The sequence below is a fragment of the Nocardia sp. NPDC051570 genome (assembly GCF_044454005.1).
GTDB lineage: Bacteria > Actinomycetota > Actinomycetes > Mycobacteriales > Mycobacteriaceae > Nocardia.
Genome location: NZ_JBITDI010000003.1, coordinates 342,188 through 569,315 on the forward strand (window position 1 = coordinate 342,188; position 227,128 = coordinate 569,315).

212 protein-coding genes, 4 pseudogenes and 1 riboswitch (1 of these 217 only partly in view) are annotated in these 227,128 nt (G+C 67.5%); of the genes and pseudogenes, 128 read left to right on the forward strand and 88 right to left on the reverse strand.

Translation table 11 applies throughout. The annotated features are described in order from the left end of the window. The 4 genes from ACIA76_RS08475 to ACIA76_RS08490 form a co-directional block, all read left to right on the forward strand. Nucleotides 1-233, forward strand: the final stretch of a protein-coding gene (locus tag ACIA76_RS08475; protein WP_397150008.1) for a PPE domain-containing protein. Its footprint begins 760 nt before the window's first position; 233 of the gene's 993 nt are visible here — the last part of the coding sequence; the start codon falls outside the window, past its left edge; the stop codon is at nucleotides 231-233. Beyond that, on the forward strand, nucleotides 230-1,042 hold the full coding sequence (locus ACIA76_RS08480) for an ESX secretion-associated protein EspG (RefSeq protein WP_397150010.1): 813 nt from the start codon (nucleotides 230-232) through the stop codon (nucleotides 1,040-1,042). Before ACIA76_RS08475 ends, ACIA76_RS08480 begins: the two co-directional genes overlap by 4 nt. An 85-nt stretch (nucleotides 1,043-1,127) precedes the next feature. Next, nucleotides 1,128-1,454, forward strand: a complete 327-nt coding sequence (locus tag ACIA76_RS08485) for a WXG100 family type VII secretion target (protein WP_397150012.1) — start codon at nucleotides 1,128-1,130, stop codon at nucleotides 1,452-1,454. Between the two features lie 46 nt (nucleotides 1,455-1,500). Beyond that, complete coding sequence (locus tag ACIA76_RS08490; protein ID WP_397150014.1) at nucleotides 1,501-1,794, forward strand: type VII secretion protein EsxR; 294 nt, start codon at nucleotides 1,501-1,503, stop codon at nucleotides 1,792-1,794. Nucleotides 1,795-1,862: 68 nt separating this feature from the next. Here ACIA76_RS08490 and eccE (ACIA76_RS08495) read toward each other — a convergent pair whose 3' ends face one another. Then, the gene (gene eccE, locus ACIA76_RS08495; RefSeq protein WP_397150016.1) at nucleotides 1,863-3,683 is read right to left on the reverse strand and encodes a type VII secretion protein EccE; all 1,821 of its coding nucleotides are present in this window, start codon (nucleotides 3,681-3,683) and stop codon (nucleotides 1,863-1,865) included. A 139-nt stretch (nucleotides 3,684-3,822) separates the two neighbouring features. On the opposite strand from eccE (ACIA76_RS08495), the gene eccB (ACIA76_RS08500) reads away from it, so the two are divergent. Next, nucleotides 3,823-5,325 (forward strand): type VII secretion protein EccB, encoded by a 1,503-nt coding sequence (eccB, locus tag ACIA76_RS08500; protein WP_397150018.1) that lies wholly within the window; start codon nucleotides 3,823-3,825, stop codon nucleotides 5,323-5,325. A gap of 3 nt (nucleotides 5,326-5,328) precedes the next feature. On the opposite strand, the gene eccA is transcribed toward eccB (ACIA76_RS08500), so the two are convergent. After that, entirely contained in the window at nucleotides 5,329-7,161 is a 1,833-nt protein-coding gene (gene eccA / locus ACIA76_RS08505; RefSeq protein WP_397150020.1) for a type VII secretion AAA-ATPase EccA, read from the reverse strand. 260 nt (nucleotides 7,162-7,421) lie between these two features. Between eccA and eccD (ACIA76_RS08510) the strand changes: the two genes are divergently transcribed. From eccD (ACIA76_RS08510) to eccCa (ACIA76_RS08520), 3 genes are read left to right on the forward strand one after another with little or no spacing between them, the layout of a single operon-like run. Then, nucleotides 7,422-8,852 carry a type VII secretion integral membrane protein EccD gene (gene eccD, locus ACIA76_RS08510; RefSeq protein ID WP_397150690.1) on the forward strand — a complete coding sequence of 477 codons (1,431 nt, stop codon included), beginning with the start codon at nucleotides 7,422-7,424 and terminating at the stop codon, nucleotides 8,850-8,852. Beyond that, nucleotides 8,849-10,252, forward strand: coding sequence for a type VII secretion-associated serine protease mycosin (gene mycP / locus ACIA76_RS08515; protein WP_397150022.1), 1,404 nt, complete (start codon nucleotides 8,849-8,851; stop codon nucleotides 10,250-10,252). Before eccD (ACIA76_RS08510) ends, mycP (ACIA76_RS08515) begins: the two co-directional genes overlap by 4 nt. Nucleotides 10,253-10,267: 15 nt before the next feature. Further along, a complete protein-coding gene (eccCa, locus tag ACIA76_RS08520) occupies nucleotides 10,268-14,305 on the forward strand; it encodes a type VII secretion protein EccCa (protein WP_397150025.1) in 4,038 nt (1,345 codons plus the stop codon). A 4-nt stretch (nucleotides 14,306-14,309) separates the two neighbouring features. Here eccCa (ACIA76_RS08520) and ACIA76_RS08525 read toward each other — a convergent pair whose 3' ends face one another. Together ACIA76_RS08525 and ACIA76_RS08530 are read right to left on the reverse strand one after the other, a co-directional pair. Then, nucleotides 14,310-14,882, reverse strand: a complete 573-nt coding sequence (locus tag ACIA76_RS08525) for a GNAT family N-acetyltransferase (RefSeq protein WP_397150027.1) — start codon at nucleotides 14,880-14,882, stop codon at nucleotides 14,310-14,312. After that, the gene (locus tag ACIA76_RS08530) at nucleotides 14,879-15,721 is read right to left on the reverse strand and encodes a GntR family transcriptional regulator (RefSeq protein ID WP_397150029.1); all 843 of its coding nucleotides are present in this window, start codon (nucleotides 15,719-15,721) and stop codon (nucleotides 14,879-14,881) included. Before ACIA76_RS08530 ends, ACIA76_RS08525 begins: the two co-directional genes overlap by 4 nt. A gap of 140 nt (nucleotides 15,722-15,861) precedes the next feature. On the opposite strand from ACIA76_RS08530, the gene ACIA76_RS08535 reads away from it, so the two are divergent. Next, nucleotides 15,862-16,398, forward strand: coding sequence for a DUF4254 domain-containing protein (locus tag ACIA76_RS08535; protein ID WP_397150031.1), 537 nt, complete (start codon nucleotides 15,862-15,864; stop codon nucleotides 16,396-16,398). Between the two features lie 9 nt (nucleotides 16,399-16,407). On the opposite strand, the gene ACIA76_RS08540 is transcribed toward ACIA76_RS08535, so the two are convergent. Next, entirely contained in the window at nucleotides 16,408-18,648 is a 2,241-nt protein-coding gene (locus ACIA76_RS08540; RefSeq protein WP_397150034.1) for an AAA family ATPase, read from the reverse strand. A gap of 266 nt (nucleotides 18,649-18,914) precedes the next feature. On the opposite strand from ACIA76_RS08540, the gene ACIA76_RS08545 reads away from it, so the two are divergent. The 11 genes from ACIA76_RS08545 to ACIA76_RS08595 all read left to right on the forward strand — a co-directional run bounded on the left by ACIA76_RS08545 (nucleotide 18,915) and on the right by ACIA76_RS08595 (nucleotide 26,911). Next, nucleotides 18,915-20,174: an MFS transporter gene (locus tag ACIA76_RS08545; RefSeq protein ID WP_397150036.1), complete on the forward strand. Its 1,260-nt coding sequence runs from the start codon at nucleotides 18,915-18,917 to the stop codon at nucleotides 20,172-20,174. Nucleotides 20,175-20,370: 196 nt separating this feature from the next. Then, on the forward strand, nucleotides 20,371-20,592 hold the full coding sequence (gene infA, locus ACIA76_RS08550) for a translation initiation factor IF-1 (protein ID WP_040804562.1): 222 nt from the start codon (nucleotides 20,371-20,373) through the stop codon (nucleotides 20,590-20,592). A gap of 83 nt (nucleotides 20,593-20,675) precedes the next feature. After that, entirely contained in the window at nucleotides 20,676-20,789 is a 114-nt protein-coding gene (gene rpmJ / locus ACIA76_RS08555) for a 50S ribosomal protein L36 (RefSeq protein WP_025347279.1), read from the forward strand. Nucleotides 20,790-20,963: 174 nt separating this feature from the next. Next, nucleotides 20,964-21,335, forward strand: a complete 372-nt coding sequence (gene rpsM / locus ACIA76_RS08560) for a 30S ribosomal protein S13 (protein WP_397150038.1) — start codon at nucleotides 20,964-20,966, stop codon at nucleotides 21,333-21,335. Between the two features lie 9 nt (nucleotides 21,336-21,344). Continuing rightward, nucleotides 21,345-21,758 carry a 30S ribosomal protein S11 gene (gene rpsK / locus ACIA76_RS08565; RefSeq protein WP_397150040.1) on the forward strand — a complete coding sequence of 138 codons (414 nt, stop codon included), beginning with the start codon at nucleotides 21,345-21,347 and terminating at the stop codon, nucleotides 21,756-21,758. 22 nt (nucleotides 21,759-21,780) lie between these two features. Further along, nucleotides 21,781-22,386: a 30S ribosomal protein S4 gene (rpsD, locus tag ACIA76_RS08570; protein WP_397150042.1), complete on the forward strand. Its 606-nt coding sequence runs from the start codon at nucleotides 21,781-21,783 to the stop codon at nucleotides 22,384-22,386. A gap of 117 nt (nucleotides 22,387-22,503) precedes the next feature. Beyond that, nucleotides 22,504-23,562, forward strand: a complete 1,059-nt coding sequence (locus tag ACIA76_RS08575) for a DNA-directed RNA polymerase subunit alpha (RefSeq protein ID WP_062509558.1) — start codon at nucleotides 22,504-22,506, stop codon at nucleotides 23,560-23,562. 76 nt (nucleotides 23,563-23,638) lie between these two features. Continuing rightward, nucleotides 23,639-24,157, forward strand: a complete 519-nt coding sequence (gene rplQ / locus ACIA76_RS08580; protein ID WP_397150045.1) for a 50S ribosomal protein L17 — start codon at nucleotides 23,639-23,641, stop codon at nucleotides 24,155-24,157. 78 nt (nucleotides 24,158-24,235) lie between these two features. After that, the gene (truA, locus tag ACIA76_RS08585; protein ID WP_397150047.1) at nucleotides 24,236-25,087 is read left to right on the forward strand and encodes a tRNA pseudouridine(38-40) synthase TruA; all 852 of its coding nucleotides are present in this window, start codon (nucleotides 24,236-24,238) and stop codon (nucleotides 25,085-25,087) included. A 52-nt stretch (nucleotides 25,088-25,139) separates the two neighbouring features. Further along, the gene (locus ACIA76_RS08590; RefSeq protein WP_397150050.1) at nucleotides 25,140-25,988 is read left to right on the forward strand and encodes a hypothetical protein; all 849 of its coding nucleotides are present in this window, start codon (nucleotides 25,140-25,142) and stop codon (nucleotides 25,986-25,988) included. Between the two features lie 89 nt (nucleotides 25,989-26,077). Next, on the forward strand, nucleotides 26,078-26,911 hold the full coding sequence (locus ACIA76_RS08595; protein ID WP_397150052.1) for an LLM class F420-dependent oxidoreductase: 834 nt from the start codon (nucleotides 26,078-26,080) through the stop codon (nucleotides 26,909-26,911). 1 nt (nucleotide 26,912) lies between these two features. Here ACIA76_RS08595 and ACIA76_RS08600 read toward each other — a convergent pair whose 3' ends face one another. Further along, nucleotides 26,913-27,245, reverse strand: a complete 333-nt coding sequence (locus ACIA76_RS08600; RefSeq protein WP_397150054.1) for a metal-sensitive transcriptional regulator — start codon at nucleotides 27,243-27,245, stop codon at nucleotides 26,913-26,915. A gap of 125 nt (nucleotides 27,246-27,370) precedes the next feature. On the opposite strand from ACIA76_RS08600, the gene ACIA76_RS08605 reads away from it, so the two are divergent. Together ACIA76_RS08605 and ACIA76_RS08610 are read left to right on the forward strand one after the other, a co-directional pair. Then, nucleotides 27,371-28,180, forward strand: coding sequence for an S-methyl-5'-thioadenosine phosphorylase (locus ACIA76_RS08605; RefSeq protein ID WP_397150056.1), 810 nt, complete (start codon nucleotides 27,371-27,373; stop codon nucleotides 28,178-28,180). Nucleotides 28,181-28,184: 4 nt separating this feature from the next. Then, entirely contained in the window at nucleotides 28,185-29,294 is a 1,110-nt protein-coding gene (locus tag ACIA76_RS08610) for an NAD-dependent epimerase/dehydratase family protein (RefSeq protein WP_397150058.1), read from the forward strand. Here the strand turns inward: ACIA76_RS08610 and ACIA76_RS08615 are convergent. Then, complete coding sequence (locus ACIA76_RS08615) at nucleotides 29,291-30,277, reverse strand: GAF domain-containing protein (RefSeq protein ID WP_397150060.1); 987 nt, start codon at nucleotides 30,275-30,277, stop codon at nucleotides 29,291-29,293. The two genes, ACIA76_RS08610 and ACIA76_RS08615, sit on opposite strands and share 4 nt — an antisense overlap. 130 nt (nucleotides 30,278-30,407) lie before the next feature. Here ACIA76_RS08615 and ACIA76_RS08620 point away from each other — a divergent pair, with 130 nt between their 5' ends. Continuing rightward, entirely contained in the window at nucleotides 30,408-30,968 is a 561-nt protein-coding gene (locus tag ACIA76_RS08620) for an NADPH-dependent FMN reductase (RefSeq protein ID WP_397150062.1), read from the forward strand. Between the two features lie 122 nt (nucleotides 30,969-31,090). Here the strand turns inward: ACIA76_RS08620 and eccE (ACIA76_RS08625) are convergent, their stop codons facing one another. After that, nucleotides 31,091-32,737 (reverse strand): type VII secretion protein EccE, encoded by a 1,647-nt coding sequence (gene eccE, locus ACIA76_RS08625; protein WP_397150064.1) that lies wholly within the window; start codon nucleotides 32,735-32,737, stop codon nucleotides 31,091-31,093. A 112-nt stretch (nucleotides 32,738-32,849) separates the two neighbouring features. On the opposite strand from eccE (ACIA76_RS08625), the gene eccB (ACIA76_RS08630) reads away from it, so the two are divergent. Then, nucleotides 32,850-34,358 (forward strand): type VII secretion protein EccB, encoded by a 1,509-nt coding sequence (gene eccB / locus ACIA76_RS08630; protein ID WP_397150066.1) that lies wholly within the window; start codon nucleotides 32,850-32,852, stop codon nucleotides 34,356-34,358. On the opposite strand, the gene ACIA76_RS08635 is transcribed toward eccB (ACIA76_RS08630), so the two are convergent. The 3 genes from ACIA76_RS08635 to eccD (ACIA76_RS08645) all read right to left on the reverse strand — a co-directional run bounded on the left by ACIA76_RS08635 (nucleotide 34,359) and on the right by eccD (ACIA76_RS08645) (nucleotide 38,616). Beyond that, a complete protein-coding gene (locus ACIA76_RS08635) occupies nucleotides 34,359-35,633 on the reverse strand; it encodes an MFS transporter (RefSeq protein WP_397150068.1) in 1,275 nt (424 codons plus the stop codon). It lies immediately after the preceding gene. Between the two features lie 81 nt (nucleotides 35,634-35,714). Next, the gene (mycP, locus tag ACIA76_RS08640; RefSeq protein WP_397150071.1) at nucleotides 35,715-37,142 is read right to left on the reverse strand and encodes a type VII secretion-associated serine protease mycosin; all 1,428 of its coding nucleotides are present in this window, start codon (nucleotides 37,140-37,142) and stop codon (nucleotides 35,715-35,717) included. A 7-nt stretch (nucleotides 37,143-37,149) separates the two neighbouring features. Then, on the reverse strand, nucleotides 37,150-38,616 hold the full coding sequence (gene eccD, locus ACIA76_RS08645) for a type VII secretion integral membrane protein EccD (RefSeq protein WP_397150073.1): 1,467 nt from the start codon (nucleotides 38,614-38,616) through the stop codon (nucleotides 37,150-37,152). 159 nt (nucleotides 38,617-38,775) lie between these two features. Between eccD (ACIA76_RS08645) and eccCa (ACIA76_RS08650) the strand changes: the two genes are divergently transcribed. From eccCa (ACIA76_RS08650) to ACIA76_RS08660, 3 genes are all read left to right on the forward strand, one after another. After that, nucleotides 38,776-42,804, forward strand: a complete 4,029-nt coding sequence (gene eccCa, locus ACIA76_RS08650; RefSeq protein ID WP_397150075.1) for a type VII secretion protein EccCa — start codon at nucleotides 38,776-38,778, stop codon at nucleotides 42,802-42,804. Between the two features lie 188 nt (nucleotides 42,805-42,992). Beyond that, nucleotides 42,993-43,307 carry a WXG100 family type VII secretion target gene (locus ACIA76_RS08655; RefSeq protein ID WP_397150077.1) on the forward strand — a complete coding sequence of 105 codons (315 nt, stop codon included), beginning with the start codon at nucleotides 42,993-42,995 and terminating at the stop codon, nucleotides 43,305-43,307. A 49-nt stretch (nucleotides 43,308-43,356) separates the two neighbouring features. Then, complete coding sequence (locus ACIA76_RS08660) at nucleotides 43,357-43,662, forward strand: WXG100 family type VII secretion target (RefSeq protein WP_397150079.1); 306 nt, start codon at nucleotides 43,357-43,359, stop codon at nucleotides 43,660-43,662. Between the two features lie 4 nt (nucleotides 43,663-43,666). Here ACIA76_RS08660 and ACIA76_RS08665 read toward each other — a convergent pair whose 3' ends face one another. From ACIA76_RS08665 to ACIA76_RS08675, 3 genes are all read right to left on the reverse strand, one after another. Beyond that, nucleotides 43,667-43,873 carry a hypothetical protein gene (locus ACIA76_RS08665; RefSeq protein ID WP_397150081.1) on the reverse strand — a complete coding sequence of 69 codons (207 nt, stop codon included), beginning with the start codon at nucleotides 43,871-43,873 and terminating at the stop codon, nucleotides 43,667-43,669. Nucleotides 43,874-43,952: 79 nt separating this feature from the next. Continuing rightward, nucleotides 43,953-45,449, reverse strand: coding sequence for an alpha/beta fold hydrolase (locus tag ACIA76_RS08670; protein ID WP_397150084.1), 1,497 nt, complete (start codon nucleotides 45,447-45,449; stop codon nucleotides 43,953-43,955). Between the two features lie 90 nt (nucleotides 45,450-45,539). Continuing rightward, nucleotides 45,540-46,421 carry a PIG-L deacetylase family protein gene (locus ACIA76_RS08675; RefSeq protein ID WP_397150086.1) on the reverse strand — a complete coding sequence of 294 codons (882 nt, stop codon included), beginning with the start codon at nucleotides 46,419-46,421 and terminating at the stop codon, nucleotides 45,540-45,542. A gap of 123 nt (nucleotides 46,422-46,544) precedes the next feature. Here ACIA76_RS08675 and ACIA76_RS08680 point away from each other — a divergent pair, with 123 nt between their 5' ends. Next, nucleotides 46,545-47,660 (forward strand): metallophosphoesterase, encoded by a 1,116-nt coding sequence (locus tag ACIA76_RS08680; RefSeq protein ID WP_397150088.1) that lies wholly within the window; start codon nucleotides 46,545-46,547, stop codon nucleotides 47,658-47,660. On the opposite strand, the gene ACIA76_RS08685 is transcribed toward ACIA76_RS08680, so the two are convergent. Next, on the reverse strand, nucleotides 47,661-49,073 hold the full coding sequence (locus ACIA76_RS08685) for a type VII secretion-associated protein (protein WP_397150090.1): 1,413 nt from the start codon (nucleotides 49,071-49,073) through the stop codon (nucleotides 47,661-47,663). It abuts the gene before it with no gap. An 84-nt stretch (nucleotides 49,074-49,157) separates the two neighbouring features. Here ACIA76_RS08685 and ACIA76_RS08690 point away from each other — a divergent pair, with 84 nt between their 5' ends. Beyond that, a complete protein-coding gene (locus tag ACIA76_RS08690; RefSeq protein WP_397150092.1) occupies nucleotides 49,158-50,282 on the forward strand; it encodes an FHA domain-containing protein in 1,125 nt (374 codons plus the stop codon). 9 nt (nucleotides 50,283-50,291) lie between these two features. Here the strand turns inward: ACIA76_RS08690 and ACIA76_RS08695 are convergent, their stop codons facing one another. Next, nucleotides 50,292-51,740 carry a metallopeptidase gene (locus tag ACIA76_RS08695; protein ID WP_397150095.1) on the reverse strand — a complete coding sequence of 483 codons (1,449 nt, stop codon included), beginning with the start codon at nucleotides 51,738-51,740 and terminating at the stop codon, nucleotides 50,292-50,294. Between the two features lie 109 nt (nucleotides 51,741-51,849). On the opposite strand from ACIA76_RS08695, the gene ACIA76_RS08700 reads away from it, so the two are divergent. The 8 genes from ACIA76_RS08700 (at nucleotide 51,850) to ACIA76_RS08735 (ending at nucleotide 62,092) form a co-directional block, all read left to right on the forward strand. Continuing rightward, the gene (locus ACIA76_RS08700; protein WP_397150097.1) at nucleotides 51,850-54,342 is read left to right on the forward strand and encodes an ATP-binding cassette domain-containing protein; all 2,493 of its coding nucleotides are present in this window, start codon (nucleotides 51,850-51,852) and stop codon (nucleotides 54,340-54,342) included. Between the two features lie 58 nt (nucleotides 54,343-54,400). Next, nucleotides 54,401-56,482 (forward strand): hypothetical protein, encoded by a 2,082-nt coding sequence (locus tag ACIA76_RS08705; protein ID WP_397150099.1) that lies wholly within the window; start codon nucleotides 54,401-54,403, stop codon nucleotides 56,480-56,482. A 166-nt stretch (nucleotides 56,483-56,648) separates the two neighbouring features. Continuing rightward, nucleotides 56,649-57,092 (forward strand): 50S ribosomal protein L13, encoded by a 444-nt coding sequence (gene rplM, locus ACIA76_RS08710; RefSeq protein ID WP_397150101.1) that lies wholly within the window; start codon nucleotides 56,649-56,651, stop codon nucleotides 57,090-57,092. After that, entirely contained in the window at nucleotides 57,089-57,610 is a 522-nt protein-coding gene (rpsI, locus tag ACIA76_RS08715) for a 30S ribosomal protein S9 (RefSeq protein ID WP_397150103.1), read from the forward strand. The genes rplM and rpsI overlap by 4 nt, the downstream gene beginning before the upstream one ends. A 166-nt stretch (nucleotides 57,611-57,776) precedes the next feature. After that, nucleotides 57,777-59,144 carry a phosphoglucosamine mutase gene (glmM, locus tag ACIA76_RS08720; protein ID WP_397150105.1) on the forward strand — a complete coding sequence of 456 codons (1,368 nt, stop codon included), beginning with the start codon at nucleotides 57,777-57,779 and terminating at the stop codon, nucleotides 59,142-59,144. 227 nt (nucleotides 59,145-59,371) lie between these two features. After that, entirely contained in the window at nucleotides 59,372-59,695 is a 324-nt protein-coding gene (locus tag ACIA76_RS08725) for a hypothetical protein (RefSeq protein ID WP_397150107.1), read from the forward strand. Beyond that, nucleotides 59,692-61,113: a hypothetical protein gene (locus ACIA76_RS08730; RefSeq protein WP_397150109.1), complete on the forward strand. Its 1,422-nt coding sequence runs from the start codon at nucleotides 59,692-59,694 to the stop codon at nucleotides 61,111-61,113. The genes ACIA76_RS08725 and ACIA76_RS08730 overlap by 4 nt, the downstream gene beginning before the upstream one ends. Then, nucleotides 61,100-62,092 carry a hypothetical protein gene (locus tag ACIA76_RS08735; protein ID WP_397150111.1) on the forward strand — a complete coding sequence of 331 codons (993 nt, stop codon included), beginning with the start codon at nucleotides 61,100-61,102 and terminating at the stop codon, nucleotides 62,090-62,092. The genes ACIA76_RS08730 and ACIA76_RS08735 overlap by 14 nt, the downstream gene beginning before the upstream one ends. Nucleotides 62,093-62,095: 3 nt before the next feature. Here the strand turns inward: ACIA76_RS08735 and ACIA76_RS08740 are convergent, their stop codons facing one another. Beyond that, entirely contained in the window at nucleotides 62,096-63,748 is a 1,653-nt protein-coding gene (locus tag ACIA76_RS08740; RefSeq protein WP_397150113.1) for an ABC-F family ATP-binding cassette domain-containing protein, read from the reverse strand. Nucleotides 63,749-63,890: 142 nt separating this feature from the next. Here ACIA76_RS08740 and ACIA76_RS08745 point away from each other — a divergent pair, with 142 nt between their 5' ends. The 6 genes from ACIA76_RS08745 (at nucleotide 63,891) to ACIA76_RS08770 (ending at nucleotide 67,590) form a co-directional block, all read left to right on the forward strand. Further along, nucleotides 63,891-64,082, forward strand: a complete 192-nt coding sequence (locus ACIA76_RS08745) for a PspC domain-containing protein (RefSeq protein ID WP_397150115.1) — start codon at nucleotides 63,891-63,893, stop codon at nucleotides 64,080-64,082. Between the two features lie 74 nt (nucleotides 64,083-64,156). Then, nucleotides 64,157-64,513: a DUF6802 family protein gene (locus ACIA76_RS08750; RefSeq protein WP_397150117.1), complete on the forward strand. Its 357-nt coding sequence runs from the start codon at nucleotides 64,157-64,159 to the stop codon at nucleotides 64,511-64,513. Between the two features lie 87 nt (nucleotides 64,514-64,600). Next, nucleotides 64,601-64,906, forward strand: coding sequence for a hypothetical protein (locus ACIA76_RS08755; RefSeq protein ID WP_397150119.1), 306 nt, complete (start codon nucleotides 64,601-64,603; stop codon nucleotides 64,904-64,906). Next, nucleotides 64,906-66,525 (forward strand): hypothetical protein, encoded by a 1,620-nt coding sequence (locus tag ACIA76_RS08760; RefSeq protein ID WP_397150121.1) that lies wholly within the window; start codon nucleotides 64,906-64,908, stop codon nucleotides 66,523-66,525. The genes ACIA76_RS08755 and ACIA76_RS08760 overlap by 1 nt, the downstream gene beginning before the upstream one ends. 23 nt (nucleotides 66,526-66,548) lie before the next feature. Continuing rightward, entirely contained in the window at nucleotides 66,549-66,812 is a 264-nt protein-coding gene (locus ACIA76_RS08765) for a hypothetical protein (RefSeq protein ID WP_397150123.1), read from the forward strand. Nucleotides 66,813-66,969: 157 nt separating this feature from the next. Beyond that, nucleotides 66,970-67,590 (forward strand): DUF4232 domain-containing protein, encoded by a 621-nt coding sequence (locus ACIA76_RS08770; protein WP_397150126.1) that lies wholly within the window; start codon nucleotides 66,970-66,972, stop codon nucleotides 67,588-67,590. A gap of 362 nt (nucleotides 67,591-67,952) precedes the next feature. On the opposite strand, the gene ACIA76_RS08775 is transcribed toward ACIA76_RS08770, so the two are convergent. Continuing rightward, nucleotides 67,953-68,819 carry an alpha/beta fold hydrolase gene (locus tag ACIA76_RS08775; protein ID WP_397150128.1) on the reverse strand — a complete coding sequence of 289 codons (867 nt, stop codon included), beginning with the start codon at nucleotides 68,817-68,819 and terminating at the stop codon, nucleotides 67,953-67,955. Nucleotides 68,820-69,212: 393 nt separating this feature from the next. Between ACIA76_RS08775 and glmS the strand changes: the two genes are divergently transcribed. Continuing rightward, a complete protein-coding gene (gene glmS, locus ACIA76_RS08780; protein ID WP_397150130.1) occupies nucleotides 69,213-71,078 on the forward strand; it encodes a glutamine--fructose-6-phosphate transaminase (isomerizing) in 1,866 nt (621 codons plus the stop codon). A 35-nt stretch (nucleotides 71,079-71,113) separates the two neighbouring features. Here glmS and ACIA76_RS08785 read toward each other — a convergent pair whose 3' ends face one another. Then, a complete protein-coding gene (locus tag ACIA76_RS08785; RefSeq protein ID WP_397150132.1) occupies nucleotides 71,114-72,301 on the reverse strand; it encodes an MFS transporter in 1,188 nt (395 codons plus the stop codon). A 132-nt stretch (nucleotides 72,302-72,433) separates the two neighbouring features. Between ACIA76_RS08785 and ACIA76_RS08790 the strand changes: the two genes are divergently transcribed. Continuing rightward, on the forward strand, nucleotides 72,434-72,898 hold the full coding sequence (locus ACIA76_RS08790; protein WP_397150135.1) for a MarR family winged helix-turn-helix transcriptional regulator: 465 nt from the start codon (nucleotides 72,434-72,436) through the stop codon (nucleotides 72,896-72,898). Here the strand turns inward: ACIA76_RS08790 and ACIA76_RS08795 are convergent. After that, a complete protein-coding gene (locus tag ACIA76_RS08795) occupies nucleotides 72,885-73,301 on the reverse strand; it encodes a plastocyanin/azurin family copper-binding protein (protein ID WP_397150137.1) in 417 nt (138 codons plus the stop codon). The genes ACIA76_RS08790 and ACIA76_RS08795 overlap by 14 nt on opposite strands. A 145-nt stretch (nucleotides 73,302-73,446) precedes the next feature. Then, nucleotides 73,447-74,637: a citrate/2-methylcitrate synthase gene (locus tag ACIA76_RS08800; protein ID WP_397150139.1), complete on the reverse strand. Its 1,191-nt coding sequence runs from the start codon at nucleotides 74,635-74,637 to the stop codon at nucleotides 73,447-73,449. Nucleotides 74,638-74,724: 87 nt separating this feature from the next. On the opposite strand from ACIA76_RS08800, the gene ACIA76_RS08805 reads away from it, so the two are divergent. Both ACIA76_RS08805 and ACIA76_RS08810 read left to right on the forward strand, forming a co-directional pair. Further along, nucleotides 74,725-75,885 (forward strand): citrate/2-methylcitrate synthase, encoded by a 1,161-nt coding sequence (locus tag ACIA76_RS08805; RefSeq protein ID WP_397150141.1) that lies wholly within the window; start codon nucleotides 74,725-74,727, stop codon nucleotides 75,883-75,885. Nucleotides 75,886-75,927: 42 nt separating this feature from the next. Next, entirely contained in the window at nucleotides 75,928-77,364 is a 1,437-nt protein-coding gene (locus ACIA76_RS08810) for an NAD(P)H-hydrate dehydratase (protein ID WP_397150692.1), read from the forward strand. A gap of 383 nt (nucleotides 77,365-77,747) precedes the next feature. Here ACIA76_RS08810 and ACIA76_RS08815 read toward each other — a convergent pair whose 3' ends face one another. After that, nucleotides 77,748-78,566 (reverse strand): SDR family oxidoreductase, encoded by an 819-nt coding sequence (locus tag ACIA76_RS08815; RefSeq protein WP_397150143.1) that lies wholly within the window; start codon nucleotides 78,564-78,566, stop codon nucleotides 77,748-77,750. A 126-nt stretch (nucleotides 78,567-78,692) separates the two neighbouring features. On the opposite strand from ACIA76_RS08815, the gene alr reads away from it, so the two are divergent. From alr to tsaD, 6 genes are all read left to right on the forward strand, one after another. After that, a complete protein-coding gene (gene alr, locus ACIA76_RS08820; protein ID WP_397150145.1) occupies nucleotides 78,693-79,838 on the forward strand; it encodes an alanine racemase in 1,146 nt (381 codons plus the stop codon). 47 nt (nucleotides 79,839-79,885) lie between these two features. Next, nucleotides 79,886-80,929, forward strand: a complete 1,044-nt coding sequence (locus ACIA76_RS08825) for an alpha/beta fold hydrolase (RefSeq protein ID WP_397150694.1) — start codon at nucleotides 79,886-79,888, stop codon at nucleotides 80,927-80,929. Further along, nucleotides 80,922-81,368, forward strand: a complete 447-nt coding sequence (gene tsaE / locus ACIA76_RS08830; protein ID WP_397150147.1) for a tRNA (adenosine(37)-N6)-threonylcarbamoyltransferase complex ATPase subunit type 1 TsaE — start codon at nucleotides 80,922-80,924, stop codon at nucleotides 81,366-81,368. The genes ACIA76_RS08825 and tsaE overlap by 8 nt, the downstream gene beginning before the upstream one ends. 415 nt (nucleotides 81,369-81,783) lie before the next feature. After that, the gene (gene tsaB / locus ACIA76_RS08835) at nucleotides 81,784-82,446 is read left to right on the forward strand and encodes a tRNA (adenosine(37)-N6)-threonylcarbamoyltransferase complex dimerization subunit type 1 TsaB (RefSeq protein ID WP_397150150.1); all 663 of its coding nucleotides are present in this window, start codon (nucleotides 81,784-81,786) and stop codon (nucleotides 82,444-82,446) included. A 52-nt stretch (nucleotides 82,447-82,498) separates the two neighbouring features. Further along, a complete protein-coding gene (gene rimI / locus ACIA76_RS08840) occupies nucleotides 82,499-83,032 on the forward strand; it encodes a ribosomal protein S18-alanine N-acetyltransferase (RefSeq protein WP_397150152.1) in 534 nt (177 codons plus the stop codon). Next, nucleotides 83,029-84,063, forward strand: coding sequence for a tRNA (adenosine(37)-N6)-threonylcarbamoyltransferase complex transferase subunit TsaD (tsaD, locus tag ACIA76_RS08845; protein ID WP_397150155.1), 1,035 nt, complete (start codon nucleotides 83,029-83,031; stop codon nucleotides 84,061-84,063). The genes rimI and tsaD overlap by 4 nt, the downstream gene beginning before the upstream one ends. An 81-nt stretch (nucleotides 84,064-84,144) precedes the next feature. On the opposite strand, the gene ACIA76_RS08850 is transcribed toward tsaD, so the two are convergent. Further along, the gene (locus ACIA76_RS08850; protein ID WP_397150157.1) at nucleotides 84,145-85,581 is read right to left on the reverse strand and encodes an Hsp70 family protein; all 1,437 of its coding nucleotides are present in this window, start codon (nucleotides 85,579-85,581) and stop codon (nucleotides 84,145-84,147) included. Between the two features lie 643 nt (nucleotides 85,582-86,224). Between ACIA76_RS08850 and groES the strand changes: the two genes are divergently transcribed. Further along, on the forward strand, nucleotides 86,225-86,527 hold the full coding sequence (gene groES / locus ACIA76_RS08855) for a co-chaperone GroES (protein ID WP_397150159.1): 303 nt from the start codon (nucleotides 86,225-86,227) through the stop codon (nucleotides 86,525-86,527). A 121-nt stretch (nucleotides 86,528-86,648) separates the two neighbouring features. Further along, nucleotides 86,649-88,256, forward strand: coding sequence for a chaperonin GroEL (groL, locus tag ACIA76_RS08860; protein ID WP_397150161.1), 1,608 nt, complete (start codon nucleotides 86,649-86,651; stop codon nucleotides 88,254-88,256). 137 nt (nucleotides 88,257-88,393) lie between these two features. On the opposite strand, the gene ACIA76_RS08865 is transcribed toward groL, so the two are convergent. The 3 genes from ACIA76_RS08865 to ACIA76_RS08875 all read right to left on the reverse strand — a co-directional run bounded on the left by ACIA76_RS08865 (nucleotide 88,394) and on the right by ACIA76_RS08875 (nucleotide 89,982). Further along, nucleotides 88,394-88,690 (reverse strand): hypothetical protein, encoded by a 297-nt coding sequence (locus ACIA76_RS08865; RefSeq protein ID WP_397150163.1) that lies wholly within the window; start codon nucleotides 88,688-88,690, stop codon nucleotides 88,394-88,396. Nucleotide 88,691: 1 nt separating this feature from the next. After that, the gene (locus ACIA76_RS08870) at nucleotides 88,692-89,267 is read right to left on the reverse strand and encodes a sigma-70 family RNA polymerase sigma factor (RefSeq protein ID WP_397150696.1); all 576 of its coding nucleotides are present in this window, start codon (nucleotides 89,265-89,267) and stop codon (nucleotides 88,692-88,694) included. Nucleotides 89,268-89,688: 421 nt separating this feature from the next. Then, entirely contained in the window at nucleotides 89,689-89,982 is a 294-nt protein-coding gene (locus ACIA76_RS08875; RefSeq protein WP_397150165.1) for a WhiB family transcriptional regulator, read from the reverse strand. Nucleotides 89,983-90,709: 727 nt separating this feature from the next. Here ACIA76_RS08875 and ACIA76_RS08880 point away from each other — a divergent pair. The 3 genes from ACIA76_RS08880 to ACIA76_RS08890 all read left to right on the forward strand — a co-directional run bounded on the left by ACIA76_RS08880 (nucleotide 90,710) and on the right by ACIA76_RS08890 (nucleotide 93,414). Then, nucleotides 90,710-91,600 carry a hypothetical protein gene (locus tag ACIA76_RS08880; RefSeq protein ID WP_397150167.1) on the forward strand — a complete coding sequence of 297 codons (891 nt, stop codon included), beginning with the start codon at nucleotides 90,710-90,712 and terminating at the stop codon, nucleotides 91,598-91,600. 121 nt (nucleotides 91,601-91,721) lie between these two features. After that, the gene (locus ACIA76_RS08885) at nucleotides 91,722-92,300 is read left to right on the forward strand and encodes a sigma-70 family RNA polymerase sigma factor (protein WP_397150169.1); all 579 of its coding nucleotides are present in this window, start codon (nucleotides 91,722-91,724) and stop codon (nucleotides 92,298-92,300) included. Further along, a complete protein-coding gene (locus ACIA76_RS08890) occupies nucleotides 92,293-93,414 on the forward strand; it encodes an anti-sigma-D factor RsdA (RefSeq protein WP_397150171.1) in 1,122 nt (373 codons plus the stop codon). Before ACIA76_RS08885 ends, ACIA76_RS08890 begins: the two co-directional genes overlap by 8 nt. An 80-nt stretch (nucleotides 93,415-93,494) precedes the next feature. Here the strand turns inward: ACIA76_RS08890 and ACIA76_RS08895 are convergent, their stop codons facing one another. Next, complete coding sequence (locus ACIA76_RS08895; protein ID WP_062512720.1) at nucleotides 93,495-93,908, reverse strand: DUF5319 domain-containing protein; 414 nt, start codon at nucleotides 93,906-93,908, stop codon at nucleotides 93,495-93,497. A gap of 337 nt (nucleotides 93,909-94,245) precedes the next feature. Here ACIA76_RS08895 and guaB point away from each other — a divergent pair, with 337 nt between their 5' ends. Both guaB and ACIA76_RS08905 read left to right on the forward strand, forming a co-directional pair. Next, the gene (guaB, locus tag ACIA76_RS08900; protein WP_397150174.1) at nucleotides 94,246-95,784 is read left to right on the forward strand and encodes an IMP dehydrogenase; all 1,539 of its coding nucleotides are present in this window, start codon (nucleotides 94,246-94,248) and stop codon (nucleotides 95,782-95,784) included. 193 nt (nucleotides 95,785-95,977) lie between these two features. Then, nucleotides 95,978-97,111 (forward strand): GuaB3 family IMP dehydrogenase-related protein, encoded by a 1,134-nt coding sequence (locus ACIA76_RS08905; RefSeq protein WP_397150176.1) that lies wholly within the window; start codon nucleotides 95,978-95,980, stop codon nucleotides 97,109-97,111. Nucleotides 97,112-97,120: 9 nt separating this feature from the next. Here the strand turns inward: ACIA76_RS08905 and ACIA76_RS08910 are convergent, their stop codons facing one another. Next, complete coding sequence (locus ACIA76_RS08910; RefSeq protein WP_397150178.1) at nucleotides 97,121-97,918, reverse strand: alpha/beta fold hydrolase; 798 nt, start codon at nucleotides 97,916-97,918, stop codon at nucleotides 97,121-97,123. Between the two features lie 373 nt (nucleotides 97,919-98,291). Here ACIA76_RS08910 and guaA point away from each other — a divergent pair, with 373 nt between their 5' ends. Both guaA and ACIA76_RS08920 read left to right on the forward strand, forming a co-directional pair. Next, nucleotides 98,292-99,854: a glutamine-hydrolyzing GMP synthase gene (gene guaA / locus ACIA76_RS08915; protein ID WP_397150180.1), complete on the forward strand. Its 1,563-nt coding sequence runs from the start codon at nucleotides 98,292-98,294 to the stop codon at nucleotides 99,852-99,854. Between the two features lie 129 nt (nucleotides 99,855-99,983). Continuing rightward, entirely contained in the window at nucleotides 99,984-100,439 is a 456-nt protein-coding gene (locus ACIA76_RS08920) for a ribonuclease domain-containing protein (RefSeq protein ID WP_397150182.1), read from the forward strand. A gap of 44 nt (nucleotides 100,440-100,483) precedes the next feature. On the opposite strand, the gene ACIA76_RS08925 is transcribed toward ACIA76_RS08920, so the two are convergent. Continuing rightward, a complete protein-coding gene (locus ACIA76_RS08925) occupies nucleotides 100,484-100,693 on the reverse strand; it encodes a hypothetical protein (protein WP_397150184.1) in 210 nt (69 codons plus the stop codon). Beyond that, nucleotides 100,686-102,212 carry a PspC domain-containing protein gene (locus tag ACIA76_RS08930; protein ID WP_397150186.1) on the reverse strand — a complete coding sequence of 509 codons (1,527 nt, stop codon included), beginning with the start codon at nucleotides 102,210-102,212 and terminating at the stop codon, nucleotides 100,686-100,688. The genes ACIA76_RS08925 and ACIA76_RS08930 overlap by 8 nt, the downstream gene beginning before the upstream one ends. 199 nt (nucleotides 102,213-102,411) lie before the next feature. On the opposite strand from ACIA76_RS08930, the gene ACIA76_RS08935 reads away from it, so the two are divergent. The 3 genes from ACIA76_RS08935 (at nucleotide 102,412) to ACIA76_RS08945 (ending at nucleotide 105,359) form a co-directional block, all read left to right on the forward strand. Continuing rightward, nucleotides 102,412-103,197, forward strand: a complete 786-nt coding sequence (locus ACIA76_RS08935) for a hypothetical protein (protein WP_397150188.1) — start codon at nucleotides 102,412-102,414, stop codon at nucleotides 103,195-103,197. 134 nt (nucleotides 103,198-103,331) lie between these two features. Next, nucleotides 103,332-104,672, forward strand: a complete 1,341-nt coding sequence (locus tag ACIA76_RS08940; RefSeq protein WP_397150191.1) for a PspC domain-containing protein — start codon at nucleotides 103,332-103,334, stop codon at nucleotides 104,670-104,672. 51 nt (nucleotides 104,673-104,723) lie between these two features. Continuing rightward, entirely contained in the window at nucleotides 104,724-105,359 is a 636-nt protein-coding gene (locus tag ACIA76_RS08945; protein ID WP_397150698.1) for a response regulator, read from the forward strand. 5 nt (nucleotides 105,360-105,364) lie between these two features. Here the strand turns inward: ACIA76_RS08945 and ACIA76_RS08950 are convergent, their stop codons facing one another. Further along, on the reverse strand, nucleotides 105,365-106,501 hold the full coding sequence (locus ACIA76_RS08950; protein ID WP_397150193.1) for a protein kinase: 1,137 nt from the start codon (nucleotides 106,499-106,501) through the stop codon (nucleotides 105,365-105,367). A gap of 184 nt (nucleotides 106,502-106,685) precedes the next feature. On the opposite strand from ACIA76_RS08950, the gene ACIA76_RS08955 reads away from it, so the two are divergent. From ACIA76_RS08955 to ACIA76_RS08970, 4 genes are all read left to right on the forward strand, one after another. Next, nucleotides 106,686-107,417, forward strand: coding sequence for a hypothetical protein (locus ACIA76_RS08955; protein ID WP_397150195.1), 732 nt, complete (start codon nucleotides 106,686-106,688; stop codon nucleotides 107,415-107,417). A gap of 27 nt (nucleotides 107,418-107,444) precedes the next feature. Then, nucleotides 107,445-109,199, forward strand: a complete 1,755-nt coding sequence (locus ACIA76_RS08960) for a DNA polymerase Y family protein (protein WP_397150198.1) — start codon at nucleotides 107,445-107,447, stop codon at nucleotides 109,197-109,199. Between the two features lie 221 nt (nucleotides 109,200-109,420). Beyond that, nucleotides 109,421-110,188 (forward strand): alpha/beta fold hydrolase, encoded by a 768-nt coding sequence (locus tag ACIA76_RS08965; RefSeq protein WP_397150200.1) that lies wholly within the window; start codon nucleotides 109,421-109,423, stop codon nucleotides 110,186-110,188. Nucleotides 110,189-110,249: 61 nt separating this feature from the next. Further along, nucleotides 110,250-111,164, forward strand: a complete 915-nt coding sequence (locus ACIA76_RS08970) for a sucrase ferredoxin (protein WP_397150202.1) — start codon at nucleotides 110,250-110,252, stop codon at nucleotides 111,162-111,164. Nucleotides 111,165-111,208: 44 nt separating this feature from the next. On the opposite strand, the pseudogene ACIA76_RS08975 reads toward ACIA76_RS08970, so the two are convergent. Beyond that, nucleotides 111,209-112,144: pseudogene (locus ACIA76_RS08975) on the reverse strand (SDR family NAD(P)-dependent oxidoreductase); the annotation flags it as partial. A gap of 200 nt (nucleotides 112,145-112,344) precedes the next feature. On the opposite strand from ACIA76_RS08975, the gene ACIA76_RS08980 reads away from it, so the two are divergent. Then, a complete protein-coding gene (locus tag ACIA76_RS08980) occupies nucleotides 112,345-115,674 on the forward strand; it encodes an error-prone DNA polymerase (protein ID WP_397150204.1) in 3,330 nt (1,109 codons plus the stop codon). Nucleotides 115,675-115,738: 64 nt separating this feature from the next. Here the strand turns inward: ACIA76_RS08980 and ACIA76_RS08985 are convergent, their stop codons facing one another. Then, nucleotides 115,739-116,710 carry a hypothetical protein gene (locus ACIA76_RS08985; protein WP_397150206.1) on the reverse strand — a complete coding sequence of 324 codons (972 nt, stop codon included), beginning with the start codon at nucleotides 116,708-116,710 and terminating at the stop codon, nucleotides 115,739-115,741. A 214-nt stretch (nucleotides 116,711-116,924) separates the two neighbouring features. Here ACIA76_RS08985 and ACIA76_RS08990 point away from each other — a divergent pair, with 214 nt between their 5' ends. From ACIA76_RS08990 to ACIA76_RS09005, 4 genes are read left to right on the forward strand one after another with little or no spacing between them, the layout of a single operon-like run. After that, nucleotides 116,925-117,236, forward strand: coding sequence for a hypothetical protein (locus tag ACIA76_RS08990; RefSeq protein WP_397150208.1), 312 nt, complete (start codon nucleotides 116,925-116,927; stop codon nucleotides 117,234-117,236). Next, on the forward strand, nucleotides 117,233-118,846 hold the full coding sequence (locus tag ACIA76_RS08995; RefSeq protein ID WP_397150210.1) for a glycoside hydrolase family 19 protein: 1,614 nt from the start codon (nucleotides 117,233-117,235) through the stop codon (nucleotides 118,844-118,846). The genes ACIA76_RS08990 and ACIA76_RS08995 overlap by 4 nt, the downstream gene beginning before the upstream one ends. An 11-nt stretch (nucleotides 118,847-118,857) precedes the next feature. Beyond that, entirely contained in the window at nucleotides 118,858-119,997 is a 1,140-nt protein-coding gene (locus ACIA76_RS09000; protein WP_397150212.1) for a hypothetical protein, read from the forward strand. Nucleotides 119,998-120,037: 40 nt separating this feature from the next. After that, nucleotides 120,038-120,268, forward strand: a complete 231-nt coding sequence (locus ACIA76_RS09005) for a DUF167 domain-containing protein (RefSeq protein ID WP_397150214.1) — start codon at nucleotides 120,038-120,040, stop codon at nucleotides 120,266-120,268. A gap of 13 nt (nucleotides 120,269-120,281) precedes the next feature. Here ACIA76_RS09005 and ACIA76_RS09010 read toward each other — a convergent pair whose 3' ends face one another. From ACIA76_RS09010 to ACIA76_RS09020, 3 genes are all read right to left on the reverse strand, one after another. After that, entirely contained in the window at nucleotides 120,282-121,538 is a 1,257-nt protein-coding gene (locus ACIA76_RS09010) for a YhgE/Pip domain-containing protein (RefSeq protein ID WP_397150216.1), read from the reverse strand. A 57-nt stretch (nucleotides 121,539-121,595) separates the two neighbouring features. After that, a complete protein-coding gene (locus ACIA76_RS09015; protein WP_397150218.1) occupies nucleotides 121,596-122,060 on the reverse strand; it encodes a tRNA (cytidine(34)-2'-O)-methyltransferase in 465 nt (154 codons plus the stop codon). A 258-nt stretch (nucleotides 122,061-122,318) separates the two neighbouring features. Further along, complete coding sequence (locus ACIA76_RS09020; protein WP_397150700.1) at nucleotides 122,319-123,353, reverse strand: alpha/beta hydrolase; 1,035 nt, start codon at nucleotides 123,351-123,353, stop codon at nucleotides 122,319-122,321. 644 nt (nucleotides 123,354-123,997) lie between these two features. On the opposite strand from ACIA76_RS09020, the gene ACIA76_RS09025 reads away from it, so the two are divergent. Continuing rightward, the gene (locus ACIA76_RS09025) at nucleotides 123,998-124,315 is read left to right on the forward strand and encodes a DUF3017 domain-containing protein (protein WP_397150220.1); all 318 of its coding nucleotides are present in this window, start codon (nucleotides 123,998-124,000) and stop codon (nucleotides 124,313-124,315) included. Nucleotides 124,316-124,318: 3 nt separating this feature from the next. Here ACIA76_RS09025 and ACIA76_RS09030 read toward each other — a convergent pair whose 3' ends face one another. Next, a complete protein-coding gene (locus ACIA76_RS09030; RefSeq protein WP_397150703.1) occupies nucleotides 124,319-125,470 on the reverse strand; it encodes a homoserine O-acetyltransferase in 1,152 nt (383 codons plus the stop codon). 190 nt (nucleotides 125,471-125,660) lie between these two features. After that, nucleotides 125,661-125,771, reverse strand: a riboswitch (SAM riboswitch). Between the two features lie 42 nt (nucleotides 125,772-125,813). Continuing rightward, nucleotides 125,814-126,500, reverse strand: coding sequence for a TetR/AcrR family transcriptional regulator (locus tag ACIA76_RS09035; protein ID WP_397150222.1), 687 nt, complete (start codon nucleotides 126,498-126,500; stop codon nucleotides 125,814-125,816). Nucleotides 126,501-126,658: 158 nt separating this feature from the next. Here ACIA76_RS09035 and ACIA76_RS09040 point away from each other — a divergent pair, with 158 nt between their 5' ends. The 4 genes and pseudogenes from ACIA76_RS09040 to ACIA76_RS09055 all read left to right on the forward strand — a co-directional run bounded on the left by ACIA76_RS09040 (nucleotide 126,659) and on the right by ACIA76_RS09055 (nucleotide 132,260). Next, nucleotides 126,659-128,158 carry an MFS transporter gene (locus tag ACIA76_RS09040; RefSeq protein WP_397150224.1) on the forward strand — a complete coding sequence of 500 codons (1,500 nt, stop codon included), beginning with the start codon at nucleotides 126,659-126,661 and terminating at the stop codon, nucleotides 128,156-128,158. 417 nt (nucleotides 128,159-128,575) lie between these two features. Then, a complete protein-coding gene (locus ACIA76_RS09045; RefSeq protein WP_397150226.1) occupies nucleotides 128,576-129,793 on the forward strand; it encodes an NADP-dependent isocitrate dehydrogenase in 1,218 nt (405 codons plus the stop codon). A 412-nt stretch (nucleotides 129,794-130,205) separates the two neighbouring features. Then, nucleotides 130,206-131,333 (forward strand): annotated as a pseudogene (locus ACIA76_RS09050) (MFS transporter); the annotation flags it as partial. Between the two features lie 282 nt (nucleotides 131,334-131,615). Further along, entirely contained in the window at nucleotides 131,616-132,260 is a 645-nt protein-coding gene (locus ACIA76_RS09055; protein WP_397150229.1) for a TetR/AcrR family transcriptional regulator, read from the forward strand. Between the two features lie 38 nt (nucleotides 132,261-132,298). Here ACIA76_RS09055 and ACIA76_RS09060 read toward each other — a convergent pair whose 3' ends face one another. After that, nucleotides 132,299-132,697: a hypothetical protein gene (locus ACIA76_RS09060; RefSeq protein WP_397150231.1), complete on the reverse strand. Its 399-nt coding sequence runs from the start codon at nucleotides 132,695-132,697 to the stop codon at nucleotides 132,299-132,301. Nucleotides 132,698-132,949: 252 nt separating this feature from the next. On the opposite strand from ACIA76_RS09060, the gene ACIA76_RS09065 reads away from it, so the two are divergent. From ACIA76_RS09065 to ACIA76_RS09085, 5 genes are read left to right on the forward strand one after another with little or no spacing between them, the layout of a single operon-like run. Continuing rightward, nucleotides 132,950-134,155 (forward strand): lipid-transfer protein, encoded by a 1,206-nt coding sequence (locus ACIA76_RS09065; protein ID WP_397150233.1) that lies wholly within the window; start codon nucleotides 132,950-132,952, stop codon nucleotides 134,153-134,155. Between the two features lie 32 nt (nucleotides 134,156-134,187). Then, on the forward strand, nucleotides 134,188-134,622 hold the full coding sequence (locus tag ACIA76_RS09070) for an SRPBCC family protein (RefSeq protein WP_397150235.1): 435 nt from the start codon (nucleotides 134,188-134,190) through the stop codon (nucleotides 134,620-134,622). Beyond that, a complete protein-coding gene (locus ACIA76_RS09075; RefSeq protein WP_397150237.1) occupies nucleotides 134,619-135,491 on the forward strand; it encodes a MaoC/PaaZ C-terminal domain-containing protein in 873 nt (290 codons plus the stop codon). Before ACIA76_RS09070 ends, ACIA76_RS09075 begins: the two co-directional genes overlap by 4 nt. Before the next feature lie 16 nt (nucleotides 135,492-135,507). Then, complete coding sequence (locus ACIA76_RS09080; RefSeq protein ID WP_397150239.1) at nucleotides 135,508-136,377, forward strand: SDR family oxidoreductase; 870 nt, start codon at nucleotides 135,508-135,510, stop codon at nucleotides 136,375-136,377. A gap of 26 nt (nucleotides 136,378-136,403) precedes the next feature. Continuing rightward, nucleotides 136,404-137,651, forward strand: coding sequence for an acyl-CoA dehydrogenase family protein (locus tag ACIA76_RS09085; RefSeq protein WP_397150241.1), 1,248 nt, complete (start codon nucleotides 136,404-136,406; stop codon nucleotides 137,649-137,651). A gap of 88 nt (nucleotides 137,652-137,739) precedes the next feature. On the opposite strand, the gene ACIA76_RS09090 is transcribed toward ACIA76_RS09085, so the two are convergent. After that, a complete protein-coding gene (locus ACIA76_RS09090; protein ID WP_397150243.1) occupies nucleotides 137,740-138,579 on the reverse strand; it encodes an alpha/beta fold hydrolase in 840 nt (279 codons plus the stop codon). A gap of 248 nt (nucleotides 138,580-138,827) precedes the next feature. On the opposite strand from ACIA76_RS09090, the gene ACIA76_RS09095 reads away from it, so the two are divergent. From ACIA76_RS09095 to ACIA76_RS09110, 4 genes are read left to right on the forward strand one after another with little or no spacing between them, the layout of a single operon-like run. Then, nucleotides 138,828-139,664, forward strand: coding sequence for an exodeoxyribonuclease III (locus ACIA76_RS09095; RefSeq protein ID WP_397150245.1), 837 nt, complete (start codon nucleotides 138,828-138,830; stop codon nucleotides 139,662-139,664). Continuing rightward, the gene (locus tag ACIA76_RS09100; RefSeq protein WP_397150247.1) at nucleotides 139,661-140,149 is read left to right on the forward strand and encodes a ribonuclease domain-containing protein; all 489 of its coding nucleotides are present in this window, start codon (nucleotides 139,661-139,663) and stop codon (nucleotides 140,147-140,149) included. Before ACIA76_RS09095 ends, ACIA76_RS09100 begins: the two co-directional genes overlap by 4 nt. 32 nt (nucleotides 140,150-140,181) lie before the next feature. Beyond that, complete coding sequence (locus tag ACIA76_RS09105; RefSeq protein WP_397150249.1) at nucleotides 140,182-140,661, forward strand: barstar family protein; 480 nt, start codon at nucleotides 140,182-140,184, stop codon at nucleotides 140,659-140,661. 60 nt (nucleotides 140,662-140,721) lie between these two features. Beyond that, nucleotides 140,722-141,090 carry a ribbon-helix-helix protein, CopG family gene (locus tag ACIA76_RS09110; protein ID WP_397150251.1) on the forward strand — a complete coding sequence of 123 codons (369 nt, stop codon included), beginning with the start codon at nucleotides 140,722-140,724 and terminating at the stop codon, nucleotides 141,088-141,090. Here ACIA76_RS09110 and ACIA76_RS09115 read toward each other — a convergent pair. Next, nucleotides 141,087-141,719 (reverse strand): TetR/AcrR family transcriptional regulator, encoded by a 633-nt coding sequence (locus ACIA76_RS09115; protein ID WP_397150705.1) that lies wholly within the window; start codon nucleotides 141,717-141,719, stop codon nucleotides 141,087-141,089. The two genes, ACIA76_RS09110 and ACIA76_RS09115, sit on opposite strands and share 4 nt — an antisense overlap. A 107-nt stretch (nucleotides 141,720-141,826) precedes the next feature. Here ACIA76_RS09115 and ACIA76_RS09120 point away from each other — a divergent pair, with 107 nt between their 5' ends. The 4 genes from ACIA76_RS09120 to ACIA76_RS09135 all read left to right on the forward strand — a co-directional run bounded on the left by ACIA76_RS09120 (nucleotide 141,827) and on the right by ACIA76_RS09135 (nucleotide 145,801). Next, entirely contained in the window at nucleotides 141,827-142,753 is a 927-nt protein-coding gene (locus ACIA76_RS09120) for an oxygenase MpaB family protein (RefSeq protein ID WP_397150253.1), read from the forward strand. A 416-nt stretch (nucleotides 142,754-143,169) separates the two neighbouring features. Continuing rightward, nucleotides 143,170-144,195 (forward strand): tryptophan--tRNA ligase, encoded by a 1,026-nt coding sequence (trpS, locus tag ACIA76_RS09125; protein WP_397150255.1) that lies wholly within the window; start codon nucleotides 143,170-143,172, stop codon nucleotides 144,193-144,195. A gap of 36 nt (nucleotides 144,196-144,231) precedes the next feature. Further along, nucleotides 144,232-145,338 carry an inner membrane protein YhjD gene (yhjD, locus tag ACIA76_RS09130; RefSeq protein WP_397150257.1) on the forward strand — a complete coding sequence of 369 codons (1,107 nt, stop codon included), beginning with the start codon at nucleotides 144,232-144,234 and terminating at the stop codon, nucleotides 145,336-145,338. A gap of 121 nt (nucleotides 145,339-145,459) precedes the next feature. Continuing rightward, the gene (locus ACIA76_RS09135) at nucleotides 145,460-145,801 is read left to right on the forward strand and encodes a hypothetical protein (protein WP_397150259.1); all 342 of its coding nucleotides are present in this window, start codon (nucleotides 145,460-145,462) and stop codon (nucleotides 145,799-145,801) included. A gap of 293 nt (nucleotides 145,802-146,094) precedes the next feature. Here ACIA76_RS09135 and ACIA76_RS09140 read toward each other — a convergent pair whose 3' ends face one another. From ACIA76_RS09140 to ACIA76_RS09155, 4 genes are read right to left on the reverse strand one after another with little or no spacing between them, the layout of a single operon-like run. Beyond that, a complete protein-coding gene (locus ACIA76_RS09140) occupies nucleotides 146,095-146,811 on the reverse strand; it encodes an ESX secretion-associated protein EspG (protein WP_397150261.1) in 717 nt (238 codons plus the stop codon). Further along, nucleotides 146,808-148,259, reverse strand: a complete 1,452-nt coding sequence (locus ACIA76_RS09145; protein ID WP_397150263.1) for a hypothetical protein — start codon at nucleotides 148,257-148,259, stop codon at nucleotides 146,808-146,810. The genes ACIA76_RS09140 and ACIA76_RS09145 overlap by 4 nt, the downstream gene beginning before the upstream one ends. 1 nt (nucleotide 148,260) lies before the next feature. After that, nucleotides 148,261-148,866 carry a DUF3558 domain-containing protein gene (locus ACIA76_RS09150; protein WP_397150265.1) on the reverse strand — a complete coding sequence of 202 codons (606 nt, stop codon included), beginning with the start codon at nucleotides 148,864-148,866 and terminating at the stop codon, nucleotides 148,261-148,263. Between the two features lies 1 nt (nucleotide 148,867). Beyond that, a complete protein-coding gene (locus tag ACIA76_RS09155; protein WP_397150267.1) occupies nucleotides 148,868-149,236 on the reverse strand; it encodes a hypothetical protein in 369 nt (122 codons plus the stop codon). Nucleotides 149,237-149,817: 581 nt separating this feature from the next. Between ACIA76_RS09155 and ACIA76_RS09160 the strand changes: the two genes are divergently transcribed. Then, nucleotides 149,818-150,498 carry a hypothetical protein gene (locus tag ACIA76_RS09160; protein WP_397150269.1) on the forward strand — a complete coding sequence of 227 codons (681 nt, stop codon included), beginning with the start codon at nucleotides 149,818-149,820 and terminating at the stop codon, nucleotides 150,496-150,498. A gap of 457 nt (nucleotides 150,499-150,955) precedes the next feature. Here the strand turns inward: ACIA76_RS09160 and ACIA76_RS09165 are convergent, their stop codons facing one another. Next, nucleotides 150,956-151,228 (reverse strand): hypothetical protein, encoded by a 273-nt coding sequence (locus ACIA76_RS09165; protein ID WP_397150271.1) that lies wholly within the window; start codon nucleotides 151,226-151,228, stop codon nucleotides 150,956-150,958. Between the two features lie 405 nt (nucleotides 151,229-151,633). On the opposite strand from ACIA76_RS09165, the gene ACIA76_RS09170 reads away from it, so the two are divergent. Beyond that, a complete protein-coding gene (locus ACIA76_RS09170) occupies nucleotides 151,634-152,515 on the forward strand; it encodes a helix-turn-helix domain-containing protein (protein ID WP_397150273.1) in 882 nt (293 codons plus the stop codon). Nucleotides 152,516-152,556: 41 nt separating this feature from the next. Continuing rightward, nucleotides 152,557-152,718, forward strand: a pseudogene (locus ACIA76_RS09175) (DUF397 domain-containing protein); the annotation flags it as partial. A 60-nt stretch (nucleotides 152,719-152,778) separates the two neighbouring features. On the opposite strand, the gene ACIA76_RS09180 reads toward ACIA76_RS09175, so the two are convergent. From ACIA76_RS09180 to ACIA76_RS09190, 3 genes are all read right to left on the reverse strand, one after another. After that, nucleotides 152,779-152,961 (reverse strand): hypothetical protein, encoded by a 183-nt coding sequence (locus tag ACIA76_RS09180; protein ID WP_397150275.1) that lies wholly within the window; start codon nucleotides 152,959-152,961, stop codon nucleotides 152,779-152,781. Between the two features lie 266 nt (nucleotides 152,962-153,227). Further along, the gene (locus ACIA76_RS09185; RefSeq protein WP_397150277.1) at nucleotides 153,228-153,713 is read right to left on the reverse strand and encodes a hypothetical protein; all 486 of its coding nucleotides are present in this window, start codon (nucleotides 153,711-153,713) and stop codon (nucleotides 153,228-153,230) included. Between the two features lie 403 nt (nucleotides 153,714-154,116). Continuing rightward, nucleotides 154,117-155,076 (reverse strand): helix-turn-helix transcriptional regulator, encoded by a 960-nt coding sequence (locus tag ACIA76_RS09190; protein WP_397150279.1) that lies wholly within the window; start codon nucleotides 155,074-155,076, stop codon nucleotides 154,117-154,119. Between the two features lie 91 nt (nucleotides 155,077-155,167). On the opposite strand from ACIA76_RS09190, the gene ACIA76_RS09195 reads away from it, so the two are divergent. Together ACIA76_RS09195 and ACIA76_RS09200 are read left to right on the forward strand one after the other, a co-directional pair. Then, entirely contained in the window at nucleotides 155,168-155,716 is a 549-nt protein-coding gene (locus ACIA76_RS09195; protein ID WP_397150281.1) for a DinB family protein, read from the forward strand. Nucleotides 155,717-155,720: 4 nt separating this feature from the next. Continuing rightward, nucleotides 155,721-155,900 (forward strand): annotated as a pseudogene (locus tag ACIA76_RS09200) (tRNA-guanine(34) transglycosylase); the annotation flags it as partial. A 335-nt stretch (nucleotides 155,901-156,235) separates the two neighbouring features. On the opposite strand, the gene ACIA76_RS09205 reads toward ACIA76_RS09200, so the two are convergent. Then, nucleotides 156,236-156,868 (reverse strand): DUF4056 domain-containing protein, encoded by a 633-nt coding sequence (locus ACIA76_RS09205; RefSeq protein ID WP_397150283.1) that lies wholly within the window; start codon nucleotides 156,866-156,868, stop codon nucleotides 156,236-156,238. A 244-nt stretch (nucleotides 156,869-157,112) separates the two neighbouring features. Between ACIA76_RS09205 and ACIA76_RS09210 the strand changes: the two genes are divergently transcribed. The 3 genes from ACIA76_RS09210 (at nucleotide 157,113) to ACIA76_RS09220 (ending at nucleotide 161,623) form a co-directional block, all read left to right on the forward strand. Beyond that, on the forward strand, nucleotides 157,113-158,054 hold the full coding sequence (locus tag ACIA76_RS09210; RefSeq protein ID WP_397150285.1) for a hypothetical protein: 942 nt from the start codon (nucleotides 157,113-157,115) through the stop codon (nucleotides 158,052-158,054). A 256-nt stretch (nucleotides 158,055-158,310) separates the two neighbouring features. Continuing rightward, nucleotides 158,311-160,767, forward strand: a complete 2,457-nt coding sequence (locus tag ACIA76_RS09215) for an MFS transporter (RefSeq protein WP_397150287.1) — start codon at nucleotides 158,311-158,313, stop codon at nucleotides 160,765-160,767. Nucleotides 160,768-161,062: 295 nt separating this feature from the next. Then, a complete protein-coding gene (locus ACIA76_RS09220; RefSeq protein WP_397150289.1) occupies nucleotides 161,063-161,623 on the forward strand; it encodes a nucleoside deaminase in 561 nt (186 codons plus the stop codon). Between the two features lie 33 nt (nucleotides 161,624-161,656). Here the strand turns inward: ACIA76_RS09220 and ACIA76_RS09225 are convergent, their stop codons facing one another. Further along, complete coding sequence (locus ACIA76_RS09225; RefSeq protein ID WP_397150291.1) at nucleotides 161,657-162,604, reverse strand: MerR family transcriptional regulator; 948 nt, start codon at nucleotides 162,602-162,604, stop codon at nucleotides 161,657-161,659. Nucleotides 162,605-162,709: 105 nt separating this feature from the next. Between ACIA76_RS09225 and acpM the strand changes: the two genes are divergently transcribed. Together acpM and ACIA76_RS09235 are read left to right on the forward strand one after the other, a co-directional pair. Continuing rightward, nucleotides 162,710-163,015, forward strand: a complete 306-nt coding sequence (gene acpM / locus ACIA76_RS09230) for a meromycolate extension acyl carrier protein AcpM (protein ID WP_397150293.1) — start codon at nucleotides 162,710-162,712, stop codon at nucleotides 163,013-163,015. Further along, a complete protein-coding gene (locus tag ACIA76_RS09235; RefSeq protein WP_397150295.1) occupies nucleotides 163,012-163,452 on the forward strand; it encodes an SRPBCC domain-containing protein in 441 nt (146 codons plus the stop codon). Before acpM ends, ACIA76_RS09235 begins: the two co-directional genes overlap by 4 nt. 98 nt (nucleotides 163,453-163,550) lie before the next feature. On the opposite strand, the gene ACIA76_RS09240 is transcribed toward ACIA76_RS09235, so the two are convergent. Beyond that, on the reverse strand, nucleotides 163,551-164,147 hold the full coding sequence (locus tag ACIA76_RS09240; RefSeq protein ID WP_397150297.1) for a TetR/AcrR family transcriptional regulator: 597 nt from the start codon (nucleotides 164,145-164,147) through the stop codon (nucleotides 163,551-163,553). Between the two features lie 132 nt (nucleotides 164,148-164,279). On the opposite strand from ACIA76_RS09240, the gene ACIA76_RS09245 reads away from it, so the two are divergent. From ACIA76_RS09245 to ACIA76_RS09255, 3 genes are all read left to right on the forward strand, one after another. Continuing rightward, nucleotides 164,280-164,924 carry a nitroreductase gene (locus tag ACIA76_RS09245; RefSeq protein WP_397150707.1) on the forward strand — a complete coding sequence of 215 codons (645 nt, stop codon included), beginning with the start codon at nucleotides 164,280-164,282 and terminating at the stop codon, nucleotides 164,922-164,924. An 80-nt stretch (nucleotides 164,925-165,004) separates the two neighbouring features. Next, the gene (locus ACIA76_RS09250) at nucleotides 165,005-166,918 is read left to right on the forward strand and encodes a beta-galactosidase (protein WP_397150299.1); all 1,914 of its coding nucleotides are present in this window, start codon (nucleotides 165,005-165,007) and stop codon (nucleotides 166,916-166,918) included. A 219-nt stretch (nucleotides 166,919-167,137) separates the two neighbouring features. Continuing rightward, nucleotides 167,138-167,836, forward strand: coding sequence for a heparin lyase I family protein (locus tag ACIA76_RS09255; RefSeq protein WP_397150301.1), 699 nt, complete (start codon nucleotides 167,138-167,140; stop codon nucleotides 167,834-167,836). A gap of 5 nt (nucleotides 167,837-167,841) precedes the next feature. On the opposite strand, the gene ACIA76_RS09260 is transcribed toward ACIA76_RS09255, so the two are convergent. Beyond that, nucleotides 167,842-169,212, reverse strand: coding sequence for a trehalose-6-phosphate synthase (locus ACIA76_RS09260; protein WP_397150303.1), 1,371 nt, complete (start codon nucleotides 169,210-169,212; stop codon nucleotides 167,842-167,844). Beyond that, on the reverse strand, nucleotides 169,209-169,388 hold the full coding sequence (locus ACIA76_RS09265) for a hypothetical protein (protein WP_397150305.1): 180 nt from the start codon (nucleotides 169,386-169,388) through the stop codon (nucleotides 169,209-169,211). The genes ACIA76_RS09260 and ACIA76_RS09265 overlap by 4 nt, the downstream gene beginning before the upstream one ends. Nucleotides 169,389-169,619: 231 nt before the next feature. Between ACIA76_RS09265 and ACIA76_RS09270 the strand changes: the two genes are divergently transcribed. Then, on the forward strand, nucleotides 169,620-171,053 hold the full coding sequence (locus ACIA76_RS09270; RefSeq protein WP_397150307.1) for an FAD-binding oxidoreductase: 1,434 nt from the start codon (nucleotides 169,620-169,622) through the stop codon (nucleotides 171,051-171,053). A gap of 5 nt (nucleotides 171,054-171,058) precedes the next feature. On the opposite strand, the gene ACIA76_RS09275 is transcribed toward ACIA76_RS09270, so the two are convergent. Next, nucleotides 171,059-171,577: an ArsR/SmtB family transcription factor gene (locus ACIA76_RS09275; RefSeq protein ID WP_397150309.1), complete on the reverse strand. Its 519-nt coding sequence runs from the start codon at nucleotides 171,575-171,577 to the stop codon at nucleotides 171,059-171,061. Nucleotides 171,578-171,668: 91 nt separating this feature from the next. On the opposite strand from ACIA76_RS09275, the gene ACIA76_RS09280 reads away from it, so the two are divergent. Beyond that, nucleotides 171,669-172,919 (forward strand): MFS transporter, encoded by a 1,251-nt coding sequence (locus tag ACIA76_RS09280; RefSeq protein ID WP_397150311.1) that lies wholly within the window; start codon nucleotides 171,669-171,671, stop codon nucleotides 172,917-172,919. Here the strand turns inward: ACIA76_RS09280 and ACIA76_RS09285 are convergent. Then, on the reverse strand, nucleotides 172,891-173,487 hold the full coding sequence (locus ACIA76_RS09285; RefSeq protein WP_397150313.1) for a TetR/AcrR family transcriptional regulator C-terminal domain-containing protein: 597 nt from the start codon (nucleotides 173,485-173,487) through the stop codon (nucleotides 172,891-172,893). The genes ACIA76_RS09280 and ACIA76_RS09285 overlap by 29 nt on opposite strands. Nucleotides 173,488-173,572: 85 nt before the next feature. Between ACIA76_RS09285 and ACIA76_RS09290 the strand changes: the two genes are divergently transcribed. Both ACIA76_RS09290 and ACIA76_RS09295 read left to right on the forward strand, forming a co-directional pair. Further along, entirely contained in the window at nucleotides 173,573-174,493 is a 921-nt protein-coding gene (locus tag ACIA76_RS09290; protein WP_397150315.1) for a PDR/VanB family oxidoreductase, read from the forward strand. A gap of 10 nt (nucleotides 174,494-174,503) precedes the next feature. Continuing rightward, the gene (locus ACIA76_RS09295) at nucleotides 174,504-175,154 is read left to right on the forward strand and encodes an MSMEG_1061 family FMN-dependent PPOX-type flavoprotein (RefSeq protein WP_397150317.1); all 651 of its coding nucleotides are present in this window, start codon (nucleotides 174,504-174,506) and stop codon (nucleotides 175,152-175,154) included. Nucleotides 175,155-175,158: 4 nt separating this feature from the next. On the opposite strand, the gene ACIA76_RS09300 is transcribed toward ACIA76_RS09295, so the two are convergent. Further along, nucleotides 175,159-175,611 carry a MarR family winged helix-turn-helix transcriptional regulator gene (locus ACIA76_RS09300; RefSeq protein WP_397150319.1) on the reverse strand — a complete coding sequence of 151 codons (453 nt, stop codon included), beginning with the start codon at nucleotides 175,609-175,611 and terminating at the stop codon, nucleotides 175,159-175,161. Between the two features lie 96 nt (nucleotides 175,612-175,707). Here ACIA76_RS09300 and ACIA76_RS09305 point away from each other — a divergent pair, with 96 nt between their 5' ends. Beyond that, nucleotides 175,708-176,946 carry an alpha/beta hydrolase gene (locus ACIA76_RS09305; protein ID WP_397150321.1) on the forward strand — a complete coding sequence of 413 codons (1,239 nt, stop codon included), beginning with the start codon at nucleotides 175,708-175,710 and terminating at the stop codon, nucleotides 176,944-176,946. 19 nt (nucleotides 176,947-176,965) lie between these two features. Here the strand turns inward: ACIA76_RS09305 and ACIA76_RS09310 are convergent, their stop codons facing one another. The 7 genes from ACIA76_RS09310 to ACIA76_RS09340 all read right to left on the reverse strand — a co-directional run bounded on the left by ACIA76_RS09310 (nucleotide 176,966) and on the right by ACIA76_RS09340 (nucleotide 182,476). Next, the gene (locus ACIA76_RS09310) at nucleotides 176,966-178,192 is read right to left on the reverse strand and encodes a cytochrome P450 (RefSeq protein ID WP_397150323.1); all 1,227 of its coding nucleotides are present in this window, start codon (nucleotides 178,190-178,192) and stop codon (nucleotides 176,966-176,968) included. Nucleotides 178,193-178,363: 171 nt separating this feature from the next. Continuing rightward, nucleotides 178,364-179,239, reverse strand: coding sequence for an SMI1/KNR4 family protein (locus ACIA76_RS09315; protein ID WP_397150325.1), 876 nt, complete (start codon nucleotides 179,237-179,239; stop codon nucleotides 178,364-178,366). Between the two features lie 113 nt (nucleotides 179,240-179,352). Continuing rightward, nucleotides 179,353-179,823 (reverse strand): hypothetical protein, encoded by a 471-nt coding sequence (locus ACIA76_RS09320; RefSeq protein ID WP_397150327.1) that lies wholly within the window; start codon nucleotides 179,821-179,823, stop codon nucleotides 179,353-179,355. A 51-nt stretch (nucleotides 179,824-179,874) separates the two neighbouring features. Continuing rightward, a complete protein-coding gene (locus ACIA76_RS09325; RefSeq protein ID WP_397150329.1) occupies nucleotides 179,875-180,465 on the reverse strand; it encodes a hypothetical protein in 591 nt (196 codons plus the stop codon). Then, the gene (locus ACIA76_RS09330; RefSeq protein ID WP_397150331.1) at nucleotides 180,465-181,763 is read right to left on the reverse strand and encodes a WXG100 family type VII secretion target; all 1,299 of its coding nucleotides are present in this window, start codon (nucleotides 181,761-181,763) and stop codon (nucleotides 180,465-180,467) included. Before ACIA76_RS09330 ends, ACIA76_RS09325 begins: the two co-directional genes overlap by 1 nt. 12 nt (nucleotides 181,764-181,775) lie before the next feature. Next, on the reverse strand, nucleotides 181,776-182,078 hold the full coding sequence (locus ACIA76_RS09335) for a DUF6317 family protein (RefSeq protein WP_397150333.1): 303 nt from the start codon (nucleotides 182,076-182,078) through the stop codon (nucleotides 181,776-181,778). Beyond that, a complete protein-coding gene (locus ACIA76_RS09340; protein WP_397150335.1) occupies nucleotides 182,075-182,476 on the reverse strand; it encodes an SAV_915 family protein in 402 nt (133 codons plus the stop codon). The genes ACIA76_RS09335 and ACIA76_RS09340 overlap by 4 nt, the downstream gene beginning before the upstream one ends. 175 nt (nucleotides 182,477-182,651) lie before the next feature. Here ACIA76_RS09340 and ACIA76_RS09345 point away from each other — a divergent pair, with 175 nt between their 5' ends. After that, nucleotides 182,652-183,536: a helix-turn-helix domain-containing protein gene (locus ACIA76_RS09345; protein ID WP_397150337.1), complete on the forward strand. Its 885-nt coding sequence runs from the start codon at nucleotides 182,652-182,654 to the stop codon at nucleotides 183,534-183,536. A gap of 52 nt (nucleotides 183,537-183,588) precedes the next feature. On the opposite strand, the gene ACIA76_RS09350 is transcribed toward ACIA76_RS09345, so the two are convergent. Both ACIA76_RS09350 and ACIA76_RS09355 read right to left on the reverse strand, forming a co-directional pair. Continuing rightward, complete coding sequence (locus ACIA76_RS09350; protein WP_397150339.1) at nucleotides 183,589-183,789, reverse strand: hypothetical protein; 201 nt, start codon at nucleotides 183,787-183,789, stop codon at nucleotides 183,589-183,591. Between the two features lie 107 nt (nucleotides 183,790-183,896). Next, complete coding sequence (locus ACIA76_RS09355) at nucleotides 183,897-185,201, reverse strand: D-alanyl-D-alanine carboxypeptidase family protein (RefSeq protein WP_397150341.1); 1,305 nt, start codon at nucleotides 185,199-185,201, stop codon at nucleotides 183,897-183,899. A gap of 151 nt (nucleotides 185,202-185,352) precedes the next feature. Here ACIA76_RS09355 and ACIA76_RS09360 point away from each other — a divergent pair, with 151 nt between their 5' ends. Beyond that, a complete protein-coding gene (locus ACIA76_RS09360; protein WP_397150343.1) occupies nucleotides 185,353-186,897 on the forward strand; it encodes an MFS transporter in 1,545 nt (514 codons plus the stop codon). Continuing rightward, entirely contained in the window at nucleotides 186,887-187,492 is a 606-nt protein-coding gene (locus ACIA76_RS09365) for a TetR family transcriptional regulator (protein WP_397150345.1), read from the forward strand. The genes ACIA76_RS09360 and ACIA76_RS09365 overlap by 11 nt, the downstream gene beginning before the upstream one ends. An 81-nt stretch (nucleotides 187,493-187,573) precedes the next feature. Here the strand turns inward: ACIA76_RS09365 and ACIA76_RS09370 are convergent, their stop codons facing one another. Continuing rightward, entirely contained in the window at nucleotides 187,574-188,467 is an 894-nt protein-coding gene (locus tag ACIA76_RS09370; protein ID WP_397150347.1) for a phenylalanine 4-monooxygenase, read from the reverse strand. A gap of 240 nt (nucleotides 188,468-188,707) precedes the next feature. On the opposite strand from ACIA76_RS09370, the gene phoA reads away from it, so the two are divergent. Beyond that, entirely contained in the window at nucleotides 188,708-190,192 is a 1,485-nt protein-coding gene (gene phoA / locus ACIA76_RS09375; protein ID WP_397150349.1) for an alkaline phosphatase, read from the forward strand. A gap of 66 nt (nucleotides 190,193-190,258) precedes the next feature. On the opposite strand, the gene ACIA76_RS09380 is transcribed toward phoA, so the two are convergent. Then, a complete protein-coding gene (locus ACIA76_RS09380) occupies nucleotides 190,259-191,767 on the reverse strand; it encodes an alpha/beta hydrolase (RefSeq protein ID WP_397150351.1) in 1,509 nt (502 codons plus the stop codon). A 145-nt stretch (nucleotides 191,768-191,912) separates the two neighbouring features. Here ACIA76_RS09380 and ACIA76_RS09385 point away from each other — a divergent pair, with 145 nt between their 5' ends. Further along, the gene (locus ACIA76_RS09385) at nucleotides 191,913-192,107 is read left to right on the forward strand and encodes a hypothetical protein (RefSeq protein WP_397150353.1); all 195 of its coding nucleotides are present in this window, start codon (nucleotides 191,913-191,915) and stop codon (nucleotides 192,105-192,107) included. A 67-nt stretch (nucleotides 192,108-192,174) separates the two neighbouring features. Here ACIA76_RS09385 and ACIA76_RS09390 read toward each other — a convergent pair whose 3' ends face one another. From ACIA76_RS09390 to sdhC, 6 genes are all read right to left on the reverse strand, one after another. Continuing rightward, complete coding sequence (locus tag ACIA76_RS09390) at nucleotides 192,175-192,597, reverse strand: PIN domain-containing protein (RefSeq protein WP_397150355.1); 423 nt, start codon at nucleotides 192,595-192,597, stop codon at nucleotides 192,175-192,177. A gap of 8 nt (nucleotides 192,598-192,605) precedes the next feature. Continuing rightward, the gene (locus ACIA76_RS09395; RefSeq protein ID WP_397150357.1) at nucleotides 192,606-192,818 is read right to left on the reverse strand and encodes a type II toxin-antitoxin system VapB family antitoxin; all 213 of its coding nucleotides are present in this window, start codon (nucleotides 192,816-192,818) and stop codon (nucleotides 192,606-192,608) included. A 237-nt stretch (nucleotides 192,819-193,055) separates the two neighbouring features. Continuing rightward, nucleotides 193,056-193,829, reverse strand: a complete 774-nt coding sequence (locus ACIA76_RS09400) for a succinate dehydrogenase iron-sulfur subunit (protein WP_397150359.1) — start codon at nucleotides 193,827-193,829, stop codon at nucleotides 193,056-193,058. Continuing rightward, on the reverse strand, nucleotides 193,829-195,613 hold the full coding sequence (gene sdhA, locus ACIA76_RS09405; RefSeq protein ID WP_397150361.1) for a succinate dehydrogenase flavoprotein subunit: 1,785 nt from the start codon (nucleotides 195,611-195,613) through the stop codon (nucleotides 193,829-193,831). The genes ACIA76_RS09400 and sdhA overlap by 1 nt, the downstream gene beginning before the upstream one ends. Nucleotides 195,614-195,706: 93 nt before the next feature. After that, a complete protein-coding gene (locus ACIA76_RS09410) occupies nucleotides 195,707-196,147 on the reverse strand; it encodes a succinate dehydrogenase hydrophobic membrane anchor subunit (RefSeq protein WP_251917412.1) in 441 nt (146 codons plus the stop codon). Between the two features lie 2 nt (nucleotides 196,148-196,149). Then, the gene (sdhC, locus tag ACIA76_RS09415; RefSeq protein ID WP_397150364.1) at nucleotides 196,150-196,551 is read right to left on the reverse strand and encodes a succinate dehydrogenase, cytochrome b556 subunit; all 402 of its coding nucleotides are present in this window, start codon (nucleotides 196,549-196,551) and stop codon (nucleotides 196,150-196,152) included. A gap of 310 nt (nucleotides 196,552-196,861) precedes the next feature. Here sdhC and ACIA76_RS09420 point away from each other — a divergent pair, with 310 nt between their 5' ends. Beyond that, nucleotides 196,862-197,269 (forward strand): cytidine deaminase, encoded by a 408-nt coding sequence (locus ACIA76_RS09420; protein ID WP_397150366.1) that lies wholly within the window; start codon nucleotides 196,862-196,864, stop codon nucleotides 197,267-197,269. A 138-nt stretch (nucleotides 197,270-197,407) separates the two neighbouring features. Here ACIA76_RS09420 and ACIA76_RS09425 read toward each other — a convergent pair whose 3' ends face one another. Then, nucleotides 197,408-197,692: a hypothetical protein gene (locus tag ACIA76_RS09425; RefSeq protein WP_397150368.1), complete on the reverse strand. Its 285-nt coding sequence runs from the start codon at nucleotides 197,690-197,692 to the stop codon at nucleotides 197,408-197,410. Between the two features lie 8 nt (nucleotides 197,693-197,700). Then, nucleotides 197,701-197,970, reverse strand: a complete 270-nt coding sequence (locus ACIA76_RS09430) for a hypothetical protein (RefSeq protein WP_397150370.1) — start codon at nucleotides 197,968-197,970, stop codon at nucleotides 197,701-197,703. 163 nt (nucleotides 197,971-198,133) lie between these two features. Here ACIA76_RS09430 and ACIA76_RS09435 point away from each other — a divergent pair, with 163 nt between their 5' ends. Both ACIA76_RS09435 and ACIA76_RS09440 read left to right on the forward strand, forming a co-directional pair. Continuing rightward, complete coding sequence (locus tag ACIA76_RS09435) at nucleotides 198,134-199,417, forward strand: thymidine phosphorylase (RefSeq protein WP_397150710.1); 1,284 nt, start codon at nucleotides 198,134-198,136, stop codon at nucleotides 199,415-199,417. A gap of 172 nt (nucleotides 199,418-199,589) precedes the next feature. Then, nucleotides 199,590-200,681, forward strand: coding sequence for an adenosine deaminase (locus ACIA76_RS09440; RefSeq protein ID WP_397150372.1), 1,092 nt, complete (start codon nucleotides 199,590-199,592; stop codon nucleotides 200,679-200,681). A gap of 38 nt (nucleotides 200,682-200,719) precedes the next feature. On the opposite strand, the gene ACIA76_RS09445 is transcribed toward ACIA76_RS09440, so the two are convergent. The 5 genes from ACIA76_RS09445 to ACIA76_RS09465 all read right to left on the reverse strand — a co-directional run bounded on the left by ACIA76_RS09445 (nucleotide 200,720) and on the right by ACIA76_RS09465 (nucleotide 204,216). Further along, nucleotides 200,720-201,967: a primosomal protein gene (locus ACIA76_RS09445; RefSeq protein ID WP_397150374.1), complete on the reverse strand. Its 1,248-nt coding sequence runs from the start codon at nucleotides 201,965-201,967 to the stop codon at nucleotides 200,720-200,722. A gap of 33 nt (nucleotides 201,968-202,000) precedes the next feature. Continuing rightward, nucleotides 202,001-202,333 carry a YbaB/EbfC family nucleoid-associated protein gene (locus ACIA76_RS09450; protein WP_397150376.1) on the reverse strand — a complete coding sequence of 111 codons (333 nt, stop codon included), beginning with the start codon at nucleotides 202,331-202,333 and terminating at the stop codon, nucleotides 202,001-202,003. Nucleotides 202,334-202,409: 76 nt separating this feature from the next. Further along, nucleotides 202,410-202,754: a hypothetical protein gene (locus ACIA76_RS09455; protein ID WP_397150378.1), complete on the reverse strand. Its 345-nt coding sequence runs from the start codon at nucleotides 202,752-202,754 to the stop codon at nucleotides 202,410-202,412. Beyond that, on the reverse strand, nucleotides 202,751-203,899 hold the full coding sequence (locus ACIA76_RS09460; RefSeq protein WP_397150380.1) for an NlpC/P60 family protein: 1,149 nt from the start codon (nucleotides 203,897-203,899) through the stop codon (nucleotides 202,751-202,753). The genes ACIA76_RS09455 and ACIA76_RS09460 overlap by 4 nt, the downstream gene beginning before the upstream one ends. Next, nucleotides 203,896-204,216, reverse strand: coding sequence for a type VII secretion target (locus ACIA76_RS09465; RefSeq protein ID WP_397150382.1), 321 nt, complete (start codon nucleotides 204,214-204,216; stop codon nucleotides 203,896-203,898). Before ACIA76_RS09465 ends, ACIA76_RS09460 begins: the two co-directional genes overlap by 4 nt. A gap of 153 nt (nucleotides 204,217-204,369) precedes the next feature. Between ACIA76_RS09465 and upp the strand changes: the two genes are divergently transcribed. Continuing rightward, nucleotides 204,370-204,993 carry a uracil phosphoribosyltransferase gene (gene upp / locus ACIA76_RS09470; RefSeq protein ID WP_397150384.1) on the forward strand — a complete coding sequence of 208 codons (624 nt, stop codon included), beginning with the start codon at nucleotides 204,370-204,372 and terminating at the stop codon, nucleotides 204,991-204,993. Here upp and ACIA76_RS09475 read toward each other — a convergent pair. Together ACIA76_RS09475 and ACIA76_RS09480 are read right to left on the reverse strand one after the other, a co-directional pair. Further along, nucleotides 204,990-206,558, reverse strand: coding sequence for a phospho-sugar mutase (locus tag ACIA76_RS09475; protein ID WP_397150386.1), 1,569 nt, complete (start codon nucleotides 206,556-206,558; stop codon nucleotides 204,990-204,992). The genes upp and ACIA76_RS09475 overlap by 4 nt on opposite strands. A 10-nt stretch (nucleotides 206,559-206,568) precedes the next feature. Further along, entirely contained in the window at nucleotides 206,569-207,348 is a 780-nt protein-coding gene (locus ACIA76_RS09480; protein ID WP_397150388.1) for a purine-nucleoside phosphorylase, read from the reverse strand. A 93-nt stretch (nucleotides 207,349-207,441) separates the two neighbouring features. Here ACIA76_RS09480 and ACIA76_RS09485 point away from each other — a divergent pair, with 93 nt between their 5' ends. Genes ACIA76_RS09485 through ACIA76_RS09500 form a run of 4 tightly spaced genes read left to right on the forward strand, consistent with a single transcriptional unit; the run spans nucleotide 207,442 to nucleotide 211,596 of the window. After that, nucleotides 207,442-208,350: a ribonuclease Z gene (locus ACIA76_RS09485; protein ID WP_397150390.1), complete on the forward strand. Its 909-nt coding sequence runs from the start codon at nucleotides 207,442-207,444 to the stop codon at nucleotides 208,348-208,350. A gap of 22 nt (nucleotides 208,351-208,372) precedes the next feature. Beyond that, complete coding sequence (locus tag ACIA76_RS09490; RefSeq protein WP_397150392.1) at nucleotides 208,373-209,074, forward strand: enoyl-CoA hydratase-related protein; 702 nt, start codon at nucleotides 208,373-208,375, stop codon at nucleotides 209,072-209,074. A gap of 45 nt (nucleotides 209,075-209,119) precedes the next feature. Next, entirely contained in the window at nucleotides 209,120-210,379 is a 1,260-nt protein-coding gene (locus ACIA76_RS09495) for a M20 family metallopeptidase (protein ID WP_397150394.1), read from the forward strand. A 50-nt stretch (nucleotides 210,380-210,429) separates the two neighbouring features. Then, a complete protein-coding gene (locus ACIA76_RS09500; RefSeq protein ID WP_397150712.1) occupies nucleotides 210,430-211,596 on the forward strand; it encodes a M20 family metallopeptidase in 1,167 nt (388 codons plus the stop codon). A gap of 43 nt (nucleotides 211,597-211,639) precedes the next feature. On the opposite strand, the gene ACIA76_RS09505 is transcribed toward ACIA76_RS09500, so the two are convergent. Then, complete coding sequence (locus tag ACIA76_RS09505; protein ID WP_397150396.1) at nucleotides 211,640-212,122, reverse strand: gamma-glutamylcyclotransferase; 483 nt, start codon at nucleotides 212,120-212,122, stop codon at nucleotides 211,640-211,642. Nucleotides 212,123-212,325: 203 nt separating this feature from the next. Here ACIA76_RS09505 and ACIA76_RS09510 point away from each other — a divergent pair, with 203 nt between their 5' ends. The 4 genes from ACIA76_RS09510 (at nucleotide 212,326) to ACIA76_RS09525 (ending at nucleotide 217,684) form a co-directional block, all read left to right on the forward strand. Beyond that, nucleotides 212,326-213,732 carry an NAD(P)H-quinone dehydrogenase gene (locus tag ACIA76_RS09510; protein WP_397150398.1) on the forward strand — a complete coding sequence of 469 codons (1,407 nt, stop codon included), beginning with the start codon at nucleotides 212,326-212,328 and terminating at the stop codon, nucleotides 213,730-213,732. A gap of 330 nt (nucleotides 213,733-214,062) precedes the next feature. Beyond that, nucleotides 214,063-215,250: a hypothetical protein gene (locus ACIA76_RS09515; RefSeq protein ID WP_397150400.1), complete on the forward strand. Its 1,188-nt coding sequence runs from the start codon at nucleotides 214,063-214,065 to the stop codon at nucleotides 215,248-215,250. A gap of 71 nt (nucleotides 215,251-215,321) precedes the next feature. Then, nucleotides 215,322-216,410 (forward strand): hypothetical protein, encoded by a 1,089-nt coding sequence (locus ACIA76_RS09520; protein ID WP_397150402.1) that lies wholly within the window; start codon nucleotides 215,322-215,324, stop codon nucleotides 216,408-216,410. An 86-nt stretch (nucleotides 216,411-216,496) separates the two neighbouring features. Continuing rightward, a complete protein-coding gene (locus tag ACIA76_RS09525; protein WP_397150404.1) occupies nucleotides 216,497-217,684 on the forward strand; it encodes a PLP-dependent aminotransferase family protein in 1,188 nt (395 codons plus the stop codon). Here the strand turns inward: ACIA76_RS09525 and glpK are convergent. Further along, complete coding sequence (gene glpK, locus ACIA76_RS09530; protein ID WP_397150406.1) at nucleotides 217,663-219,165, reverse strand: glycerol kinase GlpK; 1,503 nt, start codon at nucleotides 219,163-219,165, stop codon at nucleotides 217,663-217,665. The genes ACIA76_RS09525 and glpK overlap by 22 nt on opposite strands. A 205-nt stretch (nucleotides 219,166-219,370) precedes the next feature. On the opposite strand from glpK, the gene glpD reads away from it, so the two are divergent. Next, a complete protein-coding gene (glpD, locus tag ACIA76_RS09535) occupies nucleotides 219,371-221,125 on the forward strand; it encodes a glycerol-3-phosphate dehydrogenase (RefSeq protein WP_397150408.1) in 1,755 nt (584 codons plus the stop codon). Between the two features lie 15 nt (nucleotides 221,126-221,140). Here glpD and ACIA76_RS09540 read toward each other — a convergent pair whose 3' ends face one another. The 3 genes from ACIA76_RS09540 to ACIA76_RS09550 all read right to left on the reverse strand — a co-directional run bounded on the left by ACIA76_RS09540 (nucleotide 221,141) and on the right by ACIA76_RS09550 (nucleotide 226,880). Continuing rightward, entirely contained in the window at nucleotides 221,141-221,314 is a 174-nt protein-coding gene (locus tag ACIA76_RS09540) for a hypothetical protein (RefSeq protein WP_397150410.1), read from the reverse strand. A gap of 124 nt (nucleotides 221,315-221,438) precedes the next feature. Beyond that, on the reverse strand, nucleotides 221,439-222,203 hold the full coding sequence (locus ACIA76_RS09545) for a DNA-formamidopyrimidine glycosylase family protein (RefSeq protein WP_397150412.1): 765 nt from the start codon (nucleotides 222,201-222,203) through the stop codon (nucleotides 221,439-221,441). 15 nt (nucleotides 222,204-222,218) lie between these two features. After that, the gene (locus ACIA76_RS09550) at nucleotides 222,219-226,880 is read right to left on the reverse strand and encodes an ATP-dependent helicase (protein WP_397150414.1); all 4,662 of its coding nucleotides are present in this window, start codon (nucleotides 226,878-226,880) and stop codon (nucleotides 222,219-222,221) included. Nucleotides 226,881-227,128: the final 248 nt, after the last annotated feature.

A 227,128-nucleotide genomic window follows, 5' to 3' on the forward strand; every position in this document is an offset into this window, starting at 1 on the left:
AGGTGTCGACCTCCTCGCCGTACTCCTCCACCGCGCCCGGCGCGATGGGGCCCGCCGGGGCGGGCGGCGTATCGGCGCAGGGCGAGGAGGAGCATCGGGCGGGAATCGCGGTCGAGGGTGCGGATACCCTCGGGCTCGAGGGCGGAATCGTCAGCGCCCCCGCGGTTCTGGGCGCTCCCTCGGGTGAGTCGGCCGCCCCGCGCGGCACGACGGAGCCGGGAGCGGCCCGATGACGACCCTGACCAACGACGAGCTGTTCGCGGTGGCCGAGCGCATGGGCGTGCAGACTCTGCCGCTCGTGCTCGCCGTCGCCCCGGGCCACGAGTCGATCGACGAATGGCATGCGGCGCAGGAGCGGGCGGTCACCCGGCTGACCGATTCCGGCGTCCTCGACTCCTACGGCGAGGTCGAATCCGAGCTGGCGCTGGCGCTGCACGCGCTGACCCAGCCCGAGCGCGAGCTCGTCGCGCGAATCTTCGTGGCCGACAGCGATTCCGAGCGGCCGACCCGGACCGTGCGGGTCTGTGTCGTGCGCCGCGGCGAACAGCATGCCTTCGCGGTGCGCACCGGTGACAGCTACGACATCGCGCCGGTGTGGGCGGACGGCTCCGGTTCGGCACTGGCCCGGCCGATCCTGGCGGCGCTGGGCGCGTGCGCACCGGCGGAGGTGGCGAGTTTCAGTGCGCTGGCGCAGGAGCTGAGCGAACGCCTCGATGCCGCGGATTCCGCCTCTGAATACGCCGACACCCTCTACGCCCTCGGCGTGGCCGACCGCGACGCGACCGTGCTGGGGATGGCCTTCGCCGCTCCCCGGGCTTTCGCCGAGATCGTCGCCTACACCCACGACGACGGCATCACCACGAGATCTTCCGGTGCGGTCGTGGTCTACGACACCGACCGTGGCCGGATTGTCGCGGTTCCGGGGCCAGCCTCGGATCAGCGCATCTGGTCAACCATCACGCCGGGCACCGATCACCGGATCGCGCAGGCGATTTCGGCGCTGATCGAACTGTTGCCCGGGGGGAGGTGGCTGCCACCGTAACCAGCACCGATCCAGACGTGGTTTCCCCGTTCCGGTGGTGCCACACCGATGTCGAATTCAACAATCACACACGAAAGGTTCTGCAATGGCAGGCGAAGTTTTTCTTGATGCAGCTGGTGTACAGCGGGTCGAGTCCGATATGCAGAATTCGATCAACAACCTTCGCAACTTCGTGAAGGAGGTCGACGACGAAGTCCAGGCGATCAAGGGCAGCGGTTGGGACGGTAACGCCAACCAAGAGTTCACCAAGGCGTCGGGCGACTGGCAGGACGAGGCCACCCAGCTGAACAGCAAACTCAACCGGCTGCAGGATGCGGTCACCGCGGGTAAGGGCACCATCCAGAAGATGGACCAGGGCGGTCTGCACGGCGATGCCTCCGGTGGCGGCGGCGCGCCCCTCACCAACCTGTAATTCGCTGTTCGGCAGCGATACCCATAGTCGACCAAAGGATTAGAGCATGTCGATTCTGTACGATCCCTCCAAGATGAACCATCTGTCCGACGAGCTGAACCAGCACGCCGCCAATTTCCAGAAGGAAATCGACGCGCTGCAGACCGCCGCCGACAACTTCGAGAAGTCCCTGCACGGTGACCAGGCGATCGCCAACTTCAAGAAGGCGCACCAGGACACGCAGAGCGAACTGGAGGCTTCCAAGGCCAAGCTGAACCGCCTCGCCTCCGCGGTCGAGTCCGCGCTGCACCGCGCGCTCCACGCCGACGGCCAGGTCGGTGACGGCTTCGCCGGTTTCTGATCGCTTCGGATTCCGGACGAGCGGCCGGTCGGAGGAGACTCCGGCCGGCCGCTGTCGTATTCGCCGAATTATCGGGTGGCGACCAGGGATTCGCCGATGTACCGCATCTCGTCGGGCGTGGTGACCATATGCACGGTCGCGCTGTCGGCCGGGGTGCGCACGGTGATCATGTTGGGCGTAGCCGGATCCTGCAGCAGCGTGACATCGGCGTGGAACGGCACGGCCGGATCGTGCGGATCGTGCACATAGAGGATCGTCGCGCCGCCGGGCAGCGCGGTCGGGGCGATCCCGTCGAACACCACCACGGTGGTCTGCGGATAGGGTGCGCCGGGCTGTGCGGGCGGACTCGGCGGATGATGGCTGGCGCCCGCCGAGCGCGGGGCCAGTGAGAGTGCATGGGGCACATCGACTCCGGAGACCATCGTATGCCAGGCCTCGGGCCGCGCGGTGTGCACCACGGTCTGCGCGCCCAGCGCGATCGCGCGCAGCACCACCTGCTGTGCCAGATCGAGCGCGCCGATGACCTCCAGATGCCGGGTGCCCTCGCCGATCAACGGCACGGCGATGGCCCGGCCGGTACTGTCCGCGCCGATCAGCTGGCCGCAGCCCGCGGTGGGCACGGTGATATCGGCCAAAGCGTCCAGGGGGCCGCGGTTTTCGTCGACCTGAGCACGGCTGGGAGCGCCGATCGGCAGGGTGTCCACCAGGGCCCGCAGTTGCTGGCCGGGTAGCCGCCGCAGACCCGGCACGGGCGGTCCGTCGGGTGCGGCCGCGGTATCGAAGCGAACGACCGCGGTGAGCGCGATCGTCGCGGGCGCGTCGTCACGGCCGCCCGGGCGCGGATCGATCGGCCGCAGTCGCAGCGTGATGGTCGTCGACAGGCTCGCCGTCGCCCACAGCTCGCCGAAGCCCTGGGAGTTGATCAGCTCCTTGCCGATCGCATAGCTGGTGAGATGAATTCCCTCATGCTGCAATGACATCGGGGTCTCGGTGACCGCGTCCAGGGCGACGCCGCGCGCCATCTGGCGCACCGCGGAGTTGATCTCGCCCGCGGTCAGCACCGCGGTGGTGATATCGCGAGAGGCCAGCCGATTGGCGACGCGGCGGGTCGCGATGATCGCCGTGCGCAGCGCGCCGCCGCCCCCGCCGCCGCGATTGTCCACGGCCTCGGCATTGGCCAGCGGATCCAGCCGCAGCACCAGCCATACCGTGCGCCGCGCGATCGCGGGCAGCGGGCCGAGGATGCGGTCGTAGAGCCGGGCCACCGTCCCATTGCTCGCGGTGCGCGCGCCGGTGCTGATGATGTCGATCGAGGACAGCGTGATATCGAATTGGGTGAGGCTGCCCGCGATTTCGGTGAGCGGCAGCATCTGCTCGGTGCCGAGCGTGCTGGGGCGCAGGAAGGTCATGGTGTCCGGCGGGGGTTCGATCCGCAGCATGGTGACCACATGGTCGCCGTCCCAGCGCACGCCGTAGCTGCCGCCCTCGGGCAGCGGTACGTCGAAGGCCGCGGCCGGTTCGGCGCCCGGATCGTGCTGCAGCCGGTACCAGCGAAATGCCAACCCGGCGGCCATGATTCCGGCCAGCGAGCGGGGCGTCTTGCGGCGCACCGGACTCAGGCCGAGTAGCACGACCGCGACGCCTATTCCGGCGATCGCCGCCAGCGGCACATCGAAGACGGTCGCCACCCAGGTCGCCAGCGCGGCCAGCAGCAGCACCGGAATCACGACGGCCAGCGGGAAATCGCGGAAAAACCAGAAATCCCGATCGCGCAGCGCCGCCGGTGATCGTGCGGCTCGGCCCGGAATTGCGCCCTCCGGCGATCCCGGGGCCGTGGAAGTGGCGTCGCCATTCGGCGGGCCGGTGTACACGATCGCTTCTTCGACCACGGTTACCGGTCTTTCGCAGTGTTGTTCATGGTGACTCGCTGGAATACGTTACCTGTTTCGCTCGCGGGTGGCGGTCCGGCTCGGATACCGCATAGTCTTTTGCTGTCGCGACGAAAGACCCAGCGTTCGAGGGAGATCCGTGCCCGCACAGTTGACCACTCGGCAGCAGGTCAATGGCTACCGTTTCCTGTTGCGCAGGCTCGATCACGCCATGGTGCGCCGAGATGTGCGCATGTTGCACGATCCCATGCGTTCGCAGACCCGCTCGCTGGTCGTGGGTGCACTGCTGGGTCTGCTGCTGGTGGCCGGGTCCGCGATTCTGGCATTCCTGCGTCCGCAGGGGGCCATCGGGGATTCGCATATCGTGATGGGTAAGGACAGCGGCGCGCTCTATGTCGTGGTCAAGGATCAAAGCGGTAGCGGCGTACTGCATCCGGTGCTGAATCTGGCCTCGGCGCGGTTGATCAGCGGCACCGCCGAGACGCCGAAATCGGTGAAGGACGACAAGCTCGACTCGATGCCGCGCGGTCCGCTGCTCGGCATTCCCGGCGCGCCGGCCGCGCTGCCCGGTTCGGGGCAGGGCGGACGCTCGGACTGGACGCTGTGCGAGGCGGTGAAGCTCTCGGCCACCGGCACGCTCACCTCCGCGGCGAGCACCACGACCACCGTGCTGGCCGGTCGCCCGGAACTGGGTCAGCGGGCCCGCATCGCGGGTCCCGCCGAGGCGGTGCTGGTGCGCCACGCCGATAAGTCCTATCTGATCTACGACGGGAAGCGGGCCGAGATCGATCCCGGCAATTCGGTGGTCGCCCGCACCCTCGGCCTGACCGCGCGGGCGGCCCGCCCGGGCGGCACGGGCCTGCTCGACGCGGCCGTCTCGGTGCCGCCGCTCGCGCCGCCGACGATTCCGCAGGCCGGTGCGCCCGGCCCGGGGCGACTGTCGAATATCCCTGTCGGCGGCGTGATCTCGACCGCGGCGGTGGTGGGCGGTGCTCGTCCGGATCTGTTCGTGGTGCTGGCCGACGGGGTGCAGCGGATCGGACCGTTCACCGCACAGCTGATCCGCAACGCGGATTCGCATGGCATGAGCGAGATCAAGACGGTTCCGCCGGATGCGCTCGACGGCGTGCCCGTGGTCACCGATCTGCAGATCGCGCATTTCCCGACGGAGATCCCGAAGGTGATCACCGCCGAGGAGTCGCCGGTGGCGTGTGTGAGCTGGAGTAAGAGCGCGGGCACGATATCGCCGCAGCAGCCGCAGGCCGATCCGTCCGATCGCGCGGTGGTCTCGCTGCTGGTGGGTACCGGTCTGCCGCTGGCGGATTCGGCCAAGCCGGTCGATCTGGTGACGGCGACCGGCTCCGGCGATCACGTCGACAGCGTCTACGTGCGCCCGACCACCGGCGAATTCGTCCAGACCACCGGCATGGACGCCGGCAGCGTGCGCCGCGACAGCCTGTTCTACGTGGGCGACAACGGCATTCGCTACGGCATTCCGGACCTGAAAACCGCCCAGATCCTCGGCCTCGGCACCAGCCCGCACCTCGCCCCGTGGGCGATCGTGAGCCAACTGGTGCCCGGGCCGACGTTATCGCCGAAGGATGCGCTGGTCAGCTACGACACCCTGCCGACGAACCGCTGAGGTTCAGCCCCGGTTGCCGAGTCCCAGCGAGGCCAGGATGCCCTGCAGCGCGGTGCGCATATCCGGCTCCTCGATCCGCATCAGAACCGAATCGTCGACCGAGGTCAGATCGAGCGAATCGTCGTTGGCCAGGCGGAATTCGCGTTCCTCCTCGGCCGCCTCGATCACGTTGCGGATGAAGCGGCCGTTACCGGCGAGATCCACGCCGCGGCGTGGGGCGCCGCTCTGATCGGTGCTCTCCATGGCGTAGAGCCGGGTGCACGCCTCGACCAGCACCTGCTGGGCGGGATCGGACAGCTGCGAATCGCGTGCCGTGGCAATGACCTTGCCGATTCGGCCGAGCTCGTCGGGGGTGTAGGACGGGAACTGTAGCCGCTTGGCGAAACGCGATGCCAGACCGTCGTTGGCGGCCAGCAGCCGATCGATCTCGCCGTCGTATCCGGCGATGATCACCACCAGGCGATCGCGATCGTTCTCCATCCGGGCCAGCAGCGTGTCCACGGCCTCGCGGCCGAAGGCGTCGCCGCCGGACAGGCCCTGCTGGATCAGCGTGTACGCCTCGTCGATGAACAGCACGCCGTCGATGGCGCTATCGATCAGCTTATCGGTCTTGATCGCCGTGCTGCCGAGATGTTCGCCGACCAGATCCATGCGCTTGGCCTCGACGACCTTGTCGGTCTTGAGCAGGCCGACACCGCAGTAGATCTTGGCGACGACGCGGGCGATGGTCGTCTTACCGGTTCCGGGCGGACCGGTGAAGGCCAGATGCTGGCCACGCGGGGCGCTGGACAGGCCCTTCTCGGCGCGGATCTTGGCCAGCATCGCGGTCGATTGCAGCTTGGCCACCTGGGTTTTCACCGATTGCAGGCCGATCTGCCGTTCCAGTTCGGCGCGGGCGTCGTCGAGAATGCGCTTGGCCCGGTCCTGGGTTTCGGCCTGCTCCATCGCCTCGAGTGTCGGCGCGGATTCGGGATCCCAGCGGCCCGTGCGGGATTCGATCACCTCCTTGGAGGTGACCGTGAGCCGATAGGTGCGATCGCGCATGGCCTCGGTATTGGCGGTGAAATCCGGTGCCTGCGAATAGACCTTCTCGAACAGACCCTGGGCCTGATCCTCGGCGCCCGTCTCGCGCAGGCACAGCCCGCGGCAGAACATCGCGGTGGTGCGCGCGGCCGGAATCGGGCCGTGCTCGGCCAGTTCCATCCGGCGGATCGCCTCGCCGAACAGACCGAGTTGCGCACAGGCGGAACCGACCATGACATGCGCACCGGAGGCCATATAGGGATCGTCCCATTCGGCCGAACCCGCCAGCACGGTCATCACATCGGGCCAGCGCTGGGTGTTGTAGTGCAGGATGCCGCGCACATAGGCCGCGATGCGACCGTCGGCCACGCTCTCGGGGCCGCCGCCGGCCCGGCGCTGATATTCGGCGAGCTCGTCGAGGACCCGGATGGCCTCGTCGAATTCCTTGTCCGAGATGAGCTGGGCGGCCTGCGCCACCCAGATCTCGGTGTAGTTGGCCAGCGGATAGTCGATGTACAGACCGGTCATGAAGCGCCCGGCCAACTCTCGCGGTCGCAGGCCGAGGCGGCGCTGTTCGCGATACAGCGAGGAGGCGCTGGTCTTGTACAGGTTGAACAGCACCTCGCGAGTGGCCTCGCCGGCGGCCGCGCGGCCCAGCCACGCGTCGCACATCGTCGGATCCCATTCGGTTGCCCGCTGGAATGCCAGCTTGGCGTAGTCGAGATCGCGCGCCGATTCCTGCCCATCGATGGTCAGACCCAGCGAGAGAACTCCGGCGTCGAAGGCGCGCTGTGCTTGGCGGTTGCCGGTCATTGCTGTCGATCTCCGAGCTTTTCTGTTGTCAGAGCATTGGCATACATCTGCCGACCAGCCTACCGATAGCGCAGGTACGGGCTGTCCGATACAGTAGTTTTCGCGGCCGGAGGGTGGCAACGTGAGATCGTCGACGGGGTGAAAGTGGTTCTGCCGGTACGGAGATCGTTGAGCGAACAACAGTCGTCAGCCGAGACTCCGGAGTTGTCGAACAATTGACTACACCAGCCATCGGCGGCCGAGCCGCCGTCGAACCAGAATTGTGCCGAGTTTCCGTCATCGGTGGGAATACCCAGCTCGATGTCGGTTTGCCGACGTCGGTGCCGATCGCCTCGTTCATCGGCGAACTGGTCGCGCTCATCGAATCGCGTAATCCCGATCCCGCCGAGGCCGAGGAGGATTCGGCCACTCTGCATACCGGCCATTGGACGCTGGCCCGGCTGGGCCGCGAACCGATTCCGCCGCATCGCACGCTGACCGAGGCCGAGGTCTACGACGGCGAATTGCTGGTACTTCGCTCGGTATCGGCCAAGGAATCGCCAGCGCTGTTCGACGATGTGATCGACGCGGTATCGCGGCTGACCGCCGATTCGTTCCGCGGCTGGTCGCCCTCGGCCGCGCGCTGGACCGGACTGGTGTCGGGCGTGCTGGCCGTGGTGCTGGCCGTGCTGTTGTCGGCCGCGAGTCGTTCCCATGGCCAGGAACTGGTTCCGGCATTCCTGGCCGCCGGGGTCGGCATCGCCACGATGGTCGCGGCCGCGATCGCCGCCCGCAAGTACGCCGATACCCGCTCGGCCACCTGGCTCGCGCTCGCGGCACTGCTGCTGTTGGGCACCGGCGGAGGTCTGTTCGTGCCCGGCCCGATCGCCAGTCCCCATCTGCTGCTCGGCTTCTCGGTGCTGCTGGTCGCGGCGGCGGTCGGCTACCGCGCGACCGGAATCGGCGCGACCCTGTTCTCGCTGGCGATCACGGTATCGATCTTCGGCGCGATCGCCTCGGCGGTCCGGATGATCTGGGAACCGGCGTTCCCGAGGATCGCCGCGGGCCTGTTGGTCGGTGCGCTCGTGGTGATCTCGTCGGTGCCGCGGCTGTCCGCGGTGCTGGCCCGGCTGCCGGTGCCGCCGGTGCCGACCGCGGGTGCGGCGATCGATCCGGCCGATCACGAACCACGCCCGACCATCGAGGGCATCGGCGCGATCGGCGCCACGGCCCTGCCGTCCGCGGTCGGCCTGGGTCGCCGCGCGGAGGCGGCCAACCGCTACCAGTCCGGCATCCTCGCCGGTGCGACCATGGCGGCCGTCCTCGGCGCGGTCGGCGCGGCCGATCCGCTGAATTCGGCTCGCTGGCAAGGCATCGCGCTGGCCGTGGTCACGGCGATCATCCTGGCGCTGCGCGGCCGATCCTTCGCCGATCTGACCCAGGCGGGCACACTGATCGCGGGCGGCGCGGTCACCGTCTGCGGTGTGCTGGCAGGGCTCGGACTCGGCGATGAGCGATATCTGGTGCCCGCGGCGGGTGTGCTGCTGGCATTCGCGGTGGCCGTGGTGTTCTTCGGTGTCATCGGACCGCATATCGAGATCTCGCCGGTGCAGCGCCGCATGGGGGAGCTGTTCGAATACTTGCTGATCGTGCTGGTGATTCCGCTGGTGCTGTGGATCATGGGCGTGTACGCGATGGCCCGCAACATATGACCGTGCCGTGGCGCGGCTGGGGGAGAACCGCCTGTGCGGCAGGGATTCTCGGCTCGGCGTTGCTCGGCTCGCCCGGACCGGCCGGTGCCGTGGCGCCGCCGGTCGTGGATCCCGGCGCCCTCGGCCCGGCGATCGGCCTGAGTCAGCATCCGGCGCCGCTCGAACCGACCGAGCAGCGGCTGATCTGCGCCGAGCCGATCCTGCGGGGCGGGCCGCCGCCCGAGCCGCCGATCGCCCAGCGCGTCCTCGATCTTCCGGCGGCCTGGCAGTTCAGTCGCGGTGCGGGACAGAAGGTCGCGGTCATCGACACCGGGGTCAACCGGCATCCGCGCCTGCCCGCCTTGCAGGCGGGCGGTGACTACGTCTCCGATACCGACGGCACCGTCGACTGCGACGGACACGGCACCATCGTCGCCGGAATCATCGCGGCGAAGCCATCGCCCGACGACGGATTCGCCGGGATCGCGCCGGACGCCGAACTGCTCGCCATCCGTCAACTCAGCCTCGCCTATCAACCGAAGAACCGCGGCGGTTCCGGCCAAACACCCGGCGCCATCACCGATTCCGGCTACGGCAATGTGCTCACCCTGGCCGCGGCCGTGGTCCGGGCCACCGATATGGGCGCCACGGTCATCAACATCTCCGAGGTCTCCTGTGCGCCCGCGGGCGCCGATACCGCCGACGGCGCGCTCGGCGCGGCCGTGCAGTACGCGTTCGAGCACAATGTGGTCGTCGTGGCGGCGGCCGGCAATCTGCAATCCGACGGGCCCTGTAAACAGCAGAACGATTCGTCGGGATGGTCAGGGGTGCAGACGATTCCGAGTCCGGCGTGGTTCGACAAGTATGTGCTGGCGGTCGCCTCCATCGACCCGGACGGTAATCCCTCGGAGCTGACCCTGCGCGGACCCTGGATCGGGGTGGCGGCCGTGGGGCGTCAGATCACCTCGCTGGACAGCAAGCCCGGCGGGGTCGGATTGGTCAACGGGGTGCAGACCAGCGACGGCATCCGCCCGATCGAGGGCACCAGTTTCGCGGCGCCGTATGTGGCGGGCCTTGCGGCACTGGTGCGTTCGCGCTTTCCGGAACTGTCCGCCGGACAGGTCATCGATCGCATCGAGCGCACCGCGCACGGACCGGGCCGGGGCCGCGACAACGCCATCGGGCACGGGATGATCGATCCGGTGGCCGCGCTGACCGCGCAGCTGCCCGATCAACCGGTGAGCGCCGGGGCCGATAAGCCGCGGGCGATCGCGGCGCCGTATGTGCCGCCGCCGGTCGATCCGCGGCCGCGCCGCTACGCCGTCATCGGGTCGATCACCTGCCTGGCCGCGCTGGGAATCGGTCTCGTCGTGGCGATTCCGTTCCGCCGCCGACGCGACGAGCTCGACATCGAGCCCTAGGACTGCAGAGGAGCCATGGTTACCGAAGGTTATGTGCGCCGCCCCCGGATCGCCCCGCCCCGGGCGCCCGGCGGTGAGGTGACGCTGAGCCCGCCTCCGGAGATCACCCGGCCGCTGCCCGCACCGCTGTTGGCCAAGATGATGCCGGTCGTCATGGTCGTCGCCGTGGTCGGCATGCTCGCGATGTTCGTGATGATGGGCCGGTCGCTGCTGGCCAACCCGTTCATGATGATGTTCCCGATGATGATGCTCATGTCGATGGGCGGCATGGTGATGGGCTTCGGGAAGGGCGGCGGATCGAAGACGGCCGGCGAGCTCAACGAGGAACGCAAGGATTACTTCCGCTATCTGGACCAGGTGCGCAGGGATGTTCGCCGCACCGGCCAGAAGCAACTCGAATCGCTGACCTGGAGCCATCCCGAACCCGCGGATCTGGAGTCGGTCGTGGGCACCCGCCGGATGTGGGAGCGTCGCCCCAACGATCCGGATTTCGGTCACGTCCGGGTCGGCGTCGGCAGCCATCGCCTCGCGACCAAGCTGGCCCGGCCGGAGACCGGTCCGCTCGAGGATCTGGAACCGGTCTCGACCGTGGCGCTGCGCCGCTTCGTGCGCACCCATTCGGTGGTGCACGGACTGCCCACCGCGGTCTCGCTGCGTGCCTTCCCGGCCATCAACATCGAGGGCCCGGCCGAGGACGCCCGGATGCTGGTGCGCTCGATACTCATGGCGTTCACCGCATTTCACGGTCCCGACCATGTCGCCGTCGCGATCGTCTGCGCGAATCCGGACGGCCCGGCCTGGGCATGGGCGAAATGGCTTCCGCACCTGCAACATCCGAGCACGCGCGACGGTATGGGCTCGGCGCGCATGATGTACGGATCGCTGGGCGAACTCGAGACCGCGCTACAGGCCGAGCTCATGGAGCGCGGCCGGTTCATGCGCAATCCTCAACCCACACAGGGTCGTACGCATCTGCTGGTGGTCATCGACGACGGTTATGTGAACGGGACCGAGCGGCTGGTCAGCGAGTCCGGCCTGGACTCGGTGACCGTGCTGGATCTCACCGCGCCGGAGAACGGCCTGGCCGCCCGGCGCGGGCTGCAGTTGGTGGTGAGCGGCGGCGCGGTGAGCGCGCGCAGCGCCGCCGGTGTCGAACGCTTCGCCACCGCCGACGAGGTGAGCATCGCCGAGGCGGAGACCTTCGCGCGCACCCTGGCCCGCTTCCGGATCGCCACCGCCGCACAGATCGTCAGCCTGGGCGATGAGACCCGCACCGATCCGGGATTGATGGCGCTGCTGAAGATTCCGGACGCCACCCAGATCGATCCCGCCAAGGTGTGGCGCCCGCGCACCCCGCGCGAGCGGCTGCGCGTGCCGATCGGCGTGACGCCCGACGGCACCCCGGTGGATCTGGATATCAAGGAATCCGCCGAATACGGTATGGGTCCGCACGGATTGTGCATCGGCGCAACGGGTTCGGGTAAATCGGAGTTCCTGCGCACGCTGGTGCTGTCGATGGTGGCCACCCATTCCCCGGACGCGTTGAACCTGGTGCTGGTCGACTTCAAGGGTGGCGCGACCTTCCTCGGCCTGGATCCGCTGCCGCATGTCGCCGCGGTCATCACCAACCTGGAAGCGGAACTGTCGATGGTCGACCGCATGCGCGACGCCCTCGCCGGTGAGATGAACCGCCGTCAGGAGCTGCTGCGGTCGTCGGGCAACTTCGCCAACGTGACCGATTACGAGAAGGCGCGCGCCGCCGGTGTGCCGCTGGATCCGCTGCCCGCGCTGTTCGTCGTCGTCGACGAGTTCTCCGAATTGCTCTCGCAGAAGCCGGATTTCGCGGATCTGTTCGTGATGATCGGCCGGCTGGGCCGTTCGCTGCACGTACATCTGCTGCTGGCCTCGCAGCGACTCGAGGAGAACAAGCTGCGCGGACTGGATTCGCATCTGTCCTACCGGATCGGCCTGCGGACCTTCTCCGCCAACGAATCCCGGGCGGTGCTCGGCATCACCGATGCCTACCATCTGCCCAGCATTCCCGGTGCGGGCTATCTGAAGACCGATGCCGCGGATCCATTGCGCTTCAACGCGACCTATGTCTCCGGCCCGTACGAGGCGCCGCGGGTCGCGGGTCAGATCATGGTGGACGGCAAGGTGATCGGCGGCAGCCCGACCGTATTCACCGCCGCGCCCGTCGAAATGCCGGAACTGCCGGAGGAACCGCCGTTCGATCCGCTCGCGCTGCCGGAGCCACCGCCGAAGAACCTTGCGGAAGAGGGTGTTCCGAAGTCGCTGCTCGAGATCGTGGTGGGCCGGTTGACCGGACACGGCCGGCCCGCGCACGAGGTGTGGTTGCCGCCGCTGGAGGAATCGCCCTCGGTCGATATGCTGCTGCCGGATCCGGACTGGCGCTCGCCGGTCAACCGGCACGGGCAGCTGTGGATGCCGATCGGCATCATCGATAAGCCCTATGAGCAGCGCCGCGATGTGCTCACGATCCAATTGTCCGGCGCGCAGGGACATGTCGCGGTGGTCGGCGGTCCGCAGTCGGGTAAGTCGACCGCGCTGCGCACGATCATCATGGCGGCCGCGGCCACCCACACTCCCGAGCAGGTTCAGTTCTACTGCTTGGACTTCGGCGGCGGCTCGATGGCGGGCCTGTCGGGTCTGCCGCATGTCGGCTCGGTGGCCGGACGCCTCGACATCGATCGCGTGCGCCGGACCATCGCCGAACTCAGCAGCCTCATGCGCCAGCGCGAGGAGCGATTCGCCGAACTGGGCATCGAGTCGATGGCCGAGTTCCGCCGCCGCAAGTTCGCCACGATGCGGCCCGACGGCACGCTGCCCGCGGAGGATCCGTTGGCGGAGGACCGATTCGGCGACGTCTTCCTGGTGATCGACGGCTGGGCGACCATCCGCGAGGAGATGGATACGCTCGAGCCGCAGATCCAAGCTTTTGCCGCCCAGGGCCTTTCGTACGGCATCCACCTGATGATCGGCGCCTCCCGGTGGGCCGAGATCCGCCCGGTGGTCAAGGATCAGATCGGTACCCGGCTCGAGCTGCGCCTGGGCGATCCGTCCGACTCCGAAATGAACCGTCGCACAGCGGCTCTGGTCCCCGTCGGCCGCCCGGGCCGCGGCCTGACACCCGATCAGCTGCATATGCTGATGGCCCTGCCGCGCCTGGACTCCAACACCGATCCGCAGAGCATGTCCGAGGGTGTGGTCCTGTCCAAGCAGGCGCTCGAACAGATGTGGGGCTCGCGCCGGGCGCCCCAGGTGCGCATGCTGCCCGCGGAGTTCCCGCGCGAATCGCTGCTGGCCATGGCGGCCGAGCGCGGTATCGAGCAGAGCCCGACGAAGCTCGTCGTCGGGCTGGGCGAGAACGAATTGGAGCCACTGGTCCTGGATTTCGGCTCCGAACCGCATCTCATGGCATTCGCCGACGTGGAATGCGGCAAGACCACCCTGCTGCGCAATATCGCCATGGGTCTGGTGGACAACGCCACGCCCGAACAGGCGCGCATCATCATGATCGACTATCGGCGCACCATGCTCGGCGTCGTCGAGGGTGAGCAGCTGGCCGGATACTCCACCTCGTCGCAGACCTGCGGTCCGATGCTGACGGAGGTCGCGGGGTATCTGGCCAAGCGGATCCCGGGCTCCGACATCACCCCGCAGCAGCTGCGCGAGCGCAGCTGGTGGAGCGGTCCGGAGATCTACATCCTGGTCGACGACTACGACATGGTGGTCAGCGGCGGCACCAATCCCTTTGCGGCACTGCTGGAATACCTGCCGCAGGCCCGCGATATCGGCATGCATCTGATCGTGACCCGGCGCATCGGCGGCGTCTCGCGGGCGCTCTACGATCCGATCCTCGGCGGTATGAAGAACATGTCCGTGGACACGCTGATCATGAGCGGCCCCCGCGACGAGGGCAAACTCATCGGCGATGTCCGCCCCACCAAACTCCCGCCCGGCCGCGGCATCCTGGTCTCCCGCAGCCGAGGTCAGGAGATGGTCCAGATCGCCTATCTGCCACCGGTATAGAGAATCAGCCCGCCCGGCGGCCCGGTTGCGCGCTGGTGAGGAGGGGCGCGCCGAGCCAGGCGTCCGCGCGCCGCTCGAACAGCGCGCCGGACGGACCCGGCGCATCGGGTCCGGCCATGCGGGCCAGGCGGAATCCGGCGCGGCGATAGTAGGCGTGCAGGTCGGTGTTGGTGGTCCAGGCATCCAGCCGGACCCAGGTGCGACGGGCCGCGCGGGCCATGGCCGCGGCGTGTGCGAGCAGCGCCGGGCCCAGGCCGTGTCCGGAGAAGCGCACATCCACGATCATGTAGTGCACGATGACCGCATCGGCGATCTCACCCGGCGACCACAGACCCGCATCGGCGCGGCCGTTGATCGTGATGGTGCCTGCCGGTTCGCCGTCGATCTCCGCGATCCAGGTCTCCCCGGCGCGGACCGCCCGGCCCGCCGCGCGGGCAAACCGCTCGATCGGCAGTCCTCGTCCCTGTCTCGTCCATTGATCCCAGCCACGTTCCGCAAGCCAGGTCGTCCGTTGGAGCCGTAATCGGCAGATGGTGCCGAGATCGGCCATACCGGCCTGGCGAATGCGGATTGTCATGGCGGCCCCGGCACCAGCGAGTTACCGAAGTAATGCGAATTGCCCGGGGGCTGCGGCGTTCCCAGGATCTTGCGGATCATCTCGGTGCCGTCGTCGTCGCCCAGTTCATAGGCGAGCCGATTGCGCGCGGCGATCGAGCGATGCCGGGTGACGCGGGTGATGCGTTCGGCATTGGCGCCGATGCGCAGATGGTCCAGCAGCATGGTTCCGGTGCCGACGCCGAGGACGGCCGCCTCCTCGGCGGTCGCCGGGCGGGCGACGAGGGTGTCGCGATGCGCGGTCTCGGCGTAGCCGCGTTCGACCAGCCTGCGGGTGGTGCCCTCGGGGATATCGTGCGGTGAGTCGATCCCGGTGGCCTCTGCCAAGTCCCGTGGATAGAAGCTCACCTCCCACGACCACGGCTCGTTGTCCAGATACTGGACAACCGTCCTGGATACCACCCAGGAATCCTTCGGCACACCCAGCCACAGCGCGACCTCCGCGCCGGCCGGTTCCATCCGGGCGCTGAACTGTTTGGACGGCTCACGACCGGCCGCGCGCGCGATCTCGGAGAAGATGTCGTGCGAGGACTTCGGCCGGTCCGGCCGGATGTGGTTGGTCACAACCGATTCCAGGACCTCCCTATTACGGACGATGGTTCCACGGGAAGTCGCTGTGTAGAGCAGGTTTTCGGCCACCAGTACCTGAATCGCGTTGCGGGCGGTGGTGATCGATACCTGCATCTGCTCGGCCAGCTCGGAATGGCTGGGTAGCCGGTCGCCCGGTTTCCAGGTGCCGCCTCGGATCTCCTCGCGGAGGATGTCTGCGATCCGCTGGTACCTCGGACCCTCCGCCACCATCTCGCTCCTAGGGTGTGCCTCGAGAAAAGGAGTTTACTCCGCTGGTCCAGCGGGCGTGTGACCCTTGACACACGCCTTCAGCGGTTTATTGTAATGAAGTCCTGAACGGGTGTTGTTAACGGCGATGACGGCGAGGCAACGTGGCAGGTTCGGAGACAACTACTCAGACGGTGGTCGTGGCGCTGCCCGACGCACCCCAGAGCGCGAGCGCGCTCCAATCCATGATGACAGGCCTATTGCCCAGCTCCGATCTGTTGCTGCGCGCCTGTCGGGGTCACCGGGTCATCGGCGGTCCCATGCTGTGGTTCGCCCGTGATCTCGCGGTGCTGCACGAGCGCCGGCTCATCGGCCGAGGCGGCTCCCAGCCCGACAGCGATCCCACCACGATCATCGAAATCGAGCGCCGCCGAATCGAATTGGTGATGGCGATCGACGATTGGATCGTCCGCACGGTCCCGCAGCACCGCCTCGGCGCGACCCTGCACACCGAAACGATCGGCTCGGTCATCGACCGCCTCGCCGAGGCCTCGGTCCGCGCTCACCACGCCCTGATGACCCTCGACGCGAACAACGAAATGCTGCACGGCGCCTGGCATCATCTGGCCGAATTGGCCGACGGCTACGACGATCTCGTCAACGACGTGCTCGCCGGCCGGCGCCGTCTGCCCGCCTGGTAGCCCGCGCGCTCAGACCGTATAGGGGCGATGATCGGTCGCGAAGTCGTCCGCGACCGTGGCCGCCAACTCCACCAGGGCCCGCTTGGTGGTCTTGTGCAGCCGGGTCAGATCGATCTCGGCGCCCTCGGACAGATGCGGGTCGTAGGGGATGATGTGCACCGCGCGGCAGCGGGACAGGAAGTATTCGCGCAGCTGCTGAATGCCGACATTCGGTGAGCCCGGGCGCGGCAGATTGATCACCACGACGGCATTGCGCACCAGATGGTCGTGGCCGTGCAGCGACAACCAGTCCAGGGTCGCCGCGGCGCTGCGGGCGCCGTCGATCGCCGAGGATGAGATCAGCACCAGCGAATGCGCCAGATCCAGCACGCCCGCCATGGCCGAATGCATCAGTCCCGTACCGCAATCGGTGAGGATGATGTTGTAGAACCGCTGCAGCAGGCGCGCGACCTTGCGGTACTCGTCCTCGCTGAATGCCTCCGATGCGGCCGGATCCCGTTCGCTGGCAAGCACTTCCAGTCGGCTGGTGGCCTGCGAGGTATGCCGGCGCACATCCGAATAGGAACGAATCGACTGATCCAGCAGCAGATCTCGCACCGTCGAGCGGGTCTGCAGCGGCACCCGCTGCGACAGCGTGCCGAAGTCCGGATTGGCGTCGACGGCGATCACCCGGTCGCCGCGGATGGACGCGAAGATCGAGCCGATGCCCATCGTCGTCGTGGTCTTGCCGACGCCGCCCTTGAGGGACAGCACCGCGATCCGGTAATCGCCGCGCACCGGCTGGCGAATCCGCGCCACCAGTTCCTGCAGCCGCCGCTCCTCCGCGGACATGCCGGGATTGATTGCGCCACCGGACATATGATGCACCGCGCGTCGCCAGCCCGAGCCGGGCGACTTCTTGGCCCGGCGCATCGGAACATCGTCGAGCGAGGGCGGCCGCCCCTGCGGTCCGTACTGCGGCGGGTACTGCTGCTGCGGAGGCGGCGTGGCCCACTGCGGCTGTTGCCATTGCCCGCCCTGCTGCGGAGAGTAGGGCGTTTGCGGCGCGACGAAACCCCGGGGACCGGGCGGCGGCACATCGGACCGCGGCGCGCGCTGCGCATGCGGTCCGGTATTCGGATCGGCGAATCCTGTTGTCGGCGTGCCGGTTCCGCTGTGCGGGGGATAGGGCGGCAGGCCGGGCTGCGGGATCCGGGGGTCGGACTGCGGGCCAGGTTGCGGGATCCGAGGGTCGGACTGCGGGCCAGGTTGCGGGATCCGAGGATCGGACTGCGGGCCAGGCTGTGGGATCCGGGCGTCGGACTGCGGGCCGGGTTGCGGGATTCGGGGGTCGGATTGCGGGGCCCGGTGGTCGATCCCGTTGGTGGCCGGATGCGGTCCGTCGCTCGTCGGCACGTGTGGGCCGGGCTGCGCGGGCGGCCGCACGAACGCCGTGCGCTCGTCATCGGGTCCGGGCCGAGTCGGCACGGGCGTTTCCAGCGCGGGATGACGGTGATCGGCGCCGGGTTCGGGGCGGGGCCCGCCGATGGACGGATCCGCTAGGGCCGCAACCGGATTCGGGTCCACGGGTGCTGCCGGTGGACGCATCGGGCTCAACCCCTGCGGCGTGGGTCCGGGTGCGAGGCGATCGGCCGGTCCCGGCGGGTCGGGCAGCGGCGGCCGGTTCGGGGTGCGCTCCGGGGGCGGCGGCAGCTCCGGGCGGTTCATCCGCGTCGTGGGTTCGGCGGCCTCGGTATCGGGCGCGCTCGTCGGCGCGGGCGGAATCGGAGTCGGAGCCTGCCAGGCCGGGTACTCGGGCGACGGTCCCGGCGGATTCGGCTGTGCCGGGATGTCCTGGGACTCTTCGGAAAACGACTGCGGCGCACGATCATCGGCCCGCGAGCCGATGACGCCCTCGCCGCCCTGATCGCCGCCGTTGTTCCGGGTCGGCGAATTCTGGTGGGGCAGCTGGAATTCGCCGCCTTGACGATGCGGCAGCGGTGGCAGCTCCTCGCGCGCCTCGTTATTCGGCGGGTCGGACTCCTCGATCTCCTCGGCCCTGGGCTTGTCCCGGCCCCAGCCGATGCGGCGCTTCCTACCGCCCTCGGGCTCCTCGGATTTGCGCCGACCTCGCCGGCGGGCCGCGGACTCCTCGGGGATGAGGTCCTCCTGCGGCAGATTCTGGACCGGGGCCTCGTAGCCGACCTGCGTGACCTCGCTTTCGGACAGCCACGGCGGCAGCATCGGCAGGCCGTCGTCGTTACGACTCACAACGCACCTCGCAGGCGTACGAGCTCAGCTCCGCGGTGCCCGAGGGCGCTGCGCGCCACACTCGCTCGCTGCGCTCCCTCACGGATCCCCCTGGATCTGCTGGTACCGGATTACCTGGACAGCCGGTAGTTTACGCGAGCGAAAACGGCCGCGACGGACCTGCCGCCCGGTCGGACCGCCGGGACGGTTCGCCCGTGGTGCTGTAGCGTGCCTCACACTCGGCGCGCTGAATTGCCGAGTCGTTGCGAGATCGGGAGCATGACGAGATGGCGACAACAGTCGAAGACGGCCGCAGCGACGCGCGGCTGGACGAACTGCCGATCCGGCCGATCCACCGCAGGCTGGTCGCCCTGGTCGGGATGGGTCTGTTCTTCGATCTCTACGAGCTGTTCCTGGCCGGAACCATCACCGGCGTGCTGAAGCAGGAACTGCATCTGTCGACCTATCAGCTCTCGGGCATCCTCGCCTCGGCGTTCGCCGGGCAGTTCATCGGCGCGCTGGTGCTCGGCCGGTTGTCGGATCTGTTCGGCCGCCGCCGGATGTTCATGATCAATATCGGGGTGTACGCGGGCTTCACGCTGCTGGGCGCGTTCAGCCCGAACGTCTGGTTCCTGATGGCCACCCGGGCGCTGGCCGGGCTGGGCATCGGGGCGGAGATGACGGTCTCCGACACCTATCTGTCGGAGGTGATGCCCGCGCAGGTGCGGGGCCGGATGATCTCCATCGCCTACACCATCGGCTTCTGCGCGGTGCCGACCGTCGGATTCCTCGCGCGCTGGCTCGTGCCGCTGCGGCCGCTCGGCGTCGACGGCTGGCGCTGGCTGTTCGTGATCGGCGGACTCGGCGCCGCGCTGGTCTTCGTCGCGCGCCGGCATATGCCGGAATCGCCGCAGTGGCTGGCGCGGCAGCGGCGGACGACCGAACGCGTGCCGTTCGCGCGAATCCTGCGGCCGCCCTTCCGGACTCGCACGCTGCTGTTCTCCGCGGTGATGATCCTGCAGGTGTTCGGCTACTACGGCTTCGGCACGCTAGCCGTGCTGGTGCTGCAGTCCAAGGGCCTCACCGTGGTGAATTCGCTCGGCTATCTGGCCATCACCTATCTCGGCTATCCGATCGGATCGCTGCTGGCCATCCCGCTGATCGAACGCATCGAGCGCAAGTATCTGGTGATCGGCTCCACCGCGCTGATGGCGGTGTTCGGCTTGGTCTTCGGCTTCGCGACCGAGGTGCCGCTGATCCTGCTCTCGGGCGGGCTGTTCACGGTGGCCAGTAACGTCTTCTCCAACGCGATCCACACCTATCTGCCGGAATCGTTCCCGACCAGCGTGCGCGGAACCGCCTCGGGCGCGACCTATTCGCTGTCCAAGCTCAGTACCGCGGTGCAGCCGTTCCTGCTGCTGCCGCTGCTCGAACACCGCGGTTCCGGCGTGGTGTTCTCGGTGATTACCGCGGCGCTGGTCCTCATGATCGGATTGATCGTGGTGTGGGGTCCGCTGACCGGACGCGAGCCGCTCGACGCCGCCTAGCGGGGCCTATTTGGTCGATCGCATCACTCACGGGTAAGCTGGACCGGCGGTGCACCTATCCGCCGGTCGCCTCATGTCCGCATGTCGTTTCCGGTGAGTATCGCACCCGGTCGACTGGAGTGCACGACAAACTACAGTGATCAGCTAGCCGAAAGCCTAGCCAACCAGGCTGGGCCCAACCCGGATCGCGGAGGATATGGCGAAGAAGGAAGGGGCCATCGAGGTCGAGGGCCGAGTTATCGAGCCGTTGCCCAATGCGATGTTCCGGATCGAGCTGGAGAACGGTCACAAGGTTCTCGCGCACATCAGCGGGAAGATGCGGCAGCACTACATCCGTATCCTGCCCGAAGATCGCGTGGTCGTGGAGCTGTCGCCCTACGATCTGACACGCGGCCGCATCGTCTACCGCTACAAGTGATCGACGAATAGAGACTTCCCCGGTCGTTGGACCGGGGAACAACTGTGTTCACACCCTGTGAACCACAACCAGATTGGACGGACGTGAAGGTTCAGCCGAGCGTCAAGAAGATCTGCGAGAAGTGCAAGGTGATTCGGCGTAACGGCCGGGTCATGGTGATCTGTGACAACCTGCGCCACAAGCAGCGCCAGGGCTAGTTGTAGAGCACGATCGCAGTTCTGCTTGACAGAACAAAGAAGACCTCCCAGCGCCACTGGGTATCGCCGAGCCCGTGAGGGCGGATACCCAACCACCCCCGGTACGGAGGCCGGGGCCCCATACGAGGGGGCGGACAGGGAGCAGACCTCCGCAACCATTAAGGAATCGCCACCATGGCACGTCTGATGGGCGTCGATCTCCCGCGCGAGAAGCGCATGGAGATCGCATTGACCTACATCTTCGGCATCGGTCGTACCCGCTCCAAGGAGATCCTCACGCAGACCGGCGTCAGCCCGGATCTCCGTACCAAGGATCTCACCGACGACGATCTCACCAAGCTTCGTGACTACATCGAGAAGTCGGAGTTCAAGGTAGAGGGTGACCTGCGCCGCGAGGTGCAGGCCGATATCCGTCGCAAGATCGAGATCGGCTGCTACCAGGGCATCCGCCACCGTCGCCATCTCCCGGTGCACGGTCAGCGGACCAAGACCAATGCGCGTACGCGCAAGGGTCCGAAGAAGACCGTCGCCGGCAAGAAGAAGTAGGGATAACCGATGCCTCCGAAGAGTCGGGCCTCCGGCCCCAAGAAGACCCAGAAGTCGCGGCGCCGGGACAAGAAGAACGTCCCGCACGGCCACGCGCACATCAAGTCCACGTTCAACAACACGATCGTGTCGATCACCGACCCGCTGGGCAACGTCATCTCCTGGGCGTCCTCGGGCCACGTCGGCTTCAAGGGTTCGCGCAAGTCGACCCCGTTCGCCGCCCAGCTTGCCGCCGAGAACGCTGCCCGCAAGGCGCAGGAGCACGGCGTCAAGAAGGTCGACGTATTCGTCAAGGGCCCGGGTTCGGGCCGCGAGACCGCGATCCGCTCCCTGCAGGCCGCCGGCCTCGAGGTGGGCACGATCTCCGATGTCACCCCGCAGCCGCACAACGGTTGCCGTCCGCCCAAGCGGCGTCGCGTCTAAGCGGGAAGGAAGGTAATAGCAAATGGCCCGTTACACCGGACCTATCACCCGCAAGTCGCGTCGTCTGCGCGTCGACCTCGTCGGAGGCGACCAGGCGTTCGAGCGTCGTCCTTACCCGCCGGGTCAGCACGGCCGCGCGCGGATCAAGGAATCCGAGTACCTGATGCAGCTGCAGGAGAAGCAGAAGGCTCGCTTCTCCTACGGCATCCTCGAGCGTCAGTTCGCCAAGTACTACAAGGAAGCCCACCGCCAGAAGGGTAAGACCGGCGACAACCTGCTGCGTCTGCTCGAGGCGCGGCTGGACAACGTCGTGTACCGCGCCGGTCTGGCCCGGACCCGTCGTCAGGCCCGTCAGCTGGTCTCGCACGGCCACTTCGTGGTCAACGGCGTGAAGGTGGACGTTCCCAGCTTCCAGGTCTCCCAGTACGACATCATCGATGTCAAGGAGAAGAGCCTGCCGACGCTGCCGTTCCAGGTGGCGCGCGAGACCTTCGGCGATCGCCCGATCCCGGGCTGGCTGCAGGTCGTGCCGAACCGGCTGCGGATCCTGGTCCACCAGCTGCCGGAGCGTGCTCAGATCGACGTGCCGATCAACGAACAGCTCATCGTCGAGTACTACTCGAAGTAAGCCGTTCGAGCTTGCTGTCCTCGCCCCGTCATTCCCGGCCATACGGCCCGAATGACGGGGCAGGGGAAAACAATTCGTGGGTGTCAAATAGTGGGCGCCCTCTGAAGGAGGATCACAATGCTGATTTCACAGCGACCGACGCTGACCGAAGAGGTCGTGACCGAGAACCGGTCGCGGTTCACCATCGAACCGCTGGAGCCGGGCTTCGGTTACACCCTCGGCAACTCGCTGCGCCGCACGCTGCTGTCGTCCATTCCGGGCGCGGCCGTCACCAGCATCCGCATCGACGGCGTGCTGCACGAGTTCACCACCGTCCCGGGCGTGAAGGAGGATGTCACCGACATCATCCTGAACCTCAAGGGCCTGGTCGTGTCGTCCGAAGAGGACGAGCCGGTCACCATGTACGTCCGCAAGAGTGGCCCGGGCGCGGTCATCGCCGGTGACATCGTGCCCCCGGCCGGTGTGACCGTCCACAACCCCGATATGCACATCGCCACCCTGAACGACAAGGGCAAGCTGGAGATCGAGCTCGTCGTCGAGCGCGGTCGCGGTTACGTCCCGGCCGTGCAGAACAAGGCCTCGGGCGCGGAGATCGGCCGGATCCCGGTGGATTCGATCTACTCTCCGGTGCTGAAGGTGACCTACAAGGTCGAGGCGACCCGTGTCGAGCAGCGCACCGACTTCGACCGGCTCATCCTGGATGTCGAGACCAAGAACTCGATCTCCCCGCGGGATGCGCTGGCGTCGGCCGGTAAGACCCTGGTCGAGCTGTTCGGCCTGGCGCGCGAGCTGAACGTGGAGGCCGAGGGTATCGAGATCGGGCCCAGCCCGGCCGAGGCGGACCACATCGCCTCGTTCGCGCTGCCGATCGAGGATCTGGACCTCACCGTGCGGTCGTACAACTGCCTCAAGCGCGAGGGTGTGCACACCGTCGGCGAGCTGGTCGCTCGCACCGAGTCGGATCTGCTGGACATCCGCAACTTCGGGCAGAAGTCCATCGACGAGGTCAAGGTCAAGCTGCATTCGCTGGGCCTCTCGCTCAAGGACAGCCCGGCCTCCTTCGATCCCTCCAGCGTCGTCGGCTACGACGCCGCCAGCGGGACCTGGAGCGACAGTGGCTCGTTCAGCGACACCGACAGTGGCGAACAGGATTACGCCGAAACCGAACAGCTCTAGGCCGTCCTGCGGAGGCTTCGCCCCGCAGGACCCCGAAACTTCTCGGGGTGCGGCCCTTTCCTAAGGAGAACAACCAATGCCCAAGCCCAAGAAGGGTGCCCGCTTCGGCGGGTCGGCGTCGCACCAGAAGGCGATCTTCGCCAATCTGGCGACGGCGCTCTTCGAGCACGGTCGGATCACGACCACCGAGGCCAAGGCCAAGGCGCTGCGCCCGTATGCCGAGAAGCTCGTCACCAAGGCGAAGGCCGGCAGTCTTGCCGACCGTCGCGAGGTGCTCAAGGTGATCCGCAACAAGGACGTGGTCCACGAACTCTTCGCGAACATCGGACCGTCGTTCGAGGGTCGCGAGGGTGGCTACACCCGGATCATCAAGACCATCCCCCGCAAGGGTGACAACGCGCCGATGGCCGTTATCGAGCTGGTCCGGGAGAAGACCGTGACCAACGAGGCCGACCGCGCTCGCCGGGTGGCCGCGTCGCAGAAGCCGGCCGAGGCTCCGGTCGAGGAGGTCAAGGTCGACGAGACCGCCGAGGTGACCGAGGCCGTCGAGGCCCCGGCTGCCGAGGAGAAGGCCGCCGAGGAGAAGAGCGAGTAAATCGCTCCCTCGCATGACGCGCGAGCCCGCCGTCCCCTCCGGGTCGGCGGGCTCGCTCATGTTAACCAGGAGGTCGCTGTGATCGCCGAGGATCCGACCCCGCACACCGTTGCGGTTCGGGTACGACTGGATATCGGTTACGACGGCACCGATTTCACCGGTTGGGCCCGCCAGCCGGGCCTGCGCACCGTGCAGGGCGTGCTCGAGGAGTCGCTGAGCAAGGTGCTGCGCGAGCCTATCCAGCTCACCGTGGCGGGCCGCACCGATGCCGGTGTGCACGCCGAGGGGCAGGTGGCCCACTTCGACACGTCCGCGGAACCGGACGGCCCCAAGCTGATTCATCGCCTGGCCCGCTTCCTTCCGAAGGATGTGCGGGTCACCGGCATTCGCGTCGCCCCGCCCGAATTCGACGCGCGTTTCTCGGCCATTCGCCGCCACTACGCCTATCGGCTGACCACCGCGCCCTACGGTGCCGAACCGCTGCGGGCCCGCAGCGTGGTCCCCTGCCGCTCCGAGGTGGATCTCGAGGCGATGCGCGCGGCCGCCCGAAAGCTGTTGGGGCTGCACGATTTCGCGGCCTTCTGCCGCCGCCGCGAGGGCGCGACCACGGTTCGGGAGCTGCAGCGCTTCGATTGGGAGCGCGACGGCGATCTGCTCACCGCCTATGTCAGCGCCGACGCCTTCTGCTGGTCGATGGTCCGCAGCCTGGTCGGCGCGGTGCTCGCGGTCGGCGAGGGGCGCCGCACGCCCGATTGGGTGGCGGGCCTGCTCGACGAGCGCGAGCGTGCCAGCTCGGTGACGGTGGCCCCGGCGCACGGCCTGAGTCTCATCGGGGTGGACTATCCGGCCGATGCCGAGCTCGCGGCCCGCAATGCCCAAACCCGGGAAATGCGTACCGTTCCGGCGGGTGAGGGTTGTTGCGGCGGGTGAGTCGCGAGTTGTTGGGGTGGCGGGAGCGCCGCGGATGGCAGACTCGGCTTTCATGAGTCCGGTGAGTCGAGGTCGTAAGAAGGACAACAAGCAGAACGGGCGGGAACCCTCGCCCGAGGCCGAGGTCGTGGAGGAGATCGGGCCCGACCATCCCGCGGTGCGGGAGATGCTCGACAACGTGGTGGCCACCCTCGGGGAGTTCGAGCGGGTGGACGATCCGGTGGACGGGGAGTATCTGGCCGCCTCGCTGCTGGCGGTCGGTTACGGCACCGGCGAGGAGGCCACCGAGGTATTCGCGCAGCTGTTCGTCGCCGAGGCCGAGGAGTTCGGGCAGCCGGGGGCGCTGGCCTTCCTGCGTTGTGTCGCGGCGCTGACGCCGGAACCGATCCGGTCGCTGGCGACCGAGGCGGCGGATCGCCTTGTGGCGGCCGGAGTTTCGGCGCCGTCGTGGGTGGGCGAACTCGGCGAGCCGACCACGGCGGGGGAGTACTTCCGCTGGTCGGAGGGCGACGGCGTGGGTGCGGTGTTGTACGGCAGCTTCCATCGGGCCGGTCGCACCGACGGCTTCCTGCTGTTCGTCGACGAGGAGGACTGCGGTTCGGTCAACGATCTCGCGCCGTTCGTCAGCGAAGAGGCCCTCGCCGAGGCACGCCGGATGACCAATGAGGAGGAGCCCGTCCCCGAGGCCCCGATTCCGGCCGGCGAATTCCGCTGGCGGGTCGAGGCGGCCCTGGGCGTGCGGGAATCCCATGACCGCGAGGTCATCGAACTGGGCATCGAACCCTCACAGCCCGAGGAGGACGATATCCCCTACGAGGTGACCGATGTGGTCCTGCGCGCCCGCCTGCGCGCGCTGCCGATGCCCGCGAAACCCCTTCCGGCGCACGTACATCCCGCGTAGCGGATGCCAGTGACGACGAACGGCGGCCGCCGAGGGTGGCCGCCGTCGTCGTCGGAATAGGGACGGACGTCTCCGGGTTCGCATGGAACATGACGACTCAGGGACTCGGTAAGTACGGCGTATGGGCTCATGCCTCGGCATTCACGCCGGAGGGCGTGCGCGAGCTGGAGGGTCTCGGGTACGGGGCGGTGTGGCTGGGCGGCTCGCCGGAGGCGGGTCTGTCCGTTGTCGACCCGCTGCTGGAGGCCACCGAGGCGCTGTCGGTCGGCACGAGCATCGTCAACATCTGGTCGGCCCCGGCCAAACAGGTCGCCGAATCGTTCCATCGGATCGAGGCGCGGTTCCCGGGTCGGTTCATCCTCGGCATCGGCGCCGGACATCCCGAAGCCACCGATGTCTATCGCAAGCCCTACGACGCGCTGGTCGAATACCTCGACGTGCTCGACGATGCGGGAGTGCCGAAGCAGCGGCGGGCGCTGGCCGCGCTCGGCCCGCGTGTGCTGGAGCTTGCCCGTGATCGCACCGCCGGGGCGTTGCCGTATCTCACCACCGCCGAACACACCCGCCAGGCCCGCGAAATCCTCGGTCCCGATGCGCTTCTGGTGGCGGAGCACAAGGTGCTCGTGGACACCGATCCGGTGCGGGCCCGGCTGACCGCGCGCCCGCGGGTCGAGTTCTATCTGAATCTGCGGAACTGCGTGTCGAACCTGAAGCGCCTCGGTTTCTCCGACACCGATGTCGCCCACCCCGGCAGCGACCACCTCATCGACGCGCTCGCCCTGCACGGCACGGTCGACCAGGTCGCCGACTCGCTCGTCGCGCATCTGGCCGCGGGTGCGGATCAGGTTGCCCTGCAGGTGGTTTCGGAGGACATCCTGGGCACTCTGCGCGCGCTCGCCCCCGCGCTGGCCGAGCGCGGCTGACTCAGGAGCGGACGAGGCGGGCGATGGCGTCGGTGGCCTCTTTGATCTTGGCCTCCGCCTCCGGTCCGCCCTTGACCGCGGCGTCGACCACGCAGTGGCTGATGTGATCCTCGAGCAGGCCCATCGCGACCGCCTGCAGCGCCTTGGTCATGGCCGAGACCTGGGTGAGGATATCGATGCAGTACTTTTCCTCCTCGACCATGCGCTGCAGGCCGCGGGCCTGGCCCTCGATCCGGCGCAGGCGCTTGAGGTAATCGTCCTTGGCCGTGATGTAGCCGTGGGTGGCGTGGTCATGGCAGGGCTGGCCGGCCGTGCTGATGGGGTCCTCGGTCACGAGTCTCCTGCCGTCGTTCCGATGATATACCCCCCTAGGGTACAACATGCTGGGCGGATTGTCAGAAAGGCTCCCGACCGTGATCCGCTCGGGCGCGGCGCGGGCCGGTAGGTGAGAATCGGGGCATGAGTTCGGTTCCCCGCCCCGCGCTGGCCATCATCGGTGGCAGCGGCTTCTACGACTTCTTCGGTGACGACGCGACCACCCTCGAGATCGATACGCCCTACGGCGCGCCGAGCGCGCCGATCACCGTCGGTGATGTCGACGGCCGGCAGGTGGCCTTCCTGCCCCGCCACGGGCGCAAGCACGAGTACTCGCCGCATACCGTGCCGTATCAGGCCAACATGTGGGCGCTGCGGTCGATCGGCGTGCGCCGGATCTTCGCGCCCTGCGCGGTCGGGAGCCTGCGCGCCGACTGGGGGCCGGGCACCGTCGCGGTGCCCGATCAGCTGGTGGACCGCACCTCCGGTCGCGCGCAGACCTACTTCGACAACGGCGGCATCCACGTCTCCTTCGCCGACCCCTATTGCGACGAGCTGCGTGCCGCGGCAACGGCTTCGGCGGTCGAGGAGCTGCCGCTGAAGCCGACCGCCACCATGGTCGTGGTCCAGGGCCCGCGCTTCTCCACGCGCGCGGAGAGCCGCTGGTTCGCCGGACAGGGCTGGGAACTGGTGAACATGACGGGCCATCCCGAGGCGGTTCTGGCTCGTGAACTCGAAATGTGCTATGCCGCAATCGCTCTGGTGACCGATCTGGATGCCGGACTGGAGTCGGGCGCGGGCGTCAGCGCCGCCTCGGTCTTCGCGGAGTTCGAGCGGAATCTGGTGCCGTTCAAGAAGCTCGTGCGCGGCTCGGTGGCGGCGGTCGAGGGGACCGAATCCTGCGAACGCTGCCGCGTTCACGCCGGTGTCGCGCTGCCGTTCGAACTACCCTGATTCGATGCGTGTGTTGCTGACCGGCGCGGCCGGATTCATCGGCTCGCATGTCCATCGCGCCCTACGCGCCGCGGGCCACGAGGTGGTGGCGATCGACGCGCTGCTCGCCGCCGTGTACGGCCCGGATATGCCCGCGCCGGAGGACGTTTCGGTGATCGACATCCGCGAACCGCAGGCGCTGGATCCGCTGCTGCGCGGGGTCGAGGTGGTCTGCCATCTCGCCGCGGCCGTTCCGCCGGGTTCGGCCTCCGTCGAGACCGTCACCGCGGCAATGCCTTCCGCGCCTCGGGAGGGCGAGGCTCGCCCGGGTGGGCTGGATCTGCAGGCCGGGCCGGTCTACGCGACACACAACGATCTGGGAACGGCCGTGCTGCTGGCCGCCATGGAGCGCGCCGGGGTGCGGCGGCTGGTGCTGGGATCATCGGTGTCGGTGTACGGCGAGGGCCGCTACCGGGGTGCGCGCGGCGGCGTGTACCTCCCGGTCATGCGCCGCCGCGCCGATCTGGATCGCGGCATGTTCGATCATCGCGCGCCGCGCACCGGCGAGATCCTGACCTGGGAGGCGGTCCTCGAGGACGCCGCCACTCGCCCCCGGACCGCCTATGCCGCAAGTAAATCGGCGCAGGAGAACTACGCGCTGGCCTGGGGGCTGGGCACCGGCGCGGCGGTGACGGTGCTGCGCTATCACCACGTCTACGGCGATCCGGTCGGCGAGAACGCCGCCGCGGCGGCGCATTCCGGCGTCGCGGCCCGGTTCCGCGCCGAACTCGCCGCGGGCCGTGCGCCGTTCGTCTTCGAGGACGGCGGCCAGGTCCGGGATTTCGTGCATGTGCGCGATGCGGCCGCCGCGACCCTCGCCGCGGTGGCGCATCCGCTGCCCGGTTTCGTACCGCTGAACATCGCCTCCGGACACCCGATCACGCTCTGGCAGGCGGCCTCGCTCATGTCGCGGGCGCGGCGCGGGCCCGAGCCCGTGGTCACCGGCAACTATCGGCTCACCGATGTCCGCCATATCGTCGCCCACCCCGAACGTGCCCGCGAGGCCCTCGGTTTCAGCGCCCGCATCGCCCCCGCGGAGGGCCTGGCCGAATACGCCACGGCCCACGCCCGCTAGTCCGGGCGCAATTCCATTCGGACGAGGGCGAATTCGGGCGGCGCGGCATCGGGCGGGCCGTAGGGCAGTGGGGACACCTCGGCGTCGACCGTCAGCCAGCCGCCGTCCTCGGCGACCAGGCGCAGACCCGCGACGGTGTGTGACGGGGATCCGGACAGAATATCGGTGCGTGCGGCCAGGATTCGGGCGCGATCGTCGGGATGCGGCATGGTCCGTTCGTCGGTGGCGCCGGACCAGCGCAGGCCGGGAACCGGCGTGCTGATCCAGCGGATCAACCGCACGTGGGCCGTGTCGACGACGGCCAGATACAGCCCCGGGTTGGCGTTGACCAGCGTGTCGACGGTGGTGGCCTCGAACGATTTGCCCTGCGGCGGAACGGTATCGGTGATGTCGAGGATCAGTCCGTGCCAGCGCCGCGGATCGGCGGTGATGTTGCGGGCGGCCAGCAGTCCGGTGCGCAGCCCGATCGGTGTGCGCACGCAGATATCGCCGTGCCAGCGCGAGCCGGGCACGGCGCGATTGATCGCGGCGGCCAGATCGAGGGCGCCGTCGAAACGTTCGACGTTGGTGAACATCTCGGCGCCGACCCAGACCGAGCGCTCCGGTTCGAAGGCCGGGCCCAGCCCCGCGGTACACATCTCGAAGCGGCGGGATCGGCCGTCGAGGACGAAGGGCGCCAGCCGCGGCCGCCGCGGCGGCTCATTCGCCTGGCCCACCCAGAAATGCAGGCCGTGTACGCGATCGCTCGGTCCCACAAGGGGTATCGCGTGCGCATGCCCGCGCGACCACGCGTGCCGGGAGCGCGGCAGCTCGCGTACGGTCGGCGCGCGCCGTTCGTAGGCCTCGACGACCATCGGCAGCAGTTGGGACGGCAGGGTCCGTGCCAGCGATTTCCATTGCCGCGGTGCGCTGCCCACCGCCAGCACGGAGGCGGCCTCGAGTCCGTCGAAGGTCTCGATCAGCAGCCAGTCACCGACCACCACCTCGTGCGCCCCCTCTCTCGAAATCGCCGGTACACCCGTTATAGCCAGCGAATATCGTGCACCATCGGTCTCGCGGCCGGGCATGAGGGTAGTCCTCACGGTCGGATCGCGGCCCGATTAGGCTCGCGCCATGGACAATCCGCTGCGGCTCGAGGTCATCGTCGCCAGCGTGCGGCCCGAGCGATTCGCGCCCGTGGTCGCCGACTGGTTCCTGCGCACCGCGCGTGCCGATCAGCGTTTCGACGTCGATGTCATCGATCTGGCGCACACTCCGCTGCCGACCGATCTGTCGATGACCCCGGAGGTCGGAGCCTATCGCGAACGCCTGTCCGCGGCGGACGCTTTCGTCGCGATCACCTCCGAATACAACCACGGCTATCCGGCCTCGCTGAAGACCGCGCTGGACACCGGCAAACGCGAATGGCGGGCCAAGCCGATCGGATTCGTCGGCTACGGCGGGCTGTCCGGCGGATTACGCGCGATCGAGCAGCTGCGGCAGGTGGTCGCCGAGATCCATATGGTCTCCCTCCGCGAGACCGTGAGCTTCCACGAGGCCAAGCGGCGCTTCGATGCCGATGGCAATACCCACGACGGCGCGGCCACCGATGCGGCCGTCCGCCTGCTGGGTCAATTGGCTTGGTGGGGTACGCATCTGCGCACCGCCCGCGCGGCCGAACCGTATCCCGGCTGAGAGCATGCCGGGAACTGAGGATGCCGCGATGCCGGGAACTGGGGATGCCGCGATGCCGGGAACTGGGGATGCCGCGATGCCGAGAACTGGGGATGCCGCGATGCCGGGAACTGGGGAGGTGGCTACTGGTGCGCCATGGCGCGGCGGCCGCGCGGGTGGCCGATGTAGGTCGTTTCGCGGGGGATCGAGACGATGTTGAGGTCGACCTGGGCCGTGCCGGTGCGTAGCACGACGTGATTGCCGTGGGCGCCGGGCTGCTGGATCGATAGATCGGGGCGGGTCGCGGGCCAGCTCCTCGGATCACCGGCCAGGAAGATCGTGGTGACACCGGCGTGTGGCGGGGGCCCCATCACCCCGTCGACGACGGCCGCGGTGAAATCGGCGTCGCTCTGGTGGGTTTCGACCGCCAGCGCCAGCCGCTGCGGATTGCCGACCGTGGTGACCAGCTGTTCCCAGGCCTGCGGGCGGTCGGTGCGCACCAGCACCCGCTCCCCGACGGCCAGCGCGCGAAACACCAACTGCTGGGCCAGATACAGCTCCCCGGAGACATAGACCGACGAAATGCCCTGTCCGACAAGGCGTACGGCCACACCATTGCCCTTGTCGTCGGAGCCGATCAGCTGACCGCAGCCCGAGGAGGGCAGCCGCAACGCGTCGATCGCCTCGGTCGGATACTCCGCCAGCGGCACCACCTTGTCGACACTCGGTGAGGCGATGGGGAAATGCGCGAGCAGACCCTGGCGGTGGCGTCCGGCCATCGACACCATATGCCTGCGCTTGGCCTTCTCCGGCAGCTCGCGTGCGGTCAGCCGCCAGGCGGCGCCGATGCGTACCGAATCGGCGGAGCTGCCCGGCCGCAGCCGCACCGCGACCGTCGTGCCGCGCGAGGGCGCGACCCAAAGCTGTGCCAGCAGTTCGGAATCCAGCTGCCGGGGATCGACCGCGGCGCCGATGTTCACGCTGTTGCCCAGCTCGGCGTAGCGCCACTTCTGGCCGATGCCGGTGCGCGGATCGACCCCGGCGCTGATCTGCCGGACGGCCGTGCGGATCTCGGGCGCGGTCAGCACGCGGGACGCGCAGTCGGCATCCTCGAGCGTGCGCACGATGCGCTGGGTGGCGATGGTGACCGCCCGCGAGGCGCCCTCGGTGCCGCCGCCGCGGCGATCGGCCGCATCCGGGCAGGCCAACGCGTCGAAGCCGATCGCCAGCCAGACCGTGCGATGGGCCGTCGCGGGCAGCGGGCCCAGCAGCGATTCGTAGATCGGGCCCGCGGGCGTACCGGAGCGACTGCGGTGGCCGTGGCTGATGATGTCGATGCCGCTGAGCAGAATGTCGTGCTGGCTCAGGCATTGCGCCAGCTCGGGCAGCGGCAGCAGATGCGAGGCGTGTACGGCGCTGCGGTCGATGCGGGTCAGCCCGCCCTTGGGCGGCAGCACCTCGACCACGGCGACGACCCGGCTGCCCTCCCAGTACAGGCCGAGCGATCGTCCGTCCGGGCCGCGGAAGTCCACGGTATTGCCGATCTCGTAGTCGCCGCGCGTCCAATAGCGCCAGATCGTGGCGATCCAATCGGCGACGGTCCGCTTGGCCAGGGGAATCAACAGCACCAGCCCCGCGCCGACCGCGGCGGCCAACGCGTACCACCACTTCACGTGCACGGCCAGCACGATCAGACCGACGATCAGGCCCAGCAGCTGTGCCGCCAGCAGATTCGGCAGCGAGATCCGTCCAAACAACGGGCTGCTGTCGGTCCCGCCTGCTCCGGCCATCGTCGTCCCCCAAGTACCCGGTATCGGCCTGTTGTCGGTGGCCGAGCTGAACGTCGGTCCTGCTGAACTGTACTGTGTTCTGCGAACGCGAGCACTTGTCGGGGGAGGACACATGCCTTCAAAGCCCACCACTCGCTGGCAGATCAGCGGGTACCGCTTTCTGGTCCGGCGGATGGAGCATGCCCTGGTGCGGCGGGATGTGCGCATGCTGCACGACCCGATGCGCTCGCAATCGCGCGCCTATACCGCGGGCATCGTGCTGGGCGTCGTCGCGCTCGCCGGCTGCGGTGTGCTGGCGCTGCTGCGCCCGCAGGGTTCGATCGGCGATAACAAGATCCTGGTCGGTAAGGATTCCGGCGCGGTCTACGCGGTGATCGACGGCGTCGTGCATCCGGCGATGAATCTCGCCTCGGCCCGCCTGGCGACCGGTGAACCGGCGAAACCGGTGTCCATCAAGGAATCCGAGCTGTCGAAGAAGCCGTTGGGCGCGCTGATCGGCATTCCGGGCGCTCCGGCATCGATGAACTTCGACACCGGCGGCAAGGGCCGGGCGTGGACCATCTGCGATGAGCTGCGCAACGACGGCAGCAATGCCGTCACCACGACCGTCGTCGCGGGGGATCTGTCACTGGGGGACAAGGCGTCCGCGGCGGGGCACGGTAAGGCGCTGCTGGTGCAGGGGCGCGATTCGGCCTATCTGATCTACGACAATCGGCGCGCGCGGGTGAATCTCACCGATCCGGCGGTACTGGACTCATTGAAGATCCGCGGCATCGCGCCGCGTCCGATCAGCGAGGGGTTGCTGAACTCCATTCCGGAGGTGCTGGAGATCAAGCCGCCCAAGATCGATGATCCGGGCGGGTTCCCGGCGGGCTACACCCTCGGCAATCACCGCATCGGCGATGTGGTGCATGTGGCCACCAAGGACGAGTACTTCGTGCTGCTGCGCGACGGCATTCAGCAGATCTCGCCGATGACCGCGGATATCATCCGCTACTCCAACCCGTCGACGAGCCGGGATCAGGAGGTCGGTCAGTACGAGACCTCGCAGGGTGGCCCGCCGCATATCAATGTCCTTCAGGTGGCGAACTATCCGGATACCGCGCCGGCCATCATCGATGCCAGGGATCAGTCGGTCGACTGCCTGTCCTGGAAGCCGCTGTCGGGCGCGACCGATAAGTCCGACGGCAGCAAGCGCGCCGAACTGTCCCTGATCACCGGGCGTTCGCTGCCCATTCCCGATGGCACGCAACCGGTTCGGCTCGCGCAGGCCGATGGCCCGGGCCAGGTGGTGAGCGCCTTCTACAAGACGCCCGGCGCCGGTGTCTTCGTGCAGACCACGGGCATCGAGCCCGACAGTCAGCGCCGGGACGCGATGTTCTACGTCTCCGATACCGGTGTCCGCTACGGTATCAAGAACGCCGACGCCGCCAAGGCGCTGGGTATGGATCCCGACCACGCGAAACCGGAACCGGCGCCCTATCCGATCGTCGGACTGCTCGCCCCCGGCCCGTCGCTGGGCCGCGAGGAGGCCATGGTCGCCCACGACGGCGTCGCGCCCGACGCGAATCCGGCCAAGCAGCTGGTGAAGCCCAAAGACACTCAGCCACAACAGAACTGATCAGGCGGCCGGAGTCGTTCGGGGAAGGGCGCTTTCGCCGGTGCCGAAGCGGATTCCCTTGGCCTCCTTGCCGATCAGGGTGAGCAGGCTGACCGCGAGCAGCACCGGCACGATGGTGACCGCCAGCGCGAACGGGTAGCCGTGGCTCTCGGCCAGGCGCTCCTGGATCGGCAGATTCAGCGAGGCCAGCAGATTGCCCAGCTGATAGGTGACGCCCGGATAGAAGCCGCGGATGGCGTCGGGCGACATCTCGGTCAGATGGGCAGGCACGACGCCCCAGGCGCCCTGCACGACGATCTGCATCAGGAATGATCCGAGGCACAGCATGGCCGCGGCATGGGAATAGGCGAACAGCGGCACGATCGGCAGGCCGAGCAGCGCGCAGAAGACGATGGTGTAGCGGCGTCCGTAGCGCTGGGACAGGGTGCCGAAGACCAGGCCGCCGATGATCGCGCCGATGTTGTACACGATCGCGATCCATTTCGCGGCCGCCGTCGACAGTCCGGCCCCGCCGTGATCGGTCGCGGACAGGAAGGTCGGATACACGTCCTGGGTGCCGTGGCTCATCCAGTTGAAGGCGGTCATCAACAGCACCAGATAGACGAACCGCCGCACCACCATCGGATTGGTCACGATGGCGCGCAACGAGGTTCGGGTGACCCGCATCCGCTCCCGCGACCGCTCCCACACCTCCGATTCGCCGACCCGGGTGCGGAGGATGAGGATGATCAGGGCCGGGATGATCGACAGTCCGAACAGCCAGCGCCACGACAACCCCAGCCAGTTCATCGCCAGTAGTGAGGCGAGCGAGGCCAGCAGATAGCCGAACGAATAGCCCTCCTGCAGCAGTCCGGAGAAGAAGCCGCGGCGTTCGACGGGGATCTTCTCCAGGGCCAGCGCGGCGCCCAGACCCCATTCACCGCCCATACCGATGCCGTACAGCAGCCGAAGGACCAGCAGCACAGTGAAATTCGGCGCGAAGGCGCAGGCGAATCCGATGACCGAATAGAAGGCGACATCGGCCATCAGCGGGATGCGCCGCCCGACCCGGTCGGCCCACAGCCCGAACAGCAGCGCGCCGACCGGTCGCATGATGAGGGTGGCCGTGGTGAGGAAGGCGACGTCCGCCTTGGGCATATCGAAACTCTTCGCGATATCGGCGTAGACGAACACCACGAGGAAGAAGTCGAAGGCGTCCATCGTCCAGCCGAGCTGCGCCGCGAGGAAGGCATTGCGTTGATCGGCGTTGAGCCGCTGTCGTGGTGCTCGTGACATGATGGCTCCCGCTCGAACGTCGCTGCCTTACGCATTCTGCGCCGAACTTCGCGTACGCGTGGCGGATCGGTGGGGCCGGGCCTAATCGTGTTCGCGCACACCGAATCTGCGGCGGAGGGGGAACGAGGCGAGGTAGCCCAGGACCAGCAGCACCGCGATGACGGCGGTGCCGATCAGCGCCACATCGCGCGAGGTGTGATCGGGCGGCGTCGGGGTCGCGGGCACCGGAAGCTGCATCGAGCGTCCGACGATCGAGCTCGGCCGCTTCTCCAGCACCGTCTTCGGATCGATGGTGTGGGTCAGCGCCGCCATGGGATCGATGACGCCGAAGCCCTCCAACGGATTCCAGCCCTCCGGTGGTCGATGCGCGGTCGCCTCGATGCGCTTGATCACCTCCGGTGCGGACAGTTCGGGGAAGCGGGCGCGCACGAGCGCGGCCAGGCCGGATACATAGGGTGCGGCGAAGCTGGTGCCGCGCAGCGGGTTCGGGCCGTTGCGGCCGACCGTGGCATTGGCCAGGCCGGCGCCGTTCGGATCGAGGGAGACGATCTGCTCACCCGGTGCGGCGACCCCGACCCACGGGCCGGGCACGGTGAACTCCGAGGGCTGACCGTTGAGATTCACCGAACCGACGGCCAGGACGTACTTGTCGTACCAGGCGGGGGTGACCGCGACGGCCAGGTTGTTCCACAGATCGGCGGTCGGATTGATCGGGTCGATGCCCGGATTGCCCTGGCACTGCTGGGTTCCGCCGCCGCCCTGCGGATCGGCGTTGCCGGCGGCGGCGACGATCACGACATCCTTGACCTCGGCGGCGTACTGCACGGCCGCGCCGAGGGAGGCGTCGTTGAGAGTGGCGGGGCCGCAGGCGACCTCGCTGATGTTGATGATCCGCGCGCCCATATCCGCCGCATGCCGCACGGCCGCGGCCAGCGTCGTCGTCTTGCCCACGCCGCCACCGTTTTTGGGATCGTTCGGATCGACCTGGGTGTTCTTGTACCGGTAGAGCTCGGAGGTCTGGCGGATCGAGATGATCCGCGCGTCCGGCGCCACGCCCGCGAAACCGTCCCGGTCCGAGGGCTGCGCGGCGATCAGGCCCGCGACGATCGTGCCGTGGACGTCGCAGTCCTCGGTGCCGTCACTGGTTCCCACGTAATCGCCGCCGCCGATCAGATCATGCAGTCGCGGATGCCGGGCCACGCCGGTGTCGATGATCGCGACCGTCTGCCCCGCGCCGCGGCTGAACTGCCAGGCATCGGTGATGCCCAGGAACTGTTGTGCGGGAGGATGTCCGGGAGAGCTGATCGATTGCGTTCCGGTGCAGGGATTGCCGGTGGGTTCGGTCGGCTCCGGCGAGGACGGATTGCCGTCGGCGGGCAGCGCGCCCGGATTGATCGGCGGCGGACCGCCCGCGACCGCGGCGGGCGTGCCGATCACCGCGGACAGGCCCGTCACGGCCGCCGTCACTGTGACGGCGGTGGTCCGGCGAACGAATGTGCGCGTGTTCATGGCGAACTCAGAGCGAGCGAACGAGTGTGTACAGCTCGGCCACCCAGAACACCAGCGGCACGACCGCGGCGACGAAGGCGTATTCGAGCAGTTCCACCGCGCGCCGCATCGGGGGAGTGGCCTGCTGATTGGGCACGATGATGCCGAGCACCAGCCCCCCGACCAGCATCACCATGGCCGCGCCGAAGACGGCCAGTGGCTGGTTCAGGGTGAAGGCCGCGCCGACCATCATGATCAGCACGATGGCCGCGCCGCCGGTGATCAGCACGATGGCCTGTTCCGCACCGGCGTAGGTGCGGCTGCGGAACATCAGCACGATCGCGCACACCAGCGCCAGCGCGATGCCGGGCCAGTACGGGCTCGACGCCCGCGGATCGGTGGCGGCCAGCGCCCCGACCGCGGTCACGATCGCGGTGGCGGTGACCAGTCCGGCCAGATACATCCGGGCGCGTTCGGATTTCGCGCGCAGCACCTCCATCGCCGGCAGGGCCCGATGGTCGTCGGGATCGTCCTCGGTCGGATCGATCGGGGTGCCCGGCGCCGGCACGGGCGGCAGGGGCAGCTGCGCCAGCAGCATCGAGGCCCGCGGCGCGAGCGACAGCGCGCCGAGCCCCAGCGCGGCGGCGACCGCGCCGATGGCCTTGTTCGGCTGGGAGGTCAGCAGGCCCACGAGGCTCGCCGGAACCGCGAAGATCGCCAGCGTGGTCGCGCCGATGAACAGCGCCAGGCCCACGCCGCTGACCCGCCAGGCGAGCACCGCGGTCGCGCCGACGAGCACCGAGCCGAGCAGCAGATTCGCCCAGCCGTAGTGATCGGGCACGATCAACATGCCCGCGGCGAATGCCGTCGGCAGCGCGCAGCCGCCCAGCACCAGCGCGGTCGCTCGATCGCCGTACATGCGGCTGAGTACCGTGCCCGCGATGACGAGCAGGATCGTGATCACCGCGGCCACCGAGCCGGGAATCCAGCCGGGTAACGCGTCCGGTGCGGCCAGCAGGCCCGTACAGCCGACGAGCATGGTCAGCACGGCGATGATCGAACCGGTGATCCGCGCGATCCGCGGCGACCAGGTGCGGAAATGGTCGGCGTCGGCGATCGCGACGTTGTACATGATGTCGTCGAAAAGCGGTGCGGGCGCGACATGGTCGGCGCTTTCGAGCATGAGCAGCTCGCCGTCGCGCACACCGTGCTGGCCGAGGCTCAGAGAACTGGAGAAGGGCGGTTGACCGATCCGCGCCAGCACCCATTCGGCCGGCTCGAATTGTTCGCCGGTATTGTCGAATTCGTTGGTGCGACTGTGCTGGGCGACCATATCGACGACGCTCGGAATGACAAGTGCCACCGACACATCCACGGGAATGGCCATATCGACCTGGGTGTGTTTGGCAAGAATGGTGACCCGCGCTAGGTCCGGCGCCCGGACGATTCCGCGGCTCGCATCTTCCTCGATGTGCTCCAGTCGCGCGTGCGTCACGCTTCCCCCAACCTCATCTCTACCTCGTGTTTCCGCGGCCGGACCGGTTTGCGGTCGCGCGGTTCATCCGTGCAGAATGCTGCCCGAACTGTACGACATGTCGGCAGGGCCCTCTACACTGAGGCCGCAGTACAGTCGCCGAAGGGGGATCTTGCGTCGATGAGCACCGTCCGGTTCCAGCGTCGCCAGCGCCGGGAGGTTCCGCGCTCTCCGGGTGGTGAGGTGACGCTGCAGCCGCCTCCGGAGATCCCCCGGGCGATACCAGGCAGCTTGTTCGGCAAACTCATGCCGGTCGTGATGGTCGTCGGCATGGTCGGCATGATGGCGCTCATGTTCACCCGCGGTGGGGGCATCGCCTCCAATCCGATGAGCATGATGTTCCCGATGATGATGGTCTTCTCGATGGTCGGCATGTTCGCCGGCCAGGGCGGGAAGGGTCAGAAGGCGGCCGAGGCCAACGAGGATCGCAAGGACTATCTGCGCTACCTCGACCAGGTCCGCAGGGATGTCGACGAGACCGCCTCGCAGCAGCGAACCGCGGTCGAATGGAGCCATCCCGAGCCCGGCCTGATCTGGATGCTCGCGGGCACCAGCCGCATGTGGGAGCGGCGCCCCGGCGATAAGGACTTCTGCCACGCGCGCATCGGCCTCGGCGGCCAGCGGCTCGCGACACGGCTGGTCGCGCCCGAGACCGGTCCGGTCGAGGAATTGGAGCCGATCGCCGCGGTCTCGCTGCGCCGATTCGTGCGCACCCATTCCACCGTGCCCGATCTGCCGACCGCGATCGCGGTGAAGGGTTTCGCGACCATCCAGCTCAACGGCGACCGCGCTCAGGCCCGCGATATGACGCGCGCGATGCTGTTGCAGCTGTGCATGTTCCAGGCCCCGGACCAGGTGCTGGTCGCGGTGGTGTGCGGCGCGGACACCTCGCGCGAGTGGGAGTGGACCAAATGGCTGCCGCATAATCAGCATCCGGAGGCGCAGGACGGCGTCGGCGCCGAGCGCATGGTCTACGGCTCGATCCGCGACATGACCACCGGACTGAGTCCGCTGCTGCACAATCGGGTTCGCTACTCCCGTAATCAGCCCGCCAACCAGAATCTTGTGCATATCGTCATCGTCGTCGACGGTGGTCTGCTCGAGGCCGAAGAGGATTACCTGCGGGAGTCCGGCTTCGAAGGCGTCACCATCGTCGACCTGTGCAATTACGCTCCGCGGCTGGCGGTTTCGCGCGGTATCCAGATGGTGGTGGAGAACGGCGAATGCGTCGGCCGCGGCGCCACCGGCAATATGGAGCGCTTCGCTCTGATCGACCGGATCAGCGAGCGCGCGGCCGAGCAGGTGGCCCGGCGGCTCGCGCCGTTCCGGGTGGCCGTGCAGCGCGGCGGCGATGCGACCGCTGAGGAGTCCGAGGCCATCTCCTCTTGGTCGCAGCTGGTCGGCCTGGGCGATATCGGCGCGTTCAATCCGGAGACCGGCTGGACCCCGCGCTACGGCCGCGACCGGCTGCGGGTGCCGTTCGGCGTCGGGGCCGACGGCCTGCCGGTCTATCTGGACATCAAGGAGGCCGCCGAGAAGGGTATGGGCCCGCACGGCCTGTGCGTGGGCGCCACCGGTTCCGGTAAGTCGGAATTCCTGCGCACCCTGGTACTTTCGCTGTTGGCGACGCATTCGCCGGATCAGCTGAACCTGGTACTGGTCGACTTCAAGGGCGGCGCCACCTTCCTCGGGTTGGAGGGCGTGCCGCATGTCGCGGCGGTCATCACCAACCTCGAGGAGGAAGCCGACCTCGTCGCCCGTATGCACGACGCCCTGGCCGGTGAGATGAATCGCCGTCAGAATCAACTGCGCCAATACGGCAACTTCAAGAACGTCACCGAATACGAGGAGGCCCGGGCCGCCGGCGCCGATCTCGATCCGATGCCCGCGTTGTTCGTGGTAATCGACGAGTTCTCCGAACTACTCGGCGCACATCCCGATTTCGCCGATCTGTTCGTCCAGATCGGTCGCCTGGGCCGGTCGCTGCACGTGCATCTGCTGCTGGCGTCGCAGCGCCTGGAGGAGGGGCGGCTCAAGGGCCTGGAGTCCCACCTGTCCTACCGGATCGGCCTGAAGACCTTCAACGCCAACGAATCTCGCCAGGTGCTCGGCGTGCCCGACGCCTACAATCTGCCGGGTAATCCCGGCGGCGGCTATCTGAAGACCGATACCGGCGAGATCATCCGCTTCCAGGCGTCCTACGTCTCCGGTCCGTATGTCGGCGGCGGTTCGCAGCGCGAGGTCACCCAGGCGGGCATCGTCGGCGGTGAGATCGATGTCAACGCACGGCAATTCAGCGCGAATACCGTCTCCTTCCGCCCGAGTGACCGCGTTCCGGTGCCCCAGCAGTCCATGGTCGTCGAGGCCTCGGAGGAGGGCGATAAGACCACGAATCTGGAGATGCTGGTCTCGCGTATCCGCGGCCAGGGGCGCGAGGCGCACATGATCTGGCTGCCGCCGCTGGACAAGCCGTCGACACTGGATTCCCATCTGCCGCGCTCAATCCTCACCGGGGAGCACAATCCGGTGGCGACCCTCATCGCCCCGATCGGTGATGTCGACAAGCCGTACGAGCAGCGCCGCGAGGCCCTGTCGGTCGATCTGTCGGGCGCCCGCGGCAACGTCGCGGTGGTCGGCGGCCCGCAGTCCGGTAAGTCCACCGCGCTGCGCACCTTGATCATGGCGATGGCGCTGACCCATACCGCCGAGCAGGTGCAGTTCTACTGCCTCGATTTCGGTGGTGGCACCTTGGCGAGCCTCGAGGGCCTGCCGCATGTGGGTTCGGTGGCCGGACGTCTGGACCGCGACAAGGTGAGCCGGACGATTCAGGAGGTCACCGCCGTCCTGCGCCAGCGCGAGATGCGGTTCCGGCAGCTGGGCATCGAATCGATGGTGGAATTCCGGCGGCTGCGGGCGATGGATCCGTCGAGCAGCCCCGCCGCGGCCGGCGTCCAGGAGGATCCGTTCGGCGATGTGTTCCTGGTGATCGACGGCTACAACAGCATCCGGCAGGATTTCGACACCCACGAGCAAGCGATCATGAACCTCGGCGTGCAGGGCCTGTCCTACGGCGTGCACGTGGCTGTGACGCTGTCGCGCTGGGCCGATGCCCGGCCCGCGCTCAAGGATCAGATCGGCACCCGCGTCGAGCTGCGGCTCGGCGATCCGATGGATTCCGATCTGGGCCGCAAGAATGCCGCGCTGGTGCCGACCGGCCGCCCGGGCCGCGGTATGACCCCGGAATGCCTGCACATGCTGACCACCCTTCCCCGAGTGGACGGCGATTCCGATCCGACCACGCTGAGCCGGGGCGTGGCCAATGCCGTCGAGGCGATCGCGCGGGCGACGCCGGGACGCCACGCGCCTGCCGTGCGCATGCTGCCCGCACTGCTGCCGCGCGATCAGCTGCTGCATCACCTCGGCGGCTGGCTGGCCGGGCTCAATCCGCAGGCCAAATGCCTGCAGATCCCGATCGGTTTGAACGAGGCCGAACTCGCCCCGGTCTTCCTCAATCTGGTCGAGCATCCGCATATGCTCATCTTCGGCGACGGCGAATGCGGTAAGACCAACCTGCTGCGCGGGCTGATCCGGGGCATCGTCGAGACGAATACCCCGGAGAACGCCAAGCTCATCATCGGCGACTATCGCCGCGGCCTGCTCGGCGTCGTGGAGGGCAGGCATGTCGCCGGTTACGCGCCGTCGTCGCAGACGCTCGAGGCGATGATGGCCGAATTGGTGACCATCCTGCGCCAGCGCATGCCGGGCCCGGATGTGACCCAGCAGCAGCTGAAGGATCGTTCGTGGTGGTCGGGCCCGGAGATCTACGTGATCATCGACGACTACGACCTGGTCGTCACCTCACAGGGCAATCCCGTGTCCATTCTCACCGAGTACCTGGCGCAGGCCAAGGACATCGGTTTCCATCTGATCATCGCGCGGCGATCCGGTGGCGCCTCCCGGGCGATGTTCGAGCCGCTGATCTCGCGGATGAAGGATGTCAACGCCGCGGGTCTGATCATGAGCGGCAGCCGGGACGAGGGAGCGTTGCTCAGTACCGTCAAACCGAGCGAAATGCCCCCGGGCCGCGGCGTGATGGTCAGCCGTGCCGGAAATCACCTCATTCAAACCGCATGGGCCGCGCCGTCATGACCGCCCTGGCGATTTCGCCGCGGAGATGGCACCCTCAGACCAGATCGAACGTCGGTCGGCGTGAGAGGGGGGACTGTCAGTACATCCGATAGGGAACCACCGACGCGGTCGTTGCGTCCAAGGGGATAGAAGAACTCGACCTAATTCCTCACTGCGTGTAGCGGTGGGCGATCCGAAGGAGTCACCAGATGCCGTTCCATGCCGAAGCCGCGGAGCTGCAGAGTTTCGTCAACGAGATGAAGCAGAAGCACGACACGATCATGGGAATGATCAAGAACTCGTCGATGCATGCGCAGTCGCTGCAAGGTCCCGCTTTCCAGGGTGCCGCCGGACAGGCTTTCCAGTCCACGTTCGATCACTTCCTGGGCGCGGCCAACAAGATGAACGACGCTCTGATGCGTAACGCCGAGAACCTGAACACTGCCGGTCAGAAGTATGCGGATCTCGAGGAGCAGAACCTGGGCAATCTGCGTGCCGTCGGCGGCACGCTGAACATGTCCTGATTCCGGCTATCCACAGTATTGCGATACCAAACTTCCCGGAGGAATTCCAATGTCTGATTTCGGTACCATTTCCTACGACTTCGGTGCCATCGACGATGCCGGTTCGGGTCTGAAGACCGAGGCGATGAACATCGTTTCCGCGCTGGAGGAGATGGAGAAGAAGTTCCAGACCTTCGTCAGCTCGCACTGGACCGGTAGCCAAGGCGCGGAGGCGTTCACGCAGGTTCAGGGCAACTGGCGTCAGCAGTCGGACGAGCTGATGACGACGCTCGCTCAGCTCGGCACCAAGACCGTGGACGCTGGCCAGGGTATGCAGGGCACCGATGTCCTGGCCGCCAAGATGCTCCTCGGCTAGTCGATCACCCCGTCGTTCGGCCGCACCTCGAATCGAGGTGCGGCCGAACGCATGTCAGCGGCTTCGTGGCGTATTTACCGACATCGAGCTGATTCAGATCGATGACCCGATCGCCGACGGCCGGGTCGGGGGCGTCCGAACCGCATGCGACCGCGAGGCTCAGCAATGTGGTCAGACCGGCCGTCAGCAGCAGTCGAATCACAGGCTGCACGCCCTCCCCCTCCTCGCGTCGGTCTCGCGGCATACTACTTCAGCCGCTCGCGACCTTCGGGTTCAGTTCTCGGGCACGGTCATTCGGGGAAGAACGCCGGATCCGGTTGACAGGTCGCATCGGTCGCGGGAAAGGCGCCGGTGGCCAGATACGCATTGGTGATGTCATTGAGACAGGGACTCAGGCCGACGCGGAAGGTGCCGTGAATCCTGGTGTCGGCCAGGGTGATCATGCGCGAGGCGGGCAGATCGCGGTGCAGGGCCTGCGCCTCCTGATAGGCGGTGCGAGTGTCGTTGGTGGACTGCAGGATCAGGACGCGGGTGGGATTGCCGATGGTGGTGGGCGGCTCGACCGGATCGGGCCAGAAGGCGCAGGCGGTGATGTTGTTGGCGAAGGCGCCGAAGACCGGCTGACTGGGCCGGGCGCGTTCGATATTGGCGTAGTACCAGGCCGGGTCGCGCGGGGCGGCCTTGTCGCCACACATGACCGCGGCCATCCCCGAGGCCTGGACCGGGACGGCCGCGCTGATCTTGGACTTCAGCCGATCCATATCGAGCGGCAGGCCGGAGACGCCATCGGCGATCATCCGGACCACCTCGGCGAGGTCGGCATCGAGCTGCGGATTGAGCAGCAGGGCCAGCAGCATCATCGGGACGGTGTGCTCGTCGACGAGGTAGCCGCTGCCGACGACGGGATGGCCCGCGGCCCGGTGCACGACATCCTCGACGAAGGCGCGCACCTGCGGGCCGGTGGTGCCGAAGTGGTAGTCGGCATCGTGGCGCGCGGCCCAGTTCGCCCAATCGTCCAGGCCCGCCTCGTTGGCCGGACCCATATCCTGAAACATGCCCAGCCAGTAGCGATCCGGATCGACGGCACTGTCGAGCACGATGCGATCGCTGCGCTCGGGGAACATCTGCGTGTACACCGAGCCGAGATAGGTTCCGTAGGACGCGCCGTAGTAGTTGAGCGTGGGCTCGCCGAGGACGGAGCGTATGGCGTCCATATCGCGCGCGGTGTTGCGGGTCGTGGTGTAGCGGGCCTTCTCCGGATCGGGAGCGACACACGAACTCGCCAGTGCGGCGGCCAATGTGGTGTCACGGGCATAGCCGAACAGATCGAAGCCCGCCGAGAACAGCATGGTCGGCAGTGGCAGCGCGCAATTCACCGGATCGGATCGGCCGATGCCGCGCGGATCCATGCCGATCAGATCGTATTCGGCCCGCACCTCGGGGGACAGGACCTTACCGACGCCGACCATCATCTCCAGGCCGGGCCCGCCGGGCCCACCGGGATTGGACAGCAGGATGCCGCGCCGCCGACTCGGATCGGTCGCGGGAATGCGGGAGATCGCCACGGTGACCCTGCGTCCGTCCGGCCGGGAATAGTCCAGCGGCACAACGACTCCCGCGCACTGCGCCCCCGCGTCGTCGAGAATCGGGTCGCCACAGGGCTGCCACTGCAGGCTCTGATGCGCGAACCAGGGTCCGGTATCGGCCGTCGCCACCGGCGCCCCGCCCGCAAGCCCGGCGGCCACCACCACCCCGATCACAGATCGACGTACCCACCCGAGCGGCATCAACGAATCTCCTGTCCGCGACCGTCCTCGGCGAAAAGCGTACCGGGGCCAGGAAGGAGGTGCGGGCGTATCGGGGACGTTCGGGCGCGCTCAGTGTTTCGGAGGGTGGAATTGCCAGAGCAGGTCGCCGCCGCGGCGGGTGTGGGCGCGGTGGATGAGCGCATGGAGGCGGCGTTCGCCGCCGAGTGCGCCGAGGTGCGTTCGGTATTCGGCCAGGGCGCGGAATTGGGTGGCCTCGTGGTTCGGGGTGACCGCTACGGCGCCGACGGTCCACTGGTCCGGATGGATGCGCAGGCCGAGTGCGGTGGCGGGGTTCGGGCCGCCGATCAGTAAGGACAGTGCCGCCATTCGGCAGCCGAGGCCGACCCCCGCCCAGCCGGGGGCGTCACGAAAATCGAAGCGCCGCAATCGGGCCACGGGATGGCGGCGTCGGCAGCGTTCGGACAGCGCGGCGAAATCCTCGTAGAACAGCAGCCGCCGCGACGGCGCGGCGCCGAGTGCCGCGACAGCGACCAGCACGTGATCGATCTGATTGCCGATCCCCAAGGGCGCCAGTACGATCGCGTCCGAGTCCAGCGCCTCCTCGATCGCCTGGCGGACCACCGCGACCTCCGGACAGGACGCGATATCGGCGGGCGGATGGAACGCGCCGAACGACCCGAGCGGCGGCGGTTCCCGGAAGAGCCGCTCGAACAGTCCGAGCCGCTGCGACCGCGCGCCGAGCACCTGCAGGGCGCGATCGTCCTCCGCGCGCCGAACGACGTAGTCGGCGAAGGCTTCTCGACGCCCGGAATGGCGGGCGTCGTCGCGGGCCGCGCTGAATACGGTCAGAACCTCGACCGGCTGGCCGAATTCGACCCGGGCGGCGATCAGCGCGCCGACGGTGAGTACGGCGTCGTCGAAATGCGGTGACACGACGACCATGCGGTCGGCGGCCCCGAATGCGTCCGCCACCTGCGACGGACCGGTCATAGGCAACTCCTCCTCACCGCGCGGGAGCTGCCCTCATCACATGCCGTCCGCGCCGTGAGCCTCCTCACCGTACCGACGCGCCCGAATCCGCTCAATGGATTCGGCCGCGCGTATCGTCGACCGGTGAGGTTTGTTCCGCGCCTGGCGCTGTTCCTGGCGATTCCGGCCCTGCTGTTCGCGGCGCCGTGGTGGCTGCTCGTCTACACCGCGACCAGCGGACCGTTGCTGTGGATCGGCTCGGCGATATTCCTGCTCGGATACGCCTGCCTGCCGGTCACGATGCTGCTCGGTCACGGGCGGACACAGTCCGATGCCGCGGCCGTCGTGGGCGATGCTCTGCTCGGCATCGGCTGGGTGCTGTTCACCTGGTCGGTGCTCGGCGCGCTCGCGCGGGCGGTGCTGATCGTGGCCGGGGTCTCCGATCCGCTGCGGTCGCGGGTGGTCGCGATCACGGTGCTCGTGATCGCCGCGGCGCTGATCGGCTGGGGAGCGGTGGAGGCGCGGCGGGTGCCCCGGATCCGGAATGTGACGGTGCCGATCGCCGGCCTGGGCGCCGGATTCGACGGGCTGCGCCTGGTGGTGATCACCGACACCCATTACGGTCCGTTGAACCGGTTGCGCTGGTCGGAGCGGATGGTCGCGGCGGTGAACGCACAGGACCCCGAGATCGTCTGTCATGCGGGCGATCTCGCGGACGGTTCGGTGGCGCGGCGGCGGGCGCAGGTCGATCCGCTCGGCAAGGTCGAGGCCGCACTGGGCCGGTTCTACATCACCGGCAACCACGAGTACTACGGCGACGCACCCGGCTGGATCGAGCATATGGCCGGGCTCGGCTGGCAGCCGCTGCACAACGAGCATCGCGTTCTCGAGCGCGGCGGCGACCGCCTGGTGATCGCGGGCATCGACGATCCGACCGGCGTGGCACTGCCCGGCCACGGCCCCGATCTGCCCGCCGCGCTGTCCGGTGCGGCGGGTCTGCCCGTCGTGCTGCTGGCCCATCAGCCCAAGCAGATCGCCGATTCGGTGAAAGCCGGTGTCGCCCTGCAGATCTCGGGTCACACCCACGGCGGTCAGATCTGGCCGTTCCACTATCTGGTCCGCCTCGACCAGCCCGTCGTGGCGGGCCTGTCCCGGCACGGATCCACCCATCTCTACACCAGCCGCGGCACCGGCTTCTGGGGTCCGCCGCTGCGCGTCTTCGCGCCGAGCGAGATCACCGTTCTGACACTGCGGGCCTGATCACTCGGTGAGCTCGAGCCCGCGCAGGAATCCGTCGCAGACGGGTGCGAGCGCGGGCCGGGTATCGGCGGTGGATTGGCAGCCGATGCTGGCCTGGGTGGTGTCGTCGGCGATGACCTGCCAGCGGACCGTCGTTCCGTCGCTGGGGAATTCGTCGTAAGCCAGCGCCCGGCGGCCGCCGATCGCGGGGGCGGGATGCAGCGGGCCGAAGGTTCCGGCGGGGCGCTGGCGGATCTGGGCCTCGAGGGCCGTGGCCACATCGTCGAGGGTGGTGCCGGGGGACAGTGTCTTCTGGATCACCGTGATGCGCTGGTGGGCGGCGACTGTCGGTGTCAGATCGATGCGGCCGTCGGATTGGCCGGTGATCTGCCAGCCCGCCGGGATGTGGATCCGCACGCGGCCGATCTCGCGCACCTCGGGTTCGGCGGCGGTTGTCACGGCGGGTGGGACAGCGGGAGTCGCCGACGTCGGGACCGATGCCGTGGGCGAGGAATTATGGTGCAGCACGGCAACACTCACGCCCGCGGCGACGACCACCGCGACCGCGACAGCGCCCACGGCGAGGAGGATGCGGTGCGGGCGCTGCGGGCGGACGGCCTCGGCGCGCTCGCGCAGCGAACCGACCCATTCGGTCGACGGCGGTGCCGGTGGCGTGGGATTCGATATCGGCGAGCGCACGCTCCGGATCAGCTCGGCTCCCGCGATGGTGCGGACATCGACGGGGAATCCGCACTGCCGGGAAATGGCCTCCCGCAACGTCTCCAGTAGTCCTTCTTCCGAAACTCCCAGTGCCACAAGATAGTTCGGAGTTCGACCGGCGAGCAGCCGGGCCACCACCGCGGCCACCGCATCCGGTGCCCGCCCCTCGGCGATATCGGCCGCGCCCACGGTCGGCTCGTGTTCGCACGCCTCGATCCAGCTCTGCTGTCCGGACCGGCCGACCAGGGTCACCGTCGTCGACAGCGGGGACAGCTCCAGCACCGCGATGCGTTGTTGCTGACCGATGCTCGCATTCAGCGCGGCCGCGCGCAGCGCGAGGGGTTCGACCGTGACCTCGGCGGCCAGCCGTCGCCCCGCGGCCTCGACCGCGTGGCGCCGCCGCATCCCCCATTCGGAGGGGGTGACGACGGTCAGCCGATCGCACGGTCCGGACAGGCGCAGATTCGTCAGCACCGCACCGAAGATCGTGGCCAGCGCGTCGGTGGTGGTCGGCAGTGCGGGGCCGAACGCGATCCGATCGGCCGCGGCCAGCCGCACCACCGAGACGGCCGGATTCTGCGGCACCAGCGGCTCACCGACCACGAATCCCGCGCGGTCGCTGGTCGGCACGATCGAGGGCGGGGCGTCCCAATGGGTCGCCGCACTGCGTGCCCACAGCCGGGTATCGGTCAGGGCCACTTCGACTGTCGACATCAGCGCGATGCTACCCACCGACCGGCTGCCTTAACCTGTTCCTGTGCTGAGGACCGTGCGGCTGTGCCCCGGGAGCCGATTTCGTTGAGGGATCGGCAGGTCGAGATCGTCGCGGGTAACCATGTCGCGGTGCGGGTCGCGGGCGCGTTGGTACTGGTCGCCCATCGCGAGCCCGGCCGGGTGGGCGCCCGGTCACCGGCCCTGCGGGCGGCCGAGGCGCTGGCGCGGCTGGTATCGGAGGCGGCGGGGCAGACCGTGGGAAGTCCGGGGCGGTCGGTGGCGCGGGAGGTGAGCCGCTGGCTCATGCGCGAGGCGGAGCGGTTGTCCCCGCGGCGGCCCGTCGAATTGGGCATTCTCGCCCCCGTCGATACCGGAGGTCTGGCGATCCTGTTGCACGGCGGGGTGACCGCGATGCTGTCCGGTGCGCGCGGGGTCGAGTACCACCGCGGCGTCGACGCGGCCTTCACCGTCGATCGGGTGGCCCTACCGCCGGAGCGGGCGGCCGCGCTGTTCGTCGACGATGAGCGGGGCCGGATTCCGGAACTGCCGCCGCGCGGGATCGGTTCGCTGGTCGAGGGCATCGCCCCGGCCGCGGGCGCGATCGTCTGGTTCGAGGGTGAGCGGCCGCCCGAACCCGCCCTCGCCGGTCCCCACGGCGGCACCAATCCCGCTCCCGCCCCGGATCCCGAACTCGAACGGCGACTCGAGGCGACCGCGCGCGCCACCGCGCTGACCGTGAAGGTGCTCGGATTCCGGTGCGCCCGAGCGCATCCCAGCGATCCGCGCTCGGCGTTCTGCACCGTCTGCGGTATGCCGGTCGATCAGACCCAGCAGCCCGCCGAGGTCGTCCGCCCGCCGCTGGGTCTGCTGCTGCTCGACGACGGTATGACCTATCTGCTGGCCGCGGATGCGGTGCTCGGCCGCGATCCGGAGCATTCCGAGGCGGTCGGACGCGGCCTGGTGCCGTTGAAGATCGACGACACCTCCGGCGGAATGTCGCGTGCGCATGCGGAAATCCACCTGGTGAATTGGGATGTGCTGGTCGTCGACCGCGGATCCACCAACGGTACTCGCGCCCGGCTGCCCGGCTATCGGGACTGGATTCGGTTGCAGCCCAACCAGCCGCTGGCCCTGGTGCACGGCGCGGAGGTCATGCTCGGTAACCGCGTGTTGCGTTATGAGCCCGCCGCCCCGCCGCCGTTCGGATGATGAGCGGGGTCAGGAGTACCGGGCCTCGCAGGTCTGCTGGGTGCCGAGTACACCCGCGCGGAAGGCGTCGACCCGGGAGAAGCCGCTGGGTACGGTCTGTCCCTTCACATCGCTGGCGGCGAGGCCGTCGGTGAGCAGGCCCGAGACGGCCTTGTCCAGATCGCCCGCGGTCAGGGTCAGCTCGCCCGGTTTGAAGACGTGATCGGGGTCGGCGAGCCGGGTCGAGATCACTCCGGACAGACAGGCCGCGCGCAGACCCGCCTTGGCCCCGGCGAGCAGTTGGCCCGCATTGCCCTGCACCGCGAGGGCGTATCGGGACACGAAGACCACATAGGCGTCGTAGTCGCCGGTCACTCGGGTCGGAAAGCCTTCCTGCTCATCGTTGTTCGGTGCGCCGCGCCGGGCCAGCGCGGGCACGTCGGTGCCGATGGTATTGGTGGCGGGGCAGTAGGTGACCGGGACGGTGTCGGCGCCGTTGCGGCAGTGCAGTGTCGCGCCGTGATAGTCGTAGGACGGCTGGTGCGGGACCGGCATGATGTTCGCCATCTGCCGACTGAGCTTGATCAGATTGTCCTTGGTGATGGCGGCCCCGGGATCGCCGGTGTCGGCGGCGAAGCTGCTCGGCAGATTCTTGCGGCGGCGGGTGATGTCCTTCATATCGATCGACTTGCACGCCTTCGGCCCGTCGGTGAAGCCGATCTGCACGGCGGTCACCCGTTCGAACGCCGAACCGTGCACCGCCTCCGGATCACCGGGATCGGCATCGCGGATCGAGACCGTCGCCGCCAGCACGTTGTTGAGGCCGTCCGCGGTGTTGATCGTGAAATGCCGTGCCTTGTTCTCGGCCACATGGCGGATGAAGGCGCCGGCGAAGCAGTCGGCCTGCTGCTCCTTGACGATCACCGGATCCTTGGCCGAGACGATGCGCGACATGGTCTGAATGGCATGGCCGTATTCATGGGCCAGCACCATCACCACGGCCATCTTGCCGAAGCTGTCCTGCATCATCGGCAGCAGCACACCGCGATCCCAGCCGATGGTGTTGTCCAGTCGGCAATACGCGGCGTTCACCAGGTGGTAGGTGGTCTCCTTGCAGAACTGCGTCTCCTGGGTGCGTGGCGCCTTGGCCGTCCAGGAGTCGAGCTTGGTGACCGGGACGAAATCGCCCTCGAACTCGTTGTGATACTCACTCTGCCAATAGCTTTGGATATCGTCGATGGCGTTGAGGGCCAGCTTGTCCATCTCGCCGTTATCGCCGCCGGTGGCGGTCAGCGGGGAGTCGGGCACGCCTTGGCGAGGTCCGCTCGGGCCGTAGGTGGGGGGCAGTCCGGCCACCTTGAACGGATCGTTGTAGATCGATACCGCTCGGCCGCTGACGGTCATGGTGCATCCGGCGAGCAGGGTGGTCGCCAGTGTCAATACCGCGAGCACGGCGATCATCCGGCTTCTCGCCACCATCGACTCCCTCCCCGGGCCGGTCACATCTCGGTTTCGCCACGTCCGACAAGGGTATTGAGGGCAGCGACGACCGCCACCCGTGTCGGGACCATCGAATAGTATCCGCCCCATGTCAGCACCGGCCGCGCAGAAGATCACCGTGCGCCACGAGGGAACCGATCGCGTCTTCGACGCGACGCAGCACATCACCCTGGGCCGCGCGCCGGAGGTGACCCTGTTCGTGGACAGCCCGCTGGTGTCCCGCGTGCATGCCACGCTCGCCTGGCAGGGTAATGCCTGGGTGCTCACCGATAACGCGAGTACCAACGGTGTGTTCGTCGAGGCGCGGCGAGTGACCGGGCCGGTGTCGATCGATCGTCCGATGCTGGTGCGCCTCGGCGATGCGATCTCCGGGCCGCTGCTGCATCTGCTGCCCGCGCGCACGAATCCGCCCGCACCGCAGCGCCCCGTACCGGCGCCCGGAATCCCGGGCCCGTCGCAGGCGCGCCCGCACCTCCCGCCGCCCGCCCGCCCGTCGATCCCGACGCCGAATCATGGTTCGCCGCAACGGCCCGCGCCGCCCCCGGTGCCGAATGTCGTCATGACCGCCAAGGCCGACAGTTCGGCGCTGCCGCCGCTGCGGGCCCGCGCCGCCACCGCCCCGATCGCCCGCGCCGACCGCATTCCCGCCGACGGCCTGACCATCGGCCGCACCAGCGACAACCAGATCGTGGTCAACGATCCGCTGGCCTCGCGCAAGCACGCCCGCCTCGTCAAGGCCGGCGAAGGCCTGGTCATCGAGGATATCGGTTCGGCCAACGGCACATTCGTCAACGGCCGCCGCGAGCAGCGGACCGCGCTGCGCGAGCGCGATATCGTCACGATCGGCAATATCGACTTCGTCGTGGCCGACGGCGCGCTGGTGCACCGCAAGAAGCCGGTCGCCGAACAGGGGCTGCACGTGCACGGCATCGGCTTCGCGGTGGAGGGCAATAAGCAGCTGCTGGTCGATGTGAATCTGGCCGCCGGGCGCGGCACGCTGACCGCGCTCATCGGGCCGTCCGGCGCGGGCAAGTCCACGCTGTCGAAACTCATTGCGGGATCGACCCATCCGTCCGCCGGTGTGGTCACCTTCGAGGGCCGCAATCTGCATGCCGAATACGAGGCCATGCGCAGCCGAATCGGCATGGTTCCGCAGGACGATGTGCTGCATCGTCAGCTCACCGTGCGCCAGGCGCTGGGCTTCGCCGCCGAGCTGCGGCTGCCGCCCGACTCCACCCGGGCCGATCGGCAGCGGGTGATCGACGGTGTGCTGAAGGAGCTTTCGCTCACCGAACATGCCGACACCCGGGTGGATCGACTCTCCGGCGGCCAGCGCAAGCGCGCGTCGGTCGCGCTCGAACTGCTCACCGGCCCGGCGCTGCTCCTGCTGGACGAGCCGACCTCGGGTCTGGATCCGGCGCTGGACCGACAGGTGATGACGATGTTGCGCGAGCTCGCCGACGCCGGGCGCACGGTCATCGTCGTCACCCATTCGGTGGCATGCCTGGACATGTGCGATCAGGTGCTGCTGCTGGCGCCCGGCGGTAAGACGGCGTTCTGCGGGCATCCGGGCGCGGTCGGTCGGTTCCTGGGCACCAGCGATTGGGCCGAGATCTTCGCCCGGGTCGCGGCCGATCCGGATCGCGCGTTCGCCGACTATCGTTCGCGCCAGGCCGCCGCGGTGCCGCCACCGCCACCGGCCGCGCCGCCCGGGGTGGCCGGTCAGCCGCCGAAATCCAATGGCCGCAAACAGTTCTCGACGCTGTCGCGGCGGCAGGTGCGGTTGATTCTGGCCGATCGGGGCTATCTGGCGTTCCTGGTGGTGCTGCCGTTCGTGCTCGGCGTGCTGTCGCTGGTGGTGCCGGGCCGCAATGGTTTCGGGCCGGGGCCGCTGGTCTCGCTGCCGGACGGTTCGCTGGTGCCCAGCGGTGGCAGCGAGACCCAGCAGCTGCTGGTGGTGCTCATCCTCGGGGCGTGTTTCATGGGGTCGACGCTGACCGTGCGGGATCTGGTCGGCGAGCGACCGATCTTCCATCGCGAGCGCGCGGTGGGCCTGCTGCCGTCGGCATATCTCATGGCCAAGGTCATGGTGTTCGGCATGGCCGCGCTGCTGCAGTCGGCGGTGCTGGTGGCGATCGTGCTGGCCGGGAAGAATCCGCCCGGCGCGGGGACGCTCGTGCCCTCGGGCAGTGTGGAGCTCTACATCGATCTGGCCGTGACCGCGGTGACGTGTGTGGTCATCGGGCTGCTGCTGTCGACGATCGCGAAATCCAACGAGCAGGTGATGCCGTTGCTGGTGGTCGTGATCATGTGCCAGCTGGTGATGGCGGGCGGCATGATCCCGGTGACCAACCGGGTGGTGCTCGAACAGCTCTCCTATCTGTTCCCCTCGCGCTGGGGATTCGCCGCGGGCGCGTCCACGGTGGATCTGCGCGGCCTGTTCGCCGGTGCGCAACCGGACGCGCTGTGGCAGCACACCCCGGCCTTCTGGCTGCTGGACCTCGTGATGCTGGTGGTACTGACCGCGATCCTGTCGGTGCTCACGTGGTCGAGGCTGCGACTGAAGAAGGTCCCATCGTGAGCGCGCCGCGCACTGCCCCGTCGCGCGTGTCTCGCGAATGGCAGGCACACTAGTGCGTGTGACGGCTCGAGTTGGGGCAGTGCATCTCGGCTGGGATGTGGTGTCCGTGGCCGCCGGCGGCGGTGGGACACCGATACGCCCGGTCCAGGTGGAAGGCACATATACGCCGCCGGCGTATCTGCTGGCGGATGCGTCGGGTCGGCTGCACACCTCGGGTGTGGAGCGGCAGCGTCCCGATCTGGGTATCGCCATCTCCGATGTGCGCGATGTCCTGGGCCATCAGCAGATCCGGGTCGCGGGCGCGACCTGGCCGGTGGAGCTGGTGCTGCGCGCCCGGCTGTACAACCCGCTGGCCGCGGTCGGCAAGTATCTGCGCGGTAAGCCGGATGTAGTGGCACTGCCGTATCCGGACGACTGGCCCGATGAGCGGGTCGACGAATACTGCCGGCTCGTCGAGCTGCTGGACGTGGTCACCGAACCGTTGCCGGAATCGGTGGCGCTGTCGGGATATGTGCGCGCGCTGGGTCTGGTGCATCCGCCGGAAGCGGGTCGCCGCCCGGTCGGCGCGACGGGTGTGTACTCCGACGGCCGGATATGTCTGGTGGTCGCGGTGCACGGCGACGACGAACAGCCGACCGAATCGGTCGGGGTGCCGATCGCGCCCGACGCCATGCGCGAGGCGCAGTCGGCCGATAACGTGGTGATCGAGGTGATGGCCGCGGCCCGCCTGATCGGCGCGGACACCTCGACCGTGCTACTCACCGGCAATGTCTGCTTCAACGATGCGCTGCGCCTGGCCTTCCAGAATCATCTCGGCCACCGCCTGCGCGTCGCCGACCATCCGATGCACGCCCTGGTGCTGGGCGCGGCACATCTGCTGGTCAGCGACAGCGAGGCCACCGACGGCGAATACCCGTCCGGGCCCGGCGCACCACCCGATCCGCGCGGCCCGCAGGGCAATTCCGGGCCGAATCCGGGCCCGCCGCACGGCATGACGGGTCCCCAGGTCAATCCCGGCTCCGGACAGGGCGGTTCGGCCGCGCCGGGCAACACCGGCTCGCAGCCGCTCGCGAGTCCACCGGGCGCGGGATCCGCGGACAGCGCGGGTTCGGGCCAAGGGGGTGTGGGTCCGTCGGGGAATTCCGGGCCCGGACACGGGGTGTCGGACATGCTCGGCCCCGGGCCGACGAATCGAACCACGGGACCGGGCGCCACGGATACCGGGCGGCACGCCCTGCCTGCCATCGGCATGGCAACGTCGGAGCAACAGTCCGGCCGGCACAGCTGGCGGCCGCCGGAGTCGGCCTCGGCCGAGGCGACCCGGCAGCTCGGCGGCATGCGGCCGGTCGATCAGGGACCGCGGCATATCGTCCCGCACGCGCAGCCGCCGCATCGCCAGCCGGAGCCGCTGACCCGGCAGCCGGAAATGGTTCCCCGGCAGCCGGATTCGCCGCCCGTCGAGGGTCGCCACGCCGCCCGCGAGACGACCTATCCCACGGCCGAGGAGCCGACCACTCGGGTCGTCCGCACACCGGGCACGGCCCTCGGGGACCACGGCAGCCGATTCACCCGCCCGCCGGGCGCCGCCGATGAGGTCACCGTCGTCACGGGCCACCGATCCGAATCAGCCGGCCCCCGCGCCGCCGCGGGCTGGACGCCCCCGACCGCGTCGGAGCACGACGACGAGGAGGGCGACCAACGCCGGGGCAGGTTGTGGAACAAGGTGAAGGACAACCTGTTCGGCGCTCCGGCGATCGTGGGCGCGGTCGCGCTCGCCGCGGTCGCCCTGCATTCCGGCGGTGAGCCCGAACACCAGTCCCGCCCCGCCGACGCCGTCGCCCCGATCGACACCGGGACCGGCGTCGACGCTGTCGCACCGGCCGCCGCGGGCACGGTGGACACCTTCGATGTGCGCTCGGTCGACACCCGCTCCGACTTCGGCGCCTGGCCCGCGATCGAACAGGCCGGCCGCATCCCGCCGACCATCCCGGAATGCGCGCTGACCCCCTACACCCATCCCGGCGCGGGCCCGCAGGCCATCGATGAGCACGGCTGCGCGCAGCTGGGCCTGGACAACCTGCGCTACCTGGTGCCCACGCTGCCCGCCATCATCGATCCGGGCCCGCCCATGCATATCTAGGACCGATTTCGGCGGGCCGTGGCCCCGCTGGTATCGTGGGCCGCTGGCGTGCGGTACGTCGCGGTTCATCCGTGTCGTCGCACGAGCCCCCGGGTCTCCACCGGCCGCCGGGATCGCTCGACCGTTCGCCTGGCCGGCAGCCGAACCGACAGACAAGGGATGCACTGTGCCTACGTACAGCCCCAAGGCCGGTGACGTGACCCGCAACTGGTACGTCATCGACGCCACTGACGTAGTGCTCGGACGCCTTGCCGTGCAGGCAGCGAACCTGCTGCGTGGCAAGAACAAGCCGACCTACGCTCCGAACGTCGATGGTGGCGATTTCGTCATCATCATCAACGCCGAGAAGGTTGCCGTCTCCGGCAACAAGCGGCAGAACAAGCACCTCTACACCCACTCCGGATACCCGGGTGGCCTGAGGTCCCGGACTGTCGGGCAGCTGCTCGAGGGCCGGGCCGACCGTCTGGTGGAGCGTGCCGTCAAGGGCATGATCCCGAAGAACAAGCTGGGTAACCAGATCGCGGGCAAGCTCAAGGTCTACGCGGGCCCGACGCATCCGCACGCCGCACAGCAGCCCGTTCCGTTCGAGATCAAGCAGGTGGCCCAGTGACCGCTCCTGAGGAATTCAACGACGAGTTCGTCGTCGAGGACACCGCCGTCGAGGTCGTGGACGAGGGTGCGGGCTACGAGGGTGAGGCCGAGGCCGAGTTCACCTCGTTCACCGCCGCCCCGATCGTGATCGACCGCCCGGTGCAGACCGTCGGCCGCCGCAAGGAGGCCGTGGTCCGCGTGCGTCTGGTTCCGGGTACGGGCCAGTTCGTGCTGAACGGCCGCACCCTGGAGAACTACTTCCCCAACAAGGTGCACCAGCAGCTGGTCAAGTCCCCGCTGGTCACCGTCGAGCGCGTCGAGAGCTTCGACATCTTCGCCCGCCTGGTCGGCGGCGGACCGTCGGGTCAGGCCGGCGCCCTGCGCCTGGCGATCGCCCGTGCGCTGATCGAGGTCACCCCGGATGATCGTCCGGCCCTCAAGCGGGCCGGCTTCCTGACTCGTGACCCGCGTGCGACCGAGCGCAAGAAGTACGGCCTCAAGAAGGCCCGCAAGGCTCCGCAGTACTCCAAGCGCTGATCTTGCGGCGTTCGGCCTGCCCTTTGCGGCACCGAGTCGGTGTCGCAAAGGGTACGGTCGATACGTCACCTGTACGAGAGCAGGCGCCCGCGCCGATCTTTTCGGATTCGTCGGGCGCCTGCTCTCGTGCTGTATCGACACCCGATTGCAACGCGAGGGCGAGGGAATGGGACGTTTGTTCGGCACCGATGGTGTCCGGGGGCTTGCCAACGAGTCTCTGAGTCCTGAACTGGCACTGCATGTTTCGGCGGCGGCGGCGGAGGTTCTCAGTCGCGGCAAGCGCCGCGCGGTGGCGGTGGTCGGCCGCGATCCGCGCGCCAGCGGGGAGATGCTCGAGGCCGCGGTGACCGCGGGTCTCACGGCCGGCGGGGTGGATGTGCTCTCGGTGGGGGTGCTGCCGACGCCGGCGGTCGCCTATCTGACGGCCGTCTACGACGCGTGTCTGGGCGTGATGATCTCCGCCTCGCACAATCCCATGCCCGACAACGGGATCAAGATCTTCGCCGCGGGTGGGCACAAGCTCGACGACGCTGTCGAGGACCGCATCGAGGAATTGGTGCGGGAGAAGAACTTCCACCGTCCGACCGGCGCCGGAATCGGGCGGGTGCTGAGCATGTCCGGGGTGGACGGTCATATCGACGCGCACTACAGCCTGGCCGGGACGCATGAGCGCTACGTCGAACATCTGGTGGAGGCGACCGGCCGCGATCTGAGCGGTCTGACCGTGGTCGTGGACTGCGCGCACGGTGCGGCCTCGGATGTATGCCCCGCCGCCTACCGGGAGGCCGGCGCGCGCGTGATCGCCATCAACGCCGAGCCGAACGGCCTGAACATCAACGATCGCTGCGGCTCCACGCATCTGGACAAGGTGCGGCGCGCGGTGCTCGAACACGGCGCCGATCTGGGCCTGGCCCTCGACGGCGACGCCGACCGCTGCCTGGCCGTGGACGCCACCGGCGCGATCGTCGACGGCGACGCGATCATGGCCGTGCTCGCGCTGGCGATGCACGAATCCGGCGAGCTGGCCCAGAACACGCTGGTGGCCACCGTCATGAGCAACCTCGGCCTGCATATCGCGATGCGCGAGGCGGGAATCACCCTGCGCACCACGGCCGTCGGCGACCGCTACGTGCTCGAGGAGCTACGCCGCGGCGGATTCACTCTCGGCGGCGAGCAGTCCGGCCACGTGGTCTTCCCGCGCTACGGCACCACCGGCGACGGCATCCTCACCGGCCTCAAACTCATGGCCCGCATGACCCAGACGGGCCGCACCCTCGCCGACCTGGCAGGGGTGCTGCAGACCGTCCCCCAGGTCCTGGTCAACGTTCCGGTCACCGACAAGTCGGCGGTCGCCGCCGCTCCCGAGATCCGCGATGCGGTGGCCGAGGCCGAACGCATCCTCGGCGATACCGGCCGAGTCCTGCTCCGCCCCAGCGGCACCGAACAACTCGTCCGCGTCATGGTCGAGGCCACCGACCTCGACCGAGCCCGCACCCTGGCCGACGACCTGGCCAAACGAGTCGCGTCCCTGTGATTTCCCGTCCTCGTCCCGGCGCTGGCGCGCCGGGACGAGGAACATGAGGAGTCGCCGCACGGTCGTTGCGCTACCTCCCCTGACGAGAATCGAACCCTCATAATGGAATTCTCGCTGGTCATGGGTGACACTAGGTGGATCGGGGCGCGAGGTCGCGTACCGCGAAGTATGGTGGACGCTGAATCATGATGCGACAGCGAAAGCTTGGGTTTCCGTGAGGGGGAACAGTGAACGCGCTGAAGCTCGATCCGGTGGCGATGGCCGCCTACACCACCATCGCGGATACGGTCTCGGAGCAGCTGGCCTCGGCAGCGGCGGTCGCGGCCGGTGCGGTGAATCCAGGGCAGTTGTCGGCCGATCTCGGCCTGATCGGCTCGGAATTCGCGGCCCGGTTCACCGCCGCGGTCTCCGAACACGCCCAGGCGCTGTCGACGGCGAGTCAACTGGTCGCCGCCTACGGGCAGGTGCTGCGGCATAATGCCGCGGCCGCGCAGGGCGCCGATTCCGCCGCGGCGGATGCCATTTCCCGAACGGGTGAGGTGACGGCATGAGGCGCGCCGGCATTCTGAAGCGACGTCCCGCCGAGGACACCCGGACGACGAGCGATCCGAACGTCGACCCGCCGATCGTCGCCACGCTGATCCGGCCGCTGCTGCAGCTGCGCGCCTCGCTCGGCACCGGCCGCGCCGCGCCGAGCGACACCATTACCGCGGCGCTGTCCAATTCCTCGGCGCAGGCGGCCGATACCGAGGCCCCGCACCGCGACGGCGTCCACGCGCTGGAGTCGACCTGGTCCGGCGTCGGCGCGGACGCCACGGTCCCCGCGCTGCGCACCACCCAGACCCAGATCGGCGATATCTCCGATCGCGGCCCGGCCTATCTGTCGGTGCTGTCGGATGCGCAGGGCACCAGCGCCCGCGCCGCCCGGCAGGTCGATCAGATCATCGCCGACTTCCGCACCGACGCCCGCACGATTCTCGGCAACGCCACCGCCGCTCCCGATACCGATGCCGTCATCACCCGCGCGACCCAGGCGCTGCGCGATGCCATTTCGGCGGTGCAGACCGCGCAGTCGGAGATGGACGGGCACACCCAGCGCCTGGCCGATATGGGCCCGCTGACCGTCACCCGCCCCACCGGCCTGACCAGCGTCGACACCCCGTACGACAATAACGACAACCCCAACTACGCCACGACCCCGACCCAATATGGCGACGGCACATACCAATACGGCACCCAGCCGCTGTCCGGCTCCCCGGTCCCGAATCAGCTGCTGGATCCGGCCGCCGCCGCCCAGCTCCAATTGCAGCAGCAGCTGCTCCAGGCGGGCGTGCAGATCGGGACGGCCGCGATCAACGCGGGCGTCGATATCGGAAACGACCTGATCACACAGATTTCCACGGTCGGCCAGCATGCCATGGATACGGTCGCATCCTCGGTCGACAAGGTGGTGGACGCGGCCCTGCCCGAGATCCTCCACCCGGGTTCCACCACGAACGGCACGACCGGCGACGGCTCACCCGGCTCGAAGACCTTCGATTTCGGTGGCGGCACCAACCAGCCCGCCGGACAGTCGACCCCGGGCACGCCCGGCGTGCTGATTCCGCCCGCACCCGGCGCGATCAGCCCGCCCGCCGCGAATACCGCGCCGAGCCAGCCCGCCCCGCCGAGCCAGCCCGCCGCACCGAAACCCGATCCCGCGCCGAAACCCGACCCCCAACCGGCCTCGCCCCCGCCCGCCGCGGTCAATCCGCCTGCCCCCGCGCCGAATCCGAATCCGCCCGCCCCGGCTCCGGCCCCGTCCGGACAACCCGGCGGCGTCGGCGGTCTGGCCATGCCGCCCAATCCCGGATCGACCGATCAGGACAAGCCCCGTGACGGCCAGCTCGGCGTGACCGTGCCCGCGGCGGCCGTCGAGGAGATGGTTCCGGCCGCCGTCATCGGCGACTTCGGCGATGACACGATCTGATTCGGACGATCCGGACCGGGACCCGAATCCGTTCGATCTGGGTCTGCCGATGCTGCGCACACCCACGCGCAAGGGAGCGAAGCGGCGACGCTCGGGTCGAGGGCAGCCGCAACGCCGCCGCGGCGATCCGGGCGGCGCCGCACCCGAACCACTGCCGATGCCCGAGGACTCGTCCTATGAGTCCGGCGATTGGGAGCAGTGGCTGGACCAGGATGCCCGGACCGCGAATGGCGAATATGCCGGGGCGGGAGACGATCTGGACGCCCCCGAACGCTCGCGCGTCCGCGGCTACACCGACATACCCGACGATCTGATCGACAAGTCCGGCCTGATCCCGGAACTCATCGATCGATCCGGCGGCAATCCGGGCCATCGGCTGCGCCATCCGCGCCGCCCCCGTCAGGAGAGCCGCTGGCGCGACAAGCTGGTGGCCGCCCTGATCATGATCGGCCTGGGCGTCGTGGTCGTCGCGGTGGTGCTGACCGTCATTCACACCGGCAAACGCGAACATCCGGGCGCCACGACCCAGCCCACACCCGTCCGCGGTTCGGCCGCCCAGGCCCCGGCCGCCCCCGCGCCCTCGGCCGGACCGGCGGGCGCGGTCGCCGCCGACGGCTGCGAACAACGCCGCACCGCGGATGTGGTCTCGGGAACCGATCCCGGCGGCACGAGCACCGGCCCCGACACCATCCTCGCCTTCGAACGCGCCTATTACGTGCAGCGTTCCGGCTTCGCCGCCCGCGCGGTCGTCGCCGACAATGCGAATGTGCCCACGGCCGAACAGATTCAGCGCGGCATCAACCAGGTCCCGGTCGGCACCCGCTACTGCGTGCGGATCACCCGGACCGGCACCGAGGGCCAGTGGGAGGTCCGGCTCACCCAGCAGGAGCCCGATGCGCAGCCGCATTCGTTCACCCAGGTCATCACGACCCGCACGGTCGCCGATCGCACACTGATCGCGGCCATCGCCTCGGGCTGAGTCTCACTGCTGTTCGAACAGCTGTCCCCGCTCGACGCGCCACCGCCGGGTAGCGCGCACGGTATCGAGCATGCGGCGGTCGTGGGTGACCAGAAGCAGTGTGCCGGTGAAGGATTCGACGGCCTGCTCGAGCTGTTCGATGGCGGGCAGATCCAGATGGTTGGTGGGTTCGTCCAGGACGAGCAGATTCACCCCGCGCGCCTGCAGCAGCGCGAGCGCGGCCCGGGTCCGCTCGCCGGGGGAGAGGGTCTCGTTGGCCCGCAGCACATGCGGGCCGCGCAGGCCGAACTTCGCCAGCAGCGTGCGCACCTCGGCCTCCGGCCAGTCGGGCACCTCGGCACTGAAGGTGTCCGAGAGCGTGGCGGTTCCGCGGAACAGCCCGCGCGCCTGATCCACCTCGCCCACCGCCACGCCGGAGCCGAGCGTCGCGGTGCCGGCGTCCGGCGCGATCTTGCCCAACAGCAACGACAGCAGCGTGGACTTCCCGGAGCCGTTGGCGCCGGTCACCACGATCCGATCGCCCCAATCCACCTGTGCGGTCACCGGTCCCAGCGTGAAGTCGCCGCGGGTCACCGTCGCGCCGGCGACGGTGGCGACCACCGAACCGCTGCGCGGGGCGGCCGCGATCGACATGCGCAGGTCCCACTCCTTCCGCGGCTCCTCCACCTCGTCGAGCCGCTCGATGCGCCGCTGGGTCTGGCGCACCTTCGAGGCCTGCTTCTCGGTGGATTCGGCGCGCATCTTGCGACCGGCCTTATCGGAGTCCACCTTTCGTGGATCGCGGGCCTTGCGCCGCGCCGTGCGCACGCCGTGTTCGAGCCAATTGCGTTGCATGGCCATGCGATTCTCGAGCGAGCCCTTGGTGTCGGCGTACTCCTCATAGGCCTCGCGGGCATGGCGGCGGGCGATCTCCCGCTCCACCAGATAGGCCTCGTAACCGCCGTCGTAGCTGCCCACCTGCTGCTGCGTCAGATCCAGCTCGAGGATCCGATTCACCGTGCGCGCCAAGAACTCTCGATCATGGCTGATGATCACCAGCGGCACCCGCACCCCGTCGACGAACTGCTCCAGCCGGGCCAGCCCGTCCAGATCCAGATCGTTGGTGGGCTCGTCGAGCAGCAGAATGTCGAAGCGCGACAACAGAACCGACGCCAGTCCCGCCCGCGCCGCCTGACCGCCGGACAGTCCGGTCATCGGGGTGTCCAGGCCGTTCGGCAGGCTCTCGATCAGGCCCAGATCGGCGGCGACCTCCTCGGCCCGCTGCTCCAGATCCGCTCCGCCCAGGGCCAGCCAGCGCTCCAGAGCAGGGGAGTAGTCGTCGGCGCCGCCGTCGGCCAGCCGTTCCGCCGCATCATCCATGATCCGTTGTGCCGCGGCCACTCCCGTGCGCCGGGACAGATACGCCAGGACGGTCTCGCCCGCGACCCGCTCGGGTTCCTGCGCCAGATAGCCGACCGTCGCATCGGGCGGACTGAGCGTGATCTCGCCGGTCGGCGGATTCTGCCCGGCCAGCATGCGCAGCAGCGTCGACTTGCCCGCACCGTTCACTCCGACCAGTCCGATCACATCGCCGTCCGCCAGCACCAGATCGAGATCCTCGAACAGGATGTGCTCGCCGTGCTCGGCCGACAGCCCGCGGGCATGCAGTGTGGTCACACCGTCCAGTGTGCCGGTGTCGGGGTCGCACCCTGAGTCCGGGCCGCCGGAAATCAGGGTGCCCATCGGTCCCCTGCCCGATGCGGCGGCCGGACCCCCTGCCGCACAGTGGAGTCGTACTGATCGACCGAAGGAGAATTCGATGACCGCCCCGACTCGCCGCCTCACCCGCTCGCAGAACGATAAGTGGATCGCCGGCGTCTGCGGTGGAATCGCCGGATACTTCGGCTGGAACGCCAATATCGTGCGGCTGCTGTTCGTGCTGTCGTGCCTGCTGCCCGGCCCGCAGTTCGTGATCTACCTGGTGCTGTGGCTGATCATTCCGAAGTACTGAGCGTGATGTGGCTCGCAACCGGACCCGGTTATTCACAGCAGTCGCCATACACGGCTGCGCGAGGATGCGTGGGGATGACAGGATGGACCCACATCCCGACGCATATCCCCGAGGAGCCGCACATGATCTCATCAGGCGATCTGCCGGGTCTTGATCTGCCGAATGTCGATGCCCACTCCGACCTCGGGAGCCTGGGCTCGGTGGAATTACACGATCCGACCCAGGACCTGACCGGCGACGGCATCGCCGATACCGAGACCGTCCACGGCGACCACTCCCTCGAGGTCTGGACCGATATGGATCACGACGGCACAGCTGACCATGTCTCGATCGTCGACGACAGTGGCGACTACGCGGCGTGGGAGTTTCATCACAATCCCGACGGCACCACGCAGTGGGTGCGCACGGATCAGGGGCATATCGGTAAGTAGGTCCGCGGGGGAACCGGGGGCGGTTCCGCTGCGTCCAACCGAGTAGGTCTCGATATGAGGGGGTGCGAGGTGGCGGATTCGGCGCGAGTGGCATCGGGAAGTGTGTTCGTCGATCCGCAGGCCGTGCACGCCGTCGCGAATTCGCTGCGGACCTCCGCGACCACCCTCGGCGAACAGGCGAAACAGCTGCGCGCCAGCACGTTCGGCGCCGCCCAGGCCGGGACGCGGTATGCCGAGCAGGGGCGGCGGATCCAGGACGGACTGGTTCGCATCGAATCCTGGCTCCTGCGGTGGCAGGAGGCGTCCGGCGCGCTGGCCGAGGCGATGGGACGCGGTGTCGTCGTGCTCGGCACGACGGATGCCGAGGCGGCCCGGAAGGTCGCGAACGAGTAATGGGCGCCGACGCGGATCTCGCGCAGTCCGGCGATGTCGACCACATTCTCGATGCGGGCGCGCCGGGACTGCGGTACTTCGAGCACTATCTCCCGCTGCTGTACCAGGCGACCTCGATCGAGGGGCCGTCCTATTCGGACCTGTGCGCGCACTACGACGCGCAGCGGATGATGAATCTCGTCGCCCTCGGCGCCGTCGCGGGCGATCTGAGGCGGGTGCTCGCCGCGGCCGACGCCGAATGGGAGGTGCAGAGCGCGCAGATGCGTACGCTGCCGTCGATATGGCAGGGCGAGGCCGCCGCGGTCACGACGGATACCCTGCGTGGTCTGGTGGCGCGCTCGAACGACGATCGAGTGGCCGCCCGAAATGCCCTGCGCGCCATCGAATTCGCGATACCGGCCCTGAAGTCGATCATCGCCGGGAAGGCGAATGCCGTTCGGGCCCTGTGGGATCGAACGGGCGGCACGATCGACGGTAAGAACCCCGGCCAGATCTCCGATATCGCGCGGAGCGCCGATCGGCCGATCGAGCGGCTACGGGCGATCTTCCCCGGGACGCCCGACGACGACATCGCGAGGAAATGCGCCGAATGGCTGAGCGGTCCCTTCCAGCAGGACGTTCGGGACAAGCTCGATATCTTCGGCCGTGCCTGCGCCGACTGCCATGCGGGCGTCGAGGGTCTGTACAAGGTGATCACCGATGCCCTCGCGCAGATGAGCGATGTCCCCTATCCGACCGCAGGGCAGCAGGGCGCGCCCCAGCACGACCCTGGTTCCGGTCCGACGAGCCCGACGCGACCCGAGATGCCCTCCACCGCACCGACTTCGGCCGATTCGACGGCCGTCGGCGCACTCGACGATCTCGCCCGAATGGCCGCACAATCCACCCCGCTGTTCGAAGGTACGGGCCAGGCGCTGACCCAGGGCGCATCCGTGCTGTCGGGTCTGATCCGGCAGGGTGTTGATGGTGCGGTGGAGCAGATTCAGCAGGGTGTTGATGGTGCGGTGGGGCAGGTCCGGCAGGGCGTTGATGGTGCGGTGGGGCAGGTCCGGCAGGGCGTTGATGGTGCGGTGGGGCAGGTCCGGCAGGGCGTTGATGGTGCGGTGGGGCAGATTCAGCAAGGTGTTGACGGTGCGATAGAGCAGGTTCAGCAGGGCGTCGGCGGCGCGACGGACCAGATCGAGAAGATCGCCCACCCCGCCGACGGTGTGCGGGCCGAACTCGATACCGGGGACCAGCAACTGCGGCTCGAGGCGGATCCGGCGGGGGAGCTGAGGCTGACGATGTTGCAGACCGACGGACCATCGACGACCTACACCCTGCGTCAGGACGAACACGGCATCCCCATCCTGTCCGAGGATTCGAAACCCGCCGAGCATCAGGAGAATTCGACGGATACACCGCCACCGGACGGCCCACCGTCCCCGCGGGAGCCATCCGAGGACGACCGGAATCCACAGGGCGACAACCAGACCCCGCATCCGCACAGCGTCCCGCCGATACCGCCCCCGTCCCGGCGCGGCGACGATTCCCACGAACGGCTCCGCAACGCCGGGAAGCCGCCGCCCGAACCGCCGTCGGACGCCGGACCCGAGCTGGCCGAGGCGGGTCCGTTATGACCAGCGGAAAGCGTTAGTCACCAATGGATTACGCCGCAGAGATCGAGCGCATCCTCGCGGAGGGCCGCCGCCGCAACGCACTGCTGCTCGACGAGATCGACGAGGTGAATCGGCAGACCGCCGAGCGGTGCCGCCGACTCGCCGAACAGTGGGAGACCGAGGCCGCCGAACGCGACCGACGGGAGGCCGAGATTCGCGCGGAGACCCCCCGAGCCACCTACCGGCCCGTCACCCCGGTCGACGACGAGGACGACGAGTACTACCGCCGCAAAAGCTGGCTGGTCTGAACGCATTCCGCCCAACGACACCACCGCGGCGAGACAGGCCGAATCCACGCCGATCACCGAGACACCCCCCGGTTACCCGCCCTGCGACTGATAACGCCGACTCGGTGGCGGGCGAGGAATACTCGAAGGTCGGGCGCGGCGGAGGTAGGTTCACGGTATGCCCAGCAGTGCGAGGTATTCGGCGGTGGGACTCGGTGCGATCGCGTTGACGGTGGCCGCCTGCGGCGGGGACGGTCCTGACTCGGGCGGCACGACGACGCCGCCACTCCCGGCCTTGTCCGCACCGCTATCCTCCCTCCCATCGCCCGGCTCCGCGATGACACCCCAGCAATCCACCACCGGCCCCACTTCCTGTGCCACCGGCCAACTTTCGGTCACCCAGCAGGACCAGGGAGTCGGCGCGGGCCAGCGCTACGCGGCCCTGATCTTCACCAACACCTCCACCACCCCCTGCACGCTCACGGGCTATCCCGGAGTCTCCTACGTCGCCGATTCCGGCGACCAATCCGGCAACCCCGCCGACCGCGCTTCGGGCCCGATAACCACGGTGACCCTGATCCCGGGCGCCCAGGCCAGCGCCCTACTCCACGACACCAACGGCATGGGCGGCTACGATCCCGACCGCTGCCAGTTGGCCCCCGCCGCCGGCCTCCGCGTCTACCCTCCGGATCAGCGAGACTCCGTAGTCGTCCCAGGGCAGACCAGCCACTGCGCGGGCCCCGATATCCACTCCTTCACCGTCGGCCCGATCCAGCCGGGCCCCTTGCCGACGAGGTAGTTCGGACGGTCCTCGACCACGACTACCCACAACCCCGCGAACATCATTGCGGGACAGCGCATGTCGCACCCGCGGCGTCGATTCCGGTGCGGGGCCGACGAATCCGGCGAGCCTGGCGACTCGACCGAGCAGGAAGCCGCGTCCGGTCGAATGGGCGCAGCCCACCGCCCCGCCGGGGGTCCGTCCCGGCGGGGCGGCATCCACATCGGCGCGACCGGGGTGCCCGGAGTGGATGTAGGGGAGCTTGTTCTGCCGCTTGTCGCCGGAGACGGCAGCCTTCTCGGCGTTATCGCAGATCGAGATCCGAAAGGCGGCTTCGCCCACCGAGATCCTCAGGCCGGGAACGTATCAGCCGCGTGGCGCTACTTCCGGAGCATCTGAACCACTTGCAGCAGTTGCCGTTTCGACGGCGTCTGCGGCTCGGGTTCGGGGACGGCGTCGGGATCCACGGGCGCGGTGTGCGGGATCGCGGCCTCGGGATCGGCGAAGGCCTTGTAGGTCTTGTCGCCGAGGAGTTGATACATGAGATAGCCGACCAGCAGTCCGCGGGTGGTGCGATCGGTTCTGGGTTCGTGCCCGCCCGCGCCGAGGGCGGCCAGGGCGCGGCGCCCCTCGACGATGCCGTTGTGGGAGGCGTCGTCGACCGCGCGCAGGACCATCGGCCCACCCCAGGCCGAGGCGAGCGCGAGGGCATTGGAGCCGACCGAATCGATATCCTCCGCGCCGGCCACGATCAGGGCGGGGGCGTCGATCTCGGGAGCCAGCGATTCCGTGGTCGGGGCGGTCGGCGCGGGGAACAGGGCCGCGACCGCGGCGACCTTGCGCTGGGCGGCCGCGATCACCGCCGCGCCCGCACCCATGCCGTGCCCGGCAAGGACCAGCCGATCCGGATGCACGCTGATCTTGCCCTCGCCCAACCGGACTCCCGCACAGATATCGAGCGTGGTGAGCAGATCGGTCGCCAGATTCAGATGCGACGGAATCGGACCGCGCTCGGTATCGGGGGCCGCGACCACGAATCCCCAGGACGCCAGGTGCTCCAGCAGCTTGCGATAGTTGCCGACGCCGGTCAGCCAGCCGTGACCGAAGGCGACCGCCGGTAGGTTCAAGCCCTTCTCCGGGGTGAACACCACCCCCGGTTGCCCGGTGATGCCCAGGTTGCCGCGCATGACCCGGTGCGGTCCCGGGCTGGACAGGGAGCTCAGGAGCGATTTCACAGACGCCGACACGACGATGAACTTAACCGATTGGCGGCCCTCGAGTCTCGGTCCTTTCCTCCGCTTCGTTCCCCAGCCCTATCGGTCCAGGTCTGGGGCCCTCGAGCCGCGATCCTTCCCTCCGCGTCGTCCCCAGTTCTATTGGTCCAGATCCGGGGCGGACTGTGTTCGATAGCGTCGCGGGGCTGCGGCCCTGGACTTCGTGCCCTTCCTCCGGGCCGTTCCTCGTTCCGTTGGCCGGATCCGGCAGAGACGCGAGCCACTGTGTTCGATAGCGTCGCGGGGCCATGGCCCCTGGGCTTCGCACCTTCCCTCCGGATCGCTCCCCGTTCCGTTGCTCCAGGTCCGAGGCGGCTCAGGTCGTCCGATTCGCGTGTCGTGCAGCTCCCAGTACGCTGGGGACCCATGTGCGGAATCGTGGGGTACGTCGGTTACCGGGACGCGCTGGGCGTCGTCGTGGACGCGCTGCGCCGCATGGAATACCGGGGATACGACTCCGCGGGCGTGGCGATCCTCGACGGTGCGGGCGGGATCGCGGTGGAACGCAAGGCCGGGCGGCTGGCCAATCTGGAGGCCGAACTCGCCGAAACCGGCGTCGCCGCATTCGCCGGGACCACCGGCATGGGCCATACCCGCTGGGCCACGCACGGCGCCCCGACCGATCGCAACGCGCATCCGCATCGCGACGTCAGCGGCAAGGTCGCGGTCGTGCACAACGGCATCATCGAGAACTTCGCCCCGCTGCGGCGCGAACTCGAGGACGCCGGGGTCGAACTGCGCAGCGATACCGATACCGAGGTCGCGGTGCATATGGTCGCGCACGCCTATGCCGCGGGACCGACCGCGGGCGATTTCGTCGCCAGCGCGCTGACCGTGCTGCGCCGCCTCGAGGGCGCGTTCACGCTGGTCTTCACCCATGCCGAACATCCCGGCACGATCATTGCCGCGCGTCGCTCGACGCCGCTGGTGGTCGGCGTCGGTCAGGGCGAGATGTTCATCGCCTCGGATGTGACGGCGTTCATCGAGCACACCCGCGAGGCGGTCGAGCTGGGGCAGGACCAGGTGGTCGTGATCACCGCCGACGGCTACACCGTCACCGATTTCGACGGCAAGTCCGGAGTTCCCATCCGGCCGTTCACCATCGACTGGGATCTGGCCGCCGCCGAGAAGGGCGGCCACGACTACTTCATGCTCAAGGAGATCGAGGAGCAGCCGGGCGGCGTCGCCGACACCCTGATCGGGCATTTCGCCAACGGTCGGATCGTGCTGGACGAACAGCGCCTCGCCGATCAGGAGCTGCGCGAATTCGACAAGGTCTTCGTGGTCGCCTGCGGCAGTTCGTATCATGCCGGGCTGCTGGCCAAATACGCGATCGAGCATTGGACGCGGCTGCCCGTCGAGGTGGAGCTGGCCAGCGAATTCCGTTATCGCGACCCGGTTCTCGACCGTTCGACGCTGGTGGTGGCGATCTCGCAGTCCGGTGAGACGGCCGACACCCTGGAGGCCGTGCGGCACGCCAAGGAGCAGAAGGCGCGCGTGCTGGCCATCTGCAATACCAATGGCGCGCAGATCCCGCGCGAATCCGATGCGGTCCTCTACACCCGTACCGGCCCGGAGATCGGCGTCGCCTCGACCAAGGCGTTTCTCGCGCAGATCACCGCGAATTACCTTGTGGGCCTTGCCCTCGCGCAGGCTCGCGGCACCAAGTATCCGGACGAGGTGGCGCGCGAGTTCGCCGAACTGGAGGCGATGCCCCGGCTGGTGGAGCGGGTACTCGAGACCGCGCCGCAGGTGCGCGAGATCGCGCGGCAGCTCGCTCATGAGTCGACGGTGCTGTTCCTCGGCCGCCACGTCGGATATCCGGTGGCCCTCGAGGGTGCCCTCAAGCTCAAGGAACTGGCGTATATGCATGCCGAGGGTTTCGCCGCGGGCGAGCTCAAGCACGGCCCGATCGCGCTGATCGAGGAGGGCCTGCCGGTGATCGTGGTGATGCCGTCGCCGAAGGGCCGGGCGGTGCTGCATTCCAAGCTGCTCAGCAACATTCGCGAGATCCAGGCGCGCGGCGCGCGCACGATCGTGATCGCCGAGGAGGGCGACGATACGGTGCGCCCGTTCGCCGACCACCTCATCGAAATCCCCGCCGCCTCGACGCTGTACCAGCCGCTGCTGTCGACCGTCCCACTGCAGATCTTCGCCGCCGAGGTCGCCCAGGCCCGCGGCTACGACATCGATAAGCCCCGCAACCTGGCCAAGTCGGTCACGGTGGAATGACCTCGTCGCGGCCCTGGCGGGGCGCGAGGGGAGCGTCAATTCCCGACGGCCACGAGGTCTTCGGTGGGAGCAGCGATTCGCTCGCGGCGCTCCAGTGCACCGGAGAGAACTGCCAATCCCAGTGCGCTGCCCGCCAGGACCACGCCGACCCAGTTGGGTGCGGTGTAGCCGAAACCCGTGGCGATGACCAGGCCTCCGAGCCAGGCGGCGATGGCATTGCCGAGGTTGAAGGCGCCGATGTTGAGGGCCGAGGCGAGGGTGGGTGCGCTGGCGGCCTGATCGAGGACGCGCTTCTGCAATGGGGGCACGGTCGCGAAACCCAGTGCGCCGATGAGTACCACGGTGATCGCGGCCGCGAACTTGTTGTGCGCGGTCACGGTGAACAGGCCCAGCACCACCGCCAATCCGCTCAGCGTGATGTACAGCATCGGCATCAGATGCCGGTCGGCATAGCGGCCGCCGACCAGATTGCCGATCAGGAAGCCCAGTCCGAACAGCACCATGATCCAGGTGACCGAACTCTCCGCATAACCGGCGACATCGGTCATCATCGGCGCGAGATAGGTGCTCGCCGCGAACACCCCGCCGAATCCGAGCACCGTCATCGCCATCGCGAGCAGCACCTGGGGATTGCGCAGCACGGCCAGTTCGTGCCGTAGCCGGGCGCCGGGCTGAGCGTGCTGCTCCGGGACGAGCGCGAACACCCCGCCGAAGGCGAGCACGCCGACCAGCGCCACCAGCGCGAAGGCCAGCCGCCAGCCGAACTGCTGGCCGAGCAGCGTACTCACCGGCACGCCGACGACCGTGGCCACGGTGAGCCCGGTGAACATCATCGCGATCGCCCCGGCCCGGCGCTCCGGGCGGACCAGGCTGCCCGCGACGACCGAACCGATCCCGAAGAACGCGCCGTGCGCCATCGACGCGACGATCCGGCCGGATAACATCAGGCCGAAATTCGGTGCGACAGCGGACAATACGTTGCCACCGATGAGTAACGACAGGCTGATCAGCAGCATGCGTTTGCGGGAGACGCGGGTGCCGAGCCCGGTCATGATCGGCGCACCGACCAGCACGCCCAGGGCATAGCCGGTGACCAGCCAGCCGGCGGTGGGGATCGAGACGCCGAAGCCCGCCGCGATCCCCGGCAGCAGGCCGATCACGATGAATTCGGTCGTCCCGATGGCGAATGCCCCGACCGTGAGGGCAAGCAGTGCGAGCGGCATGGGTAGGCCTCCACCTGGCATGCGTGCGAGTGTTACGAGCGTCGACAATAGTTGCATGCGCGCTATAAATGCAAGCGCGTGATGTTTCGCGGGCTGGGTATCCTGAAGTCCGGACCCACGCAGGAGGAAGACATGACCGCCGATGCCGAGCTCACCGGCCTCGCCGACGGCTGGTACGCGCTGTCGGTGCTCCACTATCGGATCGAATCGCGCATCGAGCGCGCCCTGCAGGGCGGTAACGGGCTCAGCGTGCGCGAATACTCGCTGCTGGTGGTGCTGAGCCGTCAGCACGACGGACCGGGCGGACATCTGCGCATGAATCAGGTGGCCGAATCGGTCGCGCTGAGCCAGAGCGCGACCACCCGGTTGGTGACCCGTCTCGAGGACCGTGGCCTGCTGCAGCGCTACCTGTGCCCCGACGATCGCCGCGGCATCTACACCGACGTCACGCCCGCGGGCCTCGCCCTGCTGGACCAGGCGCGCCCGACCCACGACGACGCGTTATCGGCCGAACTACGCCAGGCCGCCGCCGATCCCGAACTGGCACCGCTGGTATCGGCCGTCGAGGCATTGAATACCACCCTCACCGGACGGTGACCACGCCCCGCATATCCGGATGCAGCGGGCACAGATAGCGATATGTGCCGGCCACGGTGAAGGTATAGCTCCACTCGCCATGGGTGAAGATCGGGCTGTTGATTCCCATCGCGGCATCGCCGATCCCCTGCACCTCGTGCGGAAACCGATCGGCGAACTTCCACGTCACGGTGTCGCCGACACGGACGGTCGACGCGGCGGGGGAGAACTTCATATCGTCCACCTCGACGGTGACCGTCGCGGGCCCCGCGGCGGTGGCCGCCGCCGATACCGACGTGGTGGACGCGGCCGTCGAGGAGGGCACGGAAGTGGTTGTCGCCGAACCGCATCCGGCAACGATCAACGCCACGACCAGCGCACCCGCACCGACCGAACCACGCCCAACCCATCCCCGACACACCATGACGCCCACCCTAGCCCGCCGCGATAGCCGCTCGTTCGCCCGTATCAGCGCGGCGGCCGGGAGAAGGCCGGGGATCTCCTCGACGAACAGATCGGGGCATTCCGGGGCGGGGACGTGGCCGCCTCGCCCCAAGGCGGTCGTAGGTTCAGATATGCGCGGTGGCGGTGCGAGTGCCGGTGGGGCGGAAGCGCAGTGGGGATTCGGTGTATTCCTCGAGGGTGTGGGCGATCCAGCCGATGGTCCGGGCGATGGCGAAGATCGCCTCACCGGCGTCGGATCGCATGGCGAAGGCGTGCATGAGCACGGCAAGGGCCAGATCGATATTCGGGAAGACGGTCCGGGATCGGCCGAGGTGCGCGGTGACGGTGTCGAGTGCCCGCAGTGCGGGCCCGGCCTCGGGCACCGTGCGGAGCATGGTCAGGAGTACCTCGGCACGCGGGTCGCGGGTGCGGTAGATCAGATGGCCGAAGCCGGGCGGCCGGCCGCCCAGGCGTAGCCGCTCGGACAGCGTGCCGAGCGGATCGTCGATCGCGTCGCGCAGGAATCGGTACGCGAGTGTGCTTGCGGCGCCGTGATATTGGCTGTCGACGGCACCTAGTCCCGCGCCGACGGTGCCGTAGGGGTGTACCCGGGCGCTGGCCGCGACTCGCACCGCGACCGTGGAGACGGCGAAGCCGTGATCGGCCAGCAGGATCAGCGTCGCGTCGAGCAGATCCGCGCGGGCGGGACGGTCGGTCATACCGGGCCACAGGCGTTGTCCGAGCGTCTCGGCGGTCGCGGGCGCCGGGCCGAAACATGCGGCCTCGACCGCGAGAATCGTTGCGGCCGTGCGCAGGACGGCGTCGGTGGACAGATCGAATCGCAGCAGGTCACGGGCTCCGGCCACGGTCACGGCGACCCGCATCCGATCGGTCGACCGGACGTCGGCGCCGAGCGACGCGACCGCGGCGCCGGTCGCCGCCAGGACATCGGCGGGGGCGTCGAGCAGTTGTTGTGGGCCGAGTTCGCCGGTCCACAGCAGGGACGCCACCGATTCCACCGACTGGCTCGCGACCAGATCGACCACCTCGCGGCCGCGATAGCGCAGCTGGTTGTCCTCGATGGCCGAGATCGCGGTGGTGATGTCGTCGAGGGTTCCACCCCGGCCGCTGTCGCGACGACGCCGCGCGAGCCGGATGACCTCATCCTCGAGGAACAGGCTGCCATGGCGATCGGAACCCTCGACCTTGGTGAGGATTCCGCGGCTGACGTAGGCGTACACGGTCGCGGGTTTCACGCCGAGCTGCTGCGCCACCTCGGCGGTGGTGAGGTGGCGTACCTCACTGTCCTCGACCACGATCAGCACCTTTCGCGCGCACGTTGACTTGATCAATATTGACTGTACTGGACGTTGGTTGCACTGTCGGTGCAGGAGGTTCTGGCCATGACGAACAACGGCAACACACTCATCGACGTCCCCGCGGGCCTGCGGAACGTGATCGCCGCCGACACCCGGTTGGGCGATGTCCGCGGGAAGGAGGGCTTCTATCACTACCGCCAGTACTCCGCGATCGATCTGGCGACCGCGTGCACCTTCGAAGAGGTGTGGTTCCTGCAGTTCGAAGGACATCTGCCCGCCCGGGTCGAACTGGATGTCTTCACCGAATGCGTTGCGCGGCTTCGGATCCTGCCACCGGACCTGCTGCCGATGTTGTCGGCGATCGCCGCGGCCGGGCGGGAATTCCATCCGATCGCCGGGCTGCGCACCGCCGTATCGATGCTGGCAACCCTGCGAGATCTGCTGCCGCTCTGGGATTGTGACGCCGCCACCCAGCGCGAGGACGCGCTGCTGATCTGCGCGGTGACGCCGACCATCCTCGCGGCGCTGTACCGGCTGCGCGGCGGTCTGGCTCCGGTGGCGCCGCGCGCGGATCTGTCCCTCGCGGCGAACTGGCTGTACATGGTGACCGGCCTGCTGCCGGATCCGATCGCCACCCGTGCGATCGAGCGGTATCTGATCGCCACCATCGATCATGGGTTCAATCCGTCCACCTTCACCGCCCGGATCGTGGCCTCGGCCGGGGCCGATATCGCCTCGGCGATCGCGGCCGCACTCGGAACGTTCTCCGGCCCGCTGCACGGGGGCGCGCCCGATCGCGCGCTCGACAGCCTGGACGAGATCGGTACCGCGGACCGTATCGATGACTGGGTGCGGCGCAAACTCGAAAGCGGCGACCGCATCATGGGATTCGGGCATGCGGTCTATCGCACCGACGATCCGCGCTCGATCATGTTGCGCGACATCGCCACCGGGCTCGGTGGCGATCTCGTGGACTTCGCGGTCGCGGTCGAGCGACGCGTCGTCGAGATCCTCGCCGAGGTCAAACCCGGCAGGCAGCTCTACACCAACGTCGAGTTCTATGCCGGTGTCGTGATGGAACTCTGCGGCATTCCCCGCGCGATGTTCACCCCCACCTTCGCCGTCGGCCGGATCGTCGGCTGGAGCGCGCACATCCTGGAACAAGCCGAGAACACTCGAATCATCCGACCCTCGGCCCGCTACACCGGTCCCCTCGCACCACAACCGATACCCCCTCGGGACTGACCCGGGCTCCGGACGTTCGGCGGTAGTCTGCGAGCTATGGCTGTGCGCGGATACTTCACCGCCGATGAGGTGCGAGCGGCGGAGGCGGAGCTGTTCGGGCGGGTGTCCGACGGCGTTCCGATGCGGCGGGCGGCCTTCGGGCTGGCCACGGTGGTCGCCGCCGAACTGCGGGAGCGGACCGGCGGTGTGGCGGGGCGGGCGGTGACGCTGCTGGTCGGATCGGGGGATAACGGCGGGGACGCGCTGTGGGCCGGTTCGATGCTGCGGCGGCGGGGGGTCGCGGTATCGGCGGTGCTGTTGTCGCCGGAGCGCGCCCATATGCGAGGGCTGGCGGCGCTGCGGCGGGCCGGCGGCCGGGTGCGGGACGATCTGGGGGAGCCGGATCTGGTGGTCGACGGGATCGTCGGTATCTCCGGGCGTGGCCCGCTGCGTCCCCGGGCCGCGGAACTCGTTGCGGCGGTTCGGGTTCCCATCGTGGCGGCGGATCTGCCCAGTGGAGTCGATCCCGACACCGGCGCCGTGGATGGTCCGGCCGTGCGGGCCGAGGTGACCGTCACCTTCGGTGCCTACAAGCCGGTGCATGCGCTGGCCGCACCCTGGTGCGGTCGAATCGAATTGGTGCCCATCGGATTACGCCTGACCGACCCGAATCTTGCTGCCCTGGAACCCGCTTCGATCGGGGAACAGTGGCCGATACCCGGGCCGCACGACGACAAGTACACCCAGGGCGTCACCGGGATCTGGGCGGGCAGTGCGTCGTATCCCGGGGCCGCGGTGCTGTGCACGGGCGGCGCGGTGGCGGCCACCTCCGGCATGGTTCGCTACGCCGGGACCGGTGCGGACGAGGTGCTGTCCCACTTCCCGGAAGTCATTGCCGCCCAGTCGGTGTCCAAGTCCGGCCGGGTGCAGGCCTGGGTGTTCGGACCCGGCGCGGGCACCGATAACGCCGCCCGCGAACGGCTTTCGGAGATCCTGTCCACCGGCCTGCCGGTAGTTGTCGACGCCGACGGATTGACCCTGCTGGCCGCCGAACCGAGTCTGGTCGCCGACCGCCGCGCCCCCACGATCCTCACACCGCACGCCGGCGAATTCGCCCGCCTCACCGGCCACGAGCCCGGTCCGGACCGAGTCGAGGCCGTGCGCAAGCTGGCCGAGGACTGGCGAGTCACCGTGCTACTCAAGGGCCGTGCCACGCTGGTGGCCACCCCCGGACATCCGGTTCTGGTCAACGAGGCAGGCGGTTCATGGGCCGCCACCGCGGGCGCGGGCGACGTCCTCTCCGGCATCATCGGCGCACTACTGGCCGCGGGCCGAGACCCCGCCTGGTCCGCCGCCTCCGCCGCCCGAATCCATTCTCTCGCCGCCAATCTCGCGGCACACGCCACCCCCGGCCCCGGCGCCCCGATCTCCGCAACCCCCCTCCTCCAGCACATCCGCCCCGCCATCCAAACCCTCCGCGCCCTGGCCGACCTCGCGTGACCAACCCTGCCGCTCGGCCTGGCGGCCGAGCGGCAGGGACAGAGATGGGCCCGGCCGTTGAAGTGAATTCTGTTGCGGTCGAGGAGGGTTGGTCTGCTGGCCTCCTTGGCGGCCGGAGGGATTGCCTGGTGGCAGAGCGACAGGGACAGGGATGGGCCCGAGCTATTGAAGTGGGTTCTGTTGCAGCCGAGGATGATTGGCTTGATGTATGCGGGAGGCCCCTTGGCGCTGGAGGATTGGCCTGGTAGCCGAGGCGATCTCTTGGCCGCTGGGGATTGGCTTGATGGGCCGGATGGGGAGATTCCTTGGAGGCCAGGAAGGTTTGCCGGGTGCGGGGGTGCGGTTATGGGGCCGCACCCCCTATCGGCCTCGTCAGGGCGGGGTCAATCGCCCTGGGCGGATAGGGAGACCTGCTCCCATTTGCGCCAGGTTTCCAGGCGCGATTCGTAGTCGGCGGTGGCGATCGGCAGGGGGGATGCGCCGAGGAACAGGCGCAGTGGGGGTTCGTCGGCGTCGACGACTGTGAGGATGGCGGTGCGGGTGGCGGTGGGTTCGCCGCGGCGCTGGGCGTTGCGGAAACGGTCGCGTTCCGCGCGGAGGGTGTCGTAGGCGGGGTTCTCGGTGCTGTGGCTCGCCGAGGGGCCCGCCCAGTCGGTGCTGAAGCCGCCGGGCTCGATCAGGGTGACATGGATGCCGAAGCCCGCGACCTCCTGGGCGAGGCTCTGGGAGAAGCCCTCCAGCGCCCACTTCGAGGCGTGATAGGCGCCGAGATTCGGAAACGCGCTGATACCACCGATACTCGACACCTGGATGATGTGCCCGCTGCCCTGGGCCCGCAGGATCGGCAGCGCCGCCTGGGTGATCCACAGCGCCCCGAAGACATTCGTCTCCAGCTGCGCGCGGACCTCCTCCTCGCTCAATTCCTCGATCATGCCGAACTGCCCGTAGCCCGCGTTGTTCACCACGATGTCGAGCCGCCCGAAATGCTCGGCGGCCCGGCGCACCGCCTCGAAATCGGCCGTGCGATCGGTCACATCGAGAGATAGCGGAAGGAAGGTGTCGGGGTACTCGGCGACCAGATCGTCCACGGTGCTCATATCGCGCGCGGTCCCGGCCACGCGGTCACCGCGCTCGAGCGCCGCCAGCGTCCATTCCCGTCCGAACCCTCGCGACACGCCCGTGATGAACCAGACCTTGCTCATACGTCCTTCTTTCATGTCGTGTGGATCTCATCGGCAACGCTACGCACCTGGAGCGCACTCCAAGCAAGGCCTTTCCGGCCGACGCCCGTACGTGTCGATCGGGCACAAGTGGCAGGATCGGTAAGCGTGAGTAGTGCCGATCCGCAGGTGGAGACCGTCGTAGACCTGAACGCCATCGCGCACAACGTGCGAATTCTGCGCGAATACGCCGGGGACGCCGCGGTGATGGCGGTGGTCAAGGCCGATGGCTACAACCACGGCGCCGTGCGGGTCGCCCGGGCAGCGCTGGCGGCGGGGGCCGCCGAGATCGGGGTCACCAACATCGACGAGGCGCTGCAACTGCGCGCCGCCGGCATCGACGCGCCGATCCTGAGCTGGCTCAACACCCGTGACGCCGATTACGCCGCCGCGGTCGCCGCCGATATCGAGATCGGCGTCTCCTCGGCCGAGCAGCTGCGCGCGGTCGAGCACGCCGCCCGGACCGTCGGCCGGACAGCGACCGTGACGCTGAAGATCGATACCGGCATGAACCGCAACGGCATCTCCGCCGCCGAATACCCGCAGGTGCTGGAGCTGCTGCAGGAGCTGGTGGCCGAACAGGCCGTGCGGTTCCGCGCGATGTTCTCCCATCTCGCCTGCGCCGACGAGCCGGGACATCCGTCGATCGATATGCAGCGTGACCGGTTCCTCGACGCCATCGCCGCCGCCAAGCAGTACCGCCTGCAGCCTGAGCTCGTCCATCTGGCGAATTCCCCTGCGACACTGACCCGTCCGGATCTGGCCTTCGATATGGTCCGCCCCGGCATCGCCATGTACGGCCTCTCGCCCATGCCGCAGATCTCCGATTACGGCCTGCGCCCGGCCATGACCTTCCGCGCGCGGGTGGCGCTGGTGAAACCGGTCGCGGCGGGTGAGGGGGTGTCCTACGGGCATCGGTGGATCGCCCCGCGCGATACCACCGTCGCATTGGTCCTCGCCGGATACGCCGACGGCGTGCCGCGACCGCTGACCGGGCGCATCGCGGTGCGCATCGGCGAGCACAGCTATCCGAGCGTCGGGACGATCTCCATGGATCAGCTGGTGCTCGACCTCGGTGACAATCCGGCCCAGGTGCGCCCCGGCGACGCGGCCGTGCTGTTCGGCCCCGGCGAGCCGCATCCGCAGCACTGGGCCGATCTGCTCGGCACGATCAACTACGAGATCGTCTGTTCCCCGCGCGGCCGGGTCGTGCGACGCTATGCGGGGGATCCGGAACAAGGGGGCAGTGAGTGAAAAATGAACAGCCGCAAGCCTTTCGGGCCACCGTGCGGCGCGGCGGCATGGCCACCGCCGGAGTGCTGGGCGCGCTGGCGGTCGCGCACGCCCTGCGTCGGGTGGGTGCGGCCGTGCGCTGGCCGGCACGCCGGGATGATCTGCGCGAGGAGGATTTCACCCTGCTCGAGCGCGATCGCGCGCATACGGTGACCGCCGAGGACGGGGTGGCGCTGGCGGTGCGCGAGTGTTCCGGCGAAAAGCCAGTGGCCACGGTCGTTTTCGTGCATGGCTTCTGTAACAGCATGGAGTCCTGGCACTTTCAGCGCCGCGATCTGGAACGGACCTGGGGCGACCGGGTTCGGCTGCTGTTCTTCGACCTGCGCGGACACGGCCGATCGGGTGCGCCGAGCGACGAGAGCTGCACCGTGCCGCAACTGGGGCGTGATCTGACCGCGGTGATCGCCCAGTGCGCGCCGCGCGGACCGCTCGTGCTGGTCGGACATTCCATGGGCGGGATGGCGATTCTGGCCGCCGCGGCACAGGATCCGCGGCTGTTCGCCGAGCGAGTGCGCGCGGTGGCGTTGCTGTCGACCGCGGCCGCCGAGGTCGCCTCCACGGGAGTGGCGCAGCTGCTGCGCAATCCGGCGATCGACGGCTTCCGCGCGGCCGTGCTGGCCGCGCCCGCGCTGGCGCAGGCGGGCCGGGTCATCGCGCGGCAGATCATCACGCCGATCCTGCACGTCAGCTCGTTTCACGGGGATGTGAGCCCGACCCTGTCCCGGTTCACCACCGCGATGATCGATCAGACCCCGGTCGCGACGATCATGAAGTTCCTGAAAGCCCTTCAGCGGCACGACGAATCGGCCGCGTTGTCCACCCTCGAGCCGCTGCCGGCGCTGGTGCTCGGCGGTGTGCACGATCTGGTGATCCCGTACCGCAACTCCCTGGCCCTGGCCCGGCAACTGCCCGACGCCGATCTGGTCCGCGTCACCGACGCCGCCCATATGGTGCATCTGCAGTATCCGGAGCTGGTCAACGCCGCGCTGGATCGCCTGCTGGTCCGCAGCGGCGCCCTGGGCCGCGCCCGACGAAAGGCCCTGCATGGCTGAGCAGCGGATACTGCCCACGGTCGAGGACACCGAGGCCCTGGGCCGCGAGCTGGCCGCCGAACTGCGCGCCGGCGATCTGATCGTGCTCGATGGCCCCCTCGGCGCCGGTAAGACCGCCCTGACCCGCGGCATCGCAGCCGGTCTCGGCGTCCAGGGCCGAGTCAGTTCCCCCACCTTCATCATCGCCCGCCAACACCGCGCGGGCACCCACCCCGGCGCCATCCCTCTTGTCCACGTCGACGCCTACCGCCTCGGCGGCCACCTCGACGAACTCGACGCCCTGGACCTCGACACCGACCTCGACGAGGCCGTCGTAGTCGTCGAATGGGGCCTGGGCGTAGTAGAACACCTCACCGACCGCCACCTCCGAATCCACCTCCACCGCGAACCCGACTCCGACACCCGAACCGCCACCTGGGAATGGATCGCCCACACCTAACCCCACCCCGCCCCGCCGCCCCCAGTCCCAGGTCTCGGCTGCCCCTGCCTCTAGCCCTGGCTCTCGGCTGTCCCTGTCTTCGGACCCAGGTCTCGGATACGCCCGCCTCCAGCCCCTAGCTCTCGGATACCCCCGCCTCCAGCCCTAGGTCTCGGATGCCATACCCATTTCCGGCGGCTGCTTTTCGCCTCAGGCCCCGGCTCTCCTCTGGCCCTCGACTCCGGGCCCCCAGGGCCCGGAGTCGAGGGCCCCTGTGCGGCAGCCCATGTGATGCTGAACACCGGAGGAACGCGGGTGTGACGAACCCGCAGGCCCGTGGGTTTACGCGGTGATCGGGTGGTGGCACAGATGCGCCGACGGTGCCGTGACGGGGGTGCCGTCGGGCAGGTGACCAACCGGTATCGTAAAGACAATCATGCTTGTACTTGCTGTCGACACCGCGACACCTGCCGTTACAGCAGGACTGGTGGAACTGGAGCAGGCCGCCCTCCATACGCTCGCCTCCCGGGTGGCCGTGGACGCGCGCGCTCATAACGAGGTGCTCACACCGCAGATCCTCGCCTGCCTGGAGACCGCCGGCCGCTCCCGGACCGAGCTCGATGCGGTCGTCGTCGGTACCGGGCCGGGCCCGTTCACGGGGCTGCGGGTCGGCATGGCCACCGCGGCCGCGTTCGGTGACGCGTTGGGCCTGCCCGTGCACGGCGTATGCAGTCTGGACGCCATCGCCGCCGACGCCTGGCGCGAGATCCCCGACGCCGCTGCCGAACTGCTGGTGGTCACCGACGCCCGCCGCCGCGAGGTGTACTGGGCCCGCTACCGCAGCGCGGGCCGCGTCGACGGCCCCGGCGTCTGCAAGCCGAACGATCTGGATGCCGGTGAGGCCACCGTGATCGCCGGATCTGCCTCGCATGTTGACCTTTTCGACCTGCCCGTCCTGCCGGTGGAGACGCCGTCCCCGGCCGGACTGGTCGCCTGCGCGGCCGCCGATCTGCTGGCCGGCCGCGCCCCCGGAGCGCTCGAGCCGTTGTATCTGCGCCGCCCCGACGCCGTCGAACGCAGCTATCAGGCGGTGCGATGAACGTGCGGACCACAGGCACACTGTCGTCGCCGAACGGTAGTGAGGCGACGGTATGAGCGGGCAGATCCGGCCGGACATCCACATCGAACCGATGGGTCCGGCCGATATCGAGCGTTGCGTGGAACTCGAGAAACTGCTGTTCCCCGAGGATGATCCGTGGCCGGAGGTGGCCTTCCACTCCGAACTGGCCGGCGCGCACAACCGCTATCTGATCGCCCGCGACGAATCCGGCCGCATGCTCGGCTACGCCGGAATCGCCCTGCTGGGCACACAGGAACATCCCGAGGCCGAGGTGCATACGATCGGCGTCGATCCGAAATGCCACCGAGCCGGTCTGGGCACGCTGCTGCTGCGGGCGCTGCTGGTCGAGGCCGGCCGCCGCGGCGGGCCCGTATTCCTGGAAGTGCGCACCGATAACGCCGCGGCCATCGCGCTCTATCAGAAGCACGGCTTCCACATCATCGGGCTGCGCAAGAACTACTACCAGCCCAGCGGCGCCGACGCGTTCACCATGCGCCGCCCCGCGATGAGCGGATTCCCGCGCCCGGACGCGGGTGTCGGGCAGGATACCGAGGTGCTGTCATGATCGTGCTGGGCATCGAGAGTTCGTGCGACGAAACGGGAGTCGGCATCGTCCGCTGGCGCGACGACGGCACCTGTGAGCTGCTCGCCGATGAGGTCGCCTCGAGCGTGGATCAGCATGCGCGGTTCGGCGGTGTGGTGCCGGAGATCGCCTCGCGCGCACATCTCGAGGCGATCGTGCCCGCGATGCGGCGCGCGCTGTCGGTAGCGGGTGTCACCAAACCCGATGCGGTGGCGGTGACCATCGGACCGGGTCTGGCCGGAGCCCTGCTGGTCGGCGTCGCGGCCGCGAAAGCCTATGCGGCGGCCTGGGATATCCCGCTGTACGCGCTGAATCATCTGGGCGGCCACGTCGCCGTCGACACCCTCGAACACGGTCCGATGTCCGCATGTGTGGCGCTGCTGGTCTCGGGTGGGCACACCCATCTGTTGCATGTCACCGATCTGGCCGAGCCGATCGTGGAACTGGGCAGCACCGTCGACGATGCGGCGGGGGAGGCGTTCGACAAGGTGGCGCGCCTGCTCGATCTCGGTTTCCCGGGCGGCCCGGCACTGGATGCCGCCGCGGCGCACGGCGATCCGCATGCCATCGCCTTCCCGCGCGGGATGACCGGTCCGCGCGATTCGCGCTACGACTTCTCCTTCTCCGGATTGAAGACCGCCGTGGCGCGCTATGTGGAGGGCATCCAGCGCGTGGACGGTGCGCTGCCGATCCCGGATATCGCGGCCTCGTTCCAGGAGGCGGTCGCCGATGTGCTCACCATGAAGGCGATCCGCGCCGCCCAGGACGTCGGCGTCGACACCCTGGTCCTCGGCGGCGGCGCGACCGCGAACTCCCGGATTCGCTCGATGGCCGAACAGCGGTGCGCGGCGGCCGGTCTCACCCTGCGCATCCCCCAACCCCGCCTGTGCACCGATAACGGCGTGATGATCGCGACCCTGGGCGCGCACGTCATCGCGGGTGGCGCCAAACCGTCGCCCCTGACCGTGGCCACCGACCCGGGCCTGCCGGTCTCGACGAGCCAGATCCGCTGACATCGCCGGTGATCTTGCGGTGCAATCGGATCGGGTGCCCGATTCGTCGAGGGGATCCGGCGAGTACCCGAGTACCCCAACTCAGTCGGCGGGGCGGATGGGGGCCGGGTCCGCGGAGCCTGAGTTCGCGCGCGGAACGGTTGGTGTGCGGGTCGGTTCCTGGCCCTCGGTGGCGGTGCCCAGCAACGGGCCCAGGAGGCGGGGGAGGTCCGGCAGGGGGATCTGGGGGAGGTTCGGGTCCGGGCGCAGCGGCGGGCCGATAGTGGTCTGTGGGCGACCGGTATTGCTCGTGGGAGGTTGGCCGCTGGCCGAGGGCGGTGTGGTGGCATCGGCCGAGCGGCGACCGGTCTGGCTCTGACCGGAGGTGGCGGGCATGGGTCCGCTCGGTGTGGTCGTCGGCAGTGCGGGCGTGCTGAGCTGTGCGGTATCGGTGGTACCGGCCGGGCTGACATCGTGATTGGCGGCGGGCACCAATTCCTTGACGCCGTAGCCGACGACCAGGCCCACCACCACGACCGCACCGGCCAGCGTGCCGATCAGTTTGGTGAAGGTGCTCGCCGAGCTCTCGTTACCCAGTCCGATCGCCGGAAACGGCGACGGCTGCGCCGAATCCGCGATCAGCGCCGCACCCTTCGCGATCGCCGCCTCCGGCTCGGGCACGGTATGCACCCGGACCTCGAGCAGCTGATCGAGCGCGCCGATCACGGCCGGAATGTTGGCGCCACCGCCGATCACGGCGACAGCCTGCGGATACTTCGGCGCACGGGTGAATACGCCGGAGACGAATGCGGCGGCGTCGCGCAGCAGATCCGCCACCAGCTCCTCGAAATCGGCGCGGGTCAGCTTGAGCGGTTGTCCCGCAACGTGATCGATGGTCACCGCGGGCGCGATGGACAGATGTTCCTTGGCCGCGCGGCTGCGATTGATCAGCATGCCGCGATTGGGCCGGGTGCCGCGGCGGGCGAAGTGACAGTCGAGCAGATGGTGATAGATCAGCTCGTCGACCGCGCCGCCGCTGATCGCCGAGGTGCGCTCGCCGCGCAGGACCGTATCGTCGGCCAGATCGGCCACGGTGACGCTCATACCGGACGCGCCGAGGTCGACGACGGCCACGGTGTCGTAGCGGTCGAGCAGCCCCGTATGGCGCAGATAGGCAAGGGCCGCAGTACTTTCCGGGATGAGCTGCACATCGCGCCGCTGCCGCCCGATGGCCGCGCGGATGGCCACGGCCTGCTCTCGGTCGCGGTAGGCGACGGCGACCGCGCCCGGCGCGGAGACGATGGCGTCGGTGCGCGACATCGGGATTCCGCTGTGGGTGGGCACGGGATGCAGGAAATCGCGGGGCATCTGGGTGGTCATCAGCTCGATCGAGGACACCACCAGATCACCGAGATCGGAATGCGCCACGTCGGCCGTCACGACTCGGTAGTCGAAGCTCTGGGAGCCGTTCGGCGCCGTGCCGACCAATGCCGAGCACACCACCTCGTTCCCGGCGGAGACGCCGAGGGATGTTCGCATGTTCACCTCCCTTCGAGCGGATGGTCACCTGTCGCCGACCATCTCGAACGGACACAACCAACCTCCGCGTGGATGGCCCGAGCGGCGGATCCGGGGATCACTTGCGGTCTTGCTCTCGATCTCAGGCATGCGCGAGGGGCGTCGCGCAATAGGGTGAAGCGGTTGTCGAAATGCTCAGCGGACGGAGTGAGGAAGCATCGGCGGGGCACGGAGTCTGCATCGGCCGCAACATCACGGAGCCGTCGTCCATACTGTCACAATCCGTTACCCGAACGTTACAGTTTTTTCCGATCGATTGCCACGTACTTGACGCGTGTCGCCTTTGTGCCATTTGCGCTCGCTGGACAGCCGTTCGTACTGGTCAGGCGCACAGTATTTTCAGACCGAGCCCCGACGAGGCCACCCCGGAAACCCCGCCGGGCGAAGCGAAGCCATTGCGCACCACCCACTCTTGAGTGCTGGCACTCTCATGTATAGAGTGCTAGTGGCACTGATGTGCTCAGATTGCCAGCTTGACCACTGAGCAGGGGTCCCGGCACCCGCGACGACGGGGCTATGCGCAGAGGGTCAACACCATGACCGAAACCGTGAGTCCGGGGAACAGCCCCGGACGACCGAATTCCCGAAAAGTGGAGGGCTCAACGTGGCGAGCGTGAACATCAAGCCGCTCGAGGACAAGATCCTCGTCCAGGCCAACGAGGCCGAGACGACGACCGCCTCCGGCCTGGTTATCCCCGACACGGCGAAGGAGAAGCCCCAGGAGGGCACCGTCATCGCCGTGGGTCCGGGCCGGGTGGCAGAGGACGGCGTGACCCGCATCGCGGTGGACGTCAACGAGGGCGACGTCGTCATCTACAGCAAGTACGGCGGCACCGAGATCAAGTACAACGGCCAGGAGTACCTGATCCTGTCCGCACGCGACCTGCTGGCCGTCGTCAGCAAGTGATCGCGCCCGGCGCGATCGTCCCGGCGCAGGCCGGGACCCACTCTTAGAGCGGCCCTGCCCCGGTGCCCCCACATGGGGTGTCGGGGCAGTTCGCGTCAACTCCCACACAAGGACTCAACACATGGCAAAGCAGATCGAGTTCGACGAGAAGGCTCGTCGTGCGATGGAGCGCGGCGTCGACAAGCTCGCCGACGCTGTGAAGGTCACGCTCGGCCCGCGCGGCCGGCATGTCGTGCTGGCCAAGGCCTTCGGCGGGCCGACGGTGACCAACGACGGCGTGACGATCGCCCGCGAGATCGACCTCGAGGATCCGTTCGAGAACCTGGGCGCGCAGCTGGTCAAGAGCGTCGCCACCAAGACCAACGACGTCGCCGGCGACGGCACCACCACCGCCACCGTGCTGGCGCAGGCGCTGATCAAGGGCGGCCTGAAACTCCTTGCCGCGGGCGTCAACCCGATCGGCCTGGGTCAGGGCATGAGCAAGGCCGCCGACGCGGTCTCGGAGTTGCTGCTGGCCGCCGCGAAGCCGGTCTCCGGCGAGCAGGCCATCGCGCAGGTGGCCACCGTCTCCTCGCGTGACCCCGAGATCGGCGAGATGGTCGGCAAGGCGCTGACCGTCGTCGGCAAGGACGGCGTGGTGACGGTGGAGGAATCCTCCACCATGAACACCGAATTGGTCGTCACCGAGGGCGTGCAGTTCGACAAGGGTTATCTGTCGGCGTATTTCGTCACCGACCCCGATAAGCAGGAGGCCGCCCTCGAGGACGCCTACATCCTGCTGCACCGGGAGAAGATCTCCTCGCTGCCGGATTTCCTGCCGCTGCTGGAGAAGATCGCCGAATCCGGTAAGCCGGTGCTGATCATCGCCGAGGACATCGAGGGCGAGGCGCTGTCCACCCTGGTGGTCAACGCGATTCGCAAGACGATCAAGGTGATCGCGGTGAAGGCGCCGTTCTTCGGCGACCGCCGCAAGGCGTTCCTGCAGGATCTGGCCGTCGTCACCGGCGGCACGGTCATCGAGCCGGATCTGGGCATCACGCTGCGTGAGGCGACCCTGGATCAGCTCGGCAAGGCCCGGCGCGTGGTGGTCGACAAGGACAACACCACGATCGTCGAGGGTGCGGGCACCCAGGCGGATATCGCGGCCCGGACCGCGCAGCTGCGCGCCGAGATCGAGAACACCGACTCCGACTGGGATCGCGAGAAGCTCGAGGAGCGGCTGGCGAAGCTGTCCGGCGGCGTCGCGGTCATCCGCGTCGGCGCGGCCACCGAGACCGCGCTCAAGGAGCGCAAGTACCGCGTCGAGGATGCGGTCAGCGCGGCCAAGGCCGCGGTCGAGGAGGGCATCGTGCCCGGCGGCGGCACCGCGCTGGTGCAGGCCGCGGCGAAGCTGGGCGAGCTGCGCGCGTCGCTGACCGGCGATGCGGCCATCGGCGTCGATGTGGTGCGCCAGGCGCTGTCGGCGCCGCTGTACTGGATCGCGTCCAACGCCGGTGTCGACGGTGCGGTCGTGGTCAGCAAGGTGACCGAGGGCAAGGACGGCTTCAACGCCGCCACCCTGACCTACGGCGATCTGGTCACCGACGGCGTCGTGGACCCGGTCAAGGTCACCCGCTCGGCGGTCCTCAACGCCGTCTCGGTCGCCCGCATGGTGCTCACCACCGAGAGCGCCGTGGTCGAGAAGCCGGCCGAAGAGCCGGCCCAGGACCACCACGGTCACGCGCACTGAGTCGGTTCAGGCGAACGGGCCGTTCACATCCATGGATGTGAACGGCCCGTTGCCTTTTCTGAGCGCGTATCCGGCCTCGCATACCCCGTCGCCGCTGTGCGGGCGCCGTGGGGCCTATAGAAGGCCGGGACGGAGTGTCAGTGGTCGGTCGCGGAACGGCCGCGGTGATTGCTCCCGCAGGGGTGCGGTGTGCGGGTGGTCTGGTCTTCGATAATCGCGGCGAGCAGTCGATCACGCAGTGACACGGGTGGTGGGGTTGCGGCGACCGAAGCGAATTCGGCGAGCGCGTCCCTGGTCTGCTGCACTTCTCTGGTGAAGGCGGCGCGCAGTGCGGTGTCTCCGCTGTCGAGTAGCTCCTGCACGGCGCGCTGATCCTCGTCGCCGATCGATCCGAGCGCGACCGTGTGCGCGAGATCGATCTGGCTTTCGTTCATCTCACGTCACTCCCAAACTCTTCTTGAGTCGTGTCAATCCGTCGCGAATACGGGACTTAACAGTCGGTAACCCTACGCCCAGATAGACCGCAACCTCCGCATAGGTGCGTCCGCCGAAATAGGCGAGTGATATCGCCTCCCGCTGGGTTTCCGTCAGTGTGGCGAGGCCGTCCCGCACCGCCTGCTGTTCGAGCCTTCGTCCTACTTCTTCGGTGACCTCGTCGAATTCGTTACCCAAACCGGTCGCGCCGTACGCGACCTCGCGCAATGCGTGGGCCTGCTCGGCACGGACACGGTCGACCGCCCGGCGATGTGCGAGCGTCATCAACCAGGTGACCGCGGAACCCTTGGCCGGGTCGAAATTGGCTGCGGTACGCCAGATCTGGAGATAGACCTCCTGGGTCGTCTCCTCGGCGTAGCCGGGGTCGTGTAGGACACGCAGGATCAGGCCGAATACCCGAGCGCTCGTACGGTCGTAGAGCTCGGCAAAGGCCCGCTGGTCGCCTCGACCGCACCGCGCTAGTAGTGCGGCGAGTTCGATGCTTTCGGCTGCGCGTGCCGTCACCGCAGAGTCCAGACTCTCCCCGACTTGCTTCTGGAACGAGTCGCCCTCTGCGGCTGGCGGCCGCGTTGTCACAACGCTCCGTTCTGTGTCATCGGCCACTACCGTAGCGTGCCGCTATGACCTCCTTTCGGCTGGGGTATCGGCAAATTGCCTGCCGCCCAGCGACTCTCGGACATATCCGGACACATCTGGCGGTGTGAGCACAAGACACGCCGTGACACGCCGGGAACCGAAAGCGGGGACGACAGGTGGGGGGCTTCTGGCCATCGCACGACAGGCCGGTTCGGCGGTAGCCGACCGACGCTGCGCGCCTCATCTGTCTTCACCGGCCGTCAGCTCCAGTGGCCGGTTGTTTGCTAGGCATTCGGCGCGCCTGGGCTTTCGGATGGGCCCAGGAGGGGGACGAATTTCCGAACAGTCGCGACCGTGCAGTTCAGACCGCCAGGCGGCGCCTATTGCGTCGGGCGTGCATCTCGCGTTCGGTCTCCGACATTCCGCCCCAGATGCCGTAGGGCTCACTGACCTTGAGTGCATGGCTGCGGCATTGCATCAGCACCGGGCAGGTCCGGCAGATTTCCTTGGCTCGTAGCTCGCGCTGGGCGCGGGCGCGGCCGCGCTCCCCATCGGGATGGAAGAACACGGATGAGTCCACCCCGCGGCAGGAACCGCGCATCTGCCAGTCCCAGATGTCGGCGTTCGGACCCGGGAGATGGGTGGGCATGGGCATGTGAACTCCTTGTGGTGCGAGCTCGTCGGCGTTGTCGAGCGATGCTTTGTTAGCAACGGTCTGTCCGAACCACGGCGCGGCCGGATGGGATCCGCCGAGATCTGACTCGGACCGTTATCGTCGGAAGTCCGGCGATCGCAGTTCGTGGTCGCCGATTTTCGAGCGGCGCCAACGACGGCGATGACGTACGTTAGGACGCACTACGAAATCGAGTCAATAGTTTCTCCGCCGACGATCGAAATGTCGACGGGCCTCAGAGTTAACCTTCAAGCTATTTACTTTCGGCCCGGCACTAGCGATACTGATCAGTTGGCCAACAGCGGTCTGGCTCCCGCTTGCCAGTTAGAAAATCGTAAAACCGCAGCTCAGGATGTATTTTTCCAGATAGAAGTGCGAACCGCCCGGGCGGGCCGCGATGGCGCGGAAGGTGCCGCAAGCCACCGTTACGGCGAATCCGGGCGCTCTCGAGATGGCCGCATCGAGGCATCCAGGTTAATTATCCGAAAAGCATACGAATTCTTAAGATACGTGCTGAGTGATAGCTCACGACAGATTTACGTGATGGAAACACCCGAGTGGCTTTCGGGGCGCTGATCGGTTGCCGGATGTTCGTGCAGGGGCGGGGCTGGGCCGGATGCGGCAGGAGGCGGGGCGAAGGCGCGGGAGTGAACGGGCTGGTGTCGGGCGGTAACGGGCCGAAGCCACACGCGTGGCTAGAGTTCGGGCCGTGAACGAGTTCTACGCATCGCCGGAGCCGCTATCGCGTCGGGGAAACGCGGTGTTCGCCGATGCGGCGTTCGGGGCCCGGCCCGGACTCGCTGCTACCGAGTTGCCGCCGGTCGCGGGCGATGTCGATGCCTGGCTGCGGGCGATCGTGCTGGGTGGTCAGGGCCGCTATGCGGCGGCCCGGGCGCAGCTGCGGCGGGTCCGGCGAAGCACTCGCGAGCCAGCGCTGGCTTCGCTGGCGATCAGCACCGAGGCCTCGCTGCTGCGTCAACTCGGTTGGCACGCAAGCGCATCCGCGCTGGATGGCCGCGCCCTGGCACTCGTGCTCCCGGAACCGAGCCGCGGCGGCGATCCGGACCTCGCCGACGCGGTTTGCGACGCGTTGACCGGTCTGGCCGCCGACGCCCTCGGTACCGCCCGTCCGGCCCTCGCGGGCCGAATGCTGAAACGTTGCCGGGTATTTGTGGACGAGTCGCCGGACCCCTGGCGTTCCCGGCTGCGCTGGCATTGGGTGGCCGCCGAAACCGCGCTGGCGGCGCCCGGCCTCGACCTCGTCGGCGCCCCGGCACTGACCCATGCCGAGGCCGCGGTCGCGCTGGCCGACGCCGCGCCCTCGGTGCGCCACCGGATCAAGTCCCGGCTACTACTCGCCGCGGCCGCCGCCGCGGCGGGCGAACTCGATCGCTCGCGCGCGCTGGCCGAGGAGGTGGCCGACCGGACCCGCGAATATGGTCTGCTACCACTGCGATGGGCGTGCGCGATGCTGCGTTCGGGTGTGGCATCGGGTCCCGCCGCCGCGGCGGCCGCGACCGAAGCGGCCCAGCTCGCGAGGGCCCTGGCCGAATACGGCGGTCTATTGCGTTCGGAGAACAGGGTTCTGGGCCAGCCCTGATCGCAGGTGTTGCCGAACCTGTGGATTGAAGCCGCTATTGTTGGACCCGTTCCGCCGGACCGGGCGGAAGCACCGGTCGGCACCGACCGTGCCACTTGTAACGCCAGGAATATCTCTGACGATGACGCACACGGGCGAGGAGTTGGACGCCGCCGTCGCTGCTGCAGCGCAGGGCGATCGTTCGGCTTTAGCCCAGGTACTGGAGATCGTCCGCCCGCTGGTAGTGCGCTACTGCCGCGCGCGGATCGGATCCGCGGAGCGTGGGCAGCTCTCCGCGGACGACGTTGCGCAGGAGGTCTGTTTGGCTGTGATGACCGCCCTGCCTCGTTATCAGGACCAGGGGCGGCCGTTCATGGCATTCGTGTACGGAATCGCTTCGCACAAGGTCGCCGACGCCCATCGCAACGCCGCCCGTAACAAGGCGGACGCGATGGCCGAAGTACCAGATGTCATATCCACCGACCATGGGCCGGAACAGCGCGCTCTCGACTCGGAAACGAGCCGGCAGATGAACTCTTTGCTGGCAACGCTTCCGGAGAAGCACCGAGAGATTCTGATCCTGCGTTTGGTCATGGGTTTGTCAGCAGAAGAAACAGCACTCGCCGTGGGCAGTACGGCCGGTGCTATACGAGTGGCCCAGCATCGGGCGCTCGCGAAACTGAAGTCACAAGTGGCGAGGGCAGGTGAAATGTATGGCTAGGGATGGCGAGCGCGGTCGGGGCGACTGGAAGGCGCGACTTGGATCGCAGAACAGCGATCCCTATGCCGAGGCATCCGGTGATTCCGGACCGGTCGATATCGCCGCGGTCCGCCGCGACGATGCGCTCATCGACGCCATCTCCGGTGACGGACCCGTGGCGACCGACAGTGCCGAGGAATATCAGCTCGCGAGCCTGCTCGCGAACTGGCGAGCCGAGGTCGTCGAGGCTCCGATGCCGGCCGGACCGGATCTGGACACCATTGTCGCGGCGGTCAATCAGGAGATCGGGGCCCGGCAGTCGAGGGTTAACGCCGGTAGTAAGGGTCATTTGCGCCTGGTGCGTCCGCTCATGGGCGCGGCGGCGGCGTTGGCCCTGATCATCGGCGGTATGACGGCGTTTTCTTATAACGCACAGCCGGGCGATCCGTTATGGCGGGTCAAGGAAGTGGTCTTCACTCAGCAGGCGCAGACCACCATCGCCAAGCAGGCGGACGACTCCCTCTATGAGGCGCAGACCGCCCTCAAACAGGGCAATCCCGCGAGGGCGAAGGCGGCGCTGGACAGTGCCAAGGCGAATGCGACCCAGGTCAACGACCCGGACCGCAAGAACGAGCTGGAGAAGAAGGTCAACGACCTGATCGCCAAGCTCCCACCGAATCTGCAGGACCTCCTGCCCCTGACGTCGCTGCCGAAGGGCACCAGCGAACCGGGGACGCCGAGCACCGACGGGCAGCCCAAGGATCAGACCGCGGGGAGCCCGAGCGCACCACCCACGGTCGATCCGCGCATCCTGGGCACGGGCGAACCGAGCGGTGGATCCGGCACCGAACCGAGCGGCAATGTGCCACCGACACATTCGCCGCCGCCGTCGGTGCCGACCACGGCCGAACCGCCGACCACCGCGCCGCCGGTGACCCAGGAGCCGCCGACGCATGAACCCCCGGCGCCGACCACCATTGCCTCACCGGGTACCGGTGGGCCGGCGCCGACCGGGCCCGCGACCGCACCGAGTCCGCCGGTCGGGCAGCCCTCTGCGCCGGTGGTGGCGCCGACCACGATCATCATGCCCAGGCCGGGTGCGGGCGGTATCGCTCCAGGAGAACCGAAGAGGTAGAACAAGCGCGCCTGTACGCGGGGCGGGCTGGACAACATCGACCGATCACCGACACGGTGGTCGGTTTTTGTCGTATCGGATCAGGCGTCGAATCCGTCGAATCCGTCGCCGTGCAGCGCCTCGTTCATCGACGCGTCGGCATAGCCGCGGCAGTAGTCCCACGTGACGTAGGCCTCGGGCTGCGGATCGTAGGCGGGTTCGTGCGGGCGCACCGTGCCGTCGACCAAGAGCTGAAGCAGGTTGGCGCGCAGCATGTCCCAATCGTGGTAGTGATCCTGCCGACAATCCTCGCAGCTGACCACGAGTCCGCGAATGCCGCGGTGCGCCAGAAGCGCCTCGTAGACCGCGAGATCGGCGAGATCCTCTTCGACCGCTAGCCGCTCATGAGGATCCAGCGGCTCCCCCGGCTCGATGGCATCGAGCGCGGCCGACGGGTCGGAGGGATCTCCGGCGAACGGATCCGGCGGCAGGCCAGGTGGTAGATGGTCACGCACAATCCCACGGTACGCAGAACCACCCCTTCCGCGCCAGCGCTGTCGGCATTTTGCCGCGCCTGTCGCAGCAATTCGCCCGAGTACTGCGGCACATCGGGCATTCGGCGTGTCGGCAACACCTGGCAACCGGGTGTGTCGCGATGTGAGCTTCGCTACTCGCGCGCGATCCGAACTCGTTGGGGCGGAGGCGGCGCGCTCAGGATTACCACGGGCCGATACCATGTGTGTCACAAGGTGCCGGGTATTGATCTTCGGCTCCATCAATCCGTCAGATGTTCGCGATCCGGGCGTGATCCTCGGGTCGTTGCTTTCGAGGTCTCCAGAAGGGGTCGATCCGATGAGTAGTCCCGTGATGGGCGAGCAGGCCGTCCGCCCGCATACGGGTGGTGACGATCCGAACAAGATCGCCATGCTCGGCCTCACCTTCGACGATGTGCTGTTGCTGCCGGCCGCCTCGGATCTCATTCCCAGCACGGTCGACACCTCCAGCCGGCTGACCCGTGACATCCGCTTGCGCACGCCGCTGGTGAGTTCCGCAATGGATACGGTCACCGAGGCCCGCATGGCCATCGCGATGGCCCGCGCGGGCGGTATGGGTGTGCTGCATCGCAATCTGTCGGCCGCCGAACAGGCCTCGGCCGTGGAGACGGTGAAGCGATCCGAGGCCGGCATGGTGACCAACCCGGTGACCTGTCGCCCGAACGACACCCTCGCCGAGGTCGACGCCATGTGCGCGCGCTATCGCATCTCGGGTCTGCCGGTGGTGGACGAGACGGGCGAGCTGGTCGGCATCATCACCAACCGTGATATGCGCTTCGAGGTCGATACCCAACGCCGCGTCGTCGACGTGATGACCAAGGCCCCGCTGATCACCGCGCAGGAGGGCGTCACCGCCGAGGCCGCGCTGGGCCTGCTGCGCCGCCACAAGGTGGAGAAGCTGCCGATCGTCGACGGCAACGGGCGGCTGCGCGGGCTCATCACCGTCAAGGACTTCGTCAAGACCGATCAGTACCCGCACGCCACCAAGGACCGTGACGGCCGCCTGCTGGTCGGCGCCGCGGTCGGTGTGGGCGAGGACTCCTGGTCGCGCGCGATGTCGCTGCGCGACGCGGGCGTGGACGTGCTGATCGTCGATACCGCACACGGCCATCAGGTCCAGGTGCTGCAGATGGTGTCCAAGCTGAAAGCCGAAGTGGGCGAGACCATTCAGGTGGTCGGCGGCAACGTCGCCACCCGCGCCGGTGCGGCCGCACTGGTCGAGGCGGGCGTGGACGCGGTGAAGGTCGGCGTGGGCCCCGGCTCGATCTGCACCACCCGCGTGGTCGCCGGTGTCGGCGCACCGCAGATCACCGCGATCCTCGAGGCCGTCGCGGTCTGCGAGCCGGCCGGTGTGCCGGTCATCGCCGACGGCGGCGTGCAGTACTCCGGCGATATCGCCAAGGCCATCGCCGCGGGCGCGTCCACGGTCATGCTGGGCTCGGTGCTGGCCGGCACCGCCGAATCGCCCGGCGATCTGATCCTGGTGAGCGGCAAGCAGTTCAAGAGCTACCGCGGCATGGGTTCGCTGGGCGCCATGCAGGGCCGCGGTCAGGCCAAGTCCTACTCCAAGGACCGCTACTTCCAGGACGACGTGCTCGCCGAGGACAAGCTGGTGCCCGAGGGCATCGAGGGCCGGGTGCCGTTCCGCGGACCGGTCAACCAGGTGATCCATCAGCTGGTCGGCGGCCTGCGCGCGGCCATGGGCTACACCGGCTCCCAGAACATCACCCATCTGCAACAGGCGCAGTTCGTGCAGATCACGGCGGCGGGACTCAAGGAAAGTCACCCGCACGACATCACGATGACCGTCGAGGCGCCGAACTACACCACGCGGTGATTTCCGGCTGAGTCGTCGGCCGCGCGCCGCACACCGGGCGGGGGGCGTTGAAAGATGAAGGCCCCGGGGTGTTGGCGCGTCCCCATTTCGGTCGGGATGGGACGCTGAGAAGTAGTACGCCCGCCCTGCGGGTACGCCAGGTCGGCTGACCCTTGTGATGAAGACTTGGCAGCACACACTAAGGAGAACACCAGTGCGCGACATGGTCGAGATCGGCATGGGCCGGACCGCCCGGCGTACCTACGAATTGGACGATGTCGACATCGTTCCCTCGCGGCGGACGCGCTCGTCCAAGCAGGTCTCGCTGGCCTGGCAGCTGGATGCCTACCGCTTCGACATTCCGGTGGTGACCCATCCGACCGATGCGCTGGTCTCGCCGGAGCTGGCCATCGAGCTCGGTCGGCTCGGCGGTCTGGGCGTCATCAACGGTGAGGGTCTGTGGGCGCGGCATACCGATGTGGCCGCGCGCATCGACCAGCTCATCGAGGTGGCCGAGAAGGAGGGCGTCGAGGCGGCCGTCGCGCTGCTGCAGCAGCTGCACGCCGCGCCGATGCAGCCCGACCTGCTGGCCGCCGCGGTGGCGCAGGTCCGTGCCGCCGGGGTGACCGTGGCGGTCCGGGTCAGCCCGCAGAACGCCCGGGGGCTTACCCCGGCGCTGGTGCAGGCCGGGGTCGATCTGCTGGTTGTGCACGGCACCATCATCTCCGCCGAACATGTCAGCGACGGCGAACCGCTCAACCTCAAGACCTTCATCGCCGAACTGGATGTGCCCGTGGTGGCCGGCGGGGTCAGCGATCACCGCACCGCACTGCATCTGATGCGCACGGGCGCGGCCGGTGTGATCGTCGGCTACGGTTCGACCCCGGGCGCGACCACCAGCCGTGACGTGCTCGGTATCGGCGTGCCGATGGCCACCGCGATCGCCGACGCCGCCGCCGCGCGCCGGGACTATCTCGACGAGACCGGCGGCCGCTATGTGCACGTCATCGCCGACGGCGACATCGTGTCCTCGGGCCAGCTGGCCAAGGCCATCGCCTGCGGCGCCGACGCGGCCATGGTGGGCGTGCCGCTCGCGCTGGCCCAGGAGGCGCCCGGCCGCGGCTGGTACTGGCCCTCGGCCGCCGCGCATCCGTCGGTCCCGCGCGGCGCGGTACTGCAGTTCTCCGACGCGGCCGAGCGCCCGACGCTGCAGCAGCTGCTCTACGGCCCCTCCAGCGATCCGTGGGGTTCGGTGAATCTCGTTGGCGGCCTGCGCCGTTCGATGGCCAAGGCCGGATATTGCGAGCTCAAGGAGTTCCAGAAAGTAGGTCTGAGCGTCCGCGCTTGACGGTGCGAATCACAATGCGCGCGTGACCACGTTGTCGCGGAGGAACTCTCGGATGGCTGCGTTGACCTGGGCGGGGTGGGTCATGTTCGCCGCCTGGTGGGCGCCCTCGATCTCGACGTAGTGGGAATTCGGTAGTCCGCGAGCCGTTTCCATGGCATGCGTGCGGGCGATGCCCGCGCCGGTCGGGTGGATCACCAGTGCGGGGCAGGTGATTTCGGGCAGGCGGTCCAGCACCGAATCGCGGGCGAGCAGGCAGCCCGCGGCGACCTCGAGGGCCAGCGGGTCGCGGGCCAGCCAGCGCCTGGTCCAGACCGCGCGGTACCAGGCGTCGTCGCCGATCAGCCACTGCGCCAAGTGTTCCGCGAGCGCGTGGCGCACCGCGGGCTTATGCCACATGTCCAGGAACCGGCGCGAGTTCACCAACTCCTGCGGGGTCGGCGCATGGGCCTCGGTGGCGATGAGGATCAGCGCCGAGACCCGTTCGGGCGCGAGCAATGCGGTGCGCATGGCGCTGAATCCGCCCTGAGAGATGCCGCCGACCACGGCTCGTTCGACGCCGAGCTGATCCAGCACGGTCAGGGCGTCGCGGGCCGCGGTCCAGTAGGTGAACGGCAGGCCCTCATCGCGGGTGCGGCCGTGCCCGCGGGCATCCCAGGCGACGATGCGGAATTCCGGAGGTAATGCGGCGGCCTGGGACGCGAACATGGTTCGGTCCATGAAGAATTCGTGCCCGAGCAGCACGACCGGACCGTCGCCGCCACTGTCCTCGTAATGGATCTCGGCATCGATCGCACGGGCGAATGGCACGAGCACGAGGATAGCTGGCTCGCCCCCCGGATACGGCCGGTTGCGGAGGCCGGATCGATGGGCCAGGAAGATCGTTATCGACAAGGCTGGCTGCTGCCGATTCGCTGACCAGGCCCCTTGCGCCCCACCGAGTTTCGAACCCGGGGTGATTCGCTCGCCCGCCTCTCCGCGTTTCTGGCCGTACTAGTTGGGTGCCGCTCGGGTTGGTCACAGGTCCTGCGTTGGGTGCCTGGCTGGGTTTTGGGCGTGCCCGACGAGTTACCCATGTGCTTACCGAGATCAGTTGTCGCGTTCGTTGCCCCCTGTGACGCCATGGGCCGGAGCCGTGTGGCCCGGGCACGAGCGCTGCTGACGTGCTCCTTAGACTGTTGCCGTGGCAGAAACCCAGCGACCAGTTCTCGTCGTCGACTTCGGGGCGCAGTACGCGCAGTTGATCGCGCGGCGGGTGCGTGAATCCAGTGTGTACTCCGAGGTCGTTCCGCACACCGCGACCGTCGAGGAGATCGCCGAGCGGCAACCGCTCGCGGTGATCCTGTCCGGCGGACCGGCCAGTGTGTATGCCGAGGGTGCGCCGCAGCTGGATGCGCGGCTGTTCGACCTGGATGTCCCGGTCTTCGGTATCTGCTACGGCTTCCAGGCCATGGCTCAGGCGCTCGGCGGCACGGTCGCCCACACCGGCACCCGCGAATACGGCCGCACGGAACTGAATGTCGACGGCGGCGTCCTGCACGGCGGGCTGCCGACCCTGCAGCCGGTGTGGATGAGCCACGGCGACGCGGTGACCGACGCCCCGGCCGGTTTCGAGGTCACCGGCACCACCCCCGGCGCCCCGGTCGCGGCGTTCGAGAATCGGGCCCGCAGACTCGCCGGTGTGCAATACCACCCCGAGGTGCTGCATTCCCCGCACGGCCAGCAGGTGCTGAGCCGATTCCTGCACGAGATCGCCGGGATCAAGGCCACCTGGACGCCCGCCAACATCGCCGATGCGCTGGTCGAGCAGGTGCGCGGGCAGATCGGTGACGGGCATGCGATCTGCGGCCTGTCCGGCGGTGTCGACTCCGCGGTCGCTGCGGCGTTGGTGCAGCGGGCCGTCGGAGACAAGCTGACCTGTGTATTCGTCGATCACGGCCTGTTGCGTGCGGGGGAGCGCGAGCAGGTGCAGCGCGACTTCGTCGCCGCGACCGGTGCCAAGCTGGTGACCGTCGACGCGGTGGACAAGTTCCTCGGTGAGCTGAAGGGCGTCACCGATCCCGAGGAGAAGCGCAAGATCATCGGGCGTGAGTTCATCCGCTCGTTCGAGGATGCGGTCTCCTCGATCGTCGGCGAGACGGGCGGCGCGGCCTCGGTGGAATACCTCGTGCAGGGCACCCTCTACCCCGATGTGGTGGAGTCCGGCGGCGGCACGGGCACCGCGAACATCAAGAGCCATCACAACGTCGGCGGCCTGCCCGAGGATCTCGAATTCCAACTCGTCGAGCCGCTGCGGCTGCTGTTCAAGGATGAGGTGCGCGCGGTCGGCCGCGAATTGGGCCTGCCCGAGGAAATCGTTGCGCGCCAGCCGTTCCCGGGTCCGGGCCTGGCGATCCGCATCGTCGGCGAGGTGACCCGCGACCGGCTCGATCTGCTGCGCCAGGCCGATGCCATCGCGCGCGAGGAGCTCACCGCGGCGGGACTGGACAAGCAGATCTGGCAGTGCCCCGTCGTGCTGCTGGCCGATGTGCGCAGCGTCGGCGTGCAGGGCGACGGCCGCACCTACGGTCATCCGATCGTGCTGCGCCCGGTGTCCAGCGAGGACGCCATGACCGCGGACTGGACCCGACTGCCCTATGAGGTGCTCGAGCGCATCTCCACCCGCATCACCAATGAGGTGGCGGAGGTCAACCGGGTCGTCCTCGACGTGACGAGTAAGCCGCCGGGCACCATCGAGTGGGAGTGAACCCTTACGCCGCAACAGATTTCATGCGCTAGCAACAGCGTCGTGGTGTGGTATGTCTCGGCGGTTCAGCCGGGACTGCCAGGGTTGACGCCCGGAAGATCACCGACGGCTGTTGTGAGGTAGTTGACGATGAGGGATCCGAAGACACCGAAGAGCCTGTGGGCCGAGCCGATGGCGGCATTCGCCGCATTCGGGCTGGCCCTGCTCACCGCGATGGCGGTGCTGCTGGGCGGAACCGGGATCGTGAGCACGCCCGGCGTGGCGGTGGCGGCACAGGCCTCCGATGAGATCGGGCTGCGGGACTGCTCGATTCCCGATCAGGCCTGGCAGACGCTGCAGCTGATCGATGCCGGGCAGTGGCCGCCGCATGACGGTTCCGGCACCAAGGGCGGGACCACCTGGGACAACCGCGAGGGCAGGCTGCCGGATACCGATGCCAACGGCGACCCCATGCACTACAAGGAATGGGACGTCAATCGCAAGCAGCCCGGCCACAACCGGGACGCCGAGCGGATCATCACCGGCAACCTGCGAACGGCGTGGTACACCGGCGATCATTACAACAGCTTCTGTCAGATGCGCTGACGAACGAAAGGGGCTCGGATCCGATCGGATCCGAGCCCCTTTCGTCATCGATTCTTCTTCTTACGCGGCGAGAGCACCAGAACCACCCCGACCAGGATGGCCACGCCCACCACGATCCAGCCGACCGGAACGGCGCTGTGCGCGGGCCACGCGGACGGACCGATGAAGGCCCATATGCTGACCAACAGGCCCAGCACTCCCGCCACCAGCAGCGAAAACGACGGTCCCCGACGATCTTCGGACTTCTCACTCATGGATCACCTCCGCATTTCCGGCGTGGACTACGACATTGAGGGTCAGGGTCGGCCCGGTCTGCGGCCCGGTGAAGGCGGCGGGACAGTCGACATTGCCCATCTTGACTATGCAGATGCTGTGCAGCCGCATGGTCGGCGGCACGACTACCCGGACATCGCCCATCTGCACCGGAACGTTCACGGTCCGGTCCTCGGTGAGGGCCAGCGAGGACAGATCCAGCGTGCCCGAACCCATGCCCACGTTATAAGAGGGCCGCAGCTCGGACATCGTGGTCGGCTCCCAGTGATGGTCTCCCATTGCGCCGCGGTCGAATTGGACCGGGCCTGCCATCGAGGCCAGGATCACGAAGCCGGCCAGCGGCGCGAGCACCACCATCAGCCCCCAGCCGCGGCGCAGGAACGCGCCGAACACCAGCCCCAGGGCGATCACCGCGAGTGCCACCGCGCCGATGCGGGCTGGAGTCATCCACTCCATCCCCGAGGCGGCGACCGCGCCGGCCGCCGCGGCGGCCAGAATGGCCAGGCCGATCACGAGCGGGGTGAGCCGGGAGCGGGGGCGCCGGGGCGGCGGGGGTGCGAAGATCGGCCGACTCGGGCCGGGTTCGGGCAGATCCCAGGCCAGCGGGGCGACGCCGAGCGGATCCCAGCCGGGCGGGGTGGGTCCGAAGCGGGCCGGGTCGAGGCCGGGACGAGTGAACGAGGTGGTGGACGTGATCCGCTGGGTCGCTTCGGAATTGTCAGCGGAGGCCGGTGCTTTTCCCAGCACCACCGTCGAATCCTGGTCTTGGACAGGGGTATTCGCTGCTTCGGAGCCCCTATCCGTTCTCGGTACTCCGGACTCCTTCTCTGTTCCTGGCATGTTCTTCGTCAGGACTTCGGTGGGGGCCGTTTGTGAAACCGTGTGCGCCGCGGCCGCTTCGGGCTGATCGGGTTCGTAATGGTCGGGCAGCTTGGTGTAGGGCCCGTACTGGCTCGTCGACCACGGTGACCCGCCGGGGAACGTCGTCCCCGGATAGCCGGTCGCGGCGATATCACCGTCGGGCAGCCCGGCATAGCCGATCGGCGGTTCCGGCTGCCGCAGGTACAACAGCCACCAACCGCCCAGCATCAGCGCGAAACTGATCAGCCCGGAGCCGCCGAGTCCGACACCGACCGGACCCATTGTGGTGACCGCGATCGCCAACGCCACGATCAACACGATCGTCTTGGTCGGCGACTGCGAGGAATGCCCCTTGTTGAACAGGCTCTCGGCCGGCGACACCTGATCCTCGGCCGCGGGCAGCAGCAGCCACGCCGCCAGGTACAGCACGATCCCCGCCCCGCCGAACACCGCCGACACCACGAACGCCACCCGAATCAGGACGGGATCGATCCCGTACCGCTGTCCGAATCCGGCCGCGACCCCGGCGAAGGGCCCCTGCCGTGGCTGCCGCATGGGCCGCGTCCGCCACAGATGCTGCAGCTGTTCGTTGAATCCGCCCCGGCCGGTGCCCCCGGCCCACCCGCTCGCTCTCGTCATGAATCCATGGTGGCTGGTCAGGGTCTCGGGTCGCATCGGGGATCACCCTGAATGGCTCCTGATTCGGCTGGGCTATTGCGTAAAACATGTCGGATCCCGAGAGTGAAACTCTTGCATTTAAGACACTCCGAGCCTAGCGTCTCACTGAGACACGATTCGCTAAGTGTCTCGGTAGGACTGCCAGGCGACCCTACGGTGCGTGACTCATTTCAGCGTTTTTGCGACTGACGAGGAGTGTGGCGACATGCGTGTTCAGCGGCGTTCGAGTGTTGTGCTGATGGGTTGTCTGACTGTCACCGCGGTGGCGATGGCGGGTAGACCGGCGATCGCGGTGGCCGAACCGGCTCCGACGCCCGGTTCCGGGAATGTGGCCATCGATCCTGGTTCGCTCGATCCTCGACTGGCCGGCGAATTGCGGGACGCGCTGGCTCAGCTGCATCCGTTGGATCCTGGCGAGACCGCGTCCATGCGGGACAGGGCGGTTCGTGATGTGCGGGCCGGGGTAGTGCCATGGCGTTCCGCGGAGATGCCCGCATGGGACCGGGCTGCCGCGTTCGGGCTCCCGGACGGGCGAACCCTGGTGGCCGCCCCGCCGGCGACGGCGACCGGTGATTCCCTCGGCGTGCTCTACGACGCCGACGGCACAGTTTCTCACCATACTGAAACTCACCCGGTGACCCACCCCGATGAGTCCGCGACGGTCACCGTCTGGACCGACGATGCCGCACCGGTGGAGCGAGCCTTTACCGCCGACCAGCTGCACAGCGCGGCAGCGTCGGTCAAGGAAGTCACTCTCGAAAGTTGCGTGGGCGGGCTGGGGTTCTTCGCTCTTCTCGACCTCTTCGCAGTTCTGGTCTTTCTCGGCATGTTTACGCCAGCATTGTTCATCGAGATCCTCGCAGCGCCTCTTGTGCTCGCCCTTTACGCGGCGGCACTCGTTTCCCCGCTGGGGGCCGCGTTCATCTGCATTTTCGGGTGGTTCTAGCACGGGGCTACTCCGGTAGTGGGCATGCCGCCGTTCGACATTCCGGTTGGGCGTACACCTGACATCACACGAGCAGCGTCATCGGGGTGATTCCGGATGGTCGGGTGTCGGTGGGCCGTGCCAGTATCGAAGGCATGTATCCGTCCCTGCCCGCATTCGATGCGCGCGGAGCCGCCGCACCCGTGCCGATGGTTCCGCGGTTGCTGCGGCGGTCCGGCGGGCGGGTCGTCGGGGGTGTCGCGGGCGGTATCGCCGATCATCTCGGCGTCGACGTGTTCAAGGTGCGGATGGCCTTCGTGCTGTTGTCCGCGCTACTCGGCTCCGGGGTCGTCGCCTACGGCATCCTGTGGATCTTCACGCCCCCGGGTGGTGAAGGTCCACCGGCCTCGGCCGCGGAGAGGCGGCAGGCCTGGGGTCTGGCGCTGCTGGGTCTGGCGCTGTGGGTCTCGCTGAGCTGGGTGTTCAGCGGGACCATCGCTCATGTGCTCGGGCCGCTCATCGTGGTGTCGCTCGGCGCCGCGCTGGTGTGGCGCGAATTCGACGCGGACGGTCCGCGATCGATCCTCGGGTTGCCCGCACGCCCGTCGGTGCTGACGTGGACCCGCATCCTGGCCGGGGCGACGCTCATCGTGGTCGGGCTCGGCGTGGTGGTGCTGGCCCGGATCAATCTGAGTTCGCTGGGTTCGGCGTTGATCGCGGTCGCGGTCACGCTGATCGGCGTCGGACTGCTGACCGTGCCGCTGTGGCTGCGCATGATGCGCGCGCTGAATGCCGAACGCGCGGCCCGCATTCGCAATGAGGAGCGCGAGGAGATCGCCTCCCATCTGCACGATTCGGTCCTGCAGACGCTGGCGCTGATCCAGCGGCAGGCCGACGATCCGCAGGAGGTCACCCGGCTGGCCCGCAGCCAGGAGCGCGAGCTGCGCAAATGGCTGTTCGAGGATTCCATGCCCGCCCAGTCGAGCCTGGTCGCCGCGCTGCGCACCATCGCGGGCGAGGTCGAGGATCAGCACGGGGTGAAGGTGACCCCGGTGACCGTCGGCGATGTATCGATGGATCCGGGCGAGACCGGTTTCGGCCTGCCCAAGGAGCATTTCACCGCACTGCTCGGCGCCACCCGCGAGGCGCTGGTGAACGCCGCCAAACACGCCGGTGTGCCGACCATCGACCTGTACGCGGAGATCGAGCCGCATCAGGTGAGCATCTTCGTCCGCGACCGCGGCGCTGGCTTCGACCCGTCCACGATCCCCGCCGACCGCCAGGGCCTGGCCAAATCCATCCATGCCCGCATCGAGCGCCGCGGCGGCACGGTCGAGGTCAAATCCACCCCCGGCCGCGGCACCGAGGTACGAATCACCCTGCCTCGCAAGGATTCCGAGGGCCGGGAGGAGTCGACCGGCGAATCGTCATGGGAGTCGGCCGAGACCCCCGCGAACGGTCACGCGGCCGAGACGGCCGCGGCTCGGAACCGATAGGCTCGGGCCGTTGGGCGAGTGCTTCGGCGCGAGGTGAGGAGAACAGTGACGATTCGGGTCTTTCTGGTCGATGACCATGCCGTGTTTCGATCCGGCGTGCGGGCCGAATTGAGCCGCGAATCCGATATCGAGGTCGTGGGGGAGGCCGGCGGCGTGAGCGATGCCATCGCCGGGATCAAATCCGCTCGTCCCGATGTGGTGCTGCTCGATGTGCATATGCCCGATGGGGGTGGGGTCGCGGTGCTGCAGGGGATCGAGGACGGTCCGGTGTGCCTGGCCTTGAGCGTGTCCGATGCGGCCGAGGATGTGATCGCGGTGATCCGCGCGGGCGCCCGCGGCTATGTCACCAAGACCATCTCGGGACCCGAACTGGCCGATGGCATTCGGCGCGTCGCGGGCGGGGACGCGGTGTTCAGCCCGCGCCTGGCCGGATTCGTGCTCGACTCGTTCACCGGTCGCTCGCCCGTGCCGGAGCCGCCGCTGGATCCCGAACTGGATTCGCTCACCCCGCGCGAACTCGAGGTCCTACGCCTGCTCGCCCGCGGCTACACCTACCGCGAAATCGCCGAATCCCTGTTCATCTCGGTGAAAACCGTCGAAACCCACGCCTCCAACGTGCTCCGCAAAACCCAGCAGTCCAACCGCAACGCCCTCACCCGCTGGGCCCACCGCCGCAGGATTGATTGATATCGCTAGATCGCGGCCACCAGGATCACGATCAGGATCAGCAATCCGATGAGCAGGCCGACCGCGATGGCCAGCGGTGCGGCGTTGGGGCCGAGGTTGCCGATCGGGAAGCCGTTGCTCGACTTCTTTTGCGGCGCAGGGGCGCTCGGCGATACCGCTCGCGGCGGGCGCGGCAGCGGGGTGGAGTGCGGGCTGCGTAAACCGCTGGCGGAGTTGCGGGCCGCCCAGGCCGGGATGGTGCCGTCCTCGGTGCGCACGGGGGCGCCGAGGATGTAGGGGCCGGTGCCCGGACCGAAAGCGGCCGTGAGGATTTCGTCGCGCGCCTCGGCCATGTTCGGGCGGCGCTGCGGAGCGGGCTCCATCATATGCAGCAGCACCTCGGTGAGCGCTCCGGCGCGAGTGGGCGGAATGATCTGCGCCATGGCCGCGCGCTCGACGATCACATTGTTGTCCTCGTCGAAGCCGTACGGCGGATGTCCCTCCACCGCGGTGTACAGCGTTGCGCCAAGGGAGAATACGTCGCTGGCGGCGGTCGGCCTGTACCCGCGCGCCACCTCCGGCGGCAGATAGGCGGGCGTTCCGGTGATCACATCGTCCGCCTCGTCGGACGGCTCCCCGCCGCCGCTCGAGATGCCGAAGTCGCTGAGCTTCACCTTGCCCACCTCGGCGCCGCGATCGGCCACCAGGATGTTGCCGGGCTTGATATCGCGATGGGTGATGCCCGCGGCGTGCGCGGCCGCGAGCGCATCGGCGACCTGCGCGCCGATCTGGGCGACCTCGATCACCGGCAGCGCGTCCACCAGCGTGATCGCCTTGGCGACATTGCGCGAGGGCAGATACTCCATCACCAGCCACGGCTCACCGGCCTCGAGCACCACGTCGTAGACGGCGACGGCATGCTCGTGCGAGAGCTTCGCCGCGACCCGGCCCTCGTGGATGATCCGGTTGCGGACCTCGTTGGCCTCATGTTCGCTGAGCCCGGCCGTGGACAGCACCTGTTTGATGGCGACGTCGCGATCGAGTAGCCGGTCGTGGGCCAGCCACACCGCGCCCATGCCGCCGCCGCCGAGCTTCGACTGCAGGCGATAGCGTCCGGCGACCAGATAATCGGGGCCGACGATGGGGCGGGCGCGTTCAGTCACGGCGCGAGGATAGCCGAAAACCATCCTGACTGGCCTGCTTCACAACCCGAGGTTTGCGCGCGTGGCGCTTGACGGGATCCGGGGGTGGAGTTCTACTGAGAACTAATCGAACGTATATTCGATTATGATCGATAGCTGGATCGGTGCTGAGGGAAGTCCACCGGGAGGAGATTGGTGGTCGAGGATGGGTTCGCCCGACATGGTGACAGCGGAGCGGCTGGCCGAGCTACGCCGCCGCATGGCCGCGATTCCGGCCCGCGGTGTGGTGCCGGCCGGCCGGGCGCCGTCGGACACCGAACTGCGCGCAGAACCGCTACCCGTGCCGTCCGCGCTGGTGGAGCTGCTACCCGAGGGTGGTTTGGCCAAGGGTTCGGTGGTGGCGTACTCGGGTGTGACCTCGCTGTTGGCCGGTCTGCTGGCCGCGGTCACCGGCAGCGGGGGTCATGCCGTCGCGGTCGGCCTGCCGCGTCTGGGCCTGCTCGCCGCGGCCGAAATGGGCGCCCACTTGGGGAGATTGGCCCTCATCCCCGATCCCGGCTCCGATCCCGTCGAGGTGGCCTCGGTGTTACTCGACGGTGTGGACCTGGTCGTTCTCGGATTGGGCGGCCTCTCGATCCCGCCCAGCCGCACCCGCGTCCTGGCCGCCCGCGCCCGCAGTAAGGGCGCCACCCTCGTGGTGACCGGCGGCGCCTGGGCGGGTGCGACCCTGCGCATCGACGCCCGCATCGCCGGATACGAGGGCCTCGGTCGCGGCCGGGGTCGCCTGCGCGCCATCCATCTCGACGTCTCCGTCTCCGCCCGCTCCACCCCGCCCCGCACCGGCCGCCTGATCCTGTGTCCCCATAACGACCATGTGAAATGGCATGTCCGACAACCCGACACCGCCCTGAAGGCCACCACCGATGTCGCCTCATAACCGGCCGGGGCGGGGCGGGTCGCGGGGGTGAGGAAGCGGCGGGGCTCGCGGGTGGTGGCGGTGTGGTGTCCGGACTGGCCCGCCATCGCGGCTGGGGCGGTGGGGGATGTGCCACCCACGCGGCCGGTGGTGGTGCTGCGGGCGAATCGGGTGGTGGCGTGTTCGGCGGTGGCGCGGAGTGCCGGGGTGCGGCGCGGGTCGAAGCGGCGGGAGGCGCAGGCGCGATGTCCGGATATGTATGTGGCGCAGGCGGATCCGGATCGCGACGCCCGGCTGTTCGAGCCGGTGGTGGCGGCCGTGGACGCGACCGTGCCCGGGGTGGAGGTGCTGCGGCCGGGTCTGCTGGTGCTGTCCGCGGGCGGGGCCACCCGGTTCTTCGGATCCGAGGAGGCGGCGGCCGAACGGCTGGTCGACGCCGTCGCCGCGGTCGGCGTGGAGTGCCAGGTCGGCATCGCCGACGAGCTGTCCACCGCGGTGATCGCCGCCCGGCGTGCCGCCATCGTCCCGTCCGGGACCGGCGCGCGTTTTCTCGCGCCGCTGCCGGTCGCCGAACTCGCCCGCGAACCCGCCCTGGCTCCCCCCGAACGTGAGGGGCTGGTTGATCTGTTGCACCGCTTGGGATTACGCCGCATCGGCGACTTCGCCGCACTCGCCCCGACCGAGGTCGCCTCCCGCTTCGATGCCGACGCCATCCGCGCGCATCGCTGCGCCCGCGCCGAGCCCGAGCGTCCGCCGTCGACCCGTCCGCCCGCCCCGGATCTGACCGTCGAATACCCTTGCGACCCACCGATCGATCGCGTCGACGCCGCCGCCTTCGCGGGCCGCCTGCTGGCCACCCATCTGCACGATCGCCTGTCCGCCGCGGGCGTGGCCTGCACCCGCCTCGCGGTCGTCGCCGAAACCGCCGCGGGAGAACAGCTCTCCCGAATCTGGCGCTGCGCCGAACCCCTCACCCCGGAGGGCACCGCCGACCGTATCCGCTGGCAACTGGACGGCTGGCTCACTCACCGTGCCCTGACCGCGACCACCCACGACCCGGACTCGGCTTACGGCCGGATCTACGGCCGCGCGTCCCCCGACCGCGACCCGCCCGCATCCGATCGGACGAAACCGCTTTCGGCAGAAAAGAATCCGCCCCGGAAGGGTTTCGGCCCCACCGAGATGATCGTCGAATCGAGAAGGCGCTCGCGAGGCGGCGTAGGGCCGAATGCGCCGATCGTCGCGCTGCGGTTGGAGCCCGTCGAGGTGGTCGCGGCCGGGGCGTTGCAGCTCGGGCTGTGGGGTGGAGTGGGAGAGGAACAGGAGCGGGCTCGGCGGGCGCTGGTGCGGGTGCAGGGACTGCTGGGCGGGGAGGCGGTGCGGATCGGTGTGCTCAGTGGTGGGCGCGGACCCGCCGAACGGGTCACGCTGGTGGCGCTCGGCGATGAGCCCGTGCCCGCGACCGATCCCGAATCGCCTTGGCCGGGAAGGCTTCCGCAACCGGCGCCCGCCGTGGTGCTGGTGAATCATCCGGAGGTGGCGCTCGAGGACGGCGACGGCGCCGGCGTCTGGATCACCGAGCGCGGACTGTTCACCGCGGAGCCGGTCCGGCTGCGCTGGGGCGGCAAGCAGTGGACGGTGACCGGCTGGGCCGGGCCCTGGTTGCTGGACGAGCGTTGGTGGTCCCACGATCGCACCGGCGAGTACGCCATCCGCGCCCAGATCATGCTCGACGATCAATTCCGCGTCCTGCTGCTGCTCGGTTATGACGACATCTGGCATGTCGAGGGCCTCTACGAATGACTCAGCCCCGCTTCGGCAGCTCCTTCCAATCCATGCCCGAAGCATCTCATCCGGCACCGACAGAAACGGCCGAAGCGGTGGTGATGCATTGCCGCCGGTGTGGGCGATGAGAGGGCATGTGGGTCGATCGCACGGATATGCCGGGGTCGTGCTCTGTGCGGGCTATGGCGAGGGGCACAACCAGCGGCGATGGCGTCGCCGAACCCGTATCCTGGCGCATTGTGGAGTCGACCGTGAACCGGGTGCCGCTGGACGGCGTAGTGATCGCATATCGCGATTCCGGCCCGGCGACCGTCGAACATCCCCGCTCCGATATCCCGGTGGTGCTGGTGCATGGCATGGGTGGCGACGGTCACACCTGGGATCACTTCGCGCGACGCCTGATCCGCAGGGGCCGCCGGGTGATCATCCCCGATCTGCGCGGCCACGGCCGCAGCGCCCACACCGCCTCGTACCGCTTCGACGAGTTCGGCGCCGATGTGCTGCGACTGTGCGAACGCCTCGAACTGACCGGGGTCGATCTGGTCGGCCATTCGCTGGGCGGCTACGTGGTGTCGTACGTGGCGATCGAGCGTCCGGAGCTGGTGCGTCGCCTGGTGATCGAGGAGCAGCCGCTGCCGCTGCGTTCCGGCGACGAACAGCTCACCCTCACCCGCCGCCTGCCCACTCCGCCCGAACTGTGGCATGCCACCACCAGCCTGCTTCGGCATCCGCGGGCGGTGCTGGCCTTCGACCGGTCGATGACCCGGACCGCGCTGGAACAGTTCCGCAAGCCGAATCCGGAATGGTGGGAACGGCTTTCGGAGATCACCGCCCCGACCCTGATGCTGTGCGGCGGCCCCGGCGGTATGGTCGATCCCGAGAAGCTGGAGATGTTCCGCACCAGCGTCGCCGACTGCGTGGTCGAGGCGTTCACCTGCGGGCACAGCATCCACCGCGACCGCTATCGCGAGTTCTCCGCCGCGGTACTTCCCTTCCTGGGCCATTGAATCCCGCTCTGTGGCAACGGGTTGGGGTAACGGTTGTTCCGATGGGCGAGGGAGGCGGCGCATGACCGGATTCGAGGGCATGCTCTGCTCCTCGGCGGCGGCCGATATCCCCCTGCCGGGCAGCGCTACCCGAGTCACCGGATGGCTGTGCGTCGAACAGCCGGGAGCCTGGGGCCGGGACGTGCTCGGCGATGAGGTGCTCGGCCCCGAGATCACGGCCGAATTGGCGCCCCGGGTCAAGGCCGCGCGGGTGCGCCCGACCCTGATCCGCCGCCCCGGTCGCAACGAATTCTCCGGTACTCGAACGGTTTTCATCGCCAGTTCCCGGCCGCGAGGTTCCTGGTGCGAGCGATTCGAGATCACCGACCTGAAACAACTACTCGATCTGGACCTGCATCTGCTGAACGGTCCTGCCCCGGGAATCGGTGTGCCGGTGGACGATCCGCTGGTGCTGGTGTGCGCGCACGGCAAGCGCGACCAATGCTGCGCCCTACTCGGCCGCCCCATCGCCGCGCGCCTGTCCGCCGACCACCCCGACCTGGTCTGGGAGTGCTCGCACACCGGCGGCCACCGGTTCGCCCCCGCGATGGTGCTGCTGCCGTCCGGCCTGACCTATGGGCGCGTGAACGCCGATGCCGCACTGGAGGCCGTCGCCGCCGCTCACCGAAATGCGATCTCCCTCACCGGTTTCCGCGGCCGCAGCTGCTACACCCCGGTCGAACAGGTAGCCGAAATCGCCGTCCGCCAACGCCTCGCGACTCGCGCCGATGACCTCACGGTGACCACCGACCCGAATACGATCCCCACCGCCGACCCCGCGACCTTCGCGGGTGCGGCCACCGTCACCCATCGCGACGGCCGCCGCTGGCTGGTCACGGCCCACACCACCGCCTACACTGCCCGCCCGGCCAGCTGCGGTGCGGCCCCCAAACCGGCCACCGCCATCATCGCGGACACAATCCGCGAACTTCCCTGAACCGCAACGGTTTCTGCCCGCTGCTCACTCCGTTCCAGGGTGTACTACCAGTGCGTACCCGGAACCAATCGCGCGGCGCGGCGCAGAGCGGTGCGGGTGACGCGGCCCGCTGTGGACGGGTGGCGACGCGGTGCGGGTTCGAGGGCAAGGACTTCCGGATCGGGGAGCTCGTCCGGGGCGGCCTCGCCCTTGGCGGCCGGGGAGTCCGGCAGCGCGCGGTAATAGCGGTGCAGGATCGCATCCTTGATGCGCGGGGCGAACATGGTGCCGTACTCGCCGAGCGTGCCGAGCGGGACGTCGATGCGCTTGGGGCGCTCCGACAGGGCGCGGACGATGGTCGCCGCGGCCCACTCCGGCGACTCCGAGGGGCCCTGCTTACCGCTGGGCGTGATCATCGGGGTGCGCACCAGCGGCATGTGGATGGTGGTGAATGTGACGTTGTCGGCGAGCATTTCGGCCGCCGTTACCTCCGCGAACTTGTCCAGCGCCGCCTTGCTGGCGAGATAGGCCGCGAATCGCGGGGTGGCGACCTGCACGCCGGCACTGGAGATGTTCACGATGTGGCCGGATTCGCGCTCGCGCATCTGCGGGAGCAGCGCCAGCGTCATCCGGACCGCGCCGAAGTAGTTGACCGCCATGGTCCGTTCGAAATCGTGCAGCCGATCGGTGGATCGGTGCACGGCCCGGCGGATGGAGCGCCCGGCATTGTTGACCAGCATGTCGACGTGGTCGTGCTCGTCGAGAATCGTCTTGACGGCGTGCTCGACCGATTCGGAATCGGTGACATCGCATTGATAGGCGTAGGCCTGACCGCCCTCGGCCTCGATCTCGTCGACCACCGACGCCAACTCGTCACTCCGGCGCGCGAGCAGGAAGACCACCGCGCCCTTCTCGGCGACCGCGACCGCCGCGGCCCGGCCGATACCGGAGGAGGCGCCGGTGATGATGACGTGTTTGCCGGCCAGGTCCCGGCGGGCTCGACGGCGGGCGAGGTAACCGCCGGCTGCGGGGTTCTCGGGCATCACGCTGCTCCCTTGTATCGATGTGCCACGAACTTACTTTAAAGTAAGTTCCCTCGCCAATGCGACTCGGTCACAGTCCGGAAACCCCGGTTCTCAATTCGGTATATCGAATGTATGTTCGATTAACATAAGAACCGATCGGTTTGCTGGAGGTGCGAATGGGCTGGGGCAACGGCCCGCCGACCTGGGCGGAGATGGAACGCGTGCTCTCCGGTCGCCGCGCCCGCCCCGACGACCCGCCCGGCGACGGCGGCGACAGCCCGGCCTGGTCGCGTAAGCGCGCCCCCTATCGAGCCGGTCCGCGCCCGTCCGGGGAACCGCCGGTGCCCTATGCGGAACTGCACGCCCACTCCGCCTACAGCTTCCTCGACGGCGCCTGCCAGCCGGAGGATCTGGTCGAGGAGGCCGTGCGACTGGGCCTCGAGGCGCTCGCGCTCACCGATCACGACGGTTTCTACGGCGTGGTGCGCTTCGCGGAGGCGGCACGCGAATGGGGGCTTCCGACGGTATTCGGCGCGGAGCTGTCCCTGGCCCCCTCGGCTTCTCGGGATGCCCCTGTCTCCACGCCGTCCCAGCATCTCCTCGGGGATTCCATGCCTCGCACCGGCATTCCCGATCCGGACGGCTCGCATCTGCTCGTCCTCGCGCGCGGCGATGAGGGTTATCGGCGGCTGTCGCGGGAGATCTCGGCCGCGCATATGGCGGCGGGGGAGAAGGGGATTCTGCGCTACGACCTGGATCGGCTCGCCGCCGCCGCGGGCGGGCACTGGCAGATCCTCACCGGTTGCCGCAAAGGCCAGGTACGCCAGGCGCTTCGGCAGGGCGACGCCGCGGCCGAATCGGCGCTGCGCGAGCTGACCGAACGCTTCGGCCCCGGCCGGGTGACCGTGGAACTCACTCACCACGGCATCCCCGAGGACGACGAGCGCAACGCCCGGCTGCTCGCCCTGGCCGACCGCGTGGGCCTGCCGGTGATCGCCACGACCGCAGCGCATTTCGCCGCTCCCCGCGACCGCCGCCGGGCCATGGCCCTGGCCGCGATCCGGGCCCGGCAGAGCCTGGACGAGATGGACGGCTGGCTCGCCCCCGCGGGCGGGGCACATCTGCGCTCGGGGGCGGAGATGGCGCGGCTGTTCGCGGCTTGTCCACAGGCGGTGACGAATGCCGCGGCGCTCGCCGCCGAATGCGCCTTCGATCTGAAACTTATCGCACCGAAACTGCCGCCGTTCGTCATTCCGGACAACCACGACGAGAACTCCTGGCTGCGCAAACTCGCCTATGACGGGGCCGCTCGCCGCTACGGCCCGCCGGAGCGAAATCCCAAGGCCTACGGGCAGATCGACTACGAGTTGCGCGTCATCGCCGGTATGGGTTTTCCGGGCTACTTCCTGGTGGTACACGATATCGTCGAGTTCTGCCGGAAGAACGACATCCTGTGTCAGGGCAGGGGTTCGGCGGCCAATTCTGCGGTCTGCTATTCCATCGGAATCACCAATGTCGATCCGGTGAAAAACGATCTGCTGTTCGAACGCTTCCTGGCTCCCGAACGCGATGGTCCGCCCGATATCGACATCGATATCGAATCCGATCGCCGCGAGGAGGCGATCCAGCACGTCTACGCCGAATATGGGCGCGAATACGCCGCCCAGGTGGCCAATGTGATCACCTATCGCGGGAAGTCCGCGGTCCGCGATGCCGCACGGGCGCTGGGCTTTTCGCCCGGTCAGCAGGACGCGTGGAGTAAACAGGTGAGTCGTTGGAGCGGTGTGTCGAGCGAGACGGACACCGATATCCCGGAGCAGGTATTGGCACTGGCTGGTGAAATCGAAGGCCTGCCACGGCATCTGGGCATTCACTCCGGCGGCATGGTGATCTGCGATCGGCCCATCGCCGATGTCTGTCCCGTGGAATGGGCCCGCATGCCCGGCCGCAGCGTCTTGCAATGGGATAAGGACGATTGTGCCGCAGCGGGTTTGGTGAAGTTCGATCTGCTCGGTCTGGGCATGCTGTCGGCGCTGCACTACATGATCGATCTGGTGCGCGAACACGTCGGGAAGACCATCGAGCTGTTCGAGCTGGATCTGAAGGATCCCGCCGTCTACGCGATGCTGTCGCGGGCGGATTCGGTCGGGGTGTTCCAGGTGGAGTCCCGCGCGCAGATGGCCACGCTGCCCCGGCTGCGGCCGCGCACGTTCTACGACCTGGTCGTGGAGGTGGCGCTGATTCGTCCCGGACCCATCCAGGGCGGTTCGGTGCATCCGTATATCCGCCGCCGCAACGGGGACGAGAAGACCACTTACGATCATGAGGCGCTGCGGAATTCGCTGAAGCGCACCCGGGGAGTGCCGCTGTTCCAGGAGCAATTGATGCAGATGGCCATCGATGTCGCCGGTTTCAGCGCGGCCGAAGCGGACCAATTGCGCCGAGCGATGGGATCCAAGCGATCCACCGAGAAGATGGAACGGCTGCGGGAGCGGTTCTATCGGGGCATGCGCGAATTACACGGCATCACCGGTGAATTGGCCGATCGTATCTACGAGAAGGTGTACGCGTTCGCGAATTTCGGCTTCCCGGAGAGTCATTCGCAGAGTTTCGCCTCGCTGGTGTTCTATTCGGCATGGTTCAAGCTGCACTATCCGGCGGCGTTCTGTGCGGGCCTGCTCAATGCCCAGCCGATGGGGTTCTATTCGCCGCAGTCGCTGGTGGCCGACGCGCGCCGACACGGGGTGGTGGTGCACGGTCCGGACGTCAATCACAGCCTCGCCGGGGCCACTCTCGAACAGCGCGGCGCCCAGGTGCGGCTCGGGCTGGCCACGGTCCGGTACATCGGCGCTGAACTGGCCGAAAAGATCGTCGCCGCCCGAGAATTCGGACCTTTCACCTCGTTCCTGGATCTGACCGGGCGGGTGGAACTGACGGTGCCGCAGGCCGAGGCGCTGGCCACCGCGGGAGCGCTCGCCGATCTCGGGCTGACCCGGCGCCAGGCGCTGTGGGCGGCCGGTGCGGCGGCGGGGGAGCGCGCCGACCGACTGCCCGGCACCGGGGCCGTCACCGCGGCGCCGGCCCTGCCCGGCATGGGCGAGCTGGAGCTGGCCGCCGCCGATGTCTGGGCCACCGGGGTGTCGCCGGGCAGCTATCCCACCGAATTCCTGCGCCCGCAACTGGATTCGCTCGGCGTGGTCCCCGCGGGCCGGCTCGGTTCGGAGGCGGACGGCTCGAAGGTGCTGGTGGGCGGCGCGGTCACGCACCGGCAGCGACCCGCCACCGCGGCTGGTATCACCTTCCTCAATCTGGAGGACGAGACCGGCATGGTGAACGTCGTCTGCTCGCCCGGATTGTGGCAGCGGTATCGCCGGGTCGCCCAGAGCGCGCCCGCCCTGTTGATCCGCGGACGCATCCAGAATGCCGAGGGCGTGGTCAGCGTGGTCGCCGAACATCTGCAGCGCATGGATCTGCGGATGCCGTCGAAGTCCCGCGATTTCCGCTGATCACCTGGTCGCTGGCTCTGACGATGCACCGAGATTCGAGGAGTGCCGAACTGCCGACGATCGATCAGAAGTTGCCGCTGCCACCGCCGTCGCCACCACCGCCGCTGTCGAATCCGCCGTCGCTGCCGCCATCGGATCCGCCGTCGTCACTCCCGAAGTCGGCGTCGCCGCCACCGCCGCCCCATTGCTGAGGCGACTGGTCGTAACCCGCATCCGGGGCGGGCTGGTCGAAGCCCTGCACATGCTGCTCTTCCCCGCGACCCTCCATCCGGCCGAGCTCATAGCCCAGCAGGCCGCCGCCCACGGCACCCGCCGCCGCGCCGAGACCGCCCGCCATGCCGGGACTCATGCCGCGGCGTTGGCCATATCCCGGGTCGTAGCCGGGATCGGCGCCGCCGGGACCGTAACCACCCGGCCCGTAGTTGCCGGGCGGCGGATTGCCGCCACCGCCACCGCCACCGCGCCCGCGACGGCGGAACACCGCCACTACCGCGAGGACGATCAGCGCGATGATCACCAGCGGGCACAGCACACTCCACAGGCTGAAACCGCTGCTGTGCTGACTGGGTTTGGCCTGCGGCACCGGACGGTTGGCCCGGCTCGGCGCCGGAGCGGCCTGATTGGCCGCCTGCGCAAGCGAATTCAGCGCGCCGATGGTCGCGCCGTTGTAGTCGTTGCCGGTGCCGAAGCCGTTCTTGAACGCCGCGATCGCCGGGGACGCGTCCCGGATATGGGAGTTGGCTCCGGTGCGGATGGCCAGATGTCTGGACTTGGTATTGATCGCGATCACCACATCGTTGGGCGCGGTGACATGCGACTGCGCCTCCTGGTCGAAGGCCGCGTTGTTGTCCGCGAGCCTCTCGGTGGTGAAGATCTGCACCGGATCCGGTACGGCGTTGGCCGCATCCTTCACGCGCCCGGCATCGAGCACATGTGACTCGTCCTGGATGGTGACCGGTCCGGCCGACGCCGGACCGGCGGATATCAGCAGCAGTGCTGCCAACATTCCGAGCAGTACCGCACCACGTTTGGCCATCGCACACTCCCGATCGTGCGAGGCTCCTGCCACCCCGCGCCCTTCGCGAGACTACCGGCTGGCCGGAGCAGACCGAAGGGTTTGATGAGATCCGCACCCTTTATGCGTGTGTTTTGGCGATAAAGGGTGCGACTGTCCGATCGTTCGTGACAGGCGCCGAGGCGGCCGGATACGGTGCCCGGGTCGCTTGGGAAACGATCGCTGAGGGGGATTCATGCCGGATACATGTGTCATCGATACACAGGCGGTGCTGCGCTTCGGAAGCGTTGCACGACAAGCCTTTCGAGATCTCGACCGCGTTGCGGCGCGGTCGGTGGAAACCATTGCGCTGATCGCGGAGTCGATACCGGACAGCGAGACCGTGCCGGCCTGGTGTGAGACGGCCTGTGCGCTCGCGAATCTGGTGCAGCGCGGCGCCGATCGTTTCGGCCTGCTGGCGGAGCACATCGATCGCACCGTCGCCGCCTTCGGCTGGTCCGACCGCGCGGCCGCCGCGCAGCTCGACCGACCGGCGGTGCGGATATGACGCCGCCTCGCTCGGTGCTCACCAGCTGGCGTGCCGCGGCCGCTGCCGAGCGCCTGCGCGCCGAATTCGACCGGCATATCGAGGATGTGGCGGATCTGTCCGCCGTCGTGTACGAGCACTGTCGCCGACTCGACGGCGACGGCTGGCAGGGTGCGGCCTATGACGCGGTGCTCGCCCACGTCGAGGCCGCCCACCGGCACAATCGCCTGCTGTGCGAACGCGGCGAGGCGCTGCGCGATGCCGGTGCGCGTGCCCTGTCGGACCTGAACTACACGGCCCTGGCACTACTGGACTACGTGGCCGACGCGGAGGACGACGGATGCGTGGTCGCCGACGACTGGACGGTGACGGCCGACCCGCCGGACCTCGCCGCCTCATGGGGCGAGGTGATAGCCGAGGCCGCCGCGGCCGTCGCCCGAGCCGATGCGTCCGGCCGTCGAGCCATTCGCGCGGCCCTCGGTGAAATGCTCCACCCGGCAACCCTTCTCACATTCCCGGAGCTGCCGATCGAGCCATTGGGCGATTCGGATCCGGGTGATCGGATGCCGACATCCGGACCGAGCGATTCGAGCCGGGGCGAGATAGGCCTGCCGATATCGGAACAGGCGCTGGCACTGGACGTGTCGGAGGTAGAAACAGCGGCGCCCGGATCGGGCCGGGATACGAGAGGCCTGCCGATATCGGAACGGGTGCTCACGTTTGGTGTGTTGGAGGCGGAACCGGTGGTGCCCGGACCGGACGGATCGGCCTGGGATACAAGAGACCTGCCGACATCCGGACAGATGCTCGCACCGGGTGTGCGGAGCGCCGAGTTCGAGTCGGACGAGGAGGTATGCGCCGCCGGGGATTCGACGACGGTGGCGAGTGCCGACCTCGGACGCGTGCCGGGCGCGGACGACAGGGGCACGGCCACAATGGTGCTGGACACGATCGGCGCCGGAACATCGGCAGCGGGGTCCACATGCGCGGCGGGGCGCTACCGCATCGGACCGGTCGACGGAGGGGTAGCCGAAACATGGTGCACATCAGGCGAAATGGCCACACGGGCGCAGAGCTGGCCGCCTGCCTCGGGCATCACGGCCGAGCAGCTCGTCGCCATCATGCCCGACCTCCCGCTGGAGCAAGCACGGAAGTATGTGCCCGCGCTCAATGCCGCGATGGGAGAGGGCGAGATCTCCACTCCGCTGCGGCAGGCGGTCTTCCTGGCGCAACTCGCCCACGAGAGCGGCGAATTGCGGTACTTCGAGGAATTGGGCGACCACGAGTACTTCCGGCAATACGACCCCGATGGATCCGCTCCGGCCGCGGGCAATACCGAACCCGGTGACGGCCCCCGCTATCACGGCCGGGGGCCCATCCAGCTGACCGGTCGCGCCAACTATCGGGCCGCCGGCGCGGCCCTGGGCCTCGATCTCGAGGGCGATCCCGGGCTGGCCGCCGATCCCGCCATCGGTTTCCGAATAGCCCAGTGGTACTGGACCTCCCGCGATCTCAACGCCCTCGCCGACACCGGAGATCTCGCCGCGGTCACTCGGGCGGTCAACGGCTGCTACCACGGTCTCGCCGCCCGCGAGGTCTACTACCGCCGCGCCCTGGCGGTGCTGGCATGAGCGAGCGAGCAATGAGTACAGCCGCGTTGGCGGTCATGCGCCGGTGCGCCGCGGCGATGGTCGTCTTGCTCGGTCTGGCCGCCGCATCCGGTTGCGTCGGTGGCTTTTCGGGACCGTTGATGACGAAATCGGCCGTGGGCGTGCCGGGCGACGCCTTGACGGCGGCGGGTAAGCAGCCGTTCGTCTATCGCTCCCGGGGCGAGCTCGTCCTGGCCACACCGGAGCGGATCATCGCCCGCCGCCCGGGAACGTATACCGATGTCGGCTTCACGCGGGACAATTCGCGAGTCTTCGCACTCGACGACACGGGTGGACTGGTGTCGCTCGAATCGACCGGCGGCACGATATCGCCCACGCGAATCGACTGCCGATGCGATCGGATCTTCCCGCTCCAGGGAACGAGTGTCGGATGGTGGCAGCCCGACGGCTTCGCCCGGACCGACCTGCGCGAACCGAAACCCATTGTGCCCCTGTCGGTCACACCTCCGCCGCTGCGGGCACCCATCGCGCCCGGCAATGTGCTCTCCGCCCCGCGCTTGCTCGCCGCCGATGCGACCGCGCTGATCATCGATCGGATCGAGGCGCCACCCGGTGCGTCCTGGGGCATCAACCACCTGTTCCTGGTCGACCCGGTCACCGGCGCGGCGCGAGAGCTGGGCCAGGTCGACGGCATCAACACCGCCCTGTCGTCCGGCGCGTTCCGGGCCGACGGTCGCGAGGTGGTGTTCGCCGGATACTCGCGCGACGGAACCGCCTGCGGCACCGGGCATCTGGTGGTGGTGACGCTTCCCGACGGCCGGATCGATCCCTTCGGGCTGCCCGCGCTGTCCACCTGTTCCGCGGTCGCCGATCTGCGCTGGGTCGGTGCCACGGCGACCGCGACCGGGTTGCTGTGGGAGCCCACCTCTCCCGATCGGCTGACCGGCACGGCGGTATGGACCCGATCCGGTGTGCAATGGGACCGGCGCGGCGATGCCGCCACGCTCCGGTACGCCGCGCTGACCCCGCAGGCCACGATGCGGATCCAGCGTTCCGGGATCGACCGCGTCCATGCGGTGCATTCGGGCGATCTCGTGCTGTCGGTCGCCACCGAGATGCGAGTGCTGGCCCACGATGTCGTCGACATCGTCGTGCCCTGGGTGCTGCCATGAGGTCTACGCTGCGGGCAGCCACCGACGACAGGAGCAGCGCGTGCCGACCGTGGTCCGGGCGACCATCAAGCCCAACAGCGGCAAGGGCCCGCTCGTCGAGACTCTCGACGACGGCACCCTGCGGTTGTATGTGCGCGCCCCCGCCGTGGAGGGCAAGGCCAACAAGGCCGCGATCGAACTGCTGGCCGAGCATTTCGGCGTCGCCAAGAGCCGAGTCCGTCTCACCGCCGGTGCCACATCCCGGTTCAAGCGCTTCGAGATCGGCGACTGAGTCCGGCGCGCCGTCAGTCCTGCGCCTCGGCGGGAGCCTGCCGAGCCTGCCACCGCTCGTATCCGAGCGTGGTCAGCACCCCGACCACGACCGCGAAAACCACACCGACCGTGCACATCACGAGCGCCCGGGTCAGGCCGGCGGCGGCGAGAGCATCGAAGTAGAGGATCGATCGAACTCCGAGGTACACCTGATGCATCGGTTCGAATTCGGCGAGAGCGCCGTACAGCCGGGGCACCGCCTGAATCGGCATGATCGCCCCGGAGGACGGCAGCCCGAGTGCGATGAAGGCGAGCATGTTGATGGGTGTGCCCAGATTGTTCAACACGGGCAGCCGCAGCGCGGAGGCGACCGTCGCGACCACGGCCAGATTGGCCAGCGCGGTCATACCCACCGCGAGCGAGGCGAAGGTACTGAAACAGAACAGCGCGAGCCGATGGTCGATCGGCATCCCCAGCGCGGACGCGATCAACTGATAGCACCCCGCCATCACCAGAGCGACCACCGCGATGAGCGCCCACTTGAACAGCAGTGCGCGCCAACGAGACAGGGTCTGATCGTTGGCGAGCACGGTGTCGACGCCGACATTGATCAGTGTGCTGCTGGTGAATCCGGCGAATACCACCAGCAGCGTGTAGTAGAAGGCGGAGATGCCGTTGGCGGTGCCCTCGGGCAGCGGCGCGTGCTGGGTGGCCTCGATTCGCACGGGTTCGGCGAGCGTGACCAGTGCCGCGTCCGACAATGGCACGCCACCCGTTCGCGCCCGCTCGGTCGCCGCGGTGCCGAGCTGTCGATTGATGCCGTCGAGCACCGGGGTGAGCAGTTGTGTGGTCAGCGTGACGGCGGTCGCGCCCGCGCGCGGGTTGGTCTGCAACTCGATCCCCGGCGGTGCGGCGGGGCCGGGCCCGGGTTCGGCGAGTGCGGTCAGGCGGGCGCTGAAATCCTCGGGGATCACGATGGATCCGTAGACGCTGCCGAGCGACATCAGCCGGTCCGCCTCCGCGGCATCGGTGACCTGCAGCCGGACCTGATCGTGCGGCAGCGCGCCGCGCACCCGCTCGGCCACCTCGCCGCCGTATTCGCCCCGATCGTTGTTCACCAGCGTCAGTGGATAGTCGTGCAGGTTCCGCTGTGGATGCAGAACGCTGCCCAGATACGACAGTGCCAGCAGGCTCAGCAAACCCATTGCGATGATGAGCGGGATCGCCCACAGCTTGTGATCCCAGCCGGGACGGGTGTCTTCACCATCCTCATCGGTCGTCCATGTCACAGCGCGACGCTAACAGCACATCCTTCGCAATCGACGCATGGCATGCGATGTCGGCGCTCAGACCGCCCCCGGGAAACCCAACTGCCGCCACGCCTCGTACACCGACACCGCCGCCGCATTGGACAGATTCATCGACCGCCGCCCCGGCAACATGGGAATCCGCAGCTGATCGGTGATGTGCGGATCGGCGAACACCTCGTCCGGCAGTCCGGTGGGCTCCGGTCCGAACAGCAGCACATCGCCCTTGCGATAGGCGATATCGGTATTGCGCGTGGTCGCCCGCGTCGTGAACGCGAATACTCGCTCGGGCTGAATGGCTTCCCAAGCAGCCGAAAGGTTCTCATGCACGGTCACCGACGCCAGATCGTGGTAATCCAACCCCGCCCGCCGCAACTTCGGCTCCGACAGGTCGAACCCCAACGGCTCGATCAAGTGCAGCTGGCACCCGGTCCCAGCCGCCAACCGAATGGCATTACCGGTGTTGGGCGGAATACGAGGCTCGAAGAACACCAGATGAAGCACGGCTGTCAGTATTCCTTGCCTGCCCGTGCGATCTGCCGCACGGGGGTCGGCGATAAGCCGTCGCGCACCATGTCCTCAGCGTGGGCGATACCGGTGAGCGGGACGGAACAACGCGGCCCCGGTGGCGAACACACCGAGACGGAGCAGGGCAGTGCGAGCCGAGCTCGTCTCCTGTGTGTTCGCCCGGTCGACGGGCGTCGTGGTGTCGAACCTGCGCATGACCCTTGACCGTTCGACGCCGTGACACGTCCGGATCGGTTACTCCTCCGACAGCCCCAGGCCGTGGGCGAGAGTGGGCCAGGAGCCTTTGAACTCGTCCTGCCAGTAGCCCCAGGAGTGGGTGCCAGGGCTGTAGTGGATGGTGGCGGGGATATCGAGGGAGGCGAGCTTCTCCTCCATATGGCGGGTGCAGAAGCTGGTGGCGTTTTCGATGGCGCCGCCGACGATAACCTGGTTCACCAGGCCGATGGGGCCGAGTTGGTCCGTCTTGCCGTCGATTTGGGTCCGGCCGCCGCCGAGCTGTTCCTTGCGGCCGTCGATCGTGTCGTATTTGCCGGGGCGGCCGGTGCCGGAGGAGAGGTACAGCTCGACTCCGCGCAGATCCTCGGCATGCAGGTAGGGATCGTTGGCCTGCCATTCGGGCGAATTCGGCGGCCCCCACATGTTGGTCGGATCGCCACCGCCGGCGGCGACCGCGGTCCGCACGAAGTAGGCGCCCAGCGGGTCACTGGTCTGGGCGCAGCCGCTGTAGGAGGCGGCCGCCCGGTACAGGCCGGGCTTCGCAATGGGCAGCGCCAGAACGGAAGTGCCGGAGGTGGAGATTCCCGCGAGGGCGTTGACCCCGTTGGTGCCGAGCGCGGCATCCATCAGCGGAGGCAGCTCCTCGGTCAGATACGTCCGCCACTTGTTGCGGCCGAGGGCGGGATCGTCGTTCACCCAGTCCGTGTAGTAGCTCGCCTTTCCACCGATCGGCAGGATGAGATTCACATTCTTGTCGGACATGAACGGACGGACATCGGTCTGCGCCTGCCACGAGGCGACGCTTTCACCGGCGTCGAGGCCGCTGAGCAGATACAGGCTGGGCCGCGGCTGCGAGGTGTCCGCGGGCCGCTGGATCTCCACGGGAAATGCCTTGTCCATGGCCGCCGAGTACACCTGCAGCCGGACGTTCTGATCGTCGATCCGCTCGATACCGTCGATCCGGGAACCATCCGGGGCCATCGCACCGGTGAATACCGAGTCCTGCGTGGCGGCCGGTTCGGCGGTCGCGGCACAGACGCCGAACGAGGTCAGAACTCCGACGAGCAACCCGGTTACCACACTGTTGCTCGCCAATCGAGTGGAGCGGGAGTTGCGAGGGCATGCGCTGGCGGTCAGGTTCATGCCCCAAGCTTTCAACATCGCAATTCGACCGGCATGCAGCGACACACCCCCGGCTCGTGTGGTTTCGTCGATCGCGGGCATCTTTTGCGATTCCAACAAGCACGCGCCAGGTCCTGGTCGGCGTGCGTCGGCTATGACCAGGACTCAGGCGCTGGATGCCGCGACGGCCTGCTCGATTCGAGTGGCCATCGACTCGCGACCGGAGAATGGGAGCGGGATATCGAATAGGGGCAAAGTTATCAAGTTGAACAGAAACGATGTTTCGCTATGCGTTCGATGCGACACACATTCCCATATGTTTGCTAGTTAGTAACTCTGGTTATATTCTACTTGTAGATTACAACTTGTCGGATCGGTTGGATGCGAGAGACCACGCCACGCGCGGTACGCCTTTCTCCCGCGTATCACACGGGGCGCCGGGGCACCCCGAGGCGCAGCCCCCCTGCCCGTGCATCGGGGTGACCCCGGCACCATTCGGCGAATTCCGAATTCCGCGCAGGCCCCCACTTGTCACCGATCACATATCCCCTCCGCGATGATGCGAGAATGTCGGCGTGACCGAAGCACCCGCGTCCCATGCCCATCAGCACGGTCCGGTCGGACGGTTCCTCCGGACGAATCTGCCCATACTCCTGGTGGTGGCCGTTCTGGTGGTGGCCGCGGTGCTTCTGGCCCAGGACCGTTGGCGGCGCGGGGCATTCGTGATCGGCGGTGCGACGCTGCTGGCGGCCGCGCTGCGGTTATGCCTGCCGACGCTGCGGGTCGGCGTGTTGGCCGTGCGCAGTAAGCCATTCGACGTCGGCGCCTATACGGTCCTCGGCGGCAGCATCATCGTGGTCGCGGCGACGATCAACAGCCTTGGGGTGACCTGACGCTCAGTCCCGCGCCTTGCGGGCGAGCTCCATCGTCTCGGCGAGCAGCTTGCCTACGGCCTCGGTTTCGGTGAGGAATCCGTCGTGCCCGTCGCGCGAGCGGACCACCTCCAGCTCCTTGCAGCCGGGCAGCAGATTCGCCAGTTCCTGTTGCGTGCGAAGCGGGTAGAGCCGATCGGAGTCGACGCCGCCGACGATGCACGGCACCGCGGTGGCGGCCAGCGCGGCCTCGATCCCGCCCCGCCCGCGACCGATGTCGTGCCGGTTCATCGCCTCGGTCAGCAGGACGTAGGTGGCCGGATCGAAGCGATGAATCAGCTTCTGCGCCTGGTACTCCAGATAACTCTGCACCGCATAGCGGCCGCCGTCGCGCGGATCCTCGTCGTCCTGCGCCGCATTCTCGAAGCGGTGGTCGAGTTCGAATTCGGTGCGGTAGGTCAGATGCGCGATGCGGCGCGCGAGCCCCATTCCGGTGGTCGGCGCGCGTCCGGTGCCGTGGTAATCGCCGTCCTGCCAATCCGGATCGGCCTTGATCGCGGCGATCTGGGTGGTCTGGGTGCCGATCTGATCGGCGGTGGCGCGCGCCCCGACGGCCAGCACGAGCGCGGCGCCGACCCGCTGCGGATGGCCGACCATCCACTCCAGCACGCGCATGCCGCCCATCGATCCACCCACCACGGCCGCGAGGCGATCGATGCCCAGCAGGTCGAACAGCGCCACCTCGGCGGCTACCTGATCGCGAATGGAGATCTCGGGAAACCGGGCGCCCCAGGGTCGTCCGTCCGATGCGAGCGAGGTGGGGCCGGTGCTGCCCTTACAGCCGCCCAGCACATTGGTAGCGATCACGCACCATTCGCGGGTGTCCAGCGGGGCGCCCGGACCTACGCTGCCGTCCCACCAGCCGGGCAGCGGATGCAGTTCGTCGGGCGCGCCGACGACATGCGAATCGCCGGTGAGCGCGTGCTCGACCAGCACCACATTGTCCAGATTCGGGGACAGCTCACCCCAGCGCTGCACCGCGAGTTCGACGTCCTGGATCACCGCGCCGTTCTCGAGGCGCAGGTCGCCGATGGCGATCGTCTCCAGGCGACCGTCGGGCGGGGGCAGCAGCGCGGCCGCCGTCTGCGGGGTGCTCGACTCGATGCTCACGGTCACCGGGCCGCCGCCGTTCGAAAAGAACACACGATTTCGATGGTAGCGACAGGGTGTTTGCCCTCGATGTGCATGATTCGGGGCGCGGTCGAGTTACTCATGGGCCTGCTCCAATGGGACGCCGAACTGGGCTTGCTGGTGTTATCGGACTTCAACAAGCGAACAGCAACAACACATGGTGGGGACCTCCTGATCGTGGCGCTTGCTCCCGGCCCTCGGGAGCCCGGTCATCACCCGGAGCACCCCACCGCAACAGGAGGGTTGCCGGCCAGCGAGCCGGGGCTTGGCGCTGGCGCTCATGACCTTCCCGCGATAGTAACCGATCGCCGAGACGGGGCGCGAACGGCTACCGCGCAGCACCGCTTTCGGCCGATCCCGAGGCCGAACATCCCCGAGTCAGCGGGAGCACGCAGCGCTGCACGAATTCGTCGAAGGCGCCGCGGACCGCGCAGATGGCCGCATGTGCGGAGTCCATGGGGTCGCGGTCCGGCAGCGTGGCGTCGCATTCGATCCCGGTGCGCATGATCGCGTTCCAGGTCCCGGCGATCAGCCGGACGGTCATCGAATCCGGATCCGCGCCGATGCGCTCGGCCAGGGCGGAGTGGATCTCGATGGTCTTGGTGTCGGCGATGTCCATGCTGCGCGCGCGCACGGTCGGGCTGGTGCGCATGATCCGCTGCATGTGCTGGAACCACTCGAAGGGCAGTGTCTGCCCGGCGATGCTGGCATTGGTCACGGCCAGGTACGTGTCGAACAGGGCCTGCAGCTCATTGCCCGTCACTGGCTGTTTGCGCAGCTCGTCTCCGATGAGCTTGGCGAAATCCACCAAGGGCGCGAGGACGATGTCCTCCTTCAACTCGAAGTAGCGGTTGACGGTGCGCGGGGAGACGTCTGCGGCGTCGGCGATCTGCTCGACGGTGGTCGCGTCGAAGCCGTGCGCGTCGCACATCCGCAGCGCGACTTCGATGATCCGGCGTCGAGTCTGCTGCTTCTTGCGTTCCCGCAGGCCGGGCTGGGCTGGTGACTCGAGCATGGTCCCAGTCTATCGCCATCGGCTCTTATTGTGACGAGAGACGCCAAATGTCAGTCTGCGACATTTTTCTCTTGACGCCAATTGTCCTCAGGTGCCAGGATTGCTGACACGTTCCAATGATGCGACGGAACTGCTTACTTCCACTCAGGAGTCCCCACATGACCGACATTGGGACCGCAGAACTCGCTCCCTCTCAGACCTCGACCCGGCCGAAGGGTCCGGCCCGCTGGTGGGCCCTCGGCGTACTCGCCCTGGCCCAGCTCATGGTGGTGCTGGACGCCACCATCGTCACGATCTCGCTGCCGTTCGCCCAGCGTGATCTGCATATCAGCGACGGCGACAAGCAATGGATGCTCACCGCCTACACGCTGATCTTCGGCGGCCTGTTGCTGCTCGGTGGCCGGCTCGCCGACTATCTGGGCCGCCGCCGGATGTTCCTGGTGGGCCTGGTCGGCTTCGCCGGGGCGTCGGCGCTGGCCGGGCTCGCCCAGAACGCGGCCGAACTGTTCGCCGGGCGCGCGCTGCAGGGTGCGTTCGCGGCCGTGCTGGCGCCGGCGGCGCTGTCGCTGGTATCGATCACCTTCACCGAGGCGCGCGAAAGGGCAAGGGCCTTCGGCGTTTTCGCGGGTGTGTCCGCGGGCGGCGCGGCGATCGGCCTGATCGCCGGCGGCGCGCTCACCGAATACGCCGATTGGCGCTGGTGCCTGTTGGTCAACACGCCCGTCGCACTGCTGGCTCTGATCGGCGCGCTGGTCTTCGTGATCAAGGATGTGCCCGTCCCGCGGACCGGCGGTTACGACGTGCCCGGCGCGGTGACGGTGACCCTCGGACTGATCTCGGTGGTGTACGGCTTCAGCCGCGCCGCGGAGGACGGCTGGCTGGCCGCGACCACGCTGGGCCTGTTGATCGCCGGTGTGGCGCTGCTGGTGGCGTTCGTCGCGATCGAACGGCGTTCGCCGAATCCGCTTCTGCCGCTGCATATTCCGGGTGAGATCAATCGGGGCGGCTCATATCTGGTGGCGCTGCTGGTCCCGATCGCGATGTTCGCGATGTTCATCAACCTCAGCTACTACCTGCAGGTCACCCTCGGCTACAGCTCGCTGAAGGCCGGTGTGGCGTTCCTTCCCTTCCCGATCGGCATCGTGATCTCCGCGGGCGTGGCCAGCGCGCTGCTGCCCCGGATCGGGCCGCGCCCGCTGATGATTGCCGGTGGGGTGCTGGGCATCGTCGGGCTGCTCTATCTGGCCCAGCTGAGCTACGGCGACAGCTTCGCCACCAGTGTGCTGCCCGCGATCGCGCTGATCGCGCTGGGCATGGGTGCGACGTTCGTATCCATGCAGACCACCGCGCTGCATCAGGTCGAGGCCGAGGATTCGGGTGTGGCCAGCGCCCTGCTCAACGCCGCCCAGCAGGTCGGCGGGGCGATCGGCACGGCGCTGCTGACCACGATCTCGGTCCAGGTCGCCAAGCGCTACGCGGAGAACAATCCGACCATCGACCATGTCGTGGCCCGCGCCGCGATCCACAGCTACAACGTGGCCTTCTACATCGGCGCGGCCTTCTTCCTCGTCTCGATCGTGATCGTCGCACTGATGATCCGCGACAAGCCGGAGAACCTGCTCGAGGGCGACGAACACGCCGCCGTCATGGCTGTTTGAGCGCTCGATGGACCCTTGCCTCTCGGCGGGGCCGACCGTGATGGACCCTTGCCCCTGGCGGGGCCGACCGTGATGGACCCTTGCCCCTGGCGGGGCCGACCTTGATGGACCCTTGCCCCCGGCCCCCAGGCCGGGGGCAAGGGTCTCATACCTCACACTCCCCATCGGAATGCGAAATCAACCCCCGCGTTAACCCTATTGATGCGTGACGTGTGCCCGCGTGACCCGGGAATCTCTCATCGGGACGTCCGCTGGAAGTGAGCCAGAGCGCACCAGTACGCTTGTCTTGTTAAGCACCCATAGTCCCGTGGACAACTCGGGGCGTATACGTTGTCTGTTGAACAGCTGGGGTCCGCTCACAAGCGTGTTCGCCTGGCCGTGCAATGGGAGCACCTTCCTAGGAGGACACGAAGATCCATGTCCAAGATCAAGGTTGAAGGGACCGTCGTCGAGCTCGACGGCGACGAGATGACCCGGATCATCTGGCAGTTCATCAAAGACAAGCTGGTCCACCCGTACCTCGATGTGAACCTCGAGTACTACGACCTCGGCATCGAGTATCGGGACAAGACCGACGACCAGGTCACCGTGGACGCCGCCAACGCCATCAAGAAGCACGGCGTCGGCGTCAAGTGCGCCACCATCACCCCGGACGAGGCCCGCGTCGAGGAATTCGGCCTCAAGAAGATGTGGCGCTCGCCCAACGGCACCATCCGCAACATCCTCGGCGGCACGATCTTCCGCGCGCCGATCATCATCTCCAACGTCCCGCGCCTGGTGCCGGGCTGGACCAAGCCGATCATCATCGGCCGTCACGCCTTCGGCGATCAGTACCGTGCCACCGATTTCAAGGTGCATCAGGCGGGCACCGTCACCCTCACCTTCACCCCGGAGGACGGCAGCGAGCCGATCGTCCACGAGGTCGTGAAGATGCCCGAGGACGGCGGCGTCATCATGGGTATGTACAACTTCAAGAAGTCCATCGAGGACTTCGCGCGCGCGTCGTTGAACTACGGCCTGCAGCAGAACTACCCGGTCTACCTCTCCACCAAGAACACGATCTTGAAGGCCTACGACGGCATGTTCAAGGACACGTTCCAGGAGGTCTACGAGACCGAGTTCAAGGACCAGTTCGACGCCGCGGGTCTCACCTACGAGCACCGGCTCATCGACGATATGGTCGCCTCCTCGCTCAAGTGGGAGGGCGGCTATGTGTGGGCCTGCAAGAACTACGACGGTGACGTGCAGTCCGACACCGTGGCACAGGGTTTCGGCTCGCTGGGCCTGATGACCTCGGTGCTGCTCACCCCGGACGGCCGGACCTGTGAGGCCGAGGCCGCGCACGGCACGGTGACCCGGCACTTCCGCCAGCATCAGCAGGGCAAGCCCACCTCCACCAACCCGATCGCCTCGATCTTCGCGTGGACCCGTGGCATCGCCCATCGCGGCAAGCTGGACAACACCCCCGAGGTCATCGGCTTCGCGCAGACCCTCGAGGATGTCGTCATCAAGACCGTCGAAGACGGCCAGATGACCAAGGATCTGGCGCTGCTGGTCGGCGGCGATCAGGGCTATCTGACCACCGAGGAGTTCCTCGGTGTGCTCGACGCGAACCTGGCGCGCGAACTGCGCTAGTTCACGTTTCGCGCCAGGGCTGTGAGCGCGAAGCGAAGCGAAGACATCCGGGCACCCGCCCCCACCGATTTCCGGTGGCCGCGGGTGCCCGAATTGCTTTCCGCCGGACCTGGTGATCTGCATGACAGCGCGGCCGCTTCCGACGGTCGTGCACGAACTTGCTTCCGAGTGAAAGCTGTTGTCCGCCAATACCGTTGATGAGCAATGACATTCGGCGCCCGCCGGGTGGGGGAGCGGGTGAGTGAGATCACGTTTGCTGCGGCTTTGAAGGCCGGGAGCTGCTGTGTTGCTCTTGGTCGTGGCCTCCGTAACCGCGCCCGTCGTGGCCTCCTCGATTGCACCTGCCTCCCCGGCCGTCCACCCGCACGGCCAGTCCGGCATATCCCCGCGCACCAGTTGGCATATCCCCGCCATGCTCGCGCTGGCGCTCGGTGGTTTCGGCATCGGCACCACCGAATTCGTCACCATGGGTTTGCTGCCCAATATCGCGCACGCCCTGAACGTGTCCGAGCCGACCGCCGGACATGCCGTATCCGCCTACGCCCTCGGCGTGGTCGTGGGCGCGCCGATCATCGCGGCGCTGTGCGCCCGGATGCCACGCAAACGCCTGCTGATCGCGCTGATGGTCGCGTTCACGCTGGGCAATGCGGCCTCGGTGGTCGCGCCCTCATTCGACACGCTGTTGCTCGCGCGGTTCGTCTCCGGCCTGCCGCACGGCGCCTACTTCGGTGTCGCCTCGTTGGCCGCGGCGACACTCGCCCCGGTAGGTCAGCGCGCCAAAGCTGTTGCCGCCGTTATGCTGGGGCTGAGCGCCGCCAACGTTGTCGGCGTTCCCGCCGCCACCTGGTTGGGCCAGCATCTCGGCTGGCGGGACGCCTATGTGGTCGTCGCCGTCATCGGAGTGGCGACCGTGCTCGCGATCGCGAAGTTCGTGCCGGAGCTCACCGGCGTCCGTGTGACCGATCCCCGGACCGAGCTCGGGGCGCTGCGTCGGTCGCAGGTGCTGCTGACGCTGCTGGTCGGTGCGATCGGCTTCGGCGGCATGTTCGCCGTCTACACCTACATCACCACCACCCTCACCGATGTGGCGCATATGCCGCTGGGATTCGTGCCGATCGTGCTGGCGCTGTTCGGGCTCGGCATGATCGCGGGCAACATCATCGGCGGCGTGCTGGCCGACCGCGGCGTGGACCGCGCGGTGTACGCGGCGATGATCTCGATGGTGATCGTGCTCGCGATCTTTATTGCGGCCGCGCACGATCCGTTCACCGCCTCGGTCGGCGCGTTCCTGGTCGGCGCGACGGGTGCGGCCCTCTCGCCCGGACTGCAGACCCGACTGATGGATGTCGCCCACGATGCCCAGACTCTCGCCGCCGCGCTGAACCATGCCGCGCTGAATATCGCGAATGCGGCCGGTGCCTGGCTGGGCGGCGTGGTGATCGCCGCGGGCTTCGGCTACACGGCCCCGGCCGTCGTCGGAGTCGGCCTCGGCATCGCCGGTGTCCTGCTGTTCACGGTGACGGTCTCCCTCGCCCGCCGCGACCGCGCCCATACCGAACTCGACGAGAATGGCGAACGCCTGATGGTCGAGGCCGCCGAGGCGATCGTCGTCGGGCGCCGTGACTCTCGCGCCGCCCTCGGCTCGGGCACGGCCCGCCTGTTCAACCGCTGCGTCACCCCGCAACGCCGCACGCGTCTGCCGCGGCGCTGACCGATTCCCGTCGCCCCGGCCTGGGGGCCGCGGCGACGGGATTGGAAAGTACCTTTCGCTGGGGAACCGACATTTCCATTCAGATCTGAATGTAAGTGTAGAATTGCCGGAATGACCAGGTCCGTAGTGCCCAAACCGCAGCGTCGCACGCAGGAGCAGCGTAGTAGTGAGATGCGGGTGCGGTTGCTGGACGCGACGGTCGACTGTCTTGTCGAGTATGGGTATGCGGGGACCACGACGCCGCGGGTGGCCGAGCGGGCCGGGGTGACGCGAGGTGCGCAGGTACATCACTTCGGGTCGAAGAATGATCTGGTGGTCGCGGCGATCAGCCATTTGGCGCAGCGGCGTACCGAGGCGGCCATTCAGGAGCTCGGCCGGGTGGGTTCGGTGGACGATCCGCTCGGCGCCGCACTGGATTTCATGTGGGAGCTGCATCAGGGCCCGCTGTTCATCGCCGCGATGGAGCTGTGGGTGGCCGGGCGTACCGATCCGGTGCTGGCCGCGGCGCTGGAGAAGGTCGAGCCGTTCGTCAACAATGCCGTCCTGATGGCGGTTTCGCAGCTGGTCCCGGATGAGATGCAGCGCAAGGAAGTTCGCGACTTCGCCTATACCGCAATGGATACCCTGCGCGGAATCCTGGTGTCCAACTTCGTCTCTCCCGATCCGGACCGAGCCCATCGCCGGTGGCTCCGCGCCTCGTCCCACCTGCGCCGGGCCGCCGCGGCGGCGCTGCCGGGACTGATCCCGCCGGACTGAGGTCCCGGCGAAAAGCCCCTCGGGACAACGGGAGTGGGCTACAACCCGTGGGCCTGGGCCACCGAATCCAGGAAGGTCCACAGATCGGCCAGCAGATAGGTCTCGGGCGATTCGCTACCGCCCTGGAACGGGAACGGGCTCGCCGCATAGACCTGGCCGGGATCCAGCGGCCCGAGGCGGTCGCGGATATCCGAAACATGGTCCGGTCGTAGGACGAAATCGGCGAAGCGCGGTTCGGTGAGTACCTGGTCGGCGAATTCCCAGACACTCACGAAGGGCCCGTAGCCGGTGGCTCCGGCACGGTAGGGATACAGGATGGCGTAATCGCCGGTGTCCAGATTCGCTAGAAAGGCGTGGCCGAGGCTGGAATAGCCCACGACGGAGTCGAAATGGGCGAAGTGGGCGGCCCAGCTCGGAATGGCCTCTGCGGTCGGCACGGGTTCTATCAGCCGGAAGCAATCGGAGGTCACCGACCCATCCAACCAGGTCGTCGGCATAGTGTGCCAATACACCGTACAACACTGGATGTATGTGAACGGGTCAACCATCCGACCCTCGGCGGCATATGCCCCAGGGGCCGACTCTTGCGGCATTACATACAGCTCTGTATGTTTGTTTTTGTCCGGTATGGCACGGATCGCCCATGCCGTCGCCGCCCCTGCGGCCGACGGCCAGATGTGAGGAGTTCGATGACGAACAAGGTCTACGTCGTCGGCGTCGGCATGACGAAGTTCGAGAAGCCGGGGCGGCGCAAGAACGAGAACGGCAGCGACTGGGACTACCCGGATATGGCCCGCGAGTCGGGCACGAAGGCCCTCGCGGATGCCGGGATCTCCTACGAGAAGGTGCAACAGGCCTACGTCGGCTACGTCTACGGCGAATCCACCTCGGGCCAACGCGCGGTCTATGAGCTGGGCATGACCGGCATCCCGGTCGTCAACGTCAACAACAACTGCTCCACCGGTTCGACCGCGCTCTACCTTGCGGCGCAGGCGATTCGGGGCGGGCTGGCCGACTGCACGCTGGCGCTGGGCTTCGAGAAGATGAAGCCGGGCTCGCTGGAGGCGACCTACGACGATCGCGAACAGCCCATGGCCAAGCACATTCTCGCCCTGGCCGAGATCTCCGAGGTGCTGTTCCCGGTGGCGCCGTGGATGTTCGGCGCCGCGGGCCGTGAGCATATGCAGACCTACGGCACCACCGCCGAGCACTTCGCCAAGATCGGCCTCAAGAACCACAAGCATTCGGTGAACAACCCGTACGCGCAGTTCCAGGACGAGTACTCGATGCAGGAGATCCTGGATGCGCGGATGATCTACGACCCGCTGACCAAGCTGCAGTGCTCGCCGACCTCCGACGGTTCGGGCGCGGTGATCCTCGCCAGCGAGGCCTTCGTCGACGAGCACGACCTCGCCGGGCAGGCGGTGGAGATCGTCGGCCAGGCGATGACCACGGACTTCCGATCCACCTTCGACGGCAGCGCGAAGAGCATCGTCGGATACGACATGACCGTCCAGGCGGCGCGGAAGGTATACGAGCAGGCGGGTCTGGGTGCCCAGGACTTCCAGGTCATCGAGCTGCACGACTGCTTCTCGGCCAACGAGCTGCTGACCTACGAGGCGCTGGGACTGTGCGCCGAGGGTGAGGCCGGCAAGCTCATCGACGACAACCAGACCACCTACGGCGGCAAGTGGGTCGTCAACCCCTCCGGCGGCCTGATCTCCAAGGGACATCCTTTGGGCGCAACGGGTCTGGCGCAGTGCTCGGAGCTGACCTGGCAGCTGCGCGGTACGGCCGATAAGCGTCAGGTCGACAACGTCACCGCCGCACTGCAGCACAACATCGGACTGGGCGGCGCGGCGATCGTCACGGCGTATCAGCGCGCAGACCGTTGATTTCTGAGATCTCGAGCTAAGGAAGCGAATACATGGGCCACATCGAGTACACCAAGAAGATGTCCGCGACCCCCGAGGCCCTGTGGGCCGTCGTCGGCAACCCGAACACCTGGGGGGAGTGGTTCTCCATTCACGAGCGCTGGATGGAGGAGCCCCCGGCCGTGCTCGCGCCGGGCAACAAGCTGGTGGCCAAGGTCGTCATGCTGGGTATGGCCAACAAGTTCGAATGGAACGTCGCCTCGGTCGAGGCGCCCACCACACTGACCCTCACCGCCGCCGGAATGGCCGGTGTGAAGGTCGAATTCACCTTCGAGATCGCCGCCGCGGGCGACGGCAGCGAACTGTCGGTCCAGGGCGACTTCGAGGGTGCGCTGATCAAGGGCGCGCTCGGTAAGGCCGTGGAGAAGGACGGGCTCAAGCAGCTCGAGAAGTCTCTCGACGCACTCGACGCATTGGCCGCGGCGTGAGCGAAACCACCTCGCGGGTGGTGGAATTCGACGATTCGGGCCTGGGTAACTGGAGCGATGAGGAGACCTTCGAGGTCACCCGGGCCCGCATCGCCGAATACGCCGCCGCCACCAACGATCCCATCCAGGCCCATCGCGACGGCGATATCGCCTCGCCGATCTTCGCGATCGTGCCGGTGTTCGACGCCATGATGGTTCCGGTCATCGATGTGGCACCGATGGATATCTTCGGCCGAGTTCTGCACGGGGAGCAGGACTTTCACTTCCATCGCCCGATCCGTCCGGGCGAGAAGCTGGTGGCCCGGGCCCGCGCGATCGGTTTCGCGGGCCGGGAGAACGGCAGCTCCATCACCATCCACATCGAAACCCGCGACGATGCGGGGGAACTGGTCAACGAGCAGTATCTGACCGCGTTCTTCCGCAAGATCGACGCGGGCCGGACCGTGGGCGAGGCCGCCCCCGAGCACAAGTTCCCCGAGACCCTGCGGGGTCAGGATCCGATCGTCGCGGTGCCCCAGCGCATCGATATGGACCAGACCTTCCGCTATTCACCGGCCGCCGGGGATCCGGTGCCGCTGCATCTGGACGAGCAGGTTGCCAAGGACGCCGGACTGCCCGGCATCATCGTGCACGGGCTGTGCACCATCGCCTTCGCGTCCTGGGCGGTGCTGACCGAGGTCGGCGGCTCGGATGTGCACCGGCTGAAGCGATTCGCCGTGCGGATGGCCAAGATGGTCTTCCCCGGCGACGATCTGCAGACCCGCATCTGGCGGGTGAAGTCCGAAAACGGCGTCACCACATACGCATTCGAGACCGTGCGAGGCGAGGACGTCGTGCTCAGCGACGGCCTCGCCGAGATCGCGGACTGACATTCAGGAGACAGCTATGGGCGCACTGGAAGGCAAGGTCGCCGTCATCACCGGCGCCGGTCGCGGAATCGGGCGCGAACATGCGCTGCTGTTCGCCCGCGAGGGCGCGGCGGTGGTCGTCAACGATCTGGGCGGCGACAACACCGGCGAGGGGCAGGACACGGGTCCGGCCCAGCAGGTCGTCGACGAGATCCTCGCCGCGGGCGGCCGGGCGGTCGCCAACACCGACAGCGTCGCGCTGTGGGATGGCGCGAAGAAGCTTGTGGAGCAGGCGGTTTCGGAGTTCGGCTCGCTGGATATCGTCATCAACAACGCCGGCATCCTGCGCGACGGCTTCATCGCCGGACTCGAGGAGCTGCAGTGGGACGCGGTCATCGCCGTCCACCTGAAGGGCCATTTCAATGTGCTGCGCCATGCGGCGGAGTACTGGAAGGCCCAATCCAAGGCCGGTAACCAGCCCACCGCCGCGGTGGTGAATACGGCCTCGGCCTCGGGCACCACGGTCCCCAACGCCGGCCAGGCGAATTACGGCGCGGCCAAGGCCGCTATCGCCGCGCTCACCCTGGTGGCCGCCGACGAGCTGGAGCGCTACGGTGTGCGGGTCAACGCGATCGCGCCGATCGCCCGCACCCGCCTCACCCTGGCGACACCCGGAATGGGCACGATCTTCGCCGCCGAGGTCGCCGAGGACGAATTCGATCCGTTCAGCCCGGCCAACATCTCGCCGCTGGTGGCGTACCTCGCCTCCGACACATGCCCGATCACCGGCAAGGTGTTCGCCGTACAGGGCGAGGCGATTTCGGAGCTGGCGGGCTGGCACGACGTGAAAACGATCGAGACCGAGGGGCCGTGGGTCATCGATGACATCGCCGCCCGCCTGCCGTAAGTCCTGTCCGAAGTAGGAGAACGACGATGTTCGAATGGTCCGAGACCGATGAACTCATCCGCGACGCGGTACGCGGCTTCATCGACAAGGAGGTGCGCCCGAAGGTGGACGCCCTCGAGAGCGGGGAGCTGCCGCCCTATCCGGTGATCCGAAAGCTGTTCAGCGAATTCGGCATCGACGCGCTGGGTGCCGAAGCGGTCGGCAAACTGCTGGCCAAGCAGCGGGCGCGGGAGTCGGGGGAGGCGCCGGCGGAGAAGAGGGAGAAGTCCTCGGGCGGTGGGCCGTTCAGCGGTCAGGAATCGCTGATGGCGGTCCTGATCGGCGAATTGTCCGGTGTCTGTATGGGTTTGGTCACCGCCATGGGCGTCAGCATCGGTCTCGGGGCCACCACCATCCTCTCGCGCGGCACGCTCGCGCAGAAGGAGCGGTGGCTCGAGGACATCGTGACCATGAAGAAGGTCGCGGCATGGGCGATTACGGAGCCGGATTCGGGCAGTGACGCCTTCGGCGGCATGAAGACCTACGTCAAGCGCGACGGTGAGGACTACATCCTCAACGGGCAGAAGACCTTCATCACCAACGGCCCCTATGCCGATACCGTGATCGTCTACGCCAAACTCGAGGAGGGCGACGCGGATAAGCGCGCCCGCAAGGTACTGACCTTCGTGCTCGACAAGGGTATGGAGGGTTTCGTCCAGGGCAAGCCGTTCAAGAAGATGGGCCTGCACTCCTCGCCCACCGGCGAGCTGTTCTTCGACAACGTCCGTCTGGGCAAGGATCGCTTACTCGGCGAGACCGAGGAGCATAAGGGCGGTGACGGTCGCGAGAGCGCGCGGTCCAGCTTCACCGCCGAGCGCATCGGCGTGGCGTTCATGGCGCTGGGCATCATCAACGAATGTCACCGGCTCTGTGTGGATTACGCGAAGAACCGCAAGCTCTGGGGCCAGGAGATCGGCCGCTTCCAGCTGGTGCAGCTCAAGCTCGCCAAGATGGAGATCGCCCGAATCAACGTGCAGAACATGGTCTTCCACGCCATCGAGCGCGCCCGCGCGGGTAAGCCCCCCACACTCGCGGAGGCCTCGGCGATGAAGCTGTACTGCTCGGAGACCGCGACCGACGTCGCTATGGACGCGATCCAGATGTTCGGTGGCAACGGCTATATGACCGAGTACCGCGTCGAACAACTGGCCCGGGATGCCAAGTCCCTCATGATCTATGCGGGCAGCAACGAGATTCAGGTGACCCACGTCGCCAAGGGGCTGCTGGGGCTCTAGCCCCGCACTTCGTGCGGGGACATGGGGGAGGCATCGCCGGGCGACCGGCGGATCGGTGCCGAGGGGTTCGACCGATCCGCCGGCCTATTCACACCGCGCGCAGACGCGTGCGGCTGGCATGGACATGCTCGGCGATGAGGGTGGCAATGCGGTCCGGAGCCTCCAGCATGGGCACGTGGCCGACGTCGTGCATGAGGATTCGGTCGGCGGATTCGGGCAGTTCGCGGAGGAATCGTTCGGCATAGGGGTGATTCGGGATCACCCGGTCGTATTCGCACATCAGCAGCCGCACCGGAATCGGTAGATCGGACAGGTCCGACAGAGCCTCCCAGCGCAGCCCGCTGAGCAGCATCGGCAGCATCGCCGCGCAGTTCAGCGCCGAGGTGATGGCCGCCTCCAGTGCGCGCCGCGGCACCGCACCGGTGTTCTTGGTCAGGAACATCGAGGCGAATGTCCTTGCGGGAGCACTGAATCGGAGCATCGGGGACAGCCGCTTCCCGATCTCCACCACCGGCACCAGGCTCGCGAACTTCAACCCCACCCGCAGCTGCGCCAGAGACGGGCTCTGCCAGCCCCCGGCCGGTGCGATCGCGGTGAGGGTGCGGGCCCGGCCGCGGCGTGCCAGCTCGAAGCCCACCCAGGCCCCCAGCGAATTGCCCGCGATATGGCAGGTGCGCCAACCCAATTCGTCGAGCTGATCCTCGATCTGATCGGCCAGCGCATGCACATCGAGATACCAGCCGCGCAACTCCGGACCGCCCCAATGCCCGCGAAAGGCCGGGGCGAACACCTCGCAGGTCCCCGACAATCGAAATGCCACCTGCTCCCAGCAGTGCGGCGACAACATGAAACCGTGCAGCAGAAGCAGGGGATCGCCGGAGCCGGTATGCAGCGCGGTAGTCGGCGTGAGCGGGGCGCGAGACGTCATAGCCGTCACCCCTTCCTGGACCTCGATGTCCACCGGGTGTGTGTCTGAGCAGAATTGTACGGTCGGTATGCGTTTTCGACGGTGCAATCCAAACTCCTTGCGATAACGAAGATCTGCCCTATTCACTGATCAACCCGCTCGCCGAACTCGGCCCGGGCGCCGACAACGGCACGACCACGCGGTACTTCAGCCTTCAAGGTGACGCTCACGGGGGTGAGCACCCGCTCATCGGCCCTGTTCCCCGACGTATGAGTGGCCACGCCCGGGAACGGGTTCGGGGGCGGTACGGTCGTCGCGTGGCGCAAATCATCAGCACGGTCAACGTCAATGGAATTCGGGCCGCCACCGGCAAGACCGGTAAGGGGATGCTCGAATGGCTGGCCGTCACCGAGGCGGACATCATCTGCCTGCAGGAGACCCGGGCCACCGATGAGCAGACCCGGGCCGCGCTGGCCTCGGTGCTCTCCGACGGGTGGTATCTGGCCCATGCCGAACCCGGCTCGAAGGGCCGCGCGGGTGTGGGCATCCTGTCGCGTCGCGAGCCGCGCGCGGTGCGGGCCGGGTTCGGCAGCGCCGAATTCGACGGCGTGGGCCGTTACGTCGAGGCCGAATTCGACGAGGTCACCGTCGCCAGCGTCTATGTGCACACCGGCGAGGCCGATACGCCGATGCAGGACGAGAAGTACCGATTCCTCGGCGAACTCGGCGCGCATCTGAAGGCACAGACCCGCGACTTCGTGATCTGCGGCGACTGGAACGTCGCCCATACCGAACTCGACATCAAGAACTGGAAGGGCAACGTCAAGAACGCGGGCTTCCTGCCCGGCGAGCGCGCCTGGATCGATGAGATGCTCGCCGCCGGATACGTCGATGTCGTGCGCACCCTGCATCCCGGCGTGCCCGGCCCGTACAGCTGGTGGTCCTATCGCGGCCGAGCCTACGACAACGACGCGGGCTGGCGGATCGATTACCACCTGGCCCGCGGTGAGGTCGCGGGCCGCGCCAAACAGGCCGTGGTGGAACGCGCAGCCGAATACGCGCTGCGCTGGTCGGATCACGCGCCGGTGACGGTGCAATACCGATGAACCTGTCCAGCAAGCGTTTTCGGGGCCTGCTCGCACTGGGCGGGCTGGCGATCGTGCTGGTGGTCGCGCTGCTGGCAGTGCGCGGGACGTCGAATCACCCGTCGTCGGCACCGGCCTCGAGCACCAAGGCCGCGGCGACGAGCACCAAGTCCGGGGCGGCGAGCACGACCTCCCCCGCGGCGGCGATGACCGCCCGCGCGCCCGGGGTGCCCGATCATGCCTATGACACCCTGCGCGAGATCGATGCGGGCCGATGGCCCGGTTCGGCGAACGCGCCGGGGACCAAGGGCGGCGACGAGTGGATGAATCGCAATGGGACATTGCCGAGGAAGGACCCCGCGGGCAAACAGATCGCCTATCGGGAGTGGGACGTCAATCCGAAGCAGCGCGGCCAGACCCGCGACGCCGAACGCATCGTGACCGGTAGTGACGGTTCGGCCTACTACACCGGCGACCATTACCAAACGTTCATCCGCATGCGCTGAACTGGCGGGCGAAACGCGAGCAGGAGGTACTGATGAGTTCTTCGATGACGCTGTCGCAATTCCTGGCCGGTGCGGGGGACACCGAGAGGCTCACGGCCACACCGATTCTCGGCGCGATCGCGGCCCAGGATCGGGAGTTCGGCGGCGTGCGGTACCAGGCGCCCGAGGACTACGTGGTCCGCGAGCTGCGCGGCGCCAAGATGCGCACGCTCGCCGGGCTCTACAACGAGTTCGCCGCCGCCTTCCAGTTCCCCTACTACTTCGGCGAGAACAAGGACGCCTTCGACGAATGCCTGCGCGATCTCGATGATTTCGTCGGCCGCGGCGCCGGATACGTCGTGGTCGTCCGGCACGGAGAACAGCTGCTCGCCGACGAGCCGGACCAGCACGACTGGTTCACCAGCGCCATGCGCGACGCCGCGGCCTACTGGTCCAAGCGCGATACCGCCTACCGCGTTGTCCTGCAGGGCGAGGCGCGGGCGCTGCAGGCGGTCGCCGTGACGCTGGTGTGACATCGATCCAATCGCCGTGAATCACACGGCGAATCGGCCGTTGCGCGGGACCATGGAGGCGTGAGGTTGACCGTGGCCCTGGATCACGATGTCGCCCGGCTGCTCGAGGAGGCCGTGCGGCGGGGGCATGTGTCGAAGAAAGAGGTCGTCAACGACGCGCTGCGCCGCGCACTGTCGAGCGCTCTCGAGCCGGAGCGTCGGAGCGTCCTGGATCCGAATATCGCCGCGCCCACTCTGGAACCGGAGCGTTGGAGCGTCGTCGATCTACATACTCTGGGGCCGCCGCCGAGCATGGTCGAACCGCATACCGACGCGCCTGCCCTGGTCCGGGCGGCCGATGAATCCGACGAAGAGGCGATCACCGTGGCGCTGGCACGGTACTTCGGCTTCGCGCCGCCCGCGCCCCGGCTGTATGTCGTGAAGGGTTAGTGCAGGCGCCCGGCCAGATCCTCGCCCAGTAGGACGAAGACGTCGGTGGTGTGCGCGATCAACTCCTCGCGGGTCATCGGCAGATCGCCGTGCAGCCAACTGGTGAGGACCTGGATGAGGCCGCCGACGAGATAGGTCGCGCGGAAGGTGATTGCCGGATCGGTCTGCTCACCGCCGAAGGCGTAGAAGTCGATGCCCTGGGCGGCAACGAGATTCGCGAACGAGCGGATCGTGGTCAGGGTGCGGGTGCGCAATTCGGGCGTCGCGGCGCTGACGATCAGCGCGACCTTGGCCTTGCGTGGATCGTCGGTGAGCACCTCGATACCCGCGCGCACCGCGGCCTGCGCGAAGCCGTGGCTCTCGGGCGGGGCCGTGCGCAGCGCATCGATGATCGCCACGGCCAACTCCTCGGCCACCCCGTCGAACAGCGCGATGAGTACGGCATCGCGGCTGTCGAACTGCTCGTAGTAGTACCGCTCGTTCAATCCGGCCCGCGTGCACAGCTTCGCGACGGTGAGCTTGTCCAGCCCGTGACTGCCGATGATCTCCAGCGCCGCATCGAGCAGTGCGGCCCGGCGCTGCGTGCGACGCTCCTCGGCCGACACTCCGCCATAGGTCCGCTGCGCCATCACCAGTCCGATTGTATGGGAGGTTCGAGCACGATCTGGCATACCCTCTTGCCAGATGGCTGATTCTGGTGGACTCTATTGCCAGATGCTCGGTACAGGAGGCAACGATGCCCGGCTACTTCTCCGATGACTCGATGATTCGACGCGTGATGCGCAAGCGGGCCGTGGGCCTGACCTATGGATCGCGGGCCTTGGTGATCGGCGCGGTGCATCCGCTGCTGTACGTCGGCACGGCCGAGAACACCGAACATCGGACCACCCCGTATACCCGGCTCGCACTGACCGGACGGCTGTTCGAGGCGGTGTTCCTCGGGACGAGGGAGGAGGCCGATCGGGCGCTGGCCTTCACGCACAAGAAGCATGGGAAGGTGCACGGCGCGCTGGCCGAGGATGCGGGCGCGCACTATCCGGCCGGATCCCGCTACGCGGCACACGATCCGCATCTGATGTTCATGACGATGGCCTTCGCCTTCGATTCGGCCGAGGTTATGCACGATCTACTGGTCCGCAAGCTCACCTCGACCGAGCGCGAGGACCTCTACCAGGACTACGTGCGCTGGGCCGAACTGTTCGGCATGCCCCGCACCGCGGCCCCCCGCGGCTACCGCGAATTCCGCCGCGACTTCGACGACTATCTGGCCTCCGACGAGTTGTTCCTCACCGACGAGGCCCGCCTGGTCGGCTCCTACCTGGCCGGAAAACAGGTGCCCAACCCCCTGCCGATGCCATTACACCAACTCACCACAGGCATCTACCTGCTGATCCAAGGCAGCCTGCCCCCACGCATCCGCGAAATGTACGACCTGCGCTGGGGCATCCGCGAGGAACTGTCCTTCCGCACCCTGGCCCAAACCCTCCGCACCGCCCACCTCACCCCACCCCTGACCCCACCCATCCTCCGCCCCACCCTCTCGGGCCCCAGCTCCCCCTTCTACCGCCTCCTGACCCGCCGCGAACAAACCCTCACAGCCTCCGGCCGCCCCACCATGCCCGGCCTGCACCCCCTCAACCACACCCAACGCCAAGCCGTCTAACCCCCAGCGCCCCCCTCCAAACACCCACCCCCAACGCCGCACCCCTTCCCGCACTCCACACCCCCTGCGGGCGCCTGGAACGGGTGCGAAGCATTAGAAAGGGTGCGAAGGTCTCGTCCCCGACAGGTCCCCGGTAGCACCGCGCAGCCGCACCCGAACCCCGGCGGACCCCTCCAAGCACCCACCGCGAACGCCGCACCCTCTCCCGCGCTTCGCACCTCCTGTGGATGCCTGGAATGGGTGCGAAGCACTGGAAGGGGTGCGACGGTTTGGTGTGCGGCGGGGCCCTGGTGGTCGCCTTGTGTCGCCGCACCTCTTCTGATGCTTCGCACCCCTTGCGGGCGTCTGTAAGGGGTGCGAAGCGCGGGAAAGGGTGCGGCGTTGGGGTTGGGTGGGGGCATGGGAAGATCGGGGGTATGTCGAGTCCTGCTATATCCGGTGAGCGCAAGCAGCGGGTTCTTTCGGGGATCCAGCCGACGAGTGATTCCTTTCATCTCGGGAATTACCTTGGTGCGCTGCAGTATTGGGTGAAGCTGCAGGACGATTACGATGCGCTGTACTTCATTCCGGATATGCACGCCATCACCGTCCCGCAGGATCCCAAGCAGTTGCGCAATCGGACCAAGCGGGCCGCGGCGCAGCTGCTGGCGCTGGGGATCGACCCGAAGCGCTCGACGCTGTTCGTGCAGAGCCAGGTTCCCGAGCATGCCGAGCTGACCTGGGTGCTGCAGTGCATCACCGGCTTCGGCGAGGCCAGTCGGATGACCCAGTTCAAGGACAAGTCGGCCAAACAGGGTTCGGACAACGCCACGGTCGGCCTGTTCACCTATCCGATGCTGATGGCCGCCGACATCCTGCTCTACCGCCCGCAGCTGGTCCCGGTCGGCGAGGATCAGCGCCAGCATCTGGAGCTGACCCGAAATCTGGCCCAGCGCTTCAACACTCGCTTCAAGAAGACCTTCGTCGTCCCCGAGGCGCATATCGTCTCCGGCACCGCGAAGATCTACGACCTGCAGGATCCGACCTCGAAGATGAGCAAGTCGGCCGCCACCGACGCGGGGTTGCTCAACCTGCTCGACGACGTCAAGGTCTCGGCCAAGAAGATCCGCTCCGCCGTCACCGACACCGAGCGCGAGATCCGCTATGACCCGGAGACCAAACCGGGCGTCAGCAACCTGCTGGTGATCTTGTCCTCGCTCACCGACACCCCCATCGTGACCCTCGAAAACGATTACGCCGGAAAGGGTTACGGCGACCTCAAGGGCGATGTGGCCGATGCCATGGTCGACTTCGTCACCCCGGTGCAGGCCAAGGTCCAGGAATATCTGGACGATCAGGGCGAACTCGATCGCATCCTGGCCGCCGGCGCCGAGCGGGCACGCGAGATCGCGGGCGCGACGGTGGCCCAGGTCTACGACCGGATCGGCTTCCTCACTCGCTGAGCGTTTCCCTGAACACCCGCCCGGGTATCGGGTGAGATGACCGACGCGCTGGGCAAATCTGCCGCCCTCGGCCGCGCGAAGGTGCGACAGTTAGGGAAGATCACCGCCGAATGGGTTCCGGGAGGTCGGGTGTTCGAGAAGGTCAGGGGGCGAATCGAACGCGAGGTACGGGCGCGGCCGTGGCTGGATCATGTGATCCGAGCGGGCGGCCGCTATCAGCGCCAGCGCGGTGACTACTACGCCGCGGGCATCACGTACTTCACTGTGCTGTCGCTGTTTCCACTGCTCATGGTCGCGTTCGCGGTCGCCGGATTCGTCCTGTCGAAGAATCCGGACCTGCTGAACCAGCTGCAGGACAATATCGTCCAGAACATCCCCGGCTCCCTGGGCGGTCAGCTCAACGCCCTCATCCACCAGGCCGTGAACTCGCGCACCAGCGTCGGTGTGATCGGTCTGGTCGGCGGCGTCTACGGCGGTCTCGGCTGGATCGCCAACCTGCGCGCCGCACTCACCGAACAGTGGGAACAGCAAGCACCGCAACGCAATTGGCTCACCACCAAACTCTCGGACCTGCTCGCCCTGCTCGGCCTCGGCCTGGCGATGGCGATATCGCTGGGCCTGTCGGCGCTCGCGGGTAGCGATCTGGGCTTGGAGCTGCTGCGGCTGGTGCATCTCGAACACGCCCCCGGCCTGAACATCCTGCTGCCCCTCGCCTCGCTGTTGCTGGCGGTCGTGGCGTCGTGGGCCGTCTTCGTCTGGGTTATCGCCCGCCTGCCCCGCCAACCGGTCACCATCGTCAGTGCGGTCAAGGCCGCCCTGATCGCGGCCATCGCCTTCGAGATCTGGAAGCAGATCGCCAGCTTCTATCTGAAGAAGGTCCTGACCAGCCCCGCCGGCGTGGCCTTCGGACCGATCCTCGGCCTGATGGTCTTCGCCTACATCACCTCCCGCATCATCCTGTTCGCGACGGCATGGGCCGCGACGGCCAGCGAGAACGAGCCCGAGGCCGAGATCGCGCCCCCGCCTCCCGCCGTGATCGAACCGCGGATGAGCGCGGGCCTCTCGGCCGGAACGGGCGCGATGCTGTTCGGCGCGGGCGCGGCGGTGGCCGCACTGGCGACGAGCCTGCGCCGCCGCATCTGATTGTGCGTTAGGTCACATTTGCATAGCCGTGAAGCGTGTTGCGGCCATCCCGCACGCCCGGGCTCTCGAATTACAACGGCACGGTCGCGACCATCCCCTCGTCGACAGGAGCAGTTCTTCGATGACCGTTTCGAGAATGGCCCTCGGAGCCGCCGTAATCGCCACGGGCGCTTCGATATTCAACACCGCCGGAATGTCCACCCGCGATATGGGTTCGGGACGGGGTGACGGACATCCGAAATCCTATGAATGCACCAGCACCGCACTGGTCGTCGACTATGTCCTCGGCGCGCGTTGCACCGCTCGCGGCGGGGCGCCGGAGAAGGGCAACGCCACCGATGTCGTGGTCGTCGGCCCCGAGCAATCGTTCCGATGCGGTAGCACGTATGCGGGCGATGTGAACGCGGTGGACGAGGGGAGGGTGAAGACGCTGACGGGGTATCGCTGTAAGGCGACGGGGTAATCCGCTACGGCGGAAGACTTCTGGCAACTACGACGAGAAGCGCCTCGGCGAGGCGAGCCTCTGGCCGGACAACCGCGTGGGCAAGATCCAATGGACGACGCCGTGGGCTGCTGATGCCGTGGGCTGCAGACGCGGTGGGCAGCTGACGCCGCTGCGAGTAACCCCCTGGATGTGACATCGGCCGACAAGGCCACGGCAGCAGAGGACAAGGCAGTCGTAGCGTCGTACAAGGGTTTCGGTGTCGGCAGGGCGTCGGTGACGATCCTCCGGATCGGCACGTAATCCCGGCCCGTTCAGTCGGCGCGGACGGGCTGGGCCAATCGTGCGATCTCCTGTTGCAGCATCTCCTGGGAGCACGGTGCGACGCGGAAGTCGTTGTACTGGCGGCGGTAGGCGTATCGGCCGTCGCCGTCGATGTCGAACCAGCGGAAGTAGATCGGCGGGAAGGGGCGATCGCTGTGCCGACCGCGCAGCACTTCCACCAGCCCGGAGCCGGATTGCGGTGCCTCGAACAGGTTTCGGATGCGGTCGGTTGCGGTGTCGTTCGTGCCGGGCCAGGATTCGGCCTGCTCGCGCATGCGGTCGTAATCCTCCACGACCGCCGGCTGACGGCCTGGCGCGACATTGCCCGCGACCGCGGCGAAGACCTTCGGCACGATGGCGGGGGAGCCGACCTCGATGACGACATTGCCGCCGAATTCCGTTGTGGGGCCGGGCCGTTGCACGAGGGCGACGCCCACGTTCGTATCGATCGCTCCGTAGGCGCGCATCGGCCGACGCCGAATTCCGGTGAGCGCCAAGGAGGTTTCCGGATTCGCGGCCACGCGCAGTACCGCCGAGAGGTCCGGATCACCGGCGAGCGGCAGGCGACGGCTCAGTTCTCGGGCGATCCGGTCGTACTCGTCTTCCCATCGCACCGACGCGATCAAGCGCAGCGGGAACGGATACCGGTCCTGTCCGGTCTCGGCCCAGATGTGCATGAACTCATCGGGAGTGAACTCCCATTTCACTGGCGCCGGCCCTCACCCTCGTCCGGACGGGTCTGTGCCGCAGGGATATCCGCACCGATCGCCTGCGGCGTCGTGCGCTCACGCGCCCCGAACAGCTCATCCTCCCGATCGATGACCAGATAGTCGGGCGTCTTGTGCTCGGAATCGTCCTCGCCCTTACCCTTACCGCCCTGCGGCATCCCCATGCCCGGCATTCCGGCCTGGCCGGGCGTCGCGCCCCGACCGCCGAAAGCCGCTGCGGCCGCAGGGTTTCCGCCGCCGGACACACCTGGGAGGCTGCGGCCGGGGCTGTTCGCACCGGGGCCACCGCCTGATCCGCCGAATCCGCCACGGCCGCCGCCGAATCCGCCGCCGCCCGTTGATAAGCCGGATCGGCCGCCCGAGCCACCGGCGAGGCCCGCGGGTGTGGTCGAGGTATCGCTGGCGCTGGCCGGTGTGGTGGCTGTGCCGCCGCCGGGGGAGTTCGAACTTCCGGACTTCGTCCCGCCGAGCGAACTCTGATCCGCCCCAGCGGGATTCACCGATGCGGGGTCGGTGCTCGGGTCCTTCTGATCACCCGGGCTGTCCTTGCCGCCTTTACCGTCTTCGCCGCCGGTTCCTCCGGGCCCGCCGCCGGTTCCGCCGAGACCGCTACCGCCGCCGGTTCCGCCTGGGCCGTACTGACTGTTCCCGCCGCCGGAGCTGTCGTCGCCTGGGGCCTGAACGGGGACAAAGGTTGGGACGCCGGTCCCGGCGGGTTGATAGGTCGGCTTGTAGAGGGTGTTCATCGCATCGATCGCGGTCTGTCGTAGCGCCTCGACGCCGCGCTGATAGGCAGCTTCGATGCTGTCGCCGGGACGGGTATCGGAGATGGCGACCTGCATGCCTTGAAGCTTGTCCGGCACATCCGGGCCGTAGAGCGGTCCTGCGGGCGGCGGTACCGAGGCCTTCACGGCCCCGGCGGCGTGAGCTACGCCCTGGACGCGATATCCGCAGGTGAGAATCACTTCTTGAACATCGTTGGCCTGCTTGTAAAACTGCCGTGCGGCCTCCATCCCGGCGTCTGCCATCTGACCCTCTATGCCCTCGGAGAGTGCCTTCTGGATGGATATGTGGGTACCCATCAATCCGCCACTCAGCGCGGTGGCGATCTTCACCCACGTATCGGCGGCGTGTTGCATTGAATCGGGCTTCATCGCCTGGACTTTGGCGTAGATCTCCTCGTGTGGGATGCCTTCGAAGGCCTCCATCCGGGTGATGTAGTTCGGATCTTTGCTGTCATAGGCGAGGCCTCGCTCGAACTGTTGCGTACCCGCCTGAACACTCTGGACGTACTTGCGAGGCTGCGAGATGTCCGGTTTAGCTTCCGGTCGGAATGTACCCTGCGCTGCAGGGTTTCCGTTGATATCGACGTAGCCGCGTTGGTCGTCGGGTATCGGAATATCGATATGGAAATCTGGATAGGTCATATCAGTTGTCCTTGCCGATTTCCGGCTCGATGGCCGACGCCGTATCGAGCAGGCTGTCGCAAGGATTGAGGTCGAGTGGTGCGACATCCTTCAGCATGGTGGTTATTTGAACGAAACCGACTTTTGTACGCAGATCGATCTCACAGTTACCGGGTCGTTTGGGATTTCGTACCCAAAGAGCTTGACGACCGTTGACAGTGGTCGGTTCGCTGTAGGATCCGACCTTCTGAAGATCCTCGTCCCAGGTGACGTTTCCTGAATCCACCGCGAGATCTCTCTGCGGAGAAGAGAAGTCGCAGGTCAAGAAGCTGTCTTCGGCGATCATGTCATCGCCGCGCTTACGAGTTTTCGGATCGTACCCCGCTTTGGTGATAGCTCCGTCGCTGATCCAAGTGCAGGGATCGAAGACGATATCCAGGCGACCGGGATACTTCTTCTGTGTGGGTGGTTGCAACGACGGAGCGGTAAGTGTCGGCCGTGATTGGGATGCAGGAACGGTCGATTGATAGCCTGTCGTCGAGTCTGTGGGTGAATTGCTTGCTTTCGAGCAGCCTGAGATCGTGACTGCTGCGATGGCGCAGATTGTGATCGCTGTGGCCCGATTCAAGTTACTTCCCCTGCCTCACAGTCGCTGCGATGGATCGCTTATTCATATCGTCGGATTCGTCTATCAGCTTGCTCGCACGTAGATACGCCGCTGCCATCTTCAAGGCTGCCACCTTCATCCCCGTCAGTGCATCGATCATCGACGACCATTTGTTGTCGAAGCCACCCGCAAGCTCCACCGCTGATCCGAGAGCGCCGAACCCTTCATGACGCTCGAAGCGCAAGGCAGTCTTCAACGCCGGTTCCACCGTCTTGTCCACGAACCGCGTATACACCTCGGCGCACCGCCGAGCGGCCCCCTCTTCGAGGCGGAACGTCCCCGAGGTGGCTTGTTGATACAGCGCGTTTGCAGTCGACTGGCCCACATCCATCGAACCGCCCCTCCCCTCCGTGCGCTCAGATCCACCTACCTTACTGGACGCACAGTCGGTCAGCCTGGTTCCCCCAAGACTCCGATCCTATGTGTGATGCGAGCCGTTAGTGAGATCTCACCGGGGGTTATGCGGAGATCGGACGGAACCGCTGGACAGTTCGGTTGTCGTTACCGATCTCGGGTTCGATGGCCACGGCGGTGTCGAGTGTCGTTTGCCACCGCTGTGGGATCACCACGTTGCCAGTCGTGAGACCGCCGACGGCAGTACAGAAGTGAAATAGGTTATCGCACCGCCGATTGGCGAACACGGCGTTCCCGAACGACCGATATGCGGCTAATAGAGGACGTTCGCACCAAGCGAGTCGTGCAGATCCCGCTCCTCTGGTCGACGGCACAGACAAACGACAACGGGCCGATCTTCGCCTGTCGCCTCTTGCCGCTACCACTCGTCCAGCCATTGGCGGATCACCCGGACGCGCGCCGCGTAGTTTTCGGGTCTCCCATCCGTATGCTCACGCACAACGAATGTCTTTGGGCCGACCACTCGATGTCGGCCTACTGCACGACTCGAGAAGTGCCATGCCCGCGCCTCGTCGCGTCTCCGGGCCAGGGGCGGCCGCCGAAAGGTTCGATCAATCACCGGGCCGATCCCGCAGCCCGGACACGAGACGGAAGGTTTGCCGCCATGCGGAAGCCCTGGGCTTTCTTGTTCTCCACGCTCAGGATCGCGACCGTCATGCTCCCGGCGCTGGCCGGGACCGCTTCGCGGCACCGGTCCCGAACGACGATGATCTGAGACTCTATCTGCTCCGGGTGCCGCTGCCCGGCGACGACAGCGATCTGGAGGTCATCACGGATGAGAAGTATCAGAAGATCTCCGAAGCGTTCTGCACCAAAGACCCGATGTCCCCGGAGAGGCTGAAGAAGATCGACACGGCGTACAAGATTTCTCCGGTCACTTTCGGCACGCCGGACGCGCCTAAGGATCCGATAGGCGAGGCTCGTCTGAAGGCCCTGGGCACTGCCGACCTCACCGACAAGGCCAGGAACAAGCTGTGTGAGCACGCCGATGTCCGGGCCAACTACTACAAGGCCTTGGTGCAGCAGATCAAGAAAGCCGGAACCACGCCCGTGGCCAGGCTGCAGAAGGAAGGACTGACTGCCGAGGACAAGAAGGACATCACCGCCAGCATCTGGAGCATGCGGCTGAGCGCCTTCAAAGTCGCCTTCGATAAGTTGCTCGGCCCCAACGAAATCTGAGCCCCCAACCTCGCACACTCTCCAGCACTTCGCACCCGTTATGAAGCGCCACAGTGGGTGCGAAGCGTGAGAAGGGGTGCGGAGGTTTCGGCTCTGCCGACCGGTAGGGCTGGAACCTGGGCCGCTTCGACCGACTCTGACCAGCTCGGGAAGTTGACGCGTGGACGGCCGCGAGCACCGCGCAAGCTGACTGAGAATGTCGCCTCATCGGCTATGAGCGGACACTCCGCTGCCGCAGCCGTGGTCGCCCACGCGGGGCACCACGTGACCCTGGAATGCGGGCGATCATCGAGTAGATCGACGGCACCCCCAAGATCCTCGTCGACAACACCCACCGCAGCTCCGCACCCGGCTTCAGGGGCGGGATCGGGATCTGATGCGGTGACACAGACGCCTCGCGCCCATCCGGTCGAGACGGGATGGGCGCGAATGCTGGTGCGTAAGAACGCGGTCCGAACTACGCGCAGCCGGCCGGCGCGACGCCGGCCAGGCTCAGCAGCCCGCAGCCTGCCTTCCCCGCGAGCAGCGTCTGGATGAAGCTGGACACTGTGGCGGCGGAACCGGTACCGGCGGCCGGAGGCGTGGTGGTGTCGGCGGCGGCGGTACCCGCTGTGAGGGCGGACCCGCCCGCGAGGAGCGCTACGGTCGCGACGGTGCTGACGATGGCACGTTTCATATCCTGCTGTTCCCTTGTGATGTATCCGTGCCGGTCGGAGATGACCGGCCACATCCGAAGTATATGAATTGCTTCGTGTTTCGTAACAACGCCGTTCATCGAGATTTCGTCACCAGATCGCGGTCCGCGGAGCACACCAGTCCCCGAATTCACCTGTCTACCGTAACCAGTTGTGTTCGAGGAGCACCCCGTTGCGACGACCGCAGCCATCAGCAGGGGCAGATGCCACTGGGGTCTTGCCTCCCTGACCTTGCCTTCGGCACGGGGTGCCTTACGGGACGCGCTGTGCGGCAGGCCGTTTCCGAGTCTTCGATTTGACCCGCGAAAGGGGCTGAGCGCGGGTTTCTTCCTGGGGTTATGTGGGGATTGCATGAGAATGCGCGATGCCAAGGACAGAACGGGCCCCGGGGTGGTGTGCTGTCGCAATCCGAACGGGAAACCCCTGATGGGAGGCAGGCAATGGAAGAGGAGAACTCGACGCTGGCCCGGCGGCAGTTGGGGAAGGCTCTACGGGATGGTCGAATGGCCTTGGGGCTCACATTGGAACAGGCGGGTGTTCCGATCCAGCGCAGCGGCAGCACGATACAGCGGCTCGAGCAGGGGTTAATCGCACACGTGCGCGAGGTCGATGTCGAAGCGCTGTGCCGGGTCTACGAATTCGACGATGAGAAGACCGCGACATTGCTCCTGCTCGCGGCGCAAGGGGGCGAACTCAACTGGTGGTGTGAGTACTGGGAGTTGATGTCGATGAAGTTCGGGGTCTTCGTCGGGCTGGAGGCCGCGGCCCGCAAGCTGACAACCTACGAACCCGAGTTCGTCCCTGGCCTCCTGCAGATTCCGGCGTATACCGATGCGATCATGCGCGTCGCCCGCCCGGAGGAGAGCGCCGAGTCGCATGCGCAGAGGGTCAAGCTGCGGATGCGGCGACAGGCGTGCATCACCCGCAAGTACGACCCCGTCACCTATAACGTGATTATCCGAGAGTCCGTCATCAGAGGCATGGTTGGTGGATCTCGGGTCATGGGCGCGCAGTGTAAACACCTGGCGGACATAAGCACTCGCCCTAATGTCACCCTCCAAGTTCTCCCGTTCAGCGCGGGCTTCCCCCTAGGGGATTCGGGTGGACCGTTCGTAACCCTGGATTTCGGAATGGGCAGGCGGGGGCGAGCTCCAGAACCACCCGTCGTATACGTCGAGGTGTATCAAGGCGTTCTGTTCCTGACCAAGCGAGAGACGGTTCTGAAGTACGGGGAGGCATACGACGTACTTCGACAGAATGCGCTTGATCCAGTGGCCAGTCGGACACTGCTTCGGCAGGCGGCAAGGGAGTATTCGATGTGAATGGCCATTCAGCGGCGGGATAGCTCGAGAGCAGCTGTAGCGACGCCACCGACAACTGTGTCGAGGTCGCCCACCTCCCCAACACCCATGTCGCCGTGCGAGATTCGAAGAACCCCACCGGCCCCGCCCTGATCTTCACCCCCGCCGAGTGGTCGGCCTTCACCACCGCAGCCTCCCGCGGCGACCTGGACCGTCGGCACTAGCGAATCCGCAACCGAGACCGCGACTTCCGCCGAACTGCCGGGTTTGGTCAACCCCTGCGCTCAACCGTGCGGCGATACGACCGCGCCGCTATTCCCGCGGTTCGTTTCGAGTACGGCCGCCACATCCTTGACAACGTACGTGGCGGTCATCTTGCTGGACTCGTACGCCCGGATGATCGCGCTGTCGACATCGCCCTTCTGAGATTCGATGAGCTTGTCATCCGCGCCGATGACGACCGGCATCGGTATCCTTCAAGATCGACGGATCGGTATCCGTGTGGGAAGGCACCGCTACTTCGAGCTAGGCAAGCCCTTTCGAACACACCCCGCACGGCATCCAGTGAGACGCAAGCCATGTGTGAGCCACGCCGATAACACTGGCAGACAGCCGATCAAGGAGCCTCTCACCGGGCGCCTGGACCCGATCCTGGCTGGGAACGAGCCCTACCGCCAGTCTTAAGGGGCCGATTACATGATGCTGCTGGAGTATCCGGGCGTGCCGGGTCTCATCAGAACGGTGCGGGTACGTCGATGATCAGCTCGCACGGGTTGGGGTTCGTGCTCACCTGGACGGAGACTCGGCCTGAGCCGTCGAGTGTGAAGAAGGCGGCGTGCCACCCGTAGTGGCCGTCGTACTGGGTGGTGCGTGTCTCGGTTTTGCTCGCGCCGGTATCCAGGTTCCGCATCGTGACGGTGCTGGCGATTTCGCAGTTGCCGCCCGGTGATGCGGACATCGAGCCGAGGGGATTGGTGTCAGGGGTGAAGTTCACCGTCACCCTGGCCGAGCTGTCGATGAAATCCGCGAACTCACGCGCCTGTTGGCCCTGGCTGGCCGATACCTCGGCGGTGACCTTGCCCGAGCACCCTGGCCCGGGGCCGGTGGTCTGAGCGGGTTCGAATTGCATCGGGTCTGCGGATGCTGGACCAGCCGGCATCAAGAGCGCCAATATCGGCAGAATCGGTACCGCCGCGATCTTCAGTACGCCGCGCTTCATGGCTCCTGTCCTTTCTTGCGTATATCGCAGGGAGAGCAGGCAACTCTATGGCAAATCGCCTATTACGTTACCTGTATCGCTGCTGGAATGCCGACGGTGGGCCGAGGGAGATTGCAGCGAATCTGCGGCGCGTGGACGGCGAGGTTCGCGGCCCGCTCGACTGGTCGAACGCATTGATCGCCGATCCGCCCCTGTGTCAGCGGCCAAAGGACGCGAATCAACGGGACTTCTGTTACGAACAGGCGGGCCGACGCCCTGACGACGGTGTCGTGCGCGATGACACGAAACTGCCCGCCAAGCTGCGGGCCGCAAATCCACGGCTCAGGCTGCCACTTCGGCAGGCAAGGACCTCACGCAAGACAACCCCGCAGCCGTTGCCGCAGCGCGCGGGATGGGCTGACCTCTAGGCCTCGCGTCCGAACCGTGCACCCCAGTCGGTGAGCAGGGCGATCAGTTCGGGCGGTGAGCGAACCGTGAACTCGGCCCCCGATAGGCCCAAAGCCAGTGCGGGCCATTCGAGTTGATCGGCGCGCATCCGCATCACGCAGTGCTCGGCATCGACGGGTTCCAGTTCCACCCAACGCCCGATGGTGGATCGGACCGCCTCGACACCGGTGTGTAGCAGGACCTCGATGTCATAGGGCTTGGGAAGGTTATCGATGCGCGACCGCAGGAAGGCCGCCGCGTCCTCGGCGGGCAGGTCACGGGCCCGGAACCGGACTCCCGTGGTCCGCGGACGGCTCAGCCGGTCGAGTCGGAAGCTGCGCCAATCGTTTCGGTCCAGGTCGTAGCAGACCAGATACCACCGCCGACGTGCGGAGACCAGCCGCAACGGTTCGACATGCCGGGTCGAGGCCCTGCCGTCGGCACTGCGGTAGTCGAACTCCAGGCGTTCGGTATCGCGGCTGGCCTGGGCGAGGACGACGAGCGTATCGGGGTCGGCGACCGGAAAGGATTCGGACACAGGCTGTTCGGTGGACAGCGTCATCGCGCGGACGGCGTCGACTCGGCGACGCAGGCGCGGCGGCATCACCTGCACGAGTTTGGCCAGTGCGCGTACGGAGGATTCGGCTATTCCGGCCACCGGCGAGCGTGCGGCCGACTGCAATCCGAGCGTCAATGCCACCGCTTCCTCGTCTTCCAGCACGAGTGGCGGCAGCACCGCGCCCGGTGTGAGCTGGTATCCACCGTCGACGCCGCGCTGTGCCCGGACGGGGTAGCCGAGTTCGCGCAACCGGTCGATATCGCGGCGCAGCGTGCGGATCGATACATCGAGTCGATCCGACAGTTCCTCGCCCGGCCAGAAACGATGCGTCTGCAACAGGGAGAGCAGACGCAGCATGCGCGCGCTGGTGTCGGCCAACTTTTCTCGGGCTCTCTCGCTATTCAGGACAGAAACTGGCACTTATGGGTCATAGCGTAGGGCATATCGCAACACCGAAGAGAGGCTCTCCATGACCAGCATCGACACCGCCCGCACACTGACCGGCGAACGCGCCGACATTCTCGAGACACTGCGGGCGCATCGCGGGTTCCTGCGTTACACCGTCCGCGACCTGACCGATGAGCAGGCGACTCGACGCACCACCGTGAGCGAACTGTGCTTGGGCGGGTTGATCAAGCATGTGACGGAGGGGGAGCGGGGCTGGATCGACTTCATCCTGAGCGGCCCCGCGGCGCTGGCCTCCGGTGACAAGGACTTCAGCGAGTGGACCGAAGAGGATTTCGCCGTGTACGCCAACGCGTTTCGGATGTTGCCCGGCGAGACCCTGGTGGGTCTGCTCGCCGAATACGACCGCGTCGCCGAGCGCACCGATGAGCTGGTCGCCTCGCTGCCCGACCTCGAGATTTCGCACCCGCTACCGCGGGCGCCGTGGTTCGAGCCGGGCGCGGTCCGCTCCGCTCGCCGCGTTCTGATGCACATCATCGCCGAAACCGCCCAGCACGCCGGTCATGCCGACATTCTGCGCGAAGCATTGGACGGCGCCAAGACCATGGGGTAGGGCGATCGCGACGCCGGCCTTCATTCCGGTGGGCACCACCGCGACGGTGAAGGCCGTGCTGTCGGAGACCATGGGCGAGATCGGTGCGCAGGCGCTGTTGGCCAATGCCTGAGCACCTGTACGGTCCCGACATCGTGGACGAGGCCGGCCTACCTTCGCCGACAGCGGTGGCTTCCAGGTGATGTGGCGATGGAGGCGGTCGGCTGGGGTCCGCTGGCTGGTTACCGTGGGGCGATGCGGCCGGGCTTGTCGTGGTCTTGTCCGTAGCGGATTCGGGCGTCGGTTTTCATATGCTCGAGGAGGATGTCGAAGTCGGCGAGGGTCACTGTGGTCGCGTCGATTTTCGTCTTGCCGCGGCAGGCTCTCGGTACCAAATATGTTATTTCGCAGTACTTCTCGACTTCGAAGCGGTCTGGAGTCCATAGTGCGGCGGTCGTTGTCACAGGTGGTGATATCTCGTCTATCAGCCACGGAGTGGCGGGCCAGCAGCCGAAGTTTCGGCGGAGTAGCAGGCCGTGGTCACGCCAGCCGCCGTCGAACCAGGCTCCTTCTGCCGCTTGCAGAGCGCGTTCGCTGGCGGGCCGGTCGCAGGCTCCGAGATCGTGCATCAGCTGCTCGAGCCCGACTCAACGCCGTGTTCAGGGCGGCGCGATCAGAGGCCGTGTTCGCGGTGTCGAGGTGGCGTAGGGCTTGGTCGGCGATATGGGCCCCGAATTGGTTGGAGGGCTGATCTTCGGGGGAGAATGCGGACTGATGGGTGCCGATTCCGCGTGTCCAGTAGGTCCAGATTTCGTGGAAGATGGACTCCGCGTAGGCGATTCCACATGCCAGGCCGATGATATCGGTGGCGGGTACGTCACTGTGGAGTCGGACGTGGCCGAAGTACGATTTGTGCGGGCGTGTGAATACGCTGCCGGCGCTGGGTGATGCGGTAATCGCCGAGTGGTAGTAGGCGGCCAAGTCCGCGACGTCGCGCAGATGGCCGAAGTCGATGAACCCGCCGCGGATCGTGTAGATCAGGCCGACGGCGTCTCTTGTCAGTACACCGTTGGTGAGTGGGACCGCACTCGAATACCGGTGCCGGTAGGCGATGCTGGACGGGCGCAGGACATTGGTGATGTGCAGAGCGGAGGGCCCGTACCAGGGCGACATGAGACAGCATGCGCGAGGCCGAGGACTCGGCAGTCTCGTCACTCGCACGCCTCAGCGCACCATTGGGTAAATCGATTGTGCTGCATTGCTGTTCGGCATGGTCTCCGCCTCCTGCAGTCGTCGATGAGCCGGTGAATCTATCACGTTTGCGCGCGGGGCTGCTCGGTTGTCGGTATTCGATCCTGTTCTGTACCTTCGTGCTTCACGATGGTGAGTGGTTGTGACGAATAGGGGTTTCGAGCGAATGAATTGGCGTGTCGAGGTTTTCGATCCGCACCTCGACGCCGAGCCGCCCTGGTGGGAGTCGTTTCGCCGGTCCGCGGATCTGCATATGATCTGGACCTGGGAGATGCTGACCGCGGGTGCGCCGCTGCGCATCGCCGTCGTGCGGGACGGGCCGCGGACCATCGCGATGGCCGCTGCCCGCTGGACCAGGGGCATGACCAACGTCATCGCGCTCGGAGGCACCGCGCAACCCAGCTGGTGGATCGCGGAGTCGGCGCCTCGTCCGGAACTGTTCGCGGTGCTCGGCCGGGCACTGCGTGACCAGTTCTCCCGCCCCGCATTAGGGACACTGTGGCGAGAGTTCACCCGCGATCAGCTCCATCAGATCCGCGGCATCCGCGCCACCGTAAAGGTGAACCCTGTCAGCCTGCTGCCGATCCGATGGCCCGACGAAAACGGCTGGCTCGCAGAACTATCGGCGGAGCGCCGCAAGAACATCCGGCGACGCGCAAGGCAACTCGGTCGCGATCCCGGCCTTGTCATCGGCAGCGGACCCGTCGATACACTCGACGCCGACCAGGCCATTCGGCTGATCCGCGGTAACGAAGTCAAATACAACGGGCCACGCTTCGTCAGCAAGATGCCCGATACCTGGCTGCGCCGATTGCTGCGCAGATCCGACGTCCGGGCCGTGCATTACCACGACCCGGACCGGACACTGCTCGCCATATCCATAGTGCTCGATCACCCCACCTGGCCCGTGCTCCACCGGTGGGGTGCGCTACCCGAAGACCAGGGCGGCCGTAAACACCTGTACTTCGACGCATTCCGGCGCAACGTCGCCTGGGCGACGGCGACCGGTAAACACGGCCTGATCGTCGGCAAGGGACTACCCGAAATCAAACAAAGCCTCGGCTGCCAGGTCCACGACCGCTACGCCATCATCACGCCAGGACGGTAACCCGCCCAACCCGCACCGCAATAGTGCGCATCAGCTCGGACGATGAACATCCCCGGCCGAGTACCGGGCTTCACGCAGGCCGGTTACGGCGTTGCCGAGCAACCTATCCGGCCCTGCCGTATCGACGTGGCCGAGGTGCGCGGACGTGCCGTTTCCATACCGGAGCCCATGATCGTCCGATCCGAAATCGTTTCGCTGACGAATAACCAGTGTTGTGCGCCATCACCTCTCCGATCAGACGGCAGGGACCCAGACATTGACGAACACCACGATTCGAGACCAGGAGACACTTCCGGCCGATCGCTCGTCGCTGTCGCACCGGCAGATTCTCACCGTGCTGTATGGATTGATGCTCGGCATCTTCCTGGCCGCGCTCGATCAGAACATCGTGAGTGTCGCCATCGTGCGCATCGCCAACAGCCTGCACGGATTCGATGAACAGGCCTGGGCGACAACGGCATATCTGATCACCGCGACGATCACCACGCCGCTGTACGGCAAGCTGGCCGACATCTACGGGCGAAAGCCGCTCTATCTCGCGTCGATCGCGCTGTTCGTGATCGGGTCGGCGGCCTGCGCATTCGCGACCTCGATGTACGAACTCGCCGGGTTCCGTGCCTTCCAGGGACTGGGAGCGGGCGGCCTGATGGCGTTGGCGTTCACCATCCTCAGCGATATCGTTCCGGCCCGCGAGATCGTGCGTTACCAGGGCGGATTCATGGTGGTGTTCGGGATCGCGACCGTACTCGGCCCGGTGCTCGGCGGTTTCCTGTCCAATTACGACAGCCTGCTCACCATCGAGGGCTGGCGATGGGTGTTCCTGGTCAACGTGCCGATCGGGGTGATCGCGTTCGCGGTGGTCGCCAAGGTGCTCAATGTGCCGTTCGCGCGCCAGGATCACCGGATCGACTGGCTCGGCGCGCTCACCCTGACCGTCTGTGTCGTGCCGTTGCTCGTCGTGGCCGAACAGGGCAGGCAATGGGGCTGGGGCTCGCACCGCGCGCTGCTCTGCTACGGGGTCGGGGCCGTGGGATTCGTGCTGTATCTGATCGTCGAATTCCTGATGAAGGATGCGGCCCTGACCCCGCTGCGCATGTTCCGGAATTCGACATTCAACGTCTCGATCCTCGGGGGCACGATCATCGGCGTCGCCATGTTCGGTGTCATCGTCCTGATTCCGCTGTATTTCCAGGTGGTCCGGGGTCATTCACCGACCGCGGCCGGGCTGCTGATGCTGCCGCTGGTCGTGGGCATCATGGTCGGTGCGCAGCTGTCCGGAATGGTCACCCAGCTCACGGGGCGGTACAAGATCCTGCCGGTGATCGGCAGTTTCGTCATCGGCGCGGGTGGGGGACTGTTCGCGCTGGTCAAATACGACACCCCGCTGTGGCAGCCGCTGTTGTACTGCGGAATCATCGGATTCGGTCTCGGCGGCTGTATGCAGACCTTGATCATCGCCGCGCAGAACGCCTGTCGACCCGGCGATCGGGGAATCGCCACGGCGACAGCCACTTTCGTTCGACAGATGGGCGGCACCCTCGGGGTGGCGGTATTTCTGACGATTCTGTTCAACCTCATCCCCGGCCGGATCCTCGCGGCGTTCGGCGGGCAACTGCCGCCGCACCTCGACGGCGGTCAGCTGGCGGGACTGCAGCGCGATACCAGCGGACTCGCCGCCCTGCCGGAGCAGGTGAAGGCGCCGATCCTCATCGGATACACCGAGTCGATGCGGGACGTGTTCGTCATCGCCGCCGTCGTGGCCGTGGTGGCCGGCGTGGTGCTGCTGTTCATGAAAGAGATTCCGCTGCGGGATGATCCGGCTGTCACCGAGCCGGACTGGCCCGAGATATCCATCCCGGACGATGCCGCGGAGCTGCTGGCCGACCAAGAATCCGCACGGATCGACGCGCTGCTCGAACGCGCGGGCGCCGAGAGCGATCACTGCGTCGTCGGCCGCATCCGGCGCGCCGACGGCCAACCGGTATCCAGCGCCACGTTGACATTGATCGACCCGCGCGGGCGGCAGATCTCCCGCGCTACCGGCGACCCGAACGGTGACTACCTCATTGCCGCACCGGAACCGGGGAGCTATGTGCTGATCGTCTCGGCGTCGGGCCATGCGCCGACGGCCAGCGGCATCGTCATCGGCTGGGTGCCACAGCAATTCGACGTGCTGCTGCACGGCGCCGGAGAGCTCTCCGGCGCGGTGCGCTCGGCCGCGAACGGCGCACCGGTGCCGGGCACCGTCATCACCCTGACCGACGAGCACGGCGAGGTGGTGGGTTCGGTAATCAGTTCCGGCGACGGCGGATACGTCTGCCACGGCGTCGTACCCGGGACCTACACGCTGGTGGCCGTCGCCGAGCATATGCGTCCCGGGGCCGCCACCCTCACCGTGCCCGACAGCGGAATCCTGCACCACGACATCGCATTGGCTCCGAAGGCCGTGCTCGCCGGATCGGTACGCACGGACGACGATCGGCCGGTGCCGGATGCCCAGATCGCGGTCCTGGATTCCGCGGGCGACCTGACCGCTACCGTTCGCACCGACGAGAACGGCCACTACCTGGTCACAGATCTCGCCGACGGCCACTACACCGTGGTGACCCGCGGCTACCCGCCGGTGACCAGCCAACTCACCGTCGACGGCGGCGAGGCCACCCACCATGTGCGGGTTGGCTATTGGACCGACGAAGCGGCCGGACGCCGCTGAACGGTTGTCCCGAGTCCAGGCTCTCGTCCCTGGTCGACGCGGCTGAAACCACTTGCGGGAACTGCATTATCTGCCGATCGGCCGCAGTTGTGTTGCTGCCCTGGGCCATTCCGTCGAGCACATAACGACGCAGGTGAGTCCACAGCGACGTGGCCGTCAGTCGGATTGCGTGCCAAGAGTTTCGATGCGTACCTAGCATCAGATGGATGCCTGCGATGCAATGGTCGTCACCCAGCCGAGCCCCGGTCTGCTGATAACGTATCAGTGAATAGTGTTGGGGTAGAGGGGCTTCTAGATGCGTGACGCCGAAATCCGTGTATCGCGGCGGGCGGCGCTGGGCGCGCTCGGGTTGGCGGCAGTCGCGGGCGCCGTAGCCGATCAGGCGACGGCAAGCGCCGACCCCGGCCCCGTGACAGCCGACGATGAGCGGTTCATGAGACTGGCCATTCACGAAGCGCGAGGCGCGGACTGGCCATTCGGCTGCGTTATCGTGCGCGACGGCGATGTCGTCGCGACCGGGCAGAACATGGGCGCGCATACACACGACCCGACCGGACACGCGGAGATGACCGCGATCCGCAACTACATCGCCACCCATTCCGATGGACTGAAGAGCGCCACGCTCTACGCGTCCGGCGAACCCTGTCCGATGTGCATGGGAGCAATCCTGTGGTCCGGCATACCGCGGCTGGTCTACGCGCTGTCCATCGCCGAACTCGAGCTGCACATGGATCAGATCCTGATCACCTCGTGCCAGCTTGCCGGAGCATGGAAACGTCCGATCGACATCGTCGGCGGCGTACTGGCCGACGAGGCGCGTGGATTGCTCACCAACGTGTGGCGGAAACCCCGCTGATCGGTTGTCCGGCCGCCGCACGGGCATACCTCGTCAGCTCCCGGAGTCAGCACGAGCATTTCTGTTGTGCGAGTGGTCGAGTGCCTCGAACAGCCAGTGGTGGGCCTGTCCTGCTAGGGCGGGCATACCCGAGAGCTTCGCTGTCAGAGCCCAGTAACGGCGGATACGTACGTCGGTGTCGGTCGCGTCGACCAGCAGTTGCTGACGGAAACGTGGCGAATCGCGTTCACCTCGCGCTCGAGCATGGGCGTCGACGAATCGATCGAGTTCGTTGCCGGCGTGCGGCCGCACGCCATCGGATACGAGCGGGAGCACATCCATCAATACGTCGCCCAACGCGAAGAACAATGCTCGACGATCACGGATCAACTGCGGCTGATTCCGCCAGAACTGCCGCCCGACAACGCCATACAGTTCGGGGTCGCTGACAAGAGCGGTCAACTCGGCATACGCGACAACCTCGTCGACGGACGGGTCGGCGGGCGGCGCCGGGATGTTTCCGCATACGAAGGTGTCGAAGTCGCGCCGCGTCATCTCGGTGAAGAAGCGCCGCCAGAACCGCACGAGGCGATCGTGGACGGCATCCGCGTCCTGCGCGGCCGCCAGCAATGCGAGCCGTTCGGCCAACTGCGCCGGAGACGCCGCCTCGGCCGCGCGCATTGATGCCCGTCGCCACGCCAAGGTCCTGAATTCGATGTCGAGCCGGGCGCTTTCGGAGGCAATGGCCTCGGCGATCGTTCGTCGTCCGTGTAAGACGTCGGTAATCGACCCCAGTCCGAGGCCGAGCGCCCGAAGCCGCCGAACCAACAGCAGGCGCTCCGGCGCCCGCCGGGCGTCGAACATTCGATGCCCACCCGCGCTTCGTTGCGACTCCACAATGCCCTCGTCGCAATAGAACCGGATCGTTCGCACGGCAAGGCCGGTCGTGCGTGCCAGCTCGCCGATACTCATCAGCGTGCCAGCTTGCGTGTCCTCTGTCACAGTGTCTTGAACCTCCACCCCGGTGGAGCTCCTAGCGTACTGACATCGCCGTCCGGCTCGAAACGGCCGCTACGGGTACGTGATTGCACCGAGGAAGGAAGTTCTGTGGCTACTACGCAGGAGGAAATCGTTGCCGGAATCGCGGAGATCGTGGAGGAGGTGACCGGCATCGAGGCTCACGAGGTGACGATCGAGAAGTCCTTCGTCGATGACCTGCAGATCGACTCACTGTCACTGGTGGAACTTGCCGTGCAAGTGGAGGACACCTACGGCGTGCAGATACCGGACGAGGACATGGCCAGCCTGAAGACCGTCGGCGACGTCGTGACCTACGTGCAGAAGATGGAGATCGAGAAGCCGCAACTGGCCGCGGAATTGGAGGCGAAGCTCGGTGAAGGTCACGCACAGTGATTTCCGATGCCGGGCTGGATCCTGCGGCGGTCGAGGTCGGAGCTTTCCTCTCACGGCCGACGGCGGCGGTATGGCATGCGCTGACGGACCCCGACCTGCTCGCACGCTGGTTGATGCGACCAACCGGGTTCACCACATCGGTGGGAACGCACTTCATCTTCAGCGCACCCGCTCAGTCGCCCTGTGCGATCGTCTGCGAAATCCTGGCGGCTCGACCGGATGAGCAATTGACCTACAGCTGGACCTATCCCGGGGCCGACCCTCCCATCCGGTGGATTGTCGATTGGACAATGCAGCCACAGGGCCGCGGCACGCGACTTCTGTTGACGCAGACAGGGTTCGATATCGAAGACCGTCGGCAGAAGATGATGCGAAACGCCATGGAACGGGGCTGGAGAAATGTCTTGCCGCGGCTTCGCGACGTACTCGGTCACTGACGGCGGTCAGTAGTCGGAACAGACAGCCCGCATAGTGCTGGACCTGAGGTGGGTGGCCGACACATCGGAGGGGAGAGCCGGTTGCCGTCCTCAGTGTTTCAGCGAGTCGGAATCGGGGTGGCCGCGTCGAGTAGGGCCGCCGCGGCCGCCTGCGCATACCTGCCACAGTCGGTGTCGTTGAGGATCATCGAACGACTGGCCGCGCCGTCGGCGAGGATTGCGAGTTGTTCGGCCAGGACTCGGGGGTGTGCGACTCCGAGTGTGCTCAGCAGTTCGACCAGTCGGTCGGCGAAACGCCGTTTCTGCGCGGCGGCGTACTGGTGGACGGGGCTGTGTGGGTCCGGGTATTCGGCTGCCGCGTCGACGAAGGGGCAGCCTCGGATCGGCCCGTCGCCTCGGTCGGGAATCGTGAACAGGGCGAGGAGCCGTTCGCGGGGCGGTAGATCCTCTCGGTCGAGCACGCCTTCCATGGTGTGGCCGGATTCGACGAGGTGCCGAAGGTAGTCGACGACGAGTTGGTCCTTGCTCGGAAAGTGCGTGTACAGGGTGCGTTTGGACACCGGGGCCGCGGCGGCTACCTGTTCCATGCCCGTCGCGGTGATCCCCTGCGACTCGAACAGCGTGGTGGCCGCGGCGAGGATCCGCTCGCGACCACCCCGGCCGCGGCGACGCTGGATGGTCTGCGTCTCGCTCACTCCTAAAGCATACGGGACCGTGTACTTAACGGGCTTATCCGTGATAGCCTGCGATCGTTATGTAAACGGTTCTGTGTACATAAGGATTCGGGAGGAAAGTCGTTGGCCCAACATCACGTCCACGCCGAGCGGTTGATCCGTAGTCGGCGAGCCGCACGCTCCTTCCGCCCCGACCCGGTCCCGGGAGACACGATGCGGGCGATCTTCTCCCTGGCGGGCGCGGCCCCTTCGAACTCCAACACTCAGCCCTGGACCGTCGAAGTGGTCAGTGGGGCGGCGCGCGATCGGCTGAGCGAGGCGCTGCTGGCCGCCCACGCGCACGGACACCTCTCGGTGGACTTCCCCTACCGAGACGATCTCTACAGCGAGGTACATCAGAAGCGGCGCAAGGACTTCGGCGAAACGATGTACACGGCGCTCGGTATCGCTCGCGACGACCGTGCGGCACGCGACGCCCACAACGCGGAAAGCCTGCGGTTCTACGGGGCTCCACATGTCGCGTTGGTATGCGCGCCCGCCAATGCGGACGCACGGATGGCCGCGGACGTCGGCATGTACGGACAGACGCTGCTCCTGGCGATGACGGCCTATGGGATCGCCAGCTGCCCCCAGGGTCTACTCGGCTTCTACGGCAACACGATTCGCGAGACGTTGCGGATCCGCGACGGCAAGGTCCTTTTCGGCGTCTCCTTCGGATATGCCCTCGACCACGCACCGGTCAACAACCTCGCCGTCACCCGCGCGGGGCTCGACGAGACGACGAGATTCCACGCGTAGCGCCAATCAATAAGGGGGTCAACGATATTCGGGCATCCTCCCGATTCGGGTCCGCCTACTCTGGCGGGGGAGGAGTAGTCATGGATCGACGTCACTTTCTTGCGATCAGCGCCCTGAGCCCGCTTGCCGCCCTGGCCGTGACCGGGACCGTACCGGCCTCGCCCGCGCGGGCGGCGGCGCATTCGTTCGGATTCGCTTCCGACGGAAGCGCTTTCGTGCTCGACGGACAGCCCTTCCAGATTCGCAGCGGCGAGATGCATCCGGCCCGGATCCCCGTGCAGTACTGGCGGCATCGCATCCAGATGGCCAAGGCCATGGGGATGAACACCATCGCGCTGTATGTCATGTGGAACTATGTCGAGGAACGACCCGGCGTCTTCGATTTCACCACCGACCGGCGCGATTTCGAGGCATTCGTCCGGCTGTGTCAGGCGGAGGGTCTGTGGGTGCTGCTCAGGCCGGGGCCCTATGTCTGCGGCGAGTGGGATCTGGGCGGCATCCCCGCCTACCTGCTGAGTAATCCCGATATCGAACTACGTGTGGGCGCGGACGCGCACTACATGGCCGCGGTGCGTCGCTACATCGGCCAGCTCGTCCCGCGCGTGCGGCCGCTGCTGATCGGCAACGGCGGCCCGATCCTGATGATCCAGATCGAAAACGAGTACGGCTCTTACGGCAACGACCCCGGCTACCCGGAACAGATCCGGCAGCTGTGGATCGATGGCGGCATCACCGGGCCCTTCTATACCGAGGACGGCCTGGATCAGGTGCGCGCCGATCACTCCAACGTGCCGGGCGGCGCGATCGCGCTCAGCGGGGGTGACGCCGCCTCGATCACGCAGGCGCGCAAGGCATTTCCGGCCGTTCCCGCCATGGCCGGGGAGGTGTATCCGGGCTGGCTGACCCACTGGGGAGATCCGGACTTCCAAGGCGGCGGCTCCGATATCTCCGCCGACCTCGAGGCCTTCATGAACCAGGGCCTGTCGTTCAACATCTATATGATCCACGGCGGCACCAGTTTCGGCTTCTTCGCCGGCGCCAACGCCGATGATCTGTCCGGCCACTACCAGCCCGATATCACCAGCTACGACTACTCGGCGCCCATCACCGAACAGGGCGTCGCGACCGCGCGGTACCAGACCTATCGCAGCCTCCTCGGCCGCCATCTCCCCGCGCCGCTGCCCGCCGTGCCCGCGCCCATAGCGACACTCGGCGAGGCGGCGTTCACCCCCACGCCCTTCACCTCCGTCTGGGACAACCTGCCCGCCGCCGTGCCGCCGGAGCGGACGGTCCACCCGCAACCGTTCGAGATGTACGGGCAGAACTTCGGTTTCGCGCTGTACCGCACCTCGCTGCGCGGCTATACCGGCGGGACGCTGGACATCCAATGGGTGCACGATTACGCCACGGTATTCATGAACGGCGGCTACGCCGGTGGGTTCTCCCGGACGCTGATCCCCGACGCGGTCGCCACGGCGTGGAAGGTGACGAACAACAACGACCCGCTCGGCTTGCCGAATCCCGCCGCGGTCGGCGCTACGCCCGTGCTCGACATCCTGGTGGAAGGCATGGGCCGCACCAACTTCGGTCATGCGCTCGTCGACAGAAAGGGTATTCTGCGCACGGTCGCACTGCGCGACGCCGGTCCGCTGACCGGAGACGTCACCGGGTGGCAGGTCTTCCTGCTGCCGATGGACGAGGCCTATATCGCCTCCCTGAAACCGCGGTTGTCCGACCCTGCCAGGCCCGGCCTGTTCTTCGAGGCGACCGTCACCCTGAGCGCGGCCGCGGACACCTACCTCGACATGTCCGGCTGGACAAAGGGTTTCGTCTACGTCAACGGCCACAATCTGGGCAGATATTGGCAGATCGGTCCGCAGCAGCGCCTGTACTGCCCCGCACCCTGGCTCCGAAAGGGGCAGAACCGAATCATCGTGTTCGACCTGCATCAGACACGGGCGCGGCCGATCACGTTCAGGTCGACCCTGGTTTGATCGGACATACCGACGGCGACTATCTCGATCTTCCAGTTCGGTTGGACAGCAACAATATTCACATATCTGGACGTTCACGTACTCGAATCGAGTCGTATCGTTTCCTCCCGCACAATGGGTGCATCGGACCATCCGCGCGGTATCTAAATCCGCTGAGGCAGGGCTGATTTCGGTGCGGCGACGATTACGGGAGGCATGCTCATGCGCTCGAAGTTCGGAGTGACCACTGTATTGGCGGTGTTGATGTCGATCGGGTTGTGCGCGACGGCGCATGCGTCGGTGATCTGGACCGGCGATCCCGGCCAGGGCACCGGGGTATTCGGCAATCTCAACTGCAATTCGCCGGGCAGCATCACCGTTGCGCAGGATCCCGACCACGGCGCCGTCTGGCAGTATCACAAACCGGCCGGGGACAACCGGTGCGAAAGCCACGGCGTCGCGGTCGACGGAGGCAAATACAAGTTCCGCAATGACTCCACCTACTATCTCGGCTGGTGGAGCAAGCTGTCCAGCCTGGCCGATGACAACGCCAACTTCCAGTGGAAGTCCTACGGCGACGGTATCTCCCAGAACTATCCCTTCGTCATCAAGCTGATCGACGGGCGCGTACGGGTGCTGCAACGCCAGCCCGACGACCACGGCAAGATCGTCTGGACCTCGGCGCCCATCACCGCCGACACCTGGTATCACTACGTCGTCGGCGTGCACACCTCCGACGACCTCACCGGCGGCTGGATCCAGTTGTGGTTCAACGGACAACCGGCGACCTTCACCGACGGATCGACGCAATACCGTTGCCGCACATGGGATGTGAGCAACGACCCGAAGTGGGGTGTGTACGGCGCGGAGGACACCGACTTCACCGATACCGTCGCCGGGCTGACACTGGGCACCACGTATGACGACGTAGCGAACTAACCCGCCTATCGCATGAATGCCGGTCGACTCTGCCGGAGGACCGCATCGTTTTCGTCTGCGGCCGAGCGGTGTCGGATGGCGGTGATGATCTCCGCCGCCCAGTCGGTGGGGTGTTGATATCCGAGGCGTCGCGCGAGGCGAGTCATTCGCGTGCCGCGTTGGGTGGGAGTGAGGGTGAGTGCGCGTTCGAGGGTGTCGACGAGATTCGCCGGGGAGTGCGGGTCGGTGAGAAGGGCCGCGTCACCCAGTTCGGCTGCGGCACCGGCATATCGGGACAGGATGAGCGCACCGGACAGGCCGCACGCGTGCTGGGCGGCGATGAATTCCTTGGCGGTGAGGTTCATGCCGTCGCGAAGGGAGGTTATCCAGAACACGTCCGCGGCGAGGTAGTGATCGACGATCTCGGGGAGCGGTAAGGAGTGGGGCAGGTAGTCGATGGGTTGCCAGTCGGCGGTGCGCCAGCGACGGTTGACCTCGTCGACGCTCCTGCGGAGGATGTCCGCGGTGGTGTCGTAGGCGGTGATGCCGGATGCCGGTGGGGGACAGATCAATCGGAAGCGCAGCTGCCCGGCGAGCTCGGGGCGGCGAGCGAGCAGTGCGGCGATGGCGTCGACCTTCTGCACCGGCGCCTTGGTGTAGTCCAGGCGTTCCACCGACAGCACGAGCTTTCCGGCGGGGGGATGGCGGTGCGGAAGACGGTTGCAGGCAAGGGTTTCGATAGCGCTGCGGTCGATGCCGAGGGGATGCACGCCCACGCGGACGGTCTCTGCGGTGCCGTGGAAGTGGTCGGCATCGTCGCCGGTGTGGAAGCCCGCCCAATGCAGCCCGGCGAGTGAGGCGCGGATCTCGGCGGCCGTGGGCAGGGCGTCGAAGACGGACGGTGGTGGGAAGGGGGTGTGGTGGAACAGGCCCAGTCGCAGGTCGGGACGGCTGCGGCGGAGACGACCAGGGACCAGCCACAGGTTGTAGTCGTGTAGCCAGACGGTCGCTCCCGGAGCGGCGATCGCGGCGATACGGTCGGCGAATCGTGCGTTCACCGAACGGTATCGGGACCATGCGCTCGGGTCGAAGCGCATCAGATGAGGCTGGGACATCAGTACCGGCCACAGGGCTTCCTTGCCGCAACGGTGGAAGTATCCGGACCAGTCCGAGCGGGTCAGCGGCAGCAGCGACAGCGGTAGGCCGGTGCCGTGCCGGTCGAGCTGGGCCGGATCGGTATCGACCGCCGCCGCGACCCAGACCGCGTCCGGGGTCCCGGCCAGCAGGGCGCGCAGGGTCGGAATCACCCCGTTCGGGCTGGCCGGTGCTCGCCAGTGGCGGCCGGTCCACTCCACGGGCGGGCGGTGATATCCGATGACTAGCGGAACGTCTTTCATAGCAGGCTGATTCGGCCGCGTAGCTCGCTCATCATGCGCCCGGCCTCCGCCCGGGTCTCCGCGAGGTACGGCACGCCCGCGCGGATCTTCTCGACCTCCGACGGGCTGAGGACCGTGTCCGACACCAGGAAGCCGTCGTCGTGGTATCGACGGATCTGATCACCGCTGAGCCGCATGGATTTCAACGATAGCCGAGTGTGATCGGATTATTCTGCGCGGCAACAGGGCTCGTTCAATAAGGGACCGACCGATCTGTTTTCTCGGCTTTCGTGACAGTACTGCCTGGTCGATCCGAAAATCACGATGGGGCAACGGAATACGCGTATCGCGCCGTTCCGGTGCGTACACGCGCCGTAACATAGTTGTTCATAGACACTAACTTCTCTCGTCGGACGCTGCTGCGGGGCATGTTCGGGGTCGGAGTGGCGGGCTGGGCGCTCGCCGGTCCGTCCGGCTTGTCCGGATATCCGGCCGCTCGGGTTCAGCCGCCGTTGGCGTCCACCGGTTCGGCTGCGGGGCAGGCGAATTGGAGCCAGCTGGAGAGGCAGCTGCAGGGGCGGGTCGTTCTCGCCGGTGATGCGGACTACGGGATGGCGAAGCAGATCTTCAACACCCGGTTCGATTCGGAGACACCGGCCGCGGTGGTGCAGGTGGCGACGGTCGAGGATGTCGCGGCCGCGATGAGTTTCGCGGGGGCGAACAACCTCACGGTGGCGGCGCGATCCGGTGGCCATTCCTATGCGGGCGTCTCCTCAGCGACCGGCGCGATGATCATCGACCTGCGGCAGTTGGGCGGGGTCAGCTATCAGGACGGCGAAGCGGTCGTGGGTCCCGGTCAGACGCTGTATCAGGTGTACGCCGAACTCGATCGGTTCGGGCAGACGATTCCCACGGGCATGTGCCCGGATGTCGGCGTCGCCGGACTCACCCTGGGCGGCGGCATCGGCTTCGAATCCCGCCGTTACGGCGTGACCTGCGATCGGCTCGCCGCGGCGACGATGGTGCTGCCCGATGGCACCGTGACCGAGGTCTCCGATACCTCGCGCCCGGATCTGTTCTGGGGGATCCGCGGCGGCGGGCCCCTGTTCGGAGTGGTCACCTCCTTCACCTACCGCACTTGCCCCGCGGAGTCGAAAGATGTTGTGCGGCTGACATTTCCCGGCGACAAGGTGGCCCAGGCCATCGCCGGATGGTGGGCCTGGATGCAGAACGCCGACCGTAGTCAGTGGGCCGATATCAGCGTCGACGCGGACGGTCACGGCGGCCTGACCTGCTGGGTGCAGTTGCTCTGCGACACCGGCGCGGGTCCCGGCGCCGTCTCGGATTTCACGGCCGCGACGATGACACCCCTGACGGTCGAGATCAGCACGCTGAGCCATATGGATACCGTCAGCATTCTCGGCGGTGGCAGTCCGACCCAGCCGCGGGCGAGTTTCACCAATGGCTCCGATGTGGTCGCCGATATGACCCCGGCGGTCATCGACGCGGTCATCGGGGCGCTCACCTCGTTCTCCGTTGCCGGTGGCACCGGATGGGTCCAGATCAACACCCTCGACGGCGCGGTGCGCGATACCGGCCCGGACGAGACCGCCTTCCCGTGGCGCACCCATGCCGCCCTCGTGGAATGGGGTGCCTATCAGCCGATTCCGCCGGAGGCGGCCCTGGCCTGGGTCACCGCCGCCCACCGGCTCATCCAGCCCTCCTCGGTGGGCGCCTACGTCAACTACCTCGAGCCCGGCGACCCCCTGGCCCGCTACTACGGCAACAACTACGCTCGCCTCGCCGAACTTCGCCGAACCGTCGATCCCGGCAACCTGATCCACACCGTCCTGGCCGAGTGAATTCCTTATGGCTCTTGCGGTTCGGAGTCGTGGACGGGGAAAGCCATCATCGTGATGCCCACGGCGATCGTGCCCGGTGTGTGTGCGGGTCGCGCCGCCTGGTGTAGTTCGGCGCCGAGTTCGGCCAGTCGTTGTCGGGTCTTCTGCCAGGTTCGGGGGTCGACCCACAGTTCGGCGTCGACTGTCACGCCTTCGCTTCCCGGGATTCGGCGGGTGGCGCGTTCTCGGAGGGTGTGCGCCAAAGTCTCTGCCAGCAGCGGGGTTCCGTCGTGTTGGTCGGAGAGCGGCGAGCCGTGGATGGTGCGGTAGCGGCGTTCTCGGCCGCCGCGGTGGGTCCGTTCCTCCGCCAGTTCGACCAGGCCGACCGCGTCCAGGCGGCGCAGGTGCTGGCTGGCCAGGGCGTGCGAGACGTTCAGCTCGCGGGCGAGTTCGGCGGCCGACATCGGTCCCGGCCACATCAGGGTCAGCATTCGCAGCCGCAGTGGGTGGGCGAGCGCGCGCAGCATGGGGTCGGTCCCGGTCACACGGTCCAGTAAACCTCAGATCGGCGCGTCGAATCGCTACCCCCAATCATTTGATTGGGGGTAGCGTGGGCACGAGCGAGAGGGGGAAGGCATGGGCTGGAACACGATTCGGGTGCTGCGGGATCGCAATGCGGGTCTGTACCTGAGTGGGGTGATCGTCTCCGGTTTCGGTAACTCCGCGATGTCGCTGGCGGCGGGGATCTGGATCAAGACGCTGACCGGGTCCAACGGTCTCGCCGCGCTCGTCGGCTTTTGTCTGTGGTTGCCCACCTTTGCCGGACCCGCGATCGGGCCGATGACCGATCGGCTGCGGCGACGTCCCCTGCTGGTGGTTACCAATCTGGCCCTGGCCGCCGTCACGGCCGTGTTGCTTCTCGTGCGCTCCCGCGAGGATGTGTGGCTGCTGTTCGTTGTGCTCACCGTGGTGGGGGCGGGCGGTGTGCTCACCGGTGCGGCCGAGGTGGCGTTGGTGGCCGCCGCGGTTCCGGGTGAGTTGCGCGGTGACTTCAACGGTTTGGTGCGCACCGCGATCGAGAGTATGAAACTGCTTGCGCCCCTGGGGGGAGCGGGCTTGTTCACCGTCTGTGGTGGGTCGATGGTGGCTGCGTTGGACGCGATCACCTTCGTCGTGGCAGCCGCTGCCTTCGGGAGGATCCGGGTGCGTGAGCCCGCTGTCGCTGTTCGGTCCGGGCGGAAGTGGATCGCCGAGATCGCCGAGGGTTCTCGCTATCTGTGGCGGCATACGGTGCTGCGCGCGTTGGTGCTGACGGGCGGGGTCGCCATGGTGCTGTCGAGTCTGAGCAGTACGGCCACGTACGCGATGCTCGATATCGGGTTACACCGATCCCCGGCCTTCGCGGGCGTTCTCACTCCGATCCAGGGGCTCGGATCGGTTGTCGGTGGCTTGGCGGCCGGTGCGCTGATGCGCCGCATGGGGGAGCGCAGGTTCGCGGCAATCGGGTTGTTGCTCTTCGCCTTCGGCGTGCTTGCCCGCGCGACTCCCTGGCTTCCCGTGGTGCTGGGTGGCAGCCTGGCGATCGGTCTGGGGTTGCCCTGTCCGCTGATCGCGGCGCTGACCGCGGTGCAGCGAGATACGCCGGGCGAATTGCTGGGCAGGGTTGCGGCGACCGCCAATACGCTGATCTTCGCGCCTACCGGTCTCGCGTTGCTGCTGGGGACGGGAATGGTTGCTGGACTGGACTATCGGGTGCAGATCCTTGTCGCCGGTGCGATAGGCGTGGTCGTGGCCGCGTTGCTCGCCACCACCGGCCGTGCCGTTCGGTCGACTCCGCCGGTCGATGCCGACAGGCCGATCAGCGGATCTTGGCGGGCAGGCCGGTGAGCATCATGGTCAGGCCGAACTCGAAGCGTTCGTCGAAGTCGGTCGGGTGGTGGTACGGCAATGTGGCGGCCATCGATGGGTAGCGGGCCGGGTCGGCGGCGGCCGTCATCGCTGATGTGTCCGCCTCGGGGGCGGCCTGTTCCTCCTGGACCAGGCCGAAGATGTAGTAACCGATTGTCCAGGTGATCCAGGCGGCTTCCTTCGGTGGGTAGCCTGCCTGGAGGAAGGCGCCCACCATCTTGTCGCCGAAAGCGAGTGTGTGGGAGCCGATGACGTAGCGGCCGGCGACTACTCGGCCGCCGTCGCGGTGCGCGAGCATGGCGTGCCGGATGCGGTGCGCGAGCAGTCGGACGCGGTCGCGCCAATCGTCGGGCAGTGGCTCGTCCGCGCATCCGGCCAGGATTCGGTCGGACATCGCTTCCAGCAGTTGGGGTTTGCCCGATACGTGCCAGTAGACGGTGTTGAGTTGTACGCCCAGTCGCTCGGCGACCTTGCGCATGGTCAGTCCGTCCAGGCCGACCTCGTCGAGCAGTGCCAGTCCGGCCTCGACCACCCGGTCCCGATCCATCTGTGACTCCCATCACATTGTCTCTTGATCCTTGTTCAAGGATAGTCTAGGCAGATCCCTTGATCCTTGTTCAAGAGGTGGTGGAATGATGATCGCTCTCGTGCGGCAGTTGCGGCTGGAAGCGGACCGGGTGATGTCCGTGCGGTTGACCGACCCGGACGGGCGGCCGCTGCCGCCGTGGCGGCCCGGCGCACATGTCGGCATCGAGTTGCCGACCGGACTGACCAGGCAGTACTCGCTATGTGGGTCACCGGCCGACCGGGACGGCTACCGGATCGGCGTGTTGCGGGAGCGGCGCAGCCGGGGCGGCTCCGAATACGTGCACAGCTTCCTGCGACCCGGGCAGCGACTGCGAATTACCGAGCCGCGCAACAACTTTCCGCTCGTGGCCGCGGATCGCTACCTGTTCATCGCCGGTGGTATCGGCATCACGCCCATTCTGCCCATGATCGAGCAGGTCGGCGCCCGGCCGTGGCGGCTGGCCTACTGCGGTCGTTCCGTCGACTCGCTGGCATTTCTCGACGAGTTGACCACTCACAGTGGACATGTGGACGTCTTCGCCGATGGCAACCGGCTGGCGCTGACGGCGCTGCTCGCCGAGCCCCGGCCCGGCACCGCCGTGTACGCCTGCGGACCGGAGTCGCTGCTGGCCGGGGTCGAGGAGGCGATGACGGGATGGCCGACCGGATCGCTGCACCTGGAGCGGTTCGCCGCGCGCCCCAAGCCCGTGCTGCCCAATCACGAATTCGAGGTCGTCTGCGCCCGATCCGGCCGGACCGTCACCGTACCCGTCGACCGGTCCACGCTGGATGTCCTGCAGGACAACGGGATTCCCGTCGAGGGTTCGTGCCGGGAAGGCGTCTGCGGGACCTGCCAGGTGCGGGTGCTCGACGGGACACCCGACCATCGCGACGACATTCTGTCCGATGCCGAGCGAGTCGCCGGTGACCGCATGTTCGTATGCGTATCGCGCTGTGCCGGATCCCGGCTCGTGCTCGACGTGTGAGGAGGACGTCATGACCGCCGCCGACGATTACAAGCCCGTGGATATGGCCCGGATTCGGGAGATCATCGGATTCCCACCGGCGTTCATCGCCGATAAGAAGGTCGACCACATCACCGAGTTCGCGCACCGATTCATCGGGCACAGTACGTTTTTCGTGCTGGCCTCCGTCGGCGCCGACGGAGGTGTGGACGCCAGTCCCAAGGGCGACCCGCCCGGTTCGGTCAAGGTGCTCGACCCGTGGACGCTCGCCATTCCCGACCGGCCCGGCAATCGGGGCATCGACACCTTCATCAATCTGATGGACCGCCCCGGCGTCGGCCTGATCATGATGGTCCCCGGCCTGACGGAGACACTGCGGATCAACGGCGACGCCTTCGTCACCGACGACCCGGATCTGCTCGACCAACTCTGCGCGGGTGGTAAACCCGCCGTGCTGGCCACGGTCGTCCGGGTCCGGGAGGTCTACTTCCAATGCGGTAAGGCCCTCATTCGATCCCATATGTGGGATCCCGATCTGTCGCTGGCCGACGCCGTGCTCACCGGCGGTGATTACTACACCCTGGCGATCGCCGATATGGGCAGCAAAATGGCCCGGACCGGCCTGACCCCCACCGCCCTGGCCGAGATCGCCGCCCATGAATACCGCACCGGCCTGTTCTGATCCGTCAGAGCCGGTCGTAGATGGTGACCAGGCGTTGTAGCACCTCGCCGGCAGATCGAAGTGCGGCGATGTCCTGATCGGCCAGTCCGTCCTGCAGGGCGTCGGACATCGCGGCCGAGCGCTCGCGGTGGCGCGTCCGTCCGGCGTCGGTGAGGGAGACCACGACCGATCGCTTGTTCTGCGCCGGGCGTTCGCGAGTGACATATCCGGCCGCTACCAGGCCGTTGACCAGTTGAGTGGTTGCGGCGCCGGTGGTCTCGGTACCCGCGGCCAGTTGTCCGATCGAGAGCGGGCCCTGGTCGGCCAGGACGCGGAGCGCGCGGGCGTGGGTGAGGGACAGGGCGTCGGGGGAGCGGGTGGCGCGACCGCGTAGTCGCGAGTCGGCGGCGCTGAGTCGATATGCGGCACGGGCGATCTGGTCGAGCGCCGCCTCTCGGGCGTCCGTCGGTTGTGTCATGGGCGGAACCTCTCGTCCGATCGTGCGGGGTTGACAATCACCTTAGCCTAAGTACTTAATAGATAAGTACTTAGCAATTATGAAAGGACTTCCACCATGACCGCACGTTCGACCGGTCAGAGCTGGGCCCTCGATATCGCCCTCGCCCAGGGTGGTTTCGACGCCCTGCATCCCGAGGCCAAGGGCACGATGGAGCAGCTCGGCCACGACCGCACCGACTTCGCCAAGGTCTTCGATCTGGTCAAGAGCGGGGCAATGCTGCCCAAGGCGTGGGCCACCGTCGCCGGACAGGCCGAGGATCGCGCCGCCCACCATGAACGAAACGGGTTCGCGCGCACCGCGGCCGATCTCTACACCCGGGCCGCGGTCATGTGGGGCCGCGCGCAGTACTCGATCTTCGAGGCCGCCGATGCGCGCAAGATCGCCTTCCGGGAACGCGCCGACCACTGCGTCGAGCGGCTGGGCGCCCTGCGCGGCGGACTCGTTCGGCGGGTGGTCCTCGACTTCGAGGGCAAGCAGCTCTTCGCACTGCTGCATCTGCCGCCCGGTCGGGTGCGCAACGCGTCGGCGGTGATCCTGGGTCCCGGCATGGACATGATCAAGGAGGACTACATCGCCGCCGCCGAGCGCTATTACACCGCACACGGCATCGTCGCGCTCTCCATCGAGGGCCCGGGTCAGGGCGAAAGCCGGGCCAGCGGTCTGACGATCGATCTCACCAACTACGACCGTGCCCTGAGCCGCTACCTCGACTACCTCACCGAACTGCCCGAGGTGGATCCACATCGGATCGGCATGTTCGGGATCAGCATGAGCGGCTATTGGGGTTCGCGCGCGGCCGCGATCGATCGCCGGATTGCCGCACTGGCCGCATTCGAGGCGCCCACCGGCGATTTCCGGACCATCTTCGAGCGTGCGCAGCCCACCTTCAAGAACAACTACATGTATATGGCCGGTTATTCGGATGAAGACGCCTTCGACCGCGAACTGGTCAGCCGGATGCCGCTCGGCAACCTCGTCGCCGACATCACCTGTCCGGTCCTGTACGGCATCGGCGAATTCGACGAGCTGACCCCGCTCGAACAGGCCCTCGCCAGTTACGAGCGCATCACCGCGCCGAAGGAGATGCGGGTCTACGAGGACGAATTCCATCCGCTGGGCGGGGTCGCAGCGGAGGTCTTCCGCTTCGGCGCCGAATGGCTCGAGCGGGCGTTGGCCGGTGAACTCGCCGAGTCGGGACGTGATGTGCGGCACTATGTTCGGCGCGACGGCCGCACCATCGATGGAACCGCCCACCCCGAATGGTGGCTGGGCGCAGTACCGTTCGGGATCTGACCAGCAACCGGCTGATCGGTCACGACCCGCTGGACAAGATCATCGGAAGTGATCGGTAGCCGCGGAAGAAGTTGGATTCCAGGTAGGTCGGCTGCCCGCTCAGCTCCGCCGAACCGACGAGTTCGAGAAGTGCGCGGACGATGGAGCCGACCTCGAGGCGGGCCAGGAAGGCCGCGACGCAGTAATGGGATCCCAGGCCGAAGCTGATGTGCCGGTTCGGTTTACGGGTGAAGTCCAGGACGTCGGGGTGGTCGAAGATCTCCTCGTCGCGATTGGCGGAGCGGAGCCATAGGGTGACGAATTCGCCTGTCCGCATGGGGATTCCGCCGATCTCGAGATCCTCGGTGACCTCGCGCATCACATGGTTGACCGGACAGCCCAGGCGCAGGATCTCTTCCGTCGCGGTATCCGGATCGGTACCTCCCGCGCGCAACAGGTCCCAGGCCGCGGGGTCGGTGACCAGGGTGAGTGCGGCGGCGCTGGAGGTGTGCCGGGCGGTCTCATTACCGCCCGCGATGAGGTCGTGGCAGTTCATGACGGCGATCTCGCGACTCATCGGTTCGCCGAACATGGTGGCGTTGGCCAGCACGGTCGCGACGTCATCGCCTGGGGTGCGGCGTTTTTCGGCCAGCAGCTGCTGGCAATAGACGAACAGCTCGGTATGCGCCGCGATCTGTGTGTCGGCGGTCGCGTAGCCGGAGCCGCTGAATGCCGCCTGAGTCCATTGCTTGACCTCGGCCCGGTCCTGTTCGGGTACGCCGAGGAGTTCACATGTGACAATCGCCGGGAGTGGTGCGGCGACCTTCTCGACGAAATCGATCTCCCCCTGATCCACTACGGAGCCGACGAGGTCGCGGGCGATTCGCAAGGTGCTGTCGGTGAGTGTGCGCAGCAGCTTGGGGGTGAACGACGTGTGGATCGCTTTACGCATCTCCGTATGCACCGGATCGTCGGTGACCAGCAGGGATTTGCCGCCCGCTGTGGCGCCTGCCTCGACGTCGGTCGGCTTCTCGCCCAGGTGCATTCCCTTTTGCGAGGAGAATGCATGACTATTGCGGTGCACTTCCTGGATGTGCCGGTAGCGGGTGATCACCCAATGGTCGCGCAACCCGCCCGATCGGACGGGAACGTCGAGCGCGCGGAGTCGCTTCCAGATCTGTTCCGGTCGATCGTCGGCGTACAGGCGGGCGTCGGACAGATCGATATTCGCCAGATCCGCGGGGAGTTCGACGGTGTCGCTGCACATGGCGTGCCTTTCGATTCGAGCGTCCCGGCCATTTCGGGTGCGTGGCAATGATTTACAGCGATATTCCTGATCACCAGCTGACGCTACGCCGCGGCTGGACGGTCGGCGATCGAGCCGCAGATATGTGTCATGGGTGGGACGGCCGGGCGGCATGGGTGCGACGGCCGTATGTCAGTCCCATGACCAGGAGTCGATGCGCCAGACGGTGTTCTCCTCGACGACTCCGACGACGATGGCATCCGGAGTACCGGCAACACCCGACCCGAAGGTTATCGGGGCGCGCAGGGAATGCGGCGGCGGGCCCCAGAGGTCGAATTCGGTTCTGTGGTGATCGATCTCGGGAGTTGTGCCGAACCACAGCACCGCTCTACGCAATTCGGTGAGCCCGGCTTGACCGGGGTGTCGGTCGAATTCATGACGCCATCGATTCGACAAGGTATGGCGAACCACGGTCCGGTTTTGTATCAAGACCCCCTGCAGCAGACGACCCAGTTGGAAGAGCACGCGGGCGCGATCGCGTCGAGCGGGATCGACCGCATCGTTGTCATCGTCGAGTCGTTCGGCTCGGTCGACCAGGCGAGCCAGCGCCGCGGTGATATCGCCGAGGATATTGGGCTCGTAGCGGCAATCGGCGACATCCCCGGGCGGGGCGTCGGGGTCGGAGATCGAGAAGTTGCATACCAGCAGGCTCGACCCTTCGGTCTCACCGATCAGCACATGGGTCCGGTCCGCGGGCGGCGGATGGAATATCGGGTCGATCTTCTCCCCGTCTCGCATCTCGAATGTCGGCGGATATTCGAAGTATTCGATCTCGAGTTGGTCGGTCGGTTGCAGCCATCGCGGCGAAGCTCCGAGCTCGTCGGCCGAATACAGGAAGGCTTCTCCCATCCCCTCGATGCCGCTGCAGATCGACATGAATTCTCGATACTGGGCATCGAAGCGAACGCCGAGCCGCAACTCCGCCGCCATGAGCTCGGCGTGCGATGCCGGCGGACCCGGGGTCGCTCCCAGGGCCACAGCCCGAGCGACAAGATCACGAAGCGCCACGAAATGGACGCTATCAGGACGTTTGCCTATCCTGTGGGAACGGCAACCCGGCCGATCCGTGTTGCCTTGCTACGGAAATCGTCCTGCGGCATCGGCCATGCGAATCCCAGCCGTCAGTGGTTTCCCAGGCCGGACGCCAGGCCCCAATCGGTGACATCGGCAGCCTTGGTCAGCAGGGTGAGGCGTTGGGCCGAGACGTCCCAGGGTGTTTCAGTCGGCTCGAGGGTGAGGAGCACGATGATCTTCTCGTCGTGGGCTCCGACGGTGCCGGTGGTGTGCATGGCGCGCTTGCGGAGGTTGATCTCCGGCTGGGTGGCCGCGATTTCCCGGGCGGGGGACCACTTCTCGCGGATGCCGTCCTCGCCGAGGACGAGAGGGCCGGTGGCGGTCGCGGTGAATGCGTCCTCGGGGATCGGTGGTTTCGGATTTCCGGGCAGGCATGCCTTATCAGGTTCGGGTCCGTCGCCGAATCCGGACCAGCCCTGTTTGACGGCACTGCGGCCGTTCGGCACGGCCCGCGTGATACCGAAGGATTGGTCGAAGCCGTCCTGACCGCATGTGGTCGACTCATACAGATTGCTCATGATGAAATCGCGGACCGCGGGATCGGCTTTGTCCATACGGCAGACGGATACCTAACGTCGCCTGAACTGTTTGGGTCGCTGGTCATTCGGGATCTCCGGGTGCGCGTCATACCATTTCCAGGCTTCCTGAACAGCTTTCAGCTCGTCCTCGTTGAGGTATCGGCCGAATGCGATGAGGACCATGACGACCATCCAGCCGACGACAAATACCGACCCGATCACGACGAACGCACCTGCCACCACCGACCCGCCGAGCGCAGAGACTCCGAGACCGAGGCCGCCGGTTCCGCCGCTCCGCGATGCGGAAGGTTTATGTGCCTCGGCAAGGGATATGGGCACGCCACTCTTCATCGACTTCCGATATCTCGTAAAGGCGCGTAGTCCTGTGAAAAGGTTCCAGGACAGGGCCAGGGATAATGCGGTGAGGCAGAAGACTCTGAACCCAGAATCCGTCTCAGTGGCGGCCACATAGAATATCGTTGCCGCGAACCAGATTGTAAATGCAAACCCCAGGAGTATGAAGAAGGCGGCAAATGCCCGTTTTCGCCAGTACGCGAACCTGCGTTTGTGCCAAGTCTTCCCAAGTCCGCGTACCTCACGGATCGGCGGACGCTCATAAGCGGAGAGTTCGGGCACAGTCATCAGAATATCTTGTGCCACAAGCTGGTTCCCGCGTTCCAGGCGCTTTTCCCGAGATCGACGATGTCGTCCCCGGTGTTGGAAAACGTGTTTGCGGTGCCGTATTTCAGCCCGCCCCACACTCCACGGTCGTGGATATCCTCGCTCCAATGTTCGTGAAAGCCTTCGTAGACGGCATCGCCGACGCCGACGACCATGCCACCTGCTACCAATGCTGTACCCCACACCGGTGCGCCTGCCATGGCGGCGGCCATACCCGCCCCCGCCGCCAACCCCGCCCCCGCCGCGGCATAGTCCTGAGCACGGGCTTTCCCTGCGCTCTGGCCCTTTTGGATGTCGTCTCGGGCTTGGAATTCGGCGACTACACCGGATGCCGCGACATCGACGATGGGGATGTCCGCGAGGAAACCGAGGCCCTTGGGCGCGAGCTTCGACAGTTCCGGTGCGAGTTTGCCCATGTCGGCGAGTTTGGTGTTCAGCGGGTTCGACAGGGGGAGTTCGCTCTTACCCGCCTCGGCGGCGGCGAGTTTGGTCTCCAGGCGGTGGAGGTCGTTGACCGCTTCGATGTGGCCGAAGCGGGCGGGGTGATCGATCGGCATCGACTTGCCTTCGGCGTGGTGCTTGTCGAATGCCGCTCGCCAATCCTGTACCGCCTTGTGCAGGGCGGTCTCTGCGTTCTTGATCTTGTCCGGTAGTTCCTTGCCCCACTGGGAGTTCTTCTCGTTCGGTACCGCGTACAGGCCGCGCAGATAGTCGGCGAGGGTGATGCGTTTGTCCCAGCTGAAAGCGCTGTCGGTCGTCGGCCGGATGGGCTCGATGGCCTCGGCGATGGTCTTGGCCGCGTTGAGCCGATAACCGCGGGCGAGGTCGATCGCCGAGGCGTAGGTGGCCGTGTAATCCTGTTGTGCCTGTCGCGCCTGCTGCGCCTCGGGGGAGTCGGGGTCACCGGAAATGACCAGCGGCAACGGTTTACCGTCGTCGCCGATCTGCGCGCCCTGAGCCTTGGCCGCGTGGGCGGCGTTGTACAGATCGGCCTCGATCTGCTGCAGCGTATCTCCCACGTCACCGAGCGTCTGTCCGATGCTCGCGACCGTCGTGGCCAATGCGCCCACCTGGATGGAGGTCGATGTCCAGGCTTTGCGAAACGCGTCGGCCGCCTGGCCTTTCCAGCTGGCGTCCCCGGCGACCTTGTCGACTCGGGAGCCGAGCGCGGCCACGACATCGTGGGTGGTTTCGGGTGCGCTCTTCATGGCCGTGCCCATGTTTTGGAGCCCAGCGAGGTCTCCGCCGATCCAGCTCATCAGTGCCCCCGCTCAATCCAGGTTCTTGGTCAGATCGTCGTACAGCTGGCGATTGTCGATATCGTGGCGCGCATAGGAGTCGCGTGCGTAGGCCAACTTCTGCGAATGCGTCTGGATCGTGCGGACCATCTGGTGATGCAGGATCTGCAGCAGGTCCATGGCGCCGCGCATCGCCTCGTCCAGGGCGGCCTCGCCGGAATCCACCGGTGGCGGTAGGAACTTCGGCACCATGCCCTCATAGGCCTTGGATTCGTCGTCGAAGGTCTGTGCCATCGCTGTGAGATCGTCCAGGACGACCTGAAACCAGTCGCTCACGGTCGGTACTCCTCCAATGCGTGCAGCCGTTGATCAGTCCACTGGGGGCTGCATACCTTTTCCGCGGGATCGAGCACGATCGCGATGGCGGTCGTGCCGAGCAGTGTCGGCAGTTCGGCGGTCGGTGTCATGACCCATGGCTGATATCGGCCCAGGCGTTCGATCAGCCGCTCGACCGTGGAGAACACGATCGCCACCGGCTCACCCATCACCCGAGAGCTGAGTTCGATACATATCCCTCCGCCATCCGCACGCGGACGGGCGGGGATCACCACGACGGGTGGCAGTACCACTCCGATCAGGGTTGGTTCGGCCGGAGCGGGCGGCGACTGCGGAGCATCGTCGTCGTAGTAATCGTCAGGGGCATCGTCGTACAGCCCGTAGATATCTCTCGGCAAGTCAGCCCCCTTCGTATGTCCGGATCGATCTACCTCAGTTGGACGCACTGTCTGCCGGGTTGGTTCCCTCGAGTCGGAGATCATTTCGCGAAGTCGGTTGTGGGGTCGTCGGGGGAGATCTACCGTACGAGGCAGCTCGGCGTGGATCCTGGAAAACCCTGACGGGAGGCGGGTTATGGGCGAGGGTAATTCGATCCTGGCGCGGCGGCGGCTGGGGAAGTACCTGAGGGACGGGCGGGTGGGGGCGGGGCTCACATTGCAGCAGACCGGCGCCTCGATTCGGCGCAGTGCGAGCACCGTGCAGCGGCTCGAGAAGGGGTTGCCGGCGCAGGTTCGGGATGCGGAGATCGAGGCGTTGTGCCGGATCTACGAATTCGACGCCGATAAGACGGCGGTGGTGCTGGCGCTGGCCGCGGAGAGTGACGAGATCGACTGGTGGTCGGAGTATCAGGATCTGATGTCACGGACCGTCGCGACATTCGTCGCATGCGAAGCCACCGCGAGTGAGATAACAAGTTACGAAGGGCAACTCGTGCCCGGGCTGCTGCAGACCCCGGCCTATGCCTTGACACTCGTGCGGACCGCATGTCCGGATGAGAGCGTCGAGACGCACGAGCGCCGGATACGACTGCGGAAGCGTCGGCAGACGTGCCTCATTCGCGACGACGACCCCGTGATGTTCGATGTCCTCATCCACGAGTCGATCGTCCGGAGCTGGGTGGGCGGTCCCGTGGTCATGGCCGAGCAGTGTCAACACCTGGCGGATATGAGCATTCGCTCCAATATCACCCTGCGCGTCCTCCCGTTCAGCGCGGGCTATCCGCTGGGCCGGGAGGACGGCCCCTTCGTGATCCTGGACTTCGACACCGATCTGCCGGGCCGCCCGACCGAAACCTCCCTCGTCTTCTACGAGACCTTCACCCGGGAGATGTGTCTGGCGGAACCGGCCCTCATCCGCAAACAACGCGAGGCCTACGCCACGCTCCGGCGGCGGGCGCTGGATCCGGAGGCGACGCGGGAGCTGTTGCTGCAGGCGGCGGCGAGGTTCCGGGCGGAATGAACGAAAACCCTCGGGACACGAGTTCCCGAGGGGCGTTTCGTTCAATCGGATATCAGCGGTTGGTGTGGCTGTGCTGTCCGCCCTTGACCTTCGCCGCGGTCGGCTGGGCGGCGGCGCCCTTCTTCCCTGCCTCCGAGGGGTCGGCGCCGTTCTTCTCGCCGAAGCTGCCCGTGCTGGCCTGGCCGCCCTTGCGAGCCTGCTCCGCCGTATCGGAGCGGTTGCCGAATTGGCCGGGGTTGTTCCGGTCCGCCATTGTTGCTCCTCCTCTTATTCTGCGCTGGAGCCGTATGAGCGGCTCCCTCCCGAGGTGCCCGGGCAATCGCGGGTCAAACAAGGAGATTCGCGGCCGGGTGCCGATCGCTACCGCCGCGATCGTCCGGCGAGCGACCATCCGGCGATCACCAGCCCGATGACCAGCACCAACCCGCCGATGATCGTGATTGTGCCCCAGCTGTCGTGGTGGGATTCGCGGGGTTCGGTCGCGTCCGGGGTGTCGTGCGGGGGCGGGGAGGCAAGCGCTACACCGGAATTCGCCGACGTGCCGGTAGCGCTCGGCAGCGTGCCGACGCTCGCGTCGAGGGGGAGGGCGAAGCCGTAGTCGAGCAGCCGGGCCGCCTGCTCCGGCGGGCGGATCGGCAGCACATCGCCCTTCAGCAACGTCACGACCAGGCGGTGCCCGTTGCGCTCGGCGGCGGTCACGAAGGTTTGCCGGGCGTCGTCCGTATAGCCGGTCTTACCGCCCAGATCACCGTCGTAATCGAACAGCAGACGGTTGTCGTTGGCGATGACGAAGCCGGGGCGATCAGTGTCGCCGGGGACTTGGGGATCGGCGGGGTAGCCGGGGAAGTCGACCTGCTGGGTATGGACGATCTCGGCGAAGGTGGGGATGGTCATCGCCTCGCGGAACAGCGCGGCCAGATCGTAGGCCGAAACGCTCATCCCCGGACCGTCCAGTCCGGACGGGGTCGCGGCGCGAGTATCCAAGGCGTGCAGGCGTTTCGCGAGATCGTTCATCTTGCCGATGGTGGCCTGTTCGCCGCCGAGCTGGGTCGCGATGGCGTGCGCGGCGTCGTTGCCCGAGCACATGAGCAGCGCCTGCATCAGCTGCTTGTTGGAATAGTGGCCGCCGGGTCCGATGCCGACGCGGGTGCCGTCGGCATTGGCGTCGTCCTGGGTGGCGGTCACGACCTTGTTCAGGTCGAGGCTGCGCAGCGCGACCGTGGCCAGCAGCACCTTGATCGTCGAGGCGGGACGGTAGCGGCCGTGCGGATCCTTGGCCGCGAGCACGCGGCCGGTATCCAGATCCGCGATCGTCCATGCGGTGGCGGAGATATCGGCCGGAACCGGCGGCGCCTTATCGGGGAGGACCAGACCGCAATCGCCGAGTTCGGCGCCGCCGATCGGGGATGAGGGCACCGGCAGCGGAGCGGGTGCGACCGCGCCGGGTTCGGGCACCTCGGAGGTGTCGATCGGCGGGGGCGGATTCGTCTTGTTCGGACAGGAGTCGGTGTCCGGGGTGGTGAACGGCGTCGGCGTGTCCGGCGCCGGCGCGGCGAGTGCCGCGGGCGACAGCGTCAGCGCAGAGGCGCCGATGAGGCCGGCTGCCAGCGCGGCGGCCGCGAGGGATCTGGGGCGGCGATCGCGCCGGGTCATGCGGGTGCTCATCGCTTTGGAGCTTAGGGCGAAACGGGCGCGACTCCGAGCCGTGACGACGACACCGCGGGTGTTGACAGCAACTACTAAATGAGAGTTACTATCAAACAGGAGTCTATGGCAAATAGATCCTTATCTCATGAGGTGCTGGAAAGGAGGGGCCATGACGGGGAACGAGGCCTCGATGGGGACCGAGGCGCATGCGGGCAGAGTGCGGTGGCTGGCGCTGGGCGCGCTGGCGCTCGCCATGCTCACGATCGGACTGGATACGACCGTGCTGGTGGTCGCGCTGCCGACGATGGCGATCGATCTGCACGCGGATACCTCCGCGCTGCAGTGGTTCACGACCGCCTATACGTTGGCGCTGGCGGCATTCGTGCTGCCCGCGGGCGCGCTGGGGGATCGCTACGGGCGCAAGAGGTTTCTGCTGGGGGCGCTGACGCTGTTCGGGGTCGCGTCGGTGTGGTGCACCCTCTCGACCTCCGCAGGGGAGCTCATCGCCGCCCGCGCGGTGCTCGGCGTCGCGGCCGCGGTGATGATGCCGCTGTCGATGTCGGTGCTGCCCGCGATGTTCCCCGATCGGGCCGAACGCCAACGCGCACTGACGATCTGGGTGACCGGGACGACGATCGGCATACCGCTCGGCCCGATCGTCGGCGGCTGGCTACTGCGGCACTTCTGGTGGGGTTCGGTCTTCCTGGTCAATGTGCCGCTGGTGATCGCCGGACTGCTGGCCGTGGCGGCGCTGGTGCCGGAATCGCGCAGCGACAACGTCTTTCGGATCGATCTGCTCGGCGTGGCGCTGTCGGCGGGCGGAATGCTCGGTTTCACCTATGGTTTCATCCGGATCGACGCGCAGGGCTGGGGCGACGCGATCGCCTGGTCGACGGTCGCGGCGGGCGCCGCGCTACTGGGCGCCTTCGTCTGGTGGCAACGCCGGGCGCTGCATCCGCTGGTGGATCTCGGCCTGTTCGCGAACGCCGGATTTTCCTGGGGCACAGCCTATTCCGTGATGGTTCAGTTCGCGATGTTCGGGATGTTCTTCACCGTGCCGCAGTACTTCCAGGCGGTGCTGGGTGTGGATTCGCTCGGTAGCGGGCTGCGGTTGCTGCCCATGATCGGGGGTCTGCTCGTCGGCACCCGTCTGGTCAGCAAGCTGCTGTCCGGGGTCGGTCTGCGGATCGTGCTCGTCATCGGATTCCTGGTGCTCGCGGGCAGTGCGGGAATGGGCGCACTGACCACGGCGACCAGCGGCTACGGCTATACGGCCGCCTGGCTCACACTGCTCGGTGTCGGTATGGGAATCATCATGCCCGCGGCCATGGGAATGGCCATGGGCGAGTTGAGCGCCGAACGGTCCGGCTCGGGATCGGCTCTGCTGCAGGCGCTTCGCAACGGCGGCGGCACGATCGGCATCGCCGTACTGGGTACGGTGCTGGCCACGCGGTACCGCTCGGAGCTGGGGGCGTACAACCGGCCGCCGATCTCCGACAATGTGAACGCCGGGGTCGCGGTAGCGCACCAGCTGGGCGATGGGCGGATGCTGGCGCACGTGCAGTCGGCATTCGTCGGCGGGATGGGCGCGATGCTGTGGGTCTGTGCGGGAATCTGCCTGGTCGCGACGCTGCTCGCGGCGATCTTCACGCGTGGCGCCGTGCCGGACGTGCCGCAGGCGGTGGATACGGGAGAATCGGTACATGTCGGCTGATTCGAGGGCGCCCGCGGGCTTACGCGAGCGGAAGAAGGAGCGCACCCGTCGCACGATTCGCACCGAGGCGATGCGGCTGTTCCAGCGACAGGGGTACGGCGAGACGACCGTCGAGCAGATCGCCGAGGCGGCCGACATCTCGCCGAGCACCTTCTTCCGCTACTTCCCCTCCAAGGAGCAGGTCGTCCTCGCCGACGATATGGATCCGGTCATGATCCGCGCGATCGAGGCGCAGCCGCCGGAGCTCTTGCCGCTGGCGGCGTTCCGCAATGCGATGCGAGAGACGTTCGCGCTCATGGACTCCGAGGACTCGGCGTTCGAGCAGGATCGCATGAAGCTGATCTGGAATGAACCGGAGCTGCGCGGCGTGATCGCCCAGGAAACCGAGCGCAATGTGGTGATGGTGTCCGAGATTGTCGCCCGGCGGGTGGGTCGCGATCCGGACGATGTCGAGGTGCGGGCGTTCTCCGGCGCGTTGATCGGCGCGTCGTGGACCGCCTTCGACGGGAACGGATTCGATTTCGAGAAGATCGACCGGATCATCGGATTCCTGGAGGCGGGGATGCCGCTGTTCGCCACCGCGCCCGCCGAATAGCCTGGGCCGAACCCCGTCCCGCGCCTCGCACCCCCTGCGGTCGGTCGGAACCGGTGCGAGGAGCGGGATGGGGTGCGGCGCTCAGGCCGGTCGGTGGGCCGCCTGCGCGCGGGCGACGGAGTCGTCGGTCATGGTGGCGAAGAAGCCGCCGACCACATCCTCGATCTCGGCGACGGATTCCGCGCAGTAGAGCACCGGCTGGTAATGGGTGATGTCGTAGACGGCCGTGCCCATCTCGTGAATGTTCAACGGGCGCAACTGGGCTCCGCGGAACTCCTCGATCTCGCCGTAGGACGAGAGCAGGCCCGCGCCGTAACAGCGCACCTCGCCCTGTTCGCGAACCACGCCGAATTCCATGGAGAACCAGAAGACGTCGGCCAGGAACTTCAGCGCCGCATCGGTTTCCAGCCGGGCCACCGCGGCGCCCACCTCGGCGTAGATCGCGGCGAAGCGAGGGCTGGCCAATTGGTTGGCGTGGCCGATGATTTCGTGGATCGAGTCCGGCTCCGGGGTGTAGAGCGGCGTCGAATGGTGGCGAATGTACTGGGTGGAGTGGAAGGTTCGGTGGGCGAAGGAGCCGAAGAACTGTCGCAGCGGCACCAGGCCCGGGGCGGGGACGTACTGGAATCCGCTGAGCGGCACCAGCTTCGCGGTCACCTCGTCCAGCTGCGGGATGTGATCGGTCGGCAGGTCGAGCCGCTCCGCGCCCGCCAGCACCTCCGCCGAGGCGTATGTGCGATGTTTGCGGGCCAGTTCGGCGGAGACGATCCGCCAGACTCCCTGTTCGGCATCGGTGTATTCGACGTGGGGCAGCGGTTCGCCCGGACGATAGGACAGAGCCATGGCGGCGATGGCGTTGCGGCGAATGCGATACGCCTGGTCGTGCACGCCGGGGTGCTCGTCGCTCAGATGCACCGTCACATCACCGTCGGTCCCCGTGGTCACTGGCGAGTACAGCTGAGCCTCATTGAACATGCCTCGATGCAAGCACTGCCAGGCTGAAGAGACAACGAACTGGTCGTTTGCTATGCAGTTTGCCTAGCAGTATCTCGGGGTTTGTGCAAACAGTCCAAACCGGTCGGGATCGAGTCGAGTGTCGGAGTCGCTCTGTTTGTCTGTTTCATGCGTATTTAACCAACGTGTTGCTCTGGGTTCAGCGTCGGCGTGCACTATCCGGTCGGCTCGTATCGGTTCGAAAAGTAGATTGGGTTTCGTATGTCGTTCGCCTCGTCCAGGTCTCGATGGGTCCGGGCTGCCGCCCTCCCGGGTGTGACCGCCGTGCTGATCGGGTTACTGGTCGGCTGTGGATCGGATTCTGATAAGCAGTCCAACGGTTCGCTGCTCACTCCGGGCGCGCAGGGCAAACTGTCGGACAACGGCGGCGCGCGCCGCACCACCGGCGATCGCACTGCGGCGTTGCGGGATTCGATCAACGGCAAGCAGGCCAAGAATGTGATCCTGCTGATCGGCGACGGCATGGGCGATTCGGAGATCACCGTGGCGCGCAACGTGGCCGAGGGCGCCGGCGGCTACTTCAAGGGCATCGACGCGCTGCCGCTGACCGGCTCCTACACCCACTATTCGCTGGACAAGAACACCGGAAAGCCGGACTACGTCACTGATTCCGCGGCCAGCGGGACGGCGTGGGCGACCGGGACCAAGTCCTACAACGGTGCGATCGGCGTGAATGTCGCCGGTGCGCCCCAGGCCAATCTGATCGAGATCGCCAAGGCGAACGGCAAGGCCACCGGCAATGTGACCACCGCCGAGATCCAGGACGCCACCCCGGCCGTGCTCGCGGCGCATGTCACCGACCGCAAATGCTATGGGCCGGAAGAGACCTCGTCGAAGTGCCCGGCCAACGCGCTCGAGCACGGCGGTCTCGGATCGATCAGTGAGCAGCTGATCGCGACCCGCGCCGATGTGACCCTCGGCGGCGGCGCGAAGAGCTTCGAGCAGAAGGCCACCGCGGGCGAGTACCAGGGCAAAACCCTGATGGATCAGGCTAAATCGCGCGGCTACAACGTCGTGACCGATCGCGCCGGACTCGACGGCGTGGCCAAGGCCGACCAGAACGCGCCGGTGCTGGGTGTGTTCTCGCCGGGCAATATGCCGGTGCGCTGGACCGGCGATCTGGCCTCGCGCGACGGGCTCACCAAGCCCGCCCAGACATGTAAGGCAGACAACCCGGAGCGCGCGGCGACCCTGCCGGATCTGGCGGGCATGACACGCAAGGCGATCGATCTGCTGAAGGATCGCAAGGACGGGTTCTTCCTGCAGGTCGAGGGCGCCTCGATCGATAAGCAGGACCACAACGCCAACCCGTGCGGCCAGATCGGCGAGACCGTCGACCTCGATGCCGCGGTCCAAGCCGCGCTGGAGTTCGCCAAGGCCGACGGCAACACCCTGGTGGTCGTCACCGCGGACCACGCCCACTCGAGCCAGATCGTCCCGCTGGAGACCAAGTCCCAGTCGCTGACCAGCAAGGTCGTCACCAAGGACGGCGCCGAGATGGGTATCTCCTACGGTAACGCCGAGGCGGGCGGCTCTCAGGAGCACACCGGCACCCAGCTGCGTGTCGCCGCCTACGGCCCGCGCGCCGCGAACGTGGTCGGCCTGACCGATCAGACCGACCTGTTCTTCACCGTGACCGACGCCCTGGGCCTGGATCGCAACAAGAAGCAGGCCGCCGCCAAGTAGGCCGCGGCACCGGGCCGGAGGCCGCCTTCATCGATGAGGGATGAAGGCGGCCTTCGCATTGCGCGGTCAGTGGGGCCTACAGGTCGTCTCGGCCGGTGGTGGCATGAGGTCGATGAGGTAGCGCGTGAGCGGTTCATCGATGCAGGAGATGCCGTCGAAGGCGCCGCCGTGCTTGATGTCTTCGTAGGTGATGAGGGAGGCGCCGAGGTAGTGCGCCAGGTTGCGCCCACCCGCGTAGGGCGCCACGGGGTCGCCCGTGGTGGCCACGACGACGGTCTTGGGCAAACCGTGGATATCCGGTACGTGCGGCTGGGTGAAGGGCGGGAAAGGCCAGAAGGCGCACAGCGGCAGCGGGGCCTGTCCGGTGGCATGACCGTCGTCGAAAGCCGGTGCGACAGTGCGGGTTCGGCGGTCCAGGTCGGCGGCGGTGGCGCGGTCGGCCAGCCGCGGTTCCTCCCCGCAGAGCACGGCGTGTTGGAGATCTCGCCCGATGACGCCTTCGATGATGTCGGTGAAGCGTGCCAGGAGGTCGCCGTGGCCGTCGCGTAATTCGTTGAGGCCCTTGGTGATTATCTCCCAGGCTTCGGGCGTGTAGAGCGCGTTGATCACCGCGGTGCTCGCGCCGCGATATCCGAGACCTCTCCCGTCGGAGGTGGCGGCGGGGTGCTGTTGGAGGGGAGTCACCAGCTCACGCAACGATGCGGGCGCTCGGGTCGGATCGGTTCCCACCGGACACTCGTCCGAATGCGCGCAATCGGTGGCGTAGGTCTCGAAGGCGTGCTCGAGACCGGCGTCCGCGCCGACCTCGTCCACGATGGGCGCCGTCGGGTCCAGCGCGGCGTCGACCACGATGGCGCGCACCCGATCCGGATACATCTCGGCGATGGTCGAGCCCAGCCGGGAGCCGTACGAGCCGCCGTAGTAGGCCAGTTTCTCGTCGCCGAGTACGCTGCGGATCACATCGAAATCCCTTGCTACATCGGCGGTTCCGATATGACGCAGCAGGTCAGTGCCGGTTCGGCGTACGCAGTCGGCGACAAGATCCCGCTGCTGCTGTTCGGTCCGCGCGATCCCGGTCGGTGACAGGTCCCAGGTAGGTTCCTCTCGATGCGCCCGAGCCTGTTCGAGCGTCCGGCAGATGACCTTCGGCGTGGATGCTCCGAGGCCGCGCACGTCGACACCGATGAGGTCGAAGTGTACGCCGAGCGGTGTCTTGGCCAGCCGCTGTGGAAGGCTCGCCAGACCGGGGACACCCGGCCCGCCCGGATTGGTGAGCAGCGAAGCGATCCGGGCGCCGAGCGCCTTGTGTCGGGAGATCGCGATCCGCGCGGTATCGCCCTCGGGTTTGTCGTAGTCGATCGGCACGGTGACGTGTGCGCAGTCGAAGCCGCTCGCGCCGAGTTTGCCTCCGCCCGAGTAGTTTTCGCACGATTCCCAGTCGGGTCGTTGATGAAGATAGCGGTCGATGCCCTGACCGGATTCGGCTCGGCTGCCACCGCATCCGCTCGCCGCCAAGAGCATCGCAACGGCGATCGCCCTTGTCGCATGCGTGAATACCTTGGGCCAGTTGCTCATTCGTCCCCCTCGGTGAGCGTATGTCACCGGCATTCTGTCAGATCCGTTGGCCTGGAGCGGATCCTACTTGTATGCTTCCGCCGTTGTTATTCGTCGGCGGGGTTGTGGAGGCGGCCTCGTCGGCTCGAGATGTGGGGGTTTCCTGATGGTGCGTATCGGAATCTGGCTTGCCATCCTCGGCTTCGGCTCACTGCTGTTGCAGCAGCTGGACATGCATTTCATGATCCTGGCGTGGGCGGATTCCATGCAGCCGTGGTTCGGGATCGTTCTGGGGGCGATCGGTGTGTTGATCGCGTTGGGCGGTGCGGTCGCCGACAATACCGTCAGGGACGAGGCATAGGTCGACGAGGAAGGCCGCCTTCGTTCGAAAGACGAAGGCGGCCTTTGGTTCCGGCTTCTCGTGCCGACTAATCGATGGTGCCGCGAGGAGCGACCCAGACATGGGGTTGTCTGGTGACCGATGCGATATGTTCGAAGTCCTCGTCATAGTGGACGACGACCGCGCCGTGATACTCGGCGACGGCGGCAGTCAGTAGGTTGATCGGGCCTACGGCACGGTGATGCCCCTTGCGCCCCAGCAACACCTGTACTTCGCGAGCACGCTCGGCGATCGTTTCGTTGATGGGGAGATTGGTGAAGTGAGACCGACGGCTCTTGGCGATGTTCTGAATTTCGGCGAGATTTCGGCATGAGAACCCCGCCTCCAGATCGACCGTCACACACGTTGCTGCGGCCCTGTCGGTGAGCAGATCGACGACGACCTTCTGAACCGCGGGATTCTTGAAACGGGCGGCCGCGGACGTATCTACCAAATGCAGGCGCAATGGCATGGGATCCCTCATCGCCGCGCCTGCTTCATGACCTCCGGATCGGTGATGTCGGGACCCCACCCGAGGCTGTACGGATAGTCGCTGAGGATCTCCTCGACTCGACGCCGACGCTCGGCGACGAACCGCAGGGCCGCGTTCACGGTGTCCTTCTTGGTCGTCGTACCGAGCTCCCTGGCCGCCAGCTCCAGAGCCTCGTCGTCCAGGTCGATCATCGTCTTCATGTTTAACACGGTATATCCGCCCCCTTACGGTCAGCAATACTGCTTGATGTAACCGTTATTCGATGCCGACCGGTCTGCGGATGGGCGTGGGCGGACCCGTTGGCACTGCTGCGCCATCGTCGCGACCGCGTTCTCGATGTGCCGCAGGCTGTTCGACCGGCGTCGTGCGGCGCGGAGGAGGCATAACGACGAAGGCCGCCCTCATCCGAAGATGAGAGCGGCCTCGGCGTGGCCTTGTCAGCGGGCGAAGAGCAGGGCGCGCTTGACTTCCTGGATGGCCTTGGTGACCTCGATGCCACGGGGGCAGGCGTCGGTGCAGTTGAAGGTGGTGCGGCAGCGCCAGACGCCCTCGACGTCGTTGAGGATGTCCAGGCGTTCGCGGGCGGCCTCGTCGCGGCTGTCGAAGATGAAGCGGTGGGCGTTGACGATGGCGGCGGGGCCGAAGTAGCTGCCGTCGCTCCAGTACACCGGGCACGAGGTGGTGCAGCAGGCGCACAGGATGCACTTGGTGGTGTCGTCGAACCGGGCGCGGTCGGCCTGGCTCTGGATACGTTCGCGGGTGGGCTCGTTGCCGTGCGTGATGAGGTACGGCTTGACGGCCTTGAACGCGTCGAAGAACGGGTCCATGTCCACCACGAGGTCCTTCTCCACGGGCAGGCCGCGGATCGGCTCGACGGTGACGGTGAGGGCCTTACCGTTCTTGGGCAGCATGTCGCGCATCAGGACCTTGCACGCCAGCCGGTTCACGCCGTTGATGCGCATGGCATCGGAACCGCAGACGCCGTGGGCGCAGGAGCGGCGGAAGGTGAGCGTGCCGTCCAAATAGGACTTGATGTACATGAGCACGTTCAGGAACCGGTCGGTCGGCAGCACCGGCACCTGGAACGAATCCCAGTGTGCGCCTTGGCTGTCCTCCGGATTGAACCGCGCCACCTTGACGGTGATCATGGTCGAACCGTCGGGGACCGGAGCGGGCTTCTGCCCGACGGGGGCTTCTGCTACGGCAGTCATCAGTACTTACGCTCCATCGGCTCGTAACGGGTCTGCACCACCGGCTTGAAATCGAGCCGGATGTCGGCGATCAGCTTCGCGTGCGCACCGAGCTCGACGTCCTTGTACGCCATGGTGTGACGCATGAAGTTGACGTCGTCGCGGTCCGGATAGTCCTCGCGGGCATGGCCGCCGCGCGACTCCTTGCGGTTCAGCGCGCCCACCACCGTGACCTCGGCCAGCTCCAGCAGGAAGCCGAGCTCGACGGCCTCGAGCAGGTCGCTGTTGTAGCGACGGCCCTTGTCCTGCACGGTGATGTGCTCGTAGCGCTCCTTGAGCGCATGGATATCGGTGAGGGCCTGCTTGAGGGTCTCCTCGGTGCGGAACACCGCGGCGTTGGCGTCCATGGTCGCCTGCAGCTCGGTGCGGATATCGGCGACGCGTTCGTTGCCGTGATCGCTGAGCAGGCTGGTCAACCAGCCCTGGACGTAATCGGCCGGGGCCTCGGGCAATTCGACGAATTCGGTGCGCTGGGCGTACTCGGCGGCGGCGATGCCGGCGCGGCGGCCGAACACGTTGATATCCAGCAGCGAGTTGGTGCCCAGGCGGTTCGCGCCGTGCACCGACACGCACGCGCATTCGCCGGCGGCGTACAGGCCGGGGACGACGTCGGTGTTGTTGCGCAGCACCTCGCCGCGGATGCGGGTCGGGATGCCGCCCATGACGTAGTGGCAGGTCGGCATGACCGGCACCGGTTCCTTCACCGGGTCCACGCCCAGGTAGGTGCGGGAGAACTCGGTGATGTCGGGCAGCTTCTCCTCGAGCACGTCCTCGCCGAGGTGGGTCACGTCGATGTAGACGTAATCCTTGTTCGGCCCGGCGCCGCGGCCCTCGAGGACCTCCTTGACCATCGAGCGGGCGACGATATCGCGCGGCGCGAGGTCCTTGATGGTGGGGGCGTAGCGCTCCATGAACCGTTCGCCCGACGCGTTGCGGAGGATGCCGCCCTCGCCGCGCACGGCCTCGGAGATCAGGATGCCCAGGCCCGCCAGGCCCGTCGGATGGAACTGGTGGAATTCCATATCCTCCAACGGAAGTCCCTTGCGGAACACGATCGCCATACCGTCGCCGGTCAGCGTGTGCGCGTTGGAGGTGGTCTTGTACATCCGGCCCGAACCGCCGGTGGCGAACACGATCGACTTCGCGTGGAACACGTGCAGTTCGCCGGTGGCCAGCTCGTAGGCGACCACACCGGTGGCGATCGGGCCACGCTCGGTACTGGTCATCACCAGGTCGAGCACGTAGAACTCGTTGTAGAACTCCACCTCGTGCTTGACGCAGTTCTGGTACAGCGTCTGCAGGATCATGTGGCCGGTGCGGTCGGCGGCGTAACACGCGCGGCGAACCGGGGCCTTGCCGTGATCACGGGTGTGGCCGCCGAAGCGGCGCTGATCGATCTTGCCCTCGGGGGTCCGGTTGAACGGCAGGCCCATCTTCTCCAGATCGAGCACGGCGTCGATGGCCTCCTTGGCCATGATCTCCGCGGCGTCCTGGTCGACGATGTAGTCGCCACCCTTGACGGTGTCGAAGGTGTGCCACTCCCAGTTGTCCTCTTCGACATTGGCCAGCGCGGCGCACATGCCGCCCTGGGCCGCGCCGGTGTGGCTACGGGTGGGGTACAGCTTGGTCAGAACGGCGGTGCGGACCCGGGGGCCGGCCTCGATCGCCGCGCGCATCCCCGCGCCACCCGCACCGACGATCAGGACGTCGTAGCGGTGCTCCTGAACGGATCGGGATTCACTCATGCCTGCACCTCGCTGCGCTCGGCTCCGGCATTCGCGAAGCACCCTGTGTCGATGATTCGTTCGCTTCGCTCACTCATGGGAGGAGGCCTGTTCCTAACTGATGTTGGGGTCGAAGGTGAAGATGACGTAGGTGCCCACGCCCATGATCAAGATCATCGAGATGGCCAGCAGGGTCTTCAGCCAGAAGCGGGTGGAGTCCTTGCGGGAGTAGTCGTCGATGACCGTGCGCAGGCCGTTTCCGCCGTGCAGCTGGGCCAGCCACAGCATGGTCAGATCCCAGAGCTGCCAGAACGGGCTCGCCCAGCGACCCGCGACGAAGCCGAAGTTCAGTCGCTTCACGCCGCCGTCGAGCATCAGCATGATCGTCATATGGCCGAGGACCAGCACGACCAGCAGCAGACCGGAGAAGCGCATGAACAGCCAGGCGTACTTCTCGAAGTTGTTGCCCGCGGTGCGCCGGGGGGCGCGGGGTGCGTCGAGGCTGGCGGGACGGTCGTAGGACTTGCCCAGCACGGGCGCGGCAGGTGTCGTCATGATCAGTGCTCCGTCAGCAGGTAGAAGAACTGGCGTCCGACACCGACGCCCGCGACCAGGACCCAGATCGTGAGCACGATCCACAACATCAGGCGCTGGTAGCGGGGGCCCTGGGACCAGAAGTCCACGAGGATGACCCGGATGCCGTTGAGCGCGTGGAACAGCACGCACACCACGAGGCCCATCTCCATGAGGGCCACGAGCGGGTTCTTGTACGTCTCGATCGCTCGGTTGTAGGTGTCCGGGCTGACCCGCACCAGGGCGGTGTCGAGTACGTGGACGAACAGGAAGAAGAAGATCGTGACGCCGGTGATCCGGTGCAGCGCCCAGGACCACATACCCGGGTCGCCGCGGTACAAGGTCTTCCGCTTCGGCTGTGCCGGAGCTTCTAGGGTGGTCGTCATAGAGTGCGGTGCCTCCAACGTCGTTGATGGACCCGGTCGCGGTCTCGGCGCGCGGGCGGGGGAGCCGTTGGATCTGGAAAACACCAGCTCGCGCCCGGAGCCAACACCCCGGAGGCTGTGGTCGACCCGCCGCCGGGAACCTGAACCGATCTGTCAGGAACTCTAATCCCAGCCATTTCTCGGAACTAATCCGGCAGGCCGAGCGTTGGAACACAATTCGGCTTACTTAGGTTTGCCTAGCCTTTGAGATTGACGTGGTCATAATGGCTTCTCTACGGTCGTGTTCGAGTCATTGGAGCGGAGGTCCGATATGCCGGAGATCGATTGGAATGCCTTGCGCGGCAAGGCATTTGAAGTCATGCGGAAAGCGTATGCACCCTACTCGCGGTTTCCGGTCGGCGCCGCCGCGCTCACCGTCGACGGTCGAATCGTGAGCGGGTGCAATGTGGAGAATGTCTCATATGGTTTGGGTCTGTGTGCCGAATGCGTACTCGTCGGTAACTTGATCGCGTCCGGCGGCGGCCGTTTGCTGGCGGTTGTCGCATGCGACTCTCGGGGCGAGACTCTGATGCCGTGCGGGCGCTGCCGACAGGTGCTCTATGAGCACGGGGGTGCGGATCTTCTTGTGGACCATAGGGATGGGCCGCGGTCGCTCGGAAGTTTGCTACCCAGTGCCTTCGGGCCCGATGATCTCAAGGCGGGGCAGCGAGAGGTGTGAACTTCCGCACCTCTTCGCGCCGCGGACGACTTTCGGGACGTCGACGACCGGTCCGGCCGTACCGGCCATCGACGTTCCTGGAATCGAATTGTCCAGTGGCGCAGTGATTTTACTGATCTCCGCGCCTTGGTGAGGCCGTCACGAGTTGTCCGCTTCGAAGGCGTCGTCGACCTCGTCCTCAGTGGGCGGGGCCGCGACCGGCAGGCCGATCGGATGCAGGCCGAGTCGCTCCATCATCAATGCGATGCCGCCACCGAGACTGTTGAGGCCACCGAAGAGCCGATCCTGACCGAGCCGCAGCCCTTTCGCATCCCGGCGAAGACCGAGGATCGAAGCGCCGTAACCCTCCTCGAGATCTGTGACCCGCCCCTCGAGTCTGGTTATGCGACGGTCTGGTTCGTTGAAGGCCGACGTATCTCTCATGACGGGCATCAGAGGTCTTCCTCCAACGACGCGTCGACCTCCGCCTCGGTCGGCATCGTGACTTCGGGGATGTCGATCGGCGGAAGCCCCATTCGCTCCATCATCATCGCCATGCCGCGGCCGAGCCCGTTGATGCCGTCCGCGAGCCGTCGGGTCATCAACTCATGTCTGTGGACGATCCGGGTCAACTTGTAGATCGAGGGCCCGTGGACTTCCTCGATATCGGTGACTCGCCCCTCGAGCTTCGTTACGCGGCGGTCGAGCTCTGCATGTGACATGTCTCCCCCCTTCGTCGCTTGCACGTGACGGCGAGGTTAGCGCAGCTCGGCGATGCTCTCCGCATGTCGACACGAGATCGCGGCGGTCGCACCCTTTCTGGTGCTTCGCACCCTTTTCGGAGTGGTTCGTAGGCCCGTCTGAGAGGCTGGGGGCATGGTGAGTGTGCATTCTGCGGTGTCGGTGATCACGGCGAAGCGGGACGGGGGAGAGCTCGACGACGATCAGATCGATTGGGTCGTCGACGCTTTCACCCGGGGTGCGGTGGCCGACTATCAGATGGCGGCGCTGGCGATGGCGATCCTGCTGCGTGGCATGACGCGGCGGGAGATCGCGCGATGGACCCGGGCGATGATCGAGTCGGGGCAGCGGATGGACTTCACCGATCTGCCGCGGCCGACGGTGGACAAGCATTCGACCGGTGGTGTGGGCGACAAGATCACGCTGCCGCTGGCTCCGCTCGTCGCGGCCTGTGGGGTCGCGGTGCCGCAGCTGTCGGGGCGCGGGCTCGGGCATACCGGCGGGACGCTGGACAAGTTGGAGTCCATTCCGGGCTGGAAGGCCGATGTCTCGGTGCCGCGGATGCGGGAGATGCTGGCGGATCCGGCGATCGGCGCGGTGGTGTGCGCGGCGGGGGCGGATCTGGCCCCGGCGGATAAGCGGCTCTACGCGTTGCGCGATGTGACCGGGACCGTGGAATCCATTCCGCTGATCGCGAGCTCGATCATGAGCAAGAAGATCGCCGAGGGCACCGCGGCGCTGGTGCTCGACGTCAAGGTCGGCGTCGGGGCGTTCATGAAGGATATCGACGCGGCCCGCGAATTGGGCCGGACCATGGTCGAATTGGGCACCGATGCGGGCGTGCGGACGGTCGCGCTGCTGACCGCGATGGACACCCCGCTCGGCCGGACCGCGGGCAATGCGCTCGAGGTGGCCGAATCGGTGGAGGTGCTGGCCGGCGGCGGGCCCGCCGATGTGGTCGAACTCACCCTGGCGCTGGCCCGGGAGATGTTGGCGCAGGCCGGAATTCACGATATCGATCCGGCCGACGCGCTGGCCGACGGCCGGGCGATGGATCACTGGCGGGCGATGATCGCGGCGCAGGGCGGCGATCCGGACGCGCCGCTGCCGCGGGCCAAACATGTCGAGGTGGTGAAGGCGGAGCAGAGCGGGACGTTGAATCGGCTGGACGCCATGGGTGTCGGCCTGGCGGCGTGGCGGCTCGGGGCCGGGCGGGCCCGGCAGGGCGATCCGGTGCAGTTCGGCGCGGGTGTCGAAATGCATGCCAAGCCAGGGGATCCGGTGATCGCTGGGCAACCCCTGCTGACACTGCATACCAACACCCCCGAGGCCATCCCCGCGGCCCTGGAGGCGCTGCGGGAGGCGTCCGTGATCGGCTCCGAGCCGGGGGCGCGCTCGCCGATCGTGCTGGATCGCATCGCGCCGTAGGGGTCCGAAACGTGCTGGATGAGGGCGGCTCTGGCGGCCAGGGCCGCCCTCGCTGATGTCCGGACTCCGCTCGGCGACACGCGGGCGACATCCTCGCGACGACATGCCAGCGAGAGCATGCACACACCGGAAGACGGCTGCGGAACGCGCCGGATGCGGATAGCGTCGGTACATGACTGGACCGATGCCTTTGACTCTCGCCTCGATCCGCCAAGCCCCGAAGGCCGTATTGCACGACCATCTCGACGGCGGTCTGCGTCCCGCGACCGTGCTCGAGTTGGCGGAGCAATGCGGCTATGACGAACTTCCGGCACACGATGCCGAATCGTTGGGGCACTGGTTCCGCGATGCCGCCGACAGCGGCTCGCTCGAGCGATATCTGGAAACCTTCGCCCACACCGTGGCGGTGATGCAGACCGCTGAAGGGCTGCGGCGAGTGGCCCGCGAATGCGCGGAGGATCTGGCCGCCGACGGCGTGGTGTACGCCGAGGTGCGCTTCGCCCCCGAACAACATCTGGCACGAGGCCTGACCCTCGACGAGGTGGTCGAGCACACGCTGGCCGGATTCCGCGAGGGTGAACAGCTGGCCGCGGCGGCCGGCACACCGATCCGAGTGATCTGCCTGCTGACCGCCATGCGTCATGCGGCACGATCGCTCGAGATCGCGGAATTGACAGTGCGTTTCCGGCATCGGGGCGTGGGCGGATTCGATATCGCCGGCGCCGAGGCCGGATACCCTCCGACCCGGCATCTGGACGCCTTCGAATACATGCGGGCCAACCACGGCTTCTTCACCATTCACGCGGGGGAGGCGTTCGGGCTGCCGTCGATTCACGAGGCGCTGGCGTACTGCGGCTGCGATCGGCTCGGACACGGCGTGCGGATCACCGACGACATCTTCGATTCCGATACCGAGCCGCGGCTGGGACTGGTCGCGAATTACGTTCGGGACAAACGGATTCCGCTGGAGCTGTGCCCGTCGTCGAATGTGCAGACCGGCGCGGTGCCCTCGCTGGACAAGCATCCGTTCGATCTGCTCGCGCGGCTGCGATTCCGGGTCACGGTCAACACCGACAACCGGCTGATGAGCGATACCAGCATGAGTCGCGAAATGCTCAAGCTGGTCGAGACTTTCGGCTACGGCTGGAGCGATCTGGAGCGATTCACCATCAATGCGATGAAATCGGCGTTCATTCCGTTCCCGGATCGGCTGCGGTTGATCGATGAGGTGATCAAGCCGGGGTATGCGGTGTTGATCGGGTGAGACCTCGAGAAGGCCCCCGGGGGCGGGGGCCTTCTCGGTCAGGCCTTCTCGAGCCGATTCTCGAACGCGTGCTCCAGGGCACGCCAGCCCTCGGCCTCGGCGGTGAACGGCGGGCTGGGGGCCATCCGGCTCGGATCGGGCTCGAGCAGGTAGGAGACGTACCAGCCGAGCGGGGTGGACTTGGCGAGCGCCTGCTCGACCGTATCGTCGTCCGCGTAATCGGCTGCGTCGGTGAACAATTCGACGATCAGGTCGAGCTGTTCGATATCGACGGCCTTATGGCCCTCGGCCAGATCGTCGGCCAGGCCCGGCAGGACGTAGACGTTCTCGTCCTCCACCTCGACCTCGAGCGAGCCGTCGACCGCGGCGGTCTGGACGTCGCCATAGGTGCTCACGCGGGACAGATCGTGCTCGTGATCGTCGGCCAGGTAGCGGGCCAGGGCGCGCTCGGAGGTGAAGACCGTGATCGTGCCCTCGCTACCGAGGAAGACCGGCTCATCGTCGAGGTAGCAGCGCAGCGTGTAGTAGGTGTCCGCTGCGGTGACGATCTTGATCGGGTCGATGCCGACCTCGTGCCAGAACGTCACCTCCTCGTCCTCGGGCTCTTCCTCGTCCTCATCGAGATCGACCTGCTCGATCTCGTCGTCGGTATCGGCCACATCCTCGGCGTCGACGATGTTCTCTTCGGCCGCAAGCAGTTCCGCCTCCGCGACGGCCACCGCGTCGGCATCCACCTCGGGAGAGGTCACCGCCGTGTCGATGGCGTCGACGACCTTGTCCCAGTCCTTGGCGATGGCGGCGCCGATCTGGTCCCACAGCTCCTCGCCCTCGCGCCCGTAGAAGGCGCTCACGCCGGCCGGGAGCGCGCCCAGCACGGGATGTGAGCCGAAGAACTTCGTCACCACCTCGAGCTCGCAGACCTCGCCGATGGTGCGGACCATGTCGAGCGTCTCCTCGAGCTCGGACACGGTCTCCGGATCGGGATCGCCGGCGGCCAGTTCGGGCACGCCGACCAGATCGAAGACGTACTGCTCCTCCGGCTCCAGTTCGGCGGCGCCCAGACCCACCACGACCTTCCAGGCCGGATGGTCCACCAGGTCGTTGTCGTCGTTGGTGCGGATGAACGCTGCCAGCTCCGCGACCGACTCGAAGCCGTACAGCGCGTCCTCGTGTCCGAGGAATGCCTCCCACTCGTCGTCACCGTCCCGCCAACGCGGTGCCCACAGTGTGACGAGGTCGCCGTCGGTCAGGCCGAGCTCGATCGGGACGATGTCTCCAGAAGCCATGACGGGAAGCCTATCGAGCCTCGGCGTTCGGCACTATTCGGCCCGCCCCGCAACGATTCCCGACTGTGGCGCAACGAACGTCGAGTTGAGCTCGGAGACCACCTTCGAGCGTTGTTCGCCCGCGTCCTGGGCGGCCTGCTGGCAGGCCCAGATGATCGCCTGGCCGACTTCCACGGGGGATCGGGAGGTGATCGACTCCGACAGCGACAGCGCCACCAGCGCGCCGTCACTGTCGACCTCGACGCTCACCGAACCGTCGTCGGTGGTGTGGCGACCGCGCACCTGCTTGAGGCCGTACAGCGCTGCCTCGAGCGCCTCCAGCTTCTGTGTCGCCGCGGCGACCAGTGCATCCATCTCCGCACTCATGACTGCGCCTCGCCGGCGCTCGGCTCCGTCATGACTGCTGTGGCAGCTGTGCCTATGGTTCGCTCGCTTCGCTCACTCATACCGGCCTCATCCAGCTCGTCGGTCCCGTGTCCTCGTCGTCCATGCGGTCCAGCTCGTCCACCGCGGCCTGGCGGGTGGGCAGGTCGAGCTTGTCCAGGATCTCGGCGGGCATGCCGGATTCGGCCAGCAGCTCGCGGCGGCGCGCCTTGGCGACGATCGCCGAGCGCTTGGTCAGGCGCAGGATCTCCGCGGCCAGAGCCCGTGCGCCGTAACGGTATTCGCCGCGTTCGAACTTGATCTCGACCGGCATGCCCTGATCGGTCGCGCGCACGCTGATGGTGCCGGCGCGGTTGGTGCTGGCGGCCACCGTGACGTTCGGTATCTGCTGCGGCTGATTCATGAGGTGGGCCTGTAGAAGCCGTGGAACGCCATACCCATGTTCTCCGTTCGAATCGGGTCGATCTGTACCGGATCACCGGCCTCGACCATCTGCCCGTTACCGACCACCATCGCGACATGACCGTCCCAGATCGCCAGATCGCCCGGCATGAGGTCGCCCGGACTGACCGGGGTGGCGCCCGAGCTCTGGTCGGCGGCCAGCCGCGGCAGATCCACGCCGGCCTCGCCGTAGGCCCATTTGGTGAGGCCGCTGCAGTCCAGGCCCGCGCCGGGGGTGTTGCCGCCCCAGACGTACGGGGTGCCGACCGCGCTGATCGCGGATTTCACGGCGGTGGCGGCCCGGGGATTGGGCGCCTCCACCTGACTGCCGTCGGGCAGGGTGATCATGATGCCGCCGTGGCGGCCGGGCTGATCGCCGCCCGCCGCCGACGCGGGTGCGGTCGCGGTCCCGCCGCCGTTCGAGTTCGGGCGCGACGGCATGACCGAGGACGCCTGGCCGACCAGACCGCTGAGCATCGAACCGCCGCTGGACAATACGCCGCTGAGCATCGATCCGGCCTGCTGCACGCCGCTGAGCACGGGCGCGGCCATCGACGCCGGGGCGGTGGGCAGGCCCGCGGCCGGGGGCGTGGGCGGCGGCGGGATGAGTCCGGACATCGATGCGGTGTGGGTATCGAGTTCGGAGCGGACCCGGCCGACCACGTTCAGGGCCTGGCCGAGATGGTCGATCGCCGAACCCACCACGGTCGCCAGGCCGGGCGGGGTGGCCACGGCCGGACCCAGCGCGGTCACCGAACCCACGAACGACTGCAGGATGGAGTCGAGTTCCTTCTGTCCGGTCTGCACCGAGGCGGCGGCCTGGCTGACCACATCGGCCATATCGGTGCCGCGGTCGGAGAGGGACGCGGCCGAGGTCTGGACCTTCAGGGCCTTGTCCATCGCGGCATCGCCGCCCTGGCCGTTCCAGGCACTGGTCAATTGGTTGATGCTGGAGCTGCCGGCCTGATGAATTCCGTCAAGGGTGCTCGACGCCTGGCGCAGCGCATCGGCCGGGCCGCCGCCGGGCAGCACGCCGCTACCGAAGCTGGTGAGCAGATCGATGATCGGCTGGGCGAGGGCGGTGAGATCGACGACGGGAGCTGTCACGCTCGGCCTCCCTCGCTGGCCCGCACGGCCGCGGCGCCGTCGGCATCGGTGCCCGCGTAGTTCGCCGCCAGGCCCGTCGCGGCGGTGCCGACACTGCCGAGCACTGCGGACAATTGGCCGATCGAGGCCACATGGCCGGCATGAGCGGCCGCATAGGCGGCCATGAAATCGCCACCGACCAGACCGAAGATCGGACCCAGCAGAACAGGATTCGCGCCGGCGGCACCGGCCGCGGCGGCGGCCATCTCTCCGGCGAGTCCGTCGGCTGTCGCACCGTAGGCCGCGACGCCCTCGGTGTCGACTGAGATCTTGTGCATCAACATCCCCCATCGTGCTGGTCTCGTGGCAGATTACGTCATTCGAGTAGTTCGACGCAGGCGCCGTGGATACGGTTCCGCATCCTCGCCGCGAATCTGCCCCAGGACAGACCTTGGAGCCACTGCCTTGCGGGCAAACCTTATCGTTCCCTCATGCGCACGCACATCGTGGATCATCCGCTTGCCGCCACCCTGCTGACCACCATGCGGGACTCCCGCACCTCCAATTCTGCCTTCCGCGCCGCGCTGCGCGACCTCACCGGAATCCTGATCTACGAGGCCTTACGCGAGGCGCAGGTGGCGACGTTCGAGGTCGCGACTCCCGTGGCCGCCGCCAAGGGGACTCGACTGGCACATCCGCCGCTACTGGTTCCCGTGCTGCGGGCCGGGCTGGGCATGGTGGACGCGGCCAGCGCGCTGATTCCCGAATCGCGGGTGGGCTTCGTGGGCATCGCCCGCGACGAACAGACACATCAGCCGGTGCCGTATCTCGAATCGCTGCCGGAGGATCTGTCCGGGCTGCCGGTCTTCGTGCTCGATCCGATGCTGGCCACGGGCGGGTCCATGCGGCATACGCTCGAGCTGCTCGCCGCGCGTAAGGCCGCCGATATCACCGCCGTCTGTGTCGTGGCGGCACCGGAAGGTGTTGCGGCGCTGGAGAATTCGGGACTGCCGGTGCGATTGGTCACCGCCGCGGTGGATTCGGGACTGAATGCCGACGCCTACATCGTGCCCGGACTGGGCGATGCGGGCGATCGGCAGTTCGGTCCGCGTTAGAGCTTCTCGCAGTAGGCGCGCAATTCGCCGAGCCGTTGTGCGGCGGCGAGTTTCGCCTCCGGCAGCGCGTCGCGGGACGGCACGGGCTCGACCACCTCGAGATAGCACTTGAGCTTCGGTTCCGTGCCGGACGGGCGGATCACGATGCGCTGCGCCGCGCCCTCGAAAATCAGTGCGTCCGTATGCATTCGGCCGCGAGCCTGCAACAGGTCGGTACAGGTGACGGGCTGCCCGGCGATACTGTCGGGCGGGGTGTCGCGCAGCCGGGCGACCACCTCGGCGGCCGCGGCCTGATCGGCCAGCCGCAGCGATACCTGATCGCCCGCGTGCAGGCCGAATTCCAGGGCGTAGTCGTCGAGGACGTCGTGCAGGCCACGGCCTTCCGCGCGCAGCCGGGCGACCAGATCGGCGGCGGCCACCGCCGCGGAGATGCCGTCCTTATCGCGCACGGCGGCCGGGTCGACGCAGTGGCCGATGGCCTCCTCGTAGGCGTAGACCAGGCCCTCGCCCGCGCGGGCCAGCCATTTGAAGCCGGTGAGTGTCTCCGCGTACCGCGCGCCGCGGGCGGGGGCGAGCTTGCTCAGCAGTCGCGATGACACGAGGGTGGTGGCCGCCAGCGCCTGTTCGGGCGCGGTTCGGAGCACGTAATCGGCCAGCAGCACACCGGTTTCGTCGCCGCGCAGCATCCGCCAACCCCCGGGGCCGGGCACGCCGATCGCGCAGCGGTCGGCGTCGGGATCCAGGGCGATGGCCAGATCCGCGTTCACCCGCCGCGCCAGCGCGAGCAGCTTGTCGGAGGCGCCGGGCTCCTCCGGATTCGGGAACGCGACGGTCGGGAAGTCCGGATCGGGGGCGAACTGATCGATCACGACGTGCACATCGGTGAATCCCGCGGCATGCAGCGCGGTCACCGCGAGCTCACCGCCGACGCCGTGCATGGGGGTCAGTGCGATGCGAAGACCCTTGCGCGGCAAGGACTCCCGGGCGTCGGCGACCGGCCCGCCGATCACCTGCGGTAGCGAGGCCACCCGGGCCAGATAGCGCCGCACGAGCTCCTCGCCCATCTCGCTCACCGACGCGCCGGCGGGCAGTCCCAGGACTGTCGGATCGGGCGCGGTGGGCAGCGGATCGGCGCGCGAAATCGGTTCGGCCGCGGCCTCGATGCACTGCTCGATCTCGGCGTCGGCGGGCGGGATCAGCTGTGAGCCACCGTCGAGATAGACCTTGTAGCCGTTGTCGTTCGGCGGATTGTGTGAGGCCGTGATCTGCACCCCGGCCACCGCGCCGAGCTCGCGCACGGCGAAGGCCACCACCGGCGTCGGCAGTGGACGCGGCAGTGCCAGCACCGAAAAGCCAGCCGCGGCAAAGACTTCCGCGGTGGCCACGCCGAATTCGGCCGAGCCGTGCCGGGCGTCGCGGCCCACGATCACCAATCCGCCACCCAGACAACGCATCCGCAGCCATTCGGCCAGACCGGCGGTCGCGCGGATGACCGTGGTGACGTTCATCCCGTCGGGACCGTCCTGCAGCGGACCCCGCAGGCCCGCGGTTCCGAAACGCAGCATCCGCCCGGCCCTACAGCCGTTCCAGCACGCCGCGCAGCAGCTTGCCCAGACGCGGTGCGGCGGCATGCCCCTCGGCGAGCACCTCGGCATGCGACAGATGTGCGCCCGTCACGCCCGCGGCGAGATTGGTGACCAGGGAGATGCCCAGCACGCGCGCCCCGGCCGCGCGGCAGGCGATGGCCTCGAGCACGGTCGACATGCCGACCAGATCCGCGCCCATCGTGGCGAGCATGCCGATCTCGGCGGGTGTTTCGTACTGGGGTCCGGTCAGGCCCGCGTAGACGCCCTCGGACAGGTCCGGGTCGACATCCTGTGCGAGCTTGCGCAATTCGGGATCCCAGGCGTCGACCAGATCGACGAAGGTGGCGCCCGTCAGTGGGGTGCGAGCGGTCAGATTGATGTGGTCGCTGATCAGGACCGGTTCGCCGACCCGCAGCCCCGAGCGGATGCCGCCCGCGGCGTTGGTCAGCAACACGGTTTCCGCGCCGGCCGCGATGGCCGCCCGCACGCCGTGCACGACCTGCGCGGGCTCGTAGCCCTCATAGAGATGCTGACGGCCCATCATCAACAGCACCGGTGCGTCGTTGACCCGCACCGAATGCACCGTGCCCTGATGACCCTGCGCCGTCGGCGCGCCGAAGCCGGGCAGTTCGGCCATCGGGACCGATGCCGTCGGCGTGCCGATCTCGGCGGCCGCCTCCTGCCAGCCCGATCCGAGCACCACCGCGATCCGGTGGTGCGACACTCCCGTATGTTCGGCGATCGCCTCGGCGGCCTGTTCGGCAAGCATGGCGATCACGATAGTCGCGCGAGATCGGCGTCGCGTGCCGCAGGTATTCGCGGCAGCGCGACGCGGCGGCGGGTATCCGGGCAGTATGGGGCCGTGCGTGAACTCGTCGTGCTCGGAACAGCGAGCCAGGTGCCGACTCGCCAGCGCAATCACAACGGCTATCTGCTGCGCTGGGACAACGAGGGGCTGCTGTTCGACCCGGGTGAGGGCACGCAGCGGCAGATGCAGTTCGCGGGCGTGTCGGCCACCGGGATCACGCGAATCCTCGTGACGCACTTCCACGGTGATCACTGTCTGGGGCTGCCGGGGGTGCTGGCGCGGCTGAATCTGGACCAGGTGCCGCATCCGGTGGATATCTGCTATCCGGGTTCGGGGCAGGAGTACTTCGAGCGGCTGCGCGATGTGGTGCCGCGGTTCCCGGGACTGCGGGAGCGTCCGATCGCCGCCGCGGGGCCGATCGCGTTGGCGGATGCGCCGTTCACCGTCGAGGCCGTGCCGCTGTCGCATCGCATCGACACCTTCGGTTATCGGCTCGTGGAACCGGACGGTCGCCGGATGCTGCCGGATCGCCTGGCCGAACGAGGGATCGCCGGACCGGATATCGGGCGATTACAGCGCGAGGGTTCGCTGCGGCTGCCCAACGGGCGCACGGTGACCGTCGAGGAGGTCTCCGCGGTGCGGCGCGGGCAGCGGTTCGCCTTCGTGATGGACACCCGAATGTGTTCGGGCGTCGAGGAATTGGCGCGCGACGCCGATATGCTCGTCATCGAGGCGACCTTCCTCGATCCCGACGCCGCTCTCGCGCACGAGTTCGGTCATCTGACCGCCGCGGAGGCCGCGCGGGCGGCCGCTGCCGCCGGGGTGCGCACGCTGGTGCTCACCCACTTCTCCCAGCGCTACGGCGATCTGGACGGTCATCGCATCGAGGCGAGCAAGTACTTCGACGGCCACCTCGTGGTGGCCGAGGATCTGCAGCGCGTACCGGTCCCGACTCGCCGGTAACTTCGACATATATCCTCAGCGCATGCCGTATTTGGAACGTGACGGGGACGTGTTCGTGCTCTATCTGGGCAACGAAGGGCAAACCGATAACGAGAACCGCTTCCACCCGGATTGGATCGACGCCTTCCACGGGCTGCTCGACCAGGTCGAGGCCTCCGAAGGCCCCGCGGCTCTGGTCACCGTGGCGACGGGCAAGTTCTACAGCAACGGTCTGGACACCGACTGGCTGTTCGCGAACTTCGACCGCAACTGCTGGTATCTGGATCGGGTGCATTCGCTCTACACCCGGCTGCTGACCTTCCCGATGCCGACGGTCGCCGCCGTCAACGGGCACGCCTTCGGCGCGGGCGCGATGCTGGCAACCTCGCACGACTTCCGCGTGATGCGCGCCGACCGCGGTTTCTGGTGCCTGCCCGAGGTGCATCTGGGCATGCCGTTCACGGTCGCGATGAACGCGTTGGTTACCGAGCGGCTCACCAATCAGGTGGCGGTGGAGGCCATGACCACCGGCCGTCGCTACGCCGCCGACGACGCCATCGCGGCCGGAATCGTCGATGACAAGGCCGAGGCGGATCAGGTGCTCGCGGCGGCGATCGCGCGCGCGGCCGCCCTGACCGGAAACCGCAAGCCGAATCTGCCGGTGATCAAGCGGGCCCTGCACGGGCGCGCCCTGGCGGGTCTCGCGGTCGAAACCACGCCGGAGAACCTGAAGTTCGCGCCCTGATAACCCGATAGGCGGCGCGGCGGCCGCAGTGCAACACTGTGTGCCATGCCACGCAGCGGCGATGATCGGATATCGGAACAGTCGGATGCGCGGGCGGATGTCGTTGCGCCCGCGGACACCGCGGTGGTCGCTGCCGTCGACGCCGTCATCGGCAGGGCCACCGGCGAACTGATCGCGCTGTCGCATGCCATCCACGCCGAGCCCGAATTGGCCTTCGCCGAAACTCGCAGCGTGGCAAAGACTCTCGCGCCACTACGGGCCCGGGGCTTCGAAATCCAAGCGCCCGTGGCCGATCTGGACACCGCCTTCGTCGCGAGTTACGGCAGCGGCGAGCTGGTGGTGGGAATCTGCGCGGAGTACGACGCGTTACCCGAGATCGGGCATGCCTGTGGGCACAACATCATCGCCGCCTCGGCGGTGGGCGCCGCTCTGGGCCTGGCCGAGGTGGCCGATGTGTGCGGAATCACGATCAAGGTTTTCGGCACGCCGGCCGAGGAGAGCGGCGGCGGCAAGGTGCTGATGCTCGAGCGCGGCGTGTTCGACGGCGTGGCGATGGCGATGATGGTTCATCCGGGTCCCCACGACATCGTCCGCGCCCGCTCGCTCGCCCTGGCCGATCTGTCGATCGCCTACCGTGGCCGCGAGGCACATGCCAGCGCCGCACCCGAGCAGGGCCGCAACGCCGGGGACGCGATGACCGTCGCGCAAGTTGCTCTTGGATTGCTGCGCCAACATCTCCGCCCCGGACAGCAACTGCACGGTATAGTCGCCTCGGGCGGCACAGCCCCCAATATCGTGCCCGGACATGCGGAACTGCTGTATTACCTACGCGCAGGCGACTCCGCATCCCTCGACGACCTGATGCGACGGGCATCGGCCTGTTTCGAGGCGGGTGCGCTGGCGACCGGATGCACCCACGAAATCCGGACGCTTGCGCCCACATATACCGAGCTCACGCCCGATCCGGGACTACTGTGGGCTTATCGCGAGCAGATCGTCGGAATGGGCCGTGTGCCGCTCGCGCCGGAATTGGAAGCGGTGCGGCCGCTCGGGAGCACCGATATGGGCAATGTCACCAATGTGATTCCGGGCATCCATCCGGTTATCGGTATCGATGCCGGGGGTGCGGTGACGCATCAGCCGGATTTCGCGGCGGCGTGCGTGACGTCGTCGGCGGATCTGGCCGTGACCGATGGTGCTACGGCTTTGGCGCGTACCGCGATACAGATAGCGGGCGATGAATTCCACAGGGCCAGGTTGTTGGAGCGGAGCATTCAGCGACAGGAGCAGGAGGAGATTCGGTGAGCACAAGCGGGGGTTCCGCCGCGGGCGTGGCGGACCCAGAGGAGGCATCGATCGTCGATACCGGCCGTCAGGTCGTCGACGCGTGGTTGAACGAGCATTCGGAGGATCTGATCGGGTGGCGGCGGCATATCCACGCCAATCCGGAGCTGTCCCGCACCGAATTCGCCACGACCGAATTCCTCGAGAGCTGGCTGGTCAAGGCCGGTCTCGAACCGCAGAAGTTGCCCACCGGAGCCGGCCTCATCTGTGATATCGGGCCCGATGGCCCGCGCATCGGCCTGCGCGCCGATATGGACGCGCTGCCGCTGCAGGAGTACACCGGTCTGCCGTTCGCCTCGGCCGCACCGGGCGTGTCGCACGCCTGCGGGCACGATGCGCATACCGCGGTGCTGCTGGGCACGGCCCTGGCGCTGGCCGAGGTGCCCGAGCTGCCGGTCGGGGTGCGGCTGGTGTTCCAGCACGCCGAGGAGGTCATGCCCGGCGGCGCCATCGATATGGTCGCGGCCGGTGCGATGGAAGGCGTGTCGCGGATGTTCGCGCTGCACTGCGATCCTCGTCTCGAGGTCGGGCGTGTCGGGGTGCGTGTCGGGGCCATCACCTCGGCCGCCGACACCGTCGAGCTGGTGCTGGATTCGCCCGGCGGCCACACCTCGCGGCCGCATCTGACCAGCGATCTGGTCTACGCGATCGGCACGGTCATCACGGGGCTGCCCGGCATGCTGAGCCGGCGCATCGACCCGCGGACCAGCACGGTCATGGTCTGGGGTGCGGTGTCGGCGGGTAAGGCGCCCAACGCGATTCCGCAGACCGGCATGCTGACCGGCACCGTGCGCACCGGCGATCACGCCACCTGGTCGCTGCTCGAGCCGATGGTCCGCGAGATCGTCGACGGGCTGCTCGCGCCGACCGGCGTGCGCTACCAGCTGAACTACAAGCGCGGCGTGCCGCCGGTGGTCAACGAGGACCAGGCCACCCGGATGTTCGAGAACGCCATCCGCACCCTGGGCCCCGACGCGCTCACCGACACCCCGCAGTCCGGCGGCGGCGAGGACTTCTCCTGGTATCTGCAGGAGGTGCCGGGCGCGATGGCGCGCCTCGGCGTGTGGTCGGGCACCGGGCCCCAACTGGATCTGCACCAGCCGACCTTCGATATCGACGAGCGGGCGCTGCGGGTCGGCGTGCGGGTGATGACGAATCTGGTGCTGCAGCCCAGCTGACCTCATGGTCCTTACCGTCGGCCGCGAGGCCGACGGTAAGGAACTACATCGAACCGAAGGTCCCCGGCCCCACGTTGCGGCTGTTGCGGGTGCGCAGGGAATGGGTGTATTCGCCTGGGGCCCCGGCCTTCTCGGCCGCATCGGCGATCACGCCGAGATAGCGCGCGGAGGGTAGGCCGCCCTCGTAGGCGTCCAGGACGTAGAGCCAGGCCAGCACCGGGTCGCTGCCGGTGCCCGGGGTCACGGTGACGCGGAGCCGGATCTTCTTGTGGATGCCGAAGTCCGAGCCCTCCCACCGGTCCAGGCTCATCTCGTCCTCGGGCGAGACGTCGTACAGGACGACGAATACGCGCTCACCGGGTTCCTCGACCACCGTGGCCAACGGGCCCTCCCAGCCGATGTCGTCGCCGGCAAAGGTCAGGCGCCAACCTTCCAGCCAGCCGGTTCCGTACACGGGCGAGTGCGGACAGCGCTTGAGCATCTGCTCGGGATCCATATTGGACCCGTAGGCGGCGTATATCGGCACTCAGCAAGGGTATCGAATAGGTGGGCCATACATCCCCATCCCACCGAGATGGCTTCGTCACCGGGGCGGCCCGGTGTTGCCGGGAGCTGCCCGGCGGGCGCCGGGACTCGTCGGTGATGCGGTCGTTCGCCGCCGGAACAGGACCGATAACGTAAAAGGGGTACCGGAGATCCCGGTTGCACAGCTCTACAGCGGAGGAACATATGACCCGCATTGCGATCATCGGGGGCGGCCCCGCCGGCTACGAAGCGGCGTTGGTGGCGTCCCAGCACGGAGCGACGGTCACGGTGATCGATCGCGACGGCATCGGTGGCGCGTGCGTGCTGTGGGACTGTGTGCCGTCCAAGACCTTCATCGCCTCCACCGGCGTGCGCACCGATCTGCGCCGCGCGCGCGACCTCGGCGTCACGCTGCATCCCGCGCAGGCGAAGGTGCGCCTGTCCGAGGTCAATTCCCGGGTGAAGATGCTGGCGCAGGCGCAATCCTCCGATATCCGTTCCAAGCTGCAGGCCGCCGGGGTCACCATCCTCAACGGCCACGGCAAGCTGATCGACCAGATTCCGGGCCTGGCCACACATCTGGTGCGGGCGACGCTGATCGACGGCGGCGAGCGGGTGCTCGAGGCCGATGTGGTGCTGATCGCCACCGGCGCCAATCCGCGTGTGCTGCCCGGCGCCGAGCCCGATGGTGAGCGAATCCTGAACTGGCGCCAGCTCTATGACCTCAAGGAGCTGCCGGAGACCCTGGTGGTGGTCGGATCCGGTGTCACGGGCGCCGAATTCGTCTCGGCCTATACCGAGATGGGCGTCAAGGTGAAGGTGGTGTCCAGCCGCGACCGCATCATGCCCGGCGAGGACGCCGACGCCGCCCTGGTGCTCGAGGACGCCCTGACCGAGCGCGGTGTGGAACTGGTCAAGCAGGCCCGCGCCGATGCGGTCGAGCGCACGGCCGATGGCGGCATCGTGGTGCGGCTGTCCGACGGCCGCGAGGTGACCGGCTCACATGTGCTGATGACGGTCGGCTCGACGCCCAACACCCAGGATCTCGGCCTGGAGCGCATCGGGATCCAGCTCGACAAGAGCGGTTATCTGCGCGTCGACCGCGTATCGCGGACCCCCGTGCCGGGCATCTACGCGGCCGGTGACTGTACCGGCGTGCTGCCGCTGGCCTCGGTGGCCGCCATGCAGGGCCGCATCGCGATGTATCACGCGCTGGGTGAGGGCGTGGTGCCGATTCGTCTCAAGACCGTCGCGTCGGCGGTGTTCACCCGGCCCGAGATCGCGACCGTCGGTGTGAGTCAGACCTCCATCGATAACGGCGAGGTGCCCGCGCGCACGGTCATGCTGCCGCTGAACACCAATCCGCGGGCCAAGATGTCTGGCCTGCGCCGCGGCTTCGTGAAGATCTTCTGCCGCCCCGCCACCGGTGTGGTGATCGGCGGCGTCGTGGTCGCGCCCATCGCGTCGGAGTTGATCCTGCCGATCGCGATGGCGGTGCAGAACAATCTGACGGTCAACGATCTCGCACAGACGTTTTCGGTGTACCCGTCGCTGTCCGGTTCGATCACCGAGGCGGCCCGGCAGCTGATGCGCCACGACGACCTGGGCTGATGCCGCCCAGGGTATTGGGGGCTTGACCGTACGAGTACCTCTGTGACAGTTGCTATTTACGTCCGTGTTGCCTGAATGTTGTTCGTATGGTTCACTTCCCGCAGAGATGCGTGTGATGGTCGGGTTGTAGATTTCACGTGTGCGGGGGCTGCGTCATTCCCTTGCCGGAAATCCGCGAACGGCCTTCAGGGCCGCGAGCAGGGTGGCGACCGGCATCCGATGAGGACAACAGGGAGAGCGACCGATCTCGGTTTCCGAGATGACGGCCGCACTCGGGAAAGGGATTGACGAAAAGTGAAACATCGTAAGCCTAATCGGGTGCAGCGAGCGATGGCCACGACATCGTTGCCTCTGGCCACAGCAGCCGCCTTCGCGACCATTCTGTCCGGACCGGCCAACGCGGCTCCCGGAGATCAGGCACCGGTTCCCACCACTCCGGCATCGCCTCAGGACAACGCGGCCCCGCAGGATCAGAACGCCCCGCAGCAGAACAGCCCGCAGCAGAACAACCAGCCGGGCAATCCGCCGCAGAACACTCAGCCGGGTAATCCGCAGCAGCAGGGCAACTCTCAGCAGGGCAATGCCCCGCAGAGCAACCCGCAGCAGGGCGGCAATTGCACGCCCACTCCGAGTGCTCCGTGCACGCCACCGGCGCCGGGACAGCAGACCGCCCCGCAGCAGCCGGGCGTGACGACCCCGCAGCAGCCGGGTGTCACGACCCCGCAGCAGCCGGGCGTGACCACGCCGCAGCAGCCGGGTACCACCAACCCGAACGGCCCGCAGATGGCCGGTCCGCAGCAGCCGGGTGTCACCAACCCGCGTGTCGCGCCGCTGCCGGTGCCGGGTCAACCCAATCCGGGCACCGCGCCGCAGGCGATGCCGGATCAGAATAATCCGGGTGCGCAGCAGGATCTGAAGCCGGGTCAGCAGCCGCAGGACCAGAGCATGGTGACGCCCACCCGGCCGCAGCAGCCGCAGCAACAGGGCGGCGGCAACAGCGACAACCTGACCGGCAACCAGGGCACTCAGCAACAGCAGCAGCGGTGGAACTCGCCGAGCCTGCAGCAGGCCCCCGCCGCGCCGGTCGTCGCGATGACCGGTCCGCATACCGAGGTCGGCGCCAACCTCGACGGCGGTGCGGTGCTGCCGGGCTTCGTGGCCAACACCCACCACTTCAGCAACCTCGACGGCTACGTCGGCACCATCGGCTACAACACGCCGACCGGTTCGGGTGACGCCGGTGCGGCGCTGGAGTTCGTGGAGCCCAACAAGATCAAGCTCACCTACTACACGCACGCCACCGACCGCGAGGATTCGAAGTCGGAGGCCTATATCGACACCACCCAGGCCAATGCGGCCAAGGCGGCCGTCGAGGGCTGGATCCGGCAGCAGCCCGGTGGGGCCGCGGCGCTGGATGCGGCCGCCCGAATTGGTAGGCTTCCGGAGGGCGAGATCGCACCGGCGACGGTGAATGTCGCTGGCGTCAACACTCAGTGGGGTGGAGACGTTCAGTACTGACACAGGCTGAGCAGTAACGCGTGGGGCGGTCGCTGACCGCCCCACGCGTGTGTCATGGGGAAGGACGGGTGATGGGCTCCGCGGACGAGGCGAAGCGTGACGAATCCGAGCGGCCGGATCCGGAGGTACAGGATCAGGCCGGGTCGGCATTCGGGCCGCCCGTGTCCGAATTCGGCCCGCCGGTAACGGGTTTCGGGCCGCCGCTGAACGATTTCGGCCCGCCGACGAGCGCGGGTCCGGTCGGATGGACGCCGGCGGACGCCCCGGAGCGTCCGACTCTCGGCTGGCAACCCGCCGATGCGCCGCCCGCGCCGCAGCCGCCGGCGCCGCAGCCGCCGCAGTATCGGGCGCCGGATTCGAGCACGCCCCTGCCGCCGTCGCCCGCTCCCGAGCAGCGACGTCCCCCCGGCCGCCCGTCCGATACCGCGGCCGAGGATCGCATCCCGGAGTCGGAGGCCTGGTGGCAGTCCACGCAGTCGGGCTATCCACCCACCCCGCCCAAGCAGAGCCAGGCCGCGGCGCGACCGTCGACCGGCTCGGGATCGACCGGATCCCTGTGGGACGACGACGAATTGGCGCGGAAGCTGGTCGCCTCCCGTCCCACTCCGGCCGAGCCGGAGGCCCCGGAACGGGCCGAGCGCGGCCGCGGGCCGATCATCATCGGCGCGGTCGCCGCGCTCGCGGTGATCGTCGCGGTGGTGCTGGTGATCGTCTTCGTCAGCCGGGGGCACGGTAAGGACGAGACCGTCGTACAGGGCCCGCCCGCATCCAACACCGCGACCTCGGCGATGAACTGCCCGGCCGGCAGTACGGGGAACGTCACCACCGGTAATGGTGTGGGCGATACCGACAGCGGGGCCGGGGCGATTCTCGGCTTCCAACACGCCTTCTACGTCGATCGCAACGGTGCGAAGGTGCGGACCTTCGTCGCACCGGATACCGATCGCGTCCCGGCGGCCGACGACATCCAGCACGCGATCGATGCGAACATCCCGCAGGGCACCCGCTTCTGCCTGCGCATCGAACAGCTGGCATCGGATCGGTACACCACCGAGCTGACCGAGTTCCGCCCCGACGGCGGCAAGACGCTGTACCGGCAGCTGGTGACCACGGTGAATCAGGGCGGGAAGAACCTGGTCTGGGGCATCGTCAGCATTTGATCTGTCTCAGATTCTGGGATATTGATTTCAGATTCTGGTGAGGCTATGCGACATTGGGCTTATCACCCGGCCTTCGGAGGTGCCCCATGTCGCCGATCCATCCACCGCTGTCCCGTCGCCTGGACGGCCTGCGCAGCTCGGCGATTCGCGACCTGCTGAAGCTGACCGCGCGACCGGACATCATCGGCCTGGCGGGCGGGCTGCCCGATGAACAGCTCATGCCGCGCGACCGGATCGCGCTGGCCGCCGAATCGGCGCTGGCCGATCGCGCCCGCCTGCAGTACACCGAATCGGCGGGCTGGCGGCCGCTGCGCGAGGTACTGGCGGCGCGCGAATCGGCGCGGCTCGGTCGCGCGGTGCCGCTCGAGGAAGTCTTCGTCACCCACGGCTCACAGCAGGCGCTGTCGCTGCTGGCCGAGGTGCTCCTGGATCCGGGCGCGCTGGTGGTGGTCGAGGATCCGGCGTATGTCGGTGCGCTGCAGGTGTTCCGGGCCGCGCAGGCGCGCATCGTGGCGGTTCCGCTGGACGGCGAGGGCATGCGGATCGATGCGCTCACCGAACTGCTCGCGCGCGGTGAACGCCCCGCCGTGGTCCATACCGTCAGCAACTTCCACAATCCGCGCGGGGTGACCCTGAGTCCGGCCCGCCGCCGCGAGCTCGCGAATCTGGCCGAGCGGCACGGCTTCTGGGTGATCGAGGACGATCCCTACGGTGAGCTGTGGTTCGACCGGCCTTCGCCGGAACCCGTCGCGACCTACTCCGCCACCGTGATTCGGCTCTCCAGTGCCTCGAAGATCCTGGCGCCGAGCCTGCGTGCGGGCTGGATGATCGCGCCGGAGGACGTGTGCCGGGCCGTCGAACTGCTGAAGCAGGGCGCCGATCTGTGCGGTTCGGCGCTGACCCAGCAGATCACCGCCGAACTCCTCGCCGATACGGAATGGCTTGCGGCACATGTGGACAAGGTTCGCCGCGCCTACGGTGAGCGGGCGCAGGCCCTGGTCGGTGCGCTGCGCGATCGCCTCGGTGATCGGATCGTGAGCACCGAGGCCGCCGGCGGGATGTTCGTCTGGGTCGACTTCCTCGACGGCACCGATACCGCGGACCTGTTGCCTCGGGCCATCGACCACGGCGTGGCCTACGTCCCGGGCTCCGCCTTCGCGGTGTCCGGTGCGTACACCGATTCGATGCGCCTGTGCTTCACCACGTCCGAGGCCGCGACGCTGCACGAGGCGGTCGAACGTCTGGCGTGTGCCTACTGGTCCACCCAGTCGTAGGTGCGCTCGACGGCCTTGTTCCACTCGGTGTAGAGCTGTTCGCGCTCCGGCTCCGACATCGTCGGCTGCCAGGTCTTGTCCTCGGCCCAGTTGGCGCGGATCTCGTCGGTGCCCGACCAGAAGCCGACGGCCAGGCCCGCGGCATAGGCCGCGCCGAGCGCGGTGGTCTCGGTGACGATCGGCCGGACCACGGGGACGTCGAGGATATCGGACTGGAACTGCATGAGCAGCTCGTTGCTGACCATGCCGCCGTCCACCTTGAGAGTGGTCAGCTCGAGATCCAGCTTCTCCGATTCGGCATCCGCGCGCATCGCATCGGCGACCTCGCGGGTCTGAAATGCGGTGGCCTCCAACACCGCTCGCGCGATATGGCCCTTGTTGACGAAGCGGGTGAGCCCGGCGATCACGCCGCGCGCATCGGGCCGCCAGCGCGGTGCGAACAGACCCGAGAACGCCGGGACGACGTAGGCGCCGCCGTTGTCCTCGACCGAGCGGGCCAGCTCCTCGATCTCGTCGGCGGAGGAGATGATCCCGAGGTTGTCGCGCAGCCATTGCACCAGCGAGCCGGTCACCGCGATCGAGCCCTCCAGGGCGTACACCGCGTCCTGATCGCCGATGCGGTAGCAGACGGTGGTGAGCAGGCCGTGCTTGCTCAGCACCGGTGTGGTGCCGGTGTTGAGCAACATGAAGTTGCCTGTGCCGTAGGTGTTCTTGGCCTCGCCGGGCTTCAGGCAGGCCTGGCCGAAGGTGGCGGCCTGCTGATCGCCGAGGATGCCCGCGACCGGCACCCCGGCCAGCGGTCCCGACGAGACCTCCGCGTACACCTCCGAGGAGCTGCGGATCTGCGGCAATACCGATGCGGGAATGCCGAATTCGTCGCAGATCCGCGAATCCCACTGCAGCGTACGCAGATCCATCAGCATCGTGCGCGAGGCGTTGGTGACGTCGGTGATGTGCTCGCCGGTCAGATTCCACAGGATCCAGCTGTCGATGGTCCCGAAGCACAGCTCACCCGCCTCGGCGCGCTCGCGCGCACCGTCGACGTTGTCCAGGATCCAGCGCAGCTTGGGTCCGGCGAAGTAAGTGCTCAGGGGCAGTCCGGTGCGTTCGGCGTAGCGGTTGGGACCCTCCGACCCGGCCAGCTTCCGGCACAGCTCGGCGGTCCGGGTGTCCTGCCAGACGATGGCGTTGTACACCGGTGTGCCGGTCGCGCGATCCCACACCACCGTCGTCTCGCGCTGATTGGTGACCCCGACCGCGGCGATATCCTCGGTGGTCAGCCCGTTCTGCTCGAGGACCTCCTCGATCACCGATTCGGTATTGCGCCAAATGGTTTCGGGATCGTGCTCGACCCAGCCGCGGCGCGGGAACAGCTGCTCGTGCTCGCGCTGGGCGACGCCGACGACGCGGCCGGAATGGTCGAAGACGATGCACCGGCTCGAGGTCGTGCCCTGATCGATGGCGGCCACATAGCGTCGCATTCGTGCAGGTTACTAAACGGCACCGGTGCGGCGCACGACATCGCCGCCCAGATTCGCGTGGACTAGTGTCGGTCTCGATTACTCTCGGGTAACGGGCGGTGGCGACGGTATCGCCCGGCCCGTACCCGAGCAGTCAGGACGGGAGCTTTCACCGACGAGGCGGGGTTCGCGCCGCAGGTAGCGGGCGCCGCGGAGGAGTGAGGCGATGACGAAGACATCGGAACCGCGAGCGCAGTCCTCCGGCGACCTGGGCCCCGAGCAGCGTGCGGCGGCGTGGGAACGGCTGGGTAAGGACCACTTCGACGTGGTGGTGATCGGCGGCGGCGTGGTCGGGGCCGGGATCGCGCTGGACGCGGCCACCCGCGGGCTGGAGGTAGCCCTGGTGGAGGCGCGCGACCTCGCCTCGGGCACATCGAGCCGATCGTCGAAGATGTTCCACGGCGGCCTGCGTTACCTCGAGCAGCTGGAGTTCGGGCTGGTGCAGGAGGCGCTGCGCGAGCGCGAGCTGAGCCTGACCTCGCTGGCGCCGCATCTGGTGCAGCCGTTGCGTTTTCTGTACCCGCTGACTCATCGGGCGTGGGAAAGGCCTTATGTCGCAGCGGGTTTGTTCCTCTACGACACCATGGGCGGTAAGAAATCCGTTCCGGGACAGCATCATCTGACGCGCTCGGGAGCGCTGCGGCTGTTTCCGGGGCTGCGCCGCGACGCCCTGATCGGCGGACTCACCTACTACGACACCGTCGTCGACGATGCTCGGCACACCATGACCCTGGCGCGCACCGCGGCTCACTATGGTGCGGTGGTGCGCACCTCGACCCAGGTCGTCGGATTCCTGCGCGAGGCCGACCGGGTGGTCGGGGTGAAGGTGCGCGACAGCGAGGACGGCCGCACCACCGAGGTGCGTGGTCATGCGGTGATCAATGCGACCGGCGTGTGGACCGACGAGATCCAGGCGCTGTCGCAGCTGCGCGGCCGCTTCCACGTGCGGGCCTCCAAGGGCGTGCATATCGTGGTGCCGCGCGACCGCATCGCCAGCGATACCGGTCTGATCCTGCGCACGGCGACCTCGGTGCTGTTCGTCATCCCGTGGAAGAGCAACAACCACTGGCTGATCGGCACCACCGACACCGACTGGAATCTCGATCTCGCCCATCCCGCGGCGACCAAGGCCGATATCGACTATCTGCTCGACCAGGTGAACCGGGTGCTGGTCACCCCGCTCACCCACGACGATATCCAGGGTGTGTACGCGGGCCTGCGGCCGCTGCTGGCGGGGGAGAGCGACGAGACGTCGAAGCTGTCGCGCGAACATGCCGTCGCGCGGATCGCACCGGGCCTGGTGGCCATCGCGGGCGGTAAGTACACCACCTATCGGGTGATGGCCTATGACGCGGTCGATGCCGCCGCGCCCGATATTCCGCAGCGGGTATCGCCGTCGATCACCGAGAAGGTGCCGCTGCTGGGCGCCGACGGCTACTTCGCGCTGCTCAACCAGACCCAACATCTGGCGCAGACCTACGGCGTGCACCCGTACCGGATCGAGCATCTGCTCAATCGCTACGGTTCGATGGTGACCGACGTGCTCGATCTGGCCGCGGGCAAACCCGATCTGCTGGAACCGATTACGGATGCGCCGAGCTATCTGAAGGCGGAGGCGGTCTACGCCGCGGTGGCCGAGGGCGCGCTGCATCTCGACGACATCCTGGCCCGGCGCACCCGCATCTCCATCGAGTACTCCCATCGCGGGGTCGCCTGCGCCGAGGAGGTCGCGCGCCTGGTGGCGCCGGTGCTCGGCTGGAAGGAGGCGGAGATCAAGCGTGAGGTGGACACCTACAACGCCCGCGTCGACGCCGAGATTCGCTCGCAGACCCAGCCGGACGATATCTCGGCCGACGCCCTGCGCGCGGCCGCCCCGGAGCCGCGCCCGGAGATCCTCGAACCGGTGCCGATCGAACGCTGAGCGCCGCGGTCGGTGTCAGCGCGGAGCGACGACCGCGGTGGGTTGCACGCTCTGCGGGGACGGCCCGGCCGGATTCTGATGCAGCAGCAGATACGCGAAGACCAGGGTGGCCGCGATCGAGGCGACCGCGATGAACACCTGAACGGCAATGTCGAAGGTGCGGCGCCGAGCCGTCATCACCGTCGTCATCTGCCTGCTCCTAGGTCGTTCACCGGGGTCGTCGACGGATGTGTCGCGATAGGACTACCGAGCGTTAGCAATTGAGCGGCAAATTACACCGGCAGAACTCGTCGACCGCGATGACGCGCCGGATTCAGTCGGGCACGGGTTGGCAACGAGGGCAGAAGTAGATCCCGCGCTCGGCGCGCTCGACCTCGTCGTCGGCGAGCAGATGGACGACCATGCCGTGGCCGCAGCGGCGGCAGGGCTGACGCTGACGGCCGTAGGCCAGGGCGCGCCACGGCGGATGCCGCGCGGCCTTGGTGAGGACCGCGTGGGCCTCATCGACGAGACCCGCGAGATCGGCGACGCGCCCGACCGGAGTCGCCGGATGCACGCGCCGCAGAAAGCAGATCTCGCTGCGGTAGATATTGCCGATACCGGCCAGATTCCGCTGATCGAGCAGCGCCAGCCCGATCGGACGATCGGGTCGCTCGCGCAGCCGCCGCACGGCCTCGTCCGGATCCCAGTTCGGTCCGAGCAGATCGGGTCCGAGGTGTTCGATCGCGGTGTGCTCGTCGTCGCGGCGCAGGACCTCCACCAGGCCCAGGGAAAACCCCACGGCCTCGGCCTCTTCGGTGGCCAGGACGAGCCGCGCGGTGAAGGCGGGTTTGGTCCATTTCTGGCCGGGTCGATAGACCCGCCACACACCTTCCATCTTCAGATGCGTGTGAATGCTCACGGCCGCGGTGCGTACGAACAGATGTTTCCCATAGCTGCCCACGCTCTCCACCACCTGCCCGCGCAGATCCAGCGTGGCATAGCGGGGCACGCGAAAGTCGCTGCGGGTCAGGGCCTTTCCGTCGAGTGCGCCACGCAGGCGGGCCGCCGCGAGGAAGACGGTGTCACCCTCGGGCACGACGGCCTGCCGGTGTCACGGCTTGCTCCGCAGGCGGAACCCGCGCGGGGTCGGGGCGAAACCGGCCTCGGCGAGGAAGGTGGCGAAGGTGTTGCCGTGGACGGATTCTCCGTCGACGCGGTCGATGACCAGGGAGTCGACGCGGCGGGTGTGGACCAGGGCGGCCAGGGCGGCCGCGGCCCGGGTGCGGGCCTCGGCGTCCTCGGTGAAGGTGAGCAGGGTTTTGCCGCCGCGTTCCAGATACAGGGTGAGCTCCCCGTCGACGAGGACCGCCAGGGCGCCCGCCTTGCGGCCCGGCCGGTGCCCCTCGGCGGCGGCCTTGGGCCAGGGCAGGGCCGCGCCGTATGGGTTGGCCGGATCGCAGGCCGCGAGCGCGAGCGCGTGCGGCGGTGTCTTTTCGGGGCGTTCGGTGTCGTAGGAGCGCAGCCGGTCCACCACATCGGTGGTGGAGAACTGCGCGCCGCCCAGCGAATCCACGAAGTACCCGCGCCGACAGCGCCCGCGATCCTCGAACTCGGTGAGCACCCGGTACATCAGCGCGAATCCGCCCGGCACGCCCTCGCTCTGGACCGCCCCGCGGGTGAGCACCCCATACCGGTCCAGCAGCACATCGGCCGTGGCATGCGCCCGAATCGTATTGTCCGCCACCCGTTCCGGCAGCAGTGACCAGCGCCCCGCCACCGTCGGCGGCCCACCCCGCGTCGGCATGGTCGCCCGCGGCAGATAGACCCGCCCGCGCGGCGTCCGCCGTGGCGTGCGATGTGCGGGAGTGCTCCGAGCGGCCCCCGACAGCAGCGCCCGCACGGGAGCGAAGGTGTCCCCGGAGACATGACCCGCCCACACCAACTCCCACAGCGCACCCGCCACCGCCGCATCATCGAGCAACCCCGTGGCATCCGACAGTTGCCGGAAGAAGTAGGCCCCACCCATGGTCGGCACCACGTGCACTCGACCGCGGTCGGTGACAGTGGTGTTCGCCGCTCCTTGTCGCGAATCATCCTGTGGCCCGGACGTTTTCGCTTGCACACTGGTTTGCCTTGTCGCCCCGGGCAATTCGGGGGTAGACCGCGAATCCTGCGGGATCAGCGTTGCGCCGAGGGCGAGCAGCAGTCGGGTCTGGATTTCGGTGAGGTCGATATCGTCCGGCGGCGGCAGAGTGAGGCCGATCTGATCGGCGGGGTGCAGGGCTATCCAGCCGTCCTTGGCGGTGATCGAGCCGTGGCCGGACCAGACGACCTCGCCGGTGGCCATGAGTTCGTCGAGCATGGCGGGGGAGTAGTCGCGGACGCGGGCGGGGAGTACCAGCGATTCCCAGGCCGAGGCTGGGATCGGTACGCCCGCAAGCTGTTCCACGACCGCGGCCACCCCGTCCACGCCGCGCAGCTCGCCGGTGTCGACATGCTGCCAGGCGGGCAGGAAACGGGCCAGGGCCGCGGTGGGGACGGGCTCGACCTCCTTGCGCGCCGCGGCCAGCGAACGGCGGCGCAGGCGGCGCAGGATCTCGCTGTCGCACCATTCGGCGCCCGCCGCGCCAGGCGTGAATTCGCCCTCTACGACGCGCTTTTCGGCGGCCAGGCGGTGTAGTGCGGTGGCGGCCACGGCCGTGCCGATCCCGAACCGCCGGGCCACCGCGTCGAGGGTGAACGGGCCGTGGGTGCGGGCGTAACGGCCGACCAGATCGCCCAGCGGATCGGCCACGGGTTCGATGAATGCCGCCGGCGTGCCGATCGGCAGTGGCACCCCGAGCGCGTCGCGCAGCCGCGCGGCATCCTCCACGGCCACCCACCAGCGCGCACCGGCGAACGAAACATCCAGGGCGCGACGGGATTTCGACAGTTCCTCGAACCAGGGCCCCGGATCGCCGGTGCAACGCAGCGCGGCCTCGGCCGGGGTGAGCGGACCGAGCAGCCGCAGCAGATCGGCCAGCCCTTCCAGATCGCGGGCCAGCCGTTCTGGGGTGAGCCGCTGCACTTCGCGCTCGGTCTGCTCGAGGACTGCCGCATCGAGCAGTTCCCGCAGCTCCACCCGGCCGAGCAATTCGGCCAGCAGGCCGGAATCCAGCGATAGCGCGGCCGCGCGGCGCTCGGCCAGCGGGCTGTCGCCCTCGTACATGAACTGCCCGATGTAGTCGAACAGCAGCGCGTTCGCGAACGGGGAGGGCGTGGCCGTCTCGACGGCCACCAGCCGCAGCCTGCGCCGCGCGACATCGCCCAGCAGCCCCCGCAACGCGGGCAGATCGTAGACATCCTGCAGACATTCCCGCACGGTCTCGAGCAGGATCGGAAAGTCGGGGAACTTCCGTGCGACATCGAGCAATTGGGCCGCCCGCTGCCGCTGCTGCCACAGCGGCGCCCGCCGGCCCGGATCGCGTCGCGGCAGCAGCAGGGCCCGGGCCGCACATTCGCGGAACCGCGAGGCGAACAGTGCCGAGGCGCCGACCTGTTCGGTCACGACGTCGTCGATCTCCTCGGCGTCGAAGACGAAAAGCTCGGCTCCCGGCGGATCGTCGGTGGTATCGGGCAGCCGGACCACGATGCCGTCGTCCGCGGCGGTTGGGGCGGCGTCCACCCCGAACCGTTCGCGCAGCCGTGCCCCGACCGCGAGCGCCCACGGCGCGTGCACGGGCAGCCCGTACGGCGAATGCAGCACCAGCCGCCAGTCGCCGAGCTCATCGCGGAACCGCTCCACCAGCAGCGTCCGATCGGTCGGCAGCTGGCCGGTGGCCTGCTGTTGATCCCGCAGCAGCGCGACCAGATTCGCCGTCGCGAAATCGTCCAGCCCGGCCGCGTGGACGAGCCGTTCGAGCTCGCCGAGCCGAGCGGTCGCCGAGCCCTCCACCGCGTGGCCCGCCGTGCGGACGAATTCGCCCAGGGCCGCGCCCAATTCGGCCGGACGGCCCAGGGAATCGCCGTGCCAGAACGGCAGCCGGCCGGGGAGGCCGAAGGCGGGGGAGACGAGCACCCGATCGTGAGTGATCTCCTCGATGCGCCAGCTGGTGGCACCGAGGGCGAAGACGTCGCCGACCCGGGACTCGTAGACCATCTCCTCGTCGAGTTCGCCGACGCGCGAGGCCTTTTCGCCGACCATGAACACCGGGAACAGACCGCGATCGGGTATCGCGCCGCCGGAGGTGACGGCCAGCCGTTGCGCGCCCGGGCGGCCGGTCAGGGTGCCCGCGTCGCGATCCCAGACCACTCGCGGGCGCAGTTCGGCGAATTCGTCGGACGGATAGCGGCCCGCGAGCAGATCCAGTACCGACTCGTAGGCCGAACGCGGCAGCGTGGCATAGCTTCCGGTGCCGCGCACGGTATCGAACCAGGCGTCCACGTCGACGGGTTCGAGCGCGCAGGCCGCGACGGTCTGCTGGGCGAGGATATCCAGTGGATGCGCCGGGATGCTCAGCCGCTCGATCTGCCCGGCCGTCATCCGCATCGACGCCACCGCGCAGTGGATGACATCGGTGCGATGTTTGGGGAAGATCACCCCGCGCGAGATCTCGCCCACCTGATGTCCGGCCCGCCCGACCCGCTGCAGGCCGCTGGCCACCGATGGCGGCGCCTCCACCTGGACCACCAGATCGACAGCGCCCATATCGATTCCGAGTTCCAGGCTGCTGGTCGCGACCACACAGCGCAGTCGCCCACTCTTGAGATCGTCCTCGATCAGCGCGCGCTGCTCCTTGCTCACCGAGCCGTGATGGGCGCGGGCGAGCAACTGTTCGGCGCCGTGGGTCACGTCGGTGGACGGGCCGAGCAGGGCGGGCGGGCGGTGCTCGGTCTCGATCGGCTCGCCCAGGCGGGCGGCGTAGGCCTCGTTCAGCCGTGCCGTCAGCCGCTCGGCCAGGCGGCGCGAATTCGCGAAGACGATCGAGGAGCGATGTGCCAGCACCAGATCGATGATCGCGGCGTCCACATGCGGCCAGATCGAGCCGGGTTGATCGTCGGAGTCGCCGGGTTCGGTCATATCGGCGACCGGAACCCGCACCGACAGGTCGAAGGTCTTGGGTGCGGGCGGGGCGACGATGGTGATCGGGGCCGGGCCTACGAGGAATCGACCCACCTCCTCGGGCGGCCGCACCGTCGCCGACAGCCCGATCCGCTGGGCCGGGCGCTCGGTCAGCAGATCCAGACGGGCCAGCGAAAGAGCCAGGTGGGCGCCGCGTTTGGAGCCCGCGATGGCATGCACCTCGTCGACGATCACCGTCCGCACCTCGCTCAGCGTCTCGCGCGCCGCGGAGGTCAGCATGAGGAACAGCGATTCGGGCGTGGTGATGAGGATGTCGGGCGGGGTGCGTTGCATGGATCGCCGCGCGGCCGCGCTGGTATCGCCGGAGCGCACCCCGACGGTGATCTCGGGCGCGGCGAGGCCCAGCCGCTTGGCCGTCTGGGTGACTCCGACCAGCGGGGCTCGCAGATTGCGCTCCACGTCCACGGCCAGCGCCTTGAGCGGGGAGATGTAGAGCACCGAGGTGCGCCGCGGCCCGTCGACCGGTTCCCGGGTGGCCAGCCGATCAATGGCCCACAGAAACGCCGACAGCGTCTTACCCGATCCCGTCGGCGCGACAACCAGCGTGTGGTCACCGGCGGATATGGCCTGCCACGCACCCAATTGAGCGGCCGTCGGCGCGGGAAAGGCACCGTCGAACCACTCCTGTGTCGGGCGAGAGAACCGGTCCATGCGAACAGTCTGCCCGGGGGCCCCGACAAAAACGGTCGGGGCACTGGGGGCGGGGCAGTAGAGCGGGCGCTTGGATGGGACAGTCGGGCGGGGCGATTGGGTGGGCCACTCCGGCGCGGCGATTGCGGGAACGGTATGAATTCGCCAACCTGAAAGGTTTGCGGCGCGGGGGGGGGGGGGGGGGGGGGGGGGGCCCGCCCCCCCCCCACCGTCCAGAACCGGGGGCGGCGCCCCCGCACCCCCGCGCG

Coding starts and splice junctions, on each gene's coding strand:
- mycP (WP_397150071.1), bottom strand. CDS start 37,142: ATGAACACGCGCACATTCGTTCGCCGGACCACCGCCGTCACAGTGACG.
- ACIA76_RS09295 (WP_397150317.1), top strand. CDS start 174,504: ATGACCGCCGCCGACGATTACAAGCCCGTGGATATGGCCCGGATTCGG.
- ACIA76_RS08985 (WP_397150206.1), bottom strand. CDS start 116,710: ATGGCCAAACGTGGTGCGGTACTGCTCGGAATGTTGGCAGCACTGCTG.
- ACIA76_RS09355 (WP_397150341.1), bottom strand. CDS start 185,201: ATGAGCACCCGCATGACCCGGCGCGATCGCCGCCCCAGATCCCTCGCG.
- ACIA76_RS08635 (WP_397150068.1), bottom strand. CDS start 35,633: ATGTCACGAGCACCACGACAGCGGCTCAACGCCGATCAACGCAATGCC.
- ACIA76_RS08805 (WP_397150141.1), top strand. CDS start 74,725: ATGACGAACAACGGCAACACACTCATCGACGTCCCCGCGGGCCTGCGG.
- ACIA76_RS09250 (WP_397150299.1), top strand. CDS start 165,005: ATGGATCGACGTCACTTTCTTGCGATCAGCGCCCTGAGCCCGCTTGCC.
- ACIA76_RS08750 (WP_397150117.1), top strand. CDS start 64,157: ATGACAGGATGGACCCACATCCCGACGCATATCCCCGAGGAGCCGCAC.
- ACIA76_RS08770 (WP_397150126.1), top strand. CDS start 66,970: ATGCCCAGCAGTGCGAGGTATTCGGCGGTGGGACTCGGTGCGATCGCG.
- ACIA76_RS09520 (WP_397150402.1), top strand. CDS start 215,322: ATGGGCTCCGCGGACGAGGCGAAGCGTGACGAATCCGAGCGGCCGGAT.
- ACIA76_RS09325 (WP_397150329.1), bottom strand. CDS start 180,465: ATGACTGTGCCCGAACTCTCCGCTTATGAGCGTCCGCCGATCCGTGAG.
- ACIA76_RS09090 (WP_397150243.1), bottom strand. CDS start 138,579: ATGACGTCTCGCGCCCCGCTCACGCCGACTACCGCGCTGCATACCGGC.
- ACIA76_RS09320 (WP_397150327.1), bottom strand. CDS start 179,823: ATGAGCAATCTGTATGAGTCGACCACATGCGGTCAGGACGGCTTCGAC.
- ACIA76_RS09170 (WP_397150273.1), top strand. CDS start 151,634: ATGGAAGAGGAGAACTCGACGCTGGCCCGGCGGCAGTTGGGGAAGGCT.
- ACIA76_RS09390 (WP_397150355.1), bottom strand. CDS start 192,597: ATGCCATTGCGCCTGCATTTGGTAGATACGTCCGCGGCCGCCCGTTTC.
- infA (WP_040804562.1), top strand. CDS start 20,371: ATGGCGAAGAAGGAAGGGGCCATCGAGGTCGAGGGCCGAGTTATCGAG.
- ACIA76_RS09070 (WP_397150235.1), top strand. CDS start 134,188: ATGGGCCACATCGAGTACACCAAGAAGATGTCCGCGACCCCCGAGGCC.
- ACIA76_RS09290 (WP_397150315.1), top strand. CDS start 173,573: ATGATGATCGCTCTCGTGCGGCAGTTGCGGCTGGAAGCGGACCGGGTG.
- ACIA76_RS08930 (WP_397150186.1), bottom strand. CDS start 102,212: ATGACGAGAGCGAGCGGGTGGGCCGGGGGCACCGGCCGGGGCGGATTC.
- tsaB (WP_397150150.1), top strand. CDS start 81,784: ATGCTTGTACTTGCTGTCGACACCGCGACACCTGCCGTTACAGCAGGA.
- sdhC (WP_397150364.1), bottom strand. CDS start 196,551: ATGACGACCACCCTAGAAGCTCCGGCACAGCCGAAGCGGAAGACCTTG.
- ACIA76_RS09065 (WP_397150233.1), top strand. CDS start 132,950: ATGACGAACAAGGTCTACGTCGTCGGCGTCGGCATGACGAAGTTCGAG.
- ACIA76_RS09205 (WP_397150283.1), bottom strand. CDS start 156,868: ATGTCGCCCTGGTACGGGCCCTCCGCTCTGCACATCACCAATGTCCTG.
- ACIA76_RS09490 (WP_397150392.1), top strand. CDS start 208,373: ATGCCGTATTTGGAACGTGACGGGGACGTGTTCGTGCTCTATCTGGGC.
- ACIA76_RS09085 (WP_397150241.1), top strand. CDS start 136,404: ATGTTCGAATGGTCCGAGACCGATGAACTCATCCGCGACGCGGTACGC.
- ACIA76_RS09450 (WP_397150376.1), bottom strand. CDS start 202,333: ATGAGTGCGGAGATGGATGCACTGGTCGCCGCGGCGACACAGAAGCTG.
- mycP (WP_397150022.1), top strand. CDS start 8,849: ATGACCGTGCCGTGGCGCGGCTGGGGGAGAACCGCCTGTGCGGCAGGG.
- ACIA76_RS08970 (WP_397150202.1), top strand. CDS start 110,250: ATGACCGGATTCGAGGGCATGCTCTGCTCCTCGGCGGCGGCCGATATC.
- ACIA76_RS08850 (WP_397150157.1), bottom strand. CDS start 85,581: ATGCGAACATCCCTCGGCGTCTCCGCCGGGAACGAGGTGGTGTGCTCG.
- ACIA76_RS09305 (WP_397150321.1), top strand. CDS start 175,708: ATGACCGCACGTTCGACCGGTCAGAGCTGGGCCCTCGATATCGCCCTC.
- ACIA76_RS09160 (WP_397150269.1), top strand. CDS start 149,818: ATGCCCGCGCCTCGTCGCGTCTCCGGGCCAGGGGCGGCCGCCGAAAGG.
- ACIA76_RS08790 (WP_397150135.1), top strand. CDS start 72,434: ATGACCGCCGATGCCGAGCTCACCGGCCTCGCCGACGGCTGGTACGCG.
- ACIA76_RS09480 (WP_397150388.1), bottom strand. CDS start 207,348: ATGCTTGCCGAACAGGCCGCCGAGGCGATCGCCGAACATACGGGAGTG.
- ACIA76_RS08695 (WP_397150095.1), bottom strand. CDS start 51,740: ATGGTGGCGAGAAGCCGGATGATCGCCGTGCTCGCGGTATTGACACTG.
- eccE (WP_397150064.1), bottom strand. CDS start 32,737: ATGGCCGGAGCAGGCGGGACCGACAGCAGCCCGTTGTTTGGACGGATC.
- tsaD (WP_397150155.1), top strand. CDS start 83,029: ATGATCGTGCTGGGCATCGAGAGTTCGTGCGACGAAACGGGAGTCGGC.
- ACIA76_RS09495 (WP_397150394.1), top strand. CDS start 209,120: ATGCCACGCAGCGGCGATGATCGGATATCGGAACAGTCGGATGCGCGG.
- ACIA76_RS09395 (WP_397150357.1), bottom strand. CDS start 192,818: ATGAAGACGATGATCGACCTGGACGACGAGGCTCTGGAGCTGGCGGCC.
- ACIA76_RS09345 (WP_397150337.1), top strand. CDS start 182,652: ATGGGCGAGGGTAATTCGATCCTGGCGCGGCGGCGGCTGGGGAAGTAC.
- ACIA76_RS09445 (WP_397150374.1), bottom strand. CDS start 201,967: ATGGCTTCTGGAGACATCGTCCCGATCGAGCTCGGCCTGACCGACGGC.
- ACIA76_RS09185 (WP_397150277.1), bottom strand. CDS start 153,713: ATGAAGCGCGGCGTACTGAAGATCGCGGCGGTACCGATTCTGCCGATA.
- guaB (WP_397150174.1), top strand. CDS start 94,246: ATGAGTAGTCCCGTGATGGGCGAGCAGGCCGTCCGCCCGCATACGGGT.
- ACIA76_RS08595 (WP_397150052.1), top strand. CDS start 26,078: ATGACGACTCAGGGACTCGGTAAGTACGGCGTATGGGCTCATGCCTCG.
- ACIA76_RS08590 (WP_397150050.1), top strand. CDS start 25,140: ATGAGTCCGGTGAGTCGAGGTCGTAAGAAGGACAACAAGCAGAACGGG.
- ACIA76_RS09280 (WP_397150311.1), top strand. CDS start 171,669: ATGGGCTGGAACACGATTCGGGTGCTGCGGGATCGCAATGCGGGTCTG.
- tsaE (WP_397150147.1), top strand. CDS start 80,922: ATGGCTGAGCAGCGGATACTGCCCACGGTCGAGGACACCGAGGCCCTG.
- ACIA76_RS08940 (WP_397150191.1), top strand. CDS start 103,332: ATGTATCCGTCCCTGCCCGCATTCGATGCGCGCGGAGCCGCCGCACCC.
- ACIA76_RS08980 (WP_397150204.1), top strand. CDS start 112,345: ATGGGCTGGGGCAACGGCCCGCCGACCTGGGCGGAGATGGAACGCGTG.
- ACIA76_RS09210 (WP_397150285.1), top strand. CDS start 157,113: ATGAATTGGCGTGTCGAGGTTTTCGATCCGCACCTCGACGCCGAGCCG.
- ACIA76_RS09080 (WP_397150239.1), top strand. CDS start 135,508: ATGGGCGCACTGGAAGGCAAGGTCGCCGTCATCACCGGCGCCGGTCGC.
- ACIA76_RS09095 (WP_397150245.1), top strand. CDS start 138,828: ATGAGTGGCCACGCCCGGGAACGGGTTCGGGGGCGGTACGGTCGTCGC.
- ACIA76_RS08785 (WP_397150132.1), bottom strand. CDS start 72,301: ATGCCGCTCGCACTGCTTGCCCTCACGGTCGGGGCATTCGCCATCGGG.
- ACIA76_RS08530 (WP_397150029.1), bottom strand. CDS start 15,721: ATGGTGGCGGAGGGTCCGAGGTACCAGCGGATCGCAGACATCCTCCGC.
- ACIA76_RS09135 (WP_397150259.1), top strand. CDS start 145,460: ATGACCGTTTCGAGAATGGCCCTCGGAGCCGCCGTAATCGCCACGGGC.
- ACIA76_RS08955 (WP_397150195.1), top strand. CDS start 106,686: ATGGGTTCGCCCGACATGGTGACAGCGGAGCGGCTGGCCGAGCTACGC.
- ACIA76_RS09350 (WP_397150339.1), bottom strand. CDS start 183,789: ATGGCGGACCGGAACAACCCCGGCCAATTCGGCAACCGCTCCGATACG.
- ACIA76_RS09365 (WP_397150345.1), top strand. CDS start 186,887: ATGTCGGCTGATTCGAGGGCGCCCGCGGGCTTACGCGAGCGGAAGAAG.
- yhjD (WP_397150257.1), top strand. CDS start 144,232: ATGACCGACGCGCTGGGCAAATCTGCCGCCCTCGGCCGCGCGAAGGTG.
- eccCa (WP_397150075.1), top strand. CDS start 38,776: ATGAGCACCGTCCGGTTCCAGCGTCGCCAGCGCCGGGAGGTTCCGCGC.
- ACIA76_RS08525 (WP_397150027.1), bottom strand. CDS start 14,882: ATGACAATCCGCATTCGCCAGGCCGGTATGGCCGATCTCGGCACCATC.
- ACIA76_RS09155 (WP_397150267.1), bottom strand. CDS start 149,236: ATGGATGTGGGCCAGTCGACTGCAAACGCGCTGTATCAACAAGCCACC.
- eccCa (WP_397150025.1), top strand. CDS start 10,268: ATGGTTACCGAAGGTTATGTGCGCCGCCCCCGGATCGCCCCGCCCCGG.
- ACIA76_RS08490 (WP_397150014.1), top strand. CDS start 1,501: ATGTCGATTCTGTACGATCCCTCCAAGATGAACCATCTGTCCGACGAG.
- ACIA76_RS08815 (WP_397150143.1), bottom strand. CDS start 78,566: ATGAGCAAGGTCTGGTTCATCACGGGCGTGTCGCGAGGGTTCGGACGG.
- ACIA76_RS09040 (WP_397150224.1), top strand. CDS start 126,659: ATGACCGACATTGGGACCGCAGAACTCGCTCCCTCTCAGACCTCGACC.
- upp (WP_397150384.1), top strand. CDS start 204,370: ATGCGCACGCACATCGTGGATCATCCGCTTGCCGCCACCCTGCTGACC.
- ACIA76_RS08575 (WP_062509558.1), top strand. CDS start 22,504: ATGCTGATTTCACAGCGACCGACGCTGACCGAAGAGGTCGTGACCGAG.
- ACIA76_RS09195 (WP_397150281.1), top strand. CDS start 155,168: ATGACCAGCATCGACACCGCCCGCACACTGACCGGCGAACGCGCCGAC.
- ACIA76_RS09465 (WP_397150382.1), bottom strand. CDS start 204,216: ATGCACAAGATCTCAGTCGACACCGAGGGCGTCGCGGCCTACGGTGCG.
- rpsM (WP_397150038.1), top strand. CDS start 20,964: ATGGCACGTCTGATGGGCGTCGATCTCCCGCGCGAGAAGCGCATGGAG.
- glpD (WP_397150408.1), top strand. CDS start 219,371: ATGACGAAGACATCGGAACCGCGAGCGCAGTCCTCCGGCGACCTGGGC.
- ACIA76_RS09260 (WP_397150303.1), bottom strand. CDS start 169,212: ATGAAAGACGTTCCGCTAGTCATCGGATATCACCGCCCGCCCGTGGAG.
- groL (WP_397150161.1), top strand. CDS start 86,649: ATGGCAAAGCAGATCGAGTTCGACGAGAAGGCTCGTCGTGCGATGGAG.
- ACIA76_RS09055 (WP_397150229.1), top strand. CDS start 131,616: ATGACCAGGTCCGTAGTGCCCAAACCGCAGCGTCGCACGCAGGAGCAG.
- ACIA76_RS08485 (WP_397150012.1), top strand. CDS start 1,128: ATGGCAGGCGAAGTTTTTCTTGATGCAGCTGGTGTACAGCGGGTCGAG.
- ACIA76_RS09105 (WP_397150249.1), top strand. CDS start 140,182: ATGAGTTCTTCGATGACGCTGTCGCAATTCCTGGCCGGTGCGGGGGAC.
- ACIA76_RS09380 (WP_397150351.1), bottom strand. CDS start 191,767: ATGAGCAACTGGCCCAAGGTATTCACGCATGCGACAAGGGCGATCGCC.
- ACIA76_RS09420 (WP_397150366.1), top strand. CDS start 196,862: ATGCCGGAGATCGATTGGAATGCCTTGCGCGGCAAGGCATTTGAAGTC.
- ACIA76_RS09540 (WP_397150410.1), bottom strand. CDS start 221,314: ATGACGACGGTGATGACGGCTCGGCGCCGCACCTTCGACATTGCCGTT.
- ACIA76_RS08925 (WP_397150184.1), bottom strand. CDS start 100,693: ATGAGTGAGAAGTCCGAAGATCGTCGGGGACCGTCGTTTTCGCTGCTG.
- rplQ (WP_397150045.1), top strand. CDS start 23,639: ATGCCCAAGCCCAAGAAGGGTGCCCGCTTCGGCGGGTCGGCGTCGCAC.
- ACIA76_RS09385 (WP_397150353.1), top strand. CDS start 191,913: ATGGTGCGTATCGGAATCTGGCTTGCCATCCTCGGCTTCGGCTCACTG.
- ACIA76_RS08765 (WP_397150123.1), top strand. CDS start 66,549: ATGGATTACGCCGCAGAGATCGAGCGCATCCTCGCGGAGGGCCGCCGC.
- ACIA76_RS08795 (WP_397150137.1), bottom strand. CDS start 73,301: ATGGTGTGTCGGGGATGGGTTGGGCGTGGTTCGGTCGGTGCGGGTGCG.
- ACIA76_RS08655 (WP_397150077.1), top strand. CDS start 42,993: ATGCCGTTCCATGCCGAAGCCGCGGAGCTGCAGAGTTTCGTCAACGAG.
- glpK (WP_397150406.1), bottom strand. CDS start 219,165: ATGCGACGCTATGTGGCCGCCATCGATCAGGGCACGACCTCGAGCCGG.
- ACIA76_RS09165 (WP_397150271.1), bottom strand. CDS start 151,228: ATGTGGCCGGTCATCTCCGACCGGCACGGATACATCACAAGGGAACAG.
- ACIA76_RS09265 (WP_397150305.1), bottom strand. CDS start 169,388: ATGCGGCTCAGCGGTGATCAGATCCGTCGATACCACGACGACGGCTTC.
- ACIA76_RS09515 (WP_397150400.1), top strand. CDS start 214,063: ATGGCCACGACATCGTTGCCTCTGGCCACAGCAGCCGCCTTCGCGACC.
- ACIA76_RS09425 (WP_397150368.1), bottom strand. CDS start 197,692: ATGAGAGATACGTCGGCCTTCAACGAACCAGACCGTCGCATAACCAGA.
- ACIA76_RS09455 (WP_397150378.1), bottom strand. CDS start 202,754: ATGAATCAGCCGCAGCAGATACCGAACGTCACGGTGGCCGCCAGCACC.
- glmS (WP_397150130.1), top strand. CDS start 69,213: ATGTGCGGAATCGTGGGGTACGTCGGTTACCGGGACGCGCTGGGCGTC.
- ACIA76_RS08825 (WP_397150694.1), top strand. CDS start 79,886: ATGGCCACCGCCGGAGTGCTGGGCGCGCTGGCGGTCGCGCACGCCCTG.
- ACIA76_RS08890 (WP_397150171.1), top strand. CDS start 92,293: ATGGCTAGGGATGGCGAGCGCGGTCGGGGCGACTGGAAGGCGCGACTT.
- ACIA76_RS08605 (WP_397150056.1), top strand. CDS start 27,371: ATGAGTTCGGTTCCCCGCCCCGCGCTGGCCATCATCGGTGGCAGCGGC.
- ACIA76_RS08660 (WP_397150079.1), top strand. CDS start 43,357: ATGTCTGATTTCGGTACCATTTCCTACGACTTCGGTGCCATCGACGAT.
- ACIA76_RS08670 (WP_397150084.1), bottom strand. CDS start 45,449: ATGCCGCTCGGGTGGGTACGTCGATCTGTGATCGGGGTGGTGGTGGCC.
- ACIA76_RS08545 (WP_397150036.1), top strand. CDS start 18,915: ATGGCGACAACAGTCGAAGACGGCCGCAGCGACGCGCGGCTGGACGAA.
- ACIA76_RS09270 (WP_397150307.1), top strand. CDS start 169,620: ATGTTCGGGGTCGGAGTGGCGGGCTGGGCGCTCGCCGGTCCGTCCGGC.
- ACIA76_RS09360 (WP_397150343.1), top strand. CDS start 185,353: ATGACGGGGAACGAGGCCTCGATGGGGACCGAGGCGCATGCGGGCAGA.
- ACIA76_RS09330 (WP_397150331.1), bottom strand. CDS start 181,763: ATGAGCTGGATCGGCGGAGACCTCGCTGGGCTCCAAAACATGGGCACG.
- ACIA76_RS08745 (WP_397150115.1), top strand. CDS start 63,891: ATGACCGCCCCGACTCGCCGCCTCACCCGCTCGCAGAACGATAAGTGG.
- ACIA76_RS08730 (WP_397150109.1), top strand. CDS start 59,692: ATGAGGCGCGCCGGCATTCTGAAGCGACGTCCCGCCGAGGACACCCGG.
- ACIA76_RS08700 (WP_397150097.1), top strand. CDS start 51,850: ATGTCAGCACCGGCCGCGCAGAAGATCACCGTGCGCCACGAGGGAACC.
- ACIA76_RS08735 (WP_397150111.1), top strand. CDS start 61,100: ATGACACGATCTGATTCGGACGATCCGGACCGGGACCCGAATCCGTTC.
- ACIA76_RS09115 (WP_397150705.1), bottom strand. CDS start 141,719: ATGGCGCAGCGGACCTATGGCGGAGTGTCGGCCGAGGAGCGTCGCACG.
- ACIA76_RS08995 (WP_397150210.1), top strand. CDS start 117,233: ATGACGCCGCCTCGCTCGGTGCTCACCAGCTGGCGTGCCGCGGCCGCT.
- ACIA76_RS09180 (WP_397150275.1), bottom strand. CDS start 152,961: ATGCCGGTCGTCATCGGCGCGGATGACAAGCTCATCGAATCTCAGAAG.
- ACIA76_RS09440 (WP_397150372.1), top strand. CDS start 199,590: ATGACTGGACCGATGCCTTTGACTCTCGCCTCGATCCGCCAAGCCCCG.
- ACIA76_RS09120 (WP_397150253.1), top strand. CDS start 141,827: ATGCCCGGCTACTTCTCCGATGACTCGATGATTCGACGCGTGATGCGC.
- ACIA76_RS09400 (WP_397150359.1), bottom strand. CDS start 193,829: ATGACTGCCGTAGCAGAAGCCCCCGTCGGGCAGAAGCCCGCTCCGGTC.
- ACIA76_RS08920 (WP_397150182.1), top strand. CDS start 99,984: ATGAGGGATCCGAAGACACCGAAGAGCCTGTGGGCCGAGCCGATGGCG.
- ACIA76_RS09510 (WP_397150398.1), top strand. CDS start 212,326: ATGACCCGCATTGCGATCATCGGGGGCGGCCCCGCCGGCTACGAAGCG.
- ACIA76_RS09550 (WP_397150414.1), bottom strand. CDS start 226,880: ATGGACCGGTTCTCTCGCCCGACACAGGAGTGGTTCGACGGTGCCTTT.
- eccA (WP_397150020.1), bottom strand. CDS start 7,161: ATGACCGGCAACCGCCAAGCACAGCGCGCCTTCGACGCCGGAGTTCTC.
- ACIA76_RS09000 (WP_397150212.1), top strand. CDS start 118,858: ATGAGTACAGCCGCGTTGGCGGTCATGCGCCGGTGCGCCGCGGCGATG.
- sdhA (WP_397150361.1), bottom strand. CDS start 195,613: ATGAGTGAATCCCGATCCGTTCAGGAGCACCGCTACGACGTCCTGATC.
- ACIA76_RS09035 (WP_397150222.1), bottom strand. CDS start 126,500: ATGCTCGAGTCACCAGCCCAGCCCGGCCTGCGGGAACGCAAGAAGCAG.
- ACIA76_RS08990 (WP_397150208.1), top strand. CDS start 116,925: ATGCCGGATACATGTGTCATCGATACACAGGCGGTGCTGCGCTTCGGA.
- ACIA76_RS09370 (WP_397150347.1), bottom strand. CDS start 188,467: ATGTTCAATGAGGCTCAGCTGTACTCGCCAGTGACCACGGGGACCGAC.
- ACIA76_RS09310 (WP_397150323.1), bottom strand. CDS start 178,192: ATGTGCAGCGACACCGTCGAACTCCCCGCGGATCTGGCGAATATCGAT.
- ACIA76_RS09410 (WP_251917412.1), bottom strand. CDS start 196,147: ATGACGACACCTGCCGCGCCCGTGCTGGGCAAGTCCTACGACCGTCCC.
- ACIA76_RS08685 (WP_397150090.1), bottom strand. CDS start 49,073: ATGTCGACAGTCGAAGTGGCCCTGACCGATACCCGGCTGTGGGCACGC.
- ACIA76_RS08865 (WP_397150163.1), bottom strand. CDS start 88,690: ATGAACGAAAGCCAGATCGATCTCGCGCACACGGTCGCGCTCGGATCG.
- ACIA76_RS08760 (WP_397150121.1), top strand. CDS start 64,906: ATGGGCGCCGACGCGGATCTCGCGCAGTCCGGCGATGTCGACCACATT.
- trpS (WP_397150255.1), top strand. CDS start 143,170: ATGTCGAGTCCTGCTATATCCGGTGAGCGCAAGCAGCGGGTTCTTTCG.
- ACIA76_RS09300 (WP_397150319.1), bottom strand. CDS start 175,611: ATGACACAACCGACGGACGCCCGAGAGGCGGCGCTCGACCAGATCGCC.
- ACIA76_RS08610 (WP_397150058.1), top strand. CDS start 28,185: ATGCGTGTGTTGCTGACCGGCGCGGCCGGATTCATCGGCTCGCATGTC.
- ACIA76_RS08675 (WP_397150086.1), bottom strand. CDS start 46,421: ATGACCGGTCCGTCGCAGGTGGCGGACGCATTCGGGGCCGCCGACCGC.
- ACIA76_RS08885 (WP_397150169.1), top strand. CDS start 91,722: ATGACGCACACGGGCGAGGAGTTGGACGCCGCCGTCGCTGCTGCAGCG.
- ACIA76_RS09100 (WP_397150247.1), top strand. CDS start 139,661: ATGAACCTGTCCAGCAAGCGTTTTCGGGGCCTGCTCGCACTGGGCGGG.
- ACIA76_RS09145 (WP_397150263.1), bottom strand. CDS start 148,259: ATGACCTATCCAGATTTCCATATCGATATTCCGATACCCGACGACCAA.
- rpsD (WP_397150042.1), top strand. CDS start 21,781: ATGGCCCGTTACACCGGACCTATCACCCGCAAGTCGCGTCGTCTGCGC.
- ACIA76_RS08620 (WP_397150062.1), top strand. CDS start 30,408: ATGGACAATCCGCTGCGGCTCGAGGTCATCGTCGCCAGCGTGCGGCCC.
- ACIA76_RS09525 (WP_397150404.1), top strand. CDS start 216,497: ATGTCGCCGATCCATCCACCGCTGTCCCGTCGCCTGGACGGCCTGCGC.
- ACIA76_RS09475 (WP_397150386.1), bottom strand. CDS start 206,558: ATGCTGCGTTTCGGAACCGCGGGCCTGCGGGGTCCGCTGCAGGACGGT.
- rimI (WP_397150152.1), top strand. CDS start 82,499: ATGAGCGGGCAGATCCGGCCGGACATCCACATCGAACCGATGGGTCCG.
- glmM (WP_397150105.1), top strand. CDS start 57,777: ATGGGACGTTTGTTCGGCACCGATGGTGTCCGGGGGCTTGCCAACGAG.
- ACIA76_RS08875 (WP_397150165.1), bottom strand. CDS start 89,982: ATGCCCATGCCCACCCATCTCCCGGGTCCGAACGCCGACATCTGGGAC.
- ACIA76_RS09220 (WP_397150289.1), top strand. CDS start 161,063: ATGCGTGACGCCGAAATCCGTGTATCGCGGCGGGCGGCGCTGGGCGCG.
- ACIA76_RS09285 (WP_397150313.1), bottom strand. CDS start 173,487: ATGGATCGGGACCGGGTGGTCGAGGCCGGACTGGCACTGCTCGACGAG.
- rpsK (WP_397150040.1), top strand. CDS start 21,345: ATGCCTCCGAAGAGTCGGGCCTCCGGCCCCAAGAAGACCCAGAAGTCG.
- phoA (WP_397150349.1), top strand. CDS start 188,708: ATGTCGTTCGCCTCGTCCAGGTCTCGATGGGTCCGGGCTGCCGCCCTC.
- ACIA76_RS09430 (WP_397150370.1), bottom strand. CDS start 197,970: ATGTCACATGCAGAGCTCGACCGCCGCGTAACGAAGCTCGAGGGGCGA.
- eccB (WP_397150066.1), top strand. CDS start 32,850: ATGCCTTCAAAGCCCACCACTCGCTGGCAGATCAGCGGGTACCGCTTT.
- ACIA76_RS08480 (WP_397150010.1), top strand. CDS start 230: ATGACGACCCTGACCAACGACGAGCTGTTCGCGGTGGCCGAGCGCATG.
- ACIA76_RS09045 (WP_397150226.1), top strand. CDS start 128,576: ATGTCCAAGATCAAGGTTGAAGGGACCGTCGTCGAGCTCGACGGCGAC.